Annotated in this window: 153 protein-coding genes; 77 read left to right on the top strand and 76 right to left on the bottom strand. The window is 48.0% G+C overall.

The genetic code is table 11. The features are described from left to right. Positions 1-132: 132 nt before the first annotated feature. The 3 genes from AC2CG4_RS15925 to AC2CG4_RS15915 form a co-directional block, all read right to left on the bottom strand. A complete protein-coding gene (locus AC2CG4_RS15925) occupies positions 133-426 on the bottom strand; it encodes a hypothetical protein (protein WP_484487209.1) in 294 nt (97 codons plus the stop codon). A gap of 12 nt (positions 427-438) precedes the next feature. Then, a complete protein-coding gene (locus tag AC2CG4_RS15920; RefSeq protein WP_484487208.1) occupies positions 439-4050 on the bottom strand; it encodes an InlB B-repeat-containing protein in 3612 nt (1203 codons plus the stop codon). Between the two features lie 279 nt (positions 4051-4329). Next, on the bottom strand, positions 4330-8436 hold the full coding sequence (locus AC2CG4_RS15915) for a pectate lyase family protein (protein ID WP_484487207.1): 4107 nt from the start codon (positions 8434-8436) through the stop codon (positions 4330-4332). Positions 8437-9067: 631 nt separating this feature from the next. Here AC2CG4_RS15915 and AC2CG4_RS15910 point away from each other — a divergent pair. The 4 genes from AC2CG4_RS15910 (at position 9068) to AC2CG4_RS15895 (ending at position 13990) form a co-directional block, all read left to right on the top strand. After that, positions 9068-11149 carry a hypothetical protein gene (locus AC2CG4_RS15910; protein WP_484487206.1) on the top strand — a complete coding sequence of 694 codons (2082 nt, stop codon included), beginning with the start codon at positions 9068-9070 and terminating at the stop codon, positions 11147-11149. A 425-nt stretch (positions 11150-11574) separates the two neighbouring features. Continuing rightward, positions 11575-12783: an RtcB family protein gene (locus AC2CG4_RS15905; RefSeq protein ID WP_484487205.1), complete on the top strand. Its 1209-nt coding sequence runs from the start codon at positions 11575-11577 to the stop codon at positions 12781-12783. 4 nt (positions 12784-12787) lie between these two features. Continuing rightward, positions 12788-13729, top strand: a complete 942-nt coding sequence (locus tag AC2CG4_RS15900) for a hypothetical protein (protein WP_484487204.1) — start codon at positions 12788-12790, stop codon at positions 13727-13729. Positions 13730-13741: 12 nt separating this feature from the next. Continuing rightward, complete coding sequence (locus AC2CG4_RS15895) at positions 13742-13990, top strand: hypothetical protein (RefSeq protein ID WP_484487203.1); 249 nt, start codon at positions 13742-13744, stop codon at positions 13988-13990. 68 nt (positions 13991-14058) lie between these two features. On the opposite strand, the gene AC2CG4_RS15890 is transcribed toward AC2CG4_RS15895, so the two are convergent. From AC2CG4_RS15890 to AC2CG4_RS15750, 29 genes are all read right to left on the bottom strand, one after another. Beyond that, positions 14059-14622 carry a YbhB/YbcL family Raf kinase inhibitor-like protein gene (locus AC2CG4_RS15890; protein WP_484487202.1) on the bottom strand — a complete coding sequence of 188 codons (564 nt, stop codon included), beginning with the start codon at positions 14620-14622 and terminating at the stop codon, positions 14059-14061. A 62-nt stretch (positions 14623-14684) separates the two neighbouring features. Beyond that, positions 14685-15518, bottom strand: a complete 834-nt coding sequence (locus AC2CG4_RS15885; protein WP_484487201.1) for a helix-turn-helix domain-containing protein — start codon at positions 15516-15518, stop codon at positions 14685-14687. 74 nt (positions 15519-15592) lie between these two features. Next, a complete protein-coding gene (locus AC2CG4_RS15880) occupies positions 15593-17479 on the bottom strand; it encodes an SLC13 family permease (protein ID WP_484487200.1) in 1887 nt (628 codons plus the stop codon). A 7-nt stretch (positions 17480-17486) separates the two neighbouring features. Beyond that, positions 17487-17762 carry a hypothetical protein gene (locus AC2CG4_RS15875; RefSeq protein ID WP_062058089.1) on the bottom strand — a complete coding sequence of 92 codons (276 nt, stop codon included), beginning with the start codon at positions 17760-17762 and terminating at the stop codon, positions 17487-17489. Positions 17763-17809: 47 nt separating this feature from the next. After that, the gene (blaKHM, locus tag AC2CG4_RS15870) at positions 17810-18535 is read right to left on the bottom strand and encodes a KHM family subclass B1 metallo-beta-lactamase (protein ID WP_484487199.1); all 726 of its coding nucleotides are present in this window, start codon (positions 18533-18535) and stop codon (positions 17810-17812) included. A gap of 101 nt (positions 18536-18636) precedes the next feature. Then, the gene (locus AC2CG4_RS15865; RefSeq protein WP_062058073.1) at positions 18637-18888 is read right to left on the bottom strand and encodes a DUF2442 domain-containing protein; all 252 of its coding nucleotides are present in this window, start codon (positions 18886-18888) and stop codon (positions 18637-18639) included. Positions 18889-18891: 3 nt separating this feature from the next. After that, positions 18892-19149 (bottom strand): DUF4160 domain-containing protein, encoded by a 258-nt coding sequence (locus tag AC2CG4_RS15860; protein ID WP_062058070.1) that lies wholly within the window; start codon positions 19147-19149, stop codon positions 18892-18894. A 79-nt stretch (positions 19150-19228) separates the two neighbouring features. Continuing rightward, the gene (locus AC2CG4_RS15855; RefSeq protein ID WP_484487198.1) at positions 19229-19558 is read right to left on the bottom strand and encodes a Na+/H+ antiporter subunit G; all 330 of its coding nucleotides are present in this window, start codon (positions 19556-19558) and stop codon (positions 19229-19231) included. A 24-nt stretch (positions 19559-19582) separates the two neighbouring features. Further along, positions 19583-19852, bottom strand: coding sequence for a K+/H+ antiporter subunit F (locus AC2CG4_RS15850; RefSeq protein ID WP_062058058.1), 270 nt, complete (start codon positions 19850-19852; stop codon positions 19583-19585). After that, positions 19834-20379 (bottom strand): Na+/H+ antiporter subunit E, encoded by a 546-nt coding sequence (locus AC2CG4_RS15845; RefSeq protein ID WP_484487197.1) that lies wholly within the window; start codon positions 20377-20379, stop codon positions 19834-19836. The genes AC2CG4_RS15850 and AC2CG4_RS15845 overlap by 19 nt, the downstream gene beginning before the upstream one ends. 2 nt (positions 20380-20381) lie before the next feature. Continuing rightward, complete coding sequence (locus tag AC2CG4_RS15840) at positions 20382-21893, bottom strand: monovalent cation/H+ antiporter subunit D (protein ID WP_484487196.1); 1512 nt, start codon at positions 21891-21893, stop codon at positions 20382-20384. Further along, positions 21890-22273, bottom strand: coding sequence for a Na+/H+ antiporter subunit C (locus AC2CG4_RS15835; protein ID WP_484487195.1), 384 nt, complete (start codon positions 22271-22273; stop codon positions 21890-21892). Before AC2CG4_RS15835 ends, AC2CG4_RS15840 begins: the two co-directional genes overlap by 4 nt. Continuing rightward, entirely contained in the window at positions 22273-25110 is a 2838-nt protein-coding gene (locus AC2CG4_RS15830; RefSeq protein ID WP_484487194.1) for a monovalent cation/H+ antiporter subunit A, read from the bottom strand. The genes AC2CG4_RS15835 and AC2CG4_RS15830 overlap by 1 nt, the downstream gene beginning before the upstream one ends. A gap of 59 nt (positions 25111-25169) precedes the next feature. Then, positions 25170-26234, bottom strand: a complete 1065-nt coding sequence (locus AC2CG4_RS15825) for a PDDEXK nuclease domain-containing protein (protein WP_484487193.1) — start codon at positions 26232-26234, stop codon at positions 25170-25172. A 336-nt stretch (positions 26235-26570) separates the two neighbouring features. Next, positions 26571-29669 carry an HsdR family type I site-specific deoxyribonuclease gene (locus tag AC2CG4_RS15820; protein WP_484487192.1) on the bottom strand — a complete coding sequence of 1033 codons (3099 nt, stop codon included), beginning with the start codon at positions 29667-29669 and terminating at the stop codon, positions 26571-26573. 181 nt (positions 29670-29850) lie between these two features. Beyond that, complete coding sequence (locus AC2CG4_RS15815; protein WP_484487191.1) at positions 29851-31509, bottom strand: RNA-binding domain-containing protein; 1659 nt, start codon at positions 31507-31509, stop codon at positions 29851-29853. 53 nt (positions 31510-31562) lie between these two features. Then, on the bottom strand, positions 31563-32735 hold the full coding sequence (locus AC2CG4_RS15810) for an anticodon nuclease (protein WP_484487190.1): 1173 nt from the start codon (positions 32733-32735) through the stop codon (positions 31563-31565). A 1-nt stretch (position 32736) separates the two neighbouring features. After that, positions 32737-33900, bottom strand: coding sequence for a restriction endonuclease subunit S (locus AC2CG4_RS15805; RefSeq protein ID WP_484487189.1), 1164 nt, complete (start codon positions 33898-33900; stop codon positions 32737-32739). Continuing rightward, positions 33897-35468: a type I restriction-modification system subunit M gene (locus AC2CG4_RS15800; RefSeq protein ID WP_484487188.1), complete on the bottom strand. Its 1572-nt coding sequence runs from the start codon at positions 35466-35468 to the stop codon at positions 33897-33899. The genes AC2CG4_RS15805 and AC2CG4_RS15800 overlap by 4 nt, the downstream gene beginning before the upstream one ends. Positions 35469-35667: 199 nt before the next feature. Continuing rightward, positions 35668-40635: a pectate lyase family protein gene (locus tag AC2CG4_RS15795; RefSeq protein ID WP_484487187.1), complete on the bottom strand. Its 4968-nt coding sequence runs from the start codon at positions 40633-40635 to the stop codon at positions 35668-35670. Between the two features lie 195 nt (positions 40636-40830). Further along, complete coding sequence (locus AC2CG4_RS15790; RefSeq protein WP_484487186.1) at positions 40831-47025, bottom strand: pectinesterase family protein; 6195 nt, start codon at positions 47023-47025, stop codon at positions 40831-40833. Positions 47026-47568: 543 nt separating this feature from the next. Continuing rightward, positions 47569-49740 carry a fibronectin type III domain-containing protein gene (locus AC2CG4_RS15785; RefSeq protein ID WP_484487185.1) on the bottom strand — a complete coding sequence of 724 codons (2172 nt, stop codon included), beginning with the start codon at positions 49738-49740 and terminating at the stop codon, positions 47569-47571. 54 nt (positions 49741-49794) lie between these two features. Beyond that, positions 49795-52755 (bottom strand): TonB-dependent receptor, encoded by a 2961-nt coding sequence (locus tag AC2CG4_RS15780; RefSeq protein WP_484487184.1) that lies wholly within the window; start codon positions 52753-52755, stop codon positions 49795-49797. Between the two features lie 547 nt (positions 52756-53302). After that, complete coding sequence (locus AC2CG4_RS15775) at positions 53303-54022, bottom strand: alpha/beta fold hydrolase (protein WP_484487183.1); 720 nt, start codon at positions 54020-54022, stop codon at positions 53303-53305. 80 nt (positions 54023-54102) lie between these two features. Further along, a complete protein-coding gene (locus tag AC2CG4_RS15770) occupies positions 54103-54348 on the bottom strand; it encodes a hypothetical protein (protein WP_484487182.1) in 246 nt (81 codons plus the stop codon). A gap of 77 nt (positions 54349-54425) precedes the next feature. Then, positions 54426-55751 carry an ATP-binding protein gene (locus AC2CG4_RS15765; protein WP_484487181.1) on the bottom strand — a complete coding sequence of 442 codons (1326 nt, stop codon included), beginning with the start codon at positions 55749-55751 and terminating at the stop codon, positions 54426-54428. Between the two features lie 21 nt (positions 55752-55772). Next, entirely contained in the window at positions 55773-56474 is a 702-nt protein-coding gene (locus AC2CG4_RS15760; protein WP_484487180.1) for a response regulator, read from the bottom strand. Positions 56475-56506: 32 nt separating this feature from the next. Next, the gene (locus AC2CG4_RS15755; RefSeq protein ID WP_484487179.1) at positions 56507-56974 is read right to left on the bottom strand and encodes a DUF3019 domain-containing protein; all 468 of its coding nucleotides are present in this window, start codon (positions 56972-56974) and stop codon (positions 56507-56509) included. After that, entirely contained in the window at positions 56952-57863 is a 912-nt protein-coding gene (locus AC2CG4_RS15750; RefSeq protein ID WP_484487178.1) for a MipA/OmpV family protein, read from the bottom strand. The genes AC2CG4_RS15755 and AC2CG4_RS15750 overlap by 23 nt, the downstream gene beginning before the upstream one ends. A gap of 222 nt (positions 57864-58085) precedes the next feature. On the opposite strand from AC2CG4_RS15750, the gene AC2CG4_RS15745 reads away from it, so the two are divergent. After that, positions 58086-60158 (top strand): beta-propeller domain-containing protein, encoded by a 2073-nt coding sequence (locus tag AC2CG4_RS15745; protein WP_484487177.1) that lies wholly within the window; start codon positions 58086-58088, stop codon positions 60156-60158. A 229-nt stretch (positions 60159-60387) separates the two neighbouring features. On the opposite strand, the gene AC2CG4_RS15740 is transcribed toward AC2CG4_RS15745, so the two are convergent. The 6 genes from AC2CG4_RS15740 to AC2CG4_RS15715 form a co-directional block, all read right to left on the bottom strand. Beyond that, on the bottom strand, positions 60388-61155 hold the full coding sequence (locus tag AC2CG4_RS15740) for a hypothetical protein (protein ID WP_484487176.1): 768 nt from the start codon (positions 61153-61155) through the stop codon (positions 60388-60390). A gap of 483 nt (positions 61156-61638) precedes the next feature. Continuing rightward, a complete protein-coding gene (locus tag AC2CG4_RS15735; RefSeq protein ID WP_484487175.1) occupies positions 61639-61932 on the bottom strand; it encodes a hypothetical protein in 294 nt (97 codons plus the stop codon). Positions 61933-61960: 28 nt separating this feature from the next. Further along, complete coding sequence (locus tag AC2CG4_RS15730) at positions 61961-63133, bottom strand: hypothetical protein (protein WP_484487174.1); 1173 nt, start codon at positions 63131-63133, stop codon at positions 61961-61963. Positions 63134-63199: 66 nt separating this feature from the next. Next, positions 63200-63478 (bottom strand): hypothetical protein, encoded by a 279-nt coding sequence (locus AC2CG4_RS15725; protein WP_484487173.1) that lies wholly within the window; start codon positions 63476-63478, stop codon positions 63200-63202. 18 nt (positions 63479-63496) lie between these two features. Beyond that, positions 63497-64030: a hypothetical protein gene (locus AC2CG4_RS15720; RefSeq protein ID WP_484487172.1), complete on the bottom strand. Its 534-nt coding sequence runs from the start codon at positions 64028-64030 to the stop codon at positions 63497-63499. Next, a complete protein-coding gene (locus AC2CG4_RS15715) occupies positions 64027-65418 on the bottom strand; it encodes a hypothetical protein (RefSeq protein WP_484487171.1) in 1392 nt (463 codons plus the stop codon). The genes AC2CG4_RS15720 and AC2CG4_RS15715 overlap by 4 nt, the downstream gene beginning before the upstream one ends. Before the next feature lie 246 nt (positions 65419-65664). Between AC2CG4_RS15715 and AC2CG4_RS15710 the strand changes: the two genes are divergently transcribed. Further along, a complete protein-coding gene (locus AC2CG4_RS15710; RefSeq protein WP_484487170.1) occupies positions 65665-66426 on the top strand; it encodes a hypothetical protein in 762 nt (253 codons plus the stop codon). A 67-nt stretch (positions 66427-66493) separates the two neighbouring features. On the opposite strand, the gene AC2CG4_RS15705 is transcribed toward AC2CG4_RS15710, so the two are convergent. From AC2CG4_RS15705 to leuA, 10 genes are all read right to left on the bottom strand, one after another. After that, positions 66494-67567, bottom strand: a complete 1074-nt coding sequence (locus AC2CG4_RS15705) for an efflux RND transporter periplasmic adaptor subunit (protein ID WP_484487169.1) — start codon at positions 67565-67567, stop codon at positions 66494-66496. A gap of 45 nt (positions 67568-67612) precedes the next feature. Then, positions 67613-68878: an ABC transporter permease gene (locus tag AC2CG4_RS15700; protein WP_484487168.1), complete on the bottom strand. Its 1266-nt coding sequence runs from the start codon at positions 68876-68878 to the stop codon at positions 67613-67615. An 11-nt stretch (positions 68879-68889) separates the two neighbouring features. Next, positions 68890-70128, bottom strand: coding sequence for an ABC transporter permease (locus AC2CG4_RS15695; protein ID WP_484487167.1), 1239 nt, complete (start codon positions 70126-70128; stop codon positions 68890-68892). 5 nt (positions 70129-70133) lie between these two features. Beyond that, positions 70134-70862, bottom strand: a complete 729-nt coding sequence (locus tag AC2CG4_RS15690) for an ABC transporter ATP-binding protein (protein ID WP_484487166.1) — start codon at positions 70860-70862, stop codon at positions 70134-70136. A 224-nt stretch (positions 70863-71086) separates the two neighbouring features. Beyond that, positions 71087-72352: an ABC transporter permease gene (locus AC2CG4_RS15685; RefSeq protein WP_484487165.1), complete on the bottom strand. Its 1266-nt coding sequence runs from the start codon at positions 72350-72352 to the stop codon at positions 71087-71089. Further along, entirely contained in the window at positions 72352-73602 is a 1251-nt protein-coding gene (locus AC2CG4_RS15680) for an ABC transporter permease (RefSeq protein ID WP_484487164.1), read from the bottom strand. Before AC2CG4_RS15680 ends, AC2CG4_RS15685 begins: the two co-directional genes overlap by 1 nt. A 319-nt stretch (positions 73603-73921) precedes the next feature. Next, positions 73922-74473: a hypothetical protein gene (locus tag AC2CG4_RS15675; protein ID WP_484487163.1), complete on the bottom strand. Its 552-nt coding sequence runs from the start codon at positions 74471-74473 to the stop codon at positions 73922-73924. Between the two features lie 200 nt (positions 74474-74673). Continuing rightward, positions 74674-75186: a hypothetical protein gene (locus AC2CG4_RS15670; protein ID WP_484487162.1), complete on the bottom strand. Its 513-nt coding sequence runs from the start codon at positions 75184-75186 to the stop codon at positions 74674-74676. Between the two features lie 15 nt (positions 75187-75201). Beyond that, a complete protein-coding gene (locus tag AC2CG4_RS15665; protein ID WP_484487161.1) occupies positions 75202-76398 on the bottom strand; it encodes an AAA family ATPase in 1197 nt (398 codons plus the stop codon). 197 nt (positions 76399-76595) lie between these two features. Beyond that, on the bottom strand, positions 76596-78263 hold the full coding sequence (gene leuA / locus AC2CG4_RS15660) for a 2-isopropylmalate synthase (protein ID WP_484487160.1): 1668 nt from the start codon (positions 78261-78263) through the stop codon (positions 76596-76598). A 364-nt stretch (positions 78264-78627) separates the two neighbouring features. Between leuA and AC2CG4_RS15655 the strand changes: the two genes are divergently transcribed. After that, positions 78628-79092: an Lrp/AsnC family transcriptional regulator gene (locus tag AC2CG4_RS15655; protein WP_484487159.1), complete on the top strand. Its 465-nt coding sequence runs from the start codon at positions 78628-78630 to the stop codon at positions 79090-79092. Positions 79093-79142: 50 nt separating this feature from the next. On the opposite strand, the gene AC2CG4_RS15650 is transcribed toward AC2CG4_RS15655, so the two are convergent. The 4 genes from AC2CG4_RS15650 to AC2CG4_RS15635 are packed head-to-tail and all read right to left on the bottom strand — an operon-like array spanning position 79143 to position 82719. Next, on the bottom strand, positions 79143-80156 hold the full coding sequence (locus AC2CG4_RS15650) for a TIGR00266 family protein (protein WP_484487158.1): 1014 nt from the start codon (positions 80154-80156) through the stop codon (positions 79143-79145). An 11-nt stretch (positions 80157-80167) separates the two neighbouring features. Next, positions 80168-80851: a TIGR00266 family protein gene (locus AC2CG4_RS15645; protein ID WP_484487157.1), complete on the bottom strand. Its 684-nt coding sequence runs from the start codon at positions 80849-80851 to the stop codon at positions 80168-80170. A gap of 10 nt (positions 80852-80861) precedes the next feature. Beyond that, on the bottom strand, positions 80862-81524 hold the full coding sequence (locus AC2CG4_RS15640; protein ID WP_484487156.1) for a TIGR00266 family protein: 663 nt from the start codon (positions 81522-81524) through the stop codon (positions 80862-80864). Then, positions 81514-82719: a M48 family metallopeptidase gene (locus AC2CG4_RS15635; protein ID WP_484487155.1), complete on the bottom strand. Its 1206-nt coding sequence runs from the start codon at positions 82717-82719 to the stop codon at positions 81514-81516. The genes AC2CG4_RS15640 and AC2CG4_RS15635 overlap by 11 nt, the downstream gene beginning before the upstream one ends. Before the next feature lie 239 nt (positions 82720-82958). Between AC2CG4_RS15635 and AC2CG4_RS15630 the strand changes: the two genes are divergently transcribed. From AC2CG4_RS15630 to AC2CG4_RS15615, 4 genes are all read left to right on the top strand, one after another. Next, positions 82959-83330, top strand: coding sequence for an MbcA/ParS/Xre antitoxin family protein (locus tag AC2CG4_RS15630; RefSeq protein ID WP_484487154.1), 372 nt, complete (start codon positions 82959-82961; stop codon positions 83328-83330). Between the two features lie 19 nt (positions 83331-83349). Beyond that, positions 83350-84099, top strand: a complete 750-nt coding sequence (locus tag AC2CG4_RS15625) for an RES family NAD+ phosphorylase (protein ID WP_484487153.1) — start codon at positions 83350-83352, stop codon at positions 84097-84099. Positions 84100-84188: 89 nt separating this feature from the next. Then, a complete protein-coding gene (locus AC2CG4_RS15620) occupies positions 84189-84770 on the top strand; it encodes a TetR/AcrR family transcriptional regulator (RefSeq protein WP_484487152.1) in 582 nt (193 codons plus the stop codon). A 109-nt stretch (positions 84771-84879) separates the two neighbouring features. Continuing rightward, positions 84880-85623, top strand: coding sequence for an SDR family NAD(P)-dependent oxidoreductase (locus AC2CG4_RS15615; protein ID WP_484487151.1), 744 nt, complete (start codon positions 84880-84882; stop codon positions 85621-85623). 32 nt (positions 85624-85655) lie between these two features. Here AC2CG4_RS15615 and AC2CG4_RS15610 read toward each other — a convergent pair whose 3' ends face one another. The 6 genes from AC2CG4_RS15610 to AC2CG4_RS15585 all read right to left on the bottom strand — a co-directional run bounded on the left by AC2CG4_RS15610 (position 85656) and on the right by AC2CG4_RS15585 (position 91238). Then, entirely contained in the window at positions 85656-86990 is a 1335-nt protein-coding gene (locus tag AC2CG4_RS15610) for a CAP domain-containing protein (RefSeq protein WP_484487150.1), read from the bottom strand. Positions 86991-87114: 124 nt separating this feature from the next. Continuing rightward, the gene (locus tag AC2CG4_RS15605; RefSeq protein ID WP_484487149.1) at positions 87115-87561 is read right to left on the bottom strand and encodes a nuclear transport factor 2 family protein; all 447 of its coding nucleotides are present in this window, start codon (positions 87559-87561) and stop codon (positions 87115-87117) included. 7 nt (positions 87562-87568) lie between these two features. Beyond that, complete coding sequence (gene cynS, locus AC2CG4_RS15600) at positions 87569-88009, bottom strand: cyanase (protein ID WP_484487148.1); 441 nt, start codon at positions 88007-88009, stop codon at positions 87569-87571. Between the two features lie 10 nt (positions 88010-88019). Beyond that, on the bottom strand, positions 88020-88958 hold the full coding sequence (locus AC2CG4_RS15595) for an ABC transporter ATP-binding protein (RefSeq protein WP_484487147.1): 939 nt from the start codon (positions 88956-88958) through the stop codon (positions 88020-88022). Between the two features lie 4 nt (positions 88959-88962). After that, on the bottom strand, positions 88963-89790 hold the full coding sequence (gene ntrB, locus AC2CG4_RS15590; protein WP_484487146.1) for a nitrate ABC transporter permease: 828 nt from the start codon (positions 89788-89790) through the stop codon (positions 88963-88965). A gap of 2 nt (positions 89791-89792) precedes the next feature. Further along, positions 89793-91238 (bottom strand): CmpA/NrtA family ABC transporter substrate-binding protein, encoded by a 1446-nt coding sequence (locus AC2CG4_RS15585; RefSeq protein WP_484487145.1) that lies wholly within the window; start codon positions 91236-91238, stop codon positions 89793-89795. 267 nt (positions 91239-91505) lie between these two features. Between AC2CG4_RS15585 and AC2CG4_RS15580 the strand changes: the two genes are divergently transcribed. Then, complete coding sequence (locus AC2CG4_RS15580) at positions 91506-93053, top strand: sigma-54 interaction domain-containing protein (RefSeq protein WP_484487144.1); 1548 nt, start codon at positions 91506-91508, stop codon at positions 93051-93053. Between the two features lie 18 nt (positions 93054-93071). On the opposite strand, the gene AC2CG4_RS15575 is transcribed toward AC2CG4_RS15580, so the two are convergent. The 5 genes from AC2CG4_RS15575 to dnaA all read right to left on the bottom strand — a co-directional run bounded on the left by AC2CG4_RS15575 (position 93072) and on the right by dnaA (position 99835). Further along, positions 93072-93236, bottom strand: coding sequence for a hypothetical protein (locus tag AC2CG4_RS15575; protein ID WP_484487143.1), 165 nt, complete (start codon positions 93234-93236; stop codon positions 93072-93074). A 196-nt stretch (positions 93237-93432) separates the two neighbouring features. Further along, positions 93433-95853 carry a DNA topoisomerase (ATP-hydrolyzing) subunit B gene (gyrB, locus tag AC2CG4_RS15570; RefSeq protein ID WP_062057934.1) on the bottom strand — a complete coding sequence of 807 codons (2421 nt, stop codon included), beginning with the start codon at positions 95851-95853 and terminating at the stop codon, positions 93433-93435. Positions 95854-95904: 51 nt separating this feature from the next. Continuing rightward, positions 95905-97023 carry a DNA replication/repair protein RecF gene (recF, locus tag AC2CG4_RS15565; protein WP_484487142.1) on the bottom strand — a complete coding sequence of 373 codons (1119 nt, stop codon included), beginning with the start codon at positions 97021-97023 and terminating at the stop codon, positions 95905-95907. A gap of 32 nt (positions 97024-97055) precedes the next feature. Then, complete coding sequence (gene dnaN, locus AC2CG4_RS15560) at positions 97056-98159, bottom strand: DNA polymerase III subunit beta (protein ID WP_484487141.1); 1104 nt, start codon at positions 98157-98159, stop codon at positions 97056-97058. Between the two features lie 83 nt (positions 98160-98242). After that, positions 98243-99835 carry a chromosomal replication initiator protein DnaA gene (gene dnaA, locus AC2CG4_RS15555; protein WP_484487140.1) on the bottom strand — a complete coding sequence of 531 codons (1593 nt, stop codon included), beginning with the start codon at positions 99833-99835 and terminating at the stop codon, positions 98243-98245. 479 nt (positions 99836-100314) lie between these two features. On the opposite strand from dnaA, the gene rpmH reads away from it, so the two are divergent. The 19 genes from rpmH to AC2CG4_RS15460 all read left to right on the top strand — a co-directional run bounded on the left by rpmH (position 100315) and on the right by AC2CG4_RS15460 (position 118047). Then, on the top strand, positions 100315-100452 hold the full coding sequence (rpmH, locus tag AC2CG4_RS15550; RefSeq protein WP_084617888.1) for a 50S ribosomal protein L34: 138 nt from the start codon (positions 100315-100317) through the stop codon (positions 100450-100452). 106 nt (positions 100453-100558) lie between these two features. Beyond that, positions 100559-101074: a ribonuclease P protein component gene (gene rnpA / locus AC2CG4_RS15545; RefSeq protein ID WP_484487139.1), complete on the top strand. Its 516-nt coding sequence runs from the start codon at positions 100559-100561 to the stop codon at positions 101072-101074. Continuing rightward, positions 101052-101354, top strand: coding sequence for a membrane protein insertion efficiency factor YidD (gene yidD, locus AC2CG4_RS15540; protein WP_484487138.1), 303 nt, complete (start codon positions 101052-101054; stop codon positions 101352-101354). The genes rnpA and yidD overlap by 23 nt, the downstream gene beginning before the upstream one ends. A gap of 1 nt (position 101355) precedes the next feature. Beyond that, complete coding sequence (gene yidC / locus AC2CG4_RS15535; protein WP_484487137.1) at positions 101356-103020, top strand: membrane protein insertase YidC; 1665 nt, start codon at positions 101356-101358, stop codon at positions 103018-103020. A 9-nt stretch (positions 103021-103029) separates the two neighbouring features. Beyond that, complete coding sequence (gene mnmE / locus AC2CG4_RS15530) at positions 103030-104409, top strand: tRNA uridine-5-carboxymethylaminomethyl(34) synthesis GTPase MnmE (protein WP_484487136.1); 1380 nt, start codon at positions 103030-103032, stop codon at positions 104407-104409. Positions 104410-104524: 115 nt separating this feature from the next. Continuing rightward, positions 104525-105310 carry a nucleotide-binding protein gene (locus AC2CG4_RS15525; protein WP_484487135.1) on the top strand — a complete coding sequence of 262 codons (786 nt, stop codon included), beginning with the start codon at positions 104525-104527 and terminating at the stop codon, positions 105308-105310. A 787-nt stretch (positions 105311-106097) separates the two neighbouring features. Then, positions 106098-108008 (top strand): tRNA uridine-5-carboxymethylaminomethyl(34) synthesis enzyme MnmG, encoded by a 1911-nt coding sequence (mnmG, locus tag AC2CG4_RS15520; RefSeq protein ID WP_484487134.1) that lies wholly within the window; start codon positions 106098-106100, stop codon positions 108006-108008. Between the two features lie 79 nt (positions 108009-108087). Beyond that, positions 108088-108747 carry a 16S rRNA (guanine(527)-N(7))-methyltransferase RsmG gene (rsmG, locus tag AC2CG4_RS15515; protein WP_062057900.1) on the top strand — a complete coding sequence of 220 codons (660 nt, stop codon included), beginning with the start codon at positions 108088-108090 and terminating at the stop codon, positions 108745-108747. Between the two features lie 36 nt (positions 108748-108783). Continuing rightward, positions 108784-109587 carry a ParA family protein gene (locus tag AC2CG4_RS15510; RefSeq protein ID WP_484487133.1) on the top strand — a complete coding sequence of 268 codons (804 nt, stop codon included), beginning with the start codon at positions 108784-108786 and terminating at the stop codon, positions 109585-109587. Positions 109588-109614: 27 nt separating this feature from the next. After that, on the top strand, positions 109615-110526 hold the full coding sequence (locus tag AC2CG4_RS15505; RefSeq protein ID WP_062057895.1) for a ParB/RepB/Spo0J family partition protein: 912 nt from the start codon (positions 109615-109617) through the stop codon (positions 110524-110526). Positions 110527-110821: 295 nt separating this feature from the next. Next, positions 110822-111220, top strand: a complete 399-nt coding sequence (locus tag AC2CG4_RS15500) for an ATP synthase subunit I (protein ID WP_484487132.1) — start codon at positions 110822-110824, stop codon at positions 111218-111220. 39 nt (positions 111221-111259) lie between these two features. Then, positions 111260-112168 (top strand): F0F1 ATP synthase subunit A, encoded by a 909-nt coding sequence (atpB, locus tag AC2CG4_RS15495; RefSeq protein ID WP_484487131.1) that lies wholly within the window; start codon positions 111260-111262, stop codon positions 112166-112168. 66 nt (positions 112169-112234) lie between these two features. Next, positions 112235-112471, top strand: coding sequence for a F0F1 ATP synthase subunit C (atpE, locus tag AC2CG4_RS15490; RefSeq protein WP_323813509.1), 237 nt, complete (start codon positions 112235-112237; stop codon positions 112469-112471). A 48-nt stretch (positions 112472-112519) separates the two neighbouring features. Beyond that, complete coding sequence (locus AC2CG4_RS15485) at positions 112520-112990, top strand: F0F1 ATP synthase subunit B (RefSeq protein WP_484487130.1); 471 nt, start codon at positions 112520-112522, stop codon at positions 112988-112990. 11 nt (positions 112991-113001) lie between these two features. Next, complete coding sequence (locus tag AC2CG4_RS15480; protein WP_484487129.1) at positions 113002-113538, top strand: F0F1 ATP synthase subunit delta; 537 nt, start codon at positions 113002-113004, stop codon at positions 113536-113538. Between the two features lie 22 nt (positions 113539-113560). Then, positions 113561-115105: a F0F1 ATP synthase subunit alpha gene (gene atpA / locus AC2CG4_RS15475; RefSeq protein WP_484487128.1), complete on the top strand. Its 1545-nt coding sequence runs from the start codon at positions 113561-113563 to the stop codon at positions 115103-115105. 79 nt (positions 115106-115184) lie between these two features. After that, the gene (gene atpG / locus AC2CG4_RS15470; RefSeq protein ID WP_484487127.1) at positions 115185-116048 is read left to right on the top strand and encodes a F0F1 ATP synthase subunit gamma; all 864 of its coding nucleotides are present in this window, start codon (positions 115185-115187) and stop codon (positions 116046-116048) included. A 114-nt stretch (positions 116049-116162) separates the two neighbouring features. Beyond that, a complete protein-coding gene (atpD, locus tag AC2CG4_RS15465; protein ID WP_484487126.1) occupies positions 116163-117542 on the top strand; it encodes a F0F1 ATP synthase subunit beta in 1380 nt (459 codons plus the stop codon). A gap of 79 nt (positions 117543-117621) precedes the next feature. Then, on the top strand, positions 117622-118047 hold the full coding sequence (locus tag AC2CG4_RS15460) for a F0F1 ATP synthase subunit epsilon (RefSeq protein ID WP_484487125.1): 426 nt from the start codon (positions 117622-117624) through the stop codon (positions 118045-118047). A 73-nt stretch (positions 118048-118120) separates the two neighbouring features. On the opposite strand, the gene AC2CG4_RS15455 is transcribed toward AC2CG4_RS15460, so the two are convergent. Next, the gene (locus AC2CG4_RS15455; RefSeq protein ID WP_484487124.1) at positions 118121-118330 is read right to left on the bottom strand and encodes a hypothetical protein; all 210 of its coding nucleotides are present in this window, start codon (positions 118328-118330) and stop codon (positions 118121-118123) included. Between the two features lie 221 nt (positions 118331-118551). On the opposite strand from AC2CG4_RS15455, the gene glmU reads away from it, so the two are divergent. Beyond that, entirely contained in the window at positions 118552-119910 is a 1359-nt protein-coding gene (gene glmU, locus AC2CG4_RS15450; protein WP_484487123.1) for a bifunctional UDP-N-acetylglucosamine diphosphorylase/glucosamine-1-phosphate N-acetyltransferase GlmU, read from the top strand. 77 nt (positions 119911-119987) lie between these two features. Here glmU and AC2CG4_RS15445 read toward each other — a convergent pair whose 3' ends face one another. Then, a complete protein-coding gene (locus AC2CG4_RS15445; RefSeq protein ID WP_484487122.1) occupies positions 119988-121958 on the bottom strand; it encodes a formylglycine-generating enzyme family protein in 1971 nt (656 codons plus the stop codon). Positions 121959-122159: 201 nt separating this feature from the next. Between AC2CG4_RS15445 and AC2CG4_RS15440 the strand changes: the two genes are divergently transcribed. From AC2CG4_RS15440 to AC2CG4_RS15400, 9 genes are all read left to right on the top strand, one after another. Next, positions 122160-124058 (top strand): winged helix-turn-helix domain-containing protein, encoded by a 1899-nt coding sequence (locus tag AC2CG4_RS15440; RefSeq protein WP_484487121.1) that lies wholly within the window; start codon positions 122160-122162, stop codon positions 124056-124058. 151 nt (positions 124059-124209) lie between these two features. Next, the gene (locus tag AC2CG4_RS15435; RefSeq protein WP_484487120.1) at positions 124210-126222 is read left to right on the top strand and encodes a glycoside hydrolase family 9 protein; all 2013 of its coding nucleotides are present in this window, start codon (positions 124210-124212) and stop codon (positions 126220-126222) included. Between the two features lie 135 nt (positions 126223-126357). Continuing rightward, entirely contained in the window at positions 126358-127119 is a 762-nt protein-coding gene (locus AC2CG4_RS15430) for a DeoR/GlpR family DNA-binding transcription regulator (RefSeq protein ID WP_484487119.1), read from the top strand. A gap of 156 nt (positions 127120-127275) precedes the next feature. After that, positions 127276-129108: a glutamine--fructose-6-phosphate transaminase (isomerizing) gene (gene glmS, locus AC2CG4_RS15425; RefSeq protein ID WP_484487118.1), complete on the top strand. Its 1833-nt coding sequence runs from the start codon at positions 127276-127278 to the stop codon at positions 129106-129108. Positions 129109-129250: 142 nt separating this feature from the next. Continuing rightward, positions 129251-130108, top strand: a complete 858-nt coding sequence (locus AC2CG4_RS15420) for a TnsA endonuclease C-terminal domain-containing protein (protein WP_484487117.1) — start codon at positions 129251-129253, stop codon at positions 130106-130108. Further along, positions 130092-132203 (top strand): Mu transposase C-terminal domain-containing protein, encoded by a 2112-nt coding sequence (locus AC2CG4_RS15415; protein WP_484487116.1) that lies wholly within the window; start codon positions 130092-130094, stop codon positions 132201-132203. Before AC2CG4_RS15420 ends, AC2CG4_RS15415 begins: the two co-directional genes overlap by 17 nt. Beyond that, on the top strand, positions 132193-133812 hold the full coding sequence (locus AC2CG4_RS15410) for an ATP-binding protein (protein ID WP_484487115.1): 1620 nt from the start codon (positions 132193-132195) through the stop codon (positions 133810-133812). Before AC2CG4_RS15415 ends, AC2CG4_RS15410 begins: the two co-directional genes overlap by 11 nt. Further along, positions 133813-135375, top strand: a complete 1563-nt coding sequence (locus AC2CG4_RS15405) for a TnsD family Tn7-like transposition protein (protein WP_484487114.1) — start codon at positions 133813-133815, stop codon at positions 135373-135375. It abuts the gene before it with no gap. Then, positions 135341-136942: a Tn7-like element transposition protein TnsE gene (locus tag AC2CG4_RS15400; RefSeq protein WP_484487113.1), complete on the top strand. Its 1602-nt coding sequence runs from the start codon at positions 135341-135343 to the stop codon at positions 136940-136942. Before AC2CG4_RS15405 ends, AC2CG4_RS15400 begins: the two co-directional genes overlap by 35 nt. Before the next feature lie 192 nt (positions 136943-137134). Here AC2CG4_RS15400 and AC2CG4_RS15395 read toward each other — a convergent pair whose 3' ends face one another. Further along, entirely contained in the window at positions 137135-137518 is a 384-nt protein-coding gene (locus tag AC2CG4_RS15395; RefSeq protein WP_484487112.1) for a hypothetical protein, read from the bottom strand. A gap of 49 nt (positions 137519-137567) precedes the next feature. Here AC2CG4_RS15395 and AC2CG4_RS15390 point away from each other — a divergent pair, with 49 nt between their 5' ends. Then, positions 137568-138749: an N-6 DNA methylase gene (locus AC2CG4_RS15390; protein WP_484487111.1), complete on the top strand. Its 1182-nt coding sequence runs from the start codon at positions 137568-137570 to the stop codon at positions 138747-138749. Here the strand turns inward: AC2CG4_RS15390 and AC2CG4_RS15385 are convergent. The 4 genes from AC2CG4_RS15385 to AC2CG4_RS15370 form a co-directional block, all read right to left on the bottom strand. Beyond that, entirely contained in the window at positions 138742-139674 is a 933-nt protein-coding gene (locus AC2CG4_RS15385) for a hypothetical protein (RefSeq protein WP_484487110.1), read from the bottom strand. The two genes, AC2CG4_RS15390 and AC2CG4_RS15385, sit on opposite strands and share 8 nt — an antisense overlap. Then, positions 139667-141643 carry an ORC-CDC6 family AAA ATPase gene (locus AC2CG4_RS15380; RefSeq protein ID WP_484487109.1) on the bottom strand — a complete coding sequence of 659 codons (1977 nt, stop codon included), beginning with the start codon at positions 141641-141643 and terminating at the stop codon, positions 139667-139669. The genes AC2CG4_RS15385 and AC2CG4_RS15380 overlap by 8 nt, the downstream gene beginning before the upstream one ends. Before the next feature lies 1 nt (position 141644). Further along, positions 141645-142553, bottom strand: a complete 909-nt coding sequence (locus AC2CG4_RS15375) for a phosphoribosyltransferase-like protein (RefSeq protein WP_484487108.1) — start codon at positions 142551-142553, stop codon at positions 141645-141647. A 914-nt stretch (positions 142554-143467) separates the two neighbouring features. Further along, positions 143468-143743, bottom strand: coding sequence for a metal/formaldehyde-sensitive transcriptional repressor (locus tag AC2CG4_RS15370; RefSeq protein ID WP_484487107.1), 276 nt, complete (start codon positions 143741-143743; stop codon positions 143468-143470). A 74-nt stretch (positions 143744-143817) separates the two neighbouring features. Between AC2CG4_RS15370 and dmeF the strand changes: the two genes are divergently transcribed. The 18 genes from dmeF to AC2CG4_RS15280 all read left to right on the top strand — a co-directional run bounded on the left by dmeF (position 143818) and on the right by AC2CG4_RS15280 (position 165835). Beyond that, a complete protein-coding gene (gene dmeF / locus AC2CG4_RS15365; protein WP_484487106.1) occupies positions 143818-144786 on the top strand; it encodes a CDF family Co(II)/Ni(II) efflux transporter DmeF in 969 nt (322 codons plus the stop codon). A 129-nt stretch (positions 144787-144915) separates the two neighbouring features. After that, positions 144916-145308: a hypothetical protein gene (locus AC2CG4_RS15360; protein ID WP_484487105.1), complete on the top strand. Its 393-nt coding sequence runs from the start codon at positions 144916-144918 to the stop codon at positions 145306-145308. A 113-nt stretch (positions 145309-145421) separates the two neighbouring features. Further along, the gene (locus AC2CG4_RS15355; protein WP_484487104.1) at positions 145422-145934 is read left to right on the top strand and encodes a DUF411 domain-containing protein; all 513 of its coding nucleotides are present in this window, start codon (positions 145422-145424) and stop codon (positions 145932-145934) included. A gap of 5 nt (positions 145935-145939) precedes the next feature. Beyond that, positions 145940-148069 (top strand): copper resistance system multicopper oxidase, encoded by a 2130-nt coding sequence (locus AC2CG4_RS15350; protein WP_484487103.1) that lies wholly within the window; start codon positions 145940-145942, stop codon positions 148067-148069. Positions 148070-148080: 11 nt separating this feature from the next. After that, positions 148081-148794, top strand: a complete 714-nt coding sequence (locus AC2CG4_RS15345; RefSeq protein ID WP_484487102.1) for a copper resistance protein B — start codon at positions 148081-148083, stop codon at positions 148792-148794. Between the two features lie 88 nt (positions 148795-148882). Beyond that, positions 148883-149173 (top strand): hypothetical protein, encoded by a 291-nt coding sequence (locus AC2CG4_RS15340; RefSeq protein WP_484487211.1) that lies wholly within the window; start codon positions 148883-148885, stop codon positions 149171-149173. 109 nt (positions 149174-149282) lie between these two features. Then, on the top strand, positions 149283-149813 hold the full coding sequence (locus AC2CG4_RS15335) for a c-type cytochrome (protein ID WP_310071401.1): 531 nt from the start codon (positions 149283-149285) through the stop codon (positions 149811-149813). Positions 149814-150080: 267 nt separating this feature from the next. Next, the gene (locus AC2CG4_RS15330) at positions 150081-150329 is read left to right on the top strand and encodes a DUF2933 domain-containing protein (protein ID WP_484487101.1); all 249 of its coding nucleotides are present in this window, start codon (positions 150081-150083) and stop codon (positions 150327-150329) included. A gap of 65 nt (positions 150330-150394) precedes the next feature. Beyond that, complete coding sequence (locus AC2CG4_RS15325) at positions 150395-150853, top strand: ATPase (protein WP_310071406.1); 459 nt, start codon at positions 150395-150397, stop codon at positions 150851-150853. 406 nt (positions 150854-151259) lie between these two features. Then, the gene (locus tag AC2CG4_RS15320; protein WP_484487100.1) at positions 151260-151673 is read left to right on the top strand and encodes a MerR family transcriptional regulator; all 414 of its coding nucleotides are present in this window, start codon (positions 151260-151262) and stop codon (positions 151671-151673) included. A gap of 114 nt (positions 151674-151787) precedes the next feature. Continuing rightward, positions 151788-152153: a hypothetical protein gene (locus AC2CG4_RS15315; protein ID WP_484487099.1), complete on the top strand. Its 366-nt coding sequence runs from the start codon at positions 151788-151790 to the stop codon at positions 152151-152153. Positions 152154-152290: 137 nt separating this feature from the next. Further along, a complete protein-coding gene (locus tag AC2CG4_RS15310) occupies positions 152291-153715 on the top strand; it encodes a TolC family protein (protein ID WP_484487098.1) in 1425 nt (474 codons plus the stop codon). Further along, on the top strand, positions 153712-154959 hold the full coding sequence (locus tag AC2CG4_RS15305) for an efflux RND transporter periplasmic adaptor subunit (RefSeq protein ID WP_484487097.1): 1248 nt from the start codon (positions 153712-153714) through the stop codon (positions 154957-154959). Before AC2CG4_RS15310 ends, AC2CG4_RS15305 begins: the two co-directional genes overlap by 4 nt. After that, entirely contained in the window at positions 154959-158387 is a 3429-nt protein-coding gene (locus AC2CG4_RS15300; RefSeq protein WP_484487096.1) for an efflux RND transporter permease subunit, read from the top strand. Before AC2CG4_RS15305 ends, AC2CG4_RS15300 begins: the two co-directional genes overlap by 1 nt. Before the next feature lie 48 nt (positions 158388-158435). After that, positions 158436-160790, top strand: coding sequence for a heavy metal translocating P-type ATPase (locus tag AC2CG4_RS15295; RefSeq protein WP_484487095.1), 2355 nt, complete (start codon positions 158436-158438; stop codon positions 160788-160790). Between the two features lie 85 nt (positions 160791-160875). Further along, positions 160876-161232 (top strand): hypothetical protein, encoded by a 357-nt coding sequence (locus tag AC2CG4_RS15290; protein WP_484487094.1) that lies wholly within the window; start codon positions 160876-160878, stop codon positions 161230-161232. 87 nt (positions 161233-161319) lie between these two features. Continuing rightward, positions 161320-162711 (top strand): efflux RND transporter periplasmic adaptor subunit, encoded by a 1392-nt coding sequence (locus AC2CG4_RS15285; protein WP_484487093.1) that lies wholly within the window; start codon positions 161320-161322, stop codon positions 162709-162711. After that, a complete protein-coding gene (locus AC2CG4_RS15280) occupies positions 162704-165835 on the top strand; it encodes an efflux RND transporter permease subunit (RefSeq protein ID WP_484487092.1) in 3132 nt (1043 codons plus the stop codon). The genes AC2CG4_RS15285 and AC2CG4_RS15280 overlap by 8 nt, the downstream gene beginning before the upstream one ends. A 140-nt stretch (positions 165836-165975) precedes the next feature. On the opposite strand, the gene cadR is transcribed toward AC2CG4_RS15280, so the two are convergent. After that, positions 165976-166368, bottom strand: coding sequence for a Cd(II)/Pb(II)-responsive transcriptional regulator (gene cadR / locus AC2CG4_RS15275; RefSeq protein WP_484487091.1), 393 nt, complete (start codon positions 166366-166368; stop codon positions 165976-165978). Between the two features lie 219 nt (positions 166369-166587). Between cadR and AC2CG4_RS15270 the strand changes: the two genes are divergently transcribed. The 7 genes from AC2CG4_RS15270 to AC2CG4_RS15240 all read left to right on the top strand — a co-directional run bounded on the left by AC2CG4_RS15270 (position 166588) and on the right by AC2CG4_RS15240 (position 177257). Beyond that, on the top strand, positions 166588-166968 hold the full coding sequence (locus AC2CG4_RS15270) for a hypothetical protein (protein WP_484487090.1): 381 nt from the start codon (positions 166588-166590) through the stop codon (positions 166966-166968). Between the two features lie 100 nt (positions 166969-167068). Beyond that, positions 167069-168343: a TolC family protein gene (locus tag AC2CG4_RS15265; RefSeq protein WP_331344631.1), complete on the top strand. Its 1275-nt coding sequence runs from the start codon at positions 167069-167071 to the stop codon at positions 168341-168343. After that, complete coding sequence (locus AC2CG4_RS15260) at positions 168340-169470, top strand: efflux RND transporter periplasmic adaptor subunit (protein ID WP_484487089.1); 1131 nt, start codon at positions 168340-168342, stop codon at positions 169468-169470. The genes AC2CG4_RS15265 and AC2CG4_RS15260 overlap by 4 nt, the downstream gene beginning before the upstream one ends. A gap of 10 nt (positions 169471-169480) precedes the next feature. Continuing rightward, positions 169481-172600, top strand: a complete 3120-nt coding sequence (locus AC2CG4_RS15255) for an efflux RND transporter permease subunit (RefSeq protein WP_484487088.1) — start codon at positions 169481-169483, stop codon at positions 172598-172600. Positions 172601-172711: 111 nt separating this feature from the next. Then, positions 172712-173128 carry a hypothetical protein gene (locus AC2CG4_RS15250; protein ID WP_484487087.1) on the top strand — a complete coding sequence of 139 codons (417 nt, stop codon included), beginning with the start codon at positions 172712-172714 and terminating at the stop codon, positions 173126-173128. Between the two features lie 56 nt (positions 173129-173184). Continuing rightward, positions 173185-175233 carry a heavy metal translocating P-type ATPase gene (locus tag AC2CG4_RS15245; RefSeq protein ID WP_484487086.1) on the top strand — a complete coding sequence of 683 codons (2049 nt, stop codon included), beginning with the start codon at positions 173185-173187 and terminating at the stop codon, positions 175231-175233. A gap of 74 nt (positions 175234-175307) precedes the next feature. Further along, positions 175308-177257, top strand: coding sequence for a cytochrome c/FTR1 family iron permease (locus AC2CG4_RS15240; RefSeq protein ID WP_484487085.1), 1950 nt, complete (start codon positions 175308-175310; stop codon positions 177255-177257). Positions 177258-177328: 71 nt separating this feature from the next. Here AC2CG4_RS15240 and AC2CG4_RS15235 read toward each other — a convergent pair whose 3' ends face one another. Further along, a complete protein-coding gene (locus tag AC2CG4_RS15235) occupies positions 177329-178063 on the bottom strand; it encodes an abortive infection family protein (protein ID WP_484487084.1) in 735 nt (244 codons plus the stop codon). A gap of 333 nt (positions 178064-178396) precedes the next feature. Here AC2CG4_RS15235 and AC2CG4_RS15230 point away from each other — a divergent pair, with 333 nt between their 5' ends. Next, on the top strand, positions 178397-178639 hold the full coding sequence (locus tag AC2CG4_RS15230; protein WP_484487083.1) for a DUF305 domain-containing protein: 243 nt from the start codon (positions 178397-178399) through the stop codon (positions 178637-178639). A gap of 291 nt (positions 178640-178930) precedes the next feature. Here the strand turns inward: AC2CG4_RS15230 and AC2CG4_RS15225 are convergent, their stop codons facing one another. Further along, positions 178931-179008: a hypothetical protein gene (locus tag AC2CG4_RS15225; protein WP_484487210.1), complete on the bottom strand. Its 78-nt coding sequence runs from the start codon at positions 179006-179008 to the stop codon at positions 178931-178933. 356 nt (positions 179009-179364) lie between these two features. Here AC2CG4_RS15225 and AC2CG4_RS15220 point away from each other — a divergent pair, with 356 nt between their 5' ends. After that, positions 179365-179691 carry a DUF551 domain-containing protein gene (locus AC2CG4_RS15220; protein ID WP_484487082.1) on the top strand — a complete coding sequence of 109 codons (327 nt, stop codon included), beginning with the start codon at positions 179365-179367 and terminating at the stop codon, positions 179689-179691. A 108-nt stretch (positions 179692-179799) separates the two neighbouring features. Here the strand turns inward: AC2CG4_RS15220 and AC2CG4_RS15215 are convergent, their stop codons facing one another. Beyond that, entirely contained in the window at positions 179800-180054 is a 255-nt protein-coding gene (locus AC2CG4_RS15215) for a hypothetical protein (protein ID WP_484487081.1), read from the bottom strand. Then, positions 180051-180260 (bottom strand): hypothetical protein, encoded by a 210-nt coding sequence (locus AC2CG4_RS15210; protein ID WP_484487080.1) that lies wholly within the window; start codon positions 180258-180260, stop codon positions 180051-180053. Before AC2CG4_RS15210 ends, AC2CG4_RS15215 begins: the two co-directional genes overlap by 4 nt. A gap of 1134 nt (positions 180261-181394) precedes the next feature. Here AC2CG4_RS15210 and AC2CG4_RS15205 point away from each other — a divergent pair. The 8 genes from AC2CG4_RS15205 (at position 181395) to AC2CG4_RS15170 (ending at position 193704) form a co-directional block, all read left to right on the top strand. Continuing rightward, positions 181395-181679 (top strand): type II toxin-antitoxin system HigB family toxin, encoded by a 285-nt coding sequence (locus AC2CG4_RS15205; RefSeq protein ID WP_484487079.1) that lies wholly within the window; start codon positions 181395-181397, stop codon positions 181677-181679. A gap of 9 nt (positions 181680-181688) precedes the next feature. Beyond that, complete coding sequence (locus AC2CG4_RS15200) at positions 181689-182888, top strand: ImmA/IrrE family metallo-endopeptidase (protein WP_484487078.1); 1200 nt, start codon at positions 181689-181691, stop codon at positions 182886-182888. A 35-nt stretch (positions 182889-182923) separates the two neighbouring features. Continuing rightward, positions 182924-185320, top strand: a complete 2397-nt coding sequence (locus AC2CG4_RS15195; protein ID WP_484487077.1) for a TOTE conflict system archaeo-eukaryotic primase domain-containing protein — start codon at positions 182924-182926, stop codon at positions 185318-185320. 193 nt (positions 185321-185513) lie between these two features. Continuing rightward, the gene (locus tag AC2CG4_RS15190; RefSeq protein ID WP_484487076.1) at positions 185514-185966 is read left to right on the top strand and encodes an antitoxin Xre/MbcA/ParS toxin-binding domain-containing protein; all 453 of its coding nucleotides are present in this window, start codon (positions 185514-185516) and stop codon (positions 185964-185966) included. Between the two features lie 48 nt (positions 185967-186014). Beyond that, positions 186015-186464: an RES family NAD+ phosphorylase gene (locus tag AC2CG4_RS15185; protein WP_484487075.1), complete on the top strand. Its 450-nt coding sequence runs from the start codon at positions 186015-186017 to the stop codon at positions 186462-186464. 252 nt (positions 186465-186716) lie between these two features. Next, positions 186717-189293, top strand: a complete 2577-nt coding sequence (locus AC2CG4_RS15180) for a bifunctional diguanylate cyclase/phosphodiesterase (RefSeq protein ID WP_484487074.1) — start codon at positions 186717-186719, stop codon at positions 189291-189293. 168 nt (positions 189294-189461) lie between these two features. Then, the gene (locus AC2CG4_RS15175; RefSeq protein ID WP_484487073.1) at positions 189462-190553 is read left to right on the top strand and encodes an efflux RND transporter periplasmic adaptor subunit; all 1092 of its coding nucleotides are present in this window, start codon (positions 189462-189464) and stop codon (positions 190551-190553) included. Then, positions 190546-193704, top strand: a complete 3159-nt coding sequence (locus AC2CG4_RS15170; protein ID WP_484487072.1) for an efflux RND transporter permease subunit — start codon at positions 190546-190548, stop codon at positions 193702-193704. The genes AC2CG4_RS15175 and AC2CG4_RS15170 overlap by 8 nt, the downstream gene beginning before the upstream one ends. A gap of 262 nt (positions 193705-193966) precedes the next feature. Here AC2CG4_RS15170 and AC2CG4_RS15165 read toward each other — a convergent pair. Next, the coding region (locus AC2CG4_RS15165) for a TetR/AcrR family transcriptional regulator (protein ID WP_484487071.1) at positions 193967-194405 on the bottom strand (439 nt) is incomplete at its 5' end.

Genomic DNA, 194405 nt, shown 5'->3' with positions numbered 1-194405 from the left:
GGATGCTCATCGTGGAGCGGGATTCGATCCCAATAGGACTCCGAATACATTAGCGCAAACCACCTCATTGTCACAAAAGTGATTGCAACAATGAGGGGAACCATACATTTTATTTAACCAATGCATTATTGGTCAATCAATAGTCGCGCTGCCCTCCTGTAACACCACCACCGTTTTTTGGCTGTCCCAATAATATTTTTTGGTGACGACCAGATCCGTTTTTCCGGTGTTGGTAATTTTCGTATTGGCGCTATAGGGATATTCCTTACCCGCTTCCATGACATTGCTCACTGAAGAGCTGCTCGCAGCAGCACTACTGGCTGGAGCGCTGCTGGAACTGTTGCTCTTCTTTTTATCGCTGCCGCCGCAGGCCACCAAGCCAACTACCGATAACAGGAGTAATGACTTAACCATTAATTTTTTCATAATCTGCTCCTGTTACTTAGCTGCCGGAAAGGTGAGAGTCATATCCAATGAATTGCCGTTCACCATCATCTTGGTCAACGCTGGGCCAGCGGCTTCGGGTTTGAAGACTTCTACAAGACCGGATGCCTGCGTAAAGATTTGCACCGATTGCAACGCATCGCCGGTAATATCGACAAACACCTTGCGCTCATCTTCTGCCGCAGAGGTTTTGCGCATTCCCGGTTTATTGCCGGGATTCCAGGTGCCTGAAAGCTTCAGACTTACAGAAGCTCCCGTCCCGGTGAGGGTTCCTGTTCCCGTGACAGTCTGCCCTGAACCGAGGGTAACACTGGTAGTTCCGCCACTAAACCCACCGGTTCCCTGACCGAGACCGATGCTAAAACCACCTGTTCCGCCAGCTCCGGCTCCACTAAGCCCACTTATTCCAAGCCCAGCTGTTGAGCCGCCCGAACAAACTATAGACGTGCATTGGGTAGCGGTATAGGAAGCACCGCCCATCAAACCACTGCTAAGTACGGTCCCCGCGCCGTAGAAACTGCTAGTCACACCTGAGTTGCCACTCGCTGCTGTACTTACCAAGGTAGAGCCGTCCGCAGTCGACGTGGTGGAGGTATTTCCCAAAATAGTGGTGGTGCCAAGCGTAGTTCCTGTCGCGCTGTCCGCCACTTGTATCACGGTGCCTTGGGTCGTTTGATTTATCGACATATTCGACCCTGGAATAGTACCCAGGTTGAAATCAGCGCTATTTGGAGTAGAAGCCGAGATAGTGGTTCCTGAGGTGGTTATTACAACTCTTGAGGAATTACCGGTAACCGGGTTGTTGGTTAACAGGGTTGTAGAGCCCTCACCTACAGTGACTAGCGCCTTAAGGTCATTGGTTGATACTGAACCGCCAGGCTGAAGTGTGCCGTCCGAGGTTTGCGCACCTACTGTCACGCTGGTAGTCGTAACTCCGGACTGTGTGTTGGTGGTGGTGGCCACATTGGTCTGGGTGCTGTTGCCTTGATTATCAGGCGCGCTGGTTTTACTCGCTGTATCGGTGGTTGTGGTGTTAGTCACAGTGGTACTGGCATTACAACTCTCACAAGTCACAACTGGCGTATTGCTCTTTTGTTTGAAATTGGCATTAGCCACCGGGCAACTCGCGCCGGCACAGCGCGCTGGATCGGTGATGGACTCCAATTCGTAGCCCACATTGGGCACGACTTTGCAGTGTTCTTGTACGAGTGGCACATAGCTTTGGTCGATTCCGATGAAGATCCCGAGCAGATCTTTATCGCACCAAACACTACCCGCACCTGCCGGCGTAATCACAATTCTGCTGTTGTACAGAATACCCGTGTTAACGGTGAGATGTTTGTCGGTAGACATATTTTCAATGATACAAGTCTGACCCTCTACCTTGGTGCACTCCCCACCCCAACCTTTGAAGGTGACATCCCTTGAGAGTATATCTGCCTCAAACCTACAGCTTACCGTCTTCCCTAGTGATACCGGGTTAGCGGAACATCTAAGGTGACTGGCAATCGACACGCCATTGACCAAAATCGGAAGGCTGGTGGAGTTGCCCAATATAGATTGCATGGATGCGGTAATCGTAAAGGTAGATGCCACATCAAACGCTGCACTGACCGTTTTGTTGCTAGTTAGGTTTTGCATTGTGCAGGTGCTGGTGGTAGCGGCTGCACAATCTCCACCCCAGGATGCAATACGATAGCCGTCATTTGCCTTGGCCGTGCAGGTCGCTGTGCCGCCTTCCATTACGTCCTTGGAGCAGGTGACAAAACCGGCACCAGCAGGCGATACGCTAGTGCTGACGTTATAGATTGGCAGCAACTCAAAAGTGGCAGTCACCGATGAATTCGCCGTCACGCTGGCAATAGCACAGCTGCTCCCAGTACAAGCACCAGTCCACTCTTTCAAACGATAACCCGCGGCAGGGTTGGCCGTACAACTTGCGCTATTGCCGTGATTGACCGGGGTGGTACAGCTGACAGAACCCGCATCAATCGGGTTGGCGACAGCAGTGAGGCTGTAGCTGTTGATGGTGAAATTCGCCGTCACACTTTGATTGGCGGTGACATTACTGAAGCTACAACTCGTGCCGTTAGCACTGGGGCAACCGGTCCATCCGCTAAAGCTGTAGTCAGTATTGGCCGTGGCGCTACAGCTGCCATTGCTGCCGTGGCTGACACTGCCATCGCAACTGACACTACCCCCTGCTGAGGGTGAGGCGCTGCCGCTAATGCTGTAGCTGTTCAGGCTGAAATTAGCGGTTACGGTTTTAGCGGATGCAACACTGGTCAATACACAGCTGCCGCCGCTGCAGTCACCACTCCAACCGGTAAAGCTGTAACCCGTGTTAGCACTCGCGGTACAGGTGCTATTGCTACCCCCATTTACCGGGTTAGGGGAGCAGGAGGCAGTACCTGAGCCTGAGGTGTTAACGGTGATATTAAACGTTGGACTAGTAAAGTTAGCCGTTACCGACTTGGCGCCGGTTACACCAGTTAGATCACAGGTCGCACCGGTGCAATCGCCGCTCCAATTGGCAAAGGTGTAACCGGGATTAGTGGTGTAGGTACAGCTGGTGTCGCTACCGTGATCAACCGGATTACTAGTGCAAGTCGCGGTACCGGCCGGTGCAGGACTCACCGCTGTGGTGATCGCATATTGATTAAGGGTGAAATTCGCTTGCGGGTTCAAACTGCTAGTGACGTTATTCAAAATACAAGTGGCACCTGAACAATCGCCCGTCCAATTATTAAAACTGTAGCCGGGGCTGGCAGTGGGTGTACAGGTGGTATTGCCACCGTGAACCACCGGATTATTAGTACAACTCACCGAACCGCTACTGTTTGGGCTAATGCTTAAAATCAGGTCGTAGCCCTTATTGGCCGAACAGGCATTAGCGGCCGTGTCGGTGCCGCCGCCCGTACCATTACAACCCCATGTGTAGGTGGTAGGGTTTGATGTGACTGCCGTTGCTGCACCTGCGGCGCACAAATCAGCGGCAGGCGCAGTGGAAAACACGCCACCGACCGCCGAACCACAGGCGCCATTCACTGCACTGGATGCGCCTATAGTCACTGTCTGTTGAGCCGCAACATCCAATTCGAAAGGGAACATGGGATCCGCCATCTCGGCAGTATAAATCCCTGTGCTTGAGCCTATTCCTCCGCCCGGAGTAAATACGTAATCGCCTGGAGTTGCTGGATTGGTTACTCCACCAACCACTACCGTCACTTGGGTATTACCCGGAACACTCACACCACCACCAATCGTGGTATTCACCGCAAAACCAACCGTTTCGCCACTACCATAGGATGCACGGCAAATGGCTCCGCCTGGGTCTGGGTTCAATGTAAACGATGTAATGCGATCGCAAGCTCCGGCGGCAACCGAAAACCCCGCCGGAAATGTCACATATAAAAGTGCAGTATCGGCATTCAAATCCGATTCGGTGGTGTAGGTAAATGTGTAGCTAGTAGTCGCGCCAGCAGTGTTATCTGCCGGAGTTACGGATACACCCGTTAACGTGCCCGCCAGAGCGGCCTGTGCAGTTAAGATCAAACCTGCAAGCACCGGCACTTTAGCTAAAAGCTTCAAAGGGGATGACGCCATAAAAATTACCCTGCGATAAATTAAAGAAATCGGTCGGGTTCGGCGATTGGACGTTCAGGCATTGAAATATGCGAAAAACGAAAAAATAGTTATAACCAAGCCGATTTATAAACCCGATTGCTAGCTAACAGCCTAGCAAGCAATCACGAAATCGCTACATAGTGTGACGCAGTTATCTATATCGATTCTTTATGTTTAAAGAGAATTAATGGCAAAGCACTTATAAAAAAAGCCCCAGTGCAGAACACCGGGGCTTTTTGTTTGCTCTTGCGTTAAGACTTAGCGTTTCTGGCAAGCCACCTTGCCCAATCCCAACACATAGTATTTATCACCCGCGAGTGGTGAGTTGTAGGGGATCTGACCGTGTTTACCGGCGGTTGCGCTCACATAATCCACTAACTCCTGACCGGCGGCAAAACGCCAGTTGTTGATAGTAGCGCGTGAGACTGCGCTGTAATTATTGGCCAGATTGGCGACTGAACCATTGCTGGCGGTCAGCGCGGTTTGAGTGCTGGAGGTCAGGTTACAAGTTGCACTGCCGAACCAGAGCAGGTTGCGATCATTGCGGAAGTTGCCGTCGCTAATATCCTTGAACAGGTTGCTGCTGATTTCAGCCAGCGATGCTTCCACTGAACTCTTTTCCTGATGTTCCGCATTGACTACAAACACACTGTCTTCCATCAAGGCGCTGGCGCCCACCCGCAAACTCAAAATTTGATTGCGATAATTCACAAACACATTGTTGAACATATGAGTGGTACCGCGGCGCAGTAAAGGTACTCGACGCAATGTATTACCCAACAGCATGTAGCTATCGTCAGTAGTGACAAACGCGTTGTTGTGCATGGTGGTAGTGATTTGTGAATTAATGGTGCGGCTGTCGCTGGAACCGTGCAATACCGCGCGCTTCACATTCACTAAACGGTTGAATGACATGGTGATGTCATAGGCGCCGACTTTTACATCAAAGGCAGAATCACCGGTAGTATCGAAGGTGTTTTTGTGAATCCAGATATCATGTGATGCACCGGTGGAGCGAATCATATCCGGGTCAACATAGTGGTCTTCGGTGTGGCCTGCGCCCTGGAACTTCAGGTGGGTCAGAATCACGCTCTCGGAGGTTTGGGTTGGTGCGCCGCTGCTGTCTTTACCAATCGCAAAACCGCTGAACAGGAAGTAAGCCTCGCTGCCGCGACCGTCGAGGGTTTTGTTAGAGCCAATCGCCGGGATACGGATGGGAATATCTTTGTGGTTCATGGCTTTGTTGAAGAACTCGGTGCGGCACGCCGCTTCGCCACTGATACCTTTGCTGCTGCACCAGGATCTGTAATCGTTGCATTGCGCTTCAGTGATGCCCATCAAAGATTGCACAGTGCTGTTGTTACAGTAGGTGCGATACATGCCAATTTCAGACGGCTGCGCGAATTGGATTTTGTCGAACACAATCCAGTTGTGCGCATTGTCGGTCAGTGCGTTCAGCAATTGCTGCTCAACCGAAACGCCACCGGTTTTGGTGATGATGGTGAGTTTGCTGTTGCCATTAGGGTCGAATCCACCCAGCGCTTTTTCACCATAACCCACTGGTTTGCCGAGGGTTTTGGACAGACAGGAGACGATTTCCTGATCGGTTTTGAGCGACGTATCGCGCCAGTTCACCGAGGGGTTAGTCGCCAATTGGATACAGGCGGCGCTGATAGTGCCGTTATCCACAATCACTGACGATGAGCTGCTTGATTGGCTGGATGCAACACTGGAACTGCTCGGTGCAACTGACGCCTGACTGCTAGATGAGCCCACTACAACCGCGCCGCCGGTGACAGTCAGCTGGTCGATATTGGGGCCGCCATCGTCGCTAGTCGATACAGCCCGAATTACATTGCTGCCCGCGTTCAGGTAAGCGGTAAATGATTGCTCCGCCCAGCTTGCCCAGGCACCTGTGCCATTAAAGGCCAAACCGGAATTCACTACTGTGCCGTTGACGCTGATCGACATAGGGCGATTAGTGGTGGTGCCATTGGCAAAGCGGAATGTCAGGGTCGCATTACCTGCGCTAGCCTGATTCACGGTCCATTGCGCAGAGCTGCCGACCAGATTATCGAAGTTCACAAAACCGCTGCCGTTAAAACCGGTGTGGTTGGACTCTACTGCCGCTTGCGACAGGCTAGCGCCCTCCGCTTGGTACACCTGTGTTTGGCTCGCTGGTGTACTGGAGGCTGGCACACTGCTAGGCGCAGTCGATGACTTGCTGCTGGCTGGTACTGAGGATGCCGGCTTGCTGGAAGCGGGAGCAGAGGAGTTGCTCACGGCACCGATTTTACCCACGCCCACGTTTGCCATCACAATTGCTGGCACATCGTTGGCTGCATCCATTTGCACACTGTACGGCACTGACACAGAACAGGTCGATTGCAACTGACCATTCACTACCGCAGGAATCACCAGCGCGCCATTACCCACGGTGCGGCTGTAATAGATTTCCGGTAACACAGTGTTGTCGTTGTTGGTCTGCCAGCAGCCGGGGGTTGATGAATCGTCCGAGGCGATCAGCGGATTATTCGCGTTGTAGAAGTAGTTGCTCTCTACCAACGCCTTGGCGTTCATGCGCGAGTTGATCCCATGGAACATGTAATCGATGGAATCGTTAGACCAATAGTTGTTGTACATATGTACCAGAGCATGGCGAATTAACGGCGTGCGCTGTTCAATGTTTTTGTACCAATTGTGATGGAAGGTGATGTTGGTATTTTTGTTGTCGCTATCACTGGAGCCGATCAAGCCGGCGCGGCTGGAATCGTTAAACAGGTTGTAGGACACAGTCACGTTGGTCACCCCGGCTTTCATATCCAGCAGTGAGTCGTAACCGTCTTTTTCACCACCGGAGGCTTCCAGCCAATTGTGGTCGATCCATATGCGATCCACATTGGTTTCCATGCCGATCGCATCACCGCCGTTAGAGGTCGGTGAACCGCTCTTTTTCACATTCCGGATGTGCACGTTTTGAATGATGATATTGGACGCATCGCGCACATGAATGCCTATCTCATCAAACAGTGCGTTAGTGCCAACACCGATGATTGATACGTTGCTCATCTGCTTGATTTCAATCACATCGGACTGGGTATTACAGCCCTGCGAAGTGGTGTTGCCATGGTTAATCGTGCCGTTAACACGAATCACGATAGGTTCGCTCATGGTGCTGCGGCCACAGAGCGCCGCGTTTAGCTGGGTACCGGTCGATACGGTCACTACACTGCCACCGGTACCGCCGGTGACATTGGCGTAGGCCGCAAAACCTTCCATCTTGGCCGGGCGAATTGCGCCGTTGTAAGACGATGGTGCGCTAGAAGTCGCCAGCGATGATGCCGGAGTGCTTGAAGCAGGCGTACTGCTCGGTGCCACTGAAGAAGCGGGTTTACTGCTGGGCGCTACCGAGGAGGCTGGCGCGCTGGAAGAAGCGACAACCAAGGTGCTGGTTACCGACAGCTCATCCAGATTCGGGCCGCCATCACTCGCAGTCGATACCGCGCGAATCACATTGTTGCCTGCATTCAGGTAGGCGGTCATGGTTTGAGTCGCCCAAGTCGCCCAGGCGCCAGTGCCATTAAACGCCAAGGCTGAATTCACCACCGTGCCATTCACGCTGATCGACATAGGGCGATTTGTAGTAGAGCCATTGGCGAAACGGAAGCTCAGGGTCGCATTGCCTGCGCTGGCTTGATTTACTGTCCACTGGATAGCACTGCCAACCAGATTATCGAAATTCACAAAACCACTGCCGTTGTAACCGGCGTGGTTAGACTCCACTGCAGCTTGCGACAAACTACCGCTCTCCGCTTGGTATACCTGTGTTTGCACTATGGGAGCTGCGCTAGAAGCCGGTTTGCTTGAGGCGGGAGCACTGGATGGAGCGACACTAGAGGCGCCAGTCGCGTTATAGACTTCAATCTCCGCCATCCGCAAGGGCGAGCTGCCACTGACGATCAGGTTCAGCTTTTTCATCGATACTGAACCCAGGTTCACCGTGCGCGCGGCGCCTATGCCGGTACCGGTGGCTAATACATCGCCCGTATCGTTATTCACTAGCTGCCAGCTGGTGACTTTGCTGCCAGACTCGCGCAACACCACCGTATTAAATGCCACCTCACTGCCCCATTTCACCGAGACACGCTGATTGGAAGTGCCGCTAGCTTCGGTAAAAGTGGCGGTATCGGCATCGCGTACCAATTTGGTATCGCTAAAACCGGAGCCGTCGGCGCCCGCACTGGGGCCGGTCAGGGCAAGGTTGGAACCGAGGGTTTGTGCCTGCACCGCGCAGGCGAGCACACTGGTCGCTGCTGTCAAAGCCATATACTGGCCAATACGACAGGAAAGTTTCATAGATGTCATAGTTTTTACCTTGATCGTAGCTGTATCGTTGTTATTCGGATTTTTAAGCCACACGCACAGGCGCGACTACCCTCAGTTCTCCGCTGAAGGGGCTTTGACCGAAAACACCGATAGGCCTACCGCAAAAGGTAAAGGCAATGACTGCTGAATAAATTCGCAGCACTTATGATTGTGGGTATTAAGTAACACTCTGGCGATGCTTAAAGCACCTTGGCTGACCGGGATTATTGTTGTTGGATTCCCGAGTAACCTATAGCTAAGCCCGAAGGCTGTGTTTTTAAAAGGTCTGTACAGTCTTTGTACACTTAAAGGACTTACATAGTGCGCCCACAGAAAAATCAGGTCAACCATAAAATAGGGGGTTTTCTCCGTTTATTGTGATGGAAATTCAAAAACAGCCAATGATTACGATTACATATTTCTTCATGAATCCATGTAACCGTTATATTTTTCTTTTTCTATACTCAGCAACAGCCAAAGTCGTCAGTCAGGGAAAACCTCACTTCACATTGCATTCAACTACGCTGATTTGATCTCCGCCCAGTAGAAACTATGCTAAAGAAGAGCTTTACGCTTAGCTTAATGACCACAATTAACAACCTATTGGGATAAGGCACTTAGGGTGCAACATATGGATTTTAATATTCCGCTATCCACTATCATTTTGGCCGAACTGACGCTGGTGCTCTCGGTACTTTTGGCGTTTGTCATTAGGCGCATGTTGCGTCAGAAAAAAATCATCGAGAAACTATTAGAGAGAATACAAGGCACCGAAGACTCTGGCGCTAAAGCTGGTGACACCTTCTATGACAAAAATCGTGCACCTTCTCGCCAACCAGGTATCTCCGATTATTTTGCATTTGCACTAAACGATTCCCAGCAACGCTTTAAAAAATTTACCGGTAGCAGCCTGCTCGATCTCGATAAAAACCACCCGTTCAGTGGCAAAATTGCCGCCTTACGTCATCTGTATTTAAGTGCAGAACAAGAAGTATTTGCAGAGCGCGGCATTACGCACGCCGGCTGGGGCACCATAGAACGGACATTGGCTCCCATAGTGCAGTGGACCGATCAAAACGCCAGTCAACTGGAAAAAGCTATTAGCGATTTACAGCGACAATTGCGCAGCCGCGATGATGAAGTAAAACGCCATCAAGCCAAAAATGCGCATTTGCTAAAACGTCTGGAAAATCTGCGTAATGAACAACACAGCATGGAGCACCTTAACGCCAAAAACAGTAGCCTTATTGAACATCTCCAAGGGGCGCTGGAAAAATTAAAAAAAGCTCCTGCTACCAGCAATGAGCCTAACAAGCCAACATTTTCGCTGCCGCTTAATGATCGCTACATTGAACAATTTGGTGAAGCCAATTCGGTAGAAAGCCACAATCTGCGCGCACTGCTCCACGAAATCAAAAATACGCAATCCACATTTAGCCCCGCGCAACAAAAACGTATAGAAAGCCAGGTTCACTTATTGGAAGTGGAATTATTAAAATCGGATCGCCACGTCAATGATTTAAAGCAACAGCTTAAAGAAGCAAAATTGCAAATTACCAACTACGGCTTAATGCGTATGAACAATGCGCCCGCAGGCGAGATTAATTCTTTATATGATAACTTGATGCAAAAAATTGCACCGGAAAATCAAGAGGATCCTGACACTATTATTGCGGAAATTAAACACCTGCAAGCAAGTAACAAGCTTCAACACAACACAGTTAATAGCCTTGAAAATGAAATTTCAATTATAAAAGGCTCACTCAGTAGCGAAAACTCTGACGCAGTTAATCAAGAAAAAGAAAAAGAAATACAGCGGCTGGAACGGCTCGTTAAAGAGTGCCAAGGCTGCATAGTGATTTTGGAGCAAGAAGTCGACAGTTTATACAGCCGCCTGCAAGAACAAGCCTCACAATTAAATCAGGCTCCAGTTATTGATGCGCCATTAAATGACGATTTGTTATCAACAGAAGAGGGGCATTCATCTAACTTTGAAGAAGCTGAAATGCTAGTGCAGGAACTGCAAAAAACGGCGCTGAATTACCAGCATGTATACGCCATCAATATGGTTCTTTTGGACTTTCTGCAATGTCAGGACTTTGAGAAGTTGACTCAACTTCTGCAGGACTTTATCAACCGCTTCAATCTGGCTGCTGGTTTTTATATCGACTGCAGTGCAGGTAAAACCGAATATGCGCCCGAGCATCTGGTCAATACCCAAGACCGGCATCAGCTAACCACCCCTGACACTGAGGACCAACTAGTACACCTTGAGCATGGTATTCTATTCAACTACACCAATATTCGTGCGTTAAGAAATAATACAGCGCAGGACTCCGACACAGAGATGTTAGATACCAATTTCCAAATGGTCATTGCCGCAGCCAATGAACGGCTTAATGATTTAATCCATTACTTACAGATTTCCGAAAAAGAACAAAATAGTGTAGTAATTAACGCCCAAATCAAAGAAATGCTCAACAATCTGAATATACGTTACGCATTTCAAATAGATGAAAACCGCAAAACATTCGAGCACTTTCTTAACGAGTTACGCCGCGCTTACGGGCTATTAGAATTAAAAGGCCCAGGTGCCGTCGTACTGGACAATGCCGTAAATGAATTCGAAATGCGCATGTCCCTCCTCCTCGAAAGCGGCGAAGCCATCGATAAAGAAATTTCGCTACTAGTCGAGAAAACCGAAAAGGTTTGATGCCTGGTGTTTTGCCCTATATTAACTGTTTTCAGTTCAACCCACTCAGGCAGTGATCTATTACGCAAACAAAACATGCAAAATATATATACGCCACTTATTGACAGCTCAAAAAATCGGCGTATTATCGCGCCCAATTTCCAGGGTGCTAAAAACACTTTGCTGTTCAACCCGACAACTTGTTTGTCACAACTTATGGAGTACTCAATTATGACTTACGCGAACTATACCAACCGCTAAAAACCTTTTGAGTATTCAGACTTGGAAGGTAATAACAAAACCTTCCAGTCAGGCGCAACACCAAAGCCCTGATTAGGAAACTAATCGGGGCTTTTTCTTTTCTGTATTTCGAAAAGCCAACTCGAAGGTTTCATTTTTTTTGTAATGCAAAGTGATTTTTCAAAAATTTCACTTAAGGGATTTCTATGCCTGTAAAAATTGAATTAAACAAAAATTCGGGAAATGGTTTTAAACCGGTAAAAATTTACACCCGCGATATTGAAAATGAAGCGCTGACGCAACTGAAAAAAATTGCCGAGCTGCCCATTATTCATTCGCATATAGCCGCCATGCCCGATGTGCATTTAGGCATTGGGGCAACTGTAGGCTCGGTAATACCAACCTTAAATGCGATTATTCCCGCTGCGGTAGGTGTGGATATAGGTTGCGGTATGAGTGCAGTGCGACTGTCAATTAAATCTTCGCAGCTGCCGGACAATCTCGGCGCCATGCGCAGTGCAATTGAACGCGCGGTGCCAGTGGGCTTACAGGCGCATAAAACGGTGAGCATTCGTGAAAGCGCGTGCAAACAAATGGCAGCCGGTGTGGATTGGTTATTTGAAAAACATCCTGCAGTGATGAAGATGTTAAAACAGCCGAATACCCTTTGGACTAAACAAATGGGCACTCTCGGCGGCGGCAATCACTTTATTGAAGTGTGTGTGGATGAACATAAAGACGTGTGGATTATGTTGCACACGGGCAGCCGTGGCATTGGCAATGCGATTGGACAATATTTTATTGCCCTCGCCAAAAAAGATATGGGCAAACATATTCACAATTTGCCCGATAAGGATTTGGCATATTTCACCGAGGGCAGCGAGCACTTTGTGGATTACGTTGCAGCGATAAGTTGGGCACAGGAATATGCGCGCTTAAATCGCAATGAAATTATGGGGTTGGTATTGCGTGCAATAACACCGTTCTTACCCAAGTTTCACGCCGATCGCCACGCCATTAACTGTCACCACAATTATGTGAGCCGCGAGCATCATTTCGGCGCAGATGTAATGGTCACTCGCAAAGGCGCCATCAGTGCACGCGAAGGTGAGCTGGGAATTATTCCCGGCAGCATGGGCGCAAAATCTTTTATTGTGCGCGGCAAAGGCGATGCCGATTCATTTTGTTCCTGCGCCCACGGCGCCGGTAGAAAAATGAGCCGCACTGCCGCACGCCATGCATTTAGCAAAGAAGATTTAATCGCACAAACCAACGGTGTTGAATGTCGTAAAGATAAAGCCGTGATTGACGAAATCCCGGCGGCATACAAAGACATCGACGAAGTGATGCACAACCAATCTGACTTGATAGAAGTGGTTCACACCCTCAAACAAGTCTTGTGTATAAAAGGATAATGATATGGACGATAGATTATTGGATGAAGTCATCGCCTGCCTTCCCAAGGAGCGAACACAATTTTGTTATTTTAAGGATCAGTACGCAGTCTATTTACTCAAGCAGTATTTGGGTGCAACCACTCAAGGTGATATTCACAGCATCAAACAATCAAAGTTGAAAAAACTGTTGGACAAACCGCTAGTGAAAGACACCCTTAAAAATTCAGGCAATGGACGGCTTGAAGTAGCGCAACTGGAAAACGTGTGGTCAATGCAAACCGAGCACTATGTGTTAACACTTGGCAGGTGGGGTCATAAAAAACGTTATGCCTGGAACCAAACATCGCGGCCCGGTGCAAACCTGGTATTGCAATTAAATTTGAGCAATGAATTTGATGCAAGGTTTAAAGCAGTAGCCGGTTGCCATTTAAATAGAATGACAACGTCAACTCATCCTAAAAGCCGCAAACGCATGGCAACACTCGCATGGGCAAGGTTGGATATGGATTTCAATACCGGTGAAATTCTGATTGAAGAAATTCAATCCGATTTAATCCGCGATCTGGAATACACCTACAAACGCGCCTTAAGCGCAGGGAGCGATAGTGAAATGCGGATCTATTGGAGCCGCAACACAGTAGACCGGCAAAAAGTAGCGGCCTATTGCGAGAATATGATCGCTGAGAAAAAAAAGATTTGGTCAGAAGCCATGATGGCGGCAACACTTTGGTTTGTGCAGCAAGAGCTGGGGTTTAGCAAAGTTTATTATCACACCTTCGATACCGGAAAAGTAATGAAGAAGATAACAGGCTGCGCACCACCCCGCTCTCTCTACACAGATTTACCGGAGAAATTTTGTTTTGAAAAAACAACTCAAGCACCGCAATTTATCGCCAATGATGCAAAAGCAAAACGCCGCTTAAAAGCGGCAAACAACCCGGAATGGTTTTTACTAGCCAGTTAACAGGAGGCAATCATGCCCAATCAGCAAGAAAACAAGCCTGCAAAAGGTAAGAAACAGGAGCGACGCAACGGCCATGCATTTCATCCGATTATGAGTAAAGGTGGAGTGCATGAAAAAACCGAAAAAGCCAAACGAAAAGCGGCCAAACATGAAATGAAACACAAGGTTAACGAGTGGTTTGCAGGGAAAGGAGGATCAGCAACCGCTCGTTTGAATGCACAAGAGAGCAGTCCAAAACATACGATAATCACGCTGCACTAAACCAAATCGGTGTTTTGGACTGCTCTGCTTGTACGCCACAAGATTAATGTTTAGTGGCGGCTTAATTTCTAATCCCGCTTATACAAGGCTTCAATCGTGCTCGATGCGAGGGAATGTGCATTCACCATATAACCGGTGAGTGCGCCTGAGGCATTGGCGGGCAATTCCAATTTTTTAGATAAAGCATGTACGGTAAATTGATAGCGATGCACACCGTGGCCTTGTGGTGGGCAGGCGCCACCAAATGCGGCTACACCGTAATCATTTTCAATTTGCACACTGCCTTTAGGCAAGGTTTTGCTCTCGGCTTTACCGGCGCCGGTGGCAATACTGGTGACATCGGCGGGGATGTTCACCACCTGCCAGTGCCACCAACCGCTGCCGGTGGGTGCATCCGGGTCATAGGCGGTGATTGCAAACGCCACTGTGCCTTCAGGTGCACCGCTCCATGAAAGTTGCGGCGAGAGATCATCGCCCGTGCAGCCAAAACCGTTAAATTCCTGCGCTTTTTTCATGTGTTTGCCAGCGGCTATATCGCTGCTGGTTAGGGTGAATTTTGCTGGCTCCGCCGATACACCCAAGGGCGCCAACAAAGAAACGAAAAGTACCAATCCGCTTGTTAGGTTTTTCATAAACACATCTCCTATCAGTAATGTTGTGAAAGAACAGTTTACGACGCTGACGTTTATTACGTTCACTCTAAAACCGCCAAGTTTTCGCCCGATTCGTGCAATTTTGTTTTTCTCAACTCACTGGGGGTTAAACCAAAGCGCTGTTTAAAGCGCTCGCTAAACCGCGATTGCGATTGATAGCCACAGAGTTCAGCAATTGTGCCAATTGAATTTGCGCTGGTTTGCAGCAAATGCAAACCATAACCTAATTTGGTTTGATCTTTAATGTCTTGCACACTGGTGCCTTCTGCTTGCAGTTTGCGCCGCAGAGTAGATTCACTCATCGCCAGTTGCGCGCAGATTTCGGCGCTGCTGAGATCTTCCGCCAAATTGGCGCGTACTAGGTCATGCAGCTTTTGACTCAAACGTGTATCCCCCGCCATGCCGCGCACTGGGTGATAACCCAGAAAATCCAAATATTGCAAAATTTCTGCCCGGCGTATTGGCCACAGCGCTGGCGGAGCAAAAGCCGACCATTCGATAAATTGTTGCAACAATGTTTGCAGCGATTTTTCTATTGTCCCCACCAAATATTTCTGCGTTGTTTTAGGCCTGCTGGTAAATACAGCAAAGTCTTGCTGTTCAAACTCAATCAATAAGGCAAAGTATTCCCGTTCGCTGGGGATATTACGCATATCGAGCATGGGGTTATTGGATAGGAAAATAAAACTGCCCGCAGAACAGATCACATCTGCGTCTTTACCCAACCTTTTTTCACCATCCAACACCACAATTAATACCGGTTTTATGATCGGCACATTAAAAATGCGCTGCTCCTTTAGCGATGAGTACACCGCAAACGGCAAATGAGAGTGGGTGTTGACGGTCGTCTTAATTGCGTGGATTAAATCGTTCATGATGTAAACGTAATTGCCAGACACATAATGGCGCGAAGCTGCCGCACCTAGTTAAATTTAAGTGGATGATTTTTTCACAGCGGCCAAACCCAGAGCAGTACCGGCACAGAAGTGATTAATACCAGCAGTTCAAGCGGCAGGCCCAGGCGCCAGTAATCGCCGAAGCTAAAACCGCCCGGGCCGAGGATAAGGGTGTTGTTTTGATGCCCTACCGGGGTTAAAAAAGCGCAGGAGGAACCTATGGCAACGGCCATTAAAAAGGTATCCGGGTTGGCGTTGAGGGCGCTAGCCAGACCTACGGCGATGGGGCACATCATGGCAGCGGTGGCGGCGTTGTTCATCAGGTCAGATAAAAACATGGTCACTACCAAAATCACAATCAAGCCGAGCACTGCGTGATCCTGTGCGAGATAGTTGAGCAGTATCTGGGCGATGAGGGCGGCGGTGCCAGTGCTGGACATGGCTTCGGCGATGGGAATCAGCATCGCCAGTAACACAATCACCGATGAATCGATTGATTTTGGCAAGTCCGAACTGGGCACTACACCCGTAATAAGCGCGACTAATACCCCCAGCGCAAAGGCGATTTCGGCAGGCACCAAACCCGTCAACACTAAACCCAGAGTGGCGAGCATTAGGCCGGTTGCGCGCCAGGCTTTGCGGGTGCTGGGAATATGCAGCTCGCGCTCAGCCAGAGGGACACAGCTTGTATCTGTGGCAAATTCGGCCACCGCTTCAGCCGAGCCCTGCAGTAATAACAAATCGCCCGGTTTAATGCGCATGGCTTTCAGGCGCACGGTGGAGCGCCGCCCTTGGCGAGAAATGGCGAGTAAATTAATGCCGTAGTGATAGCGCAGGCGGCTGATCGCAGCGCTGGTGCCGCTGAGGGACGAGTTGGGCAATACCACCAGCTCAATCAACTGGGCGGCCTGATCGCTATGGTTTTCTTTAGTATCTGCAATGTCTGCAGGCTTCTTATCGCTATCATCTGTATTTGCAGCAGTTGGCGATGAAGTGGCTAGGTTCGATTCTTGTTGAGTATCGCTGCTAGCTGTATCACTGGTGGTCGGTTTGGTTTCAGCCAGCACTAATTCGGCGCGGGTTAAAATACTCGCAATCGATTTGGCCTCCACTTCAATCACCAACGTATCCAAGGCTTGAATACGCCGATGCGCATTGGGCGCAAGCAAGCGTAGGTCATTGCGAATCAGCGCTAAAATCTGCGCGCCGCTATCTTCAAGCGACTGCTCCAACTCATAGAGTGATTTGCCAATGGTGACGCTTTTTTCCGGCACCTTTACCTCGGTGAGATAAGCGCCCGACTCAAAACCTGCAATGCCCGACTGCTCGCGTTTGGGCACCAAGCGCCAACCGATAAACACAATAAAAATAATGCCCACCAGCGCGACCGCCACCCCGACGGGGGCAAAAGCGAACAGGCCAAATCCCTCTCCCTGGCTATGGGTAGCGCGAAACCCCGACACAATCAGGTTAGGTGGTGTGCCGATCAAAGTCGTCATACCGCCCAAAATGGTGCCAAAAGCCAGCGGCATAAGTACCTGCCCCGGCGGCAGCTCCAGGCGCTGGGCGAGTTTTAGCGCAATCGGCATCAACAGCGCCATAGCACCCACATTATTCATAAAGCTGGAAAGCAGCGCGCCCAAACCAATCAGGGCTAAAAGGCTCAGGCCGATACCGGTATTACTGGGTAGTAACCGGTGCGCCAGTACATCCACCGCGCCCGATATTTGCAAGCCACGGCTGAGCACTAAAATGCAGGCCACGGTAATCACCGCCGGATGCGCAAACCCAAGAAAGGCCTGTTCAACCGGCACCACACCCAATAGCACCGCAGACAAAAGCGCGCCGCTGGCAACCAGATCATGGCGCCAACGACCCCACAAAAACAAACCCATGGTGGCGCATAAGATGATGCTAATCAGCAGCTGTTGTTGGTTCACTCAGTGATTACCCTCGTTTGATTCGCACTACTTTCATCACCTCAAAGTTCATACCCGCTACAGTCTCCTGTTCCGGGTAATAGGTAATATTGACGCGCGCGCCTTTTAAACTCAGGTATTTACCCTTGCGCTTGAATTTAAACGGCACCTCACAGCCCTCGATCATAAGTGTATGCAGAATCCAATCACCCTGCTCGCGCTGTATATGCGATACCACTTTCAGTAATTCCGAGTGATTGAGATTCTGGTTTTTCTCGACGAGCTTTTTCGGGTCGGATTGCATAGCGACGGCGGCCTGATGGTTTTATTTTTATTTGAGGTAAGTGAGAGTCATTTTTTCGCAGTAATCGCTTCAAGCGCCCGCTGCTTGGTTTTTTCCAAGAGCGATGCATCACCAATTTTTCCGTGACCCGGTACTACGATTTTTGCCGTGCCGTAGCGCGCGATAAGTTTTTCAGCAGAAGCTGGCCAGTCTGCGATAACCGCATCACCAAGATTGCCAAGGCCTTCTGGTTTGACAAAACAGCCACCGAATAAAATTTTCTGCTCTGCTATCCATACCACAACATTGTCTGACGTATGACCAGCACCGGGATAAAACACTTCTATTTTTTTATTAATCAACCAAAATGGATTGTCAGAAAATGAATGGGTTGCTTGTACTTCGCCTTTATTCTTAAGCAATTTATTAGTTAACTTGGAAACATAGGTAGGAATAGACTTTGAGTTGAGAAATGCAATGCCGCCTGTACTGTCGCTGTGGAAATGTGTGGAAATACTTGCTTTGGCGGTAAAACCCTGCGCGTCAATCCATTGCACTAATTTTTCAGTATCTGTGGCTGAAATGGGTGTATCAATCAAGTAAGCAGCTTTATTATCAACAACGACTAAGCCGTTAGAGCCAACCAGCCCCCAGCCTTTGACATTTTCGTAAGCGGTATACAAATAAACACCGTCTTCGATTTTTTTGATTTCCAGTTCCGGTAGCGGCTCGTCAGCGCAAACAATATTGGCAAGTAACAACAAACAGAAAGATAAAACCGGAGCCATTTTCATTTTTATAATTCCTTCTAGATTTTTAACAATAAAAATTTTTTATCGCAGATAAATCACACACGCAGAACTCAACATAATCGAGCCTTTGCGGGTGTGGATTATTAAGATACTTGTATTTGTTTTTGATGGAGTTCTTTCAAAAACTCCGGTGCTAAATCTGCACCATTAGGCCAAACGACTGTTTCTAGCTCAGGATCTACAGCGACTTTTTTAAAAATATCCACATTTTTTAACACCTCAAATACTGGCCCTGTAAGTACCCCATCCAAATCGACTTCGCCCGCAGTGCCATCGTCAAAAACAAGCCAGAGTTTAAATCCTGATAGATATTTAGCTGAGCGAATATGCAACATGATCTACTCCAAGGGTGCAATGTAATTGAGTGATTGTCCTGTTTTTGCTCTATTCCAATTATCTTCGAGTTCAGCCTTGTGAAGTGCGATCCATTCTTGCACAAACACCATCGCCCTCTTGGGCATTTCTCCCTCCAAAACTGTGCCATCGAAAGCAAACATCGCTTCATAGCCAGAATATTTCGCATGAAAATGCGGCGGGTTGTGATCATTAAAATACATGGCAATTAGGATTCCATAAAACCGGCTGATTATCGGCATAACTACTCACTCCTTAAGAAAATAACAGGGTAATCCTATTTCATCGCTAAATTAACAACAAATGTAATCTTCCATTTTTCTACTCCCACGGCTTACCCCGCGTCCTTTCCACCGCTTCCAACTTCAAATGCAGCGCCGCTTTGGCAACGATATGTGCGCTTACGGGTGCAGTGAGAAATAAAAATAGCGCGATTAATAATTCGTGCAGGCTCAATCCGTCGCCTTGGGTGGAGAAGAAAATCACGGAGCCGATGATGATGCCGCCCACCCCCAAGGTGGTGGCTTTGGCGGGGCCGTGCAGGCGCATGTAAAAATCGGGCAGGCGCATGAGGCCGATTGAACCGATCAGCGCAAACGCCGCGCCGGCAAGCAGGCAAAAACTGATTGTGTATTCCAACCAAACTGACATCGGATTCCCCTATTCAACTTTTCATTATTCAATAATGTCGCCGCGCAGCAGGTATTTGCTGAGCGCAACGGTGCCGACAAAACCCATCACCGCGATTAACAGTGCGGCTTCAAAATACAAATTGTTGCCCTGATGAATGCCGAACAGCACCAGCAGGGCGATGGCGTTGATGTACATGGTGTCCAGCGCGAGGATGCGGTCGGGCAGCGAAGGGCCGATCACCAGCCGCCAGAGGTTCAGGGCGATGGCCAGGCCGAGCAGAAACATGGCGATATTTATGGCTGTGGTGAGCATTCAAACACCTCTTTGAGCGGGGCTTCGTAGCGCTGTTTAATTTCGGCGATGGCGGCGTCTATGTCGGTCACATGCAGGCTGTGCACCAGCAAGTAGCGGCCTTCCATATTCAAATCTGCCGAGACGGTGCCGGGAGTGAGCGAGATGGTGCTGGCGAGCAGGGTGATGGTGAACTCTTGTTCGATATCGAGCGGCACTTGCATAAAACCCGGCTGCAGGCGTTTGACTGGGCCGAGGATACGCGCCGCGAGAATCAGGTTGGCGATCACAATATCCCACATCACCACTAGCAGGAATTTGCACAGTACCCAGGGTTTACGCATGCGCAGTGACTCAGGCCAAAAACCCTGACTAAACCAAGGGATAAACCAGGCGAGAATGCTGCCCAGTAAAACCTGTCCAATACTGATGCTATTGGCGAGCAGCAGCCACAGCACCAACATAAAACAACTGAGCGCGGCGTGCGGAAACCAGCTGCGCGCTTTGGGCGGTTTTGCCACCTGCGGATTGCCAAGGTTGAGCGCCATAGTTAATTCCTCTCTATCACACGGAAGACCTGCATAGCCTCGCTATAGGCTTGCGGTTCCAACAGTTGCTGCGCCAACGCTTGGGTGTAAGCCAGTATCGGCGCGGCATGGATGCTGATTGCCAGGATGCACAACAGCAGGCCGATCACCGCCAGCAATGCGCCCTTATCGGCGGCAGGTGCCTGTTCGATACGGCTGTCGGTACGCCAGAAAAAGGTGGAACCGCTGCGGCTCAACGCCATCAGGGTGAACAGGCTGCCGGCCAGCAAAATCAACCAGAGCAGCGCGGTTTCCAGATGCACACCGGCAGCACTCAGCAGCAGCAACTTGCCGATAAATCCACTCAGCGGCGGCAGACCAATCACACCGATGGCGGCGATAAAAAACAGCGCGCCCAACAGCCCGGACTGGCGTAGTTGCGGACCTTTGGTGATGCGATCCAACAGTTCACCGCGCTGGCGCAGGATAAGATCGGCCAGCAAAAACAGCACGCCGCAGATCAGCGTGGAATGGATCAAATAATAGAAACTCGCCGCCAGTGCCGCTGGTGTATTGAGCGCGATGCCCGCCAGCAAAGTGCCGACCGAGACAACTACCAAGTAGGCGATTTGGATGCGCAGCTCACGCGCGGCCAGCGCCCCCAACAACCCCAATACCAGCGTAATCAGCGCCAAAGGCCAGAGCCACGGCCAAGCAAGATCGGCGACATTACCAGCATCATTACCGAAGATTTGTGTATAAACCCGCACGATGGTGTAAACACCTACTTTGGTCATAATCGCAAACATGGCCGCGACCGGTGCACTCGCAGCGGCATAGGCGCGCGGCAGCCAAAAATAGAGTGGTGCTATGGCGGCTTTAAGGCCAAACACGATTAGCAGCAGCACACCAGCGGTGGCGACTAAAGGGGCATCTTCCGCGCTGATCTGGCGTACTTTGTCGGCCATATCGGCCATATTGAGCGAGCCTGTCACCCCATAGAGCGCGGCCACAGCGATCAAAAACAGCGCCGAACCACACAGATTGAGCACCACATAATGCAGCCCTGCCCGCGCCCGCTCGGCGCCGCGCCCGTGCAATAACAAGCCGTAAGAGGCAATCAGCAGCACTTCAAAAAATACAAACAGGTTAAACAAATCGCCGGTGAGAAATGCGCCGTTCACCCCCAAGAGCAGGAAGTGCACCATGGCGTGCAGTTTGTCGCCGGGGGCATCGTTACCGCGCACTGCATAGGCAATGCCAAAAAATGCCAGCACTGCAGTGACCATTAACATCAAAGCGCTTAGGCGATCCAACACCAGCAAAATACCAAACGGCGGCAGCCAGTTACCCAGTGCATAGAGGCGGATTTCACCGTCATTCGCCTGCCCTAACAGCAACATACTGGTGGCCAATAAGGCCGTGGCCGAGAGCAAACTTAAGCTGCGGATTAGCGTGCGGCGGCCGGACAGCAAAATCAGCAGTACGGCGGTAAACAGCGGCAGTAAAACCGGAACAATAATCCAGTGGCTCACACTTCATCCTCCTCAAGCGGGCGCACCGGTTTAACCGGTTTCTCGCCGATGGCGGCGCTGCCGTCCACATGGTCATTGCCCAGTTCGGCGCGGGCGCGCAAGGCGAGCACCAGCAGAAAGGCAGTCATCGCAAATCCAATCACAATTGCGGTCAGCACCAGCGCTTGCGGTAAAGGGTCGGCGTAGCGATTCAGGTCATCGCCTTGGCCGATGACAGCAGCGGAGCCACTGCCCAAACGCCCCATCACAAAAATAAACAGATTGACCGCGTAGGACAGCAGGGTCAGGCCAAGAATCACCGGAAAAGTACGCGCGCGCAGCAGCAGGTAAATCCCGCAGCTCACTAAAACCGCAATCACAGCGGCAATTAAGGCTTCCATTAATTCAGCTCCTTCAAAGCAGGATTGGGCGAAAGATCGGGGTGGATGGCAATCGCACCGTGAGTGGTCTGCGCCAAACGCCCCAGCTGCGCCAGCATTAACAAGGTGGCGCCCACTACAGTGAGAAATACACCCGTATCAAAAATCATCGCCGAGGCGAGTTCAAACTCGCCCACCAGCGGCCAGTGCACATGGGTAAAGGTGCTGGTGAGGAAGGGATGACCAAACACCCAGCTGCCGATACCCGTCAGCGCGGCGACCAGCACACCAAACACACTCAAGCGACCATAATCCACCGGTAAACGCTGTTGCACCCAGGCAGAACCACTGCATACATACTGCAAAATCAGCGCGATACTAGTGATCAAACCAGCGATAAAGCCGCCGCCCGGCTGGTTGTGACCGCGCAGGAAAATATAGGCCGATACCATCAGCGCCAGCGGCAACAGAATGCGCGAAAGCACAGTGAGAATCGGCGGATAAGGGTCGCGCGACCAGTTGCGGCCTTCGCCATCGGTGCCCGGCAGCGGCAATTGCAAACCATCCAGCATCAGGTACACACCCAGCCCGGCAATCGCCAATACACTGATTTCACCGAGGGTATCAAAGCCGCGGAAGTCGACCAGAATCACATTCACCACATTGGTACCACCGCCGCCGATGACGCTATTGGCGAGGAAAAATTCGGCGAGGCTGGTGTCGTAAGGGCGAGTCAAAATCGCCAAGGTCAGCAGGCCAACACCTATGCCCGCACCAGCAGCCAAGGCTATATCGCGCACCACTTTGCCGGCGGTGGATTCAAACGGCGTCTGCTGCGGCAGGAAATAGAGCGCCAGCATCAGCAGGATGATGGTGACCACTTCCACCGAGATTTGGGTGAGCGCCAAATCCGGCGCGGAAAAACGCACAAACGCGAGGGAGACCATCAGCCCCACCACACCCAATACCAGGAGCGCAGCAAAGCGATTGTGATGGATAAGTACAGTCACCAGCGCGGCAATCATCAACACTACCGCTAATAACAAGCTAACCCAATCGACTGGCAGCAGCGCAACATCGCCCATTAACCGCGCCAGTGGCCAGAACTCCACCGTGCCCACCAGCAATACCATGCCGAGCAGCAGTGCCACCGAGTGCTGCAGGGAGCCAATTTCCAGCGCGTCGGTCACCCGCTGGGCAAAACGCACGATGACTTGAATGCGTTTTTCAAACTCGACGTTTTCATCCAAGCGGTATTTGCGTTCATAAAACGCAAACAAGCCGCCGCGCTGGCTATAGAGCAAAAGGCCGCCCAACAGCGCCAGCAAGCTCATCACCAACGGCAGATTCAAGCCGTGCCAGAGGGCAATATGGTACTCAGGCACGCCATTACCCAAGACCGCCAAACTGGCTGATGCCAAAAATGGGGCAACAGTCAGATTGGGCAAAATCCCCACCAGCAGGCACAACAGGCACAAGAGCGCCATAGGCATAATCATGTAGCGCGGCGGCTCGTGGGGCGGGTAAATGGGCAGGTCGATGGGGTAGCCGTTAAAAAACACATCGTGAATAAAACGATAGGAATAGGCCACCGCAAAGATACCGGCGAGGGTGGCAAAAAACGGAATAATCCAATCGAAGCCGCCCATTAACTCCACCTGCAGCGTCTCGGCAAAAAACATCTCCTTACTCAAAAAGCCGTTGAGCAGCGGTACCCCCGCCATGGCCGAGGCCGACACCATGGCTACAGTGGCGGTAATCGGCATGTACTTCCACATACCGTTGATCTGGCGCATATCGCGAGTGCCGGTCTCATGGTCGATGATGCCCGCGGCCATAAAAAGAGAAGCTTTAAAGGTGGCGTGGTTGATGATGTGAAACAGCGCCGCCATAGTCGCCAGCTGGCTGCTAAAACCAAACAACATGGTGATCAGACCGAGGTGGCTAATGGTCGAGTAAGCCAACAACCCTTTAAGGTCATGTTTAAACAGCGCGGTATAGGCGCCAAACACCAAAGTCGCGAGGCCGGTAAAGGTGACTAGGTAGAACCACAAATCCGAACCCGATAGCGCCGGATACAAACGCGCGAGCAAAAACACCCCGGCCTTCACCATAGTTGCCGAGTGCAAATAGGCCGATACCGGTGTGGGTGCCGCCATCGCATGGGGCAGCCAAAAGTGGAAGGGAAACTGCGCCGATTTGGTAAAGGCACCAATCAAAATCAGGATCAACGCAACTGGATAAAGCGCGTGAGCTTGAATCAACTCCGCCGAGTTAGTGATTACTTGCAAGCTGTAAGAGCCAGTGATTTGGCCGAGCACCAGCGCACCGGCAAGCAAACACAAGCCTCCTGCCCCGGTGATCGCCAGCGCCATACGCGCGCCTTTGCGGGCATCGCTGCGGTGCGACCAATAGCCAATCAACAGGAACGAACTCAGGCTGGTCAGCTCCCAAAATACGATCAACAGCAGCAGGTTATCGGAGAGGACTATACCCAGCATCGCCATCATAAATAGCTGTAACAAGGCGTAGAGGCGACCGAGGGAATCCTTATCGGCCAAGTAATAACGGGCGTAGATAATCACCAACAGGCCGATGCCAAGAATCAGCAAGGCAAACATCAAGCCCAGCCCATCCAGCCGCAAACTCAAGTTTAACCCCAGCTGCGGCAGCCAGCCCCACTCGCTAAAAAAGGTCTGCCCGGCAAACAGTGCGGGCACATAACTGAGCAGCAGCGCCAAAGCCAACAAGGGCCCCAAGGCCGCTGCCGCCGCACAGTAATTGCGCCCCAAGCGCTCAGCCAGCGGCGGTAAAATCGCGCCCAACAAGGGCAGTAAAATAATCAGTAACAATTCCATGCCAAATATCCCCGGAATGCTTGGTAACAATGCATAGCTATCGAATTTTATCGCTAGCGCTATTCTCTTTCTTGATTCAATGGAAAATCCCTCGGTGCGCGTTCGCGCGCTAACTCGAGCGCGCGATGCAACTGCGCCTGCAATACCTTCATGTCTGGAATATGCGCCAGATACTCGGCAACGCGGATATTGGACGCCTCCAAATCCATCAGCTTCACCTGCTCGGCATCTTTGGCGGCGCACAGAATCAACCCGATGGGTGCTTCCTCACCTGTTGCCCGGTCGTACTGATCCAGCCAACGCAGGTACAGCTCCATCTGCCCCTTGTGAGCGGGCTGAAACTTTTCCAACTTCAGCTCCACTGCCACCAGCCTTTTCAGGTGGCGATGATAGAACAACAGGTCGAGGTAAAAATCGTCGGCACCAACACTGATGCGCTTTTGTCGCGCTACGAAGGTGAACCCCACGCCCAGCTCCAACAGAAAGCGCTCCATCTCGCGCAGGATCGCATCTTCCAGATCACGCTCGCTGTAAGCCTGCGGCAGACCGAGAAAGTCCAACATGTAGGGATCGCGGAATACGAGATCTGGGGTCATCTGTCCGACGTTACGCAGGTGGCTGATTTCCGCGTTCACCACCGCTTCGGGTTGCTTGGCAATGGCCGTGCGCAAGTACAACTGGCTGGCGATGCGCTCGCGCAGAGTGCGCACACTCCAACGCTCCACTCGGCAAAGTTCGGCGTAATACTCGCGCTCCAGCGGCTGTTTGAGTGGCAGGATTTCGATGAAGTGGCTCCAACTCAATTGTCGTGCTAGTGATACTACAATCTCTTCGTCTGGGAAGACCTCGGCGAACTGCACCATGCGGCGCAGGCTGCGCACGCCAAAAGCTTGCCCGTACTCGGCCATCAATTGTGTCGACAATGTCGACACAATCTGCTCGCCGTATTCCGCGCGCTCGTTTTTAAGCACCTCGCGCTGAACGCGCAACCCAACATGCCAGTAAAGCATTGTCTGTGCGGCATTGGCGCTCTGGGCGACCTGCTGGCGGGCGGTCTCAATCAGGCCTCGCAATTCACTTAACAAAGCGTCAGCGGCCAACATGGGTTCAGCTTTCTTCACCATCTTCATCGTCCTATTGGGTCACAATGCTTGATAGAAATGCACAACAACAGCCAGCGCAACAGGCTGACTATAAGCAAAAAACGCAGACGAGTTTCAGATTAATACGGCGGGTCAGTAAAAAAGGGATGGCGCTGCCAGAGCGGCAACTTGAATCCAGCGGAGCAGTAACGGCGCGAAGCCTTGTGCAGAAGTGATTTAGACATGCGCTTGTTATACCGAGTTTGCCCGCCAGATGCCAGCCAATGAGCATTTTTTAACTTTGCTTACACTCGCCCTATCAACGTCGCTTAGCGATGCTTGCAGCGTCTGCGTCGATAAACCACCGGCAAGCGTTGATTAAATCCTGCCCCCCACTCCTTTAAATTTCTCAACAAACGCTGCGATCTTTTGAAACACGCTTTGTTTCTTGGTCAGGTACTGGGGATTTAATGGGCTCATCTTGGGCAGAATAGCGTTAAGTTCTGTGCCTGCGTCGCTGGCGTACTCCCGTTTAAGGGAGGTTGTTATATAACGTCTGGCGGCGTCTTGATTTAGGTTCTCGCTACTAATCAGTTCTTCTGCTTCACGTTGTTGCTCTGCTTGAGCAAATGCGAAGAAGGCTTCTATCACGCTGGCTTTATCGCCAATCTGGTCAATGTCGGTTTGATTGATGAAGTCTACCACCAAGCTTTCTTTCGCTCGGTTGCCGATGCTGGCGCGAATTACGCGTCGCACCTCTTCAACCAAGTCGGCTTTATTTTTTGTTTTTTTATTGTGCTCAAAAATTAGTTCCAGAATGTAATCCAGATTAATCTCTTGGGATTTCAACAGATCTACTTCAAACACCACATCATCCCAATCGATGGTGGATTTTTCTTTTTCGGAGGCATCTTTTTGGCGGCGCTGCCAATCGCGGATGTCATTGTAAGTTGAACGGTAGTCTTGAATTTTACGGTCGGCAGGCAGGCGTATGGTTTGTAGCTCAGCCAGCTTTTCATCATCCAAATAATGTTCAGCCTTAAACACCTCAACTGCTTCTGGGTCATTCATATCCACTTTTTGCAGCGCCTTCAAGCTGGCAAATTCGTCGTAGTTTTGCAGCACGTTTTCCACGCGCAAGTACTCGCCAAAAAGTTTAGCGAAGGCTTTTTTATCAGACTCTTTTTCGATATTGGCCGGATCAGGAAAGCGCTGTTCCAGTTCACTTACTACATCCATAAACCCGCGCCGTGCTTCACCAGTCACCACATCGGTAAAGCCTTCCATATATTCTTTGTAGCTCTTTTCCAGCACCACGTTTTTGGTGTTCTTGTCACCAAAGAGCGTGATTGCATCCACGGTTGCTTTTTCCAAATCGCGGAACGTAACAATGTTACCGAAGGTTTTAGTGGCATCGTAAATGCGATTAGTACGTGAGTAGGCTTGCATCAAACCGTGAAAACGCAGGTTTTTGTCTACAAACAATGTATTGAGCGTTGGCGCATCAAAGCCGGTGAGGAACATTCCGACCACAATCAACAGATCAATTTCTTTAGATTTAACCCTCATGGCTAAATCGCGGTAATAGTTTTGAAATCCGTTGCTGTCCACGCTGAAATTGGTTTTAAAAAAAGCGTTGTAGTCAACAATGGCTGCGCTTAAAAACTCTTTAGCACTACTGTTCATCGCCGACACATCAAAGCTCTCATCCAGAATCTCGCCTACCGCTTCCTGTTCCTCATTGGCCGCAAAGGAGAATATAGTGGCAATTTTCAGCTTTTTATCACTCTGCAATTGCAGTTGATTCAGCGACTCATAATAGAGTTTGGCTGCGTCCACGCTGCTTACCGCAAACATGGCATTAAAACCCTTGGCATTCGCCTGCAGACGATGAGTTTTCTGGCGATAGTTATTCAGAATGTATTGTGAAATTTCCTTAATGCGCTCTGGGTGTAATAGGGCTTCTTTGTTTTCAGCGGCAGAGAGCTTTTTCTCGTCTTGCTCAGTTTCGATGGCCTTAAATTTAGGGCGTACATCGTTGTAGTCCACTTTGAACTTGAGCACTTTTTCATCGCGTATTGCATCGGTAATCACATAAGAGTGCAATTCGCGGCCAAATACGCTGGCTGTGGTTTCGGCGCCCAGTGCGTTTTGTGGGAAAATGGGGGTTCCAGTAAAGCCGAACTGATAAAAGCGCTTGAATTTTTTATTCAGGTTTTTCTGTGCTTCACCAAATTGACTGCGGTGGCATTCGTCAAAAATAAACACTACCTGCTTGTTATAGATGGGTAGGTCGCCTTCCGTTTTCATCAGGTTGTTGAGCTTCTGGATAGTGGTGACAATGATTTTGTTATCATCTTTTTCCAAATTACGCTTTAGTCCAGCGGTGCTATCAGAACCATTAACGCTATCAGGTGAGAAGCGTTGGTATTCCTTCATGGTCTGGTAGTCCAGATCTTTTCTGTCCACCACAAAAAATACTTTGTCGATAAATTCCAACTCGGTTGCCAAGCGCGCCGCTTTAAAGCTGGTAAGGGTTTTACCCGAGCCTGTGGTGTGCCAGATAAAGCCGCCGCTTTCTGGCTTACTCCAATTTTTACCCTCATACGAGCTTTTGATTTTCCACATGATGCGCTCGGTGGCAGCGATCTGGTAGGGGCGCATTACCAGCAAAGTATCGCTTACGTCGAATACCGAGTAGTTCAACAGCACATTAAGCAATGTGTGTTTCTGGAAAAAGGTAGCGGTAAAATCTTTTAAGTCTTTAATCAGGTTGTTATCGGACTTCGCCCAATTCATGGTGAAGTCGAAGCTGTTTTTATTTCGCTTGGTGGTATTGGCAAAATAACGGCTATCAGTGCCGTTGGAGATAACAAACAATTGTAAATACTTAAACAGCGACTGGTCGCTATTAAAGCTCTCTTTGCTGTAGCGGTGCACTTGGTTAAAGGCTTCACGAATGGCTACGCCGCGTTTTTTCAATTCGACTTGAACTAAAGGCAACCCATTCACCAAAATGGTTACGTCATAACGGTTGGCGTGGCTACCGGTCTGCTCAAACTGTTTGATTACCTGCACTTTGTTGCGAGCGATGTTTTTCTTGTCTAGCAGGTAAATGTTTTTGATACGACCATCGTCAAACACGAAATCGTGAATATGGTCATCGTGAATCTTGCGGGTTTTATCGACAATGCTGTCGCTAGGCTTATCTAGATAGGTTTCTAAAAAGCGCAACCACTCACCATCGGTAAACTGCATGTTATTCAAGGTGTGTAGCTGTGTACGCACATTTTCCAGCAAGGCTTTATTGGTGTTTAGGCCGGGCACGTATTCATAACCCTGATTCTGCAAGTCTTGAATAAACTCGCGTTCCAAATCACCTTCGCTCTGGTAGCTTTCTTTAACTTCCCATTCTCGCTTGTATTTATCCAAAACGATAAAGTTGTTGGATTCGGCGATGGTTTTGTAGTCGGTCATTGGTTTGATTCCAGATATCCATGTGAAACGGCGCGTTACTTACCTACAGAGTCATTTTTTCTAGCTAGCTTTCTGCAAAAGTGCGGGTGCAGTACTTTTTCAGAAGGCGTAACCCGCTGTTTTTATTGGGTTTTTGTTTTGATCCTTTCTGCATCCTTTCTGCATCCTTTCTGCATCTTCTTTATTCCCGGAGGCGCCATAGGGGGTGACTGCGTGTACCGGCGTTTATGATGCGATTGCTCCGCCTTAACTTGGTGAGTAGATTTCCAATTTTGTCTTCCTTTTGTTGCTTACTCAGTGCATCGCTCAGTTTGTCCATTAGTAATTTATTGATCTCAGCGCGATCTGCCTGACCAAACTGCTTAAGGTAATCGGTCAGCAATTTTGCGTAAAACTCATCATCTTGAGCGCGAGTACGAATGTAATCGGCCTTACTTGCAGTGGCGTCGGCAACCAAAGCAGACACATGAAAGTTGGGTTTACGCCCCTCAATTAACCCTGCTTTGCGTAAACGAGCCGCGGACTCATCGGGGATAGGGAGTTTTTTCTGCACTCGGTCTAGCGTTAATACATCAATCAACGGCAGATCTGTTTTTTGGATCAACAAGCGACTATAGGCAGGGTCAACAACGCCGCCATAGAGCGTCATTTTTACCGCATTGGGTTGGCTTAGATCGTAATCTGGCAAGGGGAAATAACGTTGTGCTTGACCTCTGTAAATTAAATGAATGCCATAGCCCATAGTATCGATCATATTAAGCTCGGCCATTGCCTGAGTCAGGAATGGGTTGCGATACCGGCGCGGTGTTTTATCACCCTGAATATATTCATCGGGCTGGCCTTCAAAAAAGCTGCCTTCATTTTCAAAGAGTAATCGGTCAGGTTGCTCGGTCACCACTACCCGCCCATTGCGAGAATAGTCCTGGTGCGCAATGCAGTTGTGCAGAGCCTCTAGCACCAGCTTTTGGTTGTATTTGGAAACTTCGATGGGGATTAATTCATCCTGCGGCAAAATACGCAGTTGAATATTACGAATTCGCTGATAGAGCAATGTCGTGCTAAGTAAAAAAGGTGGGCCGAAGTGTTCATAGGCACGCTCTTGGCCTTCAAGCTTCCAGGTTAATTGCGCAGGGTGTGGCAACAGAAAATAAGCCGACTCCGCTTTACCCAGCAACAAGAGTGCCGTGCGCGTTATTTGCCCGTTTTGGGTAAGGCGGGCGCGATCCAAAAACGTGATTAGCGGCCAATTCATGACCTCATCGTTCGCAAAACGGTTAGCGTATTTTTGCGCGAAAGATTCCCGCGCTCTACGTACCGCTGTCTCGTCCAAATCATTCAGTGTCGCGTCCGAAATTAGTTGCGCTGTCCAATCTTGCTGCAGGGTTTGTTGACGAATTTCGTCGAGTTTATCTAACCCCAAGGAGACGCGGCTTTCGCCAGCACGAGCGTAGTAATGTCCCTTCCATGCGATTGGAATACCACGCGGAGCGGCAGGAATTTCAAACAATACCACGCGCCCTTGCGGATGATTTAATACATGAATTTCACGCAGGGTAATACTCGGTTCGGTAGCTTGGGCGATTTGGTTCTTTAAACTGTGTAACCGCTCTGTTTCCATTCGGTAATCGCTACCTACCACAGTGCGAGTTTTATTATTCACACCAAATACTAACCAAGCGCGCTCTGCATTGCGTAAGTTCGCTTCATTACTGAGTGCAGAAAAATACTCACCGATTTTATCGGTGTCGTAATCATTGCCTGCTTGCTTGAACTCTACCACCTCGTTTTCCCAAGTGGCGATCAATTGCTCAAGCAGGCTATTTAATTCTGCCGCGATCATGCCTTAATCCTCAAATGCGCGCCTAATCTAATGTTAATTCAACAAGAAGGAGCTTAGGGTGTTGTATTGTTATTTTGTGCCACTTGTTGCCAGTAACCATATTCATTTAAGTTTCTGAGTAAAAGACCAACCATCTCTTTTTCTGGTGGCGTAGGTTCGGCAATTTCTTCGTTGGTCAGCGTGTTGTGTGGGTAAAAATTCATAACCCGACTGGCATAGGCTTTTTGATCACCCGGCAATAAGTCGGACCAACTTTGATATCCAAGAAAATTAGCCGTCTTTTCATATAAATTACGAAGTAGTGCAAAGTGGTAGCGTTGCACATTATTTTGTGCCACGGCGACTTCAATCAATTTTTTAATATGCAAGTGATACGAAAAGCTTTTGTTAGAATCGCCTTGCTTTTCCTCAAGTTCTACAGTTCCATCCTCGAATCGACTTAAAATATAACCGCTTTTGGCTTTCACTTCATTGTAAAGCACGTTATAAAACAATGGGCTGTGGGTTGATACAATAAATTTAATGTCAGATTCGCTCGATTTAATCAGCTGCCCTAAATTTACTGCCAACTGGATTAAATGATTTTCATCCAGCGAACTCACTGGGTCATCAATAAATACATATTCCAATTGATCAAACTGATCTGTTTCTCGCTCGCCGGGTTCAGCAATATTCAAAATGTCAATAACTTGCTCTAATAGAGTATAGAAAATACTCCAGATAAAATTACTTTCTTCTCCTTTGGAGATTTTCAAGTTTCCTGAGTGCTCATTGTTTCCTCGCTCAATTGAAAAAGTTACCTCTGAGAATGCTTTGATTGTGATCTCTTTGTCCTCCTTGTCTTTGGTTTTATATTCCTCATTAAATCGTGGTGTTAACTTTTCATTGGTGTAACGCTGAAAAGTTGTCACGATATTGCGATCTTGCCCTTGGTCTCCAAGAATCCAATCAGTAAACGTATTAGGCTGAATTTTTAGTTTTGGTTCGTCATCACTTATTAAGTCATTATCCCAATAAAACAAGTCTTCAGTAAAAGCGCTGTAATACAGAATTTTTCTGCGCACCAGCGGCAGCTCTTCTTCGTCACGGTTCTCATAGGTATTCACTATTTTTCTGAACTCGCGTGACAGACGAGTTTTGCCCGAGCCATTAAAGGCATATATTAACTGCACCTTTTTATTGGTACCTTTTAGCTGTTCGGCTATTTCCGTTAGCGTTTTGCTCATGTTATGCGGCTACCTTTTGCTTGGGAAAACTCAACAATAAATCGCGATAATATTCGTATTGTTGTTGACGCAGTTCGATTTCACGCGGTAGACCTTCGTTGATAGAGCTAGTTAGTGCGTGAAATTTATCCAATATTTCTACTATGCGTTTTTTTACTTCCGGTGAAGGATTTGGAATTTTTATACCGTTTAAATTCTTTTGATTTAATTTTGGCTGAGCCGCACCTGAAATATACGGCGTTAGATCAATACTATTTAAATAGTATTCAACATATCTTCGCTCAGCATAAGTTTCAAATTTGAGTACATGGGCGTGATTATTAACCCAACTTTTTCCACTGATACTAAACGCTATCGGTGTATTCCTTGCCACCAAATTAGCGCCATCTTCAGATACCAATAAAAAATCACCATCAAAAATATAGTCCTTTACATAGTCAACAATTCCAGACGCACCGTAATACGGAATATCCCCAGTCTCACGTAAGCCGCTAGTCACCGGCTTGCGCATTGAATCAAGGTTCTCTGCAAGCTTATCCAAGGTTGGCCACTCCACTTCCCCCTCTTCAAAACTTAACAACCTATCTCGATAGTAGTTGTATTGTTTTTTGCGTGCGATAAGCTCGGCGGTAAGCTCGGCGGTAAGCTCGGCGGTATGGGCGGTAAATGCGTCCAAAATGCGGACGATTTCGGCTTGGATTTCAAGCGATTTTTTTGGGTTTTCTGGGCAGGGTATGGGAACAGGTATTTTTTCGACCTGATGGCTCATTAATTTTGGATTTCCCATTCCTGAGTAAACATGTTTTTGTGCTTCAATAGATAACCAATAAAATAAATATTTATAGTTCAGCTTTAACTCATCGTTAATTTTTATCAGCCCGCAAACATTTGTGATAGAGAATTTACCTTTGCGATAAAAGACTGTTCCCGCATTTGCACCATCGGTCGTCCAGCTAATATATTCGCCCTCAAAATCAAATGTGGCGATCTTTCCAATTTCGCCATTATTTGCTGTCTGAGAGCTATATACAGGATAATCTCCGTTATTATCCGTCAGATACTCTTTAGACATTACTCTACCGCGTCGTAACGTTACTAATTCTCCCAGCGATTTCCAATCAGCCTCTACGCCATTGAGCAGAGTTTTTATTAAACCCTTATTCATTCCTCAGCCTCCGCGCCAGTAATCTCCAACACAATCGCATCAATCTCTTTACGTAGCTGGTCGATTTTGGAAACAGTGATGTTGAGTTCGGCATTGAGCTGTGCAATATCAACAACTTCGCGGTTATCTTTCGCTTCTACATAACTGCTGACTGACAGGTTGTAATCGTTCGCTGCTACCTGCTCATAGGGTATTGATTTGGCAAGGTGGTCAATATTCTCTTTGCTTTCAAACACCGCCATGATTTGTTCAATATGCGCATCGGTCAGAATGTTGTTATTGGTTTCTTTTTTAAACAAACCGCTAGCATCTATAAATTGTGTTGTGGTGTCGGTTTTGTGTTTGGAAAGTACCAAGATGGTCACGGCGATGGTGGTGCCAAAAAATAAATTAGGCGCAAGCGAAATGACCGTTTCCACATAGTTGTTATCCACCAAATATTGGCGAATTTTTTGTTCTGCACCGCCACGGTAAAAAATACCTGGGAAGCAAACAATGGCCGCGCGGCCTTTGCTGGATAAATAACTTAGAGCGTGAAGCACAAAAGCAAAGTCCGCTTTGGATTTTGGTGCAAGCACACCCGCTGGAGCAAATCGGTCGTCGTTAATTAGGGTTGGGTCGTCGCTGCCAATCCATTTCACCGAGTAAGGTGGGTTAGACACAATCGCATCAAAAGGTTTCTCATCACCAAAGTGTGGGCTGCGCAAAGTGTCGCCCAGTTGGATATTAAACTTGTCGTAGTTAATGTTATGCAAAAACATATTCATACGCGCAAGGTTGTAGGTGGTGTGGTTTAGCTCTTGCCCGTAAAAACCGTCATCAATAATGTGCGCATCAAAATGTTTTTTGGCTTGCAACAGCAGCGACCCTGAACCGCACGCAGGGTCGTAAATTTTATTGACGCTGGTTTGGCCATGCATAGCGAGCTGCGCGATCAGCTTGGAAACATGCTGAGGGGTAAAAAATTCACCGCCGGATTTACCCGCGTTAGCGGCGTAGTTGGAAATCAAAAATTCGTAGGCATCGCCAAACAGGTCGATATGGGACGCATCCGCCTTTTCATAAAAGTTATGGCCAAAATCCAAACCTGCTACGCCTTTGAGCACTGCGGCTAAGCGCAGATTTTTATCTTTTACGGTATTGCCCAAGCGGTTGCTGGTGGTATCAAAATCCGCAAACAGGCCTTTGATATCCTTCTCTGACGGGTAGCCATTGGCAGAGCTTTCAATTTCGCCGAATATTTTGGCCAGATCAGTATTCAGGCTTTCATTGGTGTTGGCGGTTTTGACCACATTGGCAAACAACTGACTGGGGTAAATGAAGTAACCCTTGGTTTTAATGGCATCGTCTTTAATGTCTGGCGTGATCACGCTGTCGGGCAGTTCTGCGTAAGTGATGCTGTCGTCACCCGCTTCAATGTAGATAGCAAAGTTTTCGCTGATAAAACGGTAAAACAATGTGCCTAGTACGTATTGCTTAAAATCCCAGCCATCGACTGCGCCGCGTACATCATTGGCAATTGCCCATATTTGGCGTTGCAGGGCGGCGCGTTGTTGTGAACTTGTCATTCGTCTTTCCTAATTTTTTGTGTTGCTCAGCGCGCCGATAGTGGGCGCTATTAGAATCCACCAGCAGTCTACCCAGTTGAACCCCAATCGGCCAGATAACAAATCCAGTACCCCTAAAACCCAAAAAGCCCCGGTGTTTCCACCGGGACTTTTGGTAGCAGGTTCCCAACAGCAACGCTTTCGGGATTCACACTAGAACTTACTGACAACTCACCGGCGTCAGCGCTTCCATGTAGGTGCGGTCGGCGGACAGGGGCGAGTTGAAGGGTACTTCGCCGTATTTGCCAGCCGTCAACGTCACGTAGTCCACCAAGTCCTGACCGGCATCGAAACGCCAGCCGTTGAACATGTTGAGCGAGGCGGCGTTGTAGTTTTCGGTCAGATCCGCCACTGAGCCGTTGGTGGCGGTCAGTGCCGTTTTGGTGGCGTCATTCACTACGCAAGTGCCGCTGCCAAACCAGAGGAAGTTGCGATCGTTGCGGAAGAAGCCGCCGCTGATGTCTTTGAAATAGTTGTTAGCAATTTCATTGAGCGAAGCTTCGACGCTGCTCTTTTCTTGCAAGCTGGAATTGACCACAAAAGCGTTGTCTTCCAGGAATGCACTCGCACCCACACGCAGGCTCAACACCTCTTTGCGATAGTTCACAAACACATTGTTGAACATATGGGTAGTCCCGCGACGCAACAGCGGCACGCGGCGCAATGTATTGCCCAGCAGCATGTAGCTGTCGTCGGTGGTGACAAACGCGTTGTGGTGCATGGTGGTGGTGATATTGGCATTGATGGTGCGGCTATCACTGGAACCGTGCAGCACGGCGCGCTTCACGTTTTGCAAACGGTTGAATGACATAGTGATTGCATTTGCGCCGATTTTTACATCAAAGGCCGAATCGCCGGTGGTGTCGAAGGTGTTTTTGTGAATCCAGATATCGTGTGATGCGCCGGTGGAACGAATCATATCCGGGTCAACATAATGGTCTTCGGTGTGGCCCGCGCCCTGGAATTTCAGGTGAGTCAGGATCACACTCTCAGAGGTCTGGGTGGGCACGCCGTCGCTGTCTTTGCCGATCGCAAAGCCACTGAAGATGAAATAGGCTTCAGAACCACGGCCATCAAGGGTTTTGTTAGAGCCAATCGCCGGAATTCGAATGGGGATATTGCTCTTGTTCATGGTCTTGTTGAAAAACTCGGTGCGGCAGGTGGCTTCGTCGTTAAAGCCTTTGCTTGCACACCAGCTGCGATAGTCGCGACATTCCGCTTCGGTAGTGCCAAGAACCGACAGGGTAGTCGCATCTGCACAGTACTGGCGATACATGCCAATTTCGTGCGCTTGGGCGAACTCTGCCTTGTCGAACACAATCCAGTTGTGAGCATTGTCGGTGAGCGCATCAATCAACTGCTGTTCGACCGATACGCCACCGGTTTTGGTGATGATGGTGAGTTTGCTATTGCCATTTGGATCGTATCCACCCTTGGCGTTTTCACCATAGCCAATCGGTTTGCCGAGGGATTGCGCTAAACACTCCACTATTTCCTGATCGGTTTGCAGCGAGGTATCGCGCCAGTTCACATTGGGGTTGTTGGCAAGGCTGATACAGTCGGCGCTCAGGTTTACCACTGGCGCCACATAGGCAACACTGGAGCGGCTGCTGGCGCTAACCGCCACTGAGCTGCTGACTGCACTGCTTAGCGCAGCACTGCTGGAGGTAGTAGCGCTGGATTGACCACCGCCCGCCACACTCGACGAAGACACACCCAAACCATCGGTATATTCGATGACCAAATCATCAATAGTGACTGTGGCCGAACTCTCGGTACGCAGAGCGATAAACGAGGTGCTGGTGCCTACACTTGGGGTAATCACCACCTGCTGATTTGCACCAAAACTGCTGGCAACAGCTTCGAACACCTTGGAATTAGCGCCGTGAATTGAGCTGCCTGAACTGGTGGTGTTGTTATCCACATAAACCTGGAACTTGCCTGAACCTGATCCCGTCACCACTTTGAAGCTGATGCGGTAAGGGCGGCTCAGGTCAAAGTCGCCATTGGCACTGACATCGCCAGAGGTGGTGTTGGTGCGCGGCGGGCGATGACCAATGGTGAGACGAGCGCCCGCCAGGGTCAGCTGGTTATTGCTAATGGTGGCGCCACTGCCGCCGCCGGTAATGTAGTAGAGCGCGGCACTGCTATCGGTGGAGATAGAGTGGTAGAAAGCGCTAAACAAGGTGTCTTTATCTACGCTAAAGCTCTCGTTGATAAATACATTGTTCACCGAAGAGGCCGATGAGCTGGCCTCGCTGGATACTGGCGCACTTGACTGGGCCTCACTCGATTGAGCTGAGCTGGATTGCACCGAGCTGGAAGCTTCCACACTGACAGCGACAGAACTTGATGCTTCAACCGATGACACCGGGGCAGAGCTGGCCGCAAGGCTTGAGCTGCTTTCAGCGCTGGACGATGAAGCACCAACTGCATCTAGATATTCAATTACCAGATTATCGATAGTCACGGTGGCCGAGCTTTCGGCGCGCAGGGCGATAAACGAGGTGCTGGTGCCCACCGCTGGTGTAATCACCACCTGCTGATTAGCGCCAAAACTGCTGGCAACAGCTTCGAACACCTTGGAATTGGCGCCGTGAAGCGAGTTGCCGGAACTGGTGGTGTTGTTATCCACATAGACCTGGAACTTGCCTGAACCTGAACCGGCAATCACCTTGAAGCTGATGCGATAAGGGCGGCTCAGATCAAAATCGCCGTTGGCACTCACATCACCTGCGGTGGTGTTGGCGCGCGGCGGACGATGACCAATGGTCAAGCGGCCGCCGGCCAAAGTCAGTTCATTATTAGCGATTGTAATGCCAGTGCCGCCGCCGGTGATGTAGTAGAGCGCGGCGCTGCTATCGGTTGAAATGGCTTGATAGGCTGCGCTGAACAGGGTGGTTTTATCCACATTAAAGGCTTCGTTGATCGCCAGATTAGCGCCTGCGGCAACTGAGCTGGCCGCTGCCGAACTGGTTGTTTGTGCGCTGCTGGCCACTGAGCTGTTCAGAGCTGAGCTGTTGCTATTGGCCGCAGAGGAGGCACCCCCACTGGAGTTGCCGCCGGTACCTGAACCGCCGTCAATCTTACCCACACCCACGTTGGCCATCACAATTGCCGGAACATCGGCGGTTGGGTCCATCTCCACACTGTAGGGCACGCTCACCACACAGGTGGATTGCAATTGGCCATCAATCACTTCCGGCACTACCAAGGCACCGGCGCCCACTGTACGGCTGTAGTAAATCTCGGGCAGCACAGTGTTGTCGTTGTTGGTTTGCCAACAGCCAGCGGTAGGTGAATCATCCGAAGCCAGCAGTGGGTTGTTGACGTTGTACATGTAGTTGTTTTCTACCAACACCTTGCCACTGGAGCGTGAGTTGATGCCGTGGAACATGTAATCCAGACGGGGGTTTGACCAGTAGTTGTTGTACATATGTACCAGTGCATGGCGAATCAACGGCGTGCGCTGTTCAATGTTTTTGTACCAGTTGTGATGGAAGGTGATGTTGGTGTTTTTGTTGTCGCTATCACTGGAACCGATCAAACCGGCACGGCTGGAATCGTTAAACAGGTTATAAGAAACCGTCACGTTGGTCACACCCGCTTTCATATCCAGCAGTGAATCGTAACCGTCTTTTTCACCACCGGAAGCTTCCAGCCAGTTGTGGTCGATCCACACGCGATTGACATTGGTTTCCATGCCGATTGCATCGCCGCCATTTGAGGTCGGTGAACCGCTCTTCTTCACATTACGGATATGCAGGTTCTGCAGAATGATGTTAGAGGCATCGCGCACGTGAATACCCATCTCTTCAAACAGGGCATTGCTGCCAACGCCGATGATTGAGACGTTGCTCATCGCCTTGATTTCGATCACATCGGCCTGGGTGTTACAGCCCTGCGCGGTGGTATTGGCATGGCTGATAGTGCCGTTCACCTTGATCACAATCGGCGTGGTCATAGAGGCGCGGCTGCACAGAGCGGCATTCAATTCGGTGCCAGTGGTCACGGTGATTTCTACACCACCTGCGCCGCCAGTCACACCGGCATGGGCCGCAAACCCTTCTATTTTGGCCGGGCGTACAACGGGCGCAGTACTGCTGCTCTCGCTGGAGGTCTGGGCAGAGGAGACACTGCTATCTGCCACACTGCTGATACTAGAAGCAGTAGCGGCGCTGGATTCTGCTACAACACTGGAGGTTTCACTGGTAGCACTGCTGTCTGCGGCTGAGCTACTGGCAACAGACGACACCGGCGGCACAACAACCGGCGCACTGCTCGGGCTGGAACTTGACGTTACTGCGGGTTCACTACTGGCAGGTGGCACAGGAGTGGGCGCAGTAGTAATACTGCTCGCCGCAGCACTGGAAGGTGTAAGGCTGCTCACCGATGAACTCGGCGCAAGCGAACTGCTAACCAGCGCGCTGGAGATCTGACTGGAACTGCTGGATGACGCCGGGCCGTTGATAAATTCCAGTGTGGTGCGGAAGTGCGCCAGCGCCTGTTCGGCTGACACTAATTGTTTGTTCACCCCACCCGCCGCCTGCAACAACTCCCGCACGGCGGGCAGTTGGGCAAATACGTCGGGCGGCAAGCTGAAGTCCAAGGTGACACCGGCGGCCAGCGCAGCGGCAGTGATGCCTATGCCATTGGTCAGGTCGCCATCGGCGTCCAAACTTTGCAGCAGGCGCAACATATTAATCAGTTGGTGGTTCGCCAAATCATCGGTATTGGCTAAATCCAGAGGGGTGATAATGTCGCCCGCCATCACCGGTGGAAATTCCAGATTGCCGATAAAAAACCTAATCATCTCACCGGGGCGATAGTTAAATTCGCCGTTGGCGTTGGTAAAACCCTGTTGGCTGGCAGTGCGATAGCCGATGTTCATCACCGCCGCATCGAGAAACACGCCGGTTAACAGCGGCGCTGCACTTGAAGTTGCCTGACTTTTGGGGGTATTGCTGGAAGCGGCCGCACTGGCCACCACAGCCGCCGAACTAACGGTTGGCGGTGGGTTGTTAGCAATCGGTGTAGAAGAATTGTTGGTGGATGATTTGCCGCCCGAACCACCGCAGCCAATCATCAACAGGCTGAGTAATACAGGGGTAACAAGGGTTATTTTCATGATTGATTCCTGATAAACCGTTTTCATTTTTGTTATTGAATAAGTCGGCGCTTTGCACTGGGTACAAAGCGCCGGTTATTTATCAAGACCGAATTAAATTGCCTGTAGAACCTTGCCGCTATCCGGCTTTTATTTTTAAAAACTTATCAAGGCTAACGCCTGTAGTGCTGGACCAAAGGCGTTAGCGATACACGATTACTGACTGATACTGATGTTATCGAATGCCAGCACCAACTCATCTGCACCCGATGCCGAGAAGAAGCCCAGCTTGACTTCGCTGGCAATCGGGTTGTTATTGGCATCGGCAAAGGCGCTGGTATTAGCGACGGTGTAGTTCACGCCATCGCTAGAAGTAGCCAGTTGGAAACTGTTGCCGGTGCGGGTAATGCGCAGGTAGTCGCCCACGGCCCAAGTGCCATTGCTGCGCGATTGGGTAGTTGCGCCACCCATATCCAATTTGAACGCGCGCGATGCCTGATAAGTTGGCGTTGTGCTCAATGTATAGAAGCCCAATTCAGCAAAACGCCCCAAGGCCGGATAGCTCGCCGCCGGTGCAATAGACTCAGTCACTAACAGGCCATAGCGAAACTGGTTGTTATTAGCCACAGTGAAAGCCCCAGCATTGGCAACAGCGACAGACGCCAAGCGCGCGGTGAAGACAAAATCACCGGTCACTGACTGGTGCGCAAAAAAGAATTTGCGGTTGCTGGTGTTCACACTGCCGCCTTTCGCCGTCAGGGTCAGGGCGCTGGCACTCTGGCTATTCACCACACCCTCGGGCAAGGACGTTGAGGTACCGAACAAATCCAATGCCGCCGCGGTCCAGGCTGGTGCGGCCGAACTGCTGGACGACGAGGAGCTGGATGAGCCCTCGCCTTCCGGTACTGAACTCAGCGCTGCGCTTGATTCACTAGACGCATCCGAACTGGCGCTGGAAGCCGCAGAACTGCTAGTGGATGATTCGCTCGAACTCTCTCCCGTTGAGCTGGCCGCACTGGACGAGCTGCTGACGCCATAGTTGGCACAGTCAGTCGAATCTTCCGGCAGCGGGTTCCAACCAGCACTGGAGTTATAGGCGGCAAAGATTTGCGCGCGGTTGCAGTATTCACTGGCAACCTCACCCAGCGACAATTCATAACCACCCACGCGGCTGGCCAAACTGATGCTGTCACCATTGGCATTCATGGTGGCAAATTCACGCCAGCCAGTAGTTGCGGTCGCGGTACCTGGATTAGGTGCTGGCTGGCCATTTACGCCCGCACCGGCCCAACCGGCGGCGTTGATATGGGTATCCATGCGGCTATTGATAAACACCACATTGTCCCAGGTGCTGGTGCCACCGGGGCTGCGCGCCAGATAAGTGGCACCGGCCGGGATGGTGTTGCCGGTCGGGCCTGGACCCTGGGTCAGGTTGGAGTTGAGGAAGACAAAACCTTTATCTGCCGCTGTGAGAGTGCGCGCCTGTACCACATAGCCGCCGTTAGTGGCGTTGCTGCTGTCGCCCAGCGAACGGATTTCACTCTCTTCAAACAGGGAGACATTGTTATTGCCCCAGATGAAATCTACATTCCCCGCGACTAGGCTGCGGTAGAACCAGCTGTAACCTTTCAGCTGAAGGGTGTCCTGCTCGCTGATAAAGTTGGCGTTTTTGGCGACCAAACGGCCAGTTGAATTGAAATAAATTGCCTCGGCCTGTCCACCGCTGGCGGTTTTGATGGTGGTGTTTTTCAGGGTCAGATTTTCCAGCGTCAGCAAATCAGCCAGCTCGACCAAAAATACCGGGCGACCAGAAGAGCCCGGATTTAATGCTTCCGAGTTTTGGTACTGGATCAGTGTGCCCGCGCGGCTCTCGCCCACAATGGTCAGGTTGTCTTTATTGCGCAGGTACAACAGCTCGTTATAGGTGCCGTTGTTGACCGTGATGGTTGCCGCCTCGGTTTTGCTCAGGTTCTGCATCACATAGTTGAGCGCGCCTTGCAGGGTGCGGAAGTCTGCCGAGCTGCCAGTATCATCCACAGTAATACTGGTCAGATTGCTGGCCGGTGCCGCTTTGGTGGTAAAGCTCCAGCCAGCGTTTTTGCCAATCCCCTCAAACGGCAAGGTCGCCAGAGTCGCGCCGGTAAAGGCCGAGCCGCTAATCGCCACATAGTAGCTGGTGTTGTACTCCAACTTTTTGCTCTGCAGGGCGATGGACACTGTATTACCCGAGATACTGATCGGGCGAGTATTGAGCGTGCGGTAGGTGCCGAAACCGATAGTGTCTTTGTGATCGACCAGTTTGATGGTGTCCACCACTGTGTCATCGCTGCTTTTGAAGATACGAATCGCACCCGCCGTGCCCAACGAGGGCGGCGAGTCAAAGGTCAGGCTCAGGTTGGTATCGGCATAAACATTGGCTTCGCTGGTAGCCGGAGTCACCAGACCACTCAGGTTGTAAGTCGCCGTGGGCATCACAAACTGCGGCGCAATAGTCGCCGTGAGGCTGCGGGTCAGGCTGGGGTCGGAACCGCTGGTAAAGGTGATAGTGGCACTGCCCTCACCCACCGGGTTCAAACTCACGTCATAGCCATTGGTGCTGACACTGACCACGGAGGGATTGCTCGATTCCACGATAAAAGTGTCGTCGGCGTTTTGGGTATTTTTGGCGCTCACGGTAATCACGCGCGCGGCGTCACCCACTTCCGCGTTGTAGTTAGCGCTGGGCGAAATAGTCAATTGTGATGGCACCGGCGGCTTGTCGTTAGCGTTGCCGACTTTGATGTCGTCGATTTCAAAGGAGCGGTTGCTGGTGAAAATACCAATCAAACCGCGCTCGGTCAGGCTGCTATCGCTGAAACTTGCCACCGCCAAATCGTTCAGGTACAGCTTCATTTCCGTACCGATCATTTCCAGACGCAGCTTGTACCACTCGCCATTGGTGCCACCAGCGGTGCCCAGGGTAATGGCGGTGTTGTAGCGCATAGCGCCGGTACTCGCTGGGCTACCGGTCGAATTGCGCTCCACAATTTCTACCCGTGGCTGGTTGGTTTCGTGGGCGATCATGCCCATGCCGTACCAGTTGTTTACATCCTGGTAGCGCGCCATCACATAAATACTGCGCTGCGCCGTGCCGCTGGAATTCAAGCGCGGGCGAATACGCGCTTCTACGTAGTAGTCCGCCGAGGTGACACCGGCAAACGCCTCCGGCTTGATCAGCGCCACTAGCCCACCGGCGCCACTGCTGGCGGCGGCGGTGTAGCGCAACACATTGTTGTCGCCCGCGTCATTGAACAAATCAAACGCCCCGTTGGCGGCGGTGCCCGCTGGCAGTAAATCCCAGTTGCTGGAACCCGCTGCAAAATCATCGCAGAAATACAGACCCGGCTCAGAGCTGCAGGCAAACGCCGCGGCAACACTGGCGGCGCTGGACGAGGTTGCAGCGGCGGACGATGTGGTCGCACTGGATGAACTGCCTACCACAACCTCGGTCGATGAAGCGCTGGCAGAAGAACCCACTGCCAAGCTAGTACTGACAGCCGATGAATTGGCCGCCGAAGACGAGCTGGTACCACCCACTGCGCTGAAATCGCAGTCGAGCAGGTTTTCCGACGGGCCATAACCTTTTACACAGCCGATATTGGCGGGCAACAAACCAGCCAATTGCGCCGGGGTATAGGCACCGGCATCGGTCCAGACCATCCAATCGATCAGGGCTTTGTAGCTGTTGCTGCCGCCATCGCCAATTTGCAGATAGTTGTTAGTCGCGGTAGTCGATGCAAACTGCACCTCTTCCTGGTTCAACACTGGCGTGTTGGAACCATCCAAATAGGCGCGCGCCCAGCCGGTCGTCGGGCTGGAGAGCGCTACGGTGAAGTGGTACACGCGGTACTCATCCATCGCCAAACCATAGGCGGTATTCGGCGATGGTGCCCCCTCAAACTGGACGCCAAAGTTGCTCGCACCATCGGCGCGCAGCACCACTTTCAAGCGGCTGGCTGTGGTATCGGCAGTGCCACCAAAAGCAGTTTCCAACTCCAATACCCGCGCATTGGCGGGCGGATTGAAGCCTTTGATGCCCGCAATCAGGGTGAAGTATTTGGGGTAAACGCCATCGTTGCGCCCGGTATTACTAATCCGCGCGCGGTTGTTTTTGGTACCCAAAGAGGTCGAGTCGAACAGCACAGCACCAGCACCAGCACCGGTGGGAGTGAAATCGCTTGCACTGCCTTGAATCACAAACGGCACTTGGGTGATACCATCCGCTAAAGTGATGGCATTGGCATCGAATGGGCTGACATTTCCGTTAAATAGGTTCCAACTAACCGAGGACGGATTTGCTGTTTCCGGCTCGTTAGTCGATGGCGGCGGCGGCTCTATATCCCACTCGGGGCGAGTACAGGCCAGGGTTGGCACACCTGTATCCAATACGCCTCTGCCCGCGTACTGCTGCACATGGGCAGGTACATCTTCCACTGGAATCAGGCTGGGCGCATAGAGGTAGCCCTGGGGCAGGGTCAACGTGCCGGTAGAGGTATGATCGGCCAAAAACTCATCGGCGATGGCATTGGTCTCGCCCGCTTTGGGCACCCAAGTGGTCACTCCGCGCAACTGGTTTTCTATCAACTCCCAGTAGCCAAGGGCAATACTGTCTTGCGACATCACCGGGTTTTTGGTGTTTTCAAATACGTTGCGCTCAACGCGGATAATCGCCCCCATACGCGAGTTGATCGCCGAGGTATCCACGTTTTGATAGTAGTTGTTGTAGATATGACCTTTGCCGAAACGAAACAGCGGCAGGCGCGAGTTCACGTGATACCAATGGTTATGGTGCCAGGTGATACGGCGGTCAAAGTTATCTTCGTCCGATGAGCCCCAGAGCGAGGTTTTCCAGCTGTCGTGCAAGTAGTTGTAAGAAATAGTGACATCCGCCACATCGCTGCGGCCACTGACCAACTCATCGTAATAGTCTTTTTTGTAGTCGGCCTGAGCGGTTGGATCAGTAATGCTCGCCGGTACCGTCACATTCAGATCGTTATACAGCTCGTTGTGGTCAATCCACACATTGCGCACCGGGCCGTTGCGGCCATCGATGGTGATGATGTCGCCCTGCCCGCGGCTTTGCGGCACTTTGTACATTTTCAGATTGCGGATAATCACATTGCTGGCGGTGATATGAATGCCAGTACCCCAGAATTCCGCATCCGCCCCGCGGCCAATGATCGACACATTAGGACGATTGAGTTTGATGTCTTTATTGCCTGAGTTGTGCCAGGTAATTACGCCATCCACATAGATGGTCAGGGGTTTATCGGCATAGGTCGGGTTAGTCAGGGCAGCGGTTAAGTCAGCGCCATTACACACCGCCACTTCCACCATACCTGCACCACTACCACCGGTAGTACCGCCGTTGAGCGAGGCAAAACCGTAAACGGTATTGAAGTTAGGCGCGGCAGTGATCACTGATGAACTGGCACTGCTGGAGATTAGACTTGCCGCCACCGATGAGGCCGGAGTGCTTGAAACCGGAGTACTTGAAGCCGTTGAACTAAACGCCGGTGTTGACGATGCAGGAGCAACCGCACTCGATTGCACCGATGCCTGAATGGATGACTCCACTGAAGAGACCAGGCTGGTAACACTGCTGGAAGAGGGAACCGGCCCAGCGACCAAACTGCTTTGACTAGAAGCGCCAGCACTCGCGGGTGCACTGGAGCCTGGCTGGGAATTAATGCCTGAACTCTGGCTAGAGCTGGAGCTTTGCACAGGCACACCGGCCAGTTCAAAACTATCCAGCAGATGCGCAAGCGCCTGCTGTTCAGACACCAGGGTTTTAGTCACTGAACCGGAATTGGCGACCAAATTGGTCACCGCAGGCAAAGCCGCGAACTGCGCCGGGCTTAAGTTAAAATCTACCGCCACCGCGGCTTGGGCTGCGGCAGGGCTAATGGTAATACCGTTGCTTGGGTTGCCATCGCTGTCCAGCGACTGCAGTAAACGCGCGATGTTCAATACCATCGGCGAGGCGGGATCCAAAGATTGCGCCATATCCAGCGGCGTCACCAGGCCTCTGGCGGGAATCGGCGGGAAGACTAGATCGCCGATAAAAAAGGTCACGGTTTCACCGGGCAAATAATTAAACTCGCCGCGTTCGTTAGTCACGCCACTTTGGGTTTGGGTGCGATAGCCAATGCCTGCAACAAAGGCATCCACAAACACCCCAACCTGCATGCTGGCTTGGGATGAGTTCGCCAAACTACTGGTCACCGGAGTCGAACTAAGCGCCGTCAGGCTGCTGGATTTCTGCGTGCCAACGGGAGTTGAGCTACCGGGCGAGTTCCCTTTCTTGGAATCGCCGCCGCACGCACTGAGCAAAGCAGAAAGTAAAACAACGATTAATACATGGCTTTTCATGATGCTCTCACTAGTTGTAGTTATTCTTGGATTTGGTTGCGCCAAATTCAGACAAAGAACTACCGCCAGAACGCTGACGATAGCCTCTGGTATCAACCATTTAGTGAAAACACACTGCCAACCGTTACTTTCTTATTAGGTCCAGTGCAGATTTATCCGCTACCGGCCACAGCTCATGGCTGTAAAAAAACGTTATGAATCAACAACACACATCGAACCCATCCCGCGAGAGGATGAATTGAGTCAATTACCTTGAGGAATACACTTTGCCGAGGGATTGAGGCTGAGCCTCTTATTATGAGTGTGCCAACCAATCAGCATGCGGTGCTTAAACTTATTAGTGCATGCGAGAGAAAGGTAAATGGCGCCTCTTTTTGCCTTTCTGGGAAGGCTTTCGCATTCTATACCCAAGGATTGAGCAAATGCTAGCCACAAGTATGATTAATCATTCAGACGCACGATAACCTCAGCCTTTTTAGCACCGCTTAAAACAAGCTCGCCCGGCTATTACTAGCCGGGCGAGCTTGTTAAGCCACAAACCGTTTATTGATATTCGAGTTTGAGGTTATCGATAGTCAGATTGGTCACACTACTATCCGCCCGGATCTGGAAAAAGGAGGTAGCAGTGCCCACATCCGACTCAATCACCACTTCATGGGGGAAAGTGGTGATCGAATCTGCCGCGGTTTGCAGCAAACGCGATGCGGTGCTGCTAATCGCCGCGTGGATAGATTTGCCCGCGCTGGTGGTATTGTTATCCACATAAACTTGGAAATTACCGCTTCCTGCCGCCGCTGTGACGGTAAAGCTCAAACGATAGGGTTTGGACAAATCCAACACGCCATTCGGCTGAACCTCTGCTGCAGTTTCCCCGCCTTTATCACCAAACGTAAACCGCGCATTGGTCATACTCAACGCGCCATCGGCAAAGGTGATACGAGTGCCGCCTGAAGTCGCAACATAAAATGGCAAGCTTGTATCATCTGGCATGGTTTTGTAGGCAATAGTGAAGAAGTTGGCGGCATCGGCCAGATCAAAGGTTTCGCTGAGTAAGCCGGTCGCAGGGGCGTAGATTTTTCTCACTGGGCCTATATTCACCCCGCCGGAGCTATCGCCTTCACGGGAATAGATCACCTTGATATGGCTCAACTTGTGCCCGACCGGCAAGCTGATGCTGATGGTGTCGCTGCTGCTAGCGGGTGCGGCTTTGCTCGCCAAGACGGTGTTGTCACTGCCGATCAACACAATTTTGCCATTAACCGAACTACCAGTTTGGGTGAAATCCACTTCCAGCGTTACCGCACGACCACTGTCAACCGGGAAGCCAACATAGGCGCGCAAACCTGGTGCTTGTGCACTCACCTCAGGGGTCAAGGTGCTGCTGCCGTCGGACCAAGAGTGGCCGTTGTAATTCCACTTGTTGTCATTGCCACGGAAGCGCAAGGCGGTGCCGTTGTTGAGGAAGACCAACACACCATCCACACTGCGCTCCAGCTCAGAAGTGGCAATATTGTTGTTGCCCGAATCGGAATAGGCCGAACTGAACAGGCCATCAACAGCTTTGTAGGCTTCCGGGTTAAAACCCCAGGTGTAATCGCCATCTACGCCGGTCGGCGCGGCCGGAGTGGCAGTGGCACTGGCGCTGTATTCGCTAGTGCCAATCACATTTTTAGCACGCAAGAAAATGTAATACGGCTGGCCGTTGGTCAATTGCTCGATAGTCGCGCTAGTACCGGTGAGCGGATTACCTGAAAACGCGGTGGCCCCATTGGTGGAGTCGATAGTGTTGTAGAGCAGCTCATAGGTTACATCCAAGCCCACACTCGGCCAGGTCACGGTAATTTGTGCATCGCCAGCCAATACAGTAGGTGCATCGGGTGTTGCTGGTGCCACTTCCGGTGCGGGTGCAATGGTAGTTTCTGCCATACAGGCGGGTAAATTGAAGTTGTGCGGCTGATCGGCGTATTCCACCACCAAATCATCAATAACCGCGTAACCACCGCTGGAGACGCGAAATTGGAAGAAGGAAGTTTTACTACCGATTAAAGCAGCTCCCGCCGCAGGCACAGTTACACTTTTGCGTACGCCCGGCACCAATGTATGGGTTGCAACCTGCAGAATGCGCGAGGCATTGCCCGCACCATAGATGGAGTTGTTCCCACCCGTAGTATTGTTATCCACGTAGATTTCAAAATTACTGGAACTGGGCGAGCTCACTTCCACCACACAAAACGAAACGGTGTAAGCCTTACTCAAATCAAACTCACCCCAGGTAGGAATGCTGGTATCCGCCGTAGTGGTGTTCACCTCCAACTTGGTTTGACCCAAACTCAAACGACCGTTACCAATACGTAATTTGCGATTGGCATCGGCGGTAATCCAGGAAGTAGCCGTAGGCGATGGGTTACCCAACTCATCCAAAAATCCCCCCGTCGCAAAATAAAACGGCAGAGTCGCATCGCTATTCAAGGCTTTGTAATTGGCCGAAAAAAACCGACGGGTATTATTCGCCGCATCAAAATTTTCATGATACGGGATTGTTTGATTCACAATCGCTGAAGTCGATGACGATGAACTGCTGGCCGATGAAGGTGGTACATAGCCCTCGGGCAGTAAACTGTCTGGCTTGGATGATGCACTTTTCGGGTCGCCGCCACCGCAAGCAACCAAACCTGCGCTTAAACAAACTGCGCTTAATAACATTATTTTTTTCATGGTGTAAATCCTCAATCAATTCTGGAAGGCAATGCCTGGTTATTTACCTTTGCGTTACATAAATTTGTAACTGACGCCGACTAAATAGGTGCGGCCATAATCTTCTGAGGTAAACAACATCTTGCCGCCGGAACTTTCATTGCCACGGAAATAAAAGCTATCCACTTCATCTGTCAAGTTGGTCATATCCAAACTGAACTGCAGCGCTTTATTAACTTGATAAGTTGCTTTGAAGTCCAGCGACGGGCTGGCCGATTGAAATACATCGCCCCAGGTTCGGCAGTTTTCGGCATAACCGGCTGCGGCGTCTGCAGCAGCGGCATCCGCATTACAGGAACCGACACGCTTCAACACTTCGCCACGGTAGTTGCCAATCAAACGCGCGCTTAAACCGTCTCGCTCCCAACCCAAAGTAAGGTTGATAGTTTCATCGGCTTGATCGGGTAAATTGATGCTGCCCACACGCAATGTATCGCCGACTTTTGCATCGCTGTTCATCAGGGTCATATTTGTTTGCACAAAAAAACCTGAGTCAAAATATTTGGAGTAGGACAACTCCACACCATACACCTGTGCCGATTCACCGTTGGTGGCAAAATTAACCCGGTCAATTACCAAGTTGTTGGGCACATTAAATTGCGTCAGTTGATCAAAGGGTAATTCAAGCGGTAATTGCGCAGCACTGAGCGAAGCACCGCGTACATCGACAATAAAATTATCTATGTCTTTATAAAAAGCCGCGACTTGCCAGTAATCGCCGTTATCGCCATACCAGGAGATAGACGTATCAAAATTGGTTGCCGTCATAGGCTCCAAATTAGGATTACCAATACTCAATGTATTACCACTGGCAAGATTGAAGAGCGTGCCGCCAGAGGTAGTAATTTGTTGCTGACCGTTAATCACGCCGCCATTTGCCGGTGGATTGTCGTTACACACATTGGTATCCGGATTACACAGCACCACACGCCCTTCAACTTCACCAAAGGCGCGCGCCTGATCAAACGACGGACGGGTAAAACTGGTCCACACAGATGCGCGCACCAGGGTGTCTTCGGCCAAATCGTAGCGATAGTGAATGCTGGGAAATAAATCATCGTAAGAGTTTTTGGTATCGGCCAAAGGAATTGCGATATCCAAATTGGAGTTGGCCGCATTATCAAACTCTACAAAACGGTCATTGCGAATCGCGAGATAACCATCGGAACTAAAATCGGTTTGTTCATAGCGTGCACCGGCAATCAAGGTCGATTTTTCGCTGGTTTGGAATTCCGCCATTAAATACACCGCTTGCGAATCTTCCGTCAGAAAATAATCTTCTTTGCGGCTCTCCTGCCCGGTCAGATTTGGGTCGGTATATTTCGCAATACGGGCAGTCGCTGCAAGCAGACGCTCGGTTTCACTGCGAGTAATAAAATCGTATTGAATATCCGGGTGGTTCGGGGTGAAAGTTTCAAAATCCGCCAGCGACGAATTGCGCAAATCTTCACAGGTTGCATCGCCTTCACAAGCATTGGGGTAATTGCCCGGCACAATACTCCAGCGGTCTTTATTGCGGTCGCGCTCACGCTCTTTGAGTACAAAACCGGTTTTGATGTAATTGAGTTTTCCACCTTCAAAATTGCGTTTTAAATTCGCGCTAAGTTGATCGAGAGTATCGGTGCGGAAACTGTCTTCGATAAAAATATTATCGTAGGTCATGCCGCCTTGTTTACGCTGGGTTTTATCCATCAAGAAGTAACCGCCGGTATTTACCAAGTTGGCGGTAGTAGTACCAGCAAGCTGTGCCATATCGGCCGGAGAAATAATTTGCGCGGCAATATAATCTTCTCCAGCACGGCCAAGCATGGGCAAATCCTGAATGCGGAATTGCACCCGGCGCCCATCCGGTTTGGAGTATTCGCCTACAGAGTGAGACAAGCTGTAATCAAGTTCCCACGCCTCACCGGCAAAGGTATTTTTTCCGCCGAGATCAAACGCATCGGTACTGGCTTTACCTTTTTGGATAAAAAATTGCTGCTGCAATTCAGCATCGGTTACACCAAAGGTCGATGAGGCAACATCGATGTAAGGCACTTCTTGATCTGCGGTCAGCGCTGTATCAAAACGATAATATTCGCGCAGTGCTATATCCATATCCTCGAGCGAGGTGCGGCTGTAACGCAAATAATATTCACTGTTGTCATCCGGGCGCCAACCTAAATCAAACGAGCCAGCAATACGGGTTCTATCGGCCTGCTCTTCTTTCGCTTCAAATTGCCAAGGTGTTAATAGACGCTCGCCGGTAGGACCACTCAAACCTTTATGATTTTGTTGGCGATAAGTTGGGTCTTGTTCTGCGTGATGCACATTCAAATAGCCATCGGTGCCGCGCTTTTCATAAGAGAGTGAGTAACCAAAACCTATAGTGTTATCGGCAAAAAGATTAGTCCCTTGAACCGACACTTTGGGTGAAGCATCACCATTGTAAAGTTGTTCCGCAACTTGCCCGCTCACACGCAGCGTATCTTTTTTGCGATCAAACGCATTCACGGTTTTTACGTTGACGGTACCGCCGATAGAATTTAAATCCATATCCGGCGTAAGCGATTTAAATACTTCAATTGAACTGAGCAAATCCGCAGGAACCGCATCCAATGCAAATGCACGTGTATCAGAACTCGAAGAGGCCAATTCATTGCCGTTCATATTCACGCTGACAAAACCCGGGCCGAGACCGCGCACTGTTACAAACTGACCTTCACCTTCGGTTTTTTGCAGGGTAATCCCCGGCAAGCGCTGCAATGATTCCGCTACGTTTTGATCGGCAAATTTGCCCGCATCATCTTGCGAGATCACCGAGCTAAAAATGTTTTTGGAGCGCTCTTCTTCGCGTGCATTGAGTTCCGCACTACGCACGCCGGTTACTTCAACTTCCTCTATGATTTCTTGTGTGGATGAAGCCGTAGTTTGTGCATGTAAATGACCCGCGGCCGCTAGTGCAATACACAGCGATAACAAACGTTTCTTATGCATGGATTTCCCCTCTTTTGCTACTTAGATTTATTGTGAATAGTTTCGATACTGCGGCTGAGCTGCAGTAGAAATTTAGGCGGCACGTTGCGCTAATGTGAATTGCCAAAATATGGCGAGGCCATATTTGAGTGATGTAATCGGAGAAGGCTTGAACGAGAGAAATAACCAAACACACACGCAATAGCGCGATAAAAACGCAGCAGTGCGGTGGTATCGGTAATGCTAAGAAATGAATTTTATTACTTGTTGTAGTCATTATCTCGTTGGCTTCCTCGCTAAGTCCTGACTAGAGGACGCGTAGAACCACCACCAAAATCAGTGGCGATTTTGGCCTTGACCGAGATAAAACCTATTGCAGATAGGAAAACCGTGTAACGCAGAAAACACCTTGATTAAGCGAGCACTTTTAAGTGCTTCTTGCTTGTTTTTATATGTTCGCCATTAGGCGAGAAAAAGATAGTACACCGATTAATACGATAATTTCTACCCTAATCACTTGATTAGGTTAATTTGTTACTTTTGGTAGCCAACACCCAACAAAATTAATCTATTTTGTTACAAGACTTTGATTTTTAACAAATTTATCAATCGCCTCCCAAGCCGTCTGCGGAGAAGATTGCAGTAAAAAATGGTTGGTATTGAAAGTAATAATAGGCATATCTGGCTTGATGTTGAGGATTTTTTTCAAATTCCAGATGGGCACAACGACGTCATACCGCGCCCTGAAATAAACCATAGACACTTTGTTTTGCTGTAATTGGTTGCGCACATCAACAGTAAGCGCAGCTCTGATTCTTGCAGCCAAAACCTGCGGTTTTACATTTTGTAATTCAATACAGACCGCGTTAAAAAGGCTTTTATTTTTTGTATTACTTAATTTGCTTGACGCCCAATACACCATTCGCGCTAATTTGAATATCAGTGTCCAGGGCAAGTATTTAGCGACTGTTAAATAAGGTGCGGTTACAAAGGTGGCCACCAATACAGTCCCAATCAAACCGGTTATATTTCTAGCAGATAAAGCTATGACAATAGGCCCGGAAAAAGACTCTCCTACAAGAATATATCGCCCATTAATCGAAGCAATTTCCTCCGAAACATACTTAGTTAATTCTTCGTAAGATTTCACCTTATGTGTCGGGTAGCTAATTACCATTAACTCATATTCTTTGGTGGCAACTGAAAGCAAAGGATCAAACAACCCCGCCGTTCCATTAAGACCGGGTAACAGTACCAATGTAATTTTTTCGCTTTCGATTGGAATCACCAAACAATCAGTTGATGGATAAACGAAAAATGTATTTTTTAATCTTAAAGTCTATGTAATTTCAAAGTTCAACTTTGGAATTACATACTTTGTAACATTAGATTTAACTTGGATGGCTGGAATTCAATATCCTCAAACTCGCGCATAGCCAATAGATCTGCAATATTAGTTTGTAGACCATTGATATTACGATAATCATCAATCGCCAGAAGCACATAAGAAATTTTGCCATAATCAGTAATAAACACTGGCCCCTGTAAAGCAGATTTTTTGGCCTTGCCTATATTTTTATTGAACTCTCTACTAGATAAAACTGTTCTATTCATAGCCACCTCCAAAAATGTTGCAACACCTAAACATTGAAGGAGGCTAATCAATTTGGCAAGCAAAAAAGAAACAGGGATTAGCCAGGAGTTTTCGGCCAGCGAATCAGCGCCCTTGCGCCGCCTAATGTTTCCGGTTCGACAAACTGGGCGCTGCCGCCGTGCCACTGCATGATGCGTTTGACAATCGCGAGGCCTAAACCAAAACCGCCGGTGGCGGAGCCAGTGGTTTGTTCGCTTTGTTCTTCGTGATAGAGGCGCACAAACGATTCAAATACTCGCTCGCGTTTATCGGCGGGAATTCCGGCGCCATCATCTTCCACCGCAATCATGTATTCGCTGGCGGTTTGCATCAGCTCGATACGGATGCGGGTTTTGGCATAGCGCGCCGCGTTGCCAATAAAATTTTGCAGTACGGTTTCAATTAGTTTCCACTCGCAGATAAATTCGGCGTTATGCGTGGTATCCAACACTTCTAGCTGCAAGTTGCGTTGGTGCAGCAGTGAACCCTGCCGCGCAAAACGCACTTGTAATTCATCTACTAGATCGCGCATAAAACCGCTCGTTTGTTTGAGCTGCTGGGTTTTTTGCTCGAATCCGGCATAGGCCAAGAGTGCGCTAATCAGCGATTCCATCTCGGCAATATCTTGCTCCAAGCTACGCAGCTGGCGGCGATCTTTTTCGTTAAGTTTTTCCTCTTCAATCATCGCCAAGGCAAATTTCATCCGCGCCAAAGGCGTGCGCAATTCGTGTGAAACCGCATTGGTCATTTCGCGATGTGAAGCAATTAATTCGCGCAAGCGCTGCGCCATATGATTAAACGCTTGCGCGAGTGGATAGAGTGTGGACGTAGGAGAGATTTTGAGTGTTTCCGGTACACCATCTTTTCCGAGAGTGCGGGTTTGGCGTTCCAGTTTTTTACTGTCGCGCGAGAGCGGCCAGACCCACAAATAAATTGCCAGCGCAATCGCGAGGTAAAACACAATCAATAACAAGCGATAAAACGGCGATTCACTGTCATCACTCAACGGAATATTGAGCATTACTACTTGATCAGTTTGCGCGAGGCGTTTGTACCAAATAATATCGCCATTACTGCGCGCTGCCAGAATTTTGCCCGCGCGCAAATCCTGCATGGCAGCTGATTGTGCCAAATCATCGAGTGGTAATAATTCGAGTGAGAGATGTAATTGCTGGCTGAGTTGCTGTGCTGATTGGCTATAACTGGCAATTGGGTGCGGTTGTTGCGCCAGTAAGTTTTGCTCGATCAATTGAAACAGTGCCTGAGTTTCCGCCGTTGGCTCTTGCTCCGGCGCGACTGATTCCCAAAACTGATTCAAGCCCCAGCCGATGAGCACCACTGAGGCGACGATAAAAAAATACAGCGTGATGAAAGCGCGATTCATGGTTGGGTTAAACGTCCACGATTATTTCCAGGCATCGGCAATAAACAAATAACCCTTACCCCAGATCGTTTTGATCCGCGTGGGGTTATCGGGATTATCATTTAATTTTTTGCGCAACTGGGAGATGCGTACATCAATAGTGCGATCCAAACCATCGTATTCGCGGTTGTAGATATGGTTAAACAAAAATTCGCGGCTGAGAATTTGCCCGGCCTGTGCCGCCAGTGCCAATAACAAATCATATTCATGGCTGGATAAGACCACTTCTACGCCACCGAGAGAGACTTTGCGCGCGGTCGGTTGAATACACAATTCACCAAACTCCAGCGCCTCTTGCTCGCGCGGATCATTCTGGTAATAGCGGCGCATGAGCGCGCGAACACGTGCCAGCAATACGCGCGGTTCGGCGGGTTTAATCACATAATCATCGGCGCCGTATTCCAAGCCCAATACCTGATCCAAATCCGAATCGCGCGCAGTGAGCATTAAGATCGGGCCTTTAAATTGCGGGCGCAATTCTTTGCACAATGTGAGGCCATCTTTACCGGGCAACATCAAGTCGAGCACAATCAATGCCGGATTTAAATTTTGCACCTGGCGAATAACCCGATTGCCGTTTTCTTCGATAGCAACGTGAAAATCGTTGCTCTCTAGAAAATCTTTTACCAGCTGCGCCAAGCGGCGATCATCCTCAACTAATAAAATCAAATTGTTCTGCGACATAGAAATTTCTCTGTAAAGATCCCATCAGAAGATTAAAAAAAACTCCAAGGATTGCGCCGCGCTTTGCGGTATTTTTTTTCGTTGTACACCACTTGAAAGCGCTGGTCGCTCAACGAGGTATCGCTGTCTAATTCACGCAGTTGGAAATCGGTACTCACACTCGCCGTCAGTTCAAATTGATATTCACCTTCAATCGCATTTTCCCAACAACGCAGTGGTTCGGGTTTATCGGTTTGATATAAACACAGCGAGCGCGCCTGCGCCGCTAACCATTTTACTTCCAACTCATCGCGGCACACTTCTTCGCCCGCATTTAATACACACAGGCGCGGCTTAATGGAAAACTGAATCAGCGGCAAAGCGGACGAACTCGCGTTTGATAAATCATCGGCGAACGCATAGCTTCCCGGCAGCCATGCTGCAAGAAATAGAAACGCCGCAAACGATGTTAATGCGCGTGCGCTCAGCAGGTTCCCATCAAAAATGGTACACCCCCCCAATGAAAACAGTGATCACTTTATTGTCATTTATTAGTGGACTTGCTGAGATTTCATCGGGTAACTGGCGATAGTTGGCCAAGAAACGCAAATCCCAGCGTTCGGTCAGTTGATAATTCCAATCCAAACGCGCAACCGGCGAAAGGGCTGCATCTGCACTGTAGGTGCCGCGCAGATCGGCTTCGGGCTCGGTGACACCGTAGTAATAATTGACGACTTCACTGCTCTGCCAAACCACGCCGACGGAAGTGGAAACATTATGGCGCCCACTCGCCCAATGTTTAGCGAGCGCGAGGCGCACCTCATCGCCGTCGTGAATGCCGGTAAAATCCGTCACGTATTGCAATTGCACATCCGCCAGCGCAGTGGTCAGGCTGTATTCAAAACCCGCTAACCCCGCCATGCGGCGATTGCGCAACTTGCGCGCTTGCACATCTTTAAAACCTGGCGCGATCAATTCTTTATCGCCACCGGTATTAATCAGCGGGAGATCTTCATCCTCACCACCTCTGCCCGCGGTGGCAAAGCCGTTTGAATCGATAAAAAAATTGCTCGGATTCCAGCGATGAAAAAACACCTGATCGTAGCTGGGTGTGGCAAACAAATTGAATTGTTGCGTGTCGTTTTCCCAGAGGATAAAACCGAAATCCAGATTCTGGATAAAAAAACGTTCGCCGTTGTAGTTCACTTGCGGAATTAACACCAGCGGAATATCCGGCGTGGCTTCCAGCGGATTGGTACGCACCCCGGCGCCAATACCCAGGCTTAATTCCCATTTACCGATTTCAACACAGTCGTCCGCCTCCGGCTCACAGGCGAGCGCACTGCCAACAAATAGGGCAGAGACAAGTGCGGCAGCAAGTGTGCGAAACGGGTATTGGAACAAGGTCATAGGTATGTATTGAATAGGTTAATAAACACAATGTTATTTATAAATCACTTTAGTGGTGAGTGCTGTAATGAATTGTAGACCTGGATGACGGAAACTGGCCTATTACAATTTATTACATATTCGTTCACATCCATTACAGATTCCCTCTACAAGCCGACTTAGGATACCAGCAAGCTTAGGCTCACCACAAAAATCATAAATTTACTGTTAAGGAGTTGCTGTATGAAACCTTTGGTCAAAATCGCTTTGCTCAGTCTTCCGCTGGCTGCCTGCGGCGGCGGCAGTTCCAATCAGGCAGGGGTCGACCCCAAACCAGAAATCAATACTGATTATTCCGCGCTCTCTGCCAGCAAGCTCGAACCCGGCCCATTGCGTCAGGCATCGGCCAGTGAGTTGTCGGAGCTGGTGAAAAACGGTCTGCGTGTGTCGCTGGCGCAAAATCAAAGTTACGGCATGATGATTCGCGAAACTGCGGTCACTAATGCGAGTGATAGCAAAAGCGGCGGGGATTTTTCCGGCAACACGTTTTCAGGAACCAATGTTCAAGTCGCCAATGTCGATGAAGCCGACAGCGTAAAGTATGACGGCCGTTATATTTATCTCGCCACACCCGCTGAATATACCGACACAGGTGCAACCGCCAGCTTAAAGATTCTCGCTACCAATCCAGCCAACGCCAGTGTTAGCGAAGTCAGCAATACACCGCTCGATACAACACATTGGGGCGGTGTGTCGGAAATGTATTTAGTTGATAGCGCGCAAGGTACTACTGGTGTAGCCACCATTCGTCGCTCCTGGGATTTTATCGCCTTCAATGAAAAAGTCGTTACCGATGTTAGCAGCGATGGTAAACCCTTGATGGTTGACGAAGCCGATGCAGCGCGCAGCGCTATGATCTGGCCCTATCAAATGGACAACGGCATTGAAATAACTTTGTTCGATGTGCGCACTCCCGCAACGCCAGCAAAAACCTGGTCGCTTGCGATTGATGGCGATTTACTTAGCACCCGTAAAATTGGCAACACGCTGTATGTCATCAGCAGTTTTGTGCCCAGTATTCCCACGCTGGATTACGCCGCCGAAACGAAAGATGCAAAAATCGCCAACGAAAAATTAATCGCCACTACCCAAGTTGAAAAATTATTGCCGGAATATTCCATCAACGGCGGCAGTCCGCAAGCGCTTAACAGTGCCAATGGTTGCATGATTCCCGCGAGCACCAAAAAGACTGACGGTCACTTAAGCTTGATTAATATCACCGCCATTAATTTAAGCTCGCAACAATTAATTGAATCCGTCTGTGTGAATAGCAATGTGGAAACCGTTTACGCATCCACTGAGAGTATTTACCTAGTCGGTTCCGATTACAGCCGCTGGGAAAGTTGGCAAAGTTTTAGCGTAGTGCATCGTTTTGCTCTAGACGCTAATGGTGTCGATTACTCTGCAACGGGTTCTGTAGAAGGTGTATTGGGTTGGGGCTCGCCATCGTTCCGCATGGATGAGCACAAAGGTGTATTGCGCATGGTCACCACCAATTACGGTGAAACCGGTGAGCCAGTACATCAATTAAATATCTTGAAAAAGGTCACTGGACGCAGCGAATTGGAAGTGGTTGCGCAATTACCAAATAAAACTCATCCGGAAACCATTGGCAAACCACGCGAAGATATTTTTGGTGTGCGCTTTAATGGCGCCAAAGCTTATGTAGTGACTTTCGAGCGCAAAGATCCGCTCTACGTAATTGATCTCGCCAATCCGTTAGATCCAAAAATCGCAGGCCAATTAGAAGTACCCGGCTTCTCTACTTATTTGCATCCGATTGGCGACAATTATTTATTTGCCCTCGGCAATGAAACCAACAGCGACGGCTTCGCCACCGGTGTAAAAGTTTCACTCTACGACATTCGCAATCCCGCAGCGCCTAGCGAAATTAGCAAACATGTTTTTGGCAGCGCCTACAGCTGGAGCGAAGCCCTCTACGACCACCGCGCCCTCTCCTTCTTAAATGCAGGCGACGATCAACTGCGCATTACCTTGCCAGTGACTTTGTATGAAGAAGTAAAAGGCGAAGAGTTCGTCTCCAGCCGCTGGGTAAACAACAGCCTCTACCAATTTGAAGTAAACGGCCTTGCCAGCGATAAATTATCACTCGATCATATAGGCTCGGTAATTTCCGAAAGCAGTGACAACCAGGAATATCCACTCTGGAGCGGCAACGACCGCGGCATACTCCACGGCGATGCATTATTTTATGTGCATGGCGCTAAAGTAATTGCGGGGCCTTGGAAAAAGTAGATTAGTTTTTAGTAGGCAGATAGCAAAAAGCCCAGCTGGTTTTTAACGGCTGGGCTTTTTTATGAACTAAAGGATTGTGGCGAACGCTTTAAATGGCAAGTTGTCTAATTTCGCAAATCGGCCAGAACCGGAGGCTCGCGACAACTCAGCAAAAATATTCTCTTTATTGTTATAGTTGCCAATTGAAAGAAGCTTTTTTCACAGTTGCTTGTTAGAAAATTTATGCCTCTTATAAAGGACGAAGTAACGTAAAGCTAATGTGTGTTAAGTCAGCTTTTTCAACTATAAATTGTGCATCTTTGTATGCGTATGTACTTCCTGGCTTGTAGTCTAGACTTACTTCTTGAGTGAAAGCGGGCCGAGCCAATCCGTCCGCAGTAAACTCCTTGTATACGAAACGGATTTGACCTGCTGCCACACCAGCGTACGTTAACGTGGCTCGTGGCCCAGAACTTTCCTGATCTTTTAGGTAAATAATTGACTCTCCAATGCTTCCGCTAATAGGTGATGTCAATTTTGCTTGATAAACACCCCCTCCATTAAAACTCCAGCTCCAATAAAATTCTGTTGCTTTTGATGATCCATTTGGTACAAATAAACCGCCATATCCTGTGCTTGTTCCATTTAAACCAGATAACATTTGTGGCTCCGGCGCTGAATAGTAACTTCCTCCGTTACCTCTGCTTCGTAAACGATAGTCACCGGCAGGAATAGAAAATGAAAATTTTTTCATTTTGTGTTTTACAGTTGTTATGGATTTTTGCTCGACGCGAAACGCTTCAATTTTAGAGATCGAAGCTTCTTTTGAATATTCTCCAGCGCTAAGCATAACGTCGCCAACGTTAGCTTTCGATTTTCTTGGTGCAAAAACTTTTCCAGGAATTATTTCTGGTTCGACCGCCTGACCTAATCGCGTCGATCTCAATTCTGTAGAGCACGCGGCTAGAGCCAGAGCAAGTACAATTAGAACTACTCGATGTATAATTGTCTTTATCATTTTTACCTACCTGTAAGGTGTTTAAACTAGACGAATAAGTTTGCCAACAGCTTCTTCGATTGCCTAAGCATGTATTTACGGAACCGTTTACTTTATTTACCAAAACTATCCTAACCATACATAAGTTCGATTGAAGCAAAAGTTAATTTTTAGATATACGGTTCAATATATTTGGAAATATACCGCCAACTCAACTTAAAGGCTCAACTGCTACTTTGGACACGTTACTGCCCTTAAGTAATTTGCAGCTCCTAAACTCAGGCTACTCGCGCCCTCCCAATATACTGGCCTACAGCCTTAAATCAAAGCAGCCATCAACAACGAAAAACCAATTAAAGACTATCTCACTAAATACCGCCAATCGGAATTACAGTTTATTACGGGCTGAGCTGCAAAAGCACTGAATCACTTGTTGGTTATTGGGCGGTAAAGCAGAGCCAAAAAATAAACCCTCCGAACACTGAGGTGCTGGGAGGGTTAAGTTCATTGATTCGTTCTATTTTTGTATTCTTGATAAAGAGTTTGGCATACATCACACGGTGGATAATGACTATTCTGAACCCGGCTACAAATAAGGCCAGCCAAATCACATATTGGAAGTAGATCAGCAAATTCTATTACGTTGGCATCACAGACTTTTCGAAGAGTATTACTATATCTAGCTTTTGCCTCTTCAAAACTAATTTCTAAATTCCTTATCTGATAAGGTGAATCATTATCGAACTCAGACAACCAAGAAGTAAAGTTATTCATCATCCATTCTGGTACTTCATACATCTAATATACTCCTTCATTTTGATGGCCGTTAAGTGTGATTCCAATTCAATACGAAATTATCTAATACTATTTTCAGCGTGTCTCTCGAATATTCCTTTTGGTCAAATAGACGTAAATACGTTTGCCAGACTCCAACAATAAACTCTTCATTTCCCGCTGCTGGAAATATCGGTTTAGGGACGGTTTCTTTTGTAAAATCTTTAAAATCAGCATTACAAAGCTTCTTAGCCTGCCCAATAGAATAACTATGAAAATCACTATCAAACCCATGCAATAGAGAAAGCACTTGGATTGCCATATCCCATGACACACTGATACTTTGATTTACAAATTGCTCTTGTAGACAAATTACACAATCATGCTTCCAAGTCAGTTCGTCTTCCAAAAAAATCCAATCTGGCACGTAGTTAATTTCATTTACGGAAAAGTTAGGCCATTTAGGAAATTCATTTTCAAAATCAGCTATCAATTGGCTGTAGCCACCTTTAGGAGCGCTGATTGCAATGTAATTATATTGGGCTGATTGTTCGATATATTTTAACAGCCGTTGCCTCACGTAACAAAAATTTGGTTGCTCAACTATTTCTTCTAAGAATTTTAGATTAACAACTTTTCCTGCTTGCCTAGTGAAAGAACCCAATAACATTGCACCTGCATCACGACATCCATACACAGGATTTTTTTCTAAAACTTTTAATCCTGATTCTCCACTTGCTGAAGGAAGTAACTGCATTCCAGCTTTGTTCACTAATGGATTATTATCATGGAAAAATCTAAATGCTAAACAAAATATTTCTATAGGTATGTTTTTACCTTGCGCTACTTCATAATATATTTTTTTATTTACGTCACTCATCAAATGGAACAAACGGAAGATTTCTTGATCCATCAAGCTAATGTTATTTTCAAAGCAATTTAGCACTTCATTTTTTTGTTCAGCTGTTGCTACTACATATTGGAACATCAACCGAGGATTTGATTCAGAGAATCGCCCTACTTGATAGTCTTCGTCAATACGCTTAATCCAGCGCATTAGATTAATATGTCCTTCTCTAATGTATTGGTCACGAATATGAATAGGCAGTTGAATACAAAACGTTTCAGGTTGATTTTCATACGTGGTATTGCATAGCAAGAAAAATTTGTTGCTAACATCCTCCCATGCAAGAAGATAATCCTTATGTTGGGTAATTGGTTTCATCTTTTTAAATAGTTCTCTATTCCATAGAAAATGGATTCAATTCACTGTGTCAGTATTAACATATTTTTATTCATCGTCCGTTATTCTTGAAACCTCATCTATCAATCCTTTCAAAATCATCTCTTCTGGGCTAGCAAATTCACGCGAGGATAGAATGCCGTAGTTGAATGCTTTACCAAGCGGCAATTCTTTGGCCGGATCATTACCTGCTGGTGCATGATCACGTATAAATTGCATTTGATTTTTAATCGAAATCAACACGATTTTTGAAGCGTATTCTGGAGGGTTATTATCAATTGCAAAAATGACATTATTTGCTGCTGTATAAAGTTCCTCGTAGTCCATCACTCAATCCTTAGCGATTTAATTAAACTCACCACTATTAATGCGCTTTAAAATATTCTTAAAAAATTGTCTTCCTACTTGGTTCCAAATATCCACAGTCATTGAAAATTGTTGGGATGCTTCAGGCAAGATGTAACTGGATCTACTTGTATTTTTTATCGTATAGCCACCAACGCCTTCACCGCCAACACATACGCCATACATGAGTCGTAATCTTTCTCCGTTTAGTTTGGTATCAGTATGTAATTTGTTTTTTTCAAGCCCACCTGCTGACGGAGGAGTTTCAAAACCCTGTTCTATAGCATTAATCATCCAACTAATGCCTGCTAACGGCATTTCAAATTGTTCTGGCATGCTATCAACAACACCATTTTTTCTAGCTTCTTTTCTATCGATTAGATATCCGTTATCAATAAAGAAGTCTTCAATAACTTCATAATTTTTGTCGGCATTTGAAAAAGGACTTGGTAGTCTACCGATATATACACAAGCTTTAGGGAGATCTTTGTAATCTATTAAACCTTGTTGTTTCCGCGGCACTACTGTATTCATACATTACTCCTTTTCAATGGAATGGCTTTCAGCACACCTTGTTGTTCAAGCTCTCCAATAGATGGCGGGTCTTTTTCAATCGTTAGCATTTCTGGTACACCTGATTTTCCTGGTGTTCCTTTGATACTGATACCGTCACCTGCTATAGCTGTTCTATTTTTTTCATTCAAAGTAAATTCTGTCGCGCCATTACCTTGAAAATACGCATTAGCACCTATTTGTGTTCGGAATAGATGACGTGCTCGAAACTCTGATCTCTCCTCTACTGAGAAACCTGTTGTTGCTAGATATTCGTTAATATCTTCTTCTCTATATTCCTGTTTTCCAGTGCCTTCAGTATCCTTCCAAAAAGATTCCATCGTCTGTTGATATTTGGCTTGAGTTTCTGGATTCATTACTGAAGTAAGCAAGGCTTTGTCGTGGATAGGATCTTCTGGGTCGTCCATATGTAATTCTTCTGGACAAAACTTTTTCATATTTTCCCAAGTAGGTGAAAATGTGAGGGCACCATCTTGTTCAAAGTTTTCACCTTGATCAAAAATATACATTGTATATTCAGCAGTTGGGTCATAGTCAGAGCCTAATAGCGCCATTAATAATGGTGCGGATAAATCACCTTTTTTTATCATGTCATAGGTAGTCGTCCACATAGTGGTTCTACCTGTATCTTTTCTACGGAAGCCAATCGGTTCATCTGCTTTTTTACCTTTTTGAATGCTAACCAAGTAACGGGAATTGCCCAAGTCGTCGGTTTTTACTCTCTGGTGAATTTCTTCATCCGATGTCGGGAAAAATCCCTCACTTCTAATTTGTTTACCAATTGCAATAAGTTCAATTGCGCGGGCTTCCAACTCTGGATTTACTGGACGTTCAGGCTGCTTGGGTGCAGAGATATTTTTTTCTGCTTTTTCACGTGAGGCTGAAGGTTGCGATATAGCTGTCGGCTCTGCTTCTGCTTCCGCCTGCTCCGCCATCATCCTGCGTTTTTGTGCGCCTAGTTGCTTCGCATATTCTTCTAGTGTTTTTGTGCAGTGTTCGCTGTAATTAAACGGGTTGGCGATCCACTCGCCGCCGTCGGGGTGTTCTGCTAACGGGTTCCATTTGAAAATGGGGGCGAAGGGAATTTTGGGGCGGGAGACGGAGAAATATTGGCCTTCAAAAAACAGACGACGCAGATGATTTTCTACATAGTCGTGATTAAAAAGCGGATCGTAGTGCGGGACTTCGGCGCGGCGGAAGTCTTCCAGGTTTTGTATGGGCGGCGCGAACGGGTCGCGTCCCTGAATGGCTTTTATGGCGTGCTCGTGGGCAAATACGGGAGATTCGATATAAGGGAGATCTTCCCAGGTGAGGTCGTAACGGGATTTAATTTCTAAAATAGAAAACATAGGAACAGTCCTTTGTGTTCAATGGGATGAACAAATCTTTGTTATCTGCAAAACAGCGCGTGCACGTTAATGGGTTGCAGGCCGCATGGTCAAGCCAAGGTGTGTGATGGATTGCCCAGAAAATAGATTGCTATTACATTTTTTAACGTCTTGCTACATATCCGCCACAGATTCGCCCTGCGCAAGCACCCACAATCGATTCAGTGTGATCCACTCAATTTGAGCGACATTAACTGGAGCCCCAAAATGCAAATCCCTTCTGCGTTGACCAAAAAATTACTTAAAAAATCCCTGTTTATTTTGCCGCTACTCGGGTTACTCAGCGCCTGTGGTAGTGATAACGACGATATAAAACCAGACCCCAATACCAAGGTGTTACATATTGATTTCAACGATAGCATTGCCGGCTGGAAAACCGGTTTTGCTGATTATCCTGCCGGTGAGGAAACATTTTATGAATTGGGCTCCAGCCACAGCAATTTGCCCGCTGCGTTAAATACTCAGCGCAAAGGCTATAAGGTGACTGGCAATAATCACAGCGACGACCTGTTTATGTTTGTCACCAAAAAGGTCGATGGACTTGAGCCTAACACTCGCTACGATTTGCGTTTTAAAGTGACCTTCGGAACTAATGCGCAAAACAACTGCGTCGGCATAGGCGGCTCGCCGGGCAATAGTGTGTGGATTAAAGTGGGTGCGACAAAAAATGAACCCAAAGCCGTTGATGATGGCACAGGGTTTTTATTGTTGAATTGGGACAAAGGCAACCAGGCAGCCGGCGGTAGCGATGCAATTATTGCCGGTGATTTTGCTAATAGCCAGGAATGCAGTACCACCGATGTTGTGACAACTTACTTAAAAAAATCGGTGATGACAGAAAAAGGCGCTTATTCAACTATAACGGACGATCAAGGTAGCCTGTGGTTATTAGTAGGTACTGATTCAGGTTTTGAAGGCACTACGACAATTTATTATATGGATTTGGAAGTGGTTGCAACTAAGAAGTAATTTTTCGTCCGGGTAAAACTAAAAGAGCCGCAATCGCGGCTCTTTTTTTAACATTGATCAATGTGTATTAGCGATGCTTAATCTTATCGCCTTCTTTCAAACCTTCTACGATTTCAATATTGATGCCGTCGGAAATGCCGGTTTTAACTTCGCGCTTGTCGAATTTTTGTGGGCCGGTTTCGATTTCAACAAATTGCGCTTTTTCTTCGATAATCAAGTTGCCTTCATTGATAGCGACTACGTTTTCCTTTTTTTCCAGCACTATGTCTGCATTAGCGCTGTAGTTGGAGCGCAGGAATAATTTGTCGCTGAGTTTTACTGCAGCGCGAATCTGGAATTTAATTGTGCCTTGGTCAGTTACACCTTTAGGTGAAATATATTCAAGGATTGCGGTAAAGGGTTCGCCTTCTAACGCGCCTACATCTAACTCCAACTCCATGCCCTCGCGAATTTTGCCGACTTCAGACTCATCCACCATGCCTTCAAAAATCATATCGGTCATATCGGCCAAAGTTGCCACTGTGGTGCCTGAACCAAAGGAACTGGTTTCGACAATAAATGCACCTTCTTTAAACGGAAGATCCAAAATCATGCCGGTCACTGTGGCCGGAATCATATTGGATACTTTGTCTGATTTTTTGGTAGCGCCGGATTTCATCAACAGCAAATTATTTTCGGCCGAGGCCACTGCTTCTTTTTGCAACTCGTAGTTCAATAAAAATTTATTGTATTCCGATTCGGAGATTAATTTGTCGGCGAACAATTTTTTCTGCCGCTCAAATTCAACCGTGGCATTTTCAAAATTGATTTTCGCCGATTCCAATTGTGACTCTGCTTGGTTGAGCATCACCATATTGGGTGCCAGAGTGATCTTGGCAATAATATCGCCCTTATTTACATTCTGCCCGGCCATCACATAAAGCTTTTCTACCACGCCAGATACTTGCGATTTGATTTCCACTTCGCGGCGCGGAATTACTTTGCCCACTGCCACTGTCTTTTTCACAATCGTGGTTTTAAATACCTCGTCGGAGGTATAGTTCACGGGCTTTTCCTGCGACTTGTTATACAAAAATACTGCCGTACCAATAAATACTACGGCGATCAAACCTAACACTGCGTACCAGATAAACTTTTTCATGGTGTCCTTCTTGTGATTGCTGATATTAAAATGTGTTAAAAACAATTACTCATCTTGCAGCGCAACGATTGGATTCACGCCCGCTGCTTTGGCCGCTGGCATAAGTGACGCGAGTAGACCCGAGATCACCAATACCAATAAAGCGGCAAATGCAGTTGCAAAATCCACTTCTGGTTTGCCAAAAAAACCCGCTTTGCCACCGCCGGCTTCCAATAGTTTTCCTACGCCTTCCAAAATTAATACGCCTATTACCAAACCCATATAGCCAGCAACAGTAGTAATAAAAATCGATTCCTGCACGATCATGCCGACAATTGAGTTTGGCGTTGCGCCCAAGGCTTTACGCAAACCAATTTCGCGGGTGCGCTCTTTCACTACAATCAACATAATATTGCCCACCCCGATGGCACCGGCCATGATAGTGCCAATCGCCACCACCCAACTAAATACCGCAATACCGGTGAATAGACCCTCGACTTTGTCGAACTCGTTTTGCAAATTAAAACTGCCAAAGACTCCCACATCATCCGGGTTTACTTTTTTCAGCTCCTTGAGATATTTTTTGACATCCTCTTCTGCGACTCGCGCATGAATACCGGGTTTGGGTTGAATGACAAAACTGCCAATATTTCCAACCTGGTTAAACGCATAACGCAGTGTTTCATTGGGCAGATAGATTTTTTCCTCTTCTTGCTGCTGGTTACCGTTTGCAGTGGATTCAAATACCCCAATAACGGTAAAACTGATGCCATTAATGGTGATGTTTTTTCCGAGCGGACTTTCACCTTCAGCAAATAATTGGCTGCGAACACGGGTGCCTATAATCACCGTTTTGCGTTTTTCCAAATCATCCAACTCATTAAAGTAACGGCCTTCTTTCATACGCAAAGAATGAATGTTATCCATATGCGCATGCGTACCTTCTATATAGAAAGTTCCGTTTTTATCTTTGTGTACTGTATAGGGTGGTGTACCGCTCCAAATACCTACGGAATTTTGGCCGCGCACAAAACCCACACTGGCGACATTTTTTTCAATTGCGGCTACGTCTTCCGGCTTAAGCCCAATTTGACGGCCGATTGGCATACCTTGGTAGGGCATTTGGGTATTGCCTTGCACCCAGACCCAAACAATATTCGGCACACGTGGAAAGCCTTCATTCACACCGTTTTCCAAACCCTTACCCGCACCGAGCAATAGGGTGAGCATAAAAATGCCCCAGAAAACACCGAAGGCAGTTAACGAAGAGCGTAGTTTGTGCTGGCCAAGGGTTTTGAAAATCTCTTGCCACTTTTCCGTATCGATGATCATCGGTAGCTCCTTTAATCGGCGCGCATGGCTTCAATGGGCATAATTTTCGCGGCGCGTAATGCGGGCATTAAACCTGCCAGAGCGCCAATCGCTACCAATAAAATAATGGCGGTGATCGCTACCTGAAAATTAATTTCCGGATTTTTAAAATAGGGTAATTGGGCTCCCACCGAGTTTATTGCAAAGGCAATCAATTCAATGAGGCCGACACCCATGACCAACCCGGCATAACCAGCAATACCGGTAACTAAAATCGATTCAAACAAAAGTGTGCTGACAATACTGAATGGTGTTGCACCCAGAGCTTTGCGAATGCCAATTTCCCGCGTGCGCTCTTTTACGGTGATGATCATGATATTGCTCACCCCGACAATGCCCGCCATTAAGGTACCCAAACCGACAAACCAGATAATGGCGTTAATACCAAAGAATAATCCGTTTACCATTTTCGCAGGTTCAGCCATATTAAATGAACGAATTGCGCGTTTATCTTCCGGCGAAACCGAATGGCGGCGCTGCAGCAAATCGATCACTTTTTTCTCTAGTTCAAAACCATCCATACCCAATTCGGGGCGCAGCCAAATGGAACCTATGCGGTTACTCTCACCAAACATTTTTTGAAAAGTGGGCTGGGGAATATAGATGCGCTCGGAGTCTCGCCCGCGATTGCCTTTGTCGTAAAACACACCGACCACTTTCATCATCACACCGTTTACACGAATATCTTTATTGACGGGATTTACATCCTTGCCAAATAAACGCTCCGCAACTACTGAGCCAATCACAGTGATTTTGCGCAGCTCTCGCTCATCCAACAGATTCATTTTTCGCCCCAGATTAAACGGAATACTTTCCTTCACATCAAAGTATTCATCCGGCACACCCAGCACGGCGAAATTTGCATTTTTTTGTTCATAGATAAGGGATATACCATTGCGCTGATTTTCCGCGGCAATAAAACGTACACCGGGAATTTGTTGCTTAATCGCGTCTACATCATCCAGTGTTAATTGAATTTGCCGCCCCAACCCCATGCCTTTGTAGGCAACAGACGTAGTACCGGTATAGGCCACAATAAAATCCAATACATCTGAACCAAAATCTTCATACACGCCATTTTGCATTCCGCGCCCAGCACCGAGCAGCAGAATCAACATGAAAATACCCCAGAAGACGCCAAAGGCAGTCAAGGCAGTGCGCAATTTATTTTGGCGCAGGGTGTAAAGAATTTCTTGCAGGCTATCGATCATAACTATTAACCCAGAATTTCTTCTTCATCTTGATCGGCAATTTCATCCATGTGATTTGAATGGTGCTGCTGACCGGAAATAATAAGACCATCTTTCAAAATAATCTGGCGCTGGGTTTGATCGGCAATATCCTGTTCGTGGGTGACTATCACAATCGTATTGCCCAGCTGATGCACTTCTTTGATTAGCGCCATCACTTCTTGTGTGGTTTGGCTATCGAGTGCGCCGGTGGGTTCGTCGGCGAGAATCACTTTGGGTTTAGTCACTAGCGCACGGGCAATTGCCACGCGCTGTTTTTGTCCGCCCGATAATTCGTTGGGCATATGTTTGGCGCGGCTGCTCAGCCCCACCATTTCCAAATATTGATCGGCGCGATAATTGCGCTCTTTGCGGCCAACACCTTGGTAATACAGTGGCAGCGCGACATTTTCGGTGGCATTTTTAAACGGTAATAAATTGAATGACTGAAACACAAAACCCAATAATTCATTGCGCATCTTCGCGGCGGTTTTTTCTTTCAGATTTTTGACTTCGCGCCCAGCGAGAAAATAATCACCTTGGTCGTGGGTATCCAGAATGCCGAGAATATTGAGCAAGGTCGATTTGCCCGAACCGGAAGAACCCATGATCGACACCAATTCGCCTTCGCGGATATGCAGGTCAATGCCTTTTAATACATGCAGTGGCTGTTCACCCGAGTGATAGTACTTGTGAATGTTATGCAGTTTGATCATGGTAGCGTCCTATTAGCTATGCTGCTGTGGTGCCGGTTTAAACCGTTTACAGCTTAAAGGCTTTGGCATAAATGTCCGGTTTATTTACCTTGGCTTAACACTCTAATGACAAGTGTCAGTACCGCCGATTTATTACAATTGCCTGTATTGATCTATTGGATGTGTATTGGCTGTATTTGGATTCACTCGGGAGAAAAAATTTATTCACCCGGTTCAGTTTCTTGTTATTCATCTTGCAGCGCAGTAATCGGATTAACCGATGCGGCTTTCAGCGCGGGCAAAAGTGCCGCGAGTGCGCCTATCACCACCAAGATTACCAACGCGGAAAATGCAGTTCCTATATCGATAAAGGGTGAAGAGAACATGCCATTGCCCTTACCCATATTGATTAACACCGATTTGACCAATTCAAGTACCGCAACACCAGCCACCAAACCGGTGTAACCCGCGACCAGCGTAATTACCAGCGATTCATGCATAATCATTAGGCTGATATTGGTTGGAGTTGCGCCCAGCGCTTTGCGCAAACCGATTTCGCGGGTGCGCTCTTTGACTACAATCAGCATGATATTCCCCACGCCAATTACCCCGGCGATGATGGTGCCTATGGCTACCATCCAACTAAAACCGATAATGCCGTTAACCAGATTTTTATTTTGCAAATACTCTTGTTCACTGTTGTAGGTATTCAATACACCCTGATCATCGGGGTGGATTTTCTGGCGCTCATGGATAATTTTTTTAATTTCTTTTTCCAGCTCCAGGGTATTTTGGTCAGCACCGGGTTGGATTAATAATTCATTAAATCTGTCCATTTGATTAAAAGTTTTGCGCAGGGTTGCGTTAGGCAGAAACACGCTGATGCTTTGATTTTGGTTACCGCTATCCGGTTCGCTGGACTCATAAATTCCTACCACTTTAAAGCTGATGCCCTGAATTTTTATAAACTTTCCGATCACGTCAGTTTCATCTTTAAACAGGATTGGACGAACCCGGGTGCCGATCACCGCCACTTTCCTGAATTCTTCTTCATCCAGCTGGTTGATATAGCGGCCTTCCACAACTCGATTAGTATTTAATCCAGCCCAACCGCCGTGGGTCCCCGTTACCCGAAAGGAACCACTATTTTTTTCATTTACCACGTATTGCGAGCCGCGCATATAATTTATGCCGTCAACGATATTTAAATTTGGAAATTTTTGCTGGATCGCATCAATGTCGGCTTGGGTAAGACGAATCTGTCGACCTTTGGGCAAACCCTTGTACTCTAGCTGGGTGACATTTGAAGACCATAAATACACCACATTTTTGCGATCGCCAAACAAAGCATCCACATTGTTGCTATAACCTTGGCCAAAACCCAACATGATTACCAGCATAAAAATGCCCCAGAAAACCCCAAAAGCAGTTAACGCGGTGCGCACTTTTTGTTTTTTTAATGCGGCAATAATTTCTTGCCATTTGTCCCAATCAATCCATGTGGCAAACATTATTCGGCTCTCATCGCTTCAATAGGCATAATGCGCGCGGCGCGCAGTGCGGGCATTAAACCGGCTAATACTCCTGCAATAACCAACAACAACAGCGCACCCAAGGCAATGCTTAAATCAATTTCAGGCTGTTGAAAGAAAGGCAATTGAATGTCCAATTTTTCTAAAATCGCGGCAACAGCTTCCAGCAGCGCGACACCGGTAATCAACCCGGTATAACCCGCAACACTGGTCACTAAAATAGATTCACATAAAAGACTGCCAACAATGGATAAAGGATTTGCGCCCAAGGCTTTGCGGATACCAATTTCGCGGGTGCGCTCGCGCACAGTGATAATCATGATATTACTCACACCGACAATGCCAGCGAGCAAAGTGCCTATGCCGACTAACCAGATAAATAGATTCAAACCTTCAAATGTTTCTTTTATATTTTTGGTAACCCGCGAGTAATTCATCACCCAAATTGCGCGATTATCGCTAGGCGCTATGTGATGCCGTTCTTTTAGAAAATTGACAATTTCATCTTCCAGGGCAATACCATCAACACCGGCTTTAGGGCGCACGGCCAGTAGATCAAGACTGGTGCCACCACCAAAGGTTTTTTTAAACGCACTCACCGGCATATACACACGTTCCGACATACGCCCTTGGTTGCCCTTATCGTAAAAAACTCCCACGACTTTAAAGATAACGCCATTGACTTGAATGTCTTTGCCGAGAGGGTCTTCGTTTGCAGAAAATAATCGTTCCTGCACCCGAGTACCAATCACGCAGACTTTGCGGCTATCTTCTTTATCAAAATAATTTAACCGGCGACCATTGTTAAATTCGACTTTCTCTTTGATATGAAAATATTGATCGGCCACACCCAGCACTTGAAATACGCCGGAGCGAGTGCCGTTATTTACCAAAATATCGGAGTTGATAAAGTTGCCGAGGGGATTTTCACTGGAGAGAAAACGCACACCGGGAATATTCTGGCGGATTGCCAGCATATCTTCCTCGGTAAAGTTGATTCGTCGCCCGACAGAAAAGCCCTTGTAGGGAATAGAGGTAATGTAGGGTTGGATCCACATGGAGTCTTCGGTGTCATTGAAATTGCCTTCCAAAAAGGCTTTTTCCATCCCCCGCCCGGCACCGAGCAGCAGGATCAACATCAAAATACCCCAGAACACACCAAAGGCGGTTAACCCAGTGCGCAATTTGTTTTGGCGCAAAGTAAAGAGGATTTCTTGCAGGCTATCCATAATGATTTCCTAATCATATGTAGCAATAACGCTGGATAAGTGCTTTGACGCACCTACCTCCCTATCAGATTCACTTCAAGGAATTATTTTTAGGCACGTAAAATAGCACAGGAATAGCCGCAATGGAAAAAATCCCTCCGACACCAGCACGCACCGGAGGTAAAATAACTGATCAGCCTAAAGGTGCTGCGCTCTGATAAGTTAATTTGCAGAGAGATAAGCAAATTCCCAGGTTGGGGGATATGGGGATTTGCTTTACTCGAATTGTAAGACGTATAGAAAGAGCAGTTGGATTCAGTCAGTGACAATCAATTCAAAATCAATAATTGTATCTATACCCAAGATTAAACGAATTAATCGTCTGACCGAGATTATCGAACCATCCTTCACCCAAGCCCAACTCTTTACGTTTTTTCTTTTTCTGATCACCGCCCAAACGCAGGGTAAAGGTTAGATCCAGCCCGTGACGACGCGCTGTACCAAGATTAAAACTTTGCCCCGCCTCAAACATAAGATCTTTAAATTGATAAGTTTTTTGATAGTAAGTATTGCTAGAGCCGCTTACCGGTAAAGATACATCCAATGAATCGACAATACCGTAATGCAATCCTACACGTGGCTGCCAGAACTTGTGCTGTGGACGTATGTGAAATTGCATCCCCACCGTAGGCGTTGAATTATTAAAACCCATACCAATATTCGCGGTAACCTGCTCTGCTACCCGGTAATCCGCGCGCAACCCCGCATCAAATCCGTAAAGCATGCCGCCACCAATACCGACCGATCCACGAGAGGTGTTTTGTTGATTTTCTTGCGCGTGAAGAGGAAGGCTTAAGAGCAATGGAAAAATAACCAGAGGTAATGCTTTCATCAAAATTCCTTTCGAGGTTTGTGGTCAAGTATTGAGGCACTAATTGTATCTTGAAACCAATACACCGATTAAGTGATCCAACAATTCCGCATCGGATTTTTCTTTCACCGAATTTTTTACCCGTGTGGAAGCTCGAATTGCATCGGTAAATTTTTTGAGTTTTGCTGAATCAACATCCAGACGAAAACTCCTTGAATTGATTAGTTATGAATGTTACTTATTAGATGCCTTAATCTAATAAGTTGCTCTTTATTTACTGAATCAAGAACTTCTTTTGTAAAAAGTTTTTCGTAGCTCTTTGGTTTGGTTGGCTCACCTGATAACAGTTGATGTAAACGCCTTTTACAATCCGCGGCTGATGCGTGTTCAGACACTTTATACCCTAAAACATCAAGTAACATCCCTTCCAAACATATAGGAGTTGAAACAATTAGCTCTATTTTATTCTTTCTAGCTTTATCTCTATCCTGCTGGCGAATGGCTACATCTTCATCTAATAAAATTGCCTTACGAGAATAATCAGCGTGATTATATTTTCGTATCGTCTCATCTATTATTTCTATTGGTGAGCCTCCACTCGCTGCGTCAATTTTAACAGCCTGATTATTTTCCCCATCATATAAAAATTTCATTTGCTGAAGAAAAGCTTTTTCATGAACGCCTTCACCAACAATTAGTAAAGTAGCGAGTTTAATTCTCCGCGTTTTTTTCATTTTACCGTCTCTTAACTAGATGTTAGGGACGGCACTTAACGCACCAGCCATATATTTTGCATACAGATTATCATCAGCACGTAAGCCAATTACATCATCCAAACGCCAAGACTCACTGCGTTGATTTTTCTTCTCAACTAAATAAACTTGATGTTTATTGAGCAAATTTAAAATTTCAGGTGTATGACAAGTAAATACAAGCTGCGCATTCTTAGGATTACTATGCTCAAACTTAAACAGATCGACAATGTAAGGCAATAAGTGCGGATGTAGATCATTGTCTATCTCGTCAATAACAGCAATACCGCCATTTTCCAATGCCGGCAAAATTCTATGCATTAGAACAAAGGCCGATTGAATACCACTAGACTCTTCAAAAAGGGGCAATTCAAAACTTTTTTCACCTGCTTTATGCACACCAAAAGGCAAATAAAATTTTGCATCAGCTCCATCACTATCTTTGGTTTCTATTTCATTAATAGTTACTGAATTAAGGCCAATATCAAATTCACATAGCAAACTTTCCAATTGTGATAGATAGTTTTTACTTTTATAAAAAAATTCCGCGCTGTTCAATAAATCAGAGTTATTAAAATGCTGCCGACCTGTGACATTTATGTTATGCGAATACTTTGAGAAATACTCAATAAACTGTCGCGCCTCAAGGACATCATAACTATTGGCAGCTGAAATAATGGATGCGTTACCGCGAATACCTTTGGCTTGTGTCTTTTTAAACGGAAAATTTTGTTGCTTATACTCATAAGTTGCTTTTTCATTATTCAAAATAAGATCGCGCACAAATAAATAACTAAAGTATTGTGTGTTTTTTTTATACAAAGACTCATGGACAACATAGTTGCGATTCGCCTCTAACACATATTTAAACTCATCATCTTTAATCCGAAATACCAATTCAAAACGAGTATTTTGATCAGACATTAGTGCATGTGGTTTAAAAGGTATTTTAGCGTCAGGCTCTATACCTAAAAATGAATCGCCAATAAACCAACTTAAAAAGGCCAACGGCTTGATTAACTGTGTTTTACCAGAACCATTAGAGCCTACAACCGCAATAACCTTATTAAGGCGGCGATCTGATGACAAGGCAATGTCAAAAGCCGAAATTGATGGTTTTTTACCCATCTCAAAACTGAGCAATGATTCTTCTGCGAAAGAGAAAAAGTTGGAAACACGCAACGAAATCAACATAATCTAACCAATAATCAACAAATTTATGTTGATTATTGGTTAGATTATGACTTTTTACAAGTTTAATTAAAGATACTGTGGGCTGCTACTCTATATCTACAATCTTTCCATAAAACCTAATTGCATAAAAAAGCGCAGCCTCTAAGCAGAGGCTGCGCTTTTTTATGAAACGGCTTACTTGCTTTCTAATTCAGGAGTTAGCTAACCGCCCCACTGCGATTCACACCATTAATCAATGCTTTCACCGCTGAGGTAATGATGTTGCGGTCTTGCCCCACACCGTACACCGGTTTGCCGTTTTTCACTTTGATTTCAACATAAGTTACTGCAGCCACATCCGAGCCTTCGCCCACAGAGTGTTCGTGGTAGTCAATTACACTCACTTCGCCATCGATAAACTGGCTGATCGCGTGAGCCGCAGCATCTATAGGGCCGTTGCCGCTGCCGCTGATTTGCACGGTTTTATCCTGATGTTGCGCGTGAATCACTATATCCACTTGATGGGTATCATCTTGCTCAGTGAATTTGCTGGACTGATAGGTAATGGGTGAATTCACCGCAAAATATTCATCGTTAAAAATGCGGGCAATGTCATTGGCTTTCACTTCTTTGCCGGTGCTATCACTGACTTTTTGCACCACACCGCTGAATTCAATTTGCAGACGACGGGGCAATTGCAAACCGGCTTCCTGCTGCAACAAGAAACTCACACCGCCTTTACCGGATTGGGCATTTACCCGCACCACCGCATCGTAACTGCGATTTAAATCCGCTGGGTCTATGGGCAAATAAGGCACTTCCCACAGGGCATCTTTTTTCTGTACCGCAAAACCTTTTTTGATCGCATCCTGATGGGAACCGGAAAACGCGGTAAAAACTAATTCACCGGCATAAGGGTGCCGTGGGTGCACGGGCAACTGGGTGCACTCTTCATGCAATTTGCGTATGCGGTCGATATCAGAAAAATCCAAACCCGGGTGAACACCTTGCGAATACAAGTTCATTGCCAAGGTCACCAAACACACATTACCGGTGCGCTCGCCATTGCCAAACAAACAACCTTCAATGCGATCGGCACCGGCCATTACTGCTAACTCTGCTGCGGCAACGGCAGTTCCGCGATCATTGTGCGGATGCACGCTGATGATGATGGAATCGCGGCGATTGATATTGCGATGAATCCACTCGATTTGATCCGCATAGGTGTTGGGTGTGTTCATCTCCACCGTAGCGGGCAAATTCAAAATCAATTTCTTTTGTGGCGATGGACTCCAAATATCCACCACCGCATCGCACACGTCTTTTACTAATTCAATTTCGGTAGAAGAAAACACTTCGGGGGAATATTGGAAAGTCCAATCCACTTCCGGCGCAGTTGCAGTTAATTCTTTGCACCATTTGGTGCCTTGGATCGCAATATTTTTTACCCCGGCTTCATCGGTGTTGTACACAATTTTGCGGAACGCTGGCGCCAGTGGATTGTACATGTGCAAGATCGCACGCTTGGCACCGCGCAAACTCTGCACAGTTTTTTCAATCAAGTCGTAGCGCGCTTGCACCAAGACTTCGATGGTCACATCGTCGGGAATTAAATTTTCTTCGATCAATTGGCGAGTGAAGTTGTAATCAATTTCACTCGCGGAAGGGAAACCAATTTCGATTTCTTTAAAACCAATCGCCACCAACTCTTTGAACATGCGCATTTTGGTGGCAACCGACATAGGGTCAATCAGTGCCTGATTGCCATCGCGCAGGTCAGTGCTCATCCAGATCGGCGGTTTTTCAATATGGTTGTTGGGCCATTGACGGTCGGGCAAGGACACGCCGACAAAACGCTGGTATTTACTGGATGGATTGGCAAGCATGATCGACTCCGAAATATTGTGTCTAAATTACAAAAGAAGTATGGAGAACCTCTGAATCATCCGCTGGGTAAACAATCACCCAGAGGTTCCCATGAGCTGTAGTAGTTCTTGTGGTTTTGGTTGATAAAACGCCCGATTTGGTCAGACAGCAGTGGGTATCGGCTGCCGATTCCCTGAAGTGCGATCACACGGGCGGGAACCCCTAACCGGCGCGGGTAGCGCACGGCTTCTATCAACATGGGCTTAGTATAGGCAGATAAGACTGGCAGATGATTGCGAAGCTTGTGTTAATATCACCAATAGAACAATATTATTGCTGTATTTTGTTAAATATTGATATTTAAAGCCAACTAGTTGAGATTTTATGGAACTGGATAAATATGACCGTTTGATTCTGGAGGCCTTGCAGCACAATGGCCGCATCTCCAATCAGGATCTGGCCGACAGCATCAGCCTCTCGCCCTCGCCCTGCTTGCGGCGGGTGCGCGCGCTGGAGGAAGCGGGTTTAATCGACGGCTACGTCGCCCTGCTCAACGCCCGTAAACTCGGGCTGACCCTCTTGTCGTTTATCCAAATCAGCATGGATAAACACACACCCGATCGCTTTGATCTATTTGAAAAAACCGTGGGGGCCTACCCTGAAGTATTGGAGTGCCACTTAATTACCGGCCAGTCGGCCGATTACTTGTTAAAAGTGATAGTAAAAGACATGGATGCCTACCAACAATTTTTGCTGCAAAAACTCACTCGTATAGAAGGGGTAAGCGGTGTGCATTCGTCGTTTGTATTGAAATCGCCGGTGGATAAAACGGCGCTACCGGTGGGATAAAATAATCCCCTGAAGTAAAGATTCAGGGGATTATTTTTAGGCGAAACAAATTAACCTTTTGATGCTACCGGACGGAAATAATTCGCCCAGGAGACAAAGGCTTGAGCGTTGCGGGTTTGGATCCAGACTTTGCCTTTGCCGCGGAAGCGACAGACAAAACCTTCGCCGGAGAAGAACAGGGATTTATAGCCGCCGACTTTGGTGATCTCGTATTCCATGCCCTCGGTGAAGGCGACTATGTTGCCGGTATCGACGACGTAATCATCTTCCACATTGATTTCAATAATCGCGCCGTAAGAGTTAAACCACAAATCACCTTTGCCGCTGGCGCGAATTAAAAAGAAACTCTCGCCGGAAAAAAATCCTTTCAACATGCCCTGCCATTTGGTTTCCAACTCCACACCCATAGTTGCGGCAACAAACGCAGAGTTTTGTAAAAACAATGTTTGGCCGTCAATATATTGGTGAATCAAATCGCCGGGGGTGCCGGGCGCTATGCCAATTTCACCCGCACCTTTTGCTGCTTTGAATTCGTTGAGAAATAAACTCTCACCGGTTAGGAAACGACCCAGGCCACCTTTTAATTTGGTTTTCATTTCCAAATGGGTGTCCATAGTCGCCATGGCCGAGGCTTCTACTTTTAAGGTTTCATTGGCTGGAATTTGCACCGTTAAAAAACCATAGTCGGGGCGGCCTTCTATTTTGTATTGCCAACCCTTAAAGGTTTCCGGCGTTTGTTCTGGTTGTGCTACGGATTTTTCTGGTGAAGCAACTGCTGCAGGTTTTGCTTGCGCTGCGGTTATTACCGGCTGGTCAATAACAGCGGTGGTTTCTACCAATGCAATGATGTCACACAAAAATCCAGCCTTTTCAATCGCCGCTTTAAATTTTTGTGCAGTGATTTCATCCACATTGTTTTTTACCGTGACCGGAAATGTCGCTAACATCTGTTGCGCTTTGTCAGCGGTGATTTTAAACAATTGGGCAAATTTTTCTGTCGCGCTCGATAAGTCTGCACCGGCTGCTAACTGGCCGTTCAGTTGTACTTTATATTTATTTTCCATAATGGCTCTCCTTAGGCTTTGCGCACACGCAAACTCGGGGTTAATGAACCGCCAAAACTTTTGGCGTTGTGCGATTGACACCAAACAGTGCCCTTGCCCTTAAATTTACACACCAGACCTTCGCCACCCAACATAGATTGCAACCAACTTTTACCCGCCTTGGTGATGGAAAAATCCAGGGTTTCGTTAAACGCAACTATATGGCCGGAATCCACTATGTATTCACCGTCCACTTCAATGGGATAAATAGCGCCGAAACTGGAGAGCACCACTGTGCCACGGCCTTTCAGGTTTAACCAAAAAACACTTTCACCGGACAGCAGCGATTTAAAACCCTGCCAGCCCATATCCATGTCGATATTGTCGTCACAGGCGAGAAAGGAACCGCTTTGCACAATCAGGTTTTCATTATCCAATTCCAGGCTGAGCATATCGCCCGCAAGATCGCTGCCCAACCAAATTTCACCGGCTTTGCCTTGCGGATCAAAATGGTTGAGAAAAAAAGATTCACCCGAGAGCATACGTTTGGCCGCTTTTAAAATACCGCCGGCATTTTTTTTGTGGGTAGTGGTGGTGATATTCATATGGCCGCTCATGGCGATCATGGCGCCCGCTTCGGCGGTGCAAGTCTCACCCGCTGCCAGCGTAATTTTGGCCGCGGTATTGCCCGGCTGATTTACCAATTCAACTTTCATAGCGGACTCCTTACCAGAATTTGGGATTCAACCAGCCAGTCAGGCCGGTGATGCTGCGCGATTGAATAACAATTTTGCCTTTGCCTTCCACCCGCGTAACCAAACCTTCGCCGCCGAAAAAGCTGGAAAAAATTCCACCCGCCAATTGCAGTTTTAATTTGATGCTTGGGTCATAGGCCACCAGATGGCTGGTATCGACAATATATTCGCCGTCGATTTCACGCTCTAATAAGGCGCCATAAGCGCCGTAAAATAAATCGCCGCTGCCGCTTATTTTTAAGCGAAACAAACCTTCGCGGGCGATAAAAGATACCAAACCAGCCCATTCCAAACTCAGCTTTACCTCTTCACTGCAAGCGACAAAAGCGCCAGGTTGCAGATAGATTTCGTCGTTATCCATTTTGCGATGACGAATTTCACCCGGTGTTCCCTGCACCAATGTCATACGACGCGGCTGGCTGGTATTGTTGGTGAAATGGTTGATAAAAAGGGATTCACCGCCGAGATATTTGCGCAGCAGGCCTTTAAAAAATCCGCCATTTAATTTCGCTGTTAAATCCAACTCGGCATCCATGCTCGACATGGCATCCGATTCGCTGATAATGGTTTCACCCGGCTGCAGCTCTACCTCAATATAGCTAAAGGCCTGTGAGCCTTTAAGTTCAGTTTTCATTCGATGTTTCTCCCTGTGTATTGGTAACAAATAGTTTTACCGCACTTTGTAGTTCCACAAATGCAGGTTCTAGATTTCGGTAGTGAATGGTTTGCGCATTGTCTTTAAGATTGTCTTGCGCAAGTTGTTCAAGCCGTTTGATGCGATCTTCATTAGCGGGATGGGTGGATAAAAATTTCAGCGCTTGTTTGGCCAGTTGCTGATTTTCCTCATCGAGTATTTTATCCATTTGCTTTTTTTCTTCCGCAATCATTTTTTCAAAAAAACTCGCCAAGCCTTTGGGATCAATTTCCGCTGCTTGCAAGAGCGCAAAACCTTTTACATCCGCTTCGGTTTCAAACCCGCGCGAATAGCTTTGATTTAATAAGAGTGGCGCAGCGCTGCTAAGCAGTGCCAATAAACCCGAGGTATCGCCAAATACCGCGCTGGCAATTAAATAAATACCACTCGCACCAATCATATTGCGCAAACCATGTTGCTGCTCTACGTGCTGGATTTCATGGGCTAACACACCGAGCAGTTCTTCGGCGGAATCGGCGCGCAAAATTAATTCCGAGTGAATCACTACCTGCCCGCCGGGCAGCGCAAATGCATTGAGGCTGCCATCATTAACAATTTTAAAATGGTACTGGTAGCGGCTCTGCGGTAAAGCGGCGGTAAGCGGTTCAACCAGTGGCTTCAGCAATTGCTCCGCTTTTTTGTCATCGAGCATTTGTTTGCCCAATTGGTATTGCGCTAGCGCCGAGTCGCCCAGTTTTTGCTCCCATTCCACTGGAATATTGGTGGCGATCAAACCGGTGAAAAAATCCATGCGCAAAATAATAACCAGCGGCACTGCCACAATCAGCGTCGCAACGGATGCCAAAATGCCCCAGCCCAGCATGCGTTTGTGGCGCGCACTGTTTAAGAGTTTGGAAACACCGGTGACACTATGTAAATGAGGATCTTTTAATACACTGCGATCGCTGGTGTAAAAACTCCAACCGCTTAACAGTGGATGCTCAAAATACACCAAGCGATTGCTGGCACCGCCGAGGCTGACTTGTAAACCATGAAGTGGCAAATGTAATTGCTGATCTCCAATCGTAAAATCAATTCCCGCTGAAGTGATACGCATGCTGCCGGAAGCCTTGCCCTTGGGCAGTTGGCTGTGAAAACCCATACAGTCATACTGGGTGTGAGTGAAATCTTGCACTGTGCTAATTCCTTTCCTTTATTGGACTTATGGCCCTTTATTGGATTTATGACCAAATTGGCGAGCAAATTGACCGGCTATGCTCAATGATTTCAGCCAACTACGCAAATAGTAATCGCACTGCCATTGTGCTTTACCCTCGCTTTACCATCGCTTTACCATCGCTTAAAACTTGTTCAATTTGCACATATCACCTATGATAAGTGCATAGTGAACATTTTTGATCTATTGGGGGAACCATGTCAGCCCTTGCACACCTTAGTCCAGATCCGGCCGCGGTACTCGCCAAAGCGGTGTTAAACGCCGCCGAGCAACTCGGGTTAAAGCAATCCGAGTTAGCTGGGGTATTGGGGATTCATCGCACTGCCGTCAGTCGCCTCAAACAAAACCCGGCGCTTGATCCTAAATCCAAACAGGGCGAGCTAGCGCTGTTATTGATTCGCATCGCCCGCGCACTCTTTGCGCTGACCGGTGGCGATAAAGAATGGATCAAACACTTTATGCGCAACCCCAATCAGGTCACGGGTGGTATTCCGGCCAAACAGATCGAGAGCATTCAAGGTTTGATGCAGGTATTAAACTTTGTCGATGCATTGCGCGGCAAAATCTGATGACTGAGGACAAGGCTTAATGATTTGGGAAACCTGCGAAGGAGCAGCGCAACTGCAACCCATTTCCGGCACCGCCTGGCGCTTGGTCGAAAGCCAGGAACAAATCGCCACGCTCGGATATGTCGATAGTCTCGAAGAGCAGGCGTTGCTGGAAGAATTGCTCGATTCAGTAAAACCCCCCTATCCCGCCCACAGCGACAGCTATCACTATCTGCTTAAAACGCCGTTTCGTTACCCGCCATTGAAATGGGGTTCGCGTTTTGGCCGCATCCATGAACCGGGGATTTTTTACGCAGGCTGCAATCCTAAAACTACGCTGGCTGAATCCGCTTATTATCGTTTTGTGTTTTGGTATTCGATGGCTGCCAGCCCAATCAAAAACACCATCACCTCGGCGCACACTTTATTTTGTGTGAACTATGCCAGTGACCATGGGGTGCGATTGGATACAGCTCCCTTTGATCAATTCCTTCATCAACTCACTCATCCACAAGATTATTCTTCTACTCAGCAACTAGGCAGCGACATGCGCGCGGCGAACGTCGAAGCGTTTGAATATCAATCGGCGCGGGACCCGGAAAAAAATCGCTGTGTAGGTTTATTTGTCCCTGCCGCACTCACGCAGAAGAAACCAGCGGATATGACCCAGTGGTTGTGCGAATTAAGTGCCACTGAAGTTGCCTTTAAGCAATTAGGACAAAAAGAGATTATCCGCTTCCCCTTGGATAATTTTTTAGTAGATGGCCGTATGCCCATGCCGGCTGCGTGAAACACAACTGACTAAACCCCGTAAAACCCGTATCATAGAAGTTATTGTATTTACTAGACGACTGGTCTACTATCAAGACAACACTACTTATGTCCGACAATACCAAAGACAAACTGATCGATGCTGCGGTGACCTTGTTTGCCGTTAAAGGGTTTAATAGTACCGGCATTGCCGAAATACTCGCTCAGGTTAAGGTGCCTAAAGGCTCCTTTTATCACTACTTCAAAAGTAAGGAAGACTTGGGGTTGGCGGTAATTGATCACTATGGGCATATATTGCGTGATGGGTTGGCAGCGTCTTTATCTACTAACTCAGGTTCGCCGCTGACCCGATTACATCAGTATTTCACTGGTGTTTTGGTCTACTTCGGGGAGCATTTTGGTCGCTGTAATTGCCTATTGGGCAACCTTGGGCAAGAACTGGCACTGCAATCCGATGCTATGCGTATGGCTATCTATCGCCACTACCAAGGTGTAGAAGCGCAGATTGCGGCTTGTTTGGAAGAGGCTAAACAGGCGGGGGAACTGGCGCCCACTGCCGATGCCCAGCTGTTGGCGCGCCAACTGTTTGCCGCTTGGGAAGGCTGTTTGATCCGCTCCAAACTGGAACAGAACACTCATCCATTGGAAGAACTATTAAAGCTTTATTTTGGCCAGCTGTTAAAACCCTGATGGCCTTAAGTGAAACCCGGAGCCGCAAGGCTCTTTTTTAGCACCACAAACTAGACGACCGGTCTACTTTTATCAACAAACCATGTTCTTAATGAAAGGAGTAATGAAGATGCAATGGCAACAAAAAACAGCCTTGGTCACTGGCGCCAATCGCGGGATCGGCTTGGCATTAGTGAAGGCATTGATCGCGCGCAAGGTAAAACGTATTTATCTGGGCGGCAGAGATTTAGCGGCGCTTGAACAAACTATTCAGGAGTTGGATGCTGCCAGCAGTGAGTTGGTTGCTATCCAATTGGATGTGACTTCCGCTGCCGATATCGCCCAAGCGAGTCGTTCACTTAGCGAGTTGGACATACTGATCAATAACGCTGGTATCGCCAATAGTTCCGGGTTTATTCAGGAGGAGAGTGGCGACATAGCGCAGTTGGAGATGGCTACCAATTATTTTGGCCCGGTCAATCTCACCCGCGCGCTTTTGCCACAATTGCAGCAGTCTTCGCAGGCGGCGATTATCAATATCAGCTCCATCGCAGGTATTGCCAATATGCCGCTGCTTGGGCCCTACTCTGCATCCAAAGCCGCACTTCACTCTTTTACTCAAGGGTTGCGCGCAGAACTGGCCAAGAGCGAAATTTTTGTTCAAGGTGTCTACCCTGGGCCGGTGGCAACACGCATGAGTGAAGGCTTTGAATTGTCCAAGGCACTGCCCGCTGAAGTTGCCGACATTATATTGACCGGTGTGGAGCAAAAAGAGGAAGACATATTCCCCGATGCCATGTCGGCGAATTGGTACAACACCTTTAAGACAAATCCGAAACAACTCGAACAGGAATACGCGGGCTGGTTGGGCTAGCGCTTTTGGTTAAAACGCAAAAAACGATATTACTAGGGAGTCACAACACGGAGGTTGGCTCCCTTTTTAATCACATCCAATTTGCGATTTTGATTGCTGATTTGCACCGAGTAATAAACCGGCGCACCCAGCGCAGCGCCCGTAATGCTCAATTGATAAGTGCCATTGGCCAGCGGGATTGCGTAGGCGCCGCTATTAAACGCCGCATAGGTTTTATTATTGGTGGTGATGTTGATACCACTCAAGCCTTCGCCTACATCGTAAAATTCGTTGTTATTTTTATCTTCGTAAATCACCCCGGTTAAAAAATAACTTGAACCGGAGCGGGCAAAATTTTGCGTGAGCATGGAGGATAAATAATTGCGTCCTTCCTGCATAAAATAACCCTGCAACTGCCCCACACCTAACTCACGAAAATTCGCATTGAGAATATTTACTCTGTGGCCGGGCGATTTAAATAAACCCTCGTGTTGTGAAACGGCATAACTGGTTAAATTAATACTGCTCCCAGTTGTGCCGCCCCAGGCAATATTCTCCCCGCTGGTCCAGCTACCGGTAAAACTGTAACCCACGGCTTGCATTCGCTCATGCGGTGTAGAATTGTTGCTACCGGTGTGTGAAAAAATATCAGCATCCAACATCCACTGCGAATGTAATCGCGAAGATTCAATCAATAATAAATTATGTGCAAGCGGTGGTTTGGGTGTGTTGGTGATTGCAGTGCCGGTGATACCATCATTCAAACCAATTCCCAAACGCGCGGCTTCAGCATCAGGATTGGCGCGCGCGCGATTAACCAATTCCACAACTAATACTTCTTGCGCATTAGGCTGTTTCGCCAGATCAATTACATTGGGCGTTGCACTGACTTCTGCGCTGGCAATGCTCTCCTGATTGCCATTGATTGCCGTCACCACAAAATAATAAGTCTGGCCATTGCGTAAATTATTAATCACACGCGGTGATGTTGCGTTATCCACACGGGTGCCATCAGCAAAACTGGCAATATTATTAATGAGAATATTTGCTTCAGATGCGTAATAGACACGATAGCCCGATGCACCCGCCACGCTATTCCAACTGAGTGTTACTGCTGCAGTTCCCGGTTGCGCGGCAATATTTTGTGGTGCTGCCAAAGATAATAGAGATGATGTCGATGATACTGCTGAAGAGAAAACGGCAGAAGATTGGCTGCTGGTCGCGTTACTGGAAGGTGTACTACTGGAAATGGTAAGGCTGCTGGCAGGAGAAGAATTGTTGGACGCTGGCGGAGTTGCTGCGCCACTCCCTGATCCACCTCCACAAGAAATCAATGCAGTGAGAGAAGTAAGCATCAATGCGTTGCGTAATGGTACTAAGTAGTTCATGGTGTAGTGAATCCAACTTGCCAATATTATGAAAAATACTAACAAGATTGGATTCACCGAACCGAGAATCCGCCCGCAACTCGCGGGGATAAAACCGGAGCTATCTACCGCATAGAACCCTTAGTCATAAAAGGCGCCGCTCTCCTAGGGCTATTCTCACATCATTGATGCTCGCATAACGCCGCTGCATCAGTCCGTTTTCGGCAAACTCCCAATTTTCATTGCCATAAGAGCGATACCATTGCCCTTCAGCATCGTGCCACTCGTACTCAAACCGTACCGCAATACGATTGTCGGTAAATGCCCAGAGCGTTTTTTTCAACCGATAGTCGAGTTCCTTTTGCCATTTTGCCCGCAGAAATTTCACGATCATCTCGCGACCCGAAAAAAATTGGTCGCGATTACGCCACTCGCTATCGACCGTATAGGCCATAGCAACTCGCTCTGGTTCGCGACTGTTCCAAGCATCTTCCGCAGCTTGCACTTTTTTCAGTGCAGTCTCCTGGGTAAATGGTGGAAGCGGCGGTTTGGGAAATACCGCCGTTAAATCAATTGTTGTAGATGAATTCATGGCAATACTACCAAGCCTTATAGGGCAAGAATTTTCCGTTAAGATTAATAATCACACGGTCGCCTTTGGGATTCTCTTCTTTGCCAATCTCCATTGAAAAATCAATCGCACTCATGATGCCATCGCCAAATTTTTCGTGAATAATTGCTTTAATGGTTGGGCCATAGACTCCGATCATTTCATACAGACGATAGATAAGAGGGTCTTGTGGAACCGCATCACCCCAAGTTTTGGTGGGGCATTCCATGAGTGCTAATTTCGCCGATTCGGGTAAATCAAACACTTTACACAGGGCCTCTGCTTTTTCTGCCGGTGCGCTGTTCATTCCTAAACACACGGAAGTGGTCCAGACCGGCGACATACCAATGCTGGCTGCCACGCCTTCCCAGGTCAGATTCATTTTTTGTTTAGCAATCACAATGGTTTCTACAACGTCTTGCTTTTTCATAGTGGTTTCCTCAGGCATTAACAAGGTGATTAATAGGTGTCGATTGCTCGACGGGTGTTTGGTCTATTGCGGTTTGATCCGGCGCTGATAATTTTTTAGTGTTTGGTTCGTTGACACTGAGCGGGTTCACACTAATTGGAAATTCTTCACTCGCTGTATTCTTAGAAAAGGTTTTTGAGCGCTTGACTAAGAATTCCACCAAATGATTGCGGATGGTGTAATAACCGGGGTGATGAATTATCTCTGCGCGCTTGCGTGGTTTGGGCAGATCGACAATCACCGATTCTGCAATCACCGCGCCCGGCCCATTGCTCATTAGTAAAATCCGATCGGACAATAAAATGGCTTCGTCTATGTCATGAGTAATCATAAAAACAGTTTGACGAGTTTCAGTGCAGATATTCACTAGCTCATCTTGAATCACACCGCGAGTTAAAGCATCCAATGCACCAAAGGGCTCATCGAGCAAAAGTAGTTTTGGTTGCGTGGCAAAGGCGCGGGCGATGGAAACTCGCTGGCGCATTCCGCCAGATAATTGTGCGGGCTTGCGCTGCTCAACACCTTGCAAACCCACCATGGTTAAATAGCGCAAACTGTGTGCGCGAACTTCTTCTTTACTCCACTGTGGCCAGCGGGCGCGCACACCAAACATCACGTTGTCGAGCGCGCTCAACCAAGGAAGTAAGGAATAATTTTGAAACACTACTCCGCGCTCCAAACTCGGGCCGCTCACTTCGCGGCCATCCATTATCACTACGCCTTCGGTGGGCACATCCAAACCGGCAAGCGTATTCATGATGGTGGATTTACCGCAGCCCGAATGGCCAATAATGCAGACAAACTCGCCTTTCTCTATGGTGAAATTGGCCTGCTCAAATACGGTGAGTGTTTCTTGCTTTGATGCAAAGCGTTTTGCCAGTTGTTGAACTTGTAAAAACGATTGGCTCATTCCACTACTCCTCGTACTGCACTAATTTAGTAGCGGCAGTGAGCATCAAATCTAACAGCATGCCTACCACACCAATCATTAAAATGGAAAAAATCACACTGGTTAGATCCAGATTATTCCACTCATTCCACACGTAGTAGCCAATTCCAGTTCCTCCTACCAACATTTCTGCGGCGACTATTACCAACCAGGCGATGCCGATAGAAATACGCATGCCGGTTAAAATAGTTGGCGCTGCCGCAGGCAAAATAACGGTGAACGCCGTGCGTAAAGGTGAGAGTTCATGGGTGCGGGCGACATTGATCCAATCTTCGCGCACATTAGCCACACCAAATGCGGTGTTTAATAACATCGGCCAAATCGAGCAAATAAAAATCACAAATATCGCAGAGGTTTCGGAATCTTTAATCACAAATAAAGCAAGCGGCATCCAAGCCAGTGGCGATATAGGGCGCAATAACTGAATGTAAGGATTTAGTGCGCGATACATGAGCGGCGACATACCAATTAAAAATCCCACTGGTAGCGCAATAATTACCGCAAGAAAAAATCCACTCAGTACACGATAAATTGAATAACCTAATTGAATACCTATGCCCTTATCATTGGGGCCTGCATCATAAAACGGGTTGCTCAACTCTTCCCATGCGCGCACAGCAATTGCAGAGGGTGGTGGAATGCGCGCTTCCTGTTCCGCACCGCCCATGAGCAATTCATATTCAGATTGCGCTTCAGTTGCTTCAGGTACCTGTACTGCAAATTCCCAGGTACCTAAAACAATCACTAAAAAACTTAGCGATAAAACCCACGCGCGAATATCCAGAGAACGCATGGTTAACTTCTCCGAATGGCAAAGCTGTTGATATATTCTTCTGGTTTGGTTACATCAAACTCCTTACCCATAATGAAATAGTTTTTGTTGGTGCTGGTCGGCACCGCATAGCCCAACTCTTTCATCACTTTTTCACAATCGGCAGCGAGATACACTTCACGCGCAATGCCTTGATAATCCATATCCCCTTTGATGTAACCCCAGCGTTTCATTTGCGTGAGAATCCATACCGCCATGGAATGCCAAGGAAAAGGATCAAAATCAATTCGCGCGGGATCATTTTTTACTGCGCCCAAACCATCGGCATAACGGCCTAGTAATACTTGTTCAATGACTTGCACGGGTTGATTGAGATAGTTGGCTGGCGCAATTGCTGCTGCAATATCTTTGCGATTTTCTGCCGCTGATGAAAAGTGCGTTGCTTCAACAATGGATTTTAATAAAGCACCGTAGGTATTCGGATTAGTCAGTGCAAATTCTTTGCTGCAGGCAAATGCGCAACAGGGGTGACCGTCCCAAATATCTTTAGTGAGCATGTGAATAAAACCGACTTTTTCCCAGACTGCGCGCTGATTAAAAGGATCGGGTGAGAGATAACCATCGAGATTACCCGCGCGCAAATTGGCCACCATTTCCGGCGGCGGTACTACGCGGATCTGCACATCTTTATCAGGATCTATACCGTGTTCAGCGAGGTAGTAGCGCAATAAAAAGTTATGCATGGAAAATTCAAACGGCACACCAAATTTAAATCCTTTCCACTGCTTGGGGTCGCGTTTATCTTTGTGATCCACATGCAACACAATCGCTTGACCATTAATATTTTCCACCGCCGGCATGATGAAGGGTTTGGCGGTTGAGCCGACACCCAAACTCATCGCCAGCGGCATGGGCGTGAGCATATGCGATGCATCATATTCATCGGCGAGGGATTTATCGCGCGCAACTGCCCAGCCAGCAGTTTTAATGACATCCACTTCAAGCCCGTGTTTTGCGTAAAAGCCCATGGGGTGCGCCATGATGATTGGCGTAGCGCAAGTGATAGGTACAAAGCCGACATTGAGCTTTTTCTTTTCTAGCGGACCACCCTGTTCTTTTGCTGCGGCTTTAATAGCGCCCAGCGGTAATACGGATGACAAAGCTGCGGCGAGTGTACCGCCGCCAATCGCGCGAATAAATCGACGACGACTGTTGTCATCCTGATTAAAGAGCGCGCGCACAATAGTATTTTCAATCGCGCGATCCATTAATTCATCGGCAGAAGAAAAGGTCGAGGTTTTTGCATACTGATCAACGGATAAGTCGGAATTTCTTTCCGCCTGATTTTCCAGCGCTTGGGAATAGGCTTGCGGGTTCGCTGCCAATTGACAGGATTCACACGAGCAACCTTTGGTGTGGGTTAAAGACACTTCACTATCGTAGGCATCACTCAAACTTTTATTGCGCATAACGCCCCCTTTTTAGGCACAGAGCACCAGCAAATAGCGCAGCTGTGTAATGGTCTGAAAAATGTGTTGTTAATTTTTGTAGTGCAAGACCGCTATTGCGATCCTTGTGCCAAGACTGCAAAAAATTACAATGTGCTGATTTCATTCATTTTTTTATTTTCTTCATCAGGTTACCCCAGCACGAAATTTCGTGATCAACGAAATTTCGTTGAGCTTGGCACGATTTTTCGTTGTAACAGGTATGGGTAATTCATTGAGGAAATTTGCGTGGACCAAATAATTACATCACCGTGCCGTGCCGATCATCAACACACTAAGATTTCTGCCATCAGTCAGGCTTTTCAGGAATTTGCTCAGCAAAATCAACTTTTATTAAATGCGGCCGGTGAAGGTATTTATGGGGTAGATGCAGAAGGTCGTGCAACCTTTGTAAACCCAGCCGCTGAGCGAATTTTAGGATGGAAGGCCAATGAATTACTCGGCAAAAATATTCATCTGGCAATTCACCACAGCCACACCGATGGTTCGGATTATTGTGTGCAGGACTGTCCGATTTTTGCCGCGTTTCGCGACGGCACTGTGCGACGCGTAGACGATGAAGTCTTCTGGTGCTGCGACGGTCACGCAGTACCGGTCGAATACACCAGCACACCGGTTTACGATCAGGAAAAACTTATGGGTGCCGTGGTTATTTTTCGTGATGTTTCTGAACGAAAAAGTGCAGAAGCAAAATTGCATTCCACGATGGAAGAATTGCGCGAAGCTTTAGAGCAAGTTAAACAATTGACTCATAAACTCGAATTGGAAAATGCCTATTTACAACAAGAAATCAGTGAGGGCTTTAATTCCCATCATATTGTCGGTAACAGTGCTGTAGTGCAGCAGATCGATCACCAGATTAAGTTGGTTGCACCGACAATCGCAACCGTATTAATTAACGGCGAATCCGGCACGGGTAAGGAATTAATTGCGCGGGCTATTCATCGCGCCAGCGAACGCAATCAACGCCCGTTAATTCGGGTTAACTGCGCGGCTATTCCACCGGAATTGTTTGAAAGCGAATTTTTTGGCCATGTACGCGGCGCATTTTCCGGCGCGGTTAACGCGCGTCTTGGACGCTTTGAAGTTGCAGATGGTGGCACTTTATTTTTGGATGAAATCGGAGAATTACCTATCGCATTGCAGGGAAAATTATTGCGTGTTTTGCAAGATGGAGAATTTGAACGGGTCGGTGAATCTATCACCCGCAAAGTGGACGTGCGGGTTATTGCCGCTACCAATCGCAATTTAAAAAATCTGGTTGATCAAGGCTTGTTCCGCGAGGATCTGTATTTTCGTTTGAATGTATTCCCTATTCGCTCAGCTCCGTTGCGCGAACGCTTGGAGGATATCCCACTGCTGGTAGCGCATTTTTTAAAGGCGACTTGCCAACGCTTTCATAAACCGGAATTAAAAGTTTCTCTAGCGCAAATTCAGCGCCTGCAGGAATACCCTTGGCCGGGCAATATCCGCGAACTGGAAAACCGCATCGAACGGCAAGTTATTCTCAGCCCAGGGGATAAATTAGTGTTGGACGACATGCCCTTGACACCTGCTTTCACCGCGAAACAACCAGCACACGACGGCGAATGCCTTACAGAGAAAAAGGTTAAGCACCTTCAGTATCAAGCCACCTTAGAAGCGCTCCGCAATGCAGGAGGAAAGATTTATGGCGCAGAAGGAGCTGCAGCTATGCTAGGTATAAAACCCACGACCCTAGCCTCGCGCTTAAAAAAATGGGGCTTAGACAAAGGTCAAAATAAAGGGGCTTGTTAGCCCCTTTATTATCGAGTTTCACCTACTCGCCTTGCGCTCGCGGCGATCATTTTTGCGCCGTTCATGAGGCACATCCTGAGGAATTCCTTCATGGTATTGACGCCGATCTTGGCGCTGACGCTCTTCAAGTGCATCTTCAATTTGAGTTAATAATACTTTGGGGGCTTTTTTTTCAGTGATCATGAAAGTCATCTCGCTACGCAGTTAATCTCATCCGAACTAGTCACTACGACCTGAGTATAGACCAGTCAAATTTGAATATTTAGAAATTTAACGGCATTTTTTATTTCATTTCTCAATATAAAAGGCCGAACTCACTTGAATTCGGCCTTTTATTTATAGATTTAAAAATCTATCAAAATATATAAATTAATAGTTTTTAAATATCAAGGTTAGCTACTGCAAGTGCATTAGTCTCGATAAATTCGCGGCGTGGTTCCACGTTATCGCCCATCAAACAGGTAAAGATTTGATCGGCGGCAATTGCATCCTGGATAGTCACCCGCAGCATACGGCGAGTTTCCGGATTCATGGTGGTATCCCACAATTGTTCCGGGTTCATCTCACCCAGACCCTTATAGCGCTGGATGTTGTAGCCTTTACGCGACTCTTTCATCAGCCATTCCAAGCCTTCGGCGAACTTGAACAGCGGTTGTTTACGCTCGCCGCGCTGAATATAGGCGCCCTCTTCGATCAGGCTTTCCAGCTTTTCACCCAAGGAAACGATCGAGGCATATTCACCCGAGGCGAAGAAATCGCGAGTGAAAGGATAAGGTGTAGCGATACCATGGGCGGTAATTTCTACTTGCGGCATAAACAGATGGCGCTCAGTATCTTCACGCACGGTGATGATGTAGCGCTGGCTACCGGCGCGGGCATCGATGCTGAAGTGTGCTGCCATCTGGTCGCACCACTGTTGCATATGGCCTTGATCGGCCAAGTGCTCAGGGCGAACCGCCGGCAAATAAATCATCTTTTCCAGTACATCGGCCGGATACAAACGCGACAAACGATCAATCGTCGCCATCACCTTGCGGTATTCATACACCAGTTTTTCCAAGGCTTCACCGGCAATCGGTGGGGCGCTAGGGTTAACGTGCAGGCTGGCATCTTCCAAGGCAGCTTGGGTGAGGAACTCGGTCATCGCCGCTTCGTCTTTCAGATACTGTTCTTGTTTACCTTTGGCGATCTTATAGAGCGGTGGCTGAGCGATATAAATATGACCACGCTCAATCAACTCGCGCATTTGGCGGAAGAAGAAGGTCAATAACAGGGTGCGAATGTGCGAACCGTCGACGTCGGCGTCGGTCATGATAATGATGCTGTGGTAGCGCAGTTTTTCCGGATTGTAATCCTCTTTACCAATACCACAGCCGAGGGCGGTAATCAGTGTACCGACTTCCGCCGATGACAGCATCTTATCGAAACGGGCTTTTTCCACGTTGAGGATCTTACCCTTGAGCGGCAGAATCGCCTGAGTCTTCCGTGCGCGGCCTTGTTTGGCTGAACCACCCGCAGAATCACCCTCCACCAGGTAGAGTTCAGACAGCGCCGGGTCTTTTTCCTGACAGTCTGCCAACTTGCCGGGCAAACCAGCGATGTCCAATGCACCTTTACGGCGAGTCATTTCACGGGCTTTACGCGCGGCTTCACGGGCGCGAGCGGCATCGATCATCTTGCCCACAATCGACTTGGCTTCCTGCGGGTTCTCCAGCAGGTAAGCGCCAAAGTGTTCGTTCATCTCTTGTTCTACGGCAGTTTTCACTTCCGAAGAGACCAACTTATCTTTGGTTTGGCTGGAGAATTTAGGATCGGGCACTTTTACCGAGATAATCGCCGTCAGACCTTCACGGGCATCGTCACCCGTAGTGGCGACTTTGGCGTTTTTGGCGATACCTTCTTTTTCGATATAGGTATTCAAACCCCGGGTGAGCGCAGCACGGAAGCCAGCCAAGTGGGTTCCACCATCGCGCTGCGGGATATTATTGGTGTAGCAGAACAGGTTTTCCTGGAATGAATCGTTCCACTGCAAAGCGACTTCCACGCCGATTCCATCGTCACGCTTGAGCGAAACAAAGTGCACCATCTTATTAATGGTGGTTTTGTTCTTATTCAAATGCTCTACAAACGCGCGTAAACCGCCTTCGTATTGGTAAACCTCTTCTTTTGCTGAGCGCTCGTCTTTCAAAACAATGCGCACACCAGAGTTCAAGAATGACAGTTCACGCAGGCGTTTAGCCAATAATTCGAAGTGGAATTCGATATTGGTAAAGGTTTCCGCAGAAGGTTTAAAGTGAATTTCAGTACCGGTAGTGGCTGAATCGCCCACCACCGCAAGTGGTGCATCGGGTACACCGTGACGATAAATCTGCTCGTGGATCTTACCACCACGGCGAATAGTCAGTTTTAGCCATTCAGATAGGGCGTTTACAACCGATACACCCACACCGTGCAAGCCGCCAGATACCTTATAGGTATTGTCATCGAACTTACCACCGGCATGGAGAACGGTCATGATAACTTCAGCGGCGGATACACCCTCTTCGTGCATTTCAGTAGGGATACCACGGCCATTGTCAGAGACAGAGACAGTTTCATCTGGATGAATGACGACACGCACTTCATCACAGTGGCCAGCCAGCGCTTCGTCGATAGAGTTATCCACGACTTCAAACACCATATGATGCAAACCTGAGCCATCGTCGGTGTCGCCAATGTACATCCCTGGGCGCTTACGCACCGCATCCAAGCCCTTAAGGACTTTAATACTGGACGAGTCGTAAACATTCTCTTCTGACATAGCATTTCTCCGCTTTTTTGTTCAGTAGCAACCAAGCTGGTTGCGCATAATCTATTGGGCGATAACAGAGGAATTAACCACCTCAGTCACCCTGCCCTGTTCCACGTGGAACATTTTAGGGGTAATTTTGGTCTTATCTCGCCAACTGGATAACAGAGTTTCTGACTCAACCCCGGTAATAAATACCTGAGTATTCATGGTATCCAACCAGTGAACCAATAGTGCACGATGCTTTTCATCTAATTCAGCGGGTAAATCATCCACTAAATAAATCGATTTTCGCCCAGTAATTCGGGTAAATACATAGCCCTGAGCAATTTTGAGTGCACATACGAGTAGCTTTTGTTGCCCGCGCGAAAGAACTTCTGCGGCATCCAAGCCATTCACTGTTATTTTTAAATCTGCCCTGTGACTACCGGCATGGGTATATCCTTGGCGTTTATCACGCTCAAGGCTGTCAGCAAGAACATCGGTATAGGCTTTGTCTTTATCCCAGCCGCGATAATAACCAAGTGCTATACCGTCAATGTTGATAAATTCTTTCAGCAACACAGCAAAGGTTTCATTGAAATGCGCCATACACTGGGTGCGAAACTCGTGGATTTTATTGGTCAAATCTACCAGTTCTTTATCCCAGGGCGCTAATTCAAAGGGGCCTATTCTATCACGCCGCAGCAGGCTATTGCGGTGTTTCAAGCAGCGTTGGATGGCTTTCCAAGCCGGGAAGAAATTAGGTTCCACGTGAAACACTAACCAATCGATAAACTGCCGCCGAACCTTAGGGCTACCTTCCAACAATAGAAAGGTATCGGAATTAATGACCTGAACTGGCAGATAGGCAGCAAGATCAGCCGCCGATGGCACCAAGACTCCATTCGCTTTAAAACTCGCTTCACCATCCATATGACGACTAATACCAATCGGCACATCCGATTTATCATCTGTATGTACACGGCCAAACACCGTAAACGAGGATTGTTGGTGATTGATAAGCGGTTTGTGTTTATGACTGCGAAAGGAACGGCCAAGGGCAAGTAGATTGATAGCTTCCAGTACACTGGTTTTACCAGAGCCATTTTCACCGTAGATAAGATTCACCTGCAGCGAAGGGGTGATATCAACCCCTTCCAGATTGCGCAGGTTTTGAATAAATAGACGTTTTAAGGTCATACGACCAACAAGACTGTTCTACCAATGCACCCTTACAGGCGCATCGGCATTACTACATAGAGGGAATCGCTGTTTTCCGGTTCTTCTAACAAAGCACTGGAGTTAGCATCTGACAGGGTAATCTTCACATTATCATTGCTGATAACGTTGGTAACATCCTGCAAATAGCTCACGTTGAAACCTACTTCCAGAGATTCACCTGTGTAATCCACTGTGACCTGTTCTTCCGCTTCTTCTTGCTCTGGGTTGTTAGCCACTATGGTCAAGCTACCATCGGACAGCAACAAACGTACACCGCGATACTTTTCATTGGATAAGATCGCGGTGCGGCCAAAGGCTTGTTTCAATTCAAGACGCGAACCAATCACCACCTTATTACCACCGCGAGGCAACACACGCTCGTATTCGGGGAATTTGCCATCAACCAATTTAGAGGTGAAGGTGTAATCCATTGAGGTGACACGAATATGATTAGAACTCAGCACTACTTCTACCTGCGCGGTAGAATCATCCAGCAAACGCGATAATTCCAATACACCTTTGCGTGGCAAAATAGCCTGGATAACGTCTGTGGTATTTACCGCAACTGCGCGAGTACACATCGCCATACGGTGACCATCGGTAGCCACCACACGCAATTGATCCTGGCGTACTTCCCACAACATGCCATTCAAGTAGTAGCGAACATCCTGCTGGGCCATAGCAAACGCCGTGCGCTCAATCAGGCGTTTAACTTCTTGTTGCGCGCAGCTAAAACGCAAATTGCCCGGAGTATCTTCAACATTGGGGAAATCGGCAGCAGGTAAAGTAGAAAGAGTAAACCGGCTGCGACCAGATTTAACCATGATCCGGTTTTCTTCGAGAAAAAACTCAATATTGCTGCCATCAGGCAGGGATCTACAGATATCTACCAGCTTACGTGCCGGAACTGTAATTTCGCCCGATACCCCGGCTTGCTCCAGTGTGATGCGCCCGACAATCTCTACCTCAAGATCCGTACCGGTGAGCGAGAGTTGATCATCATTCAATTGAATCAAGACATTGGACAACACCGGCAGCGTTTGACGACGCTCCACCACACCAGCTACCAGTTGTAAGGGTTTGAGCAAGGCTTCGCGGGATACGACAAATTTCATGTGATGGTCTCTTAGGTAATCTTCCGGGACTTATTGCGTTTTTATCTCTACTGGATCAAGCACAAAACAACAGTGTTTATAAATCAAGTTGTCAGCGAACGCAGCAAGTTTTTCATATCCTCGCGGATATCTGCGGTCTCTTCCTGTAATTCCTTAATTTTGCGGCAAGCGTGCAGCACCGTAGTGTGGTCGCGGCCGCCAAATGCTTCACCAATTTCCGGCAGACTGTGGTTGGTCAATTCTTTGGCCAAGGCCATAGCCACCTGCCGCGGGCGCGCCACTGAACGACTGCGACGCTTGGAAATCATGTCGTTCATTTTGATTTTGTAATATTCACAGACTACCCGCTGGATATTATCAATACCGACCTGTTTATCCTGCAGCGCCAACAAGTCTTTTAAGGCTTCACGCACCAGTTCGACATCGATGGGCCGACCGGTAAAATTGGCGCTGGCGATTACTCGCTTTAAAGCGCCTTCAAGGTCGCGCACGTTGGCGCGAATACGCTGGGCGATAAAAAACGCGGCGTCGTGTGGTAAATCGATATTCACCTGCTCCGCCTTTTTCATCAAAATCGCCACCCGGGTTTCCAGCTCTGGCGGCTCCACTGCAACCGTTAAGCCCCAGCCAAAACGGGATTTCAACCGCTCTTCTAAGCCATTGATTTCTTTAGGAAAGCGGTCACAGGTGAGGATAATTTGGCGGCCGCCTTCAAGCAGTGAATTAAAGGTGTGAAAAAACTCTTCTTGCGAGCGCTCTTTACCGGCAAAAAATTGAATATCGTCGATAAGCAACGCATCCATCGACCGGTAATAGCGTTTAAAATCATTGATTGCGTTCAACTGCAGCGCTTTTACCATATCTGCCACAAACCGCTCGGAGTGCAGATAAACAACTTTGGCGTTGGGGTTACGTGCCACCATGGCATTGCCCACTGCCTGCATCAAGTGGGTTTTACCCAAACCTACCCCACCGTAGATAAAGAGGGGGTTATAAGCGCCACCCGGGTTTTCCGCTACCTGACGCGCAGCGGCCAGACCTAATTGGTTCGACTTACCTTCCACAAAAGTAGCGAAGGTCGAAGACACATTTAAATAATTACTGTGTTTAAGGCCACCCTCGACTTCCAACTCGGGCGTTACACGAGTGCTATCAAAACTGCTGCTTTCTACAATAATATCCCGTGATTTAGCGTCATATTCGACGATTTTAGCTGGGTTATTAGCACTATTTGAAGAATTTGTATAGCCATTACTAGCCTGTTCAGGCTCTGTATTTTTACTGCCAAACGCCAGATTATCCTCGCGCACATGCGGTTCTGGCTGGGCTGAACTTCCCTCTGCAGCAGCAGGTTCATATTTTGGCGCAAATTGTTTGGGTACTATTGATTGGGAGTTGACTGATTCCGCTTGAAAACCAGTTGCCGGGCGCGGTGCAACCCCCACAGCCACTTGCAGACTGTTATCTTGATGATAGTGACTGGCCAGCTCGCGGATGCGATTGAGAAACTTTTCTGCCACCCAATCGCAAATAAACCGGTTCGGCGCCAACAAACGCAATTCCTGGGGTGAGGCTGACTCATCGATTTGCAATGGCCGAATCCAGGTATTGAACTGCTGCGAAGGCAATTCATCCTGCAAACTGGCGGCACATAATTTCCAAATCGATTGCAGCAAAACCAAAACTCCCGAAACGCAGATTGCGATTATTGTTTATTGATGTATTGATAAACAGAAATAAAAACCAAAACCTGCCGCTGTTAATCGATTCTAACAAGAATAACCAACACAGGTTTATGCAGGGGGAGCCAAGTCTACTCTCGCCCCCCAGAGTTATCCACAACAAAAACCAAATTTAATTTAATGGACTAAAACTTAGCCATTAAGATTCAATTAGTTACGCTATGGTGAGGAGCTTAACTGAGCACCTTAAAAACCGATAAACATAAGGAATAAAACGCTAAATCTGTGGATAACACTGTTGATAAGATCTTAATTAACTGGGGGAAAACCGGTAGAAGATGTGTGCAGTCAAATTTCCCCGGTTTTGTAGATTATTTGCTCAAATAAATTTGCTTTAGGCGGCCGCATTCTTTAGAATCCCGCCTCTTTTCGCACGCCGTGTGAATTAACTCAGGATTTTTAACAGGTTTATCATGAAAAGAACATTCCAACCCAGCAATCTGAAACGCGTTCGCAACCACGGTTTCCGTGCTCGTATGGCTACTAAAGGTGGTCGTTTGGTATTGGCTCGTCGTCGCGCCAAAGGCCGTGCCGAGTTGACTCGCGTTTAATTATCTCGATTCTTGGTTCACTAGCAGTTTGTTGAAATTTGTTATTGGCAAACGTGAGACGAAAGTAGTCGATAACGGTCATTCCTAGACTATTTTTAGCGCACATATGCCAGCCAAAATAGAATTTCAACAGTCTGCTAGTTCGAATCAACCCCAGAGCGATTCCAGCTTTGGTTCAGGTTCTAACACCGCATCCTTCCGTTTTACCAAATCCCTGCGTTTACTTTGTGCCGCTGATTTCAAACCTGTGTTTGATAATGCGCCGTTTCGCGCCTCGCACCAGTATTTTTTAATCCTCGCCCGCCTCAACCAGCAAGCACAACCGCGTTTGGGTTTGGTGATGGCCAAAAAACACATGAAACTGGCCGTCGAGCGCAACCGTATGAAACGCTTGATTCGCGAAAGTTTCCGTCTGCAGCAGCAAGAATTAGCCGGGCTAGATATTGTGGTCTTATCGCGCAAAGGCATGGATAGTTTGTCCAGCAGCGAGTTTAGCCAGCAATTAAATCAACAATGGCAGCGAATTTTCAAAAAAGTGCGCCATCATCGGTTAACATCGCAGGCGCAAACTCAAGGGGTGGATTCAAAGGCGGATACAGATGCTAAAGCGACTGATCAATAAGGCGCATTCCGGCTTGATCTTGCTGGCAGTGAAATTGCTGCACGGCTATCGCTACTTGTTGAGCCCCTGGATTGGCAACCAATGCCGCTTTTATCCCAGCTGCTCACATTATTCGGAAGAGGCAATTGTGCGGCACGGATTTTTTATAGGGTCTTATCTAACCCTGCGGCGCTTATTAAAATGCCACCCCTGGCATGAAGGCGGCTTGGATCCGGTACCGGAATTGAAAAAAAGTTGTTGTTCTTCTATTCATTCACCCACTACTGATGGCAGTCATTAAGATGGATTGGCAAAAAAACCTATTAATTGCAGCAATTCTCGCTACCTTGTTGATGTTAGTTATTCGCTGGCATGAATTTCAAGAAAACTTACCCACAGCAGCACCGGTAGCAAGCCAAACAGCGCCTACTAATAACAGTGCTATTCCCGCGGCAACCACTGTAAGTAACAGCGAGATTCCCGTCGCTGCCAGCAGTTTGTCGGAAGCAGAAAAAACAACTATCGCTTCAAACCAACTGATCTCGGTAAAAACTGACAGTTTTGATCTCACCATCAATCCTTTGGGTGGCGATATAGTGCAGTTGGCACTGCCGCGTCATTTCCTCAAGTTGAATACACCAGATCAACCTTTTGTTCTGCTCGATAACCGCGACCACCACACCTATCTGGCACAAAGCGGTTTAATCGGCACCAATGGCACAGATACCGCCCAGGGTCGCCCTTTATTTGGCAGCGAAAAAACCACTTACACCCTTGCCGAAGGTGAAAATCAATTAGTGGTTGATCTGAGCTTGCAACAGGCTGATGTCAAAATCACCAAACGTTTCACCTTTACCCGCGGTGATTACCTGATCAATGTTGAATACCTGATCGATAACCAAAGTGCTAATAATTGGTCTGCCCAACTCTATGGCCAAATCAAACGCGACAGCCAAAACTTCGTCAAAGTCAGCGCTTTGGAAATGAACCCGTTCCTGGGTGCAGCGATTACTACACCGGATGACAAATACAAAAAAATCACCTTTGCTGATCTGGCTGAAAAAGAAGAAAAAATTGGTGTGCAAGGTGGCTGGATCGCCATGGTGCAACACTACTTTATCAGCGCCTGGATTCCCGATGCAGACAGTCAAAACACCTATCACTTGCGCAAGTTAGGCGACAATGACCTGTATTTAATGGGTTTTACCGGCAAAGTAAATGAAGTCGCTGCCGGTACCCAAGGCACTATTTCGGCCAGTTTTTACGCCGGCCCAAAAGATACCGAGCGCTTGGAACAGATCTCCCCCTACCTGGACTTGACCGTAGACTACGGCTGGCTCTGGTGGGTGGCTAAACCACTGTTTTGGGTGCTGAAATTTATCCACAATTTGGTGGGCAACTGGGGCTTGGCGATTATCGGCCTGACTCTGTGCGTAAAACTCTTATTCTTCAAACTCTCGGCAACTAGCTATAAATCTATGGCAAAAATGCGCAAGTTAGCGCCGAAAATGGCTGAGTTGAAAGAGCGCTTGGGCGATGACCGCCAAAAGTTCTCACAAGAAATGATGAAGATGTACAAAACCGAAAAAGTGAATCCGTTTGGTGGTTGTTTACCGCTGCTGATCCAAATGCCGGTATTCCTCGCACTTTATTATGTATTGATGGAATCGGTGGAACTGCGCCATTCACCTTTCTTTGGCTGGATTATGGATCTGTCGGTAAAAGACCCTTACTTCGTTTTGCCAGTTATCTACGGCATCACCATGTATTTTATGCAGAAGTTAAACCCGCAACCGACTGACCCAATGCAGGCGCGCATTATGCAAATGCTGCCCTTGGTCTTCACCTTTATGTTCCTCTGGTTCCCCGCTGGCCTGGTACTTTACTGGGTTACCAACAACAGCTTGTCGATTTTGCAGCAGTACATTATTACCAAACAAATCGACGCCGAACCTACCGCTAAATAAGCTAATCCTATGATCATTACCGACACCATCGCCGCCATTGCCACCGCCACTGGCCGCGGTGGTGTCGGCATAGTCCGCGTCTCTGGCGCCAAAGCCAGACTCGTGGCTGAAAGTCTTCTTTCTATTAATCTCCAACCACGCCATGCCCATTATTGCGATTTCAACAATCGCGCTGGCGATGTGCTGGATCAGGGTATCGCCCTGTTCTTTCCCGGCCCCAATTCCTTTACCGGTGAAGATGTTCTTGAACTGCAAGGTCACGGCGGCCCGGTTATTCTCGATTTGCTCCTGCGCGAAATTACCCAGTTGGGAATTCGCCTTGCCCGCCCGGGTGAGTTTTCCGAACGTGCATTTCTCAATGATAAACTCGACCTCACCCAAGCCGAAGCCATTGCCGATTTAATCGATGCCACCAGCGAACAAGCGGCGCGCAATGCCCTGCACTCACTGCAAGGCGCCTTTTCCAAACGCATCCATGAACTGGTGGAAGCACTGATCCATTTGCGTATTTATGTTGAAGCCTCGATTGACTTCCCTGAAGAGGAGATCGATTTTCTCAGCGACGGCAAGGTAGCGCGGGACTTGGATGGCATCACCGGCAAATTGCAGCAAGTATTTAAAGAAGCGCGTCAGGGCGTGTTGATGCGCGACGGTATGCGAGTTGTTATCGCTGGCCGCCCGAATGCGGGAAAATCCAGTCTGCTCAATGCCTTAAGTGGGCGCGAATCCGCCATCGTCACCAGTATTGAAGGCACTACCCGCGATGTATTGCGCGAACATATACATATCGATGGCATGCCACTGCACATTATCGATACCGCCGGATTGCGTGAGAGCCCGGATGAAGTTGAGCAAATCGGCATCCAGCGCGCCTGGCAAGAAATCCAACAAGCAGACCGCGTATTGCTCTTGGTTGATAGTCGCCAAAGCCAACTCACCGATCCCCGGAAAATATGGCCAGAATTTGTTGATAAGCTGGACGATGGCAGCAAAATCACCCTGGTACGCAACAAGATAGATTTAAGTAACGAAGCGGCAGGCTTATTTCAATCAAACTCAGACGGCTTAAATACAGAAAACCTATATATAGGTATTAGTGCCGCAACCGGTGCCGGTATCGACGACTTAAAACAACATCTGAAAACCATCATGGGTTTTAGCGAGAGCGGAGAAAGCGGTTTTACCGCTCGCCGCCGCCATCTGGATGCACTTGAGCGCGCCCAAACCTTTCTCGCTTCAGGTAAAGCCCAGCTGCAAGGTTATGCCGCCGGTGAATTGCTCGCCGAAGACCTCCGTCACGCGCAAAATGCATTGAGTGAGATCACCGGTGAATTTACTCCAGACGATCTGTTAGGCCGTATCTTTAGTAGTTTTTGTATCGGCAAATAATTGGCTTAGCTCGTCGTCGCATTCCACATAAATACCATTTATGTGAGTTTTCGCAAAAAGTTTGCACCATTGTGTGTCTATACTGTTTATAAATTAAACAATATAGACACAGCCAATGAGCATCCCGCCACAAATCAATTCCAGCAAACCTCACCCAGAACCTCTGGTTGCTATTCAATTGTTATCGGCGTGCCGGATTTTGGTTATCAATGGCAAAGGTGGATCAGGCAAAACCACTGTTAGCACCAATCTCGCCGCATGGTTACAAAAACGCGGTGAAACAACCGTATTAGTCGATGCCGATCCACAGGGTTCCGCCAGTTATTGGCTCAGTTCACGCGCGCCCGAGTTACCCAATATTTTTGGCGTGAAAATCGAACTCAATAGCCGGATAACCCGCAGCTTCCAATGGCGCGCCCCAAAATCAACCCGCTGGCTGATTACCGATGCCGCCCCCGGCCTGACAGGCCCGGCATTGGACGATCTCATCCAGAACCACGATCTGATCATAGTGCCGGTGCTGCCTTCCGATATAGATATCCGCGCGAGTGCCCGTTTTATCGGTGAACTCTTACTGACCCGCTCTATGCGTCGCCAACGTCGCCCCATTGCAGTAGTAGCCAACCGGGTAAAACAGCAAACCACTGCTTGGGAACGATTACAAAAATTTCTTCTGAGCCTGAATATTCCTTTTCCCGCCAGGTTGCGCGATACCCAACACTATGTACGCGCTTATGGGGAAGGTCGCGGCATTGCCGATTACCCTCAACAGAGCCATGAACGAGACCGCAACGATTGGGAATTACTCTTATGTTGGTTGGATGCACAAGCTTCTCCTAGCCAATGGTTGGATGATCCTGCAGCTGAAGATGTGGATTCAGATGCTACAAATGCCTCCTAATCTCCAAAATGAGTCAGTGGCAATTTTCCCCTCTTAAATACCCGCAAAACGGCAAACCTTCCATTAAAAGAAACCTTAATACAGACTTATCTCCAATGTTTTCCACACAGTTACACAGGTTATCCACAGTTAAATCGAGTTTTATGTTGTAAATAACTGATTTAACGCGAATTTTTATTATTAACCTATGCTGATGTGCACAACCCTGTGGGTCTTAGTGACAAAAGCTGGGCAGGCTTTTGGGGATAAGTCGGTTTTTACCAGCTCCATGTATAATAACGGCTTTTATAACCAGCTTCCCAGCAGCTTTAGCCCAGCTTGCGCGATGCTTTTTCAGAGCCTTATCATTGAATTAACTTATTGAAAAACAATCACTTTTTTGGCTTATCCACAGAAATATCGCGCTATATATATAACAACATCTTTTAAATACCTAAATAACAATACATATATTCATTACTTAAAATATTTTCCTTTGTTGTAACGCGAATACTTTTTTTGGATAAATCTTTAGTTTTGAGAGAGATGGAATCCGAAATCAATTCTGAGACCCGCCGTGAACCCTTCCATGGGGGCTTATCTTCGACATCCATGTCTCAGACAGTCTCAGAATCAATTTCGAATTCCATTGGCCAAGAAAGTCTTAGGTAATCAGAGAATAAAAAATATACTGATTAATCCCTGTACAAGTTTTGTGCAAATCGTTGACAAGCCCTATAATGTCGCCCCTTTTGTCTCCAGCCTGTTCAAGGTATTTGTATGCAGCCCTGCTGCAAGGTAGTAAGCGATGATTTTCCCGGATCGTTTTGATGTGATTGTGATCGGCGGCGGCCATGCCGGTACTGAGGCCTGTTTGGCTGCGGCGCGTATGGGCTGCAAGACCTTATTGCTCTCCCACAACATTGAAACCCTTGGCCAAATGTCTTGTAACCCCGCAATTGGCGGGATTGGCAAAAGCCATCTGGTAAAAGAAATCGATGCCATGGGCGGTGCTATGGCACTGGCAACCGATAAAAGCGGAATTCAATTTCGCGTGCTGAATGCGCGTAAAGGCCCAGCGGTGCGTGCAACTCGCGCGCAGGCCGACCGAATTCTCTACAAAGCGGCGATTCGTGAAACGCTGGAAAATCAGAAAAATCTGTGGATCTTCCAGCAAGCTGCTGACGACTTGATTGTGGAAAATGATCAAGTGCGCGGTGTGGTCACTCAAATGGGCCTGAAATTTATGGCCAACCAAGTGGTGTTGACTGCCGGTACTTTCCTCGGTGGTCTTATCCACATAGGTATGCAAAATTATTCCGGCGGTCGCGCCGGTGATCCACCGTCGATCGCTTTATCAAAACGTTTGCGTGAATTACCGCTGCGTGTTGATCGCTTAAAAACCGGAACGCCGCCGCGTATTGATGCGCGCACGGTGAATTTTGATGTGCTGGAAAAACAATACGGCGATGATCCGCGTCCAGTGATGTCGGTGATGGGCAATCGCGCTATGCAGCCGCAACAAATTTGTTGTTACATCACCCACACCAATGAAAAAACCCACGATGTGATTCGCCGCAATCTGGATCGTTCACCGATGTACTCGGGTGTGATCGAAGGAATTGGTCCGCGCTACTGTCCGTCGATCGAAGATAAAATTCACCGCTTCGCGGATAAAGATTCACATCAGGTATTTATCGAGCCGGAAGGTTTGACTACCCACGAGCTTTATCCCAACGGAATTTCTACTAGCCTTCCATTTGATGTGCAGTTGGAAATCGTGCGCTCGATGAAAGGGTTTGAAAACGCGCATATCCTGCGTCCTGGTTATGCAATCGAATACGATTATTTTAATCCGCAAGATTTGCAACACAGCTTGGAAACCAAAGTGATTGGCGGCTTATTTTTTGCCGGCCAAATCAACGGCACTACCGGATACGAAGAAGCGGGTGCGCAAGGTATGCTCGCCGGAATCAATGCGGCGCTGCGTGCGCAAGAAAAACCGGTTTGGTGCCCAACTCGCGATCAAGCTTATGTGGGTGTATTAGTTGATGACTTGATTACCCTCGGCACCAAAGAACCCTACCGTATGTTTACTAGCCGCGCGGAATACCGTTTGTTATTGCGCGAAGACAATGCCGATTTGCGTTTAACTGAGCAAGCGCGCGAATTTGGTTTGATTGGTGAGGCGCAGTGGAAAATGTTCTGCGATAAACGCGAACAAATTGCGCTGGAAAAAGAGCGTTTGCGTTCCACCTGGATTCAAGCCGGTTCTACCGAAGCGGAAAAAGTGGAGGCGATTATCCAAACCAAACTGACCCGCGAATACAGTTTGATGGATTTGTTGCGTCGCCCGGAATTATCTTACGGTGATATCGCATCACTCAAAGGTGAACCCATTGCTAATGAAGCGGCTGCTGAACAAGTTGAAATAGAAGCAAAATATTCCGGCTACATAGAGCGGCAACAAGAAGATGTTGATCGTTTGCGTGCGTATGAAAATACGATTATTCCGGATGACTTTGACTACTCGGTAGTGGATGGTTTATCCAACGAGGTCAAACAAAAATTGACCGCTGCGCGGCCACAAACATTGGCGCGCGCTTCACGCATTTCTGGAATTACCCCAGCGGCAATATCCTTGGTGTTGGTTTATTTGAAAAAACGTGGTGTGTTAAAACGTTTGCAGGAAGATGCACCTGAACAGCAGGCATCGTAATTTTGAAAAATCGATGGGTATCGCTTAGGCTCAACTCATCCTACAAAAAACACATACCGAATTTATTGACGAGTGACGAGTGACTGATTTAAACACAGAATTACGCAATCAATTAGTACGCGGCGCCACTGAAATGTCGGTGGTATTAAGCGAGAGCCAAATTGAAAACTTATTGGCCTATGTGCGCGAATTCGAAAAATGGAATAAAGCCTATAATCTTTCTGCGGTGCGCGATATTCGCCAAATGGTGGCGCGTCACCTGCTAGATAGTTTAAGTGTGGTGCCTTGGTTTACCGGCAATAAAAATTTTTCCGCTACGCGGGTAATTGATGTCGGCACCGGTGGTGGTTTACCCGGAATTCCATTAGCGATTATGTTTCCAGAAAAGCAATTTACCCTGCTCGATAGCAACGGTAAAAAAACGCGGTTTTTATTTCACGTTAAAACCTTGCTGGGTTTAACTAACATAAGTGTTGAAAACCGTCGGGTTGAAGAGTTTCAACCTGAGCAAAAATTTGATGCGGTTATCAGCCGGGCATTTGCCAGTTTGCAAGATATGACGGAAGGTTGTGCACACATGTTGGCCGCCGGAGGTATTTTTCTCGCGATGAAAGGCTTGTTTCCGCAAGATGAACTTGCACCTATCGCCGATAAAGTTGCACTGCTTGAAACTGTAAAACTGTTGGTTGCAGAGACAGAGGGCGAGCGCCACCTGTTAGTTTTGCAGCCGAAACAATAAAAATTTTCAACCACTGGGTGGTTATAGGATTTTCACTTGACCAAGATATACGCTATTGCCAATCAAAAAGGTGGCGTTGGTAAAACCACCACCTGTGTGAATTTAGCTGCTTCATTGGTAGCAACCAAAAAGCGTGTCTTGTTGGTGGATCTTGATCCGCAAGGTAATGCCACTATGGGCAGTGGTGTTAACAAAAATGAAATTGAAAATTCAATTTACGATGTGCTTACCGAACGCGAGTCCATTCACGATTGTTTAGTATTATCAGAAAGCGGCAAATACCAGGTACTACCGGCAAACGGCGACTTAACCGCAGCGGAAGTTGAAATGCTGGCGCTGGATAACAAAGAGCGCCGTTTACAAAATGCACTCAACCAAGTGCGCGACCAATTTGATTTTATTCTTATCGATTGCCCACCGTCGCTCAACATGCTCACCTTAAATGCACTGGCCGCCTGCGATGGTGTCATCATTGCAATGCAATGCGAATACTATGCGCTGGAAGGTTTATCGGCACTGGTCGGCACCATTAATCAAATTCAAAAAGTATTAAATCCTAATTTAAAAATCGAAGGTTTGTTGCGCACTATGTATGATCCGCGCAACAGCTTGACCAACGATGTATCGGCGCAGTTGCAACAGCATTTTGGTGATCGTTTGTATCGCACTTGTATTCCGCGTAATGTGCGGTTGGCGGAAGCGCCCAGTTTTGGTATGCCAGTATTAGCGTTTGATCGTCAGTCCAAAGGTGCAATTGCTTATCTTGCACTGGCCGGTGAAATTTTGCGCCGCAATGAAACAAGCAATAAACCCGCTGCTGCTTCAACAGAAACTCTTTAACAAAAAATTTATATAAGGCTGATTCAGATGTCGACAAAACGCAAAGGATTAGGAAAAGGCTTGGATGCACTCTTGAGTGCTGGTCTGGGTGTCACTGCACCTGCGCCCGAAATGCCAATCAATCCTGCGGAAGTGGATAACAAACTCGATTATCGCGATGGCAAGTTGGCGCATTTACCGGTTGAATTAATTCAGCGCGGAAAATATCAACCGCGCCGCGATATGCACACTGAAGCGCTGGAAGAATTAGCCGAATCGATCAAAGCCCAAGGTGTGATGCAGCCAATTGTGGTGCGTCCGATTGGCGAAGGCCGCTATGAAATTATCGCCGGTGAACGCCGCTGGCGCGCCACCCAAATTGCCGGGCTGGATAAAATCCCTGCGGTAATTCGCGATGTGCCCGATGAAGCGGCCATTGCAATGGCGCTGATTGAAAACATCCAGCGCGAAAATCTCAATCCCATCGAAGAAGCCGTTGCACTCAAACGTCTGCAAGATGAGTTTGAGTTGACCCACGCCGAAGTGGCGCAGGCGGTTGGAAAATCGCGCACCACTATCACTAACTTGCTGCGCCTGATTGCGCTGAGTGACGAAGTAAAAACCCTGCTGGAGCATGGCGATCTGGAAATGGGTCATGCGCGGGCACTGCTGACCCTTGATGCGGAAACCCAATGTGCGATTGCGCGGCAAATTGTCGCCAAGGGTTTATCGGTACGTCAAACGGAAGCCTTGGTGCGTTTGCATCAGGAAGGGCGTAACAGCGAAAAAGTAAAACCCGATGTTGTTGTTTCTGCCGATATCCGTCGCTTGCAAGATCAGCTTTCCGACACCTTGGGCGCTGGAGTAGAAATCCAACACGGAGCGAAAGGTAAGGGAAAGTTAGTGATCAGTTATAACTCCCTGGATGAGCTGGATGGCATTCTCGGCCATATCAAATAAATTTAGCCTTTCCTCCCGCTTGATTGGCATCTCTTTGAAAGGTGCCTTTTCCCTACATCTAGTTGTTACTTTCAAATTTAAACACTAATTGCAGTCATTAATAATCTGATGACTAAATTTACAGCAAATTTACTAGTCAGTTTTTGTCTTTAGTGTTAGTGCGATGGTTGCTGCTAAGGGGCTTAATCTCTATAATGCGCCACGTTTGGGCGTTTGGAGCACAAGCTTGTTACCAATGGTAATAAGAATTTCTTTGTGACAGAATGCCGCCGCAAAAAAAGAGAGCGGAATAAAAATGTCGCGTTATCTCAAAGGGCGTGGCTTCGCTCTCCGAACAGTGGCAGCCCAATTGCTGGCAACCTTGGCGCTCAGTGCCTTGGCTCTTGCGGTGAATGATCAGATCGCAATTTCATTGTTTGCAGGTGGAATTATTTGTGTGACAGCTAATTTGTGGCTGGCACTAGTGGCGTTTCGTCCCCCATTGGGCGCGTCTCCCCAAAAAGTACTGGCGGCTTTTTACGTCGGTGAATTGGGAAAGTTTGTTATCACAGCCTTGTTATTTTTGCTCGCGTTTAAGCAGATTGCGTTGATTCAACACGCCACTTACGCCGCAACTATGATTCTGGCCTATGTGTTAGTTCAGGCAATTGCCTGGCTTTATCCGCTGGTCCTCAGCCCCGCTGGGCGTAGCTAGTGTGAACCGATTTCAACTTTGGTCATTTGGAATTTAACAATGTCATCCGCCGAACACGCAGAAGCAATTACTTCTTCAGAATATATCAAGCATCACCTTACTAACCTCACCTATGGCAAATTACCTGATGGTACTTGGGGTTTTGCCCACAATGGTGATGAAGCGGCACAAATGGGTTTTTGGGCTATCAATGTCGATACCATGGGATGGTCGTTAGTGCTGGGTATTGTCTTTTTCCTCTTGTTCCGCAGTGTGGCCAAAAAGGCGACCAGTGATGTACCCACTGGTTTTCAAAATGGTATTGAGGCGGTTGTAGAGTTTGTGGATAACAGCGTAAAAGGCATGTTTCCCTATAAAAGCGCCGTAGTGGGTCCTTTGGCGCTGACCATTTTAGTCTGGGTGTTCTTTATGAATGCGATGGATTTGGTTGCGATTGATTTGTTGCCTAAAACAGCAGAATTGTTTGGTGTTCATGTGTTGGGTGCTGATCCTCATTCTGTATTTTTTAAAGTGGTTCCTTCAACTGATCCCAATATTACTTTAGGCATGGCAGCGACTGTTTTTCTCTTGATTTTGTTCTTTAGTATTCGTGAAAAAGGTATTTTAGGTTTCGCGAAAGAGCTGACCTTGCATCCTTTCAGCAGCAGCAACTTTATTGTGCAAATATTGCTGATTCCGATAAATCTGGTGCTCGAATTATCCAACCTGATCGCCAAACCCATTTCTCTCGGCTTGCGTCTGTTCGGCAACCTCTACGCTGGTGAAGTTATCTTCATTCTGATCGCAATTATGATCGGTGTAAATTTGGTCTTAGGCGTATTTGGTATGTCACTGCAGATTGTTTGGGCTTTGTTCCATATTCTGATTATCGCTCTGCAGGCCTTTATTTTCATGGTATTGACCATTGTGTATATGAGCATGGCGTTCCAAACGGATGAGCAACACTAGTTTTTAATTGTTTTTAGTTTGGTTTTTCATTTTTTATTTTTATCAACTTAAGTAGGAGAAAACACTGTGAATGAAGCAACAGCTTTGATTTATTTGGCGGGTGCATTGGTAATCGGTTTGGGCGCTATCGGCGCTGCTATCGGTGTAGCACTGTTGGGCGGTAAATTTTTGGAAGGCGCTGCACGTCAACCAGAATTGTTGCCAATGTTACGTACCCAGTTCTTCGTAGTTATGGGTCTGGTGGATGCGGTTCCAATGATTGGTGTTGGTATCGGCATGTACATTTTGTTCGCTGTTGTTTAATAACTGCTCGGCAACAACATTAAATCCCTTTAACAAAGGCATTCAACTGTGAACCTTAATGCAACTTTCATCGGTCAGATAGTGGCGTTTGCCATTTTCATTTACCTGACACAACGTTACGTGTGGCCACCCATTGTTGCGGCAATGGCTGAGCGCACCAAGCGTATCGCTGATGGGCTCCAGGCAGCAGATAAAGCCGAAAAAGATCTCGAATTAGCCAAACATAAAGTGGTTGAACAACTTTCTTCTGCGAAGAAGGAAGCAGCTACCATTATCGATCAAGCGAACAAACGCGCTATTGAAATTGTTGAAGAAGCAAAAGAGAAAGCACGTTTAGAAGCTGAGCGAATTAAGGTCTCTGCACAAGCTGAAATCGAACAAGCAACCGCACGCGCTAAAGAAGAATTGCGCAGCAAAGTGGTTGTTCTTGCTCTGGCAGGTGCAGAAAAAATTCTTGAATCTTCTATCGATCAAAATGCTCACAACGAGTTGGTAAACAAACTCGCTGCCGAGCTCTAAGAGAGGTAGTTATGGCTGAACTGACCACCTTGGCTAGACCTTATGCCAAAGCAGCATTTGAATTCGCCTTGGCTGCAAATAAATTGCAGTCATGGTTTGAAGCTCTGGAAGTTTCAGCCGCTGTAGCAGAACAAGATCAGGTGAAAAAAGCCTTGGGCACATCTGGTCTTTCTGCTGCACAGAAAGCTTCCATCTTTGTACAAGTTTGTGGTGAAACGATGGATGAAAATCAACAGAATTTCATCCGCACCCTTGCAAGCAATAAACGTCTGGCGCTTCTTCCGTTTGTGAAAGAGCTGTTCGCTAGAATGAAAGCCCAGCAAGAAAAAACCATCGATGTTGAGGTAACCGCAGCTTTCGAGTTGCCGGTTGACTTGATAAACAAATTGGCTCAAGCACTGAGCGCCAAGTTGGATCGTAAAGTCAGTGTTCAAGGCTCGGTAGATAAGAGCCTGCTAGGTGGTGTTGTTATCCACACTGGTGACATGGTGATTGATGGTTCAGTACGTGGTCGCTTGGCGAAGCTCGCCGAAGCAATGAAATCCTAATCTTAGGGTCGAGGAACAGAGCATGCAGCAACTGAATCCTTCTGAAATCAGCGAAATCATCAAACAGCGTATTGCTGGTCTTGAGTTTTCTACAGAAGCACAAAACGAAGGTACTGTCGTTTCGGTAACTGACGGTATTATTCGTATTCACGGTCTCGCCGATGTTATGTACGGTGAGATGATTGAATTTGAAGGCGGCATTTTCGGGATGGCACTGAACTTGGAGCGCGACTCCGTAGGTGCAGTAATTCTCGGTGATTATCGCGGTGTGGCCGAAGGCCAAAAATGTAAGTGTACTGGCCGTATTCTGGAAGTGCCTGTTGGTCCAGAAGTGTTGGGTCGTGTACTGGATGCCTTGGGTAATCCAATCGATGGTAAAGGTCCACTCAACACCAAAATGACTGATGCGATTGAAAAAATTGCTCCAGGTGTAATTTGGCGTAAATCGGTAGATCAACCAGTGCAAATTGGTTTGAAAGCTATCGATGCAATGGTACCTATTGGCCGCGGCCAGCGCGAGCTGATCATCGGCGACCGTCAAATCGGTAAAACTGCTATTGCTGTTGATGCGATCATCAACCAAAAAGGCTCTGGCATTAAATGTATTTATGTAGCGATCGGCCAAAAAGCGTCTTCTGTTGCGAGCGTTGTGCGCAAGCTGGAAGAACACGGCGCTATGGAGCACACCGTTGTTATTGCAGCGACTGCTTCTGATCCTGCCGCTATGCAATTCCTCGCGGCTTTCACCGGTTGTACTATGGGTGAATATTTCCGTGATCGCGGCCAAGACGCATTGATCATCTATGATGATTTGACTAAACAAGCTTGGGCTTACCGTCAGATTTCATTGTTGTTGCGTCGTCCACCAGGCCGTGAAGCCTATCCTGGCGATGTATTCTATCTCCACTCCCGTTTGCTTGAGCGTGCTTCTCGCGTAAGCGAAGCTTATGTTGAGCAATTCACCAAAGGTGAAGTGAAAGGTAAAACCGGTTCTTTGACCGCGTTACCTATCATTGAAACCCAAGCCGGCGACGTTTCTGCATTCGTTCCAACTAACGTTATTTCGATTACCGATGGACAGATCTTCCTTGAATCGTCCATGTTCAACTCGGGTGTTCGTCCTGCGATGAACGCCGGTATTTCGGTATCGCGTGTAGGTGGTGCGGCACAAACTAAAGTGATTAAAAAGCTTTCTGGTGGTATCCGTACCGCATTGGCGCAATACCGTGAATTGGCTGCGTTTTCGCAGTTTGCTTCCGATTTGGATGAAGCTACCAAATCACAGTTGGAGCACGGTCAACGTGTTACCGAATTGATGAAGCAAAAACAATTTGCTCCATTCAGTGTTGCACAAATGGCACTGGTCTTGTTCGCTGCTAACGAAGGTCATCTGAAAGATATCGCCGTTAACAAGGTACTGGATTTTGAAGCTGCCCTGCTCTCTTTCGCAAAAGCCGAAATTGCTGACACTATGGCTCACATAGATGCAACTGGCGATTGGAATAGCGAATTGGAAGGCAAGTTCAAAGAGCTGATCACCAAGCTGAAGGCAAGCCGCACCTGGTAATTTGGCGGTCATAAAAACCGATGATTTATCGGCTTTTATGACCTCAAGCGTCTTAGGCTGTTAACCTGAGTTCGAGAGTATGGCAAGCACTAAAGAAATTCGGACGCAAATTTCGAGCGTCAAAAGCACGCAGAAAATTACCAGCGCGATGGAAATGGTCGCGGCAAGTAAAATGCGTCGTGCGCAAGAGCGTATGCAATTGGGTAAACCTTATGCCAATCGCATTCGTGAAGTAGTCGGGCATCTGGCCAACTCCAGTCCCGAGTACAAACACCGTTTTATGAAAGAGCGCGAAGTGAAGCGCGTTGGTTATGTTCTGGTATCTAGTGATCGCGGTCTCTGCGGTGGTTTAAACACTAACCTGTTTAAAGCTGCAATTAGAGATATGAAATCCTGGAACGACAAGGGCATTGCCATTGATCTGTGTCTGGTGGGTGCAAAAGCGGCCCAGTTCTTCAAAAGTTTTGGTGGCAATGTAGTTGCTTCCACACGCGATATTGGCGAAGCCCCTGTGGTTGCTGATTTGATCGGCAGTGTGAAAGTTATGCTCGACGCTTTTGAGGACGGCAAGATCGATAAGCTGATGATGGTGAGTAACGACTTTGTGAATACCATGACGCAAACGCCGAAAGTTCGCCAGTTGTTGCCTTTGGTAGCCGAAGATAATTCCAAGTTGAAGCATCACTGGGACTATATCTACGAACCAGATGCTGAGTTCCTGTTGAAAGGTTTGTTGACTCGCTTTATTGAATCGCAAGTCTATCAAGCGGTAGTTGAAAACGCGGCCTGTGAACAAGCAGCGCGGATGATTGCGATGAAAAGCGCAACTGATAACGCCGGCGAATTAATTGATAGTTTGAAACTGATTTACAACAAAGCGCGTCAGTCAGCCATTACGCAAGAGCTGTCGGAAATCGTAGGTGGTGCAGCAGCGGTATCTTAATACCCTGTTCCACGCCAGCGCGCAGCAAGCCAAACTGTTTTTGTGTTTAATCTTTCAGCCCCCTTGGTTTTATAAAAAGGGATCTGAGATTTCTGGAACAAAGAGGAACCGGAAATGAGTAGCGGACGTATCGTTCAGATTATCGGCGCCGTTATCGATGTGGAATTCCCACGCGATGCAGTGCCTAAAGTTTATGATGCTTTGGTAATTACCGACGGCAACCTGACGCTTGAAGTTCAACAGCAATTAGGTGACGGCGTTGTGCGCACTATTGCTCTAGGCTCATCCGAAGGTTTGCGTCGCGGCTTGGTCGTGACCAACACTAACGAACCTATCAAAGTACCCGTAGGTAAAGAAACACTCGGTCGTATCATGGATGTTTTAGGTAATCCAATCGACGAGTGTGGCCCTATCGGCGAACAAGAGCGTATGCAGATTCACCGTGCAGCGCCTAAGTATGAAGAGCTGTCAGCGTCTGACGACTTGCTCGAAACCGGCATCAAAGTAATCGACCTGGTTTGCCCCTTTGCTAAAGGCGGTAAAGTAGGTTTGTTCGGTGGTGCGGGTGTAGGTAAAACCGTAAACATGATGGAACTCATCAACAACATCGCAAAAGAGCACAGCGGTCTGTCTGTATTTGCCGGTGTAGGTGAGCGTACCCGTGAAGGGAACGACTTCTACCACGAAATGAAAGACTCTAACGTTGTCGATAAAGTGGCAATGGTTTACGGTCAAATGAACGAGCCGCCGGGCAACCGTTTGCGCGTAGCTTTGACTGGTTTGACCATGGCGGAGAAATTCCGTGACGAAGGTAAAGACGTACTTTTCTTCGTTGACAACATTTACCGTTACACCTTGGCCGGTACTGAAGTATCAGCTTTGTTGGGTCGTATGCCTTCAGCGGTAGGTTATCAGCCAACCTTGGCGGAAGAGATGGGCGTTCTGCAAGAGCGTATTACCTCTACCAAAATCGGCTCGATCACTTCTGTACAAGCGGTATACGTACCAGCAGATGACTTGACCGACCCATCGCCAGCAACCACTTTTGCGCACTTGGACTCAACTGTAGTACTGAGCCGTGATATTGCTGCAAAAGGTATCTACCCGGCGATTGATCCACTGGATTCAACTTCACGTCAGTTGGACCCAATGATCATCGGTCAGGATCACTATGATGTAGCGCGCGGTGTACAAACCGTATTGCAACGTTACAAAGAGTTGAAAGATATCATTGCGATTCTGGGTATGGATGAATTGTCAGAAGAAGACAAACAAACTGTATCACGTGCACGTAAAATCGAACGCTTCTTGTCACAACCGTTCCACGTAGCAGAAGTATTTACCGGTTCACCGGGTAAATATGTTCCTCTGAAAGAAACCATTCGTGGTTTCAAAGGTTTGTTAGCTGGTGATTACGATCACTTGCCAGAGCAAGCTTTCTACATGGTAGGTTCTATCGACGAAGCAGTCGAAAAAGCTGCCAAACTCAAGTAATCGCCAACCCTCATGATTACATGAGGGTTGTCTGTTGTTCTGTTCGGGAACAACACTATTTCAGTGAAGAGACACAAGTATGGCCATGACTATTCAATGCGATATCGTCAGTGCTGAGCGTGAAATTTTCTCCGGTATTGTGGAAATGGTAATTGCTACGGGTACATTGGGAGACATAGGTATCGCCTATGGTCACGCTCCTTTGTTAACCGGTATCAGTCCAGGCCCCGTACGTCTTATCAAACAAGGCGGTGCTGAAGAAGTATTTTTTGTTTCTGGTGGCTACCTTGAAGTTCAGCCCTATCACGTGACTGTATTGGCAGATACTGCGTTACGTGCAGCTGATATGGATGAAGCTGCTGCATTAGAAGCACAAGAATTGGCACAACATCAGTTGGAAAATCAATCGAGTGAGATCGATTTCCAACGCGCTGCCGCGCAATTGGCAGAAGCTGCTGCACAATTACGCACCTTGCAAGCAATCAAAAGAAAAGCTGGCAAGTAAGTGGAATAACGTAGTATTGATGTAATAAAAAAGGCGATCGTTAGATCGCCTTTTTTATTTTAAAACTGTACGACTAATACCAAAAACACCAGTTGTTACAGATACGATAATAAATAGTTGCTGCACAATCATCGCCAAACTTACAGGGAGCATCGTTGCGGCCCATGGCAAAAGCACTAACACTAAAGGTTGTTAAAATTAACAACAAAGCAACAGTAAACTTGCGTATTAGCTGATTCTTTGCCTGAGAAAAAGTTGAACCAAGAGAATGCAATGTTTTCATGATAGATATTCCTTCATAAAAGTAACGTAATGAAATCTGTAGCTCCTCTAAGAGGAATAATGACTGTAGCGGATCAATCAACAATAAACGGTGATAAATTGCGTTTTGAATGAGTGAGAAATTCACCCTTGTCTTTAATTATTAGGGACATAACATAGACCTGAATTGTTAAAGTATGCGATTACTTTAATTACCTAACAACTTGGCTAATGGATCTAACTATGCTCGATATTCTCGTACTCGCCGCTGGCAAAGGCACCCGCATGCGCTCCGATTTACCCAAAGTCCTGCACCCGATTGGCGGTAAAGCGTTGGTGCAACACGTGGTCGATACCGCACGACAGGTAGGCGGCGAGCAGATTCTGATTATCGTGGGCCACGGTGCGGAAAAAGTTGAAGAGAAAATGGCAGCAGCCGATGTGAAATTTGTGCTGCAAGCGCAACAGCTCGGCACTGGTCACGCAGTGCAACAAGCCCTACCGCAACTGCGCAATGACGCCACCGTATTAATCCTTTACGGCGATGTCCCCCTGACTCGCGCTGAAACATTGCAAAAATTAATCGCCGGGGTGAACGACCAGCAAATGGGTTTACTCACCGTTAACATGCAAGATCCCACTGGTTATGGCCGCATAGTGCGCGATGCTTCCGGTGCTGTGATCGCGATTGTTGAACACAAAGACGCGAGCGATGAGCAGAAAAAAATCAGTGAAATTAATACCGGTATCATGGCGGTTAAAGCAGCGCATTTACAAAAATGGTTGCCGCAATTGAGTAACCAGAATGCGCAGGGTGAATACTATCTCACCGATATTATCGCCATGGCTAAGGCCGATGGCATCGCCATTCATGTTGAACAACCCAATGCAGTGGAAGAAGTGGAAGGCATTAACAATCGCCAGCAGCAGGCCGCACTGGAACGTTTTTATCAACAGCAAAAAGCCAATGAGTTGATGGTAGCGGGCATTACTTTACTCGATCCAACACGCCTTGATATTCGGGGAAATCTAACCGCTGGTCGCGATGTAGTGATTGATATCAATTGTGTGATTGAAGGCGATGTTGTATTGGGCGATGGAGTTGTCATTGAACCTAATTGCGTGATTATTAACAGCAAAATTGGCAACAATACGCACATTAAAGCCTTTAGCCATATTGAAGATTCAGTGCTCGCCGAGCATTGTGATATTGGCCCCTACGCGCGCTTGCGCCCTGGCACCTACCTCGCGGACGAAGTGAAAATCGGCAATTTCGTTGAAACGAAAAAAGCGGTGATCGCCAAAGGCAGTAAAGTAAATCACCTGAGTTATATCGGCGATGCCACCATCGGCAGCAAAGTAAATGTCGGTGCAGGCACCATCACCTGTAACTATGACGGTGTGAACAAATTCAAAACCGAAATTGGTGACAACGCATTTATCGGCTCTAACTCAGCACTGATTGCACCAGTCAAAATTGGCGCTGGCAGTACCGTAGGTGCTGGTTCGATTATCACCAAAGATGTTGAAGAAAGTGAACTGGCGATTGCGCGCAGCAAGCAGCGTAATATTCAGGGCTGGGAACGGCCGGTTAAAAAATAAATTGTTTGATAAAAACGAGGCTGAACGCCTCGTTTTTTATAGAAACTATATTTAAGCAGTATTTAGTTTTTCCTGCGTTAATCTTCTTCTAGTGATTGCGCTTTTTGTGCGTTCGCCAATTGGATTGCAAAGGAGTTTTTTGCTTCCGCGTTGTTGCAGTCCTTGGTGCAAAGATCTTCCGGGTTAATTACTTCTACAAAACGAAAGCCCTCGCCCAGGCTTGAGCGGTTTGACTGTCCGCCATGGCCGCGAAACGCCACTTGAGTATCGCTGGGGCCGTAATTGCTGCCGCGGCGTGAGCGCATCATGCAGCTTTCTGCTACCCAAGCGGAGCCATCGCTAGCGGCACCTAGATAATTATCCCGGTCACAATCTAGTGTCCACTCGCTAACGTTGCCGAGCATATCGTAGAGTCCGAACGCGTTAGGTTTATAGCTGCCGACTATGCTGGTGTATTCCGATCCGTCATCACAGGCCATGGTGTTGGGTTGATATTTTTTATCGCGCACAAACGCGCGCAGGCCGCTTGCATCCCAGATATTGCCGTAGTCGCACAGGGCTTTTTCGTCATCGCCCACACCGTATTTGCTTGTGTTGCCCGCGCGTGCGGCGTATTCCCATTCGGCGTCGGTGGGCAAGCGGTAGTGTTTACCCGTGGTGTTGGAAAGCCATTGCAGATAGGCATTGGCATCGTCCCAACTGACGCACATCACCGGATGGAAATCACCCGGCGCATAGGCGGGCGTTAACCAGTTGCCGGCAAGCATATCGATACCGATCTTGAATGTACCGCCTTTATCGTCCACCCATTTCCAGCAACGGTCTTCGCCAATCACATAACCGGTTTGTTCGACGAATTGCTTGAATTGTTTAACCGTCACCTCGTAGGCTGACATTTTGAATGGCTTGATCGATACCCGATGGACGGGTTGGGTTCTTTTGTCGCTGTCACTGCCCATCATAAATTCGCCGGCCGGAATTGAGATCATGGGTGGCAGCAGCAATTCGCCGGTTTTCCAGGTTTTGCGCGCGGCGAGTGTGCGTTCAATCAGCGCTTGACTATTGGCTCTGTGGGATTTGGCTTGCGCCTGTTGGCGTTGGATGTTACGTGCGAAGTTGTCATCGTGATGGCTTTGCTCGTGGCCGTCGAGTGCCAAGCGGAAACCGGCTTGTAGCGAGCGCGGTGTTTGGTCAGCCAACAACTGGCGATAACCGATTTCCACGCGCTCTTCAGCATCTATCCAAGAGCCGCCGCGCAGTATATGGCGGGTGCAATTGGCACTTACCCGCGCAGAACCGTCAGTTGGCGCATTGGCATAAGTGTCTGTCGCGCAATCGGCCACCCATTCACTGACATTGCCGGTCATGTCCTGCAGACCAAACGCATTGGGTGCGTAGCTGCCGACGTCAGCAAGAAACGTACTGAAATCGTTACAGGCTACACCCGGCTGAGCTAAATCCAGATCGCGTGACATCCGTTGTTGTGGGGTGTCATAGACGTTGGCGTAGTCGCAGAGTGTGGCTGGCGTTTTCCCGTGGATATAGCGGCTATTACCACCTGCGCGCGCGGCGTATTCCCACTGGGCTTCACTGGGCAGGGAATAGTGTTTGCCGGTTTGGGCATTTAGCCAATCGATGTAGGCATTAGCATCCGCCCAGCTAATGCAGGAAGCCGGGCGGGTATTCAGATTATCCGGGTCTGGTTGCCGCGGCGGCCAAAAAGGAAACTCCAGCTTAACGGTGGGATGAATCAGGGAACACATACCTTCTCGTTGATAACCCGTGGCTAACAGAAACTGATTGAGTTCTGCCTCGGTCACCTCGTATCGGGACAGTTGAAAGGGTTCCAGCGTTACTTTATGGATGGGCTGAGCCAGGGGGTTCTTTTTTTTATCCTCTATCAAAAATTCCCCGGCGGGGATGCTGACCATGATCGGTTCGATGACCTTGATAGCAGGGGTGGATGAGTTGGCGGAAGCTTGGGCAATGGCTTGGATTGCCAGACAGCCAAGCAAACCGGCCAGTAGAGAGAAATGAATTATTCGCATTCGATAAGTCCTTAAGTTTATGGGCGAAACTAGCGCGAATGACACTGGACTCTTGGGGGAGCAAAATCCTAGTCAAATTCTAGTTTTTGCCCTTATAAGAAAAATAATAGAAAAATTGCCCGCGCGAACCTTGGCTGGGTTGGTTGACCAGCCTGCGAAGATCACTAGAATTGACGCCCTGCCGAGCCAGAACGGAATGCCATGAAATACGCCATCAAGACCTATGTGTTTGATACCGAACAGCTACTGCTGATGCGCGAGGGTGAGGTCATCGGCTTCCGTGCCAATGAAGCCAAGCTGCTGGCCTTGTTGCTGAGCGAACCGGGCAAGCTATTCAGTAAAGAAGAGATCCTGGACAAAGTTTGGGCGGGCAAGGTAGTTGCGGAGCAGGCGGTGTTCCAGAATATCCGCAACCTGCGCGCGCTGTTTGGCGAGGAGTCGATCAAAACCTTTTCCAAAAAAGGCTACCAATGGCAACTGCCCCTGATCCCGGTTGAGGGTGATCGGGCGGCAACAGATCGGATAAGTCCCGCGCCTATCGTTAAATTCTTAGTCTCCAGAAGTATCGCTGCCAGTCTGGTGTTGGGCAGCCTAGTACTCGCTTTGGTGATGTTTTGGTACTCACACCAAGCCGCTGCCCCGCTATTCAATACTACCGCCCTATCCAACACTGCGCCCTTAACCAAAACAGTGCCTTTAACTAAAGTTGCCCTCCTACCCTTGGTTGCCGATGTGGATGTTGCCCCGGATGTGATCGACGCCTTCCAGACAGAATTAGCGAAACCCGAGGGATTTACATTGGTTGGTACCAAGGGGCAAAGGGTATCGCAGGATTTTTTTTGGGTGCCGCAAAAATACTTTCCCGCTCTCAGCCAAGCTGCGCAGGTTCCCTATGTGGCTGTAGCCAAGGTGACGCAACAGCCAGAGGGATTGAGGGTGCGTTACCAATTGAAATCCCGCACGTCGATTTGGCGAGCCGAGCATCAAGCACCGACGGCGGCGGCTTTGGCGCTGTTGATGAAGCAGCATTTGCACCTGATTGTGAATTCCGGCCTGTTGGAAATAGATGCGCAAAACGCCGTGCTTAGGGCGGCGCAGCTGAAGCTATTGCACAGTGAATATCCCCAGGACTTGAATCTGGTGTATGGGCTGATCGATCTTCATCTCAAAAGTGGGGATGCCGCCAGCGCCAGAGTGCTGGCCAAGTTGCTTCAAAGCCAGTCGAGCAGGCAGCAGGATAAGTTATTGCTGGCAAATGGTTATCTGGCAGAGGCCAGAGTCTACGCCGATGAAAATTTGTTGGCAGATGCAGAGTTGCTACTGGCCAAGGCAGAGTCGGCGTTCCGCAGCATTAACGATAGGGATAATCTGGCAGAAGTGGAACAAGTGCGCATCGTCTTGGCTTTAACACAGCACAACTATGACCAGGTTCAGGCTCATATTCAGCGTGCACTTGAGCATGTGCAGCGCGCAGGCGATTTGCTTGGCGAGTACCGTCTCAATACATGGGCGGCGGTATTGGCGCATAAATTTCAACGCGATCAGGATAGCTCGGCATTTTTGGATGACGCTAAAGCGGTGTTGGATAAACACCAGCGAGACGCTGACCTCTATGGTTTGATCCACTTTTATGCCGGTATGTTTGCGCAGGATGAGGCAGCAGCGGAAATGCAGTACCGCACTGTCCTTGAACTCATCCCTGCCGATCAGAATTGGTGGGAGCGGGAGCGCGCACAAGTTCACCTGAGTGAGCTATTGATAAAACAATTGCGCTGGCAAGATGCACTGGATCTCTACGCCAACCAGACGCTTGATGCCGCCGAGGAGCTTCAAGTCGGCAAAATCTGGCTGGCACAACGTGACTGGGCAAAGGCCGAAGCTCATGGAATCCGCGCATTTGAGCAGGCTAACATGAATGGCCAGCTACAGAATGCTTTGGATGCCGCCGCCTACTTGCTGCAATTGAATAAACGCCAAGGGCGGTCGGCTGACAGCTTCTATCAGCAATTTTTATTGAAACAGGCGGCCAATGTTCCCCTTTGGATCAGGTTCAATCAGTCGACCATTGCCGAGTTGGGACTATCCTTGCAAGAATCCTAGCCCCTTAGATCCATGTTTTTATCGGCAAAATTTGTACAGGATGACCAATTGCAAAAGTAAAGATCTACTAAATCCTCCAAAACAGATACTCGGGTTCCAATGAAACCGGTATCATCTGGCAATTAAATCAGATAATTAATAAGAGCGATTTATGAGCCGATCCAAATTACTCCTGACATTTACCCTTAGTGGATTAATAACAGCATGTGGCGGCGGTGGCGGATCAACATCTACCCCCAAGCCTGCATCATCTATTGCGCCATCGTCGGTGGCTGCTTCGTCAACACCCGTTGCCAGCTCTGTTGCATCATCGGTCGCCCTTAGTTCGGTGGCTAGTGGTGTGCCGGCGATCAGTGCCTTTATCGTGGTGGATCAATTTGGTTATTTGCCCGATGCCAAAAAAATCGCAGTAATCCGCGATCCAAAAACTGGCTACGATGCCGCCTTGAGTTTTACTCCCGGTGCGACTTACCAACTGATTAATCTGGATACCAACGCCGTGGTATTAAATGGTGCGGCGGCGAGTTGGAAGTCCGGCGCGACCTTTGCGGCGGCGGGGGATAAAGCCTGGCAGTTCGATTTTTCCAGCGTTACTACGCCGGGCAATTATGCGGTGCTGGATAAAGACAAGAACGTCCGCTCTCCCGGATTCAAAATAGGTACGGATATTTACAAGCCCGTGCTAAAACACGCCATGCGCAGCTTCTTTTATCAGCGCGCCGGTTTTGCCAAGCAAACACCTTTCGCCGAGGCGGGCTGGACAGATGCCGCCAGCCATATAGGTGCAGGGCAAGATAAAAACGCGCGCCTGTTCAGCGACAAAAACAACGCCGCGACCGAAAAAGATTTATCCGGCGGTTGGTATGACGCCGGTGATTACAACAAATACACCAACTGGCACGCTTATTATCTGGTTGCCCTGCTCCACGCCTATGCGGAAAATCCGAGTGTGTGGACGGATGACTACAACATCCCCGAATCCGGCAATGGTGTTCCCGATATTATCGACGAGATTAAATGGGGTTTTGATTGGCTGAAGAAAATGCAGAATGACGATGGTTCGGTATTGTCCATCCTCGGCCTATCCCATGCCAGCCCGCCTTCAGCGGCAACCGGGCCAAGTTATTATGGACCGGCCAATACCTCGGCAACCCTGACCAGCGCCGGTGCTTTTGCACTGGGCAGTAAAATTTTGGCAACGCTGGGTAATACGGACCTAAACAACTACGCGGCTGACTTGAAAACCCGCGCTGAAAAAGCCTGGGTTTGGTCAATCGCCAATCCCAATGTCACATTCCGCAATAACGAGGGTACGTCAGCAGGTTTGGGCGCTGGTCAGCAAGAGGTTGACGATGCAGGTCGCGCGACCAAAAAACTCACCGCCGCTATCTACCTGTTTGCTGCAACCAGCTCTGCAACTTATCGCGATTATGTTGATTCCAAAGCAACCAATGCCACCAGTTGGGTAGATGTGTGGAATGAACCAGAAATATCTGCCTGGCTCTATTACGCCAGTTTGCCCGACGCGACCAGCAACATCGCCGATACAGTGAAAAGCCAATACCAAACAGCACTGAACGCAAATCACAACTGGCCTGCCGTGCGCAACAGTGAAGACCCGTATAGCGCATATATCGGTACCAGTAACTTTACCTGGGGCAGTAACCGCACTATTTCGCGCAAAGGGCTGACCTTTCACAACCTGATCGATTACAACATCAGCGGCACCGACAGCGCCGAAGTACGCAATGCCGCGCTTGGCTATTTGCACTACTATCTTCACGGCACCAACCCGCAGGGCATGGTGTACCTATCCAATATGTACAGTCTCGGTGTGCACAGCTCGGTCAATGAGTTCTACCATTCCTGGTTCACCAATGGCAGCCCCCTGTGGGATAGAGTTGGAACCTCAACCTATGGCCCGGCGCCCGGCTTTCTCGTCGGCGGCCCCAACCCCTCCTACGATTGGGATGGTAACTGTACTTCGGCTAACCCCAACGCTGGTTGCGGTTTAGCTGCACCCAATCCGCCTAAGGGTCAACCGGCGATGAAAGCCTACTTGGATTTCAATACCAGCTGGCCGCTCAACTCCTGGCAGATCACGGAAAACCATAATGACTATCAGGTTGCCTATATCCGCTTGTTGTCGAAGTTTGCCAACTAACCAAATACCGGTGATAAAAAAGGGGCGATAACGAAAGTTATCGCCTTTTATTTTGGCTGAAATAAAACAAAAACTTGCTAATAAGTTTCGAAAGACTAAAATATCTTTCAAATCGAAACTTATTGGCAAGTTAAAATGACCAAACGCAACACCCAACAGCGCCGGCGGGCGATTATTGATCTGCTTAATGACAGCGGCGAAGTGAGTGTTGAGTCGCTCGCAGAGCAGTTTTCTACCTCAGAAGTCACTGTTCGCAAGGATTTGGCCGCGCTGGAGTCCAACGGTTTACTGCTGCGCCGCTATGGTGGCGCAATCCCTGTGCCCAAGGAGTTGATGACTGATCCAGTGGAAAAAGTTTCACTTCGTAAGCAAGCCATTGCTAAAGCCGCCGCCGAACTGATCCGCGACCACAACCGCATCATCCTCGACAGTGGCAGTTCCACTACTTCTGCCCTGTTACCTGAGCTATCCCACAAGCAAGGTCTGGTGGTGATGACCAACTCTCTTAGTATCGCCAACGCCCTGCGCGAGCTGGAAAACGAACCCACTATTCTCATGACTGGCGGCACCTGGGACCCGAAATCCGAAGGCTTTCAAGGTCAGCTCGCCGAGCAGATTCTGCGCTCCTACAACTTCGATCAGTTTTTTATCGGCGCCGATGGGCTGGACTTGGAGCGCGGCACTACCACTTTTAACGAACTCTACAGTCTTAGCCGGGTGATGGCTGAAGTCGCCCGCGAAGTCATTGTGATGGCCGAGTCAGAAAAAATCGGGCGCAAAATTCACAACCTCGAACTGCCCTGGTCGGCGATAAAAGTGTTGGTCACCGATGATGGAATCTCAGAAATGGATAAACAAAAAATTGAACAGCAAGGTGTGCAAGTGATTATCGGTTAAACCCCCTCCCAACCTCCCCCTTAAAAATAGGGAGGGGCTTTCACTCCCCTCTGAAAGCAATGAGGAGCCTGAGTTCCCTCCCTCTTTTCAAGGGGGGGTTAGGGAGGGGTTAAAAAAATATTTTTACTACTACTAAACAGCTTAAGGAGAAAAATTATGTGTGGAATTGTCGGCGCTGTAGCGCAACGTGATGTGGTGGATATTCTGGTGGAAGGGTTGCGCCGCCTCGAATATCGCGGTTATGACTCTGCCGGTGTGGCAGTGGTCAATAGCAATGGTGATTTAAAACGCCTGCGCCGCTTGGGCAAAGTTAAAGAGTTGTCTGATGCAGTACACAGCAGCCCAACACCCGGCGGCACCGGCATTGCGCACACCCGTTGGGCGACACACGGTGAGCCGAGTGAACGCAATGCGCACCCGCATGTATCGCAAGAACATATCGCGGTGGTACACAACGGTATTATCGAAAACCACGCAAATTTACGTCGCCTGTTGCAAGAAGAAGGTTATGTATTTACGTCCGATACCGATACCGAAGTCATCGCCCACTTGGTACAAAAAGAATTAAAAAATAGCGACAGTTTATTAACGGCAGTACAAAAAACCGTTAAACAATTACACGGCGCTTACGGCACAGTGTTGATGGATAAAAACGACGCATCGCGTTTAGTGGTTGCACGCTCCGGCAGCCCCTTAGTAATCGGTTTGGGCATTGGCGAAAATTTTATCGCTTCCGATCAGCTTGCACTTTTGCCTGTTACGCGCCGCTTTATCTTTTTGGAAGAAGGCGACGTTGCTGAAATTACCCGCACCAGTATTCGTATTTTTGATAAGGATGGTGTCGCCGTTGAACGTCAAATTCACGAATCGACCGCCAGTTACGATGCCGGCGATAAAGGCCAATATCGCCACTTTATGCTCAAGGAAATTTACGAACAACCTAACGCGGTGATGAATACCCTCGAAGGTCGTTTGAGCAATGAATCGGTAATGGATGAAACTTTTGGCAATGGCGCCGCTGAATTATTTAAACAAGTAAAACACATTCAAATCGTCGCCTGCGGTACCAGTTATCACTCGGCCATGGTGGCGCGCTATTGGCTGGAAACATTTTCCGGCATTTCCTGCAACGTCGAAATCGCCAGCGAATTTCGCTACCGCAAATCTTTTGTGCAGCCTAACAGTATGGTGGTCACCATCAGTCAATCCGGTGAAACTGCAGACACGCTCGCCGCATTGCGTTTGGCCAAAGAGCTCGGTTATTTAGGCAGCTTGAGTATTTGCAACGTCGCCGGTTCATCGCTGGTGCGCGAATCGGATCTTGCGTTTATGACCCGCGCCGGTGCAGAAATTGGTGTGGCCTCAACTAAAGCCTTTACCACGCAACTGGTTGGTTTGGCGATGCTGGTTTTAGCCATCGGCAAATACAACGGCCTCTCTGCTGCACAACAACAAGAAATGGTTGCCGCGTTAAAAAATCTGCCAACAAAATTGGAAGAGTCCCTAGCGCTTGCCCCAAAAATTGAAGCGCTTGCGGAAGAGTTCGCCGATAAACACCACGCACTCTTTTTAGGTCGCGGCGATCAATATCCCATCGCGATGGAAGGTGCACTGAAACTAAAAGAAATTTCCTACATCCACGCCGAAGCCTACGCCGCCGGTGAGTTAAAACACGGCCCACTGGCACTGATCGATGCACACATGCCGATCATCGTTGTCGCACCGAATAATGATTTGTTGGAAAAATTAAAATCCAACGTCGAAGAAGTGCGCGCGCGCGGTGGCATCCTGTATGTGTTTGCCGATGAAGATGCCAAATTTGAATCAGACGCCACCATGCGTGTAATCAATGTGCCGCATATTCACCCTTGGCTCGCACCCATTCTCTACACCTTACCACTGCAATTATTGAGTTATTACGTAGCGATTATTAAGGGCACAGATGTGGATCAGCCGCGGAATTTGGCGAAGAGTGTGACGGTAGAATAGCCTAGAAGTGTAAAGATTATTCCCTGTCTGTTTAAAATAATTAGTGATACTTTAAAATAAATGGCGATACTTTAAAATAATTAGTGATACTAACCCAGTAGTGACCTATATTTGATCAAACTAGGTTGCCACTGGGTTTTTTATGTCCAAGAATCCCGAAAAAACTAAGGAAATCAAGGCTAAAGCGGAAAGGCAGATAGCTTCGCGTTTAGCTAACGGCGCTGGTTCAGGCGCCGGAAGAGCCTATAAACCCTATTTGACTGTCAGGGATGTGAACTCCAGGGGAAGGTATAATCGCTCGCCCAGCGTTACGGTGGGTCGCGTTCACCAGTTGCTATCCGACCTTGAATACCATGTATTGCTAATGCTGGATTGGGATTCGCAGGTGACCGATATCCGCGAACAATTTCCGGTGCCTCTTGAGGAATCACAAGCTATTGCACGTGAGATGGGGATAGCTCATCTGAGCTATCAAGGTACAGACGAAGTCCTTACCACAGACTTTCTGGTTGATCTGAATATCCAAGATAAAACTATTCGCAGGGCAATATCCGCAAAATACGTCGAAGAACTTGATAATCCGCGCGTACTGGAAAAGATGGAATTGGAACGTCGCTACTGGTCGTCCAAGGGCATACAATTTAACCTGGTAACTGAGCTGGAAATTCCAGCCTTACTTCAAAAGAATGTAAAGTGGTTTCATCCCTACATGAATCACTTTGATTTAAGTACCCCCGAGCAACAACAAGAATATTTTAGGGTATTGCTCGCCGCAATTAATCAGTCACCCTCGCAAAAAGTTACCGCTATAACCACCCGCTTAGATGATGAATATAACATCGACCCAGGTACCCATCTGGCTTTACTAAGACAGTTCCTTGCCCAGCGGGCGTTCTACTTTGATATCGAAGCGTTAACAATTGTGAACTTAAGGGCAAGAGACCTTGCACCTTCGCATTTTTGGCTCGAACAGGATTATGAATATGCTGTTGGTGAATGATGTCTATGAGTTCGCTGGTCACCGCTACCGCATTTTATGGGGCGAACCGAAGACGATTTACTGGATAAATGTAGATGCTGAAAACGCCCTACCTCAGCAGGTCGAGCGTGCTGTTTTGATTGAACACCTTGCTAATCAAGAGATGCGCTGGATCGACGATCCTTTCGAATTATTCATCTTGAACCCAACCAAGCAATCTCAATGGGCAAAAGACATCCAAAAAAAGGCGTGGGAAATGGTGGGGCCTTACGTTACTAACGAGCCTGCCATTTATGAACGCGGTTCGCGTGGCAAGATGATCCAGGCGATGGTTGTGAAGCATGAGACCACTAAAGCTTTGGTATACAGAAAACTGAGAGAATATTGGCAACGTGGTAAGAGTCCAAATGCGCTGTATCCGGATACAACGAATAAAGGGAGTCCGAATAAACCCAAAGCCATCACCGATAAAAAGCGTGGGCGTCCTCGCAAAGTAGCGCTAGGTACCGGCACCAATATCACAGCAGAAATAGAAAAAATATTTCGTACCGTTATCAAAGTGTACTACTTAACAAAAGACGAAAATACGGTTCGGTTCGTATACCGCAGGGCGTTGTTTCTGCTTGGGTTTGATAGCTCTAAGAAAAACAACGAAGAGCAGTTAGCCGAGGCTCCAACCTATGAACAATTTTATTACTTCCTCCAAAAGGAAGTGACAGACACTGAAAAAATTAAAAAACGACTCGGCGAGATTATTTACCAGAAGGACTACCGTCCTGTCCTGGGGTCATCGACGGCAGGTGCAATGGGACCTGGCAGCCTATACCAGATCGATGCAACGATTGGCGATGTTTATCTGATTGATGAGGAGACTCGAAGCGTTATTGTTGGTCGCCCAGTAATTTATATCGTGATCGATGTATTCAGTCGAATGATTACTGGTGTGCACGTAGGATTGGAGGGGCCATCGTGGGTAAGTGCAATGTTTGCGTTGGCAAACACCATGTTCGACAAGGTGCGATATTGCGCAAGTTACGGTATTACTATTAATCAAGACGAATGGCCAGTCATTGGTAAGCCTGAAGCTATTCTTGGGGATAAAGGTGAGCTAATAGGAAAAGCAGTAGAAGTGCTTTCCGAGGCATTATTTATTAACGTCCAAAACACTCCATCGTTCAGAGCAGATTGGAAAGGCATTGTAGAACAACAATTTAGAACACTGCAGGCTGACTTTAAACCTTACGTTGAAGGTTACGTCACTAACACCATCGTTAAAAAACGTGGTGGTTCAGATTATCGACTGGACGCCGAACTTACACTAAGAGATATCACTCGCATCATTATTAATTGCGTCATTATTTATAACACCACACATGCAATGGAATATTACGATCCTGATCGAGATATACCAACAAATCTTCCCCTTATCCCGTTAGCATTATGGAACTGGGGAATACAAAATCGTACAGGTAAGCTTAGGGGCGTCAACGACGAACTTGCTGCTGTCAACTTGATGCCCCATAAAGAAGTACCTGTCTCCGAACTGGGTCTGAATCTTTTTGGTTGCTATTACAGCGCCGCGATTGCGGTTAAGGAAGGATGGTTTGAAAGGATTAAAGGACAATCAATGAAGGTGTTAGTCGCTTACGATCCGCATTGTGCGGACACGATTTATTTTCGTCCGGATGGCAAGTACGACAAATTTATTCCTTTTGAGCTTACCGAACGAAGTCGAGCTTTTCGAGGCTTAACATTTTGGGATGTATGGAGAATTCAGGAAGAGCAAGCCAAAACAGGGGCGCGGTCGAAACTCACGAAGTTGAAAGGTGAATTAACGCGCGATAAAAAAATTGAAGAGATCGTTGAGGAAGCTCGGTCAAAAAACAAAGACATGTCTCACCTGCCAAAATCTCAACGAACCGCCAATATCCGGGAAAACAAGAAAAATGAAATTGATGTTAATCGTGCACGAAACGGCGTGATGCCGCCACAATCGAAACCAGAAAAGCTTCCAGTTAAAAAAGATAATGTGGTTTATCTGTCGGGCGAAAAACCGCAAAATTATAGCGTCCCTAATATGCTGGATATCATTTACGGGGACGATGATGGAAATTGATAACAATAAAATAGAAATCGCTGAATACAAGGATCACGGTTTACCTGAATACACAGATAACCCGTTTATCAGCGCATTACCGCTAGTAAAGAATTTTCAATCAGTTCTCAAAGACATGATAGTACCACCATCATTTGATGAGAGGGAACTTAACCTGGATTGGCACCAGAGAATTCATGCGCTGCAAAGATTAACCCACCAGTTTTTCCAACCGAGAGTACAGCATGGTGTGTTAGAGCAGAAACTTAGCGTGTTGATTCGTCAAGGGTATATCGGCCGGAACCCTGCTACAGCAGCTTTCAAGAAACATTTAAACAATGGCTATGACCGGATTGTTAATAAAGATATTAACTTAACCGTAAGAAGAGAAGTTGAATCTACAGCAGTCGGTTTTTCCATCATAGGCTTGTCTGGCTGTGGCAAAACCAAAGCAGTGCAAAAATGTCTTGAGACGTATCCCAAAGCAATTTTTCATCCTGACCTCCATGTAATTCAGATTCCTTGGTTGAAGCTCGAATGTCCACGTAATGGATCATTGACCGAACTTTGCTATAACTTCTTTCGCGCTGTAGATAGCCGTATAGGCACCCAATACTTTAATACCTACTGTAAACCCAGAGTAAGTGTAGACAGTTTGATCGCTGAAATGGCCCAGATCGCGAACCTTCACGCAATAGGTGTGTTGGTAATAGATGAGATCCAGCATTTAAGTAAAAAGCGATCTGGAGGTGAAGAGGCAATGTTGGATTTCTTCGTGACCTTAACTAACTCTATAGGAGTACCTGTAGTATTTGTTGGTACACCTAAGGCGCGAAATCTTTTTGCAACAGATTTTAAAATGGCGAAACGCACTACAGGATTAGGTAATGTCTTATGGGATCGCATTCCACAAGATGACGAATGGAATAAATTGGTGAGTTATATTTGGAAGTACCAATGGTTGCGCAGTAAGGGAAATTTAACGCAACAAATAACGGACACTCTTTATGATTTGAGCCAGGGAGTGATCGACATTCTCGTGAAACTTTACGTTTTATCCCAGTGGCGCGCAATGATTCTCGGTAAGGAAACATTGACCGTTGAGTTAATTAAAAAGGTTTATGAGGATGATCTGCAACCCGTCCATAAAATGCTTCAAGCACTTCGCGGTGGAAATCCTGAAGAAATAGCCAAGTATGGTGATTTGGTAATGCCTGAGGTAGAGGCTAAGCTCCTTCAGGCACTGGAAGAACAAAAACATTTTACCAGTGAGATCGATCAGCCAATATTGCGACTCGATAATGACAAAATAAATACCATCATGGCGGCGGCTGAACTGATTGGAATTAATAGGGATATAGCTGTCCCGCTTATAGAGGCAGCTCTAAAGGAAGATCCAAATCTGGACACTATGCAAGTTGTTCACAGAATGTTGAATCTATTACATTCGACCCCAACACCACCGAAAGTTAAAACTCCATCTAAAAAGCCTAAAGTTTCTCTATGGGATCAGTTACAAGAAAACGATATTCGTTATATTTATAGTCAACGTGGAAATTCGACAATGCATGAGGCATTGAAAACTGTAGGCATAGTTGCTGCTGTCAGCGATTGCCTAAAGGTGAGCTAGGTGCTGGGGTATTTCCCTGTACCCTACCCAGACGAATTGCTCTATAGCGTTATAGCCAGATATAAACTACACCAAGGTATTATTTCGGATAGACAAATAGTTAACGATCTATTTGGCTCCCCAAATGTAGCCGCCGTTGTTGATTTTCCAGGGCATTTGTTAGACCTCGAACAAAAAACCTACCACCTGACACACATAACGGCAGTCCAATGGTTAACGAAGCATAGTCTCTATCCCGCATACAAATATTTCCTGCAAGCAGACAGAAACGAAAATGTTGTCCAGTCAGTATTATCGGGCAAAGCTTGGGATGTTCACACCAGAATAGGGGTCGCTGCCTCAAACATCAAAGTACCGAAATTTCTCCGCCTCTGTAAACATTGTTACCGTCAAGAATTAGAACTGTTTGGTGAACCCTATTGGCACCGGCTGCACCAGTTATCCGGTGTAATGGTATGTCCGGCCCATAAAGAGTATTTGTATGAAACGGATGCCTTGTTTCGACCACAAGGTAAATATGAATTTTTTCCTGCAATCAATGCCAGCCTGGTAAGAAAGATTCCATTAGATTTGACTACGAAGCAAAAACAGAAACTGGTGCAGTTAAGCCAGCATATTGATGAGTTAATAAATCTGGATTTAGATGTTTCTATATCGTTAGCTCAATGGACTCACTATTACCGGCAGCTTGCAAAAAAACACTCATATTCAAATAAAAGCCGTGCGGATCATAATGCCCTGGCTAATCATCTTGAGGCGTACTGGTCTATACCGGTACTGGACACACTCGGATTATCTTTAAGCGACACTCTATGGTTAGTAAATTTATTTCGAAAACATAGAAAAAGTTTTCATTACCTCTGCCATTTAGTAGTTTGGCAGTCACTGAACGATATTTCGCCATGTTCGGAAATCATTTGTGCGCAACAATTAATTCCACCTGAACAAGTTCTAATTTCACACGAAGTAAAGATCGACGCTGCGGTAATTAAAGTAAAACGTCATCAATGGAAAGCTGCTATTGCTACTTATCAGAAACAAGGCGTTAAATGGTTAAGGACCATAGGTGGCTATAGTGCCTTGTACGCTTGGTTATATCGCAATGATCGAATTTGGCTTAGTCAAAATAAACCTTGTCAGGCGCTAAGAAATACGAAACAATTTGTTGTCAATTGGGGCCAGCGCGACAAAGAATTTTTAAAACATATAAAGGATTTAAAGAAGGCTGGTGCTTTACATAATAATCATGGCAGAAGAAGTACGTCATGGATTATTAAACAATCTGGGCAGCATGCATTGATTGAAAAAAATCAGGATAAACTGCCAAAAACTATCAAGTTCATCAAAGATCTTTCTGAGTCACCAGATACTTACCGTAGACGTAGAATTGAAAGTGTTATCTATGCTTTAATTAAGCAACACCAATCGTTAGAGGTATGGATAATCCTTCGCAAAGCTGGCATACGCAAAGAATATCAAACGCAATCAATCATAAAAAACATAAATTATTTGAAAAGGAAATTGTCACTTGAAGCTTCACGCATCATTCAGGAAGATACCTGAAAACGCAAAACTGATAAGCTTTGGAAACTGTTTTCGCTATTCCGAAAGCAATTGGAACATTGCGTGTGAATTTGAGCTACCAGACTCAACTAAATCTAAAATTACACTAGCAGTAGAAGCTTTGCCAGCATTAGCAATTGGTAGGGTTTACCCCAAAGACAAAATTGTTAGACCTAAATCTAACTATTGCGCAATCGACTTACCTTCTACATCGTCATGGTCAATTCAAACCATGGCAGATTATGAGAAGTTTACCACAAGAAAAAAGCTTTCCAGTGAGTATGCAAATCAGCTGCTTTTCAGGTTTTCATTCAAAGGACGTTATGTTTGGATTCCGTGCATAGAATTAGCCAGAGTTCTGTTTTTTAAAACCGCGTTTAATACCAGGTCAGCATTTTATGAAGCAAACTTGAATAGATTGATTGATGTGGAGCTGGACGGATCACATGCGCACATCAGGTTAAGCGAGTCTTATCCGCATAGTCTGTTAGATATCAAGGCCCATCAAAGTTATATTGCTTGGGTCAATTTAAACCCTGAAGTGACAAATAGTTATTTATCCATATTCAAGAGCATTTTTGAAACATCAATCGAGAAATCAAACGCACAGTTGTGGCTATTCCGATTTGAACCGTTTGATATGCGCGACGTATTTATTCGCGCTTACACACAAAATCATGGCAGGAATATCTTGGTGGAAGAAATTTCCAGCGTAGCTAGTTTGCCTATGACAGATCAGTTTCATACGGTGAGTTTTCATCATCCGTTAGATATAAAATTTGAAAAAGATAAGGTGCCAAAAGAGGATAAAAAGCCGGGGGGTAAAAGGCCACCTGAAAATATTGATCCAGAAACAACTGTTGATGAAAGTCCATCAAATTTGAGCAGGGCCAGGATACTAGACGTTCCGAAAGGAGCGCTTTACTTCAATGAAATATTGAATACTCAGCGAGTCTTCGAAATTCAGGTAGTAGAAGTGGGCGCTAAAGCGGAATCAAAAAAAGATGAAGACGATCAAGAACCGAAAAACACAACGCTGAGCGTTTTGGGCGGTAAGGGAAAGGGAAATCATAAGTCCGCAGACTTTAAATCACTGGACGATGCTTCGCCCTCTGATGTTGGTTTTTTTAATTATATTCGCAACGCATTGGAACAGCTAAAAGTGATCGAGCATCTCGGTGTGTCGGAAATTTTTGAAAAAGCGGACGTCATTCAGTCATCCCAAGCTAAAAAATTCATGTATATCAAAGCAGGCACCAAGCGGGCATTTTTATATGCTCAATTGGAAGTCGCTGGTGGGGATCGCATCCATGTAATCGAAATTGATCTCAGCGATGATCATAGTTTGACTAGCCTGGCCTTTCGTCTTCGCGATGACACAACGGTGGAAAATACTATCAAAGCCATTTTGGATGATCTGGTAAAAAAGTCGGGGCATTGGGACAGAGAAAGACTACAGCGGCTGACACTCATGCATACCTGTGTGCGGCATCCGAATGAGCTGAAACCTGATATGCCGGAAACTGTGTATAAAAACTGGGCGATGCGAATTGCGAATGCTTTCTAGTCGTTGAGACAGAGCAATCCGAATCCCCCGCCCATGAAAAACACCGTAATTGCATTACTAAGAGCGTCCGCTTAATTAATCGATCTTAAACTTACGAACCCGGCCACAACGGGATTGCCCAACCCAATTTGTCCCCTAAGGCATGTCTTTAATCCAAGACAAATTTACGATTTAAGCAAAAAGTGCAGCAGCTCAGTCCTTAAGCCCCAAAATCAACCATAAGGCTTGTTTCTGGTAGGGATTTAATGCCTGCATCCTAGCTATAATATCAGTATCTTTTGGCAAGACATCCTTACTGCGTTGCCGGTACACTGCCTCCCCCTCACCGGTCAACAGCCAATGTAAATCAAGGCGTTTTCCTGTCTTTTTGCGAAACAAGTCCATGATCTGAACTAGCTTTTCAGGGTGTGGAATAGTTGTTCCATTCCCCGCAGCATATAGGGTTGCAGGACTTTCGTAGTCAAGCTCGCGCGCGGCTTCAGCGACACTGATTTTCATTTCATCCGCAAAAAGTGATTTCAGTCGGAGGCCAGTTTCTTTTAGAAGACGGGTATTTTTTAATTTGACTTTGCTCATAAAAATAATGATAATATAGATATAAATAATGTCAATATCGGAGTCGCAAATGAAACGGAAATTGGGTCAGTACATGACGCCTCAGGAAGTTTGTTCGCTGCTAGTGGAAAAAGTGGCGAAGGATTTTGGCGAGATTATTGATTTAGCAGCAGGTGACTGTGGATTACTCAAGGCCTTTTCACTTGCCAACCCTAAAGCGCGCATCATTGGGGTAGATCTAGATGAGGACATCCTTAAAGCTGGTCGTGATAATCTGCCACGAGCTAAGCTTATTTGTGGCAATGGACTCAATCACAAGCTTCCATCTCGTGCACCGTCCCGTTTATTCGTGGCTAATCCTCCGTATGGGGTGTCTGAGCAGGCATCAACCGACATTGAAGGTTTTTTGAAAAAAGCGTTTCCCTCTCTGAAAACTACTAAAGGAAGAAATCGTCTGGAGATACAGTTTCTGGCTAAGTACCTCGACCTGATTCGGGTGGGTGATAAATTGGTTATCGTATTACCAGCAAGCTTTGCTGATGGCGATACCTATAAAGAATATCGAAAAATATTAATGAATGATTATATGGTGGCATCGGCTACTGAATTTAATGGCGATACCTTCGAAGGAACGGAAGCGAAAACAGTTGCGTTAATTATTTCCAAAAAAGTAACACCCGCAGTTCTACCTGTAGATATTTTCCATTTTGATTACGCTAGTAGATCCGAGCGGCTTGTATTTAGTGGTGTTTTGCACGAAGGTGAAAGATTAGACGCAAAATATTATAGAGATAATGATTGGGGCAATTGCACAACATTGGAGGACTTGGGGGTAAGCATCTCAAGGGGAAGACATTCGAACAAACAGGCAGCTCGTCTAGAGCTTATGCCAATCCATACATCAGATCTCTCAAGGTTCGCAGATGGAAAGATGGAAATTCCGAACATAAAGGCGAACCGTGAGTATATGAAGCGAGAACGAGATACTTTTGCACAAGCCGGAGATATTTTATTATCAAGGACTGGGAATCGAGTATCTTGGAATCCCGTTATGGTCGTAAGTGGTGAGGCGCCTATTACAGATCATGTATTTAGAATACGCCTTAACGAACATCATCGACAAATAGCATTGGAATCCTTTCGAAGCCCTCGATATCAACAATGGCTTAATGCAGTTTGTAAAGGCGTATGCGCAACCGTGCTAACCAAACATGATTTGTTAAAAATGCCTATGTTTTCAATGGTTAGCTAATTTTTACTGGGATATTATCAATACCGCTAAAGCCACTGTATAGGTGACAACAACGGATTTCGGTAGTTCTCTGATTATTCTTGACAGGATGATCAAACAAAATTCCGCTGGATTGATATTGTGATTCCATGCAAAGAAATATGGCAGCTGCAATGCTCATGGGTTTAGTCCCTATAGGGATTATTATTGTAGGATCGTCATTATTTTTAGTGTTATGAATTTCCTCTAATTGCATTAGGGTGTCTAAAATATTGGATGCGCCAGAGTATCTGATAGACCTAAAATTTTCGGATGCAATATAATTAATATTGTTTGCAAAAGCATTCATTTCCCAACCAGCTTCAAATGAAGGAACACCAAACACAGCATGTTTTCGCCAACCGGAGAGCGAATTTTGTTCCAACGCTTGGGCGAGTCTCGCGCCTTCAAAACCTAATAGAAATACGGCGTCTCCACTTGAGTAAAGCTGTAAGTCACAACTAAATTTTTTAACTCCAGCATATTGATTGTTATTACCCAAGCTAAACTCTCTACTATTCAGTAAATTTTTAATTTTAGGTTCAACATATTCCTGTGGCTCTAAATATATTAACTCTAGTTCGATAGATGAGTTTTCGAACAACTGCCGAAGAATAAATAAAATTTCAGTTACGCCTAGAGTCGTGCTTTCAACTAGAACTGTTGTGGTAGAGGTAACCGCCATATGTATATGACGAGACGTTGCGGCAACTCCATCCATTAAAAGAGTGCCACCACCAGAGGGTTCATAGACAACGCTGTGAATTTTGTTGCATCTAGGTGCGAGATAATTCTTTATAGTTATTCCTCGTTCATCGCAGGCGTTACCAATAAAACAAATATCCCACCTTTTCGAAGGATCTAAATCGTCGAGACGCTTAAATGAGGTTTTTTTAATTTTATTCATCATCAACACCGCTCAATAAGGTGTATTGGCCTGTTGAATCCTCACCTAGCCATTGCGTCCTAAACTCTTTAAAAAGATCTTGCTTATCCATTTCCGTCCCAGTTAAAAGAGCTTCGGCTTGCCGCGCATTTAATTCCAGCTTCCTACCTTTCCTAAACGAAATATTAAAAAATGGAGCGTAAATAGGATTCAGCGTATATTCAACAGAAGTTAATCGTTCATTCTTGATTTTTGTTTCTTCCTCCGCGTAGAGAACTGACCACTTTACCGCCTCTTCTAATAACTCAGTTGCACCTTCGCTTATATTTGAAGTTCCGTTCTCGATAGAAAAATGTGTTCTCTCAAATTCACTTTGAGAATACCGTTGTTGTGAATATTGAAAAATATTTCCAATAGTTGCTATTAACGAAAATAGGTGGTTACCCTTGATACCAGAGCTTTTGGTTTCTTCAAAGAAATAATTAGCAGCCTCTTTTGCCGCTAAAGCTTGAGCTTCTTGGTCTACAATTAAAATATGATCTGTAATATTTTTTGCCTTTTTCAGTGCAATATGACATAGCTCGATAAAATGTCGTATATTAAGCTTTGATAATGAAAGAAATACGTCAAAGCCTGAATAATTTACATTAGGTTTACGAGATGTGAACCACAATAAGAATATTGCTCCATTCAGGTATTTGTGTATCCATTCTTTATAACGAGAAGGCTCTCCACGCAGTAATTTTTGAAATTCTTCGTGAAGCATTGAGGGTGTCTTACTGACTTGATGCATAAGAGCGCACGAAACTATAGTGGCCTCAGGATAATCTATATGAAAAAAGTCTTCAGAATTGAAGCTTCGTTCTTTGTTTTTAATACCAGAGGTAATAATATCTTTCCATCGGTTACGAGTTGGTAGATCTTTTAAGCATAACTTACTCACATCTTCACTGGATAGCCCAGGAAGTATCGTTCGCATTTTATCAAGAACTCTCTTTTTATATTCTGGGTTTTCGAATCTTTGTGCGACTTTATCAATTGCTTTCAAATCATCAATGTTAATGGGCACATGTGATTTATACGTAGGATCAGCGGATAACCGAAAGAAAAACAATTCAGCGCAAAAAACATCGAAGTTATCTTCGATTTGATTTTCAATATTTACAGTTCTGTAATCATTCTTTTCCTGGATACGTTCTAGCCCCAGGGTTTCCCGTGTAGCCATTCCATTTTTTTTCATGGCTACATGGAATGCAAAGGGAGGCTCTGATCCTTTAATTAAGGTGTTGACGACCTTTTGCTGATAAATCAGCAAATTCTCATATTCATCGATTAGAACATGGAATATGGACTGCTCTAAAAATGGAATTTGTTTTTTTGCTGATGTTACGATACGGGTAAGGAAGGGTTCCATCTCAATAAACGTTGGTCGCAGAGAACTGTCTTCCATGTTCTTGAGCCAGGTGGATAGCTGGATTCTTTTTGTTCGAATGTCATCATGAAGCTCGCGTATATCTTCCGAGAAAGATCCAAAATCTGAAATCTTGTGAATTTTAATTGTCTCAGGAATTGATCCATGGTCCCTGTACTTATGTGGCTCATCAATGAGTCGAATGAAAAACTCCACTAGGTCTTCGGCTAAAATCAAGCATAAGGCGTATTTAAAACAATTGATCCAAACTCTTTCATCGATTCCTTCACCTGTAAACAACGTAACATACGAAACCTCTGCTTTGAAATAAAAGCCTATGTTGTTGAAAACTGTTTCGGGGAACTCCTGACGCTTCGGTGAAAACTGCGTACGAAATGAAAGAAAGCGCAATAGCGCCGTTTTCCCGCTTCCTCGACCACCAACGAATCTGATGGGTTTTTTTTGAAATCCATATTCGAGCTCCTCGAAATAAGGAGGTAATATGAAACTGTTCCAAAGATCTGTTCCGAATTCTTCAGTACGATTAGCCGCGTATAAGTATTTAACATTATTTTTCATATTATCTATCCAACAATGGCTTCCATGAGCCATTAGAGCTCCAAAAAACAGGGAGTGAATTGTTCGGTGTCGAATGAAATGCCGCGTAGGAGAGTCCTAGCTGACCGAACCCTCGGTGAAATCTGGTTCCCGGTAACGCCACAGCATTCTTTTTATTAAAATCGTCGTAGCGGTTAGTCACGTATTCCTTCAATCCCGATGTGCCGTATTTTTCGAAAATAGAATCACTAAAAAAATCGTGCTTTTCCGTTAGGTAATCAGAACAAAAAACCTCGACATAAGGGAATTGTTCTTTGATATGTTTTATTCCTGCTGAGTGTGCGGCAGCCACAAAATACATAATCTTCATTTGAGGATTGTTTGCATACATTTCGTCAATCTTATTTTTCTTAATAAACTTAACAAATGTTGTTCCAGTACCGCAAAAATCATCAATGCACAATAAATATTTTATTGAGGTGGCGTGCCTACCAAGATCAAATGGCCATTTTAAATTTGAATCGTCAAATCTAAATAATCGCTGTGCGATTCGCAGAATATAAGGTCCTGATTTTGTGGGTGGTTGATGCAACGCTATTACAGGAGTAATAAATACAGAGCCATTATTCTTTCTTTTCAGTAGAGAAATTAAATCCTCTTTTAAGTCTTGCTCTGTGATGCCCATATGGGAATAGAATAAGCTTCGAATCAGAGAGTAGAGTTGATCGCGTGATCTATAGATGAGATTATCCAGCAGACATGCTGCTAGTAGGTCGTAATTGTCATGTATTGCTAGTCCTTCAATCCATCCTTCCAAGCGATGCTTGTCTATACCCTGCCATATTCCAGTATCGATAAGTTTTCGCGAACGTTCAAATACACGATTTGTAAATATTGACACTTGGGTAAAATCGAAGTTGAATTGATCCATTTCAAAAATTTTCTTAAATGTCTAATTATAGAATTTTATTTTGATACCAACTCGTTATAAAAAGCGTTATCGCACAGCGAAATTATTGAGCTTATCAAAATAGTGATTGGTTTCATTCAGCATTGAGTGCGGAACTCAAAGAGGTGGGGACATAAATACCTTCCAGTGGTCAATTGAAGAGTTGTTCAATATTAATCAGAGTCGTTTAGTGAGTCTAGTCGCCAGTTATTTTCTTTGTCAATGTAAATTACTTTAACGAGGTAATCATTATTCTGTTTGGTACTGCTAGTTCATTCGTAGTATCAGCTTAGCTTAGTGTTGATTTACAGGTCCCACCTATATCCATAGTAATTTCACACTGAATATGCGCTTAGCTTGTTGGCACCTAAAATATCTTGGTAGACACATTATGAATATGTTGAACTCCTTGGCATTGTAGATGCTTACAAAGTGTCACATTCTTATGCTAGGATGAATGCCTAAGCCGATATTTTGTCCATTTTTTTTCTATTCATTATCTTGCGATGGTTAGGATGCCGCTTTCTATAGGTGAGCTCTCTCGGTCATAGAGATCAAAAACAATTAATGCCGGTGAAGGATTTCTTGTAGTATCCGCAGCTGGTTTTAGAATGAACATTATTTTGGCGCCAACTAACCCTGCCTCAATTTGATTCATAACAAATAAGTTAAATTATGATGACATGTGTGCTGGGATGGAAGATCGTTAAATGTGTCGCCAGACTTCATCTCTTATATTCTCTATTAAATAAAAAACTGTACATTATCGTAGTTATTTAAGAGCACTCAAGCACGATTCATCCATCAGAGAAAAAAATATTCCTCGTTTTATACATACTCGGCAAAAAAATAAAACTATTTTGCTTGTTGTAGTAATCACACCTTGTCAAATTTTACTATTTCAAATATCGCCTCAGCACATCAATCACCTGATCCAAATCCTCAAGTCGTTGCTCCGGGGAGCTGTCAACTGCACCAAGATGCTCACGAATGTGCCCCTCTAATACTTCAGTCATTAACCCATTCACCGCGCCACGAATGGCTGATATCTGCTGAAGGATGGCAGCGCATTCGATTCCTTCGTCAAGCGCTTTTTCCAACGCTTCAGTTTGGCCCTTGATGCGTCGCACACGGGTTAGCAGTTGTTTCTTGGATTTTGTTGTATGAGCCATGGAACACCATTAACGTAATGTTTTTATACTGGGGGGGAGTATATAATACCATTTTTATCAAAGGATATTTCCACATGCAATCTCCCGTCATCGACATAGAAACCCTTCGGCATTCGCACGTCTTTAATGAAGGTAACCCGTTGGCGGAGCGGAACACCCGCTGGGCAGTGGCATTGACCGTTGTCATGATGGTCGCAGAGATAAGTGGCGGGTGGGTATACAACTCGATGGCATTGCTAGCCGATGGATGGCACATGAGCTCTCATGCGCTCGCGCTGGGGCTATCCGCGCTTGCTTATGCTGCGGCTAGACGCTTTGCTAAGGACGCACGGTTTTCTTTCGGCACCTGGAAAATTGAGGTGCTGGGTGGTTATACCAGTGCGATTTTTCTCGTAGGGGTAGCTGTATTAATGCTATATCAGTCGATGGAGCGTCTGATGTCGCCAACGCCCATTTACTACGATCAAGCGATTGCAATTGCCGGTATCGGTTTACTGGTTAACCTTGTCTGCGCATGGCTGTTAAAAGATAGCCACGCCCACCATCCCGGTCACGATGATGATCATGGGCACCATCCGGATAACCACCAGCACCATCATGATTTGAATTTGCGCTCGGCCTATTTGCATGTTTTAGCGGATGCAGCGACCTCAGTGCTGGCTATCGTGGCGCTCATAGGGGGCAAGCTTTGGGGCGCGGATTGGCTTGATCCGCTCATGGGTATTGTAGGTGCCGCGTTGGTTTCAGTGTGGGCTTATGGTTTATTGCGCGATACTGGACGTGTGTTGTTAGATGCAGAAATGGACGCACCGGTTGTGGCTGAAATTCGGGAAGTTATTGAAGCAAGCCCTGTTAAAGCTGACATTATGGACTTACATGTGTGGCGTGTTGCTCAAGGTAAATATGCGTGCATTCTGTCTCTTACAACATCGAGTTCTGCCCAACCCGATTACTTCAAACAACAATTACGTGTACATGAAGAATTAGTGCATATCACTGTGGAAATAAATGCGTACCCCGTAGGTATGGTCTCAGCGCAATGAGCTCTTTAGGGATCGTGACTAAACATGCAAAAATTGTGATTGCACGACCATAACCCGTTTTAACACTGGACTGGGTACGATCTATTGGACTATTCTTTCAACAGTATTCTGTATATGTGTCTGCCTTTTATGGTCATTAAACAACGCTGCCCTGCATGGTTTGTCGTGCTGCTCACATTGGTCTTTTTGGGCCAATCGTTAGCGGTTGTGGCCATGCCATGCCAGTTGATGGACGTTGCGCCCGTAAGCCATGATATGGAATCCATGGATCATTCGATGATGGGTATGCATCACGATATGAACCAAATGGATACGCAAGACAACACCATGGATATGAAAACCGCCCACGACTGCTGCAAAATTATGGGACATTGCTCCTCCGGTAGCTGTTCAGCGACTGCATTGGGCTATAGCCTGGCTTTTGCCGTCCAATCAGATACTTCCGTGAATACCAACGGGTATCACCAGCACATCCCCAGCTCGCCCATTTCATCCCTCTATCGTCCCCCCATTTTCCGCTGATACAGGACAGTTACGCCTGAAATTTGGCGTACCGGTCAACCAATCGTATTCGCGGGAGTGACATTAGCTCCCTTCGTTGTTGTTTAACAACCTCGCGTTGTTTTGGAGCTTGTATGGTTTTCCGACGTTTTGTGGGCGCTACGAGTGCCTTTATGGCCGCTTTTTTATTGATAAGCAGCCCCTTGCATGCCTCATCCACCCCATCGATAACCGCTGTTGCCGATAAACCTCTGCAGTTAGCGGTATACAAAAGCCCGACGTGCGGTTGTTGTGAAGAATGGATTTCCCACCTGCAATCCCATGGGCTGAAATCCAATATCCATCATCCCGATGATCTGAACGCGATCAAAAACCGCTACCGGATTAGCCCCCAATACCAGTCCTGCCATACCGCTATATCACCTGACGGGTATGTATTTGAGGGCCATATTCCAGCTCCGGTCATTACCCGTTTCCTCGCCGAAAAGCCTGAAGGAGCCATAGGCTTGGCCGTTCCCGGCATGCCGGTGGGGAGCCCCGGCATGGAAATGGGCGACCGCTTCACACCCTACGATGTGCTCTTGCTGAAAAGCGATGGCAGCAGCGAGGTGTACATCCGCATCACCAGTTTGACGCAAACATTCTAAGGAGAATGGACATGAAAATTCCCGACACCCGCACAGCGGGGATACACATACCAACGGAGCTGAGCAGCGCAACGGATCGCTATCCGGTAGTACCGGACATGTTGCCACCAGACCAGTCACGTCGTCGCTTTGTACTCGGTGCCTCCTCATTGGTAGCACTGGGTGCGTTACCGTTATCGGGTCAGCTATTTGCCGCTACACCATTGCAAAACAATGACCCCCAGACCTTGGCTGGAAAACAGTTCGATCTATCGATTGGCTTCCAGAAGGTCAACTTCACCGGCAAACAACGGATCGCCACCACCGTTAACCAAAGCTTGCCCGCTCCCATCTTGCGCTGGAAAGAAGGTGAACGCGTGACTTTGCGGGTAACCAATACACTCGATCACGACAGCTCCATCCATTGGCACGGCATCATTTTGCCCTCAGAAATGGATGGCGTGCCGGGCATGAGCTTTGATGGCATCAAGCCGGGCGAGACCTTCGTTTATGAGTTTGATGTCCAGCAAAGCGGCACTTATTGGTATCACAGCCATTCCGGATTTCAGGAGCAAACCGGGTTGATGGGCGCCATCGTCATTGATCCCAAAGATCCTGATCCGGTTTCCTACGACCGGGATATGGTTGTGCTGCTGTCTGACTGGACGGACACCGCGCCTGAAAAAGTCTACGGCACCCTGAAAAAGATGAGCCACTACTACAACTTCCGCGAGCGGACGGTTGGCGATCTGGTGCGTGACCTCAAAACCAAAGGGTTCGCAGCTACCTGGAACGAGCGCGCCATGTGGGGCCAGATGCGCATGAGCGAAACTGATATATCGGACGTGACCGGCTATACCTACACCTACTTGATGAACGGCGTTACACCGGATCAAGGCTGGTTGGGACTCTGCAAACCCGGTGAGAAAGTACGCCTGCGCTTTATCAACGGCGCGGCGATGAGCATTTTCGATGTGCGGATTCCGGGATTAAAAATGACGGTAGTCGCTGCTGACGGCCAGAATATCCAGCCGGTCGTGGTCGATGAATTTCGTATCGGGGTAGCGGAAACCTACGATGTCATCGTGGAACCCGCTGCTGATAGCGCCTACACCATCTTTGCCCAAAGTAATGACCGTACCGGTTATGCCCGTGGCACCCTGACGACGGATATTGCCTTGCGGGCCGAGATACCGGCGATGGACCCGGCTCCCACGTTAGGTCATCGCGACATGGGGATGGATATGTCCGGCATGGATCACAGTGGACACGACATGGGTGGTATGGATCACTCCGGCCATAACATGGGAGCGATGGATCACAGCGGCCACGATATGTCGGCCATGAAGATGGACCACAGCGAGCATTCGAAGCCTGCCATGGAAGGTATGGATCACTCCGGTCATGACATGGGCGCGATGGACCATAGCGGGCACGATATGTCAGCCATGAAGATGGACCATAGCCAGCACTCGAAGCCCTCAATGGAAGGTATGGATCACTCCGGCCATGACATGGGCACGATGGATCACAGCGGGCACGATATGTCGAAAATGGATCACAGCCAGCACACCGGCAAATCGCGTCTGGCCAAAGCAGGTTTTGGCAGCAATTTTGATCCGCTCACCAAGATAAGCCATGTTGATACGGAATTTGGCCCGCACGTGGATATGCGGTCAGACGCACCTCAAAGCGGCTTGGCCGACCCAGGTATCGGTCTGCGTGACCACATGAAATTATACGGTCGCCGTGTGCTGACCTACGCAGATATTCGAGGCCTGCACCCCACCTATGACAAGCGTGAGCCCTCACGGGAAATTGAGCTGCACCTCACCGGCAATATGCGCCGTTATATGTGGTCAATCAATGGCCTCAATTTTGCCGATGCCAAGCCGCTGGAACTGAGCTTTGGCGAGCGTGTGCGCATCATTCTGGTCAATGACACCATGATGACGCATCCCATCCATTTACACGGCATGTGGAGCGAATTGGAAACCGGTGATCCACAGTACATTCCGCGTAAACACACCATCCTTGTCCAGCCCGGTTCGCGCATCAGTTACCTCGTGACTGCCGATGCCAAGGGCCGTTGGGCGTATCACTGTCATTTGCTTTACCACATGCCCGGCATGATGCGTGAAGTCAGGGTCGCTTAGGAGAAACACCAATGAAAAACCTATCAAAAAAACTGACCCTAACTCTCTGGGCAACCGCGTTATCCAGCATGCCCGTGATTGCCCATGAGGGGGATGACCCATTGCTATCGCGTGTGATGATTGACCAATTCGAGTGGCGCGATAGTGACGAGGCTGAACCCTATGTACTGGAAGCCCAGGGCTGGATCGGTAAAGACCTGCATAAACTCTGGATCAAAACCGATGTAGAGCGAGTGGACGGTGAAACCGAGGAAGCCGAAATCCAGGCGCTTTACAGCCGTGCCATTGCACCCTTCTGGGATGTTCAAGTTGGTGTACGGCAAGACCTGAAACCAACACCTGATCGCGAATGGGGTGTCATTGGTATCCAGGGACTAGCGCCGTATTTCTTTGAAATTGATGCGGCATTGTTTGTCGGGGATTCCGGGGATACGGCCGCGCGTCTGTCGGCAGAATATGAATGGATGTTTACCCAAAAAGTAGTTTTATCCCCGGAAATCTCGGTGAACTTTTATGGCCAGAACGATATGCACCGGCAGACGGGTTCAGGCTTATCTGATGGCCAGGCAGGCCTTCGGTTGCGTTACGAAATTCGCCGCGAATTTGCGCCCTACATCGGTGTGAATTGGACGAAGAGCTTCGGCAACACCGCCGATTTTGTCCGTGATCATGGCGAGCCCACCAGCGATACCCAGTGGGTCGCCGGTGTTCGCGCATGGTTTTAATACACAGTGTCAAACAACTTTAATTACCGAGGAACATACAATGAAAACTTTTCTTCTTAACTCTGCCTTGATCTTGTCTAGTGCATTGATGGTGGCTCCGAGCTTCGCTCATGATCCCGCAGAGCATGCCAAAACGGCAGAAGCGCCCGATTGTGATGCGATGAAAAAAATGGATCACTCCAAGATGGATATGAATGATCCGGTGATGCAGGCCCTGATGAAAAAATGCAGTGCAAAATCTGCTGTTAGCGATCCGCACAAAGGCATGGAAGGAATGGATCACGAGAAGATGGAAGGCATGAATTACGGAGACATGGAAGGAATGGATAAGAGCAAATCGACCTCCAGTGAAAGCCATGAAGGGCACAGTGCCCATTGATGGGTAATGCGCGGGTTGCTTACTAAGCTGAGTGGGCAACCCACAAATCGCTATTGGACACGGATGACAGTGTTTGCTGTACATCCGTTGTTAATCTGGAGAACGATACATGAAAACCATTAAATGGATCATCCTGCTTAGTGTTGCCGCACTGGCCGTAGCATATGCTTATGTCAATGCAGGGCTATACCCGATAGGCGCCGATGTGCCACACAATAAAGCAACTTATTGGCTGCTGGAAACCTTGCGTGAGCGATCCATTGCGCGCGCCGCTGCGGAAATTGACGTTCCTGATTTAAACGATTCCCAACTACTCCTCAGTGGTGGGCCGGATTACAACGATATGTGTGCCCAGTGTCATTTAAAGCCGGGGCGCACGCAAAGTGATATGAGTATTGGGCTTTATCCAAGTCCGCCAAATTTATCGCTGCCGCTTGATAACAAAACCAACAGCGCGCGCCGGCAATTCTGGATCATTAAACATGGAATAAAAGCCAGCGGTATGCCCGCTTGGGGGCCAACACACGATGACCAACGTATTTGGGCAATGGTGGCATTTATTCAGAAGCTTCCATCATTAACACCGGAGCAATATCAGATATTGACTACCCGAGGGGAAGGTGAAAGTACTCACCACTAGATATATTTAAAAAATTAGCCAGAAAGTTGGGGTGTCTATGTGGGTCAACGTACAGAGATTGCCTTACAAATAGTTCGCTAATGCAAGATAAGTATTTGTCTTCACTCCATTGGCAGATATGGATTGTCATCGCATGAACGATTGATCTGTATCAACTAATCACGTAAACAATCGGACTAGTCTAGTTACCGTACCAAAATGTTTAGTGCATCACTTGAGTCCAGCTTCTCAAACTTTTAACGCAGAGTCGATATAGGAAAAATCGTTATGGCAAATGCACCTAGATACTGGTCTGGCCTACACGGGCTTGCGACTCTCACTCTGATTGGCGCCGCCCTCTATTTTTTGTTAGTAGAACATGGTAATCACACCCTGCCATATTTGCCTTATCTCATCATTTTGCTGTGCCCGTTGATGCATCTATTTATGCACAAGGGTCACGGGGGGCACAATCATGGTGAAGACAAGCGCCCAGATCGGGATACCGACCGCAGCATGGAATACGGAAAAAAATAATCCACTGAATGTTCTTAGCTTCGAAAATGAGCCAGATAGTCAAGTAAACATATAAGGTGCATGGCATGGAAATTAAAACTTTCTCAGACTTAATCGACTGGACCCGTCAGTTGCATGGGCATTTGTCAAAATGTCTTGCGCATTGCGCATCAAAAAACGAAGAAGAGCGTGCTCGATTACTACTTGATTACCTGGCTGAGCATGAAGGCAAAATGGAAAAAATGGTAAGTGCCTTCGAAGCGCAGGCGGAGTCCAAGGTAATGAAAACGTACATTTACGACTACTTGTCACACCAGCCTATCCAATCACATCGGACTTGCGATGCACCCTACGCGGAACTTGGTTTTGACGATATCTGCCAAGAGGTCTTTGATTACCACCAGCAAATTATTGAGCTTTATCGCGATATTGAAGAAAGGGCTGACATTCCTGAGGCGAAGGCATTGCTTGGTTCACTACTGGCGATGGAAGAGCATGAGGCTATGCGACTATCCCGACAAACAGGACGAATGAGTGATATGTAAAAACACATACCTCGATTCTCTAGCGCCGCCTACGCGGCTTCGAATTTACTCCCTCCTTTAAGAACTTGCTTCGCGAGTAGCTTTGGCCCTGCTTACCCGCCCGCCCAACTTACTTCCTCTTGCTATGTTGTATAGCGAACAGACCGTCCACAGGTAAAGGTAGCTACTGCTATTCAAATTCAATATTCATTTGGCGTCCCTAGAGTCTTATTAGCAATATTAAAAAAATACGCGATCTGACGACAAATATAAAAAAGTTCACTTGACCTGTGAGCCGCACACAGATTTAGGATGTAATGAATTCACTATCTAAACCTAGGTTTAACTCTTGGGTTTGATCCTGATCAAGATCGAGAGTGTTGAAAGGAGTAAATTAAAAACGTCGAAGAAATTATGTGGAGTAAGTATGCGGGTGGCTCAACTGGCGCGTGAATTGGCAGTTTCTGCCGATACTGTTCGATATTACACGCTTATAGGTCTGATCAAACCGATACGTAACCCTGAAAATAATTACAAAGAGTACCGCGAACAAGATCGTAGACGACTGCAATTTATACTCAGTGCACGAAAATTAGGATTCACGCTCAATGACATTAAAGAAATCATTCGTGAAGCGAATAAGAGCAAGATGGCGTGCCCTCTGGTTCGTCAAATTCTCGAAAAACGATTGCAGGAAACAGAGCAAAGTTTTAACCAACAGCGTGCGTTGCGAAAGCATATGAAAAATGCGATGAAAGACTGGAAAAACAAGCCAAACCAAGAGCCGAGTGGACATGAGATATGTCATTTAATCGAAGGGTTTTCATTTGCAAATGAATAGAGCAAATTTTTTGTTATTTGGAATCATAGATCGCTTTAAAAAAGTATCACATAGAAGTAAAGGATAGACAGCACGTGTAATTATCCAACCATTAACCTTACCAAGGAAAACTTTATGAAAAAATCATCCGTATTTTCTGCATTCATATTAAGCACCGCATTACTGTTGCCAGCATTTGCAATAGCGGCTGACACCCATTCAACCCCCATTGAGAAACTAATTTCAGAAATAGCTGACAAGCCTGAGCAACATCAGGCTATCGCAAATTATTACAAGGATAAAATTATTGAAGAAAAGAAAGATTTAGCTAAGCACATTAAAATGCGCAAGGCTTATCAAGTGGGGCATGTCAAAAACCAAGCGGGAATGGCTGGCATGCGCAGCCACTGCGATAAGTTAATCAGTAACGCTGAATCCAATATTAAAGAATATGAAGCGTTGGCAGCGGCGCATGAAGCTATTGCTAATAAAAAACCTTAAAGGCATGTGTACTGCACGCGCCAGCGGCACCAGCAGTGTGCAGAGGGCTGTGAATACGGATGTTTATAGCCCTGATTTTTACCCTGTAGAAAGACAGCTTCCAACTGCCGCTAAAACCACAAAAAGGATGAGGTGAAATGAGCCTGGTAAAACTCTCCAGTGTGGATAGCGCACCTCGACTGCGATTTTTCTTTATTGTGTTTGGGCTAAGCATATTGCTGACGCATACCTGTGTTAACGCAAGTGAAATTCAATCACCCGATTTGATCGAAATTCCTGACCCGGTCTCTCTCGACTACGTGATTCAGGCAGCGCGACAAGGTCGCTCCGAAATAACAGTTGCACGCGCCAAAGCCGCAGCAGCGAGCGAACGCGGTGCCATCGTATCGGCGTTGGAAGATCCCATGCTGATGCCATCTATCGATCATTATCCCTACAACAGCATGAATCGCGATACCACAATGGATTCTGTTGATCCCATGGACAACGAACCGGTTGATTCGATGAACAATCAGGGCGCTAATGGGCGCTACGATTGGAGCATTGCCGTGGAGCAACGCTTTCCATTATCGCGGGTGCGCAGTCATCAACGACGAGGTGCTGATGCCGAGGCGCGGCGTCTCCTTGCCGACTCCGAGCGCGTCGCGCTCGATATGGAGCTGCAAGCCGCTGAGGCTTTTCTGATGTTGCACGAAACCCGCCGCATGCTGAGCGTGCTGAACCAACAAATCAACTTGGCCACCCAAATGGTTGAAGCTGCCGCTGCACGTTCTGCGACCACCAGCGGTGCGCAGCTGGATTTGCTGCGGGCAGAAGTTGAAGTGGCGCGCTTGCAGGGGCGGTACCGCGCGCTATTAGCTGAGGAGCGCGGTATGCAGGCAATGCTCAACGCGAGCATTGGTCGGGCGGTGGAGGCGACTGTGCCCAGGTTAGCCAATCCTCTGCACCATGCCATGCCCCCACCAAGCTCGATGGTCGCTGAACAAGCGTTAGCGCAACGACCTGAACTGCAATCCAGCCGCGCCGAGATTGATCGCGCCGATGCCGATGTAGATGTGATGCGCTCTATGTACAAGCCCATGGGTATGGTGCGTTTAGGCACGGCTTCCACCATGGCGGAAGGTTCGGGTGCAATGGTTATGGTCGGCATCAGCGTGCCTATTTGGCGCGGCAAACTGCGCGCCGGTGTCTCTGAAGCGCGCGCAATGGAAAGCATGGCCAGGGCAGATTTGGTGGCCATGCAACAAATGATAAAAGCAGAAGCAATAGGCGCACGCGAAAATGTCGTTGCAGCGCGGGAGACCTATATGACGTTGCGCGATGACGTCGTACCACGGGCACAAATGGCTGTCAGACCCGCGCTTGCCGGATTCTCTTCCGGGACCGGCGTACTCAGCAATGTACTTGAGGCGATACAGACCCAGTGGTCTGTGGAAGCTGAACTAGTCATGGCGGAAACCAATCTCGCGCTCGCCTGGGTCAAACTCGACCGAGCGAGAGGTCAAATGCAGAACCTACGCGCCATAGACACACGCGAAAATTTAGAGGAAAAACTCCCATGACTGATCCACTAAATGCCGTGCGCGCTTTATTGTCAGTGTTGTTCGTCGTTATCCCCACGCTGGGCTTTTATCCGGCCACGGTCATAGCTTCAGATGTGCAACCCTCAGCTCATTCTGCCTTTAACAATGCGGAGGAAGATATTCACGGTCGGGTTGCGGTAGGCCTCGATCAACAATGGCTGACGCGGTTGGCGATTAAAACCGAACCTGTTCAGTTGGGGGAAATTTCCCATTCGAGGCGGGCGGTAGCCACTGTGGTGCCGGACGAGGAGCGCATATCGCATATCCATACTCGCGTTGCTGGTTGGATTGAGCAGTTACATGTAGCGACGACCGGACAAGCCGTCGACCAGGGGCAGCCGTTAGCGTCAATTTTTTCGCAAGATCTTTACGCCGCGCAAACAGAATATATTGCCGCCTTGCCTGGCGCGGGGCAATCGACTCAGCCATCAAGTCGGCTGCAAAAAAGTGCACGTCTACGCCTCGAAGTACTGGGAATGAGTGATGCCGAAATCACCCAAATTACCAAGAGCCGGGAGCCACTCGCACAAGTAATCCTTCATGCACCGCGCAGTGGCGTGGTATTGCGGCGCTCGGTATCAGTCGGTACGGCAGTAGATCCGTCTACTGAGCTAATGACCATTGCGGATCTATCGCAGGTTTGGGTTATCGCTGAGCTGCCTGAGCGAGATATTCCTTTAGCGACCTTGGGTGCCTCAGTACAGGTGGCTATTCCTGCTGCCGAGCTGCCCCCTTTTACCGCCACCATCGACTTTATCTATCCAACCTTGAGTGAGCTCACGCGCAGTTTGCGGGTACGGATAAGTGTGCCTAACCCTGAGCGCAAATTACTTCCGGGCATGTCCGGCTCGGTCAGTTTTGAAGGTAGCCCGCGTCAGGTACTCAGCGTACCGCGCGATGCGGTGGTGGATACCGGAGAAATGCAGCATGTATTTATCCAGCCAACTCCGGGCCATTTTGAACCACGGCGAGTGCGGGTGGGCGCGCGCCTTACTGAACGAATTGAAATTTTGGAAGGCTTAAGCGAGGGCGAGCAAGTGGTCACGTCCGGCGTATTTTTGATTGACTCCGAAAGCCGCCTGCGTGGTTCTGGCGGTGCAGGTCACGCTGGACATGGGCAAAGTGCAACGCAATCACAACCCTCCCAGCAGCCAGCTCAACAACCCTCGATACAGCCATCGCCGTCCGCTGCCGATGATGACCCGCACCGAGGTCACAGGTAATGATTGAAAAAATTATTGAGCTATCCGTCCGGCACCGCTGGGTAGTATTTCTGATCACCGTGTTGATGGTGGCCTGGTCGCTGGATTCCATGCGTAAGACGCCTCTGGACGCGATTCCAGATTTATCTGACCCACAGGTCATTGTGTTTACTGACTGGATGGGACGCAGCCCCGATTTGGTCGAAGACCAGATCACCTATCCATTAGTGCGCGCCCTGCAAAGCACGCCGAACGTGCGCACGGTGCGTGGTTACTCCATGTTCGGCATGAGCTTTATTTACGTTATCTTTGACGATGACGTAGACATTTATTGGGCCAGAACACGCGTGCTTGAACAGCTTGGCCGGGTGCAGCAATTCCTGCCGGACAAGGTAGCACCGGTCCTTGGCCCCGATGCCAGCGGCGTCGGCTGGGTTTACCAATATGTGCTGGAAGATACCAGCGGTAGCCTGGATCTGGCAGAACTGCGCGCGCTGCAAGACTTTACGATCCGGCCCGCGTTACAGGCGGTTTCCGGGGTCTCTGAGGTGGCTTCCATCGGTGGTTTTGAGCGGCAATATCAACTATTACTCGACCCGGCGCGCTTGGCGGCTTACGGCCTTACACTCAGCGACATTACTGGCGCCGTGCAAGGCGCCAACTCTGAAATTGGTGCGCGCGTGCTTGAGCAGGCGGGGCGTGAATTTGTGCTGCGCGGGCGCGGCTATATCGGCTCGTTGGAAGATCTGGAACAAAGCCTGGTTACGGTTGGGCCGGGTGGGAACCCTATTCGTTTACGTGATGTCGCGACCGTGCAATTCGGTCCTGAAATCCGTCGTGGTGCCGCCGACTGGGACGGGTTAGGCGAAGCGGTCGGGGGTATTGTGGTGATGCGGTTGGGCGCAAATGCGCTCAATGTTATTGAGGAGGTCAAGCAACAAATCGATTTGTTGTCGCTCCCACAAGGCGTGCGTCTAGTGCCCACTTATGATCGCTCTGAGTTAATCCTGGGATCTATTGCCACCCTGCGCAACACCTTGATCGAAGAAGGCATCATTATCCTGATCATCTGTTTAGTGTTCTTGATGCATGCGCGCTCCGCGCTGATCGCCATGATCATTCTGCCGCTTGCGGTAGTGTTTTCGTTTATCGCTATTCGCTATCTTGGGTTAACGTCCAACATTATGTCATTGGGCGGTGTTGCTATTGCACTGGTGGAACTCGCGGATGCGGTGATTGTGCTGATTGAAAACGCCCACCAACGCTTGGCCGCAGCACCTGCTAAAGCAGACCGGCGGCGGGTAATTATTGATGCCTGTAAAGAAGTCGGTCGCCCCATTTTTTTCTCAACGATTCTGCTTACCGTAAGCTTCTTGCCGGTATTCACGCTCGGCGGGCAAGCCGGGCGCCTGTTCGACCCTCTCGCCTATACCAAGACGTTTGCGATGTTGTCCGCCGCCATTCTCACTATTACGCTGGCGCCCGTATTAATGGTGATGTTGTTGCGCGGACGCATTCGCAGTGAAGCGCAAAACCCTGTGGCTCAGGCGTTGCAGCGCGGGTATCGGCCGGTGGCCACGGCGGTAGTCAATCGCCCGAAACTTGTCGTGGGCTTGGCACTTGTCATCATGCTCGCGACAACCCCTTTGTATATGCGCCTTGGTTCTGAATTTATGCCGCCGCTCGATGAAGGCTCGCTCCTAGTTATGCCCACCACGTTCCCCGGCATTTCCATTGAAGAGGCGCGCCGTGTTTTGCAGGCGCATCATCAGGTCATTATGGCGTTTGGTGAAGTCGCCTCGGTACACGGCAAAACCGGGCGCGCTGAAACCGCTACAGATCCGGCGCAGTTGGATATGAATGAATCCGTGGTCACGCTTAACCCGCAAAACGACTGGCCGAAAGTCACGTTTAACCGCTGGTACAGCGATACGACGCCTGATTGGCTAAAGCCGCCCCTGCGCATGATCTGGCCGGAACAGCGTCGGCGCACCCAGGCAGAATTAGCCAGCGCATTGGATGCCGCGCTGCAAACACCGGGCTATCAAATGGCTATTGCGCCCCCCATTCGTACCCGCATCGACATGCTCACGACCGGCGTGCGCACGCCCGTGGGTATCAAAGTCTTCGGTGATGATCTACAAGAAATCGAACGCTTGAGTATTGAACTGGAAGGTTTATTACGCAGCGTACCTGGCACCCGCAGCACCTTTGCCGAGCGGCAAACCGGACGTGAATATGTCGATATCATTCCCAACCGCGAAGCGATTGCGCGTTATGGCCTGCGCGTGAGCGATTTGCACAACATCATCGAAGTGGCGGTAGGCGGCATGCCGGTTTCCACCGTGATCGACGGGCGCGCGCGCTATTCGGTAAACCTGCGCTACGCACAGGATTACCGCTCCAATCCCGAAGCACTTGGGGCCTTGTTAATTCCCGTAACGGCTACGGCGGCGGTGGCAGATCCCGCGCCGGGTTTTTCCGGCCAGGGTGCCGGGTCTTCTGTGCGCGGCGGGAACATGGGGGCCGGAGGAATGGGCGGTCAGGGAATGGGGGACATGGGCGGCGGCATGGCATCCACCACTGGCAGTGGGGCAATAACCGGCATGGGTAATACAGCGGCAGTAGATTGGATCGACCGCTGGCGGCAACCCGGCGCGGCGGTTCCCTTGAGTATGCTGGCGGAGATTCGCGTAGTCACCGGCCCACCGATGATCAAAAACGAAAACGGCATGCTGGTGGGTTATGTGTTCGCCGATTTTGACAGTACACAGCGAGACTTGGGCGGATGGGTAAAGGACGCGCGCGAATTGGTCGATGCGCAATTCACTGTGCCACCAGGATATCAACTGGAATGGACCGGCCAATATGAATTTATGGCCGACATGCAGGCACGCTTAAAAATTATCGTGCCGTTAACACTGGTGTTAATTATCGGGCTGCTCTACCTCGCCATGCGCGGTTGGGGGCAAACATTTTTGGTTTTGTTAAGCGTTCCCTTTGCCGTAGTTGGCAGCGTTTGGTTGATGACCGCGCTTGATTACAACTTGTCCACCGCCGTGTGGGTCGGACTGATTGCGGTGGCTGGCGTTGCTACCCAAACGAGTATTGTAGTGGTGGTTTATCTCGACCAGGCTTTGCGCGCGGCCTACGGCGAAAACCAATTAAAAAATACAGCGGATATCAACACCGCCGTGATTAGCGGAGCCTTGCGCGGGGTGCGCCCCATGACCATGACAGTGGCTACCACCGTGTTAGGTTTGCTGCCGCTATTGTGGGCAACCGGCGTTGGTGCTGACCTCTCTGCACGCACTGCTGCTCCGGTAGTTGGGGGAATGGTCGGTTGTTTATTCCTGGTGCTGCTGGTAATACCTGCGGCCTATACGATCTGGCGGCATTTTCAATGGCAGCATGGAAAACTGGATGCTGCGCTGGGCTCTACAGGCTAGTTTATAAGCGATGAAGCCCCTGATATTAATCCAATGAGAGATAAACAGATGGAACACCAGCACACGCATTCACACAGTGAACAACAGGCAAGCCATGAAACACTCAAAGATCCGGTTTGCGGTATGGCAGTCACCTCTGCATCAGCTCACCACTATGATCATCACGCCAAAACCTATTATTTTTGCAGCGCGAACTGCCAGACAAAATTCAAGAACGATCCCGGTAAGTACCTAACACTAACTGATGATACTTCTAGTACTGATTCCTCGCCAGCAAAGCCCGCTTCGGGTGCTATTTACACCTGCCCGATGCACCCGGAAATACGCCAGGAGCAACCGGGCAATTGCCCCAAATGTGGCATGACATTAGAGCCACTGTTGCCCGAACTCGATGAAGAAGAAAATCCGGAGTTGCGCGATTTCGCTCGCCGTTTTTGGTGGACATTGCCGCTAACGGTAGTTGTTACTATGCTGGCCATGTTTGGTCATCAGGCTCATTTGTTTGATGCGCCTACCCAAACTTGGATCGAACTCGTCCTGACAATACCCATCGTCTTATGGGCTGGAGCGCCTTTTTTTGTGCGCGGCTGGCAGTCAGTCATGAATCGCAGCCCCAACATGTGGACCTTAATAGGCTTGGGTACAGGTGCCGCGTTTGTTTACAGTCTGGTGGCAACGTTGGCCCCCAACGTATTCCCCGATTCCTTTGTAGCCATGGGTCGAGTCGCCGTTTATTTCGAGGCGGCAGCCGTCATTATTTCATTGACACTTTTAGGGCAACTGTTGGAATTAAAAGCCCGCTCGCAGACCTCGGCGGCGATCAAATCCTTACTCGGTTTAGCCCCGAAAACAGCGCGACGCATTCGCGACGATGGCAGTGAAGAAGATGTGCCACTGACACATGTCCATGTCGGTGACAAGTTGCGTGTTCGCCCCGGCGAAAAAGTACCCGTGGATGGTGTCGTTGTGGAAGGCAGCAGCGCTGTGGATGAATCCATGCTAACTGGCGAGCCGCTGCCAGTGATGAAACGCATGGGTGATAAAGTGATTGGCGCAACACTGAATACCAATGGTGCACTCACCATTGAATCTGAGCGCGTAGGGTCGGCTACCATGTTGGCGCAGATTGTCCAGATGGTGGCGCAAGCACAGCGATCCAAAGCACCGATGCAACGCATGGCGGATTCCGTCGCCGGTTATTTTGTCGTTGCGGTGGTCGCGATTGCCGTGCTGACCTTTTTTGCCTGGGGCCTGTTCGGCCCAGAACCGCGTTGGGTATTCGGATTAATTAATGCGGTAGCAGTACTGATTATCGCTTGCCCTTGCGCACTAGGGCTGGCTACACCTATGTCGATCATGGTGGCCACCGGGCGTGGTGCCACCCAAGGTGTACTGTTTCGGGACGCAGCCGCCATCGAAAACTTCCGCAAGATAGATACACTCATTATCGATAAAACGGGAACCTTGACTGAAGGGCGGCCTGCATTTGATCGTGCGGTACCTACGCAGGGATTTAGTGAAGACGATGTGTTGCGCCTTGCCGCAAGCCTTGATCAAGGCAGTGAGCATCCGCTGGCCGATGCCATTGTCCGCGCGGCGCGCGAGCGCAATCTCGCATTGGAAAAAGTCGAACAATTTGAATCGGGTTCTGGCATCGGAGTGTATGGAACCGTTTCGGGGCGCAAGCTGGCGCTGGGAAACACGGTGCTAATGGAGCAACAGGGTGTGGCTGTCGCACCGCTGGTACCCGATGCCGAAACGCTGCGTGGTGAAGGTGCCAGTGTTATGTACCTGGCAGTGGATGGGAAACTCGCGGGTCTGCTGGCGGTATCTGATCCTGTAAAACCCAGCACACCTGAAGCATTGGCAACGCTAAAAGCCGCTGGTTTGCGCATCATTATGGCGACGGGTGATGGCCTCACTACAGCCAAGGCTGTGGCGGCACGCTTGGGTATCGATGAAGTCTATGGCGAAGTAAAACCCGAGGACAAATTGCGCCTGGTTGAACGCTTGCAAGCTGAGGGCAAGGTTGTGGCCATGGCGGGCGATGGGATTAATGATGCACCCGCTTTGGCCAAAGCCGATGTGGGTATTGCCATGGGAACAGGCACTGACGTGGCCATGAACAGCGCGCAAGTTACGTTGGTGAAAGGCGATTTACGCGGTATTGCGGTAGCGCGGTTTTTATCGGAAGCCACCGTGGCCAATATGAAACAGAACCTGATGTTTGCCTTCTTATACAACGGTTTGGGAATTCCGATTGCTGCCGGAATACTGTTTCCCTGGACGGGCTGGCTGCTGTCGCCAATGATTGCAGCGCTGGCAATGAGCCTCAGCTCTGCATCGGTGATTGGAAATGCCCTAAGGTTGAAACGGGGAAAAATCTCTATCAACGATCAATAGACTCGGGGGAGTGAATTTTGAGGGTTTACCCCCTAATCCTGGATGACGTATTTTTCTATCGCCTGCATTGAGCTATGCTGACACCATGCGCCGCTATTCATTGTTATTTATCTTACTTCTGAGTTTCGTGATGCCCCTGCAAGTGGCGGCAGAAATTCTGCTGTCCGCTTCGCCGTGCCCTGAAGAGATGGCAATGGTGATGGATGAATCCGGTGATAATGAAACTATGCCTTGCTGCCCTGATGCGGATGAAGGTGATGCTATAAATTCCTGTGAAACCGCTAAATCCTGCCATCTCTGTAAAACACCGGTGCAGGTATATCTCTATACACCCGCGTCGTTTTTCTCTCTTTCAAGCTTGTCGGCACACACTAAAACTCGTCCATTGAATCTTGCTGTCTTCAATCCCGCCAGTATCTGGCGACCTCCGAACGCCTCCTGAGTTAATACGATTACACCTCGCTTGAACCGTTAAAGATACCGGGTGTTTAGGCGGGACGTTTTTTATCGTCTCTCAGGAATCATCTGAATGAATAATCTCTCTGTACGCTTGCTTGCAGCCGTTGGGTTAAGCACGTTGGTACTTGGCATTGCGATAGGTGTTGGTTGGCAGCACCTGCATAAATTCACCTCTACAGCGCCGCCTCAAAATAATGCTATTGAAGAGGCCAAACAGGAGCCGAAGGTGCTTTATTGGTATGACCCAATGGTGCCGGATCAACATTTTGATAAACCGGGTCCGTCGCCCTTTATGGATATGGACCTTGTCCCTAAGTACGCCGCTCAACCTGCGCAAGAACCGAAATCGGCCAAAGATGAACCACGTATTTTGTATTGGTACGATCCGATGGTGCCGGACCAGCATTTTGACAAACCGGGGCCATCGCCTTTTATGGATATGGAGCTGGTACCCAAATATGCGGCGCCATCAACCCAGGAACCGGGGCTTGCCGTCGATGCAGCTCTGGTGCAAAACCTCGGTATGCGCAAAGCCAAGGTGCAGCGTCTGCCAGTAGCCAACGAGCTGGAAGTGGTCGGGCAATTGCAATTTAACCAGCGCAACCAGGCGATACTGCAATTGCGCGCGGCAGGTTTTGTCGAAAAGGCCTGGCCACTGGCGGTGGGCGATCAGATCAGCGCCGGTCAGCCGATTGCTGAATTCCAGATACCCGAATGGCTGGATGCCCAAAATGAACTGCTCTCCCAACCCATTGGACAGAACCCGCATTTGTTGGCGACCTTGCGCGCACGCCTGCAATTACTCGGGATGCCCGATAGCCTGATTGCAAAGGTGGAAAAAACCCGCCAGCCGGAGACACGGGTAACCATCACGTCACCTATCGCTGGCGTGGTGGATATGCTGGAGGTGAAAACCGGTATGGCACTGGCCAGTGGCGCTATGCTGGCAAAGATTAACAATCTGGATAGCCTGTGGCTGGATGCCGCCATTCCCGAAGCGCAAACAACAGGTTTGCATCCAGGTGACAAGGCTATTTTCCATTCGGTTAATTCCGGCGATCCGGCACTGACCGGCACACTGGAGTACCTGTTGCCTTCGCTCAATGACAGCTCCCGCACATTGACGGCTCGTATCCTGCTCGACAACCCCAAAGGACACCTGAAACCCGGTACCAGTGGGCGTGTACTCCTACAATCCGGGACCGATGAAAGCGGATTGTTTGTGCCCACGGAGGCGGTAATCCGCACGGGAAAACGGATACTGGTGATGCTGGCCGAAGCGGGTGGCAAATTCCGCCCTGTGGAGGTTATCACTGGCCACGAGATGGGCAACCAGACCCTCATCCGCAAAGGTTTGGAGGAAAATCAGGAGATAGTGGTCAGCGGCCAGTTCCTGCTGGATTCCGAAGCTTCATTTTTGGGAATTGCACCAAAAACAACGGGAGGACACGACCATGATTAGCCGTTTGATTCATTGGTCTGTCGCCCACCGGGTATTGGTGCTGTTGGCCTCGCTGCTGCTCACCGGCTGGGGAGTCTGGGCAATTAAGTCTACCCCCATTGATGCCTTACCCGACCTGTCAGATGTGCAAGTGATTATCCGCACCAGTGTTGCGGGACAAGCCCCTGAAATCGTGGAAAACCAGGTGACTTACCCCTTGGCCAGCAAAATGCTGTCGGTACCCGGCGCCAAAACCGTGCGCGGTTATTCGATGTACGGCGATAGCTTTGTGTATGTGCTGTTTGAAGATGGTACTGACCTGTACTGGGCGCGTTCCCGTGTGCTGGAATCCCTGAGCCAAATGCAGGGGCAACTTCCCGCCAATGCCACACCGGCACTGGGACCGGATGCCACCGGTGTGGGCTGGATATTCCAATACGCCCTGGTCGATAAGACGGGCCAACACGATATTGCGCAATTGCGAGCGTTGCAGGATTGGTTCTTGCGTTTTGAACTGGCGCCCCTGCCGGATGTGGCGGAAGTTGCTGCTGTGGGCGGTATGGTCAAGCAATTCCAGGTGGTGCTCGACCCGCTTCGACTCGCCGCCCATAACCTGTCCCATGAGGCGGTGATTACCGCAGTGCAGCAGGCCAATCAGGAAACCGGTGGTGGTGTGCTGGAACTGGGTGAAGCCGAACTGATGGTCCGTGCCAGCGGTTATTTGCGCACGCTCGATGATTTCAAATCCATCCCGCTGAAGTTAGTCGATAACATCCCCGTTACCCTCGCTGACGTTGCCACGATCCAACTCGGGCCTGAAATGCGCCGGGGTATTGCGGAGCTGGACGGTGAAGGCGAAGTCACCGGCGGTATTGTGATCATGCGCTCGGGCGGAAATGCCCGCGCCACTATCGCCGCCGTAAAGGAAAAGCTCACGCAACTCCAACACAGCTTGCCTGCCGGGGTTGAGATCATCACCACCTACGACCGCAGCCTCCTGATTGATCGTGCCGTGGCCAACCTGAGCCACAAGCTGCTCGAAGAATTTCTGGTGGTAGCCTTAGTCTGCGCCTTGTTCCTCTGGCACTGGCGTTCTGCGCTGGTGGCGATTGTCGCCTTGCCACTGGGGGTATTGATCGCCTTTGTGGTGATGCACTATCAGGGGATCAATGCCAACATCATGTCGCTTGGGGGTATTGCAATTGCTATCGGGGCGATGGTGGATGCGGCCATCGTGATGATTGAAAACGCGCACAAGCACGTGGAGCGATGGCAGCAGCAACATCCCGACCAAGAGCTGACTGGCGAGCCGCGCTGGCAGGTATTGACCCAGGCGGCGGCCGAGGTGGGACCTGCACTATTTTTCTCGCTGCTCATTGTCACCCTCTCGTTTATTCCAGTATTTACACTCGAAGCGCAAGAGGGTCGGCTCTTTGGTCCACTCGCTTTTACCAAAACCTATGCCATGGCCGCTGCTGCCGGGCTTTCTATCACCCTGATCCCGGTACTCATGGGTTACTGGATTCGTGGCCGGATTCCGCAGGAACATCAAAATCCCATCAATCGCTGGCTGATCCGGGGCTATCGTCCACTGTTGACCGGAGTTTTGCGTCACCCGAAAAAAACGCTCGTTTTTGCATTGGCGATCTTGCTGAGTACCGCCTGGCCATTGAGCCAGCTGGGCAGTGAATTCCTGCCACCGCTGGATGAAGGCGATGTGCTCTACATGCCCAGTGCCTTGCCCGGATTGAGTGCGCAACAGGCCAGCCGTTTGCTGCAACAAACGGATCGCTTGATCAAAAGAGTACCGGAAGTAGAACGGGTATTTGGCAAGGCCGGACGCAGTAACAGCACTACCGATCCCGCGCCTCTGGAGATGTTTGAAACGACCATCCAGTTCAAGCCGCGCGACCAATGGCGACCCGGAATGACCCCGGAAAAACTCATGGCTGAACTGGACGCGCGGGTCAAAATACCGGGACTCGCTAATATCTGGATTCCGCCCATCCGCAACCGTATCGATATGCTGGCCACCGGTATCAAAAGCCCCATCGGCGTCAAGGTTGCTGGCCAGAACCTGGCCGACATTGACCAAGTCGCCAAACAGGTTGCGCAGGTTGCCAAAACCGTCCCCGGTATCTCCTCGGCAGTTGCCGAGCGCCTGGGTGGTGGGCGTTACCTTGATATCCAGTTCGACCGCGCTGCACTTGCGCGTTATGGCCTGAGCATCACGCAGGCGCAATTGGTCGTGAGTAGCCTGATTGGTGGCGACAACATTGGCGAAGTCACCGATGGCCGCGCACGATTCCCTATCAACCTGCGTTATCAGCGTGATTGGCGTGACAGCATCGGCAAGCTGCAAAACCTGCCCATCATCGCACCACTCGGCAGCCAAATCACGTTGGGTACGATTGCCACGATCAAGGTGACCGATGGTCCCAGTATGCTCAAAAGCGAAAATGCGCGTCCCACGAGTGTGGTTTACATTGATGTGCGTGACCGCGACCTGGGCTCGACGGTGAAAGATCTGCAACACACCATCAACCAACAGGTGACCTTGCTGCCGGGCACCAGTATCAGCTACGCAGGCCAGTTTGAATTTATGGAACGCGCTAATGCCCGCCTGCAATGGATAGTCCCGGCAACGCTCGTTATCGTTCTGGTGCTGTTATTCCTGACCTTTTCCCGTTTGGATGAAGCCCTGTTAATCATGGGCACCTTACCTTTTGCGTTAACCGGAGGCATTTGGCTGTTATACCTGATGGACTATGAGCTATCTGTTGCAACAGCCGTCGGGTTTATCGCACTGGCCGGAGTGTCCGCTGAATTCGGGGTTATTATGTTGCTCTACCTGAAACAGGCGTGGCAGCGGCGTATTGAAGCAGGCACAACCACGCAAGAGGATTTACTCGATGCCATTCGGGAAGGTGCCGTGTTGCGAATACGCCCCAAGATGATGACGGTTACAGTGATCGTTGCCGGTTTATTGCCGATATTTTTAGGCAGCGGTACAGGTTCGGAAATTATGAGCCGTATTGCAGCACCGATGGTGGGAGGAATGATTAGCGCCCCCTTGCTTTCGCTATTGGTATTGCCAGCGGCGTATTTGTTGGTGCAGCGTAAGAAGCATGACGTAAAAGAATAACCGATTACAAAATTCAATGATGCAATTGACCAATAGCACTAGATGATTATCTGGCGCTATTGCTAAAACAACTCAATTCCGAACCGTTTGCCAGCGTTGCAATAAACGCGCGCTGGCAATACAAATAACGCTAATGTAAATCAATGCTCCAACAACTCCTTCATGATGCCGCAATCTTTTACCGCTTGGTGAGCATCACATTTAGTTCGAAGTTCACCGAGCTGACGGCGTAATTCCTGAAGCTCAGCAAGGCGAATATCTACTTGCTGGATATGGCTATCGATAATCATATTTACACTGTTGCAGGTTTCGTTCGGAGTGCTGGAGTAGCCGATCAACTGGCGGATCTCCTCTAGCGTCAAGCCAAGGTTCCGGCACTGTTTAATGAAGAAAAGATCATGGGAGGCTGCTTCATCGTAAAAACGATAATTGCCTTCGGTACGAGGGGCTGTCGATAACAGTCCCTCGTGTTCGTAATAACGTATGGTTTGGACACTAAGGCCTGTAAGCTTTGCGAGCGCACCTATTTTCATACACAGTCCAGTATTGACTCTATAGTTACTGTAGACTTTATACTGTTCTGCGAATCAGAAATGATAGTGAAACTTATAGCGACGAAGACCCTCATAGTTGCTCGCTACGCAAGGCTGTCATTTTAGGCGCTAATTTTTATACTTTGGCAGACATCACTACAGACAATCGCTGGTTTGCTGCCATAATCCAGCCAATTTTTCTGGAACCAATAAGTAATCGTGAATTACGTCCTGCGTTATAAGTATTGGGCCTTGTTGTCCACACTGCTCTGGCTGATGGCTAGTTGGGCTGGTGTGCACGGGCACTATTGCTTTGATGGCCAGGAACCACCTATTTCCATTCATCTCGACAATATCGATACGCATGAGGAACATGATGCAGACAGTGCGCATGTTGATATGGATATCGATCTATCCCAATCAGTGGTCGCCAAACTGCTTAAATTCGATGCAACATTGGCGCTATTACTGGTTGCCGTGTTTGTGTTTTTGGTATTGCCTCGATCCGCATTTTTCTTCCCGGCTTCTCAAACCGCTCACCCACGCCGTATTATCGGTTTACGCCCGCCGCCGCGCGCGCCTCCCGTAACTCCAGTCTGATTACCCATAACGCCCCTTTTTTTTGACAGGGGTAATTCGTGTATTTCCATTGTGCGTCCACGTGCTGCGCCGGGAAATACCTATATGGCTGGAGCTTTCTATGCAATTTATCCATCGGGCATTAACCGTCTCGGTTATTGCCATTACCTGTAGTGCCTATGCTGCGCCCTCAGCTGCACAATCAACACTCACGTTGAGTGAGGCAGTCCGGGCAACCCTGCAACAAAATCCTCAACTGGCGGGCTATACCTTTAAGGTCAATGCCTTGGCCGGAGAAAAACAAACTGCCGCGCTGCGGCCCGAGTATCGCATCAGCGCTGATCTTGAGAATGTCGCAGGGTCCGGAGAATTTAGCGGTACCGATGCCAGCGAACTGACCATTTCATTGTCATCCGCTATTGAGTTGGGTGGTCAGCGCGATGCGCGCATGAATCTCGTTACCGCCCGCCAACAGCAACTGCAATCTACCCAACGCCTACTGACGTTGGATGTGATTACAGCGGTGACTCATCAATTCATTCAATTACTGGCTGCGCAAGAACAACTGGCGTTACAGGAAGAGGCGCACCAGTTAATCCAGCAAACCCTCAGCTCACTGACCAGGCAGGTTCAGGCAGGCGGTACGGCGGACAGTGAGCTCTTGCGCGGAAACGCCGCACTGGCGCGCTCCAAAATTGCCTTGCAACAAGCCCGACAAACAGTGAGTAGCGAGCGAGTCAAACTCAGCGCTTATTGGGCAGATTCCTCGCCGGATTTTACAGCGGTAAAAGCCGATCTTTATGCGGTTCCAACGGCAATGCCGTTGCCGACGTTGTTGGGCAAGCTGTCGGGCAATCCGGATTTGGAACAATTAACCAAAGAAGTAGATGTTCGCATAGCCGAAGTGCAACAAGCGCGTAGCGAACGACGCCCCTCCCTGGAATGGAATGCGGGCGTTCGTCGTCTTCAGGCTTCCGAGGATTCCGCTGTCGTGCTTGGCTTGAGCATGCCTTTAGGTGCAGGCAGTAGAGCCGGTGGCGCAATCACAACCGCTAATGCCAATCAACAAAGTGCTGAACTCGCACGAGACAGCGCGCGAGTGCAATTGGAGGCTCAACTCATCGCCACTTATGAGGCTAATCGGCAAGCAATTGATGAAGTCAATGTGTTGCGTGACGAGGCCCTTCCTTCGCTAAAAAAAGCCATGCGCAGTACCGCCGATGCATTTGACCGGGGGCGCTACAGCTATCTGGAATTAAACCTTGCGCAAAGCCAATTGCTGGATGCCCAGCAAGCCTTGGTAGAGGCCGCTGCCCGCATGCAGGAAACCCGTATTGAGTTGGAGCGAATGATTGGCTCCCCCCTGAACGAACAGAATTTTGAGGTTAACCCATGAAAACATCGAACAAACATCTAACGAAACCTTCATCCAAAAATTTGCTGAAATCCGCTCCGGGCGTGGTTTTAATTTTGGCACTGCTATTGGTGATGTTTTTGGCCGATATTTATATGGCCAGTGCAGCAACGAAGAGCGACGATCACCAACATCAAGAAGATGAACACACTGAAGAGTCGGGCTCTCATGGGCATGACCATGGGGAGGGCGAGAAGCACGAAGGGAAACACGAAGACGAAGAGCACGGACATGAAAGCAAACAGGAAGGTGGCGATGGTCATGGTCATGCGGAGAGTGGCGGACACGGCCACGAAGATGAAGAGGGAACCAGTCAAATTGAAGACACCATGGCACAAACTGTAGGTATTGTGACGGAACGCTCTGGAGAACAAACACTTCATCAAACCATTCTTACCTATGGGCGATTAACCACAGCTCCCGAACAAACCAGCCATGTGCGTGCACGATTTTCCGGTGTTGTAACGTCGGTACAGGTAACTATTGGTGAGACAGTGGCAGCCGGTGATCTTCTGGCTGAAGTTGAAGCCAACGAGAGTTTGAGGAAATACAGTATCCGCGCACCCATTGCCGGGATGATTGTGCAACGGCACGCTAATTCGGGCGAGGTGACAGGAGATCAAATACTGTTTTCAATTTCGAGCTTCGACAACTTGTGGGCCGAGTTGCGTATTTTCCCCTCTCAACGTTCCTCTGTTGCTATCGGGCAAGAAGTTTTTCTGAGCATAGGCGAGCAAAAAGTTAAAACAAAAATTGAGCACCTCCTCCCGGCAGGTGACGAGCAGCCGTATCTCATTGCGCGCGCAAAACTAAGCAACGACCTATCCATGCTCTCTCCAGGTTCAATGGCAGAAGGACGTATTGTTATCGATGAATTTAACGTAGACGTAGCGGTAAAAATAGATGCTCTGCAAATCCTGGGAGGGCGCACCGGGGTTTTTGTCAAACACGGTAATAAATACGAATTTATCCCCTTGATCGTGGGCCGAAAAGATGACAGCTATGCCGAGGTCATATCTGGCCTGAAACCAGATACAGAGTACGTAACCCGAAACAGCTATCTCATTAAAGCTGACATCGAAAAATCTGAAGCCGAGCACGAACACTAAGGGGTGTAGCATGATTGATTCACTACTACGCTTAGCCATCGAGCGGCGTTATCTGTTTTTAAGTTTTGTTTTATTAATCGTCGGCATCGGGTTTTGGAGTTACCAAAAACTCCCTATTGATGCGGTGCCCGACATCACCAATGTCCAGGTGCAAATTAATACCGCTGCACCAGGTTACTCGCCGTTAGAAGCCGAACAGCGGATTACCTACCCGATAGAAACCGCGTTGGCAGGGTTACCCAACCTGTCCTATACGCGGTCGTTATCCCGCTATGGTTTATCACAGGTTACCGTGGTGTTTGATGAAGGTACCGATATCTACTTTGCCCGGAACCTCATCAACACCAAACTGGGATCGATGAAAAGTGTGTTGCCCACCGGTATGGAACCCGAAATGGGACCCATCTCGACAGGTTTGGGTGAAATCTTTATGTATACCGTTCAAGCGGCTCCCGATGCGCGAACACAAGACGGTAAGCCTTACGATTCTACCGCCTTGCGTGAAATTCAAGACTGGATAATCAAACCCCAGTTGGCGCAGGTAAAGGGTGTGGTAGAGGTAAACAGTATTGGTGGCTATAACAAGCAATACCACATTACGCCAGATGTACAGAAACTCCTGCACTTCGGGGTGTCGATGGAAGATTTGGTTGAAGCGCTTGAATCCAATAATGATAACCGTGGTGCAGGTTACATCGAGCGCAATGGGCAACAATTACTGGTGCGCTCGCCCGGCCAATTGGGAACCTTGGATGACATCGCCAACGTCATTGTTGCGCAGCAGGATTCTGTTCCTGTCAAAATTAGTGATGTAGCAGAAATCGCTATCGGGAGAGAGCTTCGAACCGGTGCAGCAACCCAGGATGGTGTTGAAACCGTGCTGGGTACGGCCATGATGCTCATCGGAGAAAACTCACGCACGGTGGCGCGAGACGTAGCAGCACGGCTGATTGACATTCAAGCCTCACTCCCGGATGGCATTATTGCGACACCCGTTTATGATCGTACGGCTTTAGTTGATAAAGCCATTGCAACGGTCAGTAAAAACCTTCTGGAAGGCGCCTTATTGGTGATTGTGGTGCTTTTCCTGTTACTTGGAAATTTGCGCGCAGCACTGATTACAGCAGCAGTAATCCCGTTATCAATGCTTGCCACCATAACCGGCATGGTACACACCGGGGTGTCCGCAAACTTGATGAGCCTCGGGGCATTGGATTTCGGGATCATCGTCGATGGCACTGTGATTATCGTGGAAAACGCTATCCGACGTTTATCACACGCACAACGTGAAGGCGCTCTTGGCCTGCGCGAACGCTTGAACGTTGTTTTCGAAGCAACCTCTGAAGTTATTCGACCCAGTCTGTTTGGTGTCGCGATCATCACCGTTGTTTATATCCCGATTTTTTCCCTCACCGGTGTGGAAGGCAAAATGTTTCACCCTATGGCCGCAACGGTCGTGATGGCACTTGTCGCCGCAATGGTTCTATCCCTCACAGTTGTGCCAGCTGCGGTCGCGGTTTTTTTAAGCGGGAAAATCAGTGAACAAGAAGGTGTTGCTATTCGCAGTGCGAAGCAAATGTATAAGCCTTTATTGTTGCTGGCATTTAAATTCCGTTGGTTTGTGATTGGCGGTGCTACCGGTCTTGTCATCATTTGCACGTGGCTTGCCACAACGCTGGGATCCGAATTTATTCCGCAACTTAACGAAGGCGATATCGCGTTACATGCCATGCGAATCCCCGGTACCGGCCTCGAACAAGCGGTCGAAATGCAGGAAATTCTCGAACAGCGTATCAAGTCGTTTCCCGAGGTAGATAAGGTCTTTGCACGCATAGGTACTGCCGAAGTTGCGACCGACCCAATGCCCCCGAATGTTGCCGATAACTTCGTCATCTTGAAGCCTCGATCCGAATGGCCCAATCCCGATAAGACCAAAGAGCAGTTGGTGGAGGAAATGGAAAAATCGCTTGAGGAATTACCCGGTAATAATTATGAGTTCACCCAACCTATCCAAATGAGGTTCAACGAACTCATTTCAGGCGTCAGAGCCGACCTGGGTATCAAGGTGTTTGGTGATGACCTCGATCAACTGGTGCTGACCGCTAACGACATACTTGAAGCCTTGAGCCAGGTAGAGGGTGTGGCCGATGCGCGTGTTGAGCAAGTGACGGGATTGCCGACACTTTCAATTATTCCTAAGCGAAGCGCGTTGGGCCGCTATGGATTGAATGTGTCAACACTTCAAAACTGGGTCGCCGCTGCCGTTGGCGGTGAAAGTGCGGGCATATTGTATGAGGGTGATCGGCGCTTTGAACTCATCGTGCGATTACCTGAAGCTGTGCGGCGCGATGTCGAGAAGCTCAAGTTTCTCCCGGTGCCACTGCCTAACGGCGATTACGTTCCGCTCGCTGAAGTAGCAACTATCGATATTTCTCCGGCACCTGCACAAATTAGCAGGGAAAATGGCAAGCGCCGAGTGGTTGTGACCGCCAATGTACGGGGTCGCGATCTGGGTGGATTTGTGCAAGATGTTAAAGCGCAAATTGCTGCCAAGGTGGATATTCCCGCAGGGTATTGGCTGGATTACGGCGGAACGTTTGAGCAACTCGAATCAGCCAGTAAGCGCCTGTCTCTTGTGGTGCCACTGACGCTGCTGCTTATCATCGGCATTCTCGTTATGGCGTTTGGCTCGCTAAAAGACGCGTTAATTATTTTTAGTGGCGTGCCTTTGGCTCTCACGGGTGGAGTGCTGGCGCTAGCCATTCGAGATATGCCCATGTCCATATCGGCAGGTATTGGTTTTATTGCGCTTTCCGGGGTTGCCGTACTCAACGGCCTCGTCATGCTCGCTTTTATTCGCGATCTCTGGCATGAAAAAGGGGATTTGATGTTGGCTGTGACGGAAGGCGCACTTGTTCGCTTACGTCCGGTTCTGATGACCGCATTGGTAGCAAGTCTTGGTTTTGTACCCATGGCACTGAATACAGGAACCGGTGCAGAAGTCCAGCGTCCCTTGGCAACCGTTGTTATCGGCGGGATTATTTCATCGACGCTACTGACGTTGTTTGTGTTGCCCGTTTTATATCATTGGCTTCATAGCAAATTTAGCGCAACCCCTTCAAAGAAGTAATTTTCTCCGGAGGCTCAGCGTTTGGCGCTGATTGTGCCGATTAGATGAAAACCGATGACCGGGGCACATATTGCCCGGTCATCAACCGGTTTTTTCACAGGAGCTTTGACTATGACTACCTTTAAAAAATTAATTATTTTGCTATCGATTGGGATATTACTAAATGCCTGCCAATCATCATCAGTGATTTTGCCTCAAGTCGCGTTTGAGGATGGGGGACTTCGGCAACATCACTTGAGCCTTGTGAAAGCGGCGGCCAAATTTGATAAGGGAACCCTGACCTTGAGCGGTGGTGTTTGGCCCGAACACAAGCAAGTGCATGTGAAGTGCGGTCAAATACAATTTCAGGTATTCGACACTCAAGGCGTGTTATTAAAAACCATCGTCACTGATTATTCTCCCTGCCATCTTCACTTCAAGCCCAATACCCGTCGTACAGGATCTTTTTCAGTCGTGATCAATGACATACATCCGCAGGCATTAATTATTAAAGCGAGTTACCAAAAAATGCCGCATGAGGCTCACTGATTTTTTGTGATATGAACCTTCATTTTCTATCACTATTTTCAAGTAAAGGAAACGCTATGGAACATACACACGAATATGATGAACAGGGCAAACAACTATGTTGCACAGAAGAAGAAAAAATAAATAACAAAGCAGATGTGCTAATAAAAAATAGCCCCATGAAAAGCTGTTGTTGTGCCAGTGACGATCAAGATCAGCATGTCGATGATGATAGCCATGACCACGATCATGCCAGTGATGGCGGTAGCAATATAAAGCTATTTCTGCCTGCCGCAATGAGTTTGGTTGCACTGCTCATTGCGATAGTACTGGATAATTATTTTCCACAAACCTGGTTTACTGGCTGGTTGCGTATTGGCTGGTACGTTGCCGCCTATTTACCTGTAGGCCTGCCAGTGTTGAAAGAGGCCGTTGAAAGCATTGCGAAAGGTGAAGTATTTTCTGAATTTTTATTGATGAGCATTGCTACTATCGGTGCTTTTGCTATCGGTGAATATCCGGAAGGTGTTGCCGTGATGTTGTTTTATTCTATCGGTGAAGTGTTCCAGACCCTCGCCGTGAAACGCGCAAAAACCAACATTAAAACCCTGCTCGATCAACGCCCCGACGAAGTAACCGTGTTACGCAATAATCAAGCGATAACCCTGAAGGCAGAGACCGTTAGCATTGGCGATATTATACAACTCAAAGCAGGTGAAAAATTAGGATTGGATGGTGAACTCCTATCCGAGACCGCCTCATTTAATACCGCCGCCTTGACCGGCGAGAGCAAACCTGACACAAAAACCAAAGGTGATAGTGTGTTGGCGGGCATGATTAATCTCAATGCAGTGTCACAAGTCAAAGTAACCACTGCCTATACCGACAGCAAACTGTCCCGAATTTTAGAATTAGTGCAAAACGCTTCTGCACAGAAAGCGCCTACCGAATTATTTATCCGAAAATTCGCCAAAATATACACACCTATTGTGGTTACTTTGGCCGTTGCGATTTGTGTGGTCCCATATGTATTTGTGGAGACTTATGTATTCAGTGAGTGGTTGTACCGTGCGTTGATTTTCCTGGTGATCTCCTGTCCCTGTGCATTGGTCATTAGTATTCCACTGGGCTATTTCGGCGGCATAGGCGCAGCCAGTCGAAACGGTATTTTATTCAAAGGCAGTAACTTTTTGGACACCATTTCTACCATTCAAAACGTGGTGATGGATAAAACCGGCACCATGACGGAAGGTGTCTTTAAAGTACAGGAGGTCAACCTCAACCCTGAGTTCAATCGCGATGAAATCCTGAAAATGGTCAACGCACTAGAAAGCCAAAGTACGCATCCGGTAGCAACCGCCATTCATCAATTTGTAGGTGGTATCGACAGCAGCATTACATTGAACAATGTTGAAGAAATATCGGGTCATGGATTGAAAGCCGACGTGAATGGCAAAGCGTTACTGGTAGGTAATTTCAGGTTGCTCGATAAATTCGCCGTCGCCTACGATCTTGATCCGGCCACCATTGTGTATACCGTCATCGCTATTGCTTACGATCAAAAATTCGCAGGCTACATTACTATCGCCGACAGCATTAAAGAGGACGCGCAATTAACGATAGATACACTAAAAAAATTGGGCATCAACATTACCATGCTTAGCGGTGACAAAAGTTCAGTAGTGCAATTTGTCGCACAGAAATTAGGTATCGCGAATGCCTTTGGTGATTTACTACCAGAAGATAAAGTTAACAAAGTAAAAGAAATCAAAGCGCGAAATGAAACTGTTGCGTTCGTCGGTGATGGTGTTAATGACGCACCGGTCGTTGCCCTGAGCGATGTCGGTATAGCGATGGGCGGCCTTGGCAGCGATGCAACAATCGAAACAGCCGACGTTGTTATTCAAGATGATAAACCCAGCAAAATTCCCACCGCCATCGCCATCGGTAAACAAACCAAACGCATTGTTTGGCAAAATATTTCCCTCGCTTTCGGTGTAAAAGCCATCGTATTAATACTGGGGGCCGGTGGTTTGGCCACGATGTGGGAAGCGGTTTTTGCTGATGTCGGTGTAGCGCTGCTAGCGATTATGAATGCCGTGCGAATTCAGCGCATGAAGTTTTAAAATAAAGAGTGGCATCTCGGCGAGCTGATATAAATTCGCCATCGCCCCCCTAAACGTAGAGGCAAAAAATAAACGTGAATAATCAAAAAAGTTTCCTTAAACGCATTGCCAGCATTGGCGCAGTATTATTTCTGATTACAGGTTCTGTGTTTGCACAAACCACTACTTCGGGAGATGCAAAGCAGTTATGGCAACTGCTTGATTATGTTGCGGTCGATTACAGTGGAGCTGTCGCCGATGGTGTCATCATCAGCGAGGCGGAATACGCTGAAATGCTGGATTTTACAGAGAATGCAGGCACCTTTTTACAATCTCTCCCGGAACATGCTTCCAAACCAAATATTGCCGAGAAAATCGCCGAGTTGCGCGCAGCCGTCCTGCGTAAAGAGGCAAGCATCGAAGTCACTCGACTTGCGCATCAGGCAAATGCATCCTTGATAACCGCCTATCCGTTTCCAGTCGCTCCAGGAACTGTTCCCGACCTTACTCGCGGACAAACCCTTTATGCGATGCAATGTGCTGCATGCCATGGTGTGGACGGAAACGGTGACGGTCCGCTCGCCGAAAACCTGGAACCCAAGCCGATTGCATTTACGGACGCAGAACGTGCACGCACGCGAAGCTTGATGGCTTTGTATCAGGTGATTTCCCAAGGCGTGGAAGGTACATCAATGGTGAGTTTTAATGCACTTCCTGAAGAGGATCGATGGGCACTCGCATTCTATATTGGTACTCTTTCCTACGATGAATCCATGCGCAAACAAGGCAAGCATCTCTGGAATAACGATGGGGAAATAAAGGGGCTTTTCTCTGATTTGACCAAGCTAACAACAATCACGGAAGCGGCACTGGCCGAAACAATACCAGAAAATAAGGCTCGCTTTGTCACTGCATATCTGCGAAGCAATCCCGATGCCGTAGAAACACATAAACCGGTTGGTTTGGCATTAGCCCGATTGCGTCTTGCGGAAAGTCTGGCCGCTGCGCGAGCCGGAGATCGAAATCTCGCGACGCGTTTAAGCTTGTCAGCATATTTGGATGGTTTTGAGCCGCTTGAGCCAATAGTGAATACCCGCAACGGATCTTTGTTGATTGCCGTGGAAACCGCGATGCTCACCTATCGTTCGGCAGTCGCAAAAGGATCAATTGAGCAAGCGGAGGCGGCGGCAGTTCAATTGGAACAACTTTTTGTGCAAGTCGATGGGCTGATGCAGAAAGCTAAGGCTGACCCCACGACAACATTTGTTGGGGCGCTCACGATTCTCTTACGCGAAGGTATAGAAGCGTTGTTGATTGTGATCGGCATGATCACGTTCTTGAAAAAGACGGACAGGCCTGAAGTGCTTCGCCATGTCCATAGAGGATGGATAAGTGCCTTGCTTGCTGGCGTGCTGACGTGGGTCGTGGCAACTTATTTAATAGGCATTAGCGGTGCTAACCGTGAAGTGACCGAGGGAATTGGATCAGTACTCGCCGCAGTCGTATTGCTTAGCGTTGGATTGTGGATGCACCAGAAAAGTAGCGCCGGCAAATGGCAAGATTATTTGAAAGAAAAATTATCGATGGCAGTGTCGCAACGTTCAGCGTGGGCATTGTTTGCGCTGGCTTTTATCGCGGTGTATCGAGAGGTTTTTGAAACCGTGTTGTTTTATTCCGCACTGGCAGCAGATGGTAATAGCGGCGCATTGATAGCAGGTTTTTTCACAGCCTTATTGTTATTGGTTGTAATTGCGTGGGTATTGCTGCGCACAAGTGCACGTATGCCGTTAGGAACATTCTTCTCTGTCACATCCATTTTGGTCGTTGTGCTTGCAGTAGTGTTAATTGGCAAAGGTGTATCCGCTTTGCAAGAGGCCGGATGGTTAGGCGTAACGCTCATGAATATCCCGCGCGTGGAATGGCTCGGACTTTATCCGACGTTAGAGACATTTATATCACAGGTAATTGTTGCCCTAATCGCCCTGGGAGGCTTCGGTATTAGCTGGGTTAACACGCGCAACAATGCGGTAAAAAAGCGAAAATGAATTAATGGTCGATGAGGTTTGGGTGGCTGTGCGCTAGCCACTTGCCGTCCACTGTTCCTGGCACGCTCGTGTTAATTCCGTGAGGTCCACCGCCCCATGAGAAATGTCACCACACTGTGTGAGGCGTTAACAGCAACGCGTGCTTCCGTCACGGTGATCGGTGGTGGCTGCAAGCCCCGCCCATGTGCTGAACCGATATGAATTCGATAAGCACAAACACCTTCGACTATCACCGAGAACCCTTGCAAAATTTTTCGCTGGCCATAAGCTAACAGTGAATCAATATTCAAACCCAAATGTTCTTGCAGGACCCGCCATAAGGGAACTATGGATTGCTTTGAGGAAATCTCCAATCCAAAGGTCTCGATATAGGTTTTGCATAAGGCTTCGATGATGGAGCACGCCGTCGTGATGGCCGCGTGCGGGTCTGTGTGCAAGTGGGTAATCGCACGTGTGGATTCGGCTTCGATAGATGTAAAGTCGCCGCTGATAAAAAAATCGGCCAGCGTTTTGGTTGTCAATCCCGCGCCCGCCACCGTGACAACGCCGTTCAATTGATAACACAACAGGTTTTTCGCAAGACTGTCGTCAATGCAGGATTTTGCTGCACTGATCCTCTCATCCATGGATGGATCTGCATTCATCAGTGTTTGGATGCAAAGCCCCAACACACTCAGCGCGTCTACTCTCTCATCCTCATTACAGCGCTTGAACCACTGAATGCATTTCGTCGCCATATTTCCCTCAGGTGGTTCTCCAGGCGCACCAGCGGCCATGAACAGCAAATTGATTTTGGTATGGCTCATATAATACTGCGAGAGAACTGATGCTACGGTACTTATGACAGAGTAAGGAATGATCGCCACGGGTCAATACTCCTACTGTTGGTCATCAGGAGCTGGCGCGGGCGGCGTCCAAGGTAATTTCGGCCAACCTGAAGTTCCTTAGGCAATCAACGCTCCGTCGTAGTGAATCGTTGCTGCAAGGAGATGGTAAAAAATCGCAAGGCAAGTAAAGGTTCTGTCGTAATACTTTTGCATTTTTTCCGGTGAGTTCCCCAAAATATCTGCATGCGCTGCTTGATTGCGCAGCTTCGACCAATCCGTTGGCTAATATCTTAATCTGGTTCCGGCAAGAACATGTCAATGGATCATATGGATATGGATCATAAACATATGAAAATGACCGGAGACCAAGATTATGATTTCGCCCTGATGATGCGCATGCACCATATACAAGGTGTAAAAATGGCTCAGAAAGAAATCGATAAAGGTAGAGATCCGGATATGCGTGCTGCCGCTAAAAAAATAGTGGAAGCGCAGAAAAAAGAAATTGCTAAGTTTGATAAATGGCTTGCAGCGCATCCCCGGAAGTCAAAATAAATAACGATGCATCTACCCTATGAATATGGCGGGCTTTGTTCGTCGGAGTGCTTAGAATTGCTCTGGCGGGAGTCCGCTGCGCGCGTAACAGTGGCAGCACGGGTGGTGCAGTAAATCCGGCGATCCGATTTCGATTAGCGAACCGGATCCCGGAAATGTTTCAGCAACATTGAGATATATTCGTGTGATCACTCCTCCGCAATAGTCACTTCGTAATTCAATGCCTTAATAGCATTGGCTAGTTCATCCGTGGATTTTTTACTCTCGATATTCACCGTGCGTGCCGGTATATCAATTGCCAATTCCGCGTCGGAATTCCAGTGTCTTCACAGCATGGGTGATGTGTCTGGCACAGCTGCCACAGCTCATGCTTTTTACGAAAAAAGTAGTCATAGCCTTACTCCAAATCAGCTAACAAGGATCTTCAGTCTCAGGCTTCCTACAATCGTAAGGTCAAGCATTTATTTTCTTTCTCAAAAAAAACAGCGGAAGTGCTTGACCTTACCACGGGGGTAAGGTCGATACTGGATGTATTGAATTTGCGAGGAAGAACTCATGAACCCGTCAACTAACCCATCTGCGTCTTTTGATCTGCCTATCTAACATATTCTGGTGTCAGTCGGGCCTGAAATTGTGGATGTCTCAAAGTCAGTCACCATTATGAGTACATCAAGTCAGCAAAAGACCGATAGCGAATAAACCCCATAAGTGGCGAAGTAATTAACATGTGGATAACTTGCGAAGATAACATGCCAGAGGATATGGAGGTCGTTATTGCCTTGTATCTAGGATTTTGGCCCGAACGCGGCAACGGCGGTATTACCGATGCTTACGCTGTTGACGGTGTTTGGTTCAACCTTCCTGAAAACGTTGTCATCATTGGGTGGATGCCGATACCGGATACAACGCATTTGCCTATCGCAGAACACTATGTGGGTTCAAAGATTAATTCTAAGCCAAACCGCCTTCTTGGAATCGTTGAAACTGATTTACCTGAAATATCCGAGTGCATTTTTGAAGGGGACTATTCCAAGATAAAGCGATCATCTTGATTTACAAATTGTTACGTTTTTTTGAAACGTGCAACTGGATTGGAGCAATGTATCATGATGATCTTCGCAGCAAAATAACCTCCCAAGACGCTTAAAACGTCTTTGGATTTATTTACCTGAAATCAAATTATTTTCGTCCGCGCTTGCATTTGGCAGTAGAACTGCATTTCTGAATCGCTTTGCATCAGTCAACTTCTGTTCCAGATCCTGTATAAGTTCGTCGATCGAATCGCTGAATTCAGTAACCGGTTCCTCTGTCCAGCTTTCTATTAAGCCGGTCTCGTTGTTATAAAATGTTTCATGAAGAGCGAAACATTCCTTACTTCCGATAAGATGCCTATAAATACGGTTATTCCATGTCACTCATTTTTCCCTCTTGTTGGCATAACGTGTGGTGCAGATGCGAAATTTAGTTGTGTCTCAGTTTTTCCTGAATCAGCGGGGCTAGGTTTAAATGTGCTGGCTAAGTCCTCAGAGGTAGCAAAGCGCAATGCTTTAAAGCGCTCACCTGTTTTGGGGGAGCTGATTCTTCGAAACAGCTCATCAAAATTAATCTCATTGGAAGTCATTGTGAATTCCTCAGTTAAAATCACAATTTGTTTAATTAACAATAGGAAAATAAACTGCAATAATTACAGTTGGTTGGCCGGAACCGCCTGTGGGACTATGCTCCAAACCAGACGGGCGACCATCTTTCGAGTAGGCTACGAAGAAACTGATCGACTTTGAGAAAGTCATCTTCAGCCTGTTAGATCTACTTTAACCGATCTGTTAGAAATAAATAGGTAGCTACTCCGGGAAATAACAAAGATAAATGCGGGGGAACTAATTTTTTAATATGACTAAATTGTTGTTTTAATGCTATTAGTTATAGTCGTTGAACTACAAATGCAAGTGGTCGTGCCGAGGATTTAAGGATTGGCCTTCGTTTTCAAATTTCCATGCGTAAAGATCACCGCATATAGAAATTTAAATTGCTTCTGATAGAAGTCTATATGATACTTATTCGGCGGGGCGACTGACCGGATGAGATTGAGCGTCCCCCAGCGGGGAAACCCGTAGCCGCGCAAGGCGGTTCGAGGCGAAAGCCGAAGTGATTCTGGATACCCTAAAGGCACCTTTTTGGTGCCTTTTTTATTGGGATTCAATTCAGATGTATAGGGCGATAAGGTAACGTTGATCTTCTACCATCGCCATAAAAGGTATGCATCCTTCCACTCCAACTAAGCCTCGTTCAAGTGGGGCTGTCTTTAGCCTTTTGGCTAACGTATTCAGCAGGCTAGACCTTTGTTTTGATATACTCATCCAAAGCAGAGAGTTCAGGCATTTCGCCGACGATGAAAAAAATGGTCGCCCGTCTGATTTGGAGCATAGACCGGCAGGTGGTTCCGGCCAGTCTATTTGAAAAGCCGATAATTTTGGCTTTATGGTTGAAAAAGTTAAGTTTGAGGGAGGTACCGCAGTTCGGTTAGTAAATATTGGGATGTCTGCATTAGATTAAATAGTATCGCCAATTATTTTAATGATTATTTTTGTTTATTAAAGATCAATAAAATTAGTATCACTATTTATTTTAAAGCACAAAAATAGTCAGCTATATAAATCAATATCTTAGCTTTCTAAAAGTATCACTAATTATTTTACACCGACATTCCCTTTTTGGGAAGTATATATATACTTCCCAAAAAGGTATAGGGGTGCCCATGCGGGTCTTAGGAAGAGATAAATTAGACAAATGTAGCCGTAAACATGCCGATTCTAAGAAAGCGTTGGACGTATGGTTTGATGAGGTGGTACATGCGGAGTGGCAAACACCGCAGGATATTAAAAATCGCTATAGCAGCGCAGATTTTCTGGCGAATAACCTCGTCCTTTTCAATATAAAAGGAAATAGTTATCGGCTCGTCATCAAAGTCAGATACGAGCACGGCCTTGTGGTCATTGAATGGGTTGGTACTCATGCCGAGTACGATAAGAAGAGTTTTTAGGGGGCGAAGATGAATCACATTAGAATTATAAAAACTGACCAAGAGCATGAGCAGGCATTGGCCTATTTGATGTCGTTAATGGATAAAGAAATCGTGAAAGGAAGCGCAGAGGCTGATGAGTTTGATGTTTTGGCATTACTAATAGAACGTTATGAAGAAGATCGTTACCCGATAGACCCGCCTGATCCTATCGAAGCCATTAAATTTCGCATGGAGCAGCAAGGATTACGAAACAAAGATTTAATTCCTTACATTGGTTCTGCCTCTAAAGTGACCGAAGTGCTTAATGGTAAGCGCCCACTGAGCATAAATATGATTCGTAGATTGAGCGAAGGTTTAGGCATATCTGCTCAGGTACTTATTCGTGAAACTCAGAAAAAATCGATTGAAAATCCTGATATTGATTGGCTTGCTTTTCCTCTCGCCAAAATGCGCGAACGTGGGTATTTCGACGGATTCAATGGTAGCCTGCAAGAATTAAGGGAGTATGCTGCGGAACATCTCAGCTCATTTCTGTCATCTGTACGTTCAGGCTTTTCATTGCGTCCAGCGTTACTACGCACTAGTGCGCATTTACGCAGTAATAATAAAGAAATTAATACCTATGCACTCTGGGCATGGCAGGTACGTGTTTTACAAAAAGCCCAAGCAGAATCGTTGACAATCAAATATCAAGCAGGCGCTGTCAACTTAACTTGGATGCAAAAACTTGCACAATTATCGTGGTCTGAAAATGGCCCGATATTGGCAAAAGAATTTTTAAACCGTATTGGTATTCATTTAATTTTTGAACCACATTTACCGCAAACATATCTTGATGGTGCTGTATGTTTAACTGCGGATGGTAACCCTGTTGTTGCGCTAACCCTCCGCCATGACAAACTCGATAATTTTTGGTTTACTTTGATGCATGAGCTGGCTCACATTGCCCTGCATCTTGACGGATCCGATATTTGGTTTATTGATGATTTAGATGTCGTTAGTACCGAGCAAATTGAGCAAGAGGCAGATGTTCTTGCACAGGAGGCGTTAATACCTGCCGAGGATTTTAATTTGTTGACATCTAATGCCCCCAAAGACATTAACGCACTTGCAAGTAGGCTCAACATCTCTCCTTGTATTATCGCGGGGCGCATTCGTTTTGAAGCGGATAATCACCAACTTTTTGGCAAATTATTTCGAGATAAAATTAAGCCATTAATGATTTAGGATCAGGGAAGATCATCTGATGAAGAGTTGAATTAATGTCAACACAGACAGATATCGAAGAGTTACGCGTTGAAAATACTCGATTAATAAAATTACTTGAGCATCATGGTATTGAATGGCGTGTACCAGAAATAATAGAAGTCGAGCCAGAACCCATTCGTTTTATTGAAGCGGAACATTCCCCCATCGGCACCGCTGAAAAGGTAAATATTTTTCGCAAATTATTTTGCGGTCGAACAGATATTTATCCTGTTCGATGGGAAAGCAAAACAACAGGGAAATCCGGTTATGCCCCCGCCTGCGAAAATGAGTGGGTGCCTAGAGTTTGTGAAAAGCCCCGCATCAAATGTTCAGATTGTAGCAATCGCAAATTAGCGCCTCTAACCGATGCGGTGGTTTACGACCATCTTGCGGGTAAACAAACTATCGGTGTATTCCCCCTGCTAAGTGATGACTCATGTTACTTTCTTGCGGTTGATTTTGACGAGCAAGACTGGAAAGAAGATGCAAATGCATTTATGCGGTCATGCGCGGAATTAAATATTCCGGCTGCACTCGAAATTTCACGTTCTGGTAATGGTGCTCATGTATGGATATTCTTTGCTGATCGAGTGGCCGCCCGTGATGCTCGTCGCTTGGGAACCGCAATTATTAGCCATACCTGCACACGCACACGACAATTAAAACTGAATTCATACGATAGGCTTTTCCCCAACCAAGACACTATGCCAAAGGGTGGCTTTGGAAACTTAATTGCATTACCTCTACAGAAAACGCCTCGTGCGCACGGTCGCAGTGTTTTTGTTGATGAAAACTTTAATCTTTATGCCGATCAATGGTTATTCTTATCTTCAATAAAGCCAATGTCACCCTATGACATTGAGCCTGTTATTTTTACAGCTACAGGAAATGCACATCCGTTAGACGTTACTTTTATCGATGAAGAGGATCAAAAAGAGCCTTGGAAGCGCGAAAAAAGTCGCAGCAATAAAATTCCTGGCGTTATGCCAAAATTGTTAAAGCTGACGCTGGCCAATTTAATCTATATTGAAAAACAAGATTTACCTCAGCCGCTGGCGAATAGAATTATTCGTTTAGCAGCGTTTCAAAACCCAGAATTCTATAAGGCGCAAGCAATGCGTCTTCCTGTGTGGGATAAGCCGAGAGTCATTAGCTGTGCTGAAAACTGTCCGCTGCATATCGCATTGCCCCGTGGTTGTTTAGATGCCCTTGAAAATCTACTTAGTGAAAATAAAATTCGATGTGAACTTCAAGACGAGCGATATAAAGGCGAGCTGATTAATACACAGTTTTCAGGTGTGCTACGTACAGATCAGGAAGTAGCTGTTTCGGCAATGTTAAAGCACGATGTAGGTGTGCTTTGTGCACCAACTGCTTTTGGCAAAACAGTTACCGCTGCTGCGATCATTGCTAAGCGCGGTGTTAATACATTAATCCTTGTGCACAGAACAGAATTATTAAAACAGTGGCAAGAGCGATTGCAATCCTTTCTTACGAATGAAAAAGGTGCGGTAGGAAAAGACGTTGTTGGAGTCATAGGCGGCGGGAAAAATAAACCTACAGGGAAAATAGATATTGCCGTTATGCAGTCTATTTCTCGCCAAGGTGAAATTAATCCCATTGTCGAAAAATATGGTCAGGTTATCGTGGATGAATGCCATCATATTGGTGCCTTCTCTTTCGATGCAATATTAAAGCAAGTAAAGGCTAAATATGTTTTAGGCTTAACCGCCACACCGATTCGGCGCGATGGTCAACAGCCTATTATTTTTATGCAATGCGGCCCAATTCGCCATACTGCTACTAAATCCGAAAATGCGCCGAACGATTTAGAGGTAATACCAATATCCTCACACAGCCGCATTGAGCTACCGCAAGATGCAGGTATTCAAGATGTATTTCGTCATCTGACCAATGACGCTGAGCGAACAGAAAAAATTGTTACCGAAACATTAAATGCTTTTAATCTTGGGCGAAAGGTATTGGTATTAACAGAAAGAACTGAGCACTTGGATATTATTTCCGGTGCTCTAGCCGAAAGAGTACCTGCTTACTTTTTCCTTCATGGCCGTATGTCCAAAAAACAACGCGCGACTACTATTTCAGAATTGGAGGCTTTACCTCCGGACGAGCCGCGCGTTTTATTGGCCACAGGAAAGTTGGTGGGAGAAGGCTTCGATCACCCACCACTAGATACTCTGGTATTAGCAATGCCTGTTTCTTGGAAAGGTACTCTGCAACAATACGCAGGAAGGCTCCACCGCGAACATGCCAGTAAAACCGATGTTAAAATTATTGATGTGGTGGATAATGGTCATCCTGCCTTACTTCGAATGTGGGATAAACGGCTGCGCGGATACAGAGCTATGGGCTATCGAATAGCTCAAACACAAGAATCAGGAATAGTTTAGAATTATTTTGTTACTTTTTCCGTTTTAGGAAATTTCGCGTTAGAAAATCAATTTAAAACTATTTTGTCATTCTTGGTGCAAAAATGGTGAAAAAAGGCCAATTTCTATGTCTTTTTGTTTACAACTATTTTGTTACACCACAGCAGTTTGCCATATACACTTAGGAAAATTGCCGAATTTCAGTGAGGCTAGCATGCAATATAGTGAGTTTACTCCCGAAAAAGCCAATAAAGGTGTATCTGCCCGGGTTATGGCGCGGGTGGGTTCCATCCTTCATATCGGTCTTAAAACCCCATTAGATGTAGTGCGAGTTAGCCGCGAAGGCATTGTTACTTCGGCGGTGGATTTGTTGGTCGATCAAGGGTTTAACCGGCGCGATCTGGATTGGATCATTCCGCTGCGTACGCTCACCCATCGCCGTGAAAAAGGCCAAAAACTGACTACCGATGAAACCGAGCGCTGGTTACGTGCAGCAAAAATATCGGCCTTGGCGCAAGAGGTTGTAGGCGCAGACAAAGCCATGGCCTGGCTAAACAAACCGCGCAAAATATTTGATGGTTTGTCCGCCATGGAGCTGATAAAAACTGAGCCGGGTGCGAGTTTGGTTGAAGAAACCCTTATCCAATTAGATGAAGGCTACTTTTGATGACGGCTATTTCGGCTTAATCGAATGTTTTAAGGGAATCATCACGCCATGAAGTTATGGAGAATCAGCAACTACGCCGATTTACAGGGAAAAGGTGGCTTGAAAGCCTCCGGCCGCTGGCACAATCGCGGTATCCCAATTGTCTATCTATCCGAAAGCCCATCGTTGGCAATGTTAGAAGTTTTAGTACATTTTGAGTTGGATCTCAACGAAGTCCCCGCTAACTACCAATTGCTGGAAGTGGATTACAACCAGCGCACCGGAATGTCCCACCTGCACAGAAATGCGCTGCCCGACGCTTGGCAAGAGGATCTCGAATTCACCCGCGCCATAGGTGATGAATGGTTAATCAGCAGCAGCTCACTATTCTTGCGCGTACCCAGTGCGGTAGTGCCGCACAGCTTCAACTATTTGTTTAATCCACGTCATGTCGCTGCTGCCAATGCAGAAATTATTAGTGTCAGGCATTATCCGTTTGATGCGCGGCTTTTGCTGTAGACCTTTTTCAGTCTTACCCCTGCAATCCCGATACTTCGTTGTATAAACCGACAAGATGCTCAATCGTTAAATCGAGTATCGGCCGCGTTAATCCATGGCAATTGTGCGTAATGGAAACCGAGATGGGCTGGACACCACAGGTGGCGTGGGAAGTGATAGATGCCAGTGGTAATAATCACAGGACGCACTTCTCATCGACGATGCTATAGTGAGCGCTAACTTTATTTAGCAATTGTGGGTGTTTTCGCTGTTATGCCTGAGGTTATTCCCTTTTTATTGCGCAGACCTAAAGCCATGGCGTTGGCGGTATTCTTAGTCTGCCTCAGTCTTTCGGCGCTGATAATTTGGCAGTTTGAGCAAAATCAGCGTCATGCAACGCGCGCTGATGTGGAAAATATTGCGCAGAATCATGCTTTTTTGGTGCGTGATAGTCTCAATCAGGCGCTTACACTCAACTATTCCATCGCTGCGATGATCCGTTTGGGCCATGGTTCGACCGAGCGATTTGACGACGCGGCCCGTGAATTGTTGCCTTATTTTGATAGCGTCTCCCATATTAGCTTGTCGCCCAATGGCATCATCACTCAGGTTTATCCTCTTTTAGGCAACGAAAAATCCCTCGGTTTTAATCAGCTCGCGGACACCATCCAAAATAAAGAAGCCATTCGGGCGCGCGATTCCGGCAAGTTAACTCTGGCTGGACCGGTGCAATTGGTGCAAGGCGGGATGGGCGCGATTGCGCGCTTGCCGATTTATTTGGTTGATCAGAACGAAACCACGTTTTGGGGATTTAGCAATGTCACGATTCGCATAAATCGATTACTAAAGGCCGCTAATCTCTCTCAGTTGGATGCACAGGGCATGGCTTATAAGCTCTGGCGAATAAATCCAGAAACCGGTGAACAGGACATAATTGCAGTTAACTCACCGGAGTATTTGATCGATCCGGTTGATAAATCGTTCGAGGTTCCCAACGGCAGTTGGACGCTCAGTGTCACACCGATTACGGGCTGGACTAAACGCTGGCAATTAGCGGGTGAAATACTTATCGGCCTGGTATTGAGCTTGTTGCTGGCCTACCAGAGCTGGTTGATGGTGATGTTGCAGCGTCGTCGATTGTATTTGCAAGACGCGGTCACCGAACAGACGCGCGAGCTGCTCAACGCACGCGCGCACTTGCAGGCAACTCTCGATGCAATTCCTGATTTATTGTTTGAAGTTGATGGCAATGGAATTATTCACAATTACCACACCAATCAACCTGATTTGCTCACCGTAGAACCGATAAAATTTTTGGGTCAAAGTTTTCATTTATTTTTGCCAGAGGAGGCCTGCACTATTATTCATGCCGCGCTTGATGAAGCCACTGAAAAAGGCATGTCTTCTGGTAAATGTTATTCGCTGACGTTGCCGCGCGGTTTTGCTACTTTTGAATTATCTGTTTCGCGAAAAATTGATGAGCAAGACGGGGTAGCGCGTTTTGTCATTCTGAGCCGCGATATCACCCAGCGCAAAGAGAGCGAAGAGCGCATCAATAAACTCGCGTTTTTCGATCCTCTTACGCAATTACCTAATCGTCGCCTGTTGCAAGATCGTTTGGAACATGCGATTGCTACTAGTTTGCGGCAAGGCAAACTCGGCGCACTTTTGTATATTGATCTCGACGATTTTAAAACGCTCAACGATAACCGCGGCCATCACATCGGCGATCTCTTACTAATTGCCGTTGCTGAACGGCTGCGGCTTGCGGTGCGCACGCAGGATACAGTTGCACGTTTGGGCGGCGACGAATTTCTAGTGGTATTTGAAGGTCTTGATAAGGATCACGATAACGCCGCATTGCATGTTCAACAAATCGCTGAGAAAATTTTGGCCAGCTTGAATTGTGTTTATCAACTGGAGGGACAGGAATACTTTAATTCGCCCAGTATCGGTATTTGTTTATTTGGCGATAAACCGGTACAGATAGAAGAATTACTAAAACAAGCCGACCAAGCTATGTATCACGCCAAAGCCGCAGGGCGTAATACTTTGCGTTTTTTTGATCCGGAAATGCAAACTCTTGCTGCGCAACGTTTTGCGCTGCAAAACGAAATTCGCGATGCGCTACAGCAGCAACAGTTCCAACTGTATTATCAGCCGCAGATTAATCACAATGGCACAGTGGTCGGTGCAGAAGCCTTGATTCGCTGGTTACATCCACAGCGTGGCATGATCCCGCCATTGGATTTTATTCCTATCGCCGAAGAGTCCGGTTTGATCTTACCTATGGGGAATTGGATTTTTGCTGCGGCCTGCGCGCAATTAGTTGAATGGGATAAATCACCCACGACAGCCGATATTGTTCTCTCGATCAACGTTAGCGCCCGCCAATTTCAGCATCCGCAATTTGTTGAACAGCTATTGGAGATTATTCAGCGAAGTGGAGCAGCACCCTACAAATTAAAACTCGAGCTCACCGAGAGTATGTTGGTTGCTAATCAGCAAGAAATTATCACTAAAATGAAGGCGCTAAAAAGCCACGGAATTAAATTTTCTCTCGATGATTTTGGCACAGGTTATTCATCGCTTTCCTATTTAAAACGCCTGCCAATCAGCGAATTAAAAATCGATAAATCTTTTGTTAATGATATTCTTATTGACCCCAATGATGCTGCTATCGCGCGTATGATTATTCGTCTCGCGCAGAGCATGGAACTCACTGTTATTGCCGAAGGCGTAGAAACCAAAGAGCAGCGCGATTGGTTAGAAAAAGAAGGCTGTTTAAAATACCAAGGCTATTATTTTGGCCGCCCGGTACCGGTAGATAAGTTTGCGGTAGCGCCCTAATGAATAGGTTAACCCCCCTGCCTGGCGGAGTTTACTGACGCTGCCTTGTCTCCGCGCCGCGCTTGCGCAAAAAAGTGTTAAGTCCTGAAATTAGCCTGTAAATGAGAGAAGTTACTATTTGTAATCCTTTAAGATAAGCCTTGACACTCACCAACCCGATGAGGGCTTATGCAGCGCTTTCTCTTAACTACCTGTTTATTACTGCCATTGTTGGCGGCTTGGCCTTCTGTTCAGGCTCAATCTAACGAGGTGCAGGTGGTTACTCATCGCTTGCAGAGCAGCGCGCTTAGCAGTGAGCTAGAGCTGAGTGGCACGGTGCAGGCGCTGCGCGATTCCCGGCTCTCGGTGGCGGTTCATGCGCTGGTCAAAGACCTGCAGGTAGACTTGGGCAGCCGGGTTAAAAAGGGCGATCTGCTACTGACGTTGGACGATAGCATCGTTAAACAAGAACATCAGCGCGCTCTGGCGCAGCTGGCCGCCGCTGAAACCAGCGCGATCGAAGCCAATCGCCTGCGCGATGAAGCTCTGCGTTTGCGCGAGCAGAGCCATATCGCCCAAAGTGAGGTGAGCGCCCGGGAAAGTGCGGCCACTCTGGCGAAAGCAAGGGTACAAGAAGCCCGTGCTGCTGCCGCTATCGCCGCCGAACAACTGGCTAAACACCAACTCAAAGCGCCCTTTGATGGGGTGATCAGCGCCCGCTGGACCGATGTGGGGCAATGGCTCAACCCCGGCGATCAGGTATTTACTCTGGTGTCGATGGACTCGGTGCGCCTGGATGTTCAGCTGCCGCAGGAGCATCTGACCAGTATCGAGCATCTGCAAAGTGTGCAGATTATCCCCGATGCCCACCCCAACCTGCAGCTTGCCGCGGGCATCGACACTCTGGTGCCGGTGGGCGATGCCTCGCGCAGCTTCCTGCTGCGCCTTGCCGCAACTGAAACCTCAACCGCACTTGTGCCCGGCGCCTCTGCCCGCGCCCAGCTGCGCTTCCAGCAGACTAAAACCGCCGTCTTGTTGCCGCGCGATGCCCTGCTGCGCAATGCTGATGGCAACTTCAGTGTATTTGTAGTGGAAAACGGCACCGCCCAGCGCCGCACCATTGCTTTGGGCAGCAGCAACCGCACGGGCTATTTTGTCGAGCAAGGAGTGCAGGCTGGTGAGCAGGTGGTGATCCGTGGCAATGAACTGCTCAGCGATGGCCAGTCAGTCACTGTGGTAGATGCTCCGGCAACCAGCGCGCAGGGGCAGACCAATGATTGAAAAATGGGTTGTGCAGGGGCGCCTGCTGAGCGTTATCGTCTTGATTGTGTGTGTGCTCGGCCTTGCCGCCGCACTGCGTATGCCGGTGCAGATGATTCCCAATCTGGACACCCGCATCATCACCGTTGAAACCGGTTGGCCAGGTGCTACCCCGCAAGATATTGAAAACGAAATTCTGCTCGAACAGGAGCGCTACCTGCGCTCGCTGCCCAATCTGAGCCGCATGGAGTCCTCCGCCCGAATGGGCGAAGCGGTGATCGAGCTGGAATTTCCCATCGGGGTCGAGGCCAATGAGGCGCTGATCCGGGTCTCCAATGCCCTGAGCCAAGTGGCCAACTACCCCGAAAATGTGGATCAACCGCGCCTGTACAGCGAGTCATTTTCCGAAAATGCCTTTATGTACTTCGCCGTTCTGCCCCAGCTGGGCAACCCGCGCCAGCTGGATATGGACATGATTAGCGACTTTATCGATGACAATCTGCGCCCGCGCATGGAGCGGGTCGCGGGGGTGTCGCAGGTGGAGATGAACAATACCCTGCGCCAGATTCAAATTCAGGTTGACCCCGCCCGTCTTGCCCAGCGCAACCTGAGCCTGGAGGATGTCAGCAACGCCATTCGCGCGCGCAACCGCGATGTGTCGGCCGGTGATATCAACGAGGGCAAACGCCGCTATTTGCTGCGCACCACCAGCCGGTTTGAAGATATCGATGACCTGCAAAACCTGATTGTGAGCCACAGCGAGGGCAGTAATATCCGCCTGCGCGACCTTGCCGAGGTGCGGCTGGATCACTACGAAAAGCGCGGTTACGCCATCGTTAATGGCGAGGAGGCGCTGACCCTATCGGTCAAGCGCCAGCAGGGTTCCAACGTGATCGATATCAAACGGGCGATGCTGGCCGAGATCGACCAACTGCGGGTTGATCTGCTCGAACCCAATGGCCTGCGCATCATGATGATTGGCGACGACGTGCGCTATGTAGAGGCCTCAGTGAGCAATGTGTTTGTCAACTTGTGCCTGGGCGCCTTGCTCGCCACATTGGTGATGTACCTGTTCCTGCGCTCGGGGCGCGCCACTCTTATCTGCCTTATGGGCATTCCGGTGTGTACCATCGCCGCTTTTATTGGGCTCGCCACTTTTGAGCGCACCATTAACGTGATCTCCCTCGCCGGTATCGCCTTTGCGATTGGCATGACGCTGGATAACAGCATTGTGGTATTGGAGAGCATTGAGCAGGCGCGGCGGCGCGGCTTGGATCGGATCGAGGCCGCCGTCACCGGTGTGCGCGAAGTCTGGAGCGCGGTAATTGCCTCTAGTTCAACCACGGTGCTGGTCTTTGCCCCGGTGCTGTTTGTCACCGACGAAGCGGGCCAGCTCTATTCCGATATCGCCCTGGCCATTTCCGCGGCCATTATCGCCTCTATGTTGTTTGCTCTGTTTGTGGTGCCTGCCGCCAGCGCCGCCATTGGCGGGCGCATGAATATGGGCGAAGGTTCAAAGCGCGAAACCGCGATTCTCAATTTCACCGATTGGCTCTCCTGTACTCGCAAGCGCCGCTACCTCACCATGGGCATTGCCCTGTTCAGCAGCCTCGGCCTGGCGACAGTGCTCATGCCCGCAGCCGAGTATTTGCCCGAAGGCGAAGAGCCCAAGGCCTTTACCCGAATGTTTGCGCCACCGGGTTACAACATCGAAGAGATGCACAAAATCGGCACCGAAATCCAAGCCGAGTTGAATACCGCCTCGGCGGAGGGCTACCAGGCTGAAGACGGCGCTATTCCACAGCTCAAGTACTACCTCCTGCGCATCGGTGCCGGGCAGCTTTGGCTGATGAGCGAACCGCGCGACCCCGCCAATATAGATGTGATGATGACCGCGCTGGTGGAACGCTTTGAGCGCTACCCCGGCATGCGCGGCTTTTCATCGCGCGGTTCGATCATTTCCAGCAATCAGGGCGGCACTCGCGCGGTGGAGTTAAACATCACCGGCGCTGATCTGGCGGAGTTATACACCACCGCGCGCCACGTCATGCGCCGGGCGGACGAGGTATTTGAACAGCCGCGGCTCGATTCATCGCCCTCGTCGCTGTCCCTCGACCAGCCGCTGATTGAAATCCGCCCGCGCTGGGAGCGTTTGGCCGAACTCGGGTTTAGTGCCGAGACCTTTGGCTTTGTTGTCGCCGCCTACAGCGACGGCGCCTTTGTGGGAGAGTTTATCGATGGCGACGACAAGATCGATATGTTCCTGTTCAGCACCGCCGGCAACCGCCAACAGCTCAACCAACTGGCGCAAGTGCCCATCAGCACACCCAACGGGCAGGTCTTGCCACTTGCGGCACTGGCGGAATTGCGCGAAACGGTAGACAGCGAAGCCCTGCGCCGGATCAATGGCCAGCGCACCGTATCCGTGTACATCATCCCTGCCGATGATGTCGCGCTGGAAACCGCCGTAGAAAAGGTGCGTAGCGAATTGATCCCCGCCATGAAGGGTGCCGGTGAATTGCCCAGCCGGGTCACGCTGAGTATTACCGGCGCCGCCGATGACCTGGCCTCAACCCGCGCCTCGCTGCTGAGTAATTTTGCGGTAGCACTGGTGCTGATTTATTTGTTACTGGTGGCGATCTTTTCCCACTGGGGCTACCCACTGCTAATTATGACTACAGTGCCCCTGGGCATCGCCGGTGGTTTGGTCGGTTTGGTTGCCACCAACGGCGTTAGTGCGCTGCTGGCAACCGTCGGTTTGGTGGGCAACCATCAAGCATTCGACATGATTACCATGCTTGGTTTTGTAATTCTGTTAGGCACAGTGGTCAACAACCCAATCCTGATTGTGGAGCAAACCCGGCGCAATCTGGATGAACGCCACCTACCCATCGCCGACGCCGTACACCAAGCCGTCGCCACCCGCCTGCGCCCCATCCTTATGTCCACCGCCACCACCATCTTCGGCCTGTTGCCTCTCGTTCTCATTCCCGGCGCAGGCACCGAGTTGTATCGCGGTGTAGGCATAGTTGTACTCTGCGGCCTAGCCGCCTCCATGTTGCTAACCCTGAGCTTCCTACCCTGTTTGTTAATAGAAGTATTAAACCCAGAAGCCGCATGGCGAGAAAAATTTTTACACTTGCTGCCGCGCAAAAAACTTACCAGCAAATAAAAAAACGGGCAGAGGTTTACAACCCCTGCCCGTTTTTTTAAACACTCAAAGAAGCCGACTTTTATATTTCGCCCAAAAGCCTGAGTCAGCATTCACCGCACATGACATTGCCTCCGATTGCGACTTACAGCGTTCACGTGACCGATTGATAATAAACTAACATTTAAATCAAAAAATACGGTGCCTGACGCAAGCCGCCGAACTTCGCAAATCGGCCAAAAGCGGACGGTCATTAAATTTTACTCTTCCCCTTAAATGATAATCACGCAGGAGGAATAGCAATAGCTCGGCTGATAAGCATTAACTGTTGAGCAAGTTTATCTGGTGTCGTGGCATATACACCCGTCAGCCAGTCGCTCAATAAAGAGAGTTGCGTTGCGGCTAGCGCCTGTGCAATAGCGGATATAGGGACATAGCGATTTTGTGAAGGTGAAGACATGTTATGCATTTGCCCGATAATTATCTGGCTAAGGCATCGACTGACATGTTTACGTGTACCACCTGTAAATATAGGGCGAGCAAAACTTCTGTTCTGCCAAAAATGCTCCAGCACCCCCTGTACATCCAACACCTTGCTTGGAGGTAGCATCGCAGAGGCCAAAACAGTCATCGGCCAGTGCAAACTTGCATAGAGCAGTTCATCTTTGTTTTTATAATGTTCATAAAACGTCGAGCGTCCCACATCAGCCTTGGCAATGATG

This window comes from Cellvibrio sp. ATLC23, assembly GCF_057196725.1.
This window is presented reverse-complemented; position numbering and strand designations above follow the sequence as displayed.

Excerpts from the sequence above, each read along its gene's own strand:
- AC2CG4_RS15925 (WP_484487209.1), bottom strand. The coding sequence starts at position 426 with ATGAAAAAATTAATGGTTAAGTCATTACTCCTGTTATCGGTAGTTGGC.
- AC2CG4_RS15920 (WP_484487208.1), bottom strand. The coding sequence starts at position 4,050 with ATGGCGTCATCCCCTTTGAAGCTTTTAGCTAAAGTGCCGGTGCTTGCA.
- AC2CG4_RS15915 (WP_484487207.1), bottom strand. The coding sequence starts at position 8,436 with ATGACATCTATGAAACTTTCCTGTCGTATTGGCCAGTATATGGCTTTG.
- AC2CG4_RS15910 (WP_484487206.1), top strand. The coding sequence starts at position 9,068 with ATGGATTTTAATATTCCGCTATCCACTATCATTTTGGCCGAACTGACG.
- AC2CG4_RS15905 (WP_484487205.1), top strand. The coding sequence starts at position 11,575 with ATGCCTGTAAAAATTGAATTAAACAAAAATTCGGGAAATGGTTTTAAA.
- AC2CG4_RS15900 (WP_484487204.1), top strand. The coding sequence starts at position 12,788 with ATGGACGATAGATTATTGGATGAAGTCATCGCCTGCCTTCCCAAGGAG.
- AC2CG4_RS15895 (WP_484487203.1), top strand. The coding sequence starts at position 13,742 with ATGCCCAATCAGCAAGAAAACAAGCCTGCAAAAGGTAAGAAACAGGAG.
- AC2CG4_RS15890 (WP_484487202.1), bottom strand. The coding sequence starts at position 14,622 with ATGAAAAACCTAACAAGCGGATTGGTACTTTTCGTTTCTTTGTTGGCG.
- AC2CG4_RS15885 (WP_484487201.1), bottom strand. The coding sequence starts at position 15,518 with ATGAACGATTTAATCCACGCAATTAAGACGACCGTCAACACCCACTCT.
- AC2CG4_RS15875 (WP_062058089.1), bottom strand. The coding sequence starts at position 17,762 with ATGCAATCCGACCCGAAAAAGCTCGTCGAGAAAAACCAGAATCTCAAT.
- blaKHM (WP_484487199.1), bottom strand. The coding sequence starts at position 18,535 with ATGAAAATGGCTCCGGTTTTATCTTTCTGTTTGTTGTTACTTGCCAAT.
- AC2CG4_RS15865 (WP_062058073.1), bottom strand. The coding sequence starts at position 18,888 with ATGTTGCATATTCGCTCAGCTAAATATCTATCAGGATTTAAACTCTGG.
- AC2CG4_RS15860 (WP_062058070.1), bottom strand. The coding sequence starts at position 19,149 with ATGCCGATAATCAGCCGGTTTTATGGAATCCTAATTGCCATGTATTTT.
- AC2CG4_RS15855 (WP_484487198.1), bottom strand. The coding sequence starts at position 19,558 with ATGTCAGTTTGGTTGGAATACACAATCAGTTTTTGCCTGCTTGCCGGC.
- AC2CG4_RS15850 (WP_062058058.1), bottom strand. The coding sequence starts at position 19,852 with ATGCTCACCACAGCCATAAATATCGCCATGTTTCTGCTCGGCCTGGCC.
- AC2CG4_RS15845 (WP_484487197.1), bottom strand. The coding sequence starts at position 20,379 with ATGGCGCTCAACCTTGGCAATCCGCAGGTGGCAAAACCGCCCAAAGCG.
- AC2CG4_RS15835 (WP_484487195.1), bottom strand. The coding sequence starts at position 22,273 with ATGGAAGCCTTAATTGCCGCTGTGATTGCGGTTTTAGTGAGCTGCGGG.
- AC2CG4_RS15830 (WP_484487194.1), bottom strand. The coding sequence starts at position 25,110 with ATGGAATTGTTACTGATTATTTTACTGCCCTTGTTGGGCGCGATTTTA.
- AC2CG4_RS15825 (WP_484487193.1), bottom strand. The coding sequence starts at position 26,234 with ATGGTGAAGAAAGCTGAACCCATGTTGGCCGCTGACGCTTTGTTAAGT.
- AC2CG4_RS15820 (WP_484487192.1), bottom strand. The coding sequence starts at position 29,669 with ATGACCGACTACAAAACCATCGCCGAATCCAACAACTTTATCGTTTTG.
- AC2CG4_RS15815 (WP_484487191.1), bottom strand. The coding sequence starts at position 31,509 with ATGATCGCGGCAGAATTAAATAGCCTGCTTGAGCAATTGATCGCCACT.
- AC2CG4_RS15810 (WP_484487190.1), bottom strand. The coding sequence starts at position 32,735 with ATGAGCAAAACGCTAACGGAAATAGCCGAACAGCTAAAAGGTACCAAT.
- AC2CG4_RS15805 (WP_484487189.1), bottom strand. The coding sequence starts at position 33,900 with ATGAATAAGGGTTTAATAAAAACTCTGCTCAATGGCGTAGAGGCTGAT.
- AC2CG4_RS15800 (WP_484487188.1), bottom strand. The coding sequence starts at position 35,468 with ATGACAAGTTCACAACAACGCGCCGCCCTGCAACGCCAAATATGGGCA.
- AC2CG4_RS15795 (WP_484487187.1), bottom strand. The coding sequence starts at position 40,635 with ATGAAAATAACCCTTGTTACCCCTGTATTACTCAGCCTGTTGATGATT.
- AC2CG4_RS15790 (WP_484487186.1), bottom strand. The coding sequence starts at position 47,025 with ATGAAAAGCCATGTATTAATCGTTGTTTTACTTTCTGCTTTGCTCAGT.
- AC2CG4_RS15785 (WP_484487185.1), bottom strand. The coding sequence starts at position 49,740 with ATGAAAAAAATAATGTTATTAAGCGCAGTTTGTTTAAGCGCAGGTTTG.
- AC2CG4_RS15780 (WP_484487184.1), bottom strand. The coding sequence starts at position 52,755 with ATGCATAAGAAACGTTTGTTATCGCTGTGTATTGCACTAGCGGCCGCG.
- AC2CG4_RS15770 (WP_484487182.1), bottom strand. The coding sequence starts at position 54,348 with ATGAATAGAACAGTTTTATCTAGTAGAGAGTTCAATAAAAATATAGGC.
- AC2CG4_RS15765 (WP_484487181.1), bottom strand. The coding sequence starts at position 55,751 with ATGAATCGCGCTTTCATCACGCTGTATTTTTTTATCGTCGCCTCAGTG.
- AC2CG4_RS15760 (WP_484487180.1), bottom strand. The coding sequence starts at position 56,474 with ATGTCGCAGAACAATTTGATTTTATTAGTTGAGGATGATCGCCGCTTG.
- AC2CG4_RS15750 (WP_484487178.1), bottom strand. The coding sequence starts at position 57,863 with ATGACCTTGTTCCAATACCCGTTTCGCACACTTGCTGCCGCACTTGTC.
- AC2CG4_RS15745 (WP_484487177.1), top strand. The coding sequence starts at position 58,086 with ATGAAACCTTTGGTCAAAATCGCTTTGCTCAGTCTTCCGCTGGCTGCC.
- AC2CG4_RS15740 (WP_484487176.1), bottom strand. The coding sequence starts at position 61,155 with ATGATAAAGACAATTATACATCGAGTAGTTCTAATTGTACTTGCTCTG.
- AC2CG4_RS15735 (WP_484487175.1), bottom strand. The coding sequence starts at position 61,932 with ATGTATGAAGTACCAGAATGGATGATGAATAACTTTACTTCTTGGTTG.
- AC2CG4_RS15730 (WP_484487174.1), bottom strand. The coding sequence starts at position 63,133 with ATGAAACCAATTACCCAACATAAGGATTATCTTCTTGCATGGGAGGAT.
- AC2CG4_RS15725 (WP_484487173.1), bottom strand. The coding sequence starts at position 63,478 with ATGGACTACGAGGAACTTTATACAGCAGCAAATAATGTCATTTTTGCA.
- AC2CG4_RS15720 (WP_484487172.1), bottom strand. The coding sequence starts at position 64,030 with ATGAATACAGTAGTGCCGCGGAAACAACAAGGTTTAATAGATTACAAA.
- AC2CG4_RS15715 (WP_484487171.1), bottom strand. The coding sequence starts at position 65,418 with ATGTTTTCTATTTTAGAAATTAAATCCCGTTACGACCTCACCTGGGAA.
- AC2CG4_RS15710 (WP_484487170.1), top strand. The coding sequence starts at position 65,665 with ATGCAAATCCCTTCTGCGTTGACCAAAAAATTACTTAAAAAATCCCTG.
- AC2CG4_RS15705 (WP_484487169.1), bottom strand. The coding sequence starts at position 67,567 with ATGAAAAAGTTTATCTGGTACGCAGTGTTAGGTTTGATCGCCGTAGTA.
- AC2CG4_RS15700 (WP_484487168.1), bottom strand. The coding sequence starts at position 68,878 with ATGATCATCGATACGGAAAAGTGGCAAGAGATTTTCAAAACCCTTGGC.
- AC2CG4_RS15695 (WP_484487167.1), bottom strand. The coding sequence starts at position 70,128 with ATGATCGATAGCCTGCAAGAAATTCTTTACACCCTGCGCCAAAATAAA.
- AC2CG4_RS15690 (WP_484487166.1), bottom strand. The coding sequence starts at position 70,862 with ATGATCAAACTGCATAACATTCACAAGTACTATCACTCGGGTGAACAG.
- AC2CG4_RS15685 (WP_484487165.1), bottom strand. The coding sequence starts at position 72,352 with ATGTTTGCCACATGGATTGATTGGGACAAATGGCAAGAAATTATTGCC.
- AC2CG4_RS15680 (WP_484487164.1), bottom strand. The coding sequence starts at position 73,602 with ATGGATAGCCTGCAAGAAATCCTCTTTACTTTGCGCCAAAACAAATTG.
- AC2CG4_RS15675 (WP_484487163.1), bottom strand. The coding sequence starts at position 74,473 with ATGAAAGCATTACCTCTGGTTATTTTTCCATTGCTCTTAAGCCTTCCT.
- AC2CG4_RS15670 (WP_484487162.1), bottom strand. The coding sequence starts at position 75,186 with ATGAAAAAAACGCGGAGAATTAAACTCGCTACTTTACTAATTGTTGGT.
- AC2CG4_RS15665 (WP_484487161.1), bottom strand. The coding sequence starts at position 76,398 with ATGTTGATTTCGTTGCGTGTTTCCAACTTTTTCTCTTTCGCAGAAGAA.
- leuA (WP_484487160.1), bottom strand. The coding sequence starts at position 78,263 with ATGCTTGCCAATCCATCCAGTAAATACCAGCGTTTTGTCGGCGTGTCC.
- AC2CG4_RS15655 (WP_484487159.1), top strand. The coding sequence starts at position 78,628 with ATGGAACTGGATAAATATGACCGTTTGATTCTGGAGGCCTTGCAGCAC.
- AC2CG4_RS15650 (WP_484487158.1), bottom strand. The coding sequence starts at position 80,156 with ATGGAAAATAAATATAAAGTACAACTGAACGGCCAGTTAGCAGCCGGT.
- AC2CG4_RS15645 (WP_484487157.1), bottom strand. The coding sequence starts at position 80,851 with ATGAAAGTTGAATTGGTAAATCAGCCGGGCAATACCGCGGCCAAAATT.
- AC2CG4_RS15640 (WP_484487156.1), bottom strand. The coding sequence starts at position 81,524 with ATGAAAACTGAACTTAAAGGCTCACAGGCCTTTAGCTATATTGAGGTA.
- AC2CG4_RS15630 (WP_484487154.1), top strand. The coding sequence starts at position 82,959 with ATGTCAGCCCTTGCACACCTTAGTCCAGATCCGGCCGCGGTACTCGCC.
- AC2CG4_RS15625 (WP_484487153.1), top strand. The coding sequence starts at position 83,350 with ATGATTTGGGAAACCTGCGAAGGAGCAGCGCAACTGCAACCCATTTCC.
- AC2CG4_RS15620 (WP_484487152.1), top strand. The coding sequence starts at position 84,189 with ATGTCCGACAATACCAAAGACAAACTGATCGATGCTGCGGTGACCTTG.
- AC2CG4_RS15615 (WP_484487151.1), top strand. The coding sequence starts at position 84,880 with ATGCAATGGCAACAAAAAACAGCCTTGGTCACTGGCGCCAATCGCGGG.
- AC2CG4_RS15610 (WP_484487150.1), bottom strand. The coding sequence starts at position 86,990 with ATGAACTACTTAGTACCATTACGCAACGCATTGATGCTTACTTCTCTC.
- AC2CG4_RS15605 (WP_484487149.1), bottom strand. The coding sequence starts at position 87,561 with ATGAATTCATCTACAACAATTGATTTAACGGCGGTATTTCCCAAACCG.
- cynS (WP_484487148.1), bottom strand. The coding sequence starts at position 88,009 with ATGAAAAAGCAAGACGTTGTAGAAACCATTGTGATTGCTAAACAAAAA.
- AC2CG4_RS15595 (WP_484487147.1), bottom strand. The coding sequence starts at position 88,958 with ATGAGCCAATCGTTTTTACAAGTTCAACAACTGGCAAAACGCTTTGCA.
- ntrB (WP_484487146.1), bottom strand. The coding sequence starts at position 89,790 with ATGCGTTCTCTGGATATTCGCGCGTGGGTTTTATCGCTAAGTTTTTTA.
- AC2CG4_RS15585 (WP_484487145.1), bottom strand. The coding sequence starts at position 91,238 with ATGCGCAATAAAAGTTTGAGTGATGCCTACGATAGTGAAGTGTCTTTA.
- AC2CG4_RS15575 (WP_484487143.1), bottom strand. The coding sequence starts at position 93,236 with ATGATCACTGAAAAAAAAGCCCCCAAAGTATTATTAACTCAAATTGAA.
- gyrB (WP_062057934.1), bottom strand. The coding sequence starts at position 95,853 with ATGTCAGAAGAGAATGTTTACGACTCGTCCAGTATTAAAGTCCTTAAG.
- recF (WP_484487142.1), bottom strand. The coding sequence starts at position 97,023 with ATGACCTTAAAACGTCTATTTATTCAAAACCTGCGCAATCTGGAAGGG.
- dnaN (WP_484487141.1), bottom strand. The coding sequence starts at position 98,159 with ATGAAATTTGTCGTATCCCGCGAAGCCTTGCTCAAACCCTTACAACTG.
- rpmH (WP_084617888.1), top strand. The coding sequence starts at position 100,315 with ATGAAAAGAACATTCCAACCCAGCAATCTGAAACGCGTTCGCAACCAC.
- rnpA (WP_484487139.1), top strand. The coding sequence starts at position 100,559 with ATGCCAGCCAAAATAGAATTTCAACAGTCTGCTAGTTCGAATCAACCC.
- yidD (WP_484487138.1), top strand. The coding sequence starts at position 101,052 with ATGCTAAAGCGACTGATCAATAAGGCGCATTCCGGCTTGATCTTGCTG.
- yidC (WP_484487137.1), top strand. The coding sequence starts at position 101,356 with ATGGATTGGCAAAAAAACCTATTAATTGCAGCAATTCTCGCTACCTTG.
- mnmE (WP_484487136.1), top strand. The coding sequence starts at position 103,030 with ATGATCATTACCGACACCATCGCCGCCATTGCCACCGCCACTGGCCGC.
- AC2CG4_RS15525 (WP_484487135.1), top strand. The coding sequence starts at position 104,525 with ATGAGCATCCCGCCACAAATCAATTCCAGCAAACCTCACCCAGAACCT.
- mnmG (WP_484487134.1), top strand. The coding sequence starts at position 106,098 with ATGATTTTCCCGGATCGTTTTGATGTGATTGTGATCGGCGGCGGCCAT.
- AC2CG4_RS15505 (WP_062057895.1), top strand. The coding sequence starts at position 109,615 with ATGTCGACAAAACGCAAAGGATTAGGAAAAGGCTTGGATGCACTCTTG.
- AC2CG4_RS15500 (WP_484487132.1), top strand. The coding sequence starts at position 110,822 with ATGTCGCGTTATCTCAAAGGGCGTGGCTTCGCTCTCCGAACAGTGGCA.
- atpB (WP_484487131.1), top strand. The coding sequence starts at position 111,260 with ATGTCATCCGCCGAACACGCAGAAGCAATTACTTCTTCAGAATATATC.
- AC2CG4_RS15480 (WP_484487129.1), top strand. The coding sequence starts at position 113,002 with ATGGCTGAACTGACCACCTTGGCTAGACCTTATGCCAAAGCAGCATTT.
- atpA (WP_484487128.1), top strand. The coding sequence starts at position 113,561 with ATGCAGCAACTGAATCCTTCTGAAATCAGCGAAATCATCAAACAGCGT.
- atpG (WP_484487127.1), top strand. The coding sequence starts at position 115,185 with ATGGCAAGCACTAAAGAAATTCGGACGCAAATTTCGAGCGTCAAAAGC.
- atpD (WP_484487126.1), top strand. The coding sequence starts at position 116,163 with ATGAGTAGCGGACGTATCGTTCAGATTATCGGCGCCGTTATCGATGTG.
- AC2CG4_RS15460 (WP_484487125.1), top strand. The coding sequence starts at position 117,622 with ATGGCCATGACTATTCAATGCGATATCGTCAGTGCTGAGCGTGAAATT.
- AC2CG4_RS15455 (WP_484487124.1), bottom strand. The coding sequence starts at position 118,330 with ATGAAAACATTGCATTCTCTTGGTTCAACTTTTTCTCAGGCAAAGAAT.
- glmU (WP_484487123.1), top strand. The coding sequence starts at position 118,552 with ATGCTCGATATTCTCGTACTCGCCGCTGGCAAAGGCACCCGCATGCGC.
- AC2CG4_RS15445 (WP_484487122.1), bottom strand. The coding sequence starts at position 121,958 with ATGCGAATAATTCATTTCTCTCTACTGGCCGGTTTGCTTGGCTGTCTG.
- AC2CG4_RS15440 (WP_484487121.1), top strand. The coding sequence starts at position 122,160 with ATGAAATACGCCATCAAGACCTATGTGTTTGATACCGAACAGCTACTG.
- AC2CG4_RS15435 (WP_484487120.1), top strand. The coding sequence starts at position 124,210 with ATGAGCCGATCCAAATTACTCCTGACATTTACCCTTAGTGGATTAATA.
- AC2CG4_RS15430 (WP_484487119.1), top strand. The coding sequence starts at position 126,358 with ATGACCAAACGCAACACCCAACAGCGCCGGCGGGCGATTATTGATCTG.
- glmS (WP_484487118.1), top strand. The coding sequence starts at position 127,276 with ATGTGTGGAATTGTCGGCGCTGTAGCGCAACGTGATGTGGTGGATATT.
- AC2CG4_RS15420 (WP_484487117.1), top strand. The coding sequence starts at position 129,251 with ATGTCCAAGAATCCCGAAAAAACTAAGGAAATCAAGGCTAAAGCGGAA.
- AC2CG4_RS15415 (WP_484487116.1), top strand. The coding sequence starts at position 130,092 with ATGCTGTTGGTGAATGATGTCTATGAGTTCGCTGGTCACCGCTACCGC.
- AC2CG4_RS15410 (WP_484487115.1), top strand. The coding sequence starts at position 132,193 with ATGGAAATTGATAACAATAAAATAGAAATCGCTGAATACAAGGATCAC.
- AC2CG4_RS15395 (WP_484487112.1), bottom strand. The coding sequence starts at position 137,518 with ATGAGCAAAGTCAAATTAAAAAATACCCGTCTTCTAAAAGAAACTGGC.
- AC2CG4_RS15390 (WP_484487111.1), top strand. The coding sequence starts at position 137,568 with ATGAAACGGAAATTGGGTCAGTACATGACGCCTCAGGAAGTTTGTTCG.
- AC2CG4_RS15385 (WP_484487110.1), bottom strand. The coding sequence starts at position 139,674 with ATGAATAAAATTAAAAAAACCTCATTTAAGCGTCTCGACGATTTAGAT.
- AC2CG4_RS15380 (WP_484487109.1), bottom strand. The coding sequence starts at position 141,643 with ATGAAAAATAATGTTAAATACTTATACGCGGCTAATCGTACTGAAGAA.
- AC2CG4_RS15375 (WP_484487108.1), bottom strand. The coding sequence starts at position 142,553 with ATGGATCAATTCAACTTCGATTTTACCCAAGTGTCAATATTTACAAAT.
- AC2CG4_RS15370 (WP_484487107.1), bottom strand. The coding sequence starts at position 143,743 with ATGGCTCATACAACAAAATCCAAGAAACAACTGCTAACCCGTGTGCGA.
- dmeF (WP_484487106.1), top strand. The coding sequence starts at position 143,818 with ATGCAATCTCCCGTCATCGACATAGAAACCCTTCGGCATTCGCACGTC.
- AC2CG4_RS15360 (WP_484487105.1), top strand. The coding sequence starts at position 144,916 with ATGGTCATTAAACAACGCTGCCCTGCATGGTTTGTCGTGCTGCTCACA.
- AC2CG4_RS15355 (WP_484487104.1), top strand. The coding sequence starts at position 145,422 with ATGGTTTTCCGACGTTTTGTGGGCGCTACGAGTGCCTTTATGGCCGCT.
- AC2CG4_RS15350 (WP_484487103.1), top strand. The coding sequence starts at position 145,940 with ATGGACATGAAAATTCCCGACACCCGCACAGCGGGGATACACATACCA.
- AC2CG4_RS15345 (WP_484487102.1), top strand. The coding sequence starts at position 148,081 with ATGAAAAACCTATCAAAAAAACTGACCCTAACTCTCTGGGCAACCGCG.
- AC2CG4_RS15340 (WP_484487211.1), top strand. The coding sequence starts at position 148,883 with ATGGTGGCTCCGAGCTTCGCTCATGATCCCGCAGAGCATGCCAAAACG.
- AC2CG4_RS15335 (WP_310071401.1), top strand. The coding sequence starts at position 149,283 with ATGAAAACCATTAAATGGATCATCCTGCTTAGTGTTGCCGCACTGGCC.
- AC2CG4_RS15330 (WP_484487101.1), top strand. The coding sequence starts at position 150,081 with ATGGCAAATGCACCTAGATACTGGTCTGGCCTACACGGGCTTGCGACT.
- AC2CG4_RS15325 (WP_310071406.1), top strand. The coding sequence starts at position 150,395 with ATGGAAATTAAAACTTTCTCAGACTTAATCGACTGGACCCGTCAGTTG.
- AC2CG4_RS15320 (WP_484487100.1), top strand. The coding sequence starts at position 151,260 with ATGCGGGTGGCTCAACTGGCGCGTGAATTGGCAGTTTCTGCCGATACT.
- AC2CG4_RS15315 (WP_484487099.1), top strand. The coding sequence starts at position 151,788 with ATGAAAAAATCATCCGTATTTTCTGCATTCATATTAAGCACCGCATTA.
- AC2CG4_RS15310 (WP_484487098.1), top strand. The coding sequence starts at position 152,291 with ATGAGCCTGGTAAAACTCTCCAGTGTGGATAGCGCACCTCGACTGCGA.
- AC2CG4_RS15305 (WP_484487097.1), top strand. The coding sequence starts at position 153,712 with ATGACTGATCCACTAAATGCCGTGCGCGCTTTATTGTCAGTGTTGTTC.
- AC2CG4_RS15300 (WP_484487096.1), top strand. The coding sequence starts at position 154,959 with ATGATTGAAAAAATTATTGAGCTATCCGTCCGGCACCGCTGGGTAGTA.
- AC2CG4_RS15295 (WP_484487095.1), top strand. The coding sequence starts at position 158,436 with ATGGAACACCAGCACACGCATTCACACAGTGAACAACAGGCAAGCCAT.
- AC2CG4_RS15290 (WP_484487094.1), top strand. The coding sequence starts at position 160,876 with ATGCGCCGCTATTCATTGTTATTTATCTTACTTCTGAGTTTCGTGATG.
- AC2CG4_RS15285 (WP_484487093.1), top strand. The coding sequence starts at position 161,320 with ATGAATAATCTCTCTGTACGCTTGCTTGCAGCCGTTGGGTTAAGCACG.
- AC2CG4_RS15280 (WP_484487092.1), top strand. The coding sequence starts at position 162,704 with ATGATTAGCCGTTTGATTCATTGGTCTGTCGCCCACCGGGTATTGGTG.
- cadR (WP_484487091.1), bottom strand. The coding sequence starts at position 166,368 with ATGAAAATAGGTGCGCTCGCAAAGCTTACAGGCCTTAGTGTCCAAACC.
- AC2CG4_RS15265 (WP_331344631.1), top strand. The coding sequence starts at position 167,069 with ATGCAATTTATCCATCGGGCATTAACCGTCTCGGTTATTGCCATTACC.
- AC2CG4_RS15260 (WP_484487089.1), top strand. The coding sequence starts at position 168,340 with ATGAAAACATCGAACAAACATCTAACGAAACCTTCATCCAAAAATTTG.
- AC2CG4_RS15255 (WP_484487088.1), top strand. The coding sequence starts at position 169,481 with ATGATTGATTCACTACTACGCTTAGCCATCGAGCGGCGTTATCTGTTT.
- AC2CG4_RS15250 (WP_484487087.1), top strand. The coding sequence starts at position 172,712 with ATGACTACCTTTAAAAAATTAATTATTTTGCTATCGATTGGGATATTA.
- AC2CG4_RS15245 (WP_484487086.1), top strand. The coding sequence starts at position 173,185 with ATGGAACATACACACGAATATGATGAACAGGGCAAACAACTATGTTGC.
- AC2CG4_RS15235 (WP_484487084.1), bottom strand. The coding sequence starts at position 178,063 with ATGAGCCATACCAAAATCAATTTGCTGTTCATGGCCGCTGGTGCGCCT.
- AC2CG4_RS15230 (WP_484487083.1), top strand. The coding sequence starts at position 178,397 with ATGTCAATGGATCATATGGATATGGATCATAAACATATGAAAATGACC.
- AC2CG4_RS15225 (WP_484487210.1), bottom strand. The coding sequence starts at position 179,008 with ATGAGCTGTGGCAGCTGTGCCAGACACATCACCCATGCTGTGAAGACA.
- AC2CG4_RS15220 (WP_484487082.1), top strand. The coding sequence starts at position 179,365 with ATGTGGATAACTTGCGAAGATAACATGCCAGAGGATATGGAGGTCGTT.
- AC2CG4_RS15210 (WP_484487080.1), bottom strand. The coding sequence starts at position 180,260 with ATGACTTCCAATGAGATTAATTTTGATGAGCTGTTTCGAAGAATCAGC.
- AC2CG4_RS15205 (WP_484487079.1), top strand. The coding sequence starts at position 181,395 with ATGCGGGTCTTAGGAAGAGATAAATTAGACAAATGTAGCCGTAAACAT.
- AC2CG4_RS15200 (WP_484487078.1), top strand. The coding sequence starts at position 181,689 with ATGAATCACATTAGAATTATAAAAACTGACCAAGAGCATGAGCAGGCA.
- AC2CG4_RS15195 (WP_484487077.1), top strand. The coding sequence starts at position 182,924 with ATGTCAACACAGACAGATATCGAAGAGTTACGCGTTGAAAATACTCGA.
- AC2CG4_RS15190 (WP_484487076.1), top strand. The coding sequence starts at position 185,514 with ATGCAATATAGTGAGTTTACTCCCGAAAAAGCCAATAAAGGTGTATCT.
- AC2CG4_RS15185 (WP_484487075.1), top strand. The coding sequence starts at position 186,015 with ATGAAGTTATGGAGAATCAGCAACTACGCCGATTTACAGGGAAAAGGT.
- AC2CG4_RS15180 (WP_484487074.1), top strand. The coding sequence starts at position 186,717 with ATGCCTGAGGTTATTCCCTTTTTATTGCGCAGACCTAAAGCCATGGCG.
- AC2CG4_RS15175 (WP_484487073.1), top strand. The coding sequence starts at position 189,462 with ATGCAGCGCTTTCTCTTAACTACCTGTTTATTACTGCCATTGTTGGCG.
- AC2CG4_RS15170 (WP_484487072.1), top strand. The coding sequence starts at position 190,546 with ATGATTGAAAAATGGGTTGTGCAGGGGCGCCTGCTGAGCGTTATCGTC.